This window comes from Massilia orientalis (genome assembly GCF_030411975.2).
In the GTDB taxonomy this organism is placed as follows: Bacteria; Pseudomonadota; Gammaproteobacteria; order Burkholderiales; family Burkholderiaceae_D; genus Telluria; species Telluria orientalis.
This window is the reverse complement of sequence record NZ_JASNRB020000004.1, coordinates 1-225,408: the sequence shown is the minus strand read 5'-3', so window position 1 is coordinate 225,408 and position 225,408 is coordinate 1. Positions and strand designations below refer to the sequence as shown.

At 66.1% G+C, this 225,408-nt stretch carries 208 protein-coding genes, 1 tRNA gene, 1 pseudogene and 1 riboswitch (1 of these 211 only partly in view); of the genes and pseudogenes, 147 read left to right on the top strand and 63 right to left on the bottom strand.

Translation table 11 applies throughout. From position 1 onward, the window contains the following. From rpsE to dsbD, 12 genes are all read left to right on the top strand, one after another. A protein-coding gene (gene rpsE, locus QPK29_RS07380; protein WP_036240359.1) for a 30S ribosomal protein S5 crosses the window boundary here: on the top strand, positions 1 to 450 show its 3' portion. The gene continues 69 nt to the left of window position 1, outside the view; 450 of the gene's 519 nt are visible here — the last part of the coding sequence; its start codon lies beyond the left edge, outside the window; it ends in the stop codon at positions 448 to 450. 11 nt (positions 451 to 461) lie between these two features. Further along, a complete protein-coding gene (gene rpmD, locus QPK29_RS07375; protein ID WP_036240361.1) occupies positions 462 to 641 on the top strand; it encodes a 50S ribosomal protein L30 in 180 nt (59 codons plus the stop codon). 27 nt (positions 642 to 668) lie between these two features. Continuing rightward, the gene (gene rplO / locus QPK29_RS07370; protein ID WP_036240364.1) at positions 669 to 1,100 is read left to right on the top strand and encodes a 50S ribosomal protein L15; all 432 of its coding nucleotides are present in this window, start codon (positions 669 to 671) and stop codon (positions 1,098 to 1,100) included. Between the two features lie 29 nt (positions 1,101 to 1,129). Continuing rightward, positions 1,130 to 2,464, top strand: a complete 1,335-nt coding sequence (gene secY / locus QPK29_RS07365) for a preprotein translocase subunit SecY (RefSeq protein WP_160406731.1) — start codon at positions 1,130 to 1,132, stop codon at positions 2,462 to 2,464. Between the two features lie 32 nt (positions 2,465 to 2,496). Then, positions 2,497 to 2,715: a translation initiation factor IF-1 gene (gene infA, locus QPK29_RS07360; protein ID WP_005663428.1), complete on the top strand. Its 219-nt coding sequence runs from the start codon at positions 2,497 to 2,499 to the stop codon at positions 2,713 to 2,715. 37 nt (positions 2,716 to 2,752) lie between these two features. Further along, entirely contained in the window at positions 2,753 to 2,866 is a 114-nt protein-coding gene (gene rpmJ / locus QPK29_RS07355; RefSeq protein WP_005663407.1) for a 50S ribosomal protein L36, read from the top strand. Between the two features lie 15 nt (positions 2,867 to 2,881). Next, on the top strand, positions 2,882 to 3,247 hold the full coding sequence (rpsM, locus tag QPK29_RS07350) for a 30S ribosomal protein S13 (protein ID WP_036240369.1): 366 nt from the start codon (positions 2,882 to 2,884) through the stop codon (positions 3,245 to 3,247). Positions 3,248 to 3,261: 14 nt separating this feature from the next. Beyond that, complete coding sequence (rpsK, locus tag QPK29_RS07345; RefSeq protein ID WP_036172227.1) at positions 3,262 to 3,666, top strand: 30S ribosomal protein S11; 405 nt, start codon at positions 3,262 to 3,264, stop codon at positions 3,664 to 3,666. A gap of 251 nt (positions 3,667 to 3,917) precedes the next feature. After that, complete coding sequence (rpsD, locus tag QPK29_RS07340; protein ID WP_056126502.1) at positions 3,918 to 4,541, top strand: 30S ribosomal protein S4; 624 nt, start codon at positions 3,918 to 3,920, stop codon at positions 4,539 to 4,541. Positions 4,542 to 4,774: 233 nt separating this feature from the next. Continuing rightward, positions 4,775 to 5,752 carry a DNA-directed RNA polymerase subunit alpha gene (locus tag QPK29_RS07335; protein WP_036240374.1) on the top strand — a complete coding sequence of 326 codons (978 nt, stop codon included), beginning with the start codon at positions 4,775 to 4,777 and terminating at the stop codon, positions 5,750 to 5,752. Positions 5,753 to 5,866: 114 nt separating this feature from the next. Continuing rightward, positions 5,867 to 6,262: a 50S ribosomal protein L17 gene (gene rplQ, locus QPK29_RS07330; protein ID WP_056126504.1), complete on the top strand. Its 396-nt coding sequence runs from the start codon at positions 5,867 to 5,869 to the stop codon at positions 6,260 to 6,262. Between the two features lie 111 nt (positions 6,263 to 6,373). Next, entirely contained in the window at positions 6,374 to 8,242 is a 1,869-nt protein-coding gene (gene dsbD / locus QPK29_RS07325) for a protein-disulfide reductase DsbD (RefSeq protein WP_371770642.1), read from the top strand. A gap of 107 nt (positions 8,243 to 8,349) precedes the next feature. Here dsbD and QPK29_RS07320 read toward each other — a convergent pair whose 3' ends face one another. Then, the gene (locus QPK29_RS07320) at positions 8,350 to 8,856 is read right to left on the bottom strand and encodes a Spy/CpxP family protein refolding chaperone (protein ID WP_371765279.1); all 507 of its coding nucleotides are present in this window, start codon (positions 8,854 to 8,856) and stop codon (positions 8,350 to 8,352) included. A 228-nt stretch (positions 8,857 to 9,084) separates the two neighbouring features. On the opposite strand from QPK29_RS07320, the gene QPK29_RS07315 reads away from it, so the two are divergent. The 5 genes from QPK29_RS07315 (at position 9,085) to QPK29_RS07295 (ending at position 16,685) form a co-directional block, all read left to right on the top strand. Continuing rightward, a complete protein-coding gene (locus QPK29_RS07315; RefSeq protein WP_056126509.1) occupies positions 9,085 to 9,813 on the top strand; it encodes a response regulator in 729 nt (242 codons plus the stop codon). Beyond that, entirely contained in the window at positions 9,810 to 11,177 is a 1,368-nt protein-coding gene (locus QPK29_RS07310) for an ATP-binding protein (protein ID WP_056126511.1), read from the top strand. Before QPK29_RS07315 ends, QPK29_RS07310 begins: the two co-directional genes overlap by 4 nt. A 148-nt stretch (positions 11,178 to 11,325) precedes the next feature. Then, positions 11,326 to 12,501 (top strand): efflux RND transporter periplasmic adaptor subunit, encoded by a 1,176-nt coding sequence (locus QPK29_RS07305; protein ID WP_371770641.1) that lies wholly within the window; start codon positions 11,326 to 11,328, stop codon positions 12,499 to 12,501. A gap of 5 nt (positions 12,502 to 12,506) precedes the next feature. Next, a complete protein-coding gene (locus QPK29_RS07300) occupies positions 12,507 to 15,623 on the top strand; it encodes an efflux RND transporter permease subunit (protein ID WP_371770640.1) in 3,117 nt (1,038 codons plus the stop codon). Between the two features lie 165 nt (positions 15,624 to 15,788). Next, positions 15,789 to 16,685, top strand: coding sequence for a cell envelope integrity protein TolA (locus tag QPK29_RS07295; RefSeq protein ID WP_056126518.1), 897 nt, complete (start codon positions 15,789 to 15,791; stop codon positions 16,683 to 16,685). Between the two features lie 118 nt (positions 16,686 to 16,803). Here the strand turns inward: QPK29_RS07295 and hemB are convergent, their stop codons facing one another. After that, a complete protein-coding gene (gene hemB, locus QPK29_RS07290; protein ID WP_056126520.1) occupies positions 16,804 to 17,817 on the bottom strand; it encodes a porphobilinogen synthase in 1,014 nt (337 codons plus the stop codon). Positions 17,818 to 17,832: 15 nt separating this feature from the next. Then, the gene (yihA, locus tag QPK29_RS07285; protein ID WP_160406723.1) at positions 17,833 to 18,525 is read right to left on the bottom strand and encodes a ribosome biogenesis GTP-binding protein YihA/YsxC; all 693 of its coding nucleotides are present in this window, start codon (positions 18,523 to 18,525) and stop codon (positions 17,833 to 17,835) included. 175 nt (positions 18,526 to 18,700) lie between these two features. Here yihA and QPK29_RS07280 point away from each other — a divergent pair, with 175 nt between their 5' ends. From QPK29_RS07280 to QPK29_RS07255, 6 genes are all read left to right on the top strand, one after another. Further along, positions 18,701 to 19,384 carry a c-type cytochrome gene (locus QPK29_RS07280; RefSeq protein ID WP_056126525.1) on the top strand — a complete coding sequence of 228 codons (684 nt, stop codon included), beginning with the start codon at positions 18,701 to 18,703 and terminating at the stop codon, positions 19,382 to 19,384. 143 nt (positions 19,385 to 19,527) lie between these two features. Continuing rightward, positions 19,528 to 21,621 (top strand): cytochrome c biogenesis protein ResB, encoded by a 2,094-nt coding sequence (locus QPK29_RS07275; RefSeq protein ID WP_056126527.1) that lies wholly within the window; start codon positions 19,528 to 19,530, stop codon positions 21,619 to 21,621. A 30-nt stretch (positions 21,622 to 21,651) separates the two neighbouring features. Continuing rightward, the gene (gene ccsB / locus QPK29_RS07270) at positions 21,652 to 22,818 is read left to right on the top strand and encodes a c-type cytochrome biogenesis protein CcsB (protein ID WP_371770639.1); all 1,167 of its coding nucleotides are present in this window, start codon (positions 21,652 to 21,654) and stop codon (positions 22,816 to 22,818) included. A gap of 120 nt (positions 22,819 to 22,938) precedes the next feature. Beyond that, positions 22,939 to 23,916: a protein-methionine-sulfoxide reductase catalytic subunit MsrP gene (gene msrP, locus QPK29_RS07265; RefSeq protein ID WP_056126533.1), complete on the top strand. Its 978-nt coding sequence runs from the start codon at positions 22,939 to 22,941 to the stop codon at positions 23,914 to 23,916. 12 nt (positions 23,917 to 23,928) lie between these two features. Beyond that, positions 23,929 to 24,570 carry a protein-methionine-sulfoxide reductase heme-binding subunit MsrQ gene (locus QPK29_RS07260; RefSeq protein WP_056126534.1) on the top strand — a complete coding sequence of 214 codons (642 nt, stop codon included), beginning with the start codon at positions 23,929 to 23,931 and terminating at the stop codon, positions 24,568 to 24,570. 4 nt (positions 24,571 to 24,574) lie between these two features. Next, complete coding sequence (locus tag QPK29_RS07255) at positions 24,575 to 24,757, top strand: hypothetical protein (RefSeq protein ID WP_036239466.1); 183 nt, start codon at positions 24,575 to 24,577, stop codon at positions 24,755 to 24,757. A 47-nt stretch (positions 24,758 to 24,804) separates the two neighbouring features. On the opposite strand, the gene lysA is transcribed toward QPK29_RS07255, so the two are convergent. Together lysA and lptM are read right to left on the bottom strand one after the other, a co-directional pair. Then, on the bottom strand, positions 24,805 to 26,082 hold the full coding sequence (lysA, locus tag QPK29_RS07250) for a diaminopimelate decarboxylase (RefSeq protein WP_371770638.1): 1,278 nt from the start codon (positions 26,080 to 26,082) through the stop codon (positions 24,805 to 24,807). An 11-nt stretch (positions 26,083 to 26,093) separates the two neighbouring features. Continuing rightward, positions 26,094 to 26,369, bottom strand: coding sequence for an LPS translocon maturation chaperone LptM (gene lptM / locus QPK29_RS07245; RefSeq protein ID WP_229412148.1), 276 nt, complete (start codon positions 26,367 to 26,369; stop codon positions 26,094 to 26,096). A 41-nt stretch (positions 26,370 to 26,410) separates the two neighbouring features. Between lptM and cyaY the strand changes: the two genes are divergently transcribed. Continuing rightward, entirely contained in the window at positions 26,411 to 26,740 is a 330-nt protein-coding gene (cyaY, locus tag QPK29_RS07240; protein ID WP_056126539.1) for an iron donor protein CyaY, read from the top strand. Between the two features lie 36 nt (positions 26,741 to 26,776). Here cyaY and QPK29_RS07235 read toward each other — a convergent pair whose 3' ends face one another. Both QPK29_RS07235 and QPK29_RS07230 read right to left on the bottom strand, forming a co-directional pair. Next, positions 26,777 to 27,370 carry a PEP-CTERM sorting domain-containing protein gene (locus QPK29_RS07235; RefSeq protein ID WP_371770637.1) on the bottom strand — a complete coding sequence of 198 codons (594 nt, stop codon included), beginning with the start codon at positions 27,368 to 27,370 and terminating at the stop codon, positions 26,777 to 26,779. Positions 27,371 to 27,528: 158 nt separating this feature from the next. Beyond that, a complete protein-coding gene (locus QPK29_RS07230; RefSeq protein ID WP_160406713.1) occupies positions 27,529 to 29,880 on the bottom strand; it encodes a penicillin-binding protein 1A in 2,352 nt (783 codons plus the stop codon). A 298-nt stretch (positions 29,881 to 30,178) separates the two neighbouring features. On the opposite strand from QPK29_RS07230, the gene QPK29_RS07225 reads away from it, so the two are divergent. The 8 genes from QPK29_RS07225 (at position 30,179) to QPK29_RS07190 (ending at position 40,101) form a co-directional block, all read left to right on the top strand. Then, positions 30,179 to 31,252 carry a pilus assembly protein PilM gene (locus tag QPK29_RS07225; RefSeq protein ID WP_056126544.1) on the top strand — a complete coding sequence of 358 codons (1,074 nt, stop codon included), beginning with the start codon at positions 30,179 to 30,181 and terminating at the stop codon, positions 31,250 to 31,252. Next, on the top strand, positions 31,252 to 31,869 hold the full coding sequence (locus tag QPK29_RS07220; protein ID WP_160406710.1) for a PilN domain-containing protein: 618 nt from the start codon (positions 31,252 to 31,254) through the stop codon (positions 31,867 to 31,869). Before QPK29_RS07225 ends, QPK29_RS07220 begins: the two co-directional genes overlap by 1 nt. Continuing rightward, positions 31,866 to 32,534, top strand: a complete 669-nt coding sequence (gene pilO / locus QPK29_RS07215) for a type IV pilus inner membrane component PilO (protein WP_056126548.1) — start codon at positions 31,866 to 31,868, stop codon at positions 32,532 to 32,534. Before QPK29_RS07220 ends, pilO begins: the two co-directional genes overlap by 4 nt. Continuing rightward, positions 32,531 to 33,070, top strand: coding sequence for a pilus assembly protein PilP (locus tag QPK29_RS07210; protein ID WP_371770636.1), 540 nt, complete (start codon positions 32,531 to 32,533; stop codon positions 33,068 to 33,070). The genes pilO and QPK29_RS07210 overlap by 4 nt, the downstream gene beginning before the upstream one ends. After that, positions 33,067 to 35,220 (top strand): type IV pilus secretin PilQ, encoded by a 2,154-nt coding sequence (gene pilQ / locus QPK29_RS07205; RefSeq protein ID WP_371770635.1) that lies wholly within the window; start codon positions 33,067 to 33,069, stop codon positions 35,218 to 35,220. Before QPK29_RS07210 ends, pilQ begins: the two co-directional genes overlap by 4 nt. A 26-nt stretch (positions 35,221 to 35,246) precedes the next feature. Beyond that, positions 35,247 to 37,223: an autotransporter outer membrane beta-barrel domain-containing protein gene (locus QPK29_RS07200; protein WP_371770634.1), complete on the top strand. Its 1,977-nt coding sequence runs from the start codon at positions 35,247 to 35,249 to the stop codon at positions 37,221 to 37,223. A gap of 74 nt (positions 37,224 to 37,297) precedes the next feature. Then, entirely contained in the window at positions 37,298 to 38,965 is a 1,668-nt protein-coding gene (aroKB, locus tag QPK29_RS07195) for a bifunctional shikimate kinase/3-dehydroquinate synthase AroKB (RefSeq protein WP_371770633.1), read from the top strand. After that, positions 38,962 to 40,101 (top strand): deoxyguanosinetriphosphate triphosphohydrolase, encoded by a 1,140-nt coding sequence (locus tag QPK29_RS07190; protein ID WP_400189743.1) that lies wholly within the window; start codon positions 38,962 to 38,964, stop codon positions 40,099 to 40,101. Before aroKB ends, QPK29_RS07190 begins: the two co-directional genes overlap by 4 nt. A 118-nt stretch (positions 40,102 to 40,219) precedes the next feature. Here QPK29_RS07190 and QPK29_RS07185 read toward each other — a convergent pair whose 3' ends face one another. The 4 genes from QPK29_RS07185 to mutM form a co-directional block, all read right to left on the bottom strand. Next, entirely contained in the window at positions 40,220 to 40,588 is a 369-nt protein-coding gene (locus QPK29_RS07185; protein WP_371770632.1) for a VOC family protein, read from the bottom strand. Positions 40,589 to 40,718: 130 nt separating this feature from the next. Next, on the bottom strand, positions 40,719 to 41,828 hold the full coding sequence (gene mutY / locus QPK29_RS07180; RefSeq protein ID WP_371770631.1) for an A/G-specific adenine glycosylase: 1,110 nt from the start codon (positions 41,826 to 41,828) through the stop codon (positions 40,719 to 40,721). Positions 41,829 to 41,831: 3 nt separating this feature from the next. Continuing rightward, the gene (locus QPK29_RS07175; protein WP_371770630.1) at positions 41,832 to 43,766 is read right to left on the bottom strand and encodes a dynamin family protein; all 1,935 of its coding nucleotides are present in this window, start codon (positions 43,764 to 43,766) and stop codon (positions 41,832 to 41,834) included. Between the two features lie 37 nt (positions 43,767 to 43,803). Beyond that, positions 43,804 to 44,637 carry a bifunctional DNA-formamidopyrimidine glycosylase/DNA-(apurinic or apyrimidinic site) lyase gene (gene mutM, locus QPK29_RS07170; RefSeq protein WP_056126562.1) on the bottom strand — a complete coding sequence of 278 codons (834 nt, stop codon included), beginning with the start codon at positions 44,635 to 44,637 and terminating at the stop codon, positions 43,804 to 43,806. A 165-nt stretch (positions 44,638 to 44,802) separates the two neighbouring features. Here mutM and QPK29_RS07165 point away from each other — a divergent pair, with 165 nt between their 5' ends. The 6 genes from QPK29_RS07165 to QPK29_RS07140 all read left to right on the top strand — a co-directional run bounded on the left by QPK29_RS07165 (position 44,803) and on the right by QPK29_RS07140 (position 50,206). Continuing rightward, positions 44,803 to 46,590 carry a tetratricopeptide repeat protein gene (locus QPK29_RS07165; RefSeq protein ID WP_371770629.1) on the top strand — a complete coding sequence of 596 codons (1,788 nt, stop codon included), beginning with the start codon at positions 44,803 to 44,805 and terminating at the stop codon, positions 46,588 to 46,590. Between the two features lie 64 nt (positions 46,591 to 46,654). Further along, positions 46,655 to 47,263, top strand: a complete 609-nt coding sequence (locus QPK29_RS07160) for an outer membrane lipoprotein LolB (RefSeq protein WP_371770628.1) — start codon at positions 46,655 to 46,657, stop codon at positions 47,261 to 47,263. 1 nt (position 47,264) lies between these two features. Then, on the top strand, positions 47,265 to 48,164 hold the full coding sequence (ispE, locus tag QPK29_RS07155; protein WP_371770627.1) for a 4-(cytidine 5'-diphospho)-2-C-methyl-D-erythritol kinase: 900 nt from the start codon (positions 47,265 to 47,267) through the stop codon (positions 48,162 to 48,164). Between the two features lie 73 nt (positions 48,165 to 48,237). Further along, a tRNA-Gln gene (locus QPK29_RS07150) sits at positions 48,238 to 48,314 on the top strand. Positions 48,315 to 48,475: 161 nt separating this feature from the next. Next, on the top strand, positions 48,476 to 49,426 hold the full coding sequence (locus QPK29_RS07145; RefSeq protein WP_056126570.1) for a ribose-phosphate pyrophosphokinase: 951 nt from the start codon (positions 48,476 to 48,478) through the stop codon (positions 49,424 to 49,426). A 192-nt stretch (positions 49,427 to 49,618) separates the two neighbouring features. After that, a complete protein-coding gene (locus QPK29_RS07140; protein WP_371770626.1) occupies positions 49,619 to 50,206 on the top strand; it encodes a 50S ribosomal protein L25/general stress protein Ctc in 588 nt (195 codons plus the stop codon). A 57-nt stretch (positions 50,207 to 50,263) separates the two neighbouring features. On the opposite strand, the gene QPK29_RS07135 is transcribed toward QPK29_RS07140, so the two are convergent. Further along, a complete protein-coding gene (locus QPK29_RS07135; protein ID WP_371770625.1) occupies positions 50,264 to 51,718 on the bottom strand; it encodes an HD domain-containing phosphohydrolase in 1,455 nt (484 codons plus the stop codon). Positions 51,719 to 51,862: 144 nt separating this feature from the next. Between QPK29_RS07135 and QPK29_RS07130 the strand changes: the two genes are divergently transcribed. Continuing rightward, entirely contained in the window at positions 51,863 to 52,642 is a 780-nt protein-coding gene (locus QPK29_RS07130; RefSeq protein WP_371770624.1) for an alpha/beta fold hydrolase, read from the top strand. Between the two features lie 79 nt (positions 52,643 to 52,721). Continuing rightward, positions 52,722 to 53,306, top strand: coding sequence for an aminoacyl-tRNA hydrolase (gene pth, locus QPK29_RS07125; RefSeq protein WP_056126578.1), 585 nt, complete (start codon positions 52,722 to 52,724; stop codon positions 53,304 to 53,306). A gap of 69 nt (positions 53,307 to 53,375) precedes the next feature. On the opposite strand, the gene QPK29_RS07120 is transcribed toward pth, so the two are convergent. Continuing rightward, the gene (locus QPK29_RS07120; protein ID WP_371770623.1) at positions 53,376 to 54,806 is read right to left on the bottom strand and encodes an HD domain-containing phosphohydrolase; all 1,431 of its coding nucleotides are present in this window, start codon (positions 54,804 to 54,806) and stop codon (positions 53,376 to 53,378) included. A gap of 69 nt (positions 54,807 to 54,875) precedes the next feature. On the opposite strand from QPK29_RS07120, the gene QPK29_RS07115 reads away from it, so the two are divergent. Then, a complete protein-coding gene (locus QPK29_RS07115) occupies positions 54,876 to 55,394 on the top strand; it encodes a GNAT family N-acetyltransferase (RefSeq protein ID WP_371770622.1) in 519 nt (172 codons plus the stop codon). 1,161 nt (positions 55,395 to 56,555) lie between these two features. Here the strand turns inward: QPK29_RS07115 and QPK29_RS07110 are convergent. Next, positions 56,556 to 57,128, bottom strand: a pseudogene (locus QPK29_RS07110) (DUF3857 domain-containing protein); the annotation flags it as partial. A 107-nt stretch (positions 57,129 to 57,235) separates the two neighbouring features. Here QPK29_RS07110 and QPK29_RS07105 point away from each other — a divergent pair. From QPK29_RS07105 to QPK29_RS07085, 5 genes are all read left to right on the top strand, one after another. Further along, positions 57,236 to 58,333, top strand: a complete 1,098-nt coding sequence (locus QPK29_RS07105; RefSeq protein WP_371770621.1) for a patatin-like phospholipase family protein — start codon at positions 57,236 to 57,238, stop codon at positions 58,331 to 58,333. A gap of 103 nt (positions 58,334 to 58,436) precedes the next feature. Further along, a complete protein-coding gene (locus QPK29_RS07100) occupies positions 58,437 to 59,054 on the top strand; it encodes an IS607 family transposase (RefSeq protein WP_371770620.1) in 618 nt (205 codons plus the stop codon). Then, complete coding sequence (locus QPK29_RS07095; RefSeq protein ID WP_371770619.1) at positions 59,048 to 60,238, top strand: RNA-guided endonuclease InsQ/TnpB family protein; 1,191 nt, start codon at positions 59,048 to 59,050, stop codon at positions 60,236 to 60,238. The genes QPK29_RS07100 and QPK29_RS07095 overlap by 7 nt, the downstream gene beginning before the upstream one ends. A gap of 459 nt (positions 60,239 to 60,697) precedes the next feature. Next, entirely contained in the window at positions 60,698 to 61,789 is a 1,092-nt protein-coding gene (gene ychF, locus QPK29_RS07090; RefSeq protein ID WP_056126586.1) for a redox-regulated ATPase YchF, read from the top strand. 343 nt (positions 61,790 to 62,132) lie between these two features. Continuing rightward, complete coding sequence (locus QPK29_RS07085) at positions 62,133 to 62,783, top strand: DVUA0089 family protein (protein WP_056126588.1); 651 nt, start codon at positions 62,133 to 62,135, stop codon at positions 62,781 to 62,783. A gap of 3 nt (positions 62,784 to 62,786) precedes the next feature. Here the strand turns inward: QPK29_RS07085 and QPK29_RS07080 are convergent, their stop codons facing one another. Further along, positions 62,787 to 64,745 carry a phosphatase PAP2 family protein gene (locus QPK29_RS07080; protein WP_371770618.1) on the bottom strand — a complete coding sequence of 653 codons (1,959 nt, stop codon included), beginning with the start codon at positions 64,743 to 64,745 and terminating at the stop codon, positions 62,787 to 62,789. A 155-nt stretch (positions 64,746 to 64,900) separates the two neighbouring features. Here QPK29_RS07080 and QPK29_RS07075 point away from each other — a divergent pair, with 155 nt between their 5' ends. Next, positions 64,901 to 66,895 carry a PhoX family protein gene (locus QPK29_RS07075; protein WP_371770617.1) on the top strand — a complete coding sequence of 665 codons (1,995 nt, stop codon included), beginning with the start codon at positions 64,901 to 64,903 and terminating at the stop codon, positions 66,893 to 66,895. 126 nt (positions 66,896 to 67,021) lie between these two features. Here QPK29_RS07075 and thiE read toward each other — a convergent pair whose 3' ends face one another. The 6 genes from thiE to QPK29_RS07045 all read right to left on the bottom strand — a co-directional run bounded on the left by thiE (position 67,022) and on the right by QPK29_RS07045 (position 72,466). Further along, positions 67,022 to 67,627 carry a thiamine phosphate synthase gene (gene thiE / locus QPK29_RS07070; RefSeq protein WP_371770616.1) on the bottom strand — a complete coding sequence of 202 codons (606 nt, stop codon included), beginning with the start codon at positions 67,625 to 67,627 and terminating at the stop codon, positions 67,022 to 67,024. Between the two features lie 9 nt (positions 67,628 to 67,636). Beyond that, entirely contained in the window at positions 67,637 to 68,401 is a 765-nt protein-coding gene (thiD, locus tag QPK29_RS07065; RefSeq protein WP_371770615.1) for a bifunctional hydroxymethylpyrimidine kinase/phosphomethylpyrimidine kinase, read from the bottom strand. Further along, positions 68,401 to 69,195, bottom strand: a complete 795-nt coding sequence (locus QPK29_RS07060) for a thiazole synthase (RefSeq protein WP_371770614.1) — start codon at positions 69,193 to 69,195, stop codon at positions 68,401 to 68,403. Before QPK29_RS07060 ends, thiD begins: the two co-directional genes overlap by 1 nt. 23 nt (positions 69,196 to 69,218) lie before the next feature. Next, positions 69,219 to 69,422 carry a sulfur carrier protein ThiS gene (thiS, locus tag QPK29_RS07055; protein WP_371770613.1) on the bottom strand — a complete coding sequence of 68 codons (204 nt, stop codon included), beginning with the start codon at positions 69,420 to 69,422 and terminating at the stop codon, positions 69,219 to 69,221. A 4-nt stretch (positions 69,423 to 69,426) separates the two neighbouring features. Further along, the gene (gene thiC, locus QPK29_RS07050) at positions 69,427 to 71,340 is read right to left on the bottom strand and encodes a phosphomethylpyrimidine synthase ThiC (protein ID WP_371770612.1); all 1,914 of its coding nucleotides are present in this window, start codon (positions 71,338 to 71,340) and stop codon (positions 69,427 to 69,429) included. 198 nt (positions 71,341 to 71,538) lie between these two features. Then, a riboswitch (TPP riboswitch) is annotated at positions 71,539 to 71,642 on the bottom strand. 47 nt (positions 71,643 to 71,689) lie between these two features. Beyond that, entirely contained in the window at positions 71,690 to 72,466 is a 777-nt protein-coding gene (locus QPK29_RS07045) for an alpha/beta fold hydrolase (protein WP_056329229.1), read from the bottom strand. A 101-nt stretch (positions 72,467 to 72,567) separates the two neighbouring features. On the opposite strand from QPK29_RS07045, the gene QPK29_RS07040 reads away from it, so the two are divergent. Beyond that, a complete protein-coding gene (locus QPK29_RS07040) occupies positions 72,568 to 73,473 on the top strand; it encodes a LysR family transcriptional regulator (RefSeq protein WP_371770611.1) in 906 nt (301 codons plus the stop codon). A gap of 46 nt (positions 73,474 to 73,519) precedes the next feature. Continuing rightward, positions 73,520 to 74,365: an MOSC domain-containing protein gene (locus QPK29_RS07035; RefSeq protein ID WP_371770610.1), complete on the top strand. Its 846-nt coding sequence runs from the start codon at positions 73,520 to 73,522 to the stop codon at positions 74,363 to 74,365. Here QPK29_RS07035 and QPK29_RS07030 read toward each other — a convergent pair. The 8 genes from QPK29_RS07030 to QPK29_RS06995 form a co-directional block, all read right to left on the bottom strand. Continuing rightward, positions 74,362 to 74,646: a DUF971 domain-containing protein gene (locus QPK29_RS07030; protein ID WP_371770609.1), complete on the bottom strand. Its 285-nt coding sequence runs from the start codon at positions 74,644 to 74,646 to the stop codon at positions 74,362 to 74,364. The two genes, QPK29_RS07035 and QPK29_RS07030, sit on opposite strands and share 4 nt — an antisense overlap. Further along, positions 74,643 to 75,620, bottom strand: a complete 978-nt coding sequence (locus QPK29_RS07025) for a HEAT repeat domain-containing protein (RefSeq protein ID WP_371770608.1) — start codon at positions 75,618 to 75,620, stop codon at positions 74,643 to 74,645. The genes QPK29_RS07030 and QPK29_RS07025 overlap by 4 nt, the downstream gene beginning before the upstream one ends. Positions 75,621 to 75,643: 23 nt before the next feature. Continuing rightward, on the bottom strand, positions 75,644 to 76,486 hold the full coding sequence (locus QPK29_RS07020; RefSeq protein WP_371770607.1) for an ABC transporter ATP-binding protein: 843 nt from the start codon (positions 76,484 to 76,486) through the stop codon (positions 75,644 to 75,646). Further along, positions 76,483 to 77,304 carry an ABC transporter permease gene (locus QPK29_RS07015; RefSeq protein ID WP_371770606.1) on the bottom strand — a complete coding sequence of 274 codons (822 nt, stop codon included), beginning with the start codon at positions 77,302 to 77,304 and terminating at the stop codon, positions 76,483 to 76,485. The genes QPK29_RS07020 and QPK29_RS07015 overlap by 4 nt, the downstream gene beginning before the upstream one ends. Positions 77,305 to 77,453: 149 nt before the next feature. Then, a complete protein-coding gene (locus QPK29_RS07010; protein ID WP_371770605.1) occupies positions 77,454 to 78,848 on the bottom strand; it encodes an ABC transporter substrate-binding protein in 1,395 nt (464 codons plus the stop codon). Positions 78,849 to 78,869: 21 nt separating this feature from the next. Further along, positions 78,870 to 79,103 (bottom strand): 4Fe-4S dicluster domain-containing protein, encoded by a 234-nt coding sequence (locus QPK29_RS07005; RefSeq protein ID WP_075794293.1) that lies wholly within the window; start codon positions 79,101 to 79,103, stop codon positions 78,870 to 78,872. A gap of 13 nt (positions 79,104 to 79,116) precedes the next feature. Then, positions 79,117 to 80,847, bottom strand: a complete 1,731-nt coding sequence (locus tag QPK29_RS07000; RefSeq protein ID WP_371770604.1) for a fumarate reductase/succinate dehydrogenase flavoprotein subunit — start codon at positions 80,845 to 80,847, stop codon at positions 79,117 to 79,119. A gap of 22 nt (positions 80,848 to 80,869) precedes the next feature. Next, positions 80,870 to 81,619: a GntR family transcriptional regulator gene (locus tag QPK29_RS06995; protein WP_371770603.1), complete on the bottom strand. Its 750-nt coding sequence runs from the start codon at positions 81,617 to 81,619 to the stop codon at positions 80,870 to 80,872. A gap of 154 nt (positions 81,620 to 81,773) precedes the next feature. Here QPK29_RS06995 and QPK29_RS06990 point away from each other — a divergent pair, with 154 nt between their 5' ends. Then, positions 81,774 to 82,364, top strand: coding sequence for a dienelactone hydrolase family protein (locus QPK29_RS06990; protein ID WP_371770602.1), 591 nt, complete (start codon positions 81,774 to 81,776; stop codon positions 82,362 to 82,364). A gap of 95 nt (positions 82,365 to 82,459) precedes the next feature. Continuing rightward, positions 82,460 to 83,578 (top strand): GGDEF domain-containing protein, encoded by a 1,119-nt coding sequence (locus QPK29_RS06985; protein ID WP_056329241.1) that lies wholly within the window; start codon positions 82,460 to 82,462, stop codon positions 83,576 to 83,578. A 3-nt stretch (positions 83,579 to 83,581) separates the two neighbouring features. On the opposite strand, the gene QPK29_RS06980 is transcribed toward QPK29_RS06985, so the two are convergent. Beyond that, positions 83,582 to 85,564 carry a monovalent cation:proton antiporter family protein gene (locus QPK29_RS06980; RefSeq protein ID WP_056126625.1) on the bottom strand — a complete coding sequence of 661 codons (1,983 nt, stop codon included), beginning with the start codon at positions 85,562 to 85,564 and terminating at the stop codon, positions 83,582 to 83,584. A gap of 85 nt (positions 85,565 to 85,649) precedes the next feature. On the opposite strand from QPK29_RS06980, the gene QPK29_RS06975 reads away from it, so the two are divergent. From QPK29_RS06975 to QPK29_RS06935, 9 genes are all read left to right on the top strand, one after another. Further along, positions 85,650 to 86,672 (top strand): KpsF/GutQ family sugar-phosphate isomerase, encoded by a 1,023-nt coding sequence (locus tag QPK29_RS06975; RefSeq protein ID WP_371770601.1) that lies wholly within the window; start codon positions 85,650 to 85,652, stop codon positions 86,670 to 86,672. Then, positions 86,672 to 87,205, top strand: coding sequence for a KdsC family phosphatase (locus tag QPK29_RS06970; RefSeq protein ID WP_371770600.1), 534 nt, complete (start codon positions 86,672 to 86,674; stop codon positions 87,203 to 87,205). Before QPK29_RS06975 ends, QPK29_RS06970 begins: the two co-directional genes overlap by 1 nt. Before the next feature lie 7 nt (positions 87,206 to 87,212). Continuing rightward, positions 87,213 to 87,824: an LPS export ABC transporter periplasmic protein LptC gene (gene lptC, locus QPK29_RS06965; RefSeq protein ID WP_056329249.1), complete on the top strand. Its 612-nt coding sequence runs from the start codon at positions 87,213 to 87,215 to the stop codon at positions 87,822 to 87,824. 13 nt (positions 87,825 to 87,837) lie between these two features. After that, complete coding sequence (gene lptA / locus QPK29_RS06960) at positions 87,838 to 88,413, top strand: lipopolysaccharide transport periplasmic protein LptA (RefSeq protein ID WP_056126630.1); 576 nt, start codon at positions 87,838 to 87,840, stop codon at positions 88,411 to 88,413. Between the two features lie 14 nt (positions 88,414 to 88,427). Next, a complete protein-coding gene (gene lptB / locus QPK29_RS06955) occupies positions 88,428 to 89,204 on the top strand; it encodes an LPS export ABC transporter ATP-binding protein (RefSeq protein WP_371765226.1) in 777 nt (258 codons plus the stop codon). A 2-nt stretch (positions 89,205 to 89,206) separates the two neighbouring features. Beyond that, positions 89,207 to 90,709, top strand: coding sequence for an RNA polymerase factor sigma-54 (locus tag QPK29_RS06950; protein ID WP_371770599.1), 1,503 nt, complete (start codon positions 89,207 to 89,209; stop codon positions 90,707 to 90,709). A 63-nt stretch (positions 90,710 to 90,772) separates the two neighbouring features. Beyond that, entirely contained in the window at positions 90,773 to 91,132 is a 360-nt protein-coding gene (hpf, locus tag QPK29_RS06945) for a ribosome hibernation-promoting factor, HPF/YfiA family (RefSeq protein WP_371770598.1), read from the top strand. A gap of 103 nt (positions 91,133 to 91,235) precedes the next feature. Further along, positions 91,236 to 92,312, top strand: a complete 1,077-nt coding sequence (locus tag QPK29_RS06940; protein WP_371770597.1) for an enoyl-CoA hydratase/isomerase family protein — start codon at positions 91,236 to 91,238, stop codon at positions 92,310 to 92,312. Next, positions 92,309 to 92,761, top strand: a complete 453-nt coding sequence (locus QPK29_RS06935) for an SRPBCC family protein (RefSeq protein ID WP_371770596.1) — start codon at positions 92,309 to 92,311, stop codon at positions 92,759 to 92,761. Before QPK29_RS06940 ends, QPK29_RS06935 begins: the two co-directional genes overlap by 4 nt. Positions 92,762 to 92,777: 16 nt before the next feature. On the opposite strand, the gene rapZ is transcribed toward QPK29_RS06935, so the two are convergent. The 5 genes from rapZ to ilvA form a co-directional block, all read right to left on the bottom strand. Further along, positions 92,778 to 93,641 (bottom strand): RNase adapter RapZ, encoded by an 864-nt coding sequence (gene rapZ / locus QPK29_RS06930; RefSeq protein WP_056126640.1) that lies wholly within the window; start codon positions 93,639 to 93,641, stop codon positions 92,778 to 92,780. Positions 93,642 to 93,712: 71 nt separating this feature from the next. After that, positions 93,713 to 94,648: an HPr(Ser) kinase/phosphatase gene (hprK, locus tag QPK29_RS06925; protein ID WP_056126642.1), complete on the bottom strand. Its 936-nt coding sequence runs from the start codon at positions 94,646 to 94,648 to the stop codon at positions 93,713 to 93,715. Between the two features lie 16 nt (positions 94,649 to 94,664). Continuing rightward, the gene (locus QPK29_RS06920; RefSeq protein WP_259448148.1) at positions 94,665 to 95,147 is read right to left on the bottom strand and encodes a PTS sugar transporter subunit IIA; all 483 of its coding nucleotides are present in this window, start codon (positions 95,145 to 95,147) and stop codon (positions 94,665 to 94,667) included. Between the two features lie 334 nt (positions 95,148 to 95,481). After that, on the bottom strand, positions 95,482 to 96,312 hold the full coding sequence (gene queF / locus QPK29_RS06915) for an NADPH-dependent 7-cyano-7-deazaguanine reductase QueF (protein WP_056126646.1): 831 nt from the start codon (positions 96,310 to 96,312) through the stop codon (positions 95,482 to 95,484). 147 nt (positions 96,313 to 96,459) lie between these two features. Continuing rightward, positions 96,460 to 97,992 carry a threonine ammonia-lyase, biosynthetic gene (ilvA, locus tag QPK29_RS06910; protein WP_056126649.1) on the bottom strand — a complete coding sequence of 511 codons (1,533 nt, stop codon included), beginning with the start codon at positions 97,990 to 97,992 and terminating at the stop codon, positions 96,460 to 96,462. A 179-nt stretch (positions 97,993 to 98,171) separates the two neighbouring features. Between ilvA and QPK29_RS06905 the strand changes: the two genes are divergently transcribed. The 4 genes from QPK29_RS06905 (at position 98,172) to QPK29_RS06890 (ending at position 103,897) form a co-directional block, all read left to right on the top strand. Then, positions 98,172 to 98,675, top strand: coding sequence for a YqaA family protein (locus QPK29_RS06905; RefSeq protein WP_371770650.1), 504 nt, complete (start codon positions 98,172 to 98,174; stop codon positions 98,673 to 98,675). A gap of 218 nt (positions 98,676 to 98,893) precedes the next feature. Then, positions 98,894 to 102,901 carry a DUF3683 domain-containing protein gene (locus QPK29_RS06900; RefSeq protein ID WP_371770595.1) on the top strand — a complete coding sequence of 1,336 codons (4,008 nt, stop codon included), beginning with the start codon at positions 98,894 to 98,896 and terminating at the stop codon, positions 102,899 to 102,901. Next, on the top strand, positions 102,898 to 103,341 hold the full coding sequence (locus QPK29_RS06895; RefSeq protein WP_371770594.1) for an HIT family protein: 444 nt from the start codon (positions 102,898 to 102,900) through the stop codon (positions 103,339 to 103,341). The genes QPK29_RS06900 and QPK29_RS06895 overlap by 4 nt, the downstream gene beginning before the upstream one ends. A gap of 130 nt (positions 103,342 to 103,471) precedes the next feature. Further along, positions 103,472 to 103,897 (top strand): gamma-butyrobetaine hydroxylase-like domain-containing protein, encoded by a 426-nt coding sequence (locus tag QPK29_RS06890; RefSeq protein WP_371770593.1) that lies wholly within the window; start codon positions 103,472 to 103,474, stop codon positions 103,895 to 103,897. 52 nt (positions 103,898 to 103,949) lie between these two features. Here QPK29_RS06890 and QPK29_RS06885 read toward each other — a convergent pair whose 3' ends face one another. Further along, positions 103,950 to 104,153, bottom strand: coding sequence for a cold-shock protein (locus QPK29_RS06885; protein WP_036238916.1), 204 nt, complete (start codon positions 104,151 to 104,153; stop codon positions 103,950 to 103,952). Between the two features lie 274 nt (positions 104,154 to 104,427). On the opposite strand from QPK29_RS06885, the gene ubiE reads away from it, so the two are divergent. The 6 genes from ubiE (at position 104,428) to QPK29_RS06855 (ending at position 109,900) form a co-directional block, all read left to right on the top strand. Next, a complete protein-coding gene (ubiE, locus tag QPK29_RS06880) occupies positions 104,428 to 105,162 on the top strand; it encodes a bifunctional demethylmenaquinone methyltransferase/2-methoxy-6-polyprenyl-1,4-benzoquinol methylase UbiE (RefSeq protein WP_056126659.1) in 735 nt (244 codons plus the stop codon). A gap of 9 nt (positions 105,163 to 105,171) precedes the next feature. Beyond that, positions 105,172 to 106,116 carry a Tim44 domain-containing protein gene (locus QPK29_RS06875; RefSeq protein ID WP_056126661.1) on the top strand — a complete coding sequence of 315 codons (945 nt, stop codon included), beginning with the start codon at positions 105,172 to 105,174 and terminating at the stop codon, positions 106,114 to 106,116. A gap of 112 nt (positions 106,117 to 106,228) precedes the next feature. Further along, the gene (locus tag QPK29_RS06870; protein ID WP_056126663.1) at positions 106,229 to 106,882 is read left to right on the top strand and encodes a ubiquinone biosynthesis accessory factor UbiJ; all 654 of its coding nucleotides are present in this window, start codon (positions 106,229 to 106,231) and stop codon (positions 106,880 to 106,882) included. Next, positions 106,882 to 108,450, top strand: coding sequence for a ubiquinone biosynthesis regulatory protein kinase UbiB (ubiB, locus tag QPK29_RS06865; RefSeq protein ID WP_056126665.1), 1,569 nt, complete (start codon positions 106,882 to 106,884; stop codon positions 108,448 to 108,450). Before QPK29_RS06870 ends, ubiB begins: the two co-directional genes overlap by 1 nt. Then, on the top strand, positions 108,450 to 109,055 hold the full coding sequence (locus tag QPK29_RS06860) for a methyltransferase (protein WP_371770592.1): 606 nt from the start codon (positions 108,450 to 108,452) through the stop codon (positions 109,053 to 109,055). The genes ubiB and QPK29_RS06860 overlap by 1 nt, the downstream gene beginning before the upstream one ends. A gap of 89 nt (positions 109,056 to 109,144) precedes the next feature. Then, positions 109,145 to 109,900, top strand: a complete 756-nt coding sequence (locus QPK29_RS06855) for an SDR family NAD(P)-dependent oxidoreductase (RefSeq protein WP_371770591.1) — start codon at positions 109,145 to 109,147, stop codon at positions 109,898 to 109,900. Position 109,901: 1 nt separating this feature from the next. On the opposite strand, the gene QPK29_RS06850 is transcribed toward QPK29_RS06855, so the two are convergent. Further along, positions 109,902 to 110,792: an AraC family transcriptional regulator gene (locus QPK29_RS06850; protein WP_160406637.1), complete on the bottom strand. Its 891-nt coding sequence runs from the start codon at positions 110,790 to 110,792 to the stop codon at positions 109,902 to 109,904. Between the two features lie 291 nt (positions 110,793 to 111,083). Here QPK29_RS06850 and QPK29_RS06845 point away from each other — a divergent pair, with 291 nt between their 5' ends. The 16 genes from QPK29_RS06845 (at position 111,084) to QPK29_RS06770 (ending at position 129,732) form a co-directional block, all read left to right on the top strand. Then, a complete protein-coding gene (locus QPK29_RS06845) occupies positions 111,084 to 111,392 on the top strand; it encodes an FmdB family zinc ribbon protein (RefSeq protein WP_056126672.1) in 309 nt (102 codons plus the stop codon). Between the two features lie 77 nt (positions 111,393 to 111,469). Then, entirely contained in the window at positions 111,470 to 112,093 is a 624-nt protein-coding gene (locus QPK29_RS06840) for a DUF502 domain-containing protein (RefSeq protein WP_056126674.1), read from the top strand. Between the two features lie 85 nt (positions 112,094 to 112,178). Continuing rightward, positions 112,179 to 113,972 carry an aspartate--tRNA ligase gene (aspS, locus tag QPK29_RS06835; RefSeq protein WP_371770590.1) on the top strand — a complete coding sequence of 598 codons (1,794 nt, stop codon included), beginning with the start codon at positions 112,179 to 112,181 and terminating at the stop codon, positions 113,970 to 113,972. 134 nt (positions 113,973 to 114,106) lie between these two features. Further along, positions 114,107 to 114,562, top strand: a complete 456-nt coding sequence (gene nudB / locus QPK29_RS06830) for a dihydroneopterin triphosphate diphosphatase (protein WP_371770589.1) — start codon at positions 114,107 to 114,109, stop codon at positions 114,560 to 114,562. A 78-nt stretch (positions 114,563 to 114,640) separates the two neighbouring features. Further along, a complete protein-coding gene (locus QPK29_RS06825; protein ID WP_371770588.1) occupies positions 114,641 to 116,317 on the top strand; it encodes a diguanylate cyclase in 1,677 nt (558 codons plus the stop codon). 107 nt (positions 116,318 to 116,424) lie between these two features. Then, positions 116,425 to 117,708 (top strand): HD-GYP domain-containing protein, encoded by a 1,284-nt coding sequence (locus tag QPK29_RS06820; protein ID WP_056126682.1) that lies wholly within the window; start codon positions 116,425 to 116,427, stop codon positions 117,706 to 117,708. Next, a complete protein-coding gene (locus QPK29_RS06815) occupies positions 117,705 to 119,381 on the top strand; it encodes an ATP-binding protein (protein WP_371770587.1) in 1,677 nt (558 codons plus the stop codon). Before QPK29_RS06820 ends, QPK29_RS06815 begins: the two co-directional genes overlap by 4 nt. A gap of 279 nt (positions 119,382 to 119,660) precedes the next feature. Next, complete coding sequence (locus tag QPK29_RS06810; protein ID WP_056126687.1) at positions 119,661 to 119,852, top strand: hypothetical protein; 192 nt, start codon at positions 119,661 to 119,663, stop codon at positions 119,850 to 119,852. Positions 119,853 to 119,959: 107 nt separating this feature from the next. After that, positions 119,960 to 120,787: an endonuclease/exonuclease/phosphatase family protein gene (locus tag QPK29_RS06805; protein WP_056126690.1), complete on the top strand. Its 828-nt coding sequence runs from the start codon at positions 119,960 to 119,962 to the stop codon at positions 120,785 to 120,787. A gap of 2 nt (positions 120,788 to 120,789) precedes the next feature. Continuing rightward, complete coding sequence (gene clsB / locus QPK29_RS06800) at positions 120,790 to 121,950, top strand: cardiolipin synthase ClsB (protein ID WP_371770586.1); 1,161 nt, start codon at positions 120,790 to 120,792, stop codon at positions 121,948 to 121,950. A gap of 12 nt (positions 121,951 to 121,962) precedes the next feature. Next, positions 121,963 to 122,346: an RNA-binding S4 domain-containing protein gene (locus tag QPK29_RS06795; protein ID WP_056126693.1), complete on the top strand. Its 384-nt coding sequence runs from the start codon at positions 121,963 to 121,965 to the stop codon at positions 122,344 to 122,346. A 273-nt stretch (positions 122,347 to 122,619) separates the two neighbouring features. Beyond that, the gene (locus tag QPK29_RS06790) at positions 122,620 to 123,249 is read left to right on the top strand and encodes a TetR/AcrR family transcriptional regulator (RefSeq protein ID WP_056126731.1); all 630 of its coding nucleotides are present in this window, start codon (positions 122,620 to 122,622) and stop codon (positions 123,247 to 123,249) included. Positions 123,250 to 123,284: 35 nt separating this feature from the next. Then, positions 123,285 to 125,075 carry an acyl-CoA dehydrogenase C-terminal domain-containing protein gene (locus QPK29_RS06785; RefSeq protein ID WP_371770585.1) on the top strand — a complete coding sequence of 597 codons (1,791 nt, stop codon included), beginning with the start codon at positions 123,285 to 123,287 and terminating at the stop codon, positions 125,073 to 125,075. A gap of 161 nt (positions 125,076 to 125,236) precedes the next feature. Beyond that, positions 125,237 to 127,654 carry a 3-hydroxyacyl-CoA dehydrogenase/enoyl-CoA hydratase family protein gene (locus QPK29_RS06780; RefSeq protein WP_371770584.1) on the top strand — a complete coding sequence of 806 codons (2,418 nt, stop codon included), beginning with the start codon at positions 125,237 to 125,239 and terminating at the stop codon, positions 127,652 to 127,654. Between the two features lie 29 nt (positions 127,655 to 127,683). Continuing rightward, complete coding sequence (locus QPK29_RS06775; RefSeq protein ID WP_056126699.1) at positions 127,684 to 128,880, top strand: acetyl-CoA C-acyltransferase; 1,197 nt, start codon at positions 127,684 to 127,686, stop codon at positions 128,878 to 128,880. 78 nt (positions 128,881 to 128,958) lie between these two features. After that, positions 128,959 to 129,732, top strand: a complete 774-nt coding sequence (locus QPK29_RS06770) for an enoyl-CoA hydratase (protein WP_371770583.1) — start codon at positions 128,959 to 128,961, stop codon at positions 129,730 to 129,732. 76 nt (positions 129,733 to 129,808) lie between these two features. Here the strand turns inward: QPK29_RS06770 and QPK29_RS06765 are convergent, their stop codons facing one another. Beyond that, positions 129,809 to 130,642 (bottom strand): oxidoreductase, encoded by an 834-nt coding sequence (locus tag QPK29_RS06765; RefSeq protein WP_371770582.1) that lies wholly within the window; start codon positions 130,640 to 130,642, stop codon positions 129,809 to 129,811. Between the two features lie 150 nt (positions 130,643 to 130,792). Here QPK29_RS06765 and QPK29_RS06760 point away from each other — a divergent pair, with 150 nt between their 5' ends. The 5 genes from QPK29_RS06760 to QPK29_RS06740 all read left to right on the top strand — a co-directional run bounded on the left by QPK29_RS06760 (position 130,793) and on the right by QPK29_RS06740 (position 136,283). After that, a complete protein-coding gene (locus QPK29_RS06760) occupies positions 130,793 to 131,704 on the top strand; it encodes an AraC family transcriptional regulator (RefSeq protein ID WP_371770649.1) in 912 nt (303 codons plus the stop codon). A 20-nt stretch (positions 131,705 to 131,724) separates the two neighbouring features. Next, positions 131,725 to 132,621: a LysR substrate-binding domain-containing protein gene (locus QPK29_RS06755; RefSeq protein ID WP_371770581.1), complete on the top strand. Its 897-nt coding sequence runs from the start codon at positions 131,725 to 131,727 to the stop codon at positions 132,619 to 132,621. Between the two features lie 191 nt (positions 132,622 to 132,812). Continuing rightward, positions 132,813 to 134,090, top strand: a complete 1,278-nt coding sequence (locus QPK29_RS06750) for an MFS transporter (RefSeq protein WP_371770648.1) — start codon at positions 132,813 to 132,815, stop codon at positions 134,088 to 134,090. A gap of 16 nt (positions 134,091 to 134,106) precedes the next feature. Continuing rightward, positions 134,107 to 135,318 carry a CaiB/BaiF CoA transferase family protein gene (locus QPK29_RS06745; protein WP_371770580.1) on the top strand — a complete coding sequence of 404 codons (1,212 nt, stop codon included), beginning with the start codon at positions 134,107 to 134,109 and terminating at the stop codon, positions 135,316 to 135,318. Then, positions 135,315 to 136,283 carry a hydroxymethylglutaryl-CoA lyase gene (locus tag QPK29_RS06740; RefSeq protein WP_371770579.1) on the top strand — a complete coding sequence of 323 codons (969 nt, stop codon included), beginning with the start codon at positions 135,315 to 135,317 and terminating at the stop codon, positions 136,281 to 136,283. The genes QPK29_RS06745 and QPK29_RS06740 overlap by 4 nt, the downstream gene beginning before the upstream one ends. 9 nt (positions 136,284 to 136,292) lie before the next feature. On the opposite strand, the gene QPK29_RS06735 is transcribed toward QPK29_RS06740, so the two are convergent. Further along, entirely contained in the window at positions 136,293 to 137,528 is a 1,236-nt protein-coding gene (locus QPK29_RS06735) for an RNA-guided endonuclease InsQ/TnpB family protein (RefSeq protein WP_371770578.1), read from the bottom strand. Between the two features lie 303 nt (positions 137,529 to 137,831). Here QPK29_RS06735 and QPK29_RS06730 point away from each other — a divergent pair, with 303 nt between their 5' ends. Next, a complete protein-coding gene (locus QPK29_RS06730; RefSeq protein WP_056126714.1) occupies positions 137,832 to 139,352 on the top strand; it encodes a CYTH and CHAD domain-containing protein in 1,521 nt (506 codons plus the stop codon). Between the two features lie 271 nt (positions 139,353 to 139,623). Here the strand turns inward: QPK29_RS06730 and QPK29_RS06725 are convergent, their stop codons facing one another. Continuing rightward, the gene (locus tag QPK29_RS06725; RefSeq protein WP_371770577.1) at positions 139,624 to 140,994 is read right to left on the bottom strand and encodes a S41 family peptidase; all 1,371 of its coding nucleotides are present in this window, start codon (positions 140,992 to 140,994) and stop codon (positions 139,624 to 139,626) included. 190 nt (positions 140,995 to 141,184) lie between these two features. On the opposite strand from QPK29_RS06725, the gene QPK29_RS06720 reads away from it, so the two are divergent. Then, positions 141,185 to 142,828, top strand: a complete 1,644-nt coding sequence (locus QPK29_RS06720) for an acid phosphatase (protein WP_371770576.1) — start codon at positions 141,185 to 141,187, stop codon at positions 142,826 to 142,828. Between the two features lie 333 nt (positions 142,829 to 143,161). Continuing rightward, positions 143,162 to 143,935 carry a DUF4142 domain-containing protein gene (locus QPK29_RS06715; RefSeq protein WP_371770575.1) on the top strand — a complete coding sequence of 258 codons (774 nt, stop codon included), beginning with the start codon at positions 143,162 to 143,164 and terminating at the stop codon, positions 143,933 to 143,935. Positions 143,936 to 143,959: 24 nt separating this feature from the next. Here the strand turns inward: QPK29_RS06715 and QPK29_RS06710 are convergent, their stop codons facing one another. Both QPK29_RS06710 and QPK29_RS06705 read right to left on the bottom strand, forming a co-directional pair. Continuing rightward, positions 143,960 to 144,535: an FMN-binding negative transcriptional regulator gene (locus QPK29_RS06710; protein ID WP_371770574.1), complete on the bottom strand. Its 576-nt coding sequence runs from the start codon at positions 144,533 to 144,535 to the stop codon at positions 143,960 to 143,962. Continuing rightward, positions 144,535 to 144,999, bottom strand: coding sequence for an OsmC family protein (locus QPK29_RS06705; RefSeq protein WP_371770573.1), 465 nt, complete (start codon positions 144,997 to 144,999; stop codon positions 144,535 to 144,537). The genes QPK29_RS06710 and QPK29_RS06705 overlap by 1 nt, the downstream gene beginning before the upstream one ends. A gap of 55 nt (positions 145,000 to 145,054) precedes the next feature. On the opposite strand from QPK29_RS06705, the gene pdxR (QPK29_RS06700) reads away from it, so the two are divergent. After that, the gene (gene pdxR, locus QPK29_RS06700) at positions 145,055 to 146,584 is read left to right on the top strand and encodes a MocR-like pyridoxine biosynthesis transcription factor PdxR (protein ID WP_371770572.1); all 1,530 of its coding nucleotides are present in this window, start codon (positions 145,055 to 145,057) and stop codon (positions 146,582 to 146,584) included. On the opposite strand, the gene QPK29_RS06695 is transcribed toward pdxR (QPK29_RS06700), so the two are convergent. After that, positions 146,576 to 146,932, bottom strand: coding sequence for a c-type cytochrome (locus QPK29_RS06695; RefSeq protein WP_371765169.1), 357 nt, complete (start codon positions 146,930 to 146,932; stop codon positions 146,576 to 146,578). The two genes, pdxR (QPK29_RS06700) and QPK29_RS06695, sit on opposite strands and share 9 nt — an antisense overlap. Then, positions 146,929 to 147,468 (bottom strand): c-type cytochrome, encoded by a 540-nt coding sequence (locus QPK29_RS06690; protein ID WP_371770571.1) that lies wholly within the window; start codon positions 147,466 to 147,468, stop codon positions 146,929 to 146,931. Before QPK29_RS06690 ends, QPK29_RS06695 begins: the two co-directional genes overlap by 4 nt. 71 nt (positions 147,469 to 147,539) lie before the next feature. Here QPK29_RS06690 and QPK29_RS06685 point away from each other — a divergent pair, with 71 nt between their 5' ends. The 27 genes from QPK29_RS06685 (at position 147,540) to QPK29_RS06555 (ending at position 180,106) form a co-directional block, all read left to right on the top strand. Beyond that, positions 147,540 to 147,941, top strand: coding sequence for a c-type cytochrome (locus QPK29_RS06685; protein WP_400189742.1), 402 nt, complete (start codon positions 147,540 to 147,542; stop codon positions 147,939 to 147,941). Further along, positions 147,938 to 148,867: a cytochrome c oxidase subunit II gene (locus tag QPK29_RS06680; protein WP_371770569.1), complete on the top strand. Its 930-nt coding sequence runs from the start codon at positions 147,938 to 147,940 to the stop codon at positions 148,865 to 148,867. Before QPK29_RS06685 ends, QPK29_RS06680 begins: the two co-directional genes overlap by 4 nt. Beyond that, positions 148,864 to 151,341 (top strand): cytochrome c oxidase subunit I, encoded by a 2,478-nt coding sequence (ctaD, locus tag QPK29_RS06675; protein ID WP_371770568.1) that lies wholly within the window; start codon positions 148,864 to 148,866, stop codon positions 151,339 to 151,341. The genes QPK29_RS06680 and ctaD overlap by 4 nt, the downstream gene beginning before the upstream one ends. Positions 151,342 to 151,346: 5 nt before the next feature. Then, a complete protein-coding gene (locus QPK29_RS06670) occupies positions 151,347 to 151,685 on the top strand; it encodes a hypothetical protein (RefSeq protein ID WP_371770567.1) in 339 nt (112 codons plus the stop codon). A gap of 310 nt (positions 151,686 to 151,995) precedes the next feature. After that, the gene (gene tssA, locus QPK29_RS06665; RefSeq protein ID WP_371770566.1) at positions 151,996 to 153,057 is read left to right on the top strand and encodes a type VI secretion system protein TssA; all 1,062 of its coding nucleotides are present in this window, start codon (positions 151,996 to 151,998) and stop codon (positions 153,055 to 153,057) included. A gap of 37 nt (positions 153,058 to 153,094) precedes the next feature. Next, on the top strand, positions 153,095 to 153,595 hold the full coding sequence (tssB, locus tag QPK29_RS06660; protein WP_371770565.1) for a type VI secretion system contractile sheath small subunit: 501 nt from the start codon (positions 153,095 to 153,097) through the stop codon (positions 153,593 to 153,595). 19 nt (positions 153,596 to 153,614) lie between these two features. Then, positions 153,615 to 155,102, top strand: a complete 1,488-nt coding sequence (gene tssC / locus QPK29_RS06655) for a type VI secretion system contractile sheath large subunit (RefSeq protein WP_160406612.1) — start codon at positions 153,615 to 153,617, stop codon at positions 155,100 to 155,102. A gap of 74 nt (positions 155,103 to 155,176) precedes the next feature. Continuing rightward, positions 155,177 to 155,668, top strand: a complete 492-nt coding sequence (locus QPK29_RS06650; protein WP_056126746.1) for an Hcp family type VI secretion system effector — start codon at positions 155,177 to 155,179, stop codon at positions 155,666 to 155,668. Positions 155,669 to 155,830: 162 nt separating this feature from the next. Continuing rightward, positions 155,831 to 156,625 (top strand): type VI secretion system accessory protein TagJ, encoded by a 795-nt coding sequence (locus QPK29_RS06645; protein WP_371770564.1) that lies wholly within the window; start codon positions 155,831 to 155,833, stop codon positions 156,623 to 156,625. Continuing rightward, complete coding sequence (gene tssE, locus QPK29_RS06640) at positions 156,618 to 157,124, top strand: type VI secretion system baseplate subunit TssE (RefSeq protein ID WP_056126748.1); 507 nt, start codon at positions 156,618 to 156,620, stop codon at positions 157,122 to 157,124. Before QPK29_RS06645 ends, tssE begins: the two co-directional genes overlap by 8 nt. Beyond that, positions 157,121 to 159,004, top strand: coding sequence for a type VI secretion system baseplate subunit TssF (tssF, locus tag QPK29_RS06635; RefSeq protein ID WP_371770563.1), 1,884 nt, complete (start codon positions 157,121 to 157,123; stop codon positions 159,002 to 159,004). Before tssE ends, tssF begins: the two co-directional genes overlap by 4 nt. Beyond that, on the top strand, positions 158,989 to 159,996 hold the full coding sequence (gene tssG / locus QPK29_RS06630) for a type VI secretion system baseplate subunit TssG (RefSeq protein ID WP_371770562.1): 1,008 nt from the start codon (positions 158,989 to 158,991) through the stop codon (positions 159,994 to 159,996). The genes tssF and tssG overlap by 16 nt, the downstream gene beginning before the upstream one ends. A gap of 21 nt (positions 159,997 to 160,017) precedes the next feature. After that, positions 160,018 to 162,720: a type VI secretion system ATPase TssH gene (gene tssH, locus QPK29_RS06625; protein WP_371770561.1), complete on the top strand. Its 2,703-nt coding sequence runs from the start codon at positions 160,018 to 160,020 to the stop codon at positions 162,718 to 162,720. 47 nt (positions 162,721 to 162,767) lie between these two features. Beyond that, entirely contained in the window at positions 162,768 to 163,778 is a 1,011-nt protein-coding gene (locus QPK29_RS06620) for a chymotrypsin family serine protease (protein ID WP_056126752.1), read from the top strand. Between the two features lie 34 nt (positions 163,779 to 163,812). Further along, on the top strand, positions 163,813 to 164,814 hold the full coding sequence (locus QPK29_RS06615; protein ID WP_056126753.1) for a hypothetical protein: 1,002 nt from the start codon (positions 163,813 to 163,815) through the stop codon (positions 164,812 to 164,814). 10 nt (positions 164,815 to 164,824) lie between these two features. Further along, on the top strand, positions 164,825 to 165,214 hold the full coding sequence (locus tag QPK29_RS06610; protein ID WP_056126754.1) for a DUF4280 domain-containing protein: 390 nt from the start codon (positions 164,825 to 164,827) through the stop codon (positions 165,212 to 165,214). A gap of 16 nt (positions 165,215 to 165,230) precedes the next feature. Next, entirely contained in the window at positions 165,231 to 167,204 is a 1,974-nt protein-coding gene (locus tag QPK29_RS06605) for a type VI secretion system Vgr family protein (RefSeq protein ID WP_371770560.1), read from the top strand. Positions 167,205 to 167,211: 7 nt separating this feature from the next. After that, complete coding sequence (locus QPK29_RS06600) at positions 167,212 to 168,042, top strand: hypothetical protein (RefSeq protein ID WP_371770559.1); 831 nt, start codon at positions 167,212 to 167,214, stop codon at positions 168,040 to 168,042. A 37-nt stretch (positions 168,043 to 168,079) separates the two neighbouring features. Further along, positions 168,080 to 168,958, top strand: a complete 879-nt coding sequence (locus tag QPK29_RS06595; RefSeq protein WP_371770558.1) for a c-type heme family protein — start codon at positions 168,080 to 168,082, stop codon at positions 168,956 to 168,958. Positions 168,959 to 168,972: 14 nt separating this feature from the next. Further along, positions 168,973 to 170,436, top strand: coding sequence for a serine/threonine-protein kinase (locus QPK29_RS06590; protein ID WP_371770557.1), 1,464 nt, complete (start codon positions 168,973 to 168,975; stop codon positions 170,434 to 170,436). A 44-nt stretch (positions 170,437 to 170,480) separates the two neighbouring features. Beyond that, positions 170,481 to 171,962 (top strand): type VI secretion system-associated FHA domain protein TagH, encoded by a 1,482-nt coding sequence (gene tagH, locus QPK29_RS06585; protein WP_371770556.1) that lies wholly within the window; start codon positions 170,481 to 170,483, stop codon positions 171,960 to 171,962. Between the two features lie 36 nt (positions 171,963 to 171,998). Then, the gene (gene tssK, locus QPK29_RS06580) at positions 171,999 to 173,330 is read left to right on the top strand and encodes a type VI secretion system baseplate subunit TssK (RefSeq protein WP_371770555.1); all 1,332 of its coding nucleotides are present in this window, start codon (positions 171,999 to 172,001) and stop codon (positions 173,328 to 173,330) included. A 39-nt stretch (positions 173,331 to 173,369) separates the two neighbouring features. Next, entirely contained in the window at positions 173,370 to 174,677 is a 1,308-nt protein-coding gene (locus QPK29_RS06575; protein ID WP_082577566.1) for a DotU family type VI secretion system protein, read from the top strand. A 19-nt stretch (positions 174,678 to 174,696) separates the two neighbouring features. Then, the gene (gene tssM / locus QPK29_RS06570) at positions 174,697 to 178,221 is read left to right on the top strand and encodes a type VI secretion system membrane subunit TssM (RefSeq protein ID WP_371770554.1); all 3,525 of its coding nucleotides are present in this window, start codon (positions 174,697 to 174,699) and stop codon (positions 178,219 to 178,221) included. After that, positions 178,218 to 178,835: a type VI secretion system-associated protein TagF gene (tagF, locus tag QPK29_RS06565; RefSeq protein ID WP_371770553.1), complete on the top strand. Its 618-nt coding sequence runs from the start codon at positions 178,218 to 178,220 to the stop codon at positions 178,833 to 178,835. Before tssM ends, tagF begins: the two co-directional genes overlap by 4 nt. Positions 178,836 to 178,932: 97 nt before the next feature. Beyond that, positions 178,933 to 179,571 carry a DUF3313 family protein gene (locus tag QPK29_RS06560; protein WP_371770552.1) on the top strand — a complete coding sequence of 213 codons (639 nt, stop codon included), beginning with the start codon at positions 178,933 to 178,935 and terminating at the stop codon, positions 179,569 to 179,571. Positions 179,572 to 179,596: 25 nt separating this feature from the next. Beyond that, a complete protein-coding gene (locus QPK29_RS06555) occupies positions 179,597 to 180,106 on the top strand; it encodes a nuclear transport factor 2 family protein (protein ID WP_371770551.1) in 510 nt (169 codons plus the stop codon). A gap of 9 nt (positions 180,107 to 180,115) precedes the next feature. Here the strand turns inward: QPK29_RS06555 and QPK29_RS06550 are convergent, their stop codons facing one another. Beyond that, the gene (locus QPK29_RS06550) at positions 180,116 to 181,249 is read right to left on the bottom strand and encodes a choice-of-anchor Q domain-containing protein (RefSeq protein WP_371770550.1); all 1,134 of its coding nucleotides are present in this window, start codon (positions 181,247 to 181,249) and stop codon (positions 180,116 to 180,118) included. A gap of 181 nt (positions 181,250 to 181,430) precedes the next feature. Here QPK29_RS06550 and QPK29_RS06545 point away from each other — a divergent pair, with 181 nt between their 5' ends. Continuing rightward, positions 181,431 to 182,885, top strand: coding sequence for an FAD-binding oxidoreductase (locus tag QPK29_RS06545; RefSeq protein ID WP_400189741.1), 1,455 nt, complete (start codon positions 181,431 to 181,433; stop codon positions 182,883 to 182,885). A 1-nt stretch (position 182,886) separates the two neighbouring features. Then, on the top strand, positions 182,887 to 183,456 hold the full coding sequence (locus QPK29_RS06540) for a dienelactone hydrolase family protein (protein WP_371770548.1): 570 nt from the start codon (positions 182,887 to 182,889) through the stop codon (positions 183,454 to 183,456). A 21-nt stretch (positions 183,457 to 183,477) separates the two neighbouring features. Here QPK29_RS06540 and QPK29_RS06535 read toward each other — a convergent pair whose 3' ends face one another. The 3 genes from QPK29_RS06535 to QPK29_RS06525 form a co-directional block, all read right to left on the bottom strand. Further along, positions 183,478 to 185,097: an ATP-binding protein gene (locus tag QPK29_RS06535; protein WP_371770547.1), complete on the bottom strand. Its 1,620-nt coding sequence runs from the start codon at positions 185,095 to 185,097 to the stop codon at positions 183,478 to 183,480. Positions 185,098 to 185,195: 98 nt separating this feature from the next. Continuing rightward, complete coding sequence (locus QPK29_RS06530) at positions 185,196 to 186,671, bottom strand: alanine/glycine:cation symporter family protein (RefSeq protein ID WP_371770546.1); 1,476 nt, start codon at positions 186,669 to 186,671, stop codon at positions 185,196 to 185,198. 23 nt (positions 186,672 to 186,694) lie between these two features. Further along, on the bottom strand, positions 186,695 to 187,954 hold the full coding sequence (locus tag QPK29_RS06525) for a putative Na+/H+ antiporter (RefSeq protein ID WP_371770545.1): 1,260 nt from the start codon (positions 187,952 to 187,954) through the stop codon (positions 186,695 to 186,697). Positions 187,955 to 188,130: 176 nt separating this feature from the next. On the opposite strand from QPK29_RS06525, the gene QPK29_RS06520 reads away from it, so the two are divergent. Continuing rightward, positions 188,131 to 190,032, top strand: coding sequence for a glycoside hydrolase family 2 protein (locus QPK29_RS06520; protein WP_371770544.1), 1,902 nt, complete (start codon positions 188,131 to 188,133; stop codon positions 190,030 to 190,032). A 7-nt stretch (positions 190,033 to 190,039) separates the two neighbouring features. Here QPK29_RS06520 and QPK29_RS06515 read toward each other — a convergent pair whose 3' ends face one another. Together QPK29_RS06515 and QPK29_RS06510 are read right to left on the bottom strand one after the other, a co-directional pair. Beyond that, positions 190,040 to 191,212 carry an arabinose transporter gene (locus QPK29_RS06515; RefSeq protein ID WP_160406587.1) on the bottom strand — a complete coding sequence of 391 codons (1,173 nt, stop codon included), beginning with the start codon at positions 191,210 to 191,212 and terminating at the stop codon, positions 190,040 to 190,042. Further along, the gene (locus QPK29_RS06510) at positions 191,199 to 192,506 is read right to left on the bottom strand and encodes an amidohydrolase family protein (RefSeq protein WP_371770543.1); all 1,308 of its coding nucleotides are present in this window, start codon (positions 192,504 to 192,506) and stop codon (positions 191,199 to 191,201) included. Before QPK29_RS06510 ends, QPK29_RS06515 begins: the two co-directional genes overlap by 14 nt. 120 nt (positions 192,507 to 192,626) lie before the next feature. On the opposite strand from QPK29_RS06510, the gene QPK29_RS06505 reads away from it, so the two are divergent. Further along, entirely contained in the window at positions 192,627 to 193,529 is a 903-nt protein-coding gene (locus tag QPK29_RS06505) for a LysR family transcriptional regulator (protein ID WP_371770542.1), read from the top strand. A gap of 111 nt (positions 193,530 to 193,640) precedes the next feature. Beyond that, entirely contained in the window at positions 193,641 to 194,558 is a 918-nt protein-coding gene (locus tag QPK29_RS06500) for an MBL fold metallo-hydrolase (RefSeq protein ID WP_160407362.1), read from the top strand. An 8-nt stretch (positions 194,559 to 194,566) separates the two neighbouring features. On the opposite strand, the gene QPK29_RS06495 is transcribed toward QPK29_RS06500, so the two are convergent. Next, a complete protein-coding gene (locus QPK29_RS06495; RefSeq protein ID WP_371770541.1) occupies positions 194,567 to 195,226 on the bottom strand; it encodes a glutathione S-transferase family protein in 660 nt (219 codons plus the stop codon). A 124-nt stretch (positions 195,227 to 195,350) separates the two neighbouring features. Here QPK29_RS06495 and QPK29_RS06490 point away from each other — a divergent pair, with 124 nt between their 5' ends. Genes QPK29_RS06490 through arr form a run of 3 tightly spaced genes read left to right on the top strand, consistent with a single transcriptional unit; the run spans position 195,351 to position 196,466 of the window. Continuing rightward, entirely contained in the window at positions 195,351 to 195,731 is a 381-nt protein-coding gene (locus tag QPK29_RS06490) for a hypothetical protein (RefSeq protein WP_202114280.1), read from the top strand. A 46-nt stretch (positions 195,732 to 195,777) separates the two neighbouring features. Next, a complete protein-coding gene (locus tag QPK29_RS06485) occupies positions 195,778 to 196,002 on the top strand; it encodes a hypothetical protein (protein WP_160406578.1) in 225 nt (74 codons plus the stop codon). Positions 196,003 to 196,010: 8 nt separating this feature from the next. Further along, positions 196,011 to 196,466: an NAD(+)--rifampin ADP-ribosyltransferase gene (arr, locus tag QPK29_RS06480; protein WP_160406575.1), complete on the top strand. Its 456-nt coding sequence runs from the start codon at positions 196,011 to 196,013 to the stop codon at positions 196,464 to 196,466. Here arr and QPK29_RS06475 read toward each other — a convergent pair whose 3' ends face one another. The 4 genes from QPK29_RS06475 to QPK29_RS06460 form a co-directional block, all read right to left on the bottom strand. Further along, a complete protein-coding gene (locus QPK29_RS06475; RefSeq protein WP_371770540.1) occupies positions 196,467 to 197,654 on the bottom strand; it encodes a PEP-CTERM sorting domain-containing protein in 1,188 nt (395 codons plus the stop codon). A 119-nt stretch (positions 197,655 to 197,773) separates the two neighbouring features. Next, on the bottom strand, positions 197,774 to 198,598 hold the full coding sequence (locus QPK29_RS06470) for a PP2C family protein-serine/threonine phosphatase (RefSeq protein WP_371770539.1): 825 nt from the start codon (positions 198,596 to 198,598) through the stop codon (positions 197,774 to 197,776). 65 nt (positions 198,599 to 198,663) lie between these two features. Then, positions 198,664 to 199,818, bottom strand: coding sequence for a GAF domain-containing protein (locus QPK29_RS06465; RefSeq protein WP_371770538.1), 1,155 nt, complete (start codon positions 199,816 to 199,818; stop codon positions 198,664 to 198,666). Continuing rightward, entirely contained in the window at positions 199,815 to 200,813 is a 999-nt protein-coding gene (locus QPK29_RS06460; RefSeq protein ID WP_371770537.1) for a serine/threonine-protein kinase, read from the bottom strand. The genes QPK29_RS06465 and QPK29_RS06460 overlap by 4 nt, the downstream gene beginning before the upstream one ends. Before the next feature lie 68 nt (positions 200,814 to 200,881). Here QPK29_RS06460 and QPK29_RS06455 point away from each other — a divergent pair, with 68 nt between their 5' ends. From QPK29_RS06455 to QPK29_RS06430, 6 genes are all read left to right on the top strand, one after another. Then, entirely contained in the window at positions 200,882 to 201,445 is a 564-nt protein-coding gene (locus tag QPK29_RS06455; RefSeq protein ID WP_371770536.1) for a DNA-3-methyladenine glycosylase I, read from the top strand. A 4-nt stretch (positions 201,446 to 201,449) separates the two neighbouring features. Then, positions 201,450 to 203,111, top strand: a complete 1,662-nt coding sequence (gene mnmC / locus QPK29_RS06450) for an FAD-dependent 5-carboxymethylaminomethyl-2-thiouridine(34) oxidoreductase MnmC (RefSeq protein WP_371770535.1) — start codon at positions 201,450 to 201,452, stop codon at positions 203,109 to 203,111. Positions 203,112 to 203,181: 70 nt separating this feature from the next. Beyond that, a complete protein-coding gene (locus tag QPK29_RS06445; RefSeq protein WP_371765122.1) occupies positions 203,182 to 203,892 on the top strand; it encodes a sensor histidine kinase in 711 nt (236 codons plus the stop codon). Continuing rightward, the gene (locus QPK29_RS06440) at positions 203,889 to 205,556 is read left to right on the top strand and encodes a tetratricopeptide repeat protein (RefSeq protein WP_371770534.1); all 1,668 of its coding nucleotides are present in this window, start codon (positions 203,889 to 203,891) and stop codon (positions 205,554 to 205,556) included. The genes QPK29_RS06445 and QPK29_RS06440 overlap by 4 nt, the downstream gene beginning before the upstream one ends. 114 nt (positions 205,557 to 205,670) lie before the next feature. Beyond that, positions 205,671 to 206,288 carry a CPBP family glutamic-type intramembrane protease gene (locus QPK29_RS06435; protein ID WP_371770533.1) on the top strand — a complete coding sequence of 206 codons (618 nt, stop codon included), beginning with the start codon at positions 205,671 to 205,673 and terminating at the stop codon, positions 206,286 to 206,288. Positions 206,289 to 206,465: 177 nt separating this feature from the next. Further along, positions 206,466 to 208,487 (top strand): xanthine dehydrogenase family protein molybdopterin-binding subunit, encoded by a 2,022-nt coding sequence (locus tag QPK29_RS06430; RefSeq protein ID WP_371770647.1) that lies wholly within the window; start codon positions 206,466 to 206,468, stop codon positions 208,485 to 208,487. Positions 208,488 to 208,502: 15 nt separating this feature from the next. On the opposite strand, the gene QPK29_RS06425 is transcribed toward QPK29_RS06430, so the two are convergent. Further along, complete coding sequence (locus QPK29_RS06425) at positions 208,503 to 209,282, bottom strand: PhaM family polyhydroxyalkanoate granule multifunctional regulatory protein (RefSeq protein WP_371770532.1); 780 nt, start codon at positions 209,280 to 209,282, stop codon at positions 208,503 to 208,505. A gap of 111 nt (positions 209,283 to 209,393) precedes the next feature. Here QPK29_RS06425 and QPK29_RS06420 point away from each other — a divergent pair, with 111 nt between their 5' ends. Further along, complete coding sequence (locus QPK29_RS06420) at positions 209,394 to 210,554, top strand: DUF3108 domain-containing protein (RefSeq protein WP_371770531.1); 1,161 nt, start codon at positions 209,394 to 209,396, stop codon at positions 210,552 to 210,554. Positions 210,555 to 210,556: 2 nt separating this feature from the next. After that, positions 210,557 to 211,315 carry a DUF3108 domain-containing protein gene (locus QPK29_RS06415; RefSeq protein ID WP_371770530.1) on the top strand — a complete coding sequence of 253 codons (759 nt, stop codon included), beginning with the start codon at positions 210,557 to 210,559 and terminating at the stop codon, positions 211,313 to 211,315. Here the strand turns inward: QPK29_RS06415 and QPK29_RS06410 are convergent. Then, positions 211,305 to 211,943, bottom strand: a complete 639-nt coding sequence (locus QPK29_RS06410; protein ID WP_056126789.1) for a pyridoxamine 5'-phosphate oxidase family protein — start codon at positions 211,941 to 211,943, stop codon at positions 211,305 to 211,307. The genes QPK29_RS06415 and QPK29_RS06410 overlap by 11 nt on opposite strands. Before the next feature lie 90 nt (positions 211,944 to 212,033). On the opposite strand from QPK29_RS06410, the gene pdxR (QPK29_RS06405) reads away from it, so the two are divergent. Then, the gene (gene pdxR / locus QPK29_RS06405; protein WP_371770529.1) at positions 212,034 to 213,485 is read left to right on the top strand and encodes a MocR-like pyridoxine biosynthesis transcription factor PdxR; all 1,452 of its coding nucleotides are present in this window, start codon (positions 212,034 to 212,036) and stop codon (positions 213,483 to 213,485) included. 43 nt (positions 213,486 to 213,528) lie between these two features. On the opposite strand, the gene QPK29_RS06400 is transcribed toward pdxR (QPK29_RS06405), so the two are convergent. After that, positions 213,529 to 213,855, bottom strand: coding sequence for a carboxypeptidase-like regulatory domain-containing protein (locus QPK29_RS06400; RefSeq protein ID WP_371770646.1), 327 nt, complete (start codon positions 213,853 to 213,855; stop codon positions 213,529 to 213,531). Positions 213,856 to 214,044: 189 nt separating this feature from the next. Next, positions 214,045 to 214,488, bottom strand: a complete 444-nt coding sequence (locus QPK29_RS06395; protein ID WP_371770528.1) for a hypothetical protein — start codon at positions 214,486 to 214,488, stop codon at positions 214,045 to 214,047. Between the two features lie 249 nt (positions 214,489 to 214,737). Between QPK29_RS06395 and QPK29_RS06390 the strand changes: the two genes are divergently transcribed. Genes QPK29_RS06390 through QPK29_RS06380 form a run of 3 tightly spaced genes read left to right on the top strand, consistent with a single transcriptional unit; the run spans position 214,738 to position 219,655 of the window. Continuing rightward, the gene (locus QPK29_RS06390; RefSeq protein WP_371770527.1) at positions 214,738 to 216,123 is read left to right on the top strand and encodes a hypothetical protein; all 1,386 of its coding nucleotides are present in this window, start codon (positions 214,738 to 214,740) and stop codon (positions 216,121 to 216,123) included. Then, positions 216,116 to 216,817, top strand: coding sequence for a hypothetical protein (locus tag QPK29_RS06385; protein WP_056126793.1), 702 nt, complete (start codon positions 216,116 to 216,118; stop codon positions 216,815 to 216,817). Before QPK29_RS06390 ends, QPK29_RS06385 begins: the two co-directional genes overlap by 8 nt. A gap of 9 nt (positions 216,818 to 216,826) precedes the next feature. Then, complete coding sequence (locus tag QPK29_RS06380; protein ID WP_056126794.1) at positions 216,827 to 219,655, top strand: ATP-binding protein; 2,829 nt, start codon at positions 216,827 to 216,829, stop codon at positions 219,653 to 219,655. A gap of 8 nt (positions 219,656 to 219,663) precedes the next feature. On the opposite strand, the gene QPK29_RS06375 is transcribed toward QPK29_RS06380, so the two are convergent. The 3 genes from QPK29_RS06375 to QPK29_RS06365 form a co-directional block, all read right to left on the bottom strand. Beyond that, positions 219,664 to 220,650, bottom strand: coding sequence for a DUF535 family protein (locus QPK29_RS06375; protein WP_371770526.1), 987 nt, complete (start codon positions 220,648 to 220,650; stop codon positions 219,664 to 219,666). 113 nt (positions 220,651 to 220,763) lie between these two features. After that, positions 220,764 to 221,276, bottom strand: a complete 513-nt coding sequence (locus QPK29_RS06370) for a hypothetical protein (protein ID WP_371770525.1) — start codon at positions 221,274 to 221,276, stop codon at positions 220,764 to 220,766. A gap of 10 nt (positions 221,277 to 221,286) precedes the next feature. Continuing rightward, a complete protein-coding gene (locus QPK29_RS06365; protein WP_160406559.1) occupies positions 221,287 to 221,790 on the bottom strand; it encodes a hypothetical protein in 504 nt (167 codons plus the stop codon). A gap of 104 nt (positions 221,791 to 221,894) precedes the next feature. Here QPK29_RS06365 and QPK29_RS06360 point away from each other — a divergent pair, with 104 nt between their 5' ends. After that, entirely contained in the window at positions 221,895 to 222,092 is a 198-nt protein-coding gene (locus QPK29_RS06360; RefSeq protein WP_371770524.1) for a hypothetical protein, read from the top strand. On the opposite strand, the gene QPK29_RS06355 is transcribed toward QPK29_RS06360, so the two are convergent. Then, positions 222,089 to 222,970, bottom strand: a complete 882-nt coding sequence (locus QPK29_RS06355) for a LysR family transcriptional regulator (RefSeq protein ID WP_371770523.1) — start codon at positions 222,968 to 222,970, stop codon at positions 222,089 to 222,091. The genes QPK29_RS06360 and QPK29_RS06355 overlap by 4 nt on opposite strands. A gap of 77 nt (positions 222,971 to 223,047) precedes the next feature. Here QPK29_RS06355 and QPK29_RS06350 point away from each other — a divergent pair, with 77 nt between their 5' ends. The 4 genes from QPK29_RS06350 to QPK29_RS06335 all read left to right on the top strand — a co-directional run bounded on the left by QPK29_RS06350 (position 223,048) and on the right by QPK29_RS06335 (position 225,266). After that, the gene (locus QPK29_RS06350; RefSeq protein WP_371770522.1) at positions 223,048 to 224,031 is read left to right on the top strand and encodes a quinone oxidoreductase family protein; all 984 of its coding nucleotides are present in this window, start codon (positions 223,048 to 223,050) and stop codon (positions 224,029 to 224,031) included. 69 nt (positions 224,032 to 224,100) lie between these two features. Beyond that, on the top strand, positions 224,101 to 224,424 hold the full coding sequence (locus QPK29_RS06345; RefSeq protein WP_025511203.1) for an ArsR/SmtB family transcription factor: 324 nt from the start codon (positions 224,101 to 224,103) through the stop codon (positions 224,422 to 224,424). Further along, positions 224,421 to 224,834 carry an SRPBCC family protein gene (locus tag QPK29_RS06340; RefSeq protein ID WP_056126802.1) on the top strand — a complete coding sequence of 138 codons (414 nt, stop codon included), beginning with the start codon at positions 224,421 to 224,423 and terminating at the stop codon, positions 224,832 to 224,834. Before QPK29_RS06345 ends, QPK29_RS06340 begins: the two co-directional genes overlap by 4 nt. 15 nt (positions 224,835 to 224,849) lie before the next feature. Continuing rightward, positions 224,850 to 225,266: a DUF1801 domain-containing protein gene (locus tag QPK29_RS06335; protein WP_371770521.1), complete on the top strand. Its 417-nt coding sequence runs from the start codon at positions 224,850 to 224,852 to the stop codon at positions 225,264 to 225,266. The last annotated feature ends 142 nt before the right edge of the window (positions 225,267 to 225,408 follow it).

The window sequence follows — 225,408 nt, the reverse complement described above, 5'->3', positions numbered from 1 at the left end:
ATCAACCGCGTGACCAAAGTGGTCAAGGGTGGTCGTATCATGGGTTTTGCAGCGCTGACCGTTGTCGGTGACGGCGATGGCCGCATCGGCATGGGCAAAGGCAAGTCGAAGGAAGTTCCGGTCGGCGTGCAGAAAGCGATGGAAGAAGCCCGCCGCAACCTGATCAAGGTGCCCCTCAAGAACGGCACGCTGCAGCACAGCGTCACCGGCCGCCACGGCGCGTCGTACGTGATGATGTCGCCGGCCAAGCCGGGTACCGGCGTGATCGCAGGCGGCGCAATGCGCGCAATCTTCGAAGTCATGGGCGTGACCGACGTCGTCGCCAAGTCGACCGGTTCGTCGAACCCGTACAACCTGGTTCGCGCGACCCTCGACGGTCTGGCAAAAATGAGCACTCCGGCCGACATCGCTGCCAAGCGCGGCAAGTCGGTGGAAGAGATCCTGGGTTAAGGGGAATAACTATGGCAAACACCATCAAAGTCAAGCTGGTCAAAGGCCTGATCGGTACCCGCCAGGATCACCGCGCCACCGTGCGCGGTCTGGGTCTGCGTCGTGTCAACTCGGTTTCCGAGCTGCAGGACACCCCGGCGATCCGCGGCATGATCAACAAGGTCAACTACCTCGTGAAAATTGTCGACTAAGCTGCGGCTTGGTCAACGGAGAAAATAATGCAACTCAATACCATCCAACCCGCTGAAGGCGCGAAACACGCCAAGCGCCGCGTCGGTCGCGGTATCGGCTCGGGCCTGGGCAAGACCGCCGGCCGCGGTCACAAGGGTCAGAAGTCGCGTTCGGGCGGCTTCCACAAGGTCGGCTTCGAAGGCGGTCAAATGCCGCTGCAGCGCCGTCTGCCGAAGCGTGGCTTCAAGTCGCTGAACGCTACGTTCAAGGCTGAAGTGCGTCTGTCGGACCTGAACAACCTGGCCGTCGCCGACGTCGACGTCCTGGTGCTCAAGCAAGCCGGCGTGCTGCCGGTCGTCGCTCGCGACGTGCGCGTGATCCTGTCGGGCGAAATCACCAAAGCGGTGAACCTGAAAGGCATCAAGGCAACCGCTGGCGCGAAAGCAGCAATCGAAGCAGCTGGCGGCTCGGTCGCCTAAACGCGACCGCTGCCTGATCGGAGCAAAAATTGGCGACTAATTCACAACTTGGTAAAAGTGCTACATCCGGTTTCCCCTGGGGCCGGTTGTGGTTCTTGCTTGGCGCATTGGTCGTGTACCGTATCGGAGCTCATATCCCGGTCCCCGGGATTGACCCGATCGCCATGGCCCAGCTGTTCAAGCAGAACGAGGGCGGCATTCTCGGCATGTTCAACATGTTCTCGGGCGGTGCCTTGTCTCGTTTTGCCGTGTTCGCACTTGGCATCACGCCGTACATTTCGGCTTCGATCATCATGCAGCTGGTGTCGATCGTCTCGCCGCAGATGGAGGCACTGAAGAAAGAGGGCGAGGCCGGCCGCCGCAAGATCACCCAGTACACCCGTTACTTCACGGTCGTGCTGGCTCTGTTCCAGGCGTTCGGTATCGCCGTCGCGCTCGAGGCGCAGCAAGGCCTCGTGATCGACCCGGGCATGGGCTTCCGCCTCGTGACCGTCGTGACCCTGCTGACCGGCACCATGTTCCTCATGTGGCTGGGCGAGCAGATCACCGAGCGCGGTCTTGGCAACGGTATCTCGATCATCATTTTTGCCGGTATCGCAGCAGGTCTGCCGGGCGCACTGAGTGGCTTGTTCACCCTGGTGTCGAACGGTTCGATCGGTAGCTTCTCCGCGATCATCATCGTGATTCTGGTAGCCCTGGTGACTTACGCTGTCGTGTTCGTCGAACGCGGCCAGCGCAAGATCCTGGTGAATTACGCGAAACGCCAGGTCGGTAACAAGATCTATGGTGGCCAAACCAGCCACCTGCCGCTGAAGCTGAACATGGCTGGGGTGATCCCGCCGATCTTCGCTTCGTCGATCATCCTGTTCCCGGCCACGATCGTCGACTGGTTCACGCGCGGCAAAGATGTCAACAGCCCCGTCGTCGGGTTCCTGAAAGACCTCGCTGCCTCGCTGAGCCCGGGCGAACCGATCCACGCGTTGCTGTATGCGGTGGCCATCGTGTTCTTCTGCTTCTTCTACACGGCGCTGGTATTCAACAGCAAGGAAACGGCGGACAACTTGAAGAAGAGCGGCGCGTTTGTACCGGGCATCCGTCCGGGCGAGCAGACCGCACGCTACATCGACAAGATCCTGATGCGCCTGACCCTGGCCGGTGCGGTCTATATCACGCTGGTGTGCCTGGTGCCGGAGTTCTTCCAGAGCCAGTGGAAAGTACCTTTCTACTTTGGCGGAACCTCGCTCCTGATCATCGTGGTCGTCACGATGGATTTCATGGCGCAGGTGCAGAACTACGTCATGTCGCAGCAATATGAATCGCTGCTGCGCAAGGCTAATTTCAAGGGCGGTATCCCGTCGCGTTGAGCGGCCGGCGCCCCCAGGAGTGAATAGACCGAATGGCAAAAGACGACGTCATCCAAATGCAAGGGGAGATTCTGGAGAACCTCCCGAACGCGACCTTTCGCGTGAAGCTGGAAAACGGGCACGTGGTGCTTGGACATATCTCGGGTAAAATGCGGATGAATTACATCCGCATTCTTCCGGGTGACAAGGTAACGGTGGAGCTGACCCCTTACGACTTGTCCCGGGCCCGCATCGTGTTCCGCACCAAGTAAAACTAATCAAGTTATCGAATCTGGAAGAGAGTGCAAAATGAAAGTTAACGCTTCAGTCAAGCGGATCTGCCGCAACTGCAAGATCATCAAGCGCAAGGGCGTGGTCCGTGTGATCTGCGTCGAGCCGCGTCACAAGCAGCGTCAAGGTTAATACGAGGAATATCGAATGGCACGTATTGCAGGGGTCAACGTCCCCAATCACCAGCACACCGTCATCGGCCTGACGGCGATCTATGGTATCGGCCGTACCCGCTCGAAGCAGATCTGCGAATCGACCGGCGTTGCGACCAACAAGAAGGTCAAGGACCTGGACGACAACGAGCTGGAAAAGCTGCGTGATGCAGTCGGCAAGTTCGTAGTCGAGGGCGACCTGCGCCGTGAGCTGTCCATGAGCATCAAGCGTCTGATGGACCTGGGCTGCTACCGCGGCATGCGTCACCGCAAAGGCCTGCCGGTCCGCGGTCAACGCACCCGTACCAATGCACGTACCCGCAAGGGCCCGCGCAAAGCAGCTCAATCGCTCAAGAAATAATCTAGGAACTGACCATGGCTAAGCAACAAAGCTCGGCGGCTGCAGCCCGCATCCGCAAGAAAGTCAAGAAGAACGTCGCCGAAGGCATCGCACACGTCCACGCATCGTTCAACAACACCATCATCACGATCACCGATCGTCAGGGCAATGCCCTGTCGTGGGCGACGTCCGGCGGCGCAGGCTTCAAGGGTTCGCGTAAATCGACCCCGTTCGCGGCTCAGGTCGCAGCCGAAGCAGCTGGCAAGGTTGCTCAGGAATACGGCGTGAAGAACCTGGAAGTCCGCATCAAGGGCCCGGGCCCGGGCCGTGAGTCGGCTGTGCGCGCGCTGAACAACCTGGGTATCAAGATCACCGAGATCCAGGACGTGACGCCGGTTCCGCACAACGGCTGCCGTCCGCCGAAGCGTCGTCGTATCTAATGTTGCCCGGGCGGTTCGCCGCCCGTCGCAGCATCGATGCGCCACACGCCGTGGTGTAAAGAATCGCCGGTGCAGTTAGCCCAGAAATGGGTTATACTGCCCGGCTATTGTCGCCTCGGGCCGTCCTGGCCATGAGGTTTTTGTAAGCCACGTCCGGTCTCATCGCAGAACTGGACTAGCGCCTGTTGTGGAAGAAGTACTGAACTTCGGCCGCATCCGGGGCGTGATCATTCAAACAAAGGAAGTTTAACGTGGCACGTTATATCGGACCTAAAGCAAAACTGTCGCGCCGTGAAGGCACCGACCTGTTCCTGAAGAGCGCACGCCGCTCGCTCGATTCGAAGTGCAAACTGGACGTCAAGCCGGGCCAGCACGGCGTCAAGTCGGGCCAGCGTACGTCGGACTACGGCAACCAGCTGCGCGAAAAGCAGAAGGTCAAGCGTATCTACGGCGTGCTGGAGCGTCAGTTCCGCCGCTACTTCGCCGAAGCGTCGCGCCGCAAGGGCAACACCGGTGAGACCCTGCTGAAGCTGCTGGAATCGCGTCTGGACAACGTCGTCTACCGCATGGGCTTCGGCTCGACCCGCGCCGAAGCACGTCAGCTGGTCAGCCACAAGGCCCTGACCGTGAACGGCAACGTCGTGAACATCGCTTCGTACCAGGTCAAGACCGGCGACGTCGTCGCCGTCCGCGAAAAGGCCAAGAAGCAGACCCGTATCCTCGAAGCCCTGTCGCTGGCCGAGCAGGTTGGCTTCCCGAGCTGGGTGTCGGTCGACGCCAAGAAAATGGAAGCGACCTTCCGTTCGTATCCGGAGCGTAACGAGATCGCTGCCGACGTCAACGAAGCGCTGATCGTCGAACTGTACTCGCGTTAATCGACTTCGGCGCGGTCATCCCGCGCCGAAGTCGTCCCCGCGAAAGCGGGGATCCATACTGAGCTGGCTAAAGCCGACTGTGTATGGGTTCCCGCTTTCGCGGGAACGACGGGGTAGGCCCCCGTTTGAATATTGAATTCGCTACACCGCCTGCTCGAAGAAGCAGGCGTTTCTACTACTGATGCCATCAGCCTTATCGGTGTAACGAGCCGAGGGTATTGAAGAGGACACTCATGCAAAATAGTTTGTTGAAGCCACGTATTATCGATGTCGAAACGCTCGGCGCCGGCCACGCGAAAGTCGTGATGGAACCGTTCGAACGTGGTTATGGCCACACGCTGGGTAACGCGCTGCGCCGCGTGCTGCTGTCGTCGATGATCGGCTACGCGCCGACCGAAGTGACGATCGCCGGCGTCGTGCACGAGTACTCGTCGCTGGATGGTGTGCAGGAAGACGTCGTCGACCTGCTGCTGAACCTGAAAGGCGTCGTGTTCAAGGTGCACAACCGCGACTCCGTGACGCTGACCCTGAAGAAGGAAGGCGAAGGCCCGGTCCTGGCTTCGGACATCGACCTGCCGCATGACGTGGAACTGATCAACCCGGAACACGTGATCGCCCATCTGACCGCCGGCGGCAAGCTGGACATGCAGATCAAGGTCGAAAAAGGCCGCGGCTATGTGCCGGGTAACGTGCGCCGCCTGTCGGAAGACACGAACAAGACCATCGGCCGCATCATCCTGGACGCATCGTTCTCGCCGGTCCGCCGCGTGTCGTACGCCGTGGAATCGGCTCGTGTCGAACAGCGTACCGACCTCGACAAGCTGATCATCAACATCGAGACCAACGGCGTCATCACGCCGGAAGAAGCGATCCGCCAGTCGGCCCGCGTCCTCGTCGACCAGCTGAACGTGTTCGCTGCCCTGGAAGGCACCGAAGCCGCCGCGGAAGCACCGTCGCGTGCGCCGCTGGTCGATCCGATCCTGCTGCGTCCGGTGGACGACCTGGAACTGACCGTCCGTTCGGCAAACTGCCTGAAGGCCGAGAACATCTATTACATCGGCGACCTGATCCAGCGTTCGGAAAACGAACTGCTGAAGACGCCGAACCTGGGCCGCAAGTCGCTGAACGAGATCAAGGAAGTCCTGGCTTCCCGTGGTCTGACCCTGGGCATGAAGCTCGAGAACTGGCCGCCCGCAGGTCTGGAAAAGTAATTTGCAGCACCCGCCCGGGGCAGGTGTCCCGGGCGTTCAACGCCAACCGGCCCGCGTCGCGCATCAGCGGCGATCGAAGAGCTCGGATTTAAACTTAACTCGAAAGGAAATACCATGCGTCACCGTCACGGCCTTCGCAAGCTGAACCGTACCTCGTCCCACCGCCTCGCCATGCTGCGCAACATGACCGTTTCGCTGCTGCGTCACGAAGCGATCAAGACCACCCTGCCGAAAGCCAAGGAACTGCGCAAAGTCGTCGAGCCGATCATCACCCTGGGCAAGAGCGACACCCTGGCCAACAAGCGCCTGGCATTCGCCCGCCTGCGTGACCGCGAAATCGTCCAGAAGCTGTTCGCCGAAATCGGCCCGCGCTACAACGCGCGTCCGGGCGGCTACATCCGCATCCTGAAGATGGGCTTCCGCGTTGGCGACAACGCCCCGATGGCCTTCGTCGAGCTGGTCGATCGTCCGGAAGTCACCTCGGCTGACGACGCGCCGACCGCCGAGTAATCGCGGTTCAAGCAACATGAAAAACCAGGCTCCGGCCTGGTTTTTTTTCGTCTGCAGCGCACTAAACGCACCCGGTGTACCATGCTGATGCGTTGAACCAATATTCCGACCATGTCCCGATCTTTTTCCCTGTCGATAACGCGACTGCTGGCCGCATGGCTGCTGGCCTGCCTCGCCTTCGTCTCGCCCGCCCACGCCGACGACGACTTCCTGCCGCCTGAGCAGGCATTCAAGTTCTCCGCGCAGATGGCGGACGCACACACGATCGTCGTCAATTACGCAATCGCGGACGGCTACTACATGTACCGCGAGCGCTTCCATTTCGCGGCAAGCGGCGCGAAGCTCGGCGAGGCCGTCATCCCGCCCGGCAAGATCAAGTACGACGACACGTTCCAGAAGAACGTCGAGACCTATCACAACGGGGTCGAGATCCGCATCCCGGTCGAAGCCGCCGGACCGTTCACGCTGACCGCCACCGGCCAGGGCTGCGCCGACAAGGGCTTGTGCTATCCGCCGCAGGATGCGTCGGTCCAGCTCACGCCCGGTGCCGGCGGCAGCGCGCCGCAGATGAGCGTTGCGCCGGGGCAGGGCGGCGGGTTCAACTTCCCGGGACAACCCGCGCCACAGGTCGATACGCCGCCCGCGCCCGCGCCCGCGTCCGCACCCGCACCCGCACTCGCACAGGCGCCCGTCGCGCCCGTGACACCGGCGGCGCCGTCCGAACTCTCCGGCATCGCCTCGCTGCTGCAGGGTGGCCGCCTGCTGGCGATCGTCCCCGCGTTCATCCTGCTGGGCCTGGGCCTCGCGTTCACGCCGTGCGTGCTGCCGATGGTGCCGATCCTGTCGTCGATCATCGTGGGTGAAGGAAAACAGGTGCACCGCACGCGCGGCTTCGTGCTGTCGCTCGCGTACTCGTTCGGGATGGCGATCGTCTACACGTCGCTGGGCGTGGCGGCCGGCCTGCTCGGCGAAGGACTGGCGGCCGCGCTGCAGAATCCCTGGGTGCTGGGCGGCTTCGCGCTGCTGATCGTCGTGATGGCGTTGTCGATGTTCGACGTCTACCAGTTGCAGGTCCCCGCCGCGTTGCAGACGCGGCTGTCCAGCGCCTCCGGCCGCCAGTCGTCCGGCAAGCTGGCCGGCGTGTTCGTGATGGGGGCGATCTCCGCACTGATCGTCGGCCCGTGCGTGGCCGCGCCGCTCGCGGGTGCGCTCGTGTACATCAGCCAGACGCGCGACGTCGTCATCGGCGGCGCCGCCCTGTTCGCGATGGCGGTCGGGATGAGCATTCCACTGCTGCTCGTGGGCGTCTCCGCGGGCTCCCTGCTGCCGCGCGCGGGCCTGTGGATGGAATCCGTGAAGCGCTTCTTTGGCGTCCTGATGCTGGCGATGGCCTTGTGGATGGCCGCGCCCGTATTGCCGGGCATCGTGCAGATGGTCCTGTGGGCCGCGCTGCTGCTGGGCTATGGTTTCTACCTGCTGCGCGGCCTGCGCGGGCATTGGGCCGGTCTCGCCCTCGGCGCCGCCAGCGTCGTGCTGGGCGCGACGCAGCTCGTCGGCGTGGCCAGCGGTGCGCGCGACCCGCTCGCGCCGCTGGCCCGCTTCACGGGCGGCGCGCCCGCGCAGCCGCTCGCGTTCACGCGCATCAAGACCGTCGACCAGCTCGACGCCGCGCTGGCCGCCACCGGTGGCCGCACCGCGATGCTGGATTTTTACGCCGACTGGTGCGTGTCGTGCAAGGAGATGGAAAAGCTGACCTTCGTCGATCCGGCCGTCAAGGCGCGGCTGGCAAATACCGTGCTGCTGCAGGTCGACGTGACGGCCAACGATGCGGATGACCGGGCGATGCTCAAGCGCTTCGGGCTGTTCGGGCCGCCGGGCATCATCCTGTTCGACAAGCAGGGGAAAGAGATTCCCGATAGCCGGGTGATCGGCTACCAGGATGCGAACAAGTTCCTGGGTTCGCTGGGCAAGCTGCAGTAATCCTCACGCTGTACAAAACAACGTCGCCCCTGCGACGGCAGGGCCCCAAGTTCGTGGCCAAGCCGAGGAACTTGGGCTCCCGCCTGCGCGGGAGCGACGGTGGATATTCAACCTTGCGCGGTATGGCCGCGCTGCTGCCAGCCACGATGCCCGCCGTGGCCGTGGCCGTGGCCGAAGCGCGCCGCCTTCTCGTCGAACGTCTTCTTCTGGTCCGCGCTCAGGACCGAGTAGAAGGTGCTCAGCGACGCCTGGCGTTGCTCGAGGGCGGCCGTGCGCAGCTTCTGCCGCTCGATCATCTTCGCCATGCGTTCCGGTGCCGTCAGGTTGGCCCAGGCGGCGCGGTCGTGCGGCTGGCGTGCAGGCGGCTGCATCGACGTCACGAACGCATTCCAGGCGTTTTCCTGGGCCGGCGTGATCTTCAGCTGGTCGTGCAGCTTCGCGATCCGCTTGGCGCGGAATTGCGCGCGCTGTTCCGGCGTCAGCTTCTGGTGCTGCATGCCGTGGCGGGCCTGCGGTGCGGCCTGGTCCGTCGTCTGTGCATGGGCGCCCAGTGCGGCAGCGCCGAGGGTCAGCGCAGACAGGGCGGCGAGGAGGTGTTTGCGATAGGTTTTCATCTCAGGTTTCCTAGTGGGGTTAAAGTTGGCAAACCGCCAAACGTTGTCTTCATGCTCCGATCTGCGTGCATCGCGTCGTCTTCGCACGGTTCCCATCATGGGCCGAAGATGTAAGCGCAGCGTTTCCCGTCTCTCGTTCTTTGTATCAATTTGTTTCCCTGGAAGATCCATATACAAGCCGATACAAAGTGACTGTTCAGGGTTCGAACAACTCGCGATAATGGCGTTATGGACAATCCATCTACCATCCTGATCGTCGACGACGACCGCGATATCCGCTCGCTGCTGGCCGATTACCTGGAAGCGAACGGCTACCGCGCGCTTGCCGCGGCCGACGGCACCGCCATGTGGAAACTCCTGGACGAGTCGCGTCCGGACCTGATCGTGCTCGACCTGAACCTGCCGGGCGACGACGGGCTCACGCTGTGCCGCAAGCTGCGTGCGCATTCGACCATGCCCGTCATCATGCTCACTGCCCGCAGCGAGCCGCTGGACCGCATCCTCGGCCTCGAAATGGGCGCGGACGACTACCTGCCGAAGCCGTTCGAGCCGCGCGAACTGCTGGCGCGCATCCGCAGCGTGCTGCGCCGCAGCCACGCGATGCCGCCGACCTCGCAGGCCGAGAACGTGCAGCAGATGAAATTCTCGGGCTGGACGCTCGACCTCACCGCGCGCCACCTCGTCAATCCGCAGGGCGTCATCATCATGCTGTCGGGCGCCGAGTTCCGCCTGCTGCGCGTCTTCCTGGAGCACCCGAACCGCGTGCTGAACCGCGACCAGCTGCTGAACCTCACGCAGGGCCGCGACGCCGATCCGTTCGACCGCTCGATCGACATCCAGATCAGCCGCCTGCGCCAGAAGCTGGGCGAGGATGCGCGCATGCCCCAGATCATCAAGACCGTCCGCAACGGCGGCTACGTGCTGGCCGGCCAGGTCACGGTGGAGCCGAGCGCGTGAGAGCTTTCCTCGGCTCGATGACGGGCCGCGTGTTTGCTACCCTGCTGCTGGGCATCCTGCTCACGGCCGCGCTGACCCAGCTGCTGGCCGACGCCGAGCGCGCGCGCGTCATCGACGAGTTCCGCGACCTGCACAACCTCGACCGGGCCGAGCAACTCATCATGGCCACCGAGATCGTCCCCGAGTCCGCGCGCAAGGCCTACCTCGACGTGGCCAACCGTCCCGGCATGCAGCTCGCCGACGTCGACACCCATCCGGCGGCGCTTGCCCCGACCAACTCCGAATTCACCCAGGCGCTCGCCGCCCGCATGGGCAAAGGGTATCTGATGCGGTCGCTGGCCGCGCGTCCCGTCGCGTGCTCGACGGCGCGCGAGCAGCCCGTCGTGTTCGGCCTGCTGCGCATGAAGTGGCGCGGTACGTGCGAGAGCATCGCCGTGCGCCTGCGCGACGGCGACGACCTCGTGCTGTCCGTGCTGCCGCCGCGCTCGGCCACGTCGCCGCAGCGCACCGACTACACGTGGACGATCTCGATCTTCCTCGTCAGCGTCGCTTTCCTCGCCTACCTCGTGGCGCGCATGACGACGCGTCCGCTGAAGCAGCTGGCGCAGGCCGCGAAAGATCTCGGCAACGACATCAACCACCCGCCGCTCGACCTCACGGGCGCCGACGAGATCCGCCAGGCGAGCGCCGCCTTCAACGCGATGCAGGCGCGCATCCGCCAGTACATCTTCCAGCGCACGCAGATGCTGGCCGCCATCACGCACGACCTGCAGACGCCGCTCACGCGCATGCGCCTGCGCCTGGAAAAGGTCAACGAACCGGAATTGCAGGAGCGCCTGATCGGCGACCTGTCCGCGATGCAGGCGATGGTGCGCGAAGGCCTCGATCTGGCGCGCAGCATGGACACGAACGAAGCCATGCAGATGCTGGACCTCGACTCGCTGCTGGACTCCGTCGTCGCCGACGCGGCCGAGAGCTGCCAGCGCGTGACCTTGACGGGGCACGCCGGCATGGCGCTGCTGGGCCGGCCGATGGACCTGCGCCGCTGCCTGGTGAACCTGATCGACAACGCCGTCAAGTACGGCCACGCGGCCAGGGTCAGCGTCGACCGCATCAACGGCGCGGCGCGCATCCGCATCCGCGACGCCGGCCCCGGCATTCCGGGCGCCGAGCTGGCGCGCGTGTTCGACCCGTTCTACCGGGTGGAGACGTCGCGCTCGCGCGAATCGGGCGGCACGGGCCTCGGGCTCACCATCGCCCGCAACATCGCCGAGCAGCACGGCGGCAGCATCAACCTCGCCAATCATCCGGAAGGCGGGCTCGAAGCGACCCTGATGTTGCCGGAATTTTATCCCGGCAAATAAGCACGCTGAAAAATCGCACGGGCAGAAACATTACTGTTACACCCGTGTGGGACAATCTCCGCCGGAGCTCCGGTCTTGCGGTCGGTGTCACCCTCATCGCATAAATACACAAAGAGAAAGACCGCGGACAGGCGGCACAGGGAGTGGAATGAAGACCAAGAATATCGCGATTGTCGCCGGCATCGTCGTTGCCGTCGGCGCCGCCACGTGGGCCATGAAGGACGGGTCCGAATCGCATGCCGACGGGGCCGCCACCCCGGGCGGCAAGGGTAACGGGGCGCAGCCGCCAGCCGTCGTCAACGTCGTGGCGCCGCAACGCCAGGACGTGGCCGTCGTGCAGCAGGCCAACGGCACCGTGACGCCGATCCGCACCGTCGACCTGCACCCGCAGACGACCGCCACCATCCGGCAAGTCCACATCAAGGAAGGCCAGTTCGTCAAACAGGGCGAGCTGATGTTCTCGCTCGACGACCGCGAAGACCGCGCCAACCTCGACAAGGCCCAGGCCCAGGTCGCACGCGACCGCGCATCGCTGGCCGACCTCGAGCGCCAGTTCAAGCGCAGCCAGGACTTGTTCGCGCAGCACTTCATCGCCCAGAGCGCCGTCGACACGCTGCGCGCCCAGGTCGACCAGGCCCGCGCCACCCTGCAGGCCGACGCCGCCGCCGCGCGCGCGAGCAGCGTCACGACGAGCTACACCGCGATCCGCGCGCCGATGTCGGGCCGCGTGGGCGGCATCAACGTCTATCCGGGCAGCCTCGTGCAGCCGGCGACGTCGCTCACGACGATCACCCAGCTCGACCCGATCACCGTCGCGTTCACGTTGCCGGAATCCAGCCTGCCGTCGCTGCTGGCGGCGCAGAAGCGGGGCAAGGTCGAGGTCGAGGCGTTGCCGGGCGCCGACCTGGCGCCGGTGAAGGGTCTGCTGAGCTTCGTCGACAACACGGTCGACCCGCAAGCCGGCACGATCAAGGTGAAGGCCGAGTTCGACAACCGCGAGACCACGCTGTGGCCCGGCCAGTACGTGAACACGAAGGTCATCGTGCAGACGCTGAAGGATGCCGTCGTGATCCCGCAGAACGCCATCATCACCAATGCCCAGGGCACGTTCGTCTACGTGCTCGAGAAGGACCACTCGGCCCGCCTCGTGCCGGTGCGCCGCGTGTACGGCGCGGGCGTGGATGCGGCCGTCAGCGGTCTCGCCGGCAGCGAGCAGGTCATTACCGACGGCAAGCAGAACGTGCGCCCGGGCGCCAAGGTCCGCCTGGCGTCCGACATGGGCAAAGGCAAGGGCAAAGACGTCCACGTCGCCGACAAGGGCTGAACACGATGAACCTGTCCGAACTGTGCATCCGCCGGCCCGTGATGGTCGTGCTGCTGTCGATCAGCCTGATCCTCGTGGGCATCCTGGCGTATTCGCACATCCCCGTCGCGGCGCTGCCCAGCTATAACACGCCCGTCATCAACGTCAACGCCAACCTGGACGGCGCCAGCCCCGAGACGATGGCCTCGTCCGTCGCGCTGCCGCTCGAAAAGCAGTTCTCGACCATCGCCGGCATCAACCTGATCACGTCGACGAGCACGCAGGGCAGCACGTCGCTCACGCTGGAATTCGACCCGTCGATCGACGTCAACGCGGCCGCCGTCGACGTCCAGGCCGCACTCCTTGCAGCCCAGCGCCAGCTGCCGCAGGAAATGACGACGCTGCCGTCGTACCGCAAGGTCAATCCGGCCGATGCGCCCGTGCTGTTCATGACGATGACGTCGCCGTCGATGAACTTGTCCGAGCTGAACGATTACGCGGAAAACCTCGTGTCACCCGCGATCTCGACGTTGCCGGGCGTGGCGCAGGTGTCCGTCAACGGCGGCAAGCGCTTCGCCGTGCGCGTGCGCGCGAAGACCGACCTCATGAATGCCCGCAACCTCACGATGGACGAGCTGGCGACGGCGCTGCGCTCGGCGAACTCGAATTCGGCGCTGGGCATCCTCGACGGTCCGCAGCAGACCCTGACCATCCAGGGGCCCGCCCAGATGATGAAGGCGGCCGACTTCGAAAACCTGATCGTCGCCACGCGCGACGGCCTGCCGGTGCGCCTGCGCGACGTGGCCACCGTCGAGGACAGCTACCAGTCCACCCGGGCCTTCGGCGCCTACAACGGCGAGCGCGCCATCGTGCTGCTGGTGCAGCGCCAGCCGAACGCGAACACGGTCGAAGTGGTCGACGGCGTGCGCCGCCTGCTGCCGCGCTTCCAGTCGCAGCTGCCCGCGTCCATCAAGATCAACCTCGTCAACGACCGTTCCCGATCGATCCGCGAGGCGATCCATGACGTGAACTTCACGCTGGCGCTGACGGTGGGCCTCGTCGTGCTCGTGATCTTCCTGTTCCTGCACCGCGCGTCGGCCACGTTCATCCCCGCGATCACGATGCCGATCTCGCTGCTGGGCGCGCTGGCGCTGCTGTTCTGGCTCGGCTACAGCCTCGACAACATTTCTCTGCTGGGCATCACGCTGGCCGTCGGCCTGGTCGTCGACGATGCGATCGTCGTGCTGGAAAACATCGTGCGCCACATCGAGATGGGCAAGAAGCCGCTGCGCGCCGCGCTCGACGGCTCGCGCGAGATGGGTTTTACCATCGTCTCGATTTCGGTGTCGCTGATTGCCGTGTTCATCCCGATCTTCTTCATGCCGGGCGTGATCGGTTTGCTGTTCCACGAATTCGCCGTCATCGTCGGCCTCGCGATCCTCGTGTCGGCCGCCGTGTCGCTGACCCTCGTGCCAATGCTGGCGTCGCGCCTGCTCCCGGCACATGGCCACGACCACACGGAAGAGAAAAGCTTCATCGGCCGTCATTTCGAGCGCGGCTTCACGGCGCTGCGCAACGCCTACGAGAAGACGCTCGACGTGGCGCTGAAGCACCGCTTCGTCGTATTGATCGTCGCGTTCGGCACGTTCGCGCTGACCGTCGTGCTGTACACGACCATCCCGAAAGGCTTCTTCCCCGAGGAAGACATCGGCCAGCTGCGCGTGACGACCGAAGCGGCCGAGGACATTTCGTCGTCCGCGCTCGTCGTGCTGCAGACGAAGGTGGCGGAAGTGATCCAGGCCGATCCGGCCGTGCAGGACGTCACCTCGTTCACCGGCGGCGGCAACAATGGCCGCATGTTCATCGTGCTGAAGCCGCGCGCCCAGCGCGACAAGATGCCGCAGGTCGTCGACCGCCTGCGCAAGTCGCTGCGCGGGATTGCCGGCGTCAATGTCTACATGGCACCCGTGCAGAACCTGCAGCTGGGCGGCCGCCCGAGCAAGAGCCGCTACCAGTACACGCTGCAGAGCGTGTCCGGCGCCGACATCAGCCAGTGGGCCAACCAGTACATTGAGCGCATGCGCAACAACCCGCTGTTCCGCGACGTGACGAGCGATACGCAGGACAAGGGCTTGCAGGCCAAGCTCGACATCGACCGCGACAAGGCGAACCTGCTGGGCGTGCAGGTGGGCGACATCCGCACGGCGCTGTACGCGGCGTTCGGCGAGCGCCAGGTGTCGACGATTTATTCCAGCGCGGCCAGCTATTACGTGATCCTGGAAACGGCCAACGAGGACCGCCAGTTCGAGGACGCGCTGTCGCGCCTGTCGGTGCGCAGCAAGACGGGCCAGCTGGTGCAGCTCTCCAGCGTGGCGACGGTGAAACGCACGGTCGGCCCCATCGCCGTCAACCACCAGGGCCAGCTGCAGGCGATCACGCTGTCGTTCAACCTCGCGCCGGACGCGCCGCTGGGCGACGCCACGGCCGCCATCGAGCAGATGGGCCGCGACATGAAGCTGCCCGCGGCTATCATCACGAAATACGGCGGCGACGCGGCCGTGTTCCAGGATTCGCAGTCGAGCCAGCTGATCCTGATCGTCGCCGCGGTCGGCGTCATCTACGTGCTGCTGGGCGTGCTGTACGAGAGTTTCATTCACCCGATCACGATCCTGGCCGGCCTGCCGTCCGCCGCGGTGGGCGCGCTGCTCACGCTGCGCCTGTTCAACCTGGACCTGACGATGATCGCCATCATCGGCATCCTGATGCTGATCGGCATCGTGAAAAAGAACGCGATCATGATGATCGACTTCGCCCTCGACGCCCAGCGCAACCGGGGCATGGCGCCGGAGCAGGCGATCCGCCAGGCGTGCATCCTGCGTTTCCGCCCGATCATGATGACGACGCTGGCCGCGCTGATGGGCGCGCTGCCGATCGCGCTGGGCCTCGGTGCCGGCGCCGAGCTGCGCCAGCCGCTGGGTCTCGCGGTGTGCGGCGGCCTGATCTTCTCGCAGGTCATCACGCTGTACATCACCCCGGTGATTTATTTGTACCTCGACAAGTACAGCGGCAGCGGTCCGATGACGGATACGCAGCTCGCGGACGTGGAGCAGGGGCGGAAGCCGGTATTGACGAAGGTGGCGTGACGATTCTGCTGGGCAAGTTTGATACACACTGTAACAACCATTAAGCTACCCAGCTTGTACTCTCATTACAGATCCTTAACAGCGCGTGCGCGGCTAATCCAAACGGGTTAGACTGCGCCTCGTCAATATCATTTATTTGTCCTCCAACCGGAGGCGTTCATTATCTTGCGTGACCATTCCCATATCCCGCTGGAAGACAGCGATGTCTGCGCACATTGCGGCCAGCCGCTGCCCGGACGGAAAGTGGTCATCTACGGGCAGAAGGGCCCGAACCGGACCGGCATCGCGATTACGATCGGGCTGCACCTGCTGCTCGTGGCCGTCTGGCTGTTCCAGCCGAAAATCGAAAAGCACGCGCCGCCGAAAGCCGGCGAAGCCGTCGTCTGGCTGCCGCCGCTGAAGCAGAACAAGCCGGCCGCCAAGCCGGCCGAGCAGGCACCGAAGCACACCGCCAAGGCAGCGGCCGCGCCGAAGTTCACGCCGCCGCGCATCACGATGCCGCGCCTGCCGAACACGATTACCGTGCCGGAGATCAAAACGGTGGAGGAAAAGCCGCAGCCGCCGAAAGAAGAGACGAAGGCGCCGCCGCAGGAAGTCGACATGCAGGCCTATATCGAGGCCCAGCGCAAGCGCCGCGGCGCCCCGGCGCAGACGGACCAGGCCGAGGAAAGCGAAGCCGCGCGCGGCACGCGCAACGCGCTCGCGAACATCGCCGCCATCAACGGCCGCGGCGGCCAGGATCCGAACGAGACGGGCGGCGTGTTCAGCATCTCCAACAAGACGTTCAGCCGGGCCGACCTGAAATTCCGCGGCTGGAACCCGAACTTCAAGCGCCGCTGGCTGACGGCCGTGACGGTCGAGCGCGGCAGCGACCCGGACATCGAGACGGCCATCGTCAAGAAGATGATCGAGCTGATCCGCAAGGAAAAGACCGGCGACTTCGAGTGGGATTCGCACCGCCTGAACCGCGTCGTCACGCTGTCGGCCCGGCCGCAGGATACGCAGGAACTGATGGCCTTCCTGTACAAGGAAATGTTCCCGGAATACAAACCGCCGCGCTGATCGCGTCGTGGGAAACCGAGAGGCTTCTTCGATTTCCCATTGCTACACCAGCTCCTACGGCCGGCCCGCCGCTATCGAAATGTCACACATCAACAATGTGTAACGTTTCAGACGTGTTTTATGCCGCGGCCTTCAGGCGCCGCGCCACATCCATCGCGAAATAGGTGAGCACGCCATCCGCGCCGGCGCGCTTGAACGACATCATGGTCTCCATGATGACCTTGTCCGGATCGAGCCAGCCGTTCTGGAACGCGGCCTGCAGCATCGCGTACTCGCCGCTGACCTGGTAGGCGAAGGTAGGCACCTTGAATTCGTCCTTCACGCGGCGCACGACGTCCAGGTAGGGCATGCCCGGCTTGACCATGACCATGTCGGCGCCTTCCGCGATGTCCAGCGCCACTTCGCGCAGGGCTTCGTCGCTGTTGGCCGGGTCCATCTGGTACGTGTTCTTGTCGGCCTTGCCCAGGTTGGCGGCCGAACCGACGGCTTCGCGGAACGGGCCGTAGTAGCCCGACGCGTACTTGGCCGAGTAGGCCATGATGCGCGTGTGGATCAATTCCTTCTCTTCCAGCGCCACGCGGATCGCGCCGATGCGGCCGTCCATCATGTCCGACGGGGCGACGACGTCGACGCCGGCCTCGGCCTGGGCCAGCGCCTGGCGCGTCAGCATCGCGATCGTCTTTTCGTTGACGATGTAGCCGTTCTCGTCCGGCAGGCCGTCCTGGCCATGGGTCGTGTACGGGTCGAGTGCGACGTCCGTCATGATGCCCAGCTGCGGGAAATGGCGCTTCAGTTCGCGCACGGCGCGCGGGACGAGGCCGTCCGGGTTCGTCGCCTCGACGCCGTCATAAGTCTTCAGCGATGCCTCGATCACGGGGAACAGCGCGAGCACGGGGATGCCCAGCGCGACCGCTTCCTCGGCCACCTTCAGCAGCAGGTCGACCGACAGGCGCTCCACGCCCGGCATCGACGCGACCTGCTGGCGCTGGTTCTGGCCGTCGAGGATGAACACGGGATAGATCAGGTCGGAGGCGGTGACGACGTTTTCGCGCATCAGGGCGCGCGAGAACGGGTCGCGGCGCATGCGGCGCATGCGCACGGCGGGGTATTGCGAAGGCGTGATGATCGGCATGGAGGTTCCTGGAGTTTATTGTTCGGGATCGGCCGGAACAGGGTCCTCGTCCAGGCCAAACAGTTCGATGATCTTGTCGTTGGCTTCCTCGATGCCGATGCGCTTCAGGGCCGAGAACAGCTGGACGGTGAACGGGAAGCCGTTGCCTTCCTCGTCAACATAGCTGTCCAGCACTTGCTGCGCCTGGCGCAAGGCATTGACGGATTCGTTGCGGTTGAGCTTGTCGACCTTCGTGAGGATGCAGTGGATCGGCTTGCCCGTCGGGGCGAACCATTCCAGCATCTGGATGTCGAGCTCGGTGAACGGGCGGCGCGAATCCATGATCAGGATGAGCGCGGCCAGTTGTTCCCGCCGCTGCACATAGTCGCCCAGCAGCCTTTGCCAGTGCAGCTTGGCATCGCCCGACACTTCCGCGTAGCCATAGCCCGGCAGGTCGACGAGCAGGCCCTCGATTTCCTCGACCTTGGTCGGATCCTTGCGGTGCATGGCGACGTGCGCCCCGCCGATCGAGAAGAAATTGATGTGCTGCGTACGGCCGGGGGTCTTGGACGCGAAGGCGAGGCCCTTCTGGTTCGTCAGGATATTAATCGCCGTCGATTTGCCCGCATTGGACCGGCCGGCGAAGGCGATTTCCGGCACTTGGGTCTTGGGAAGATCCCGCAACTGGTTGACGGTGGTGAAGAAACGGGCTTGCCAGAGTTTGGACATGAGGGAAGTGGAGCGAAAAAGACAACGAAGGTGAGGGCAGGAAACAAAGGCTATTGTACAATAGGGAGTTACCTGCCGCCGGCGAGCCTGAAGGCGCCATTGCCGACGCGGGGGCACGAGCATGACCGCTGCACTGCAACTGCAAGTTTATCTTTGACTTTTTCAGGGTGCTTGAATGAATCGTGTGTTCCAACCGGCCGCGTGTGCGGCGATCGTGAAGTCCTTGCTGGCCAGTTTCCTCATCGTGGGCAGCGCTCTTGCAGCGGACGCGGCCCACGCGCCCCCGGCCGCCGCCAAGGCCGATCCGGCGAAGGGCGGTTCCCTCTACGACACCGGCGACAATGCCCGCGGCCTGCCGGCCTGCGCGTCGTGCCATGGCGCCGGCGGCAATTCGACCATCAACACGAACCCCAAGCTGGCAGGACAGATCGACAATTACCTGCACAAGCAACTCGTCGACTTCACGACGCCGGCCCGCAACCAGCCCGTGATGACGACGTACGCCAAGATGCTGAGCGAGGACGAAAAGAAGAACATCGCCGCCTACCTCGCCACGCAGCAGCCGAAGCAGGGCGCCGCGCGCAACAAGGACACGCTGGAACTGGGCCGCAAGATCTATCGCGGCGGTATCGCAGACCGCGGCGTGGCTGCCTGTGCCAGCTGCCACGGCGCCACCGGTTCCGGCATCCCGGCCCAGTATCCGCGCGTGGCAGGGCAGCACCAGGATTACACTGTCGCCCAGCTGCAAGCGTTCAAGGCGGGCGGGCGCAGCAACAGCCCGCAGATGGCCGCGCTGGCCAAGCGCTTGTCGGACGATGAAATGAAGGCAGTGGCGGACTATATCGCCGGCCTGAAGTGATACCCGGTATCAGCCGTCAGAGTGAATAGAGCCGAATAATCGGCCTACAATAAAAAAAGCAGGACAACAGGGAAGGGCGGCCGCGCAAGCGGTGCGCCCTTTTGTTGTATCCTCGATGAATGTTGTGTCTAGAGTGAAAGTCGATGAGTACCACCGGAATTGAACTGAAGACGCGCCGGCGCGGCGTAGCGGAAACGGTCGAACTGCTGTCCTCGATGCGTTTCGCAATCACCCTGCTGGTCATGATCGCGATCGCCGCCATCATCGGCACCATCATGCAACAGGACCGGGCGATGCCGGACTACGTGAACCAGTTCGGACCGTTCTGGTTCGAAGTGTTCCGCAAGCTCAGCCTGTACACGGTCTATTCGGCCTGGTGGTTCCTGCTGATCCTCGCGTTCCTGATCGTGTCCACGAGCCTGTGCATCGCGCGCAATGCGCCCAAGTTCATCCGCGATATGCGGAGCTGGCGCGATTCCGTGCGCGAAGAGTCGCTGCGCAATTTCCACCACCGGAGCGAATGGACGGCGCCGCTGGACATGGTCCCGCTCGCGCAGCAGACGGCGTCCCGCCTCGTCGACGCCGGCTATAAAACGAAGATGGTCGACAAGGCGGGCGGCGTGCTCGTCGCCGCGAAAAAGGGCGCCGGCAACAAGTTCGGCTATATCTTCGCGCACACGGCCATCATCGTCATCCTGCTGGGCGGCCTGCTCGATTCGAACCTGCCTATCCGCTTCCAGCAATGGTTCATGGGCAAGACGCCGTATGCCGGCACGGGCCTCATCTCCGCCATCCCGCCGCAGCACCGCCTGGGCCTCGGCAACCCGACCTTCCGCGGCAACACGATGATTCCGGAAGGCCAGGCCAGCGACACGGCACTGCTCCAGCAGGCCGACGGCGTGCTCGTGCAGGATCTGCCGTTCACGATCGAGCTGCGCAAATTCATCATCGACTTCTACTCGACGGGCATGCCGAAGCTGTTCGCCAGCGAAGTCGTGATCCGCGACCACGAGACGGGCAAGGCCTTCCCCGCCACCATCAAGGTCAACGAGCCGCTGATCTACCGCGGCATCGCCGTCTACCAGTCCAGCTTCGAGGATGGCGGCAGCAAGCTCAAGCTGACGGGCTGGCCCATGACGGGCACGAGCGACAAATCGTTCTCGTTCGAAGGCGAAGTCGGCAATGCGACCGAGTTGAAGCAGGGCGCCGACGTGTATTCGGTCGAATGGTCGGGCTTCCGTCCGTTCAACGTCGAGAACACGAGCCAGAACAACGATGCGCGCGCCGTCACCAAGGGCAAGAGCCTTGAGGAACAGTTCGCCCAGACCTTGTCCCAGCACTCAGGCTCGGCCGCGAAGAACGTGGGCAACAAGGACTTGAAGAACGTCGGTCCCAGCGTGCAATACAAGCTGCGCGACAAGACGGGCCAGGCGCGCGAATACCTGAACTACATGCAGCCCGTGACGCTGGAAGGCCATCAAGTGTTCCTGGCCGGCGTGCGCAACAATCCGTCCGACCAATTCAGCTTCCTGCGCATCCCGGCCGACGACGACCACGGCCTGCGCGAATGGATGCGCCTGCGCGCCGCGCTCGCGGACCCGTCGCTGCGGGAAGAAGCGGCCCGCCGCTACGCCGCGCGCGCGCTGCCGCCGGGCGACGCGAGCGGCGCGCTGTCCACGCAATTGCAGGAATCGGCCGCCAAGACGCTGGCCATCTTCGCAGGCGACGGCAACCAGGGCGGCTATCTGGCCGTGTCAAAATTCCTCGAGCGCATCCCCGCCGCGGAGCAGGAAAAGGCGGCGACCGTATTCATGAAGATGCTCAACGGCGCCATGTGGGAGCTGTGGCAGGCTGCGCGTGCGCGCGCCGGCGAGCAACCCGCCACGCCCACCGAGGCCCACGGCCGCTTCCTGCAGCAGGCGACGAACGCCTTGTCCGACAGCTTTTTCTACGGCGCCCCCGTGTTCCTCGCGCTGGACGATTTCAAGGAAGTGAAGGCGTCGGTGCTGCAGGTGACGCGCTCGCCCGGCAAGAAAGTGGTTTATGTGGGCTGCCTGTTGCTGGTGCTGGGCATCTTCTCGATGTTCTACATCCGCGAGCGTCGCGTCTGGGTCTGGGTGAAACCGGCGCCGGACGGCGGCACGCATGCGCTGATGGCGATGAGCACGCAGCGCAAGACGCTCGATTTCGAGCGCGAATTCGAAGACTTGAAGACCAAATTGCCGCAATCGGCGTAAGCTAGCAGAGCAAGGAAACAGGAGACATCCATGGACATTTCATCCGCATCGCAAGCGCAAGGCGCGGCGTACATCCGCCCGCCGGGCTTCTTCAAGCGCCTCACGGCCATCGACTGGCTGTTCGGCGCCAGCCTCCTGGCCGCCGCGCTGTACGCGCTGAGCCGTTTCGGCGCCTACATGGACATCTACGAGCGGGCGATCCTGGTGCTGGCCGCGCCGACTTTCGCCTTCGTCGGCTGGACCTTCAAGCCGGTACGCTGGCTGATGCCGCTCGTCGCGCTGCTGGCGCTGTGGGCCGTGCAATTGTACGGCGGCTCGCTCGATGCCGCGAACCAGAAATTTTTCCTGAAATACATGCTGTCGAGCCAGTCCGCGATCCTGTGGATGAGCGCGCTGTTCGTGTTCTCGACCGTGTTCTACTGGCTCGGTTTGCTCACCCGTTCGCCGTTCGGCGGCAGCGTCGGCTCCAAGCTGTGCTGGGCCGCCGTCGTGCTCGGCTTCACGGGCATGATGGTGCGCTGGTACGAGTCCTACCTGATCGGTACCGACGTCGGCCACATCCCCGTGTCGAACCTGTACGAAGTGTTCATCCTGTTCTCGATGATCACGGCGATGTTCTACCTGTACTACGAACAGCGTTACCAGACGCGCCAGCTGGGCCCGTTCGTGCTGCTCGTGATCTCGGCCGCCGTCGGCTTCCTGCTGTGGTACACGGTCGCGCGCGACGCCGCCGAGATCCAGCCGCTCGTGCCCGCGCTGCAGAGCTGGTGGATGAAGATCCACGTGCCGGCGAACTTCATCGGCTACGGCACGTTCGCGCTCGCGGCGATGGTCGGCTCGGCCTACCTGCTGAAGTCGCACGGCATCCTGGCCGACCGCCTGCCGTCCCTGGAGGTGCTGGACGACGTGATGTACAAGGCGATCTCCGTCGGCTTCGCGTTCTTCACCGTCGCCACGATCCTGGGCGCGCTGTGGGCCGCCGAGGCCTGGGGCGGCTACTGGTCCTGGGACCCGAAAGAGACGTGGGCGCTGATCGTCTGGCTGAACTACGCGGCGTGGCTGCACATGCGCCTGATGTCCGGCCTGCGCGGCCGCGCGGCGGCGTGGTGGGCCCTCATCGGCCTCGTCGTGACGACGTTCGCCTTCCTCGGGGTGAACATGTTCCTGTCGGGCCTGCATTCTTACGGCAAGCTGTAATGTGTTCGTTTATGTCCGTTGGCGGGATTTGGTAACAAATCGGCGTCCGGACGACCCTGCGGCGGCAGATGGTGTAACGTTGATATGTCACGAGAAACATTATTTACAGCCGGAGCCGCCATGTTGATCAGAAAAAATCCGAACGGCATCGATTTGCCGTTCCCGTCCGAAATCACGCCGCGCGAGGTCTACGAAGGCCGGCGCGCGTTCCTTGCCAAGGTTGCGGCCTCGGCCGTCGTCGGCTCGTCGCTGTGGGAAATGGCCACGCGCGAAGCCTTCGCACAAGGTACGGTGCAAAAACTGCCGGCCACGCGCAACCCGGCGTTCTCGACGAACGAGAAGCAGACCTCGTTCGACGACGCGACCCACTACAACAATTTCTACGAATTCGGCACGGACAAGGCCGACCCGGCCGCCAACGCGCACACCCTGCGCACGCGGCCGTGGACCGTGCAGATCGAGGGCGAAGTCAAGAAACCGCAAACGATCGACCTCGACCGCCTGGTCAAACTGGCGCCGCTGGAAGAGCGGATCTACCGCCTGCGCTGCGTCGAGGGCTGGTCGATGGTGATTCCGTGGGTCGGTTATTCGCTCTCGAGCCTGATTCGCCAGGTCGAACCGACGAGCAACGCGAAATACATCGAATTCACGAGCCTCGCCGACCGCAGCCAGATGCCGGGCGTAAAAAGCCGCGTGCTGGAATGGCCGTACGTGGAAGGCTTGCGCATGGATGAAGCCATGCACCCGCTCACCCTGCTGACCGTCGGCATGTACGGCCAGGTGCTGCCCAACCAGAACGGCGCGCCCGTGCGCATCGTCGTGCCGTGGAAATACGGCTTCAAGTCGGCCAAATCCATCGTCAAGATCCGCTTCCTGCGCGACCAGCCGCGCACGGCGTGGAACGGCATCGCACCCGACGAGTACGGCTTCTATTCGAACGTGAACCCGAACGTCGACCACCCGCGCTGGTCGCAGGGGACGGAGCGGCGCATCGGCGAGGGCGGCCTGTTCACGCCCAAGCGCAAGACGCTGCTGTTCAACGGCTATAACGAGGTCGCCTCGCTGTACACGGGCATGGATCTCAAGAAGTTTTATTGAGCGGGGGCTGTGATGGCGTTCAATCCGTCCCCGAGGCAGTTCAAGGCCCTGAAGGCCGCGCTGTTCGTGCTGGCGCTGCTGCCGTTCCTGCGCATGGCGTGGCTGACGGCGGCCGGGGTGCCCGTCGACCCGGTCGAATTCCTCACGCACGGCAGCGGCGACTGGGCCCTGTACCTGCTGTGCGCGACGCTCGCCATCACGCCGCTGCGGCGCCTGACGGGCTGGAACTGGGTCGTACGACTGCGGCGCATGGCGGGCCTGTTCACGTTCTTCTACGCGTTCATGCACTTCATGACGTTCCTGTGGTTCGACCATTTCTTCGACGTGGCCGCCATGTGGAAGGACGTGCTCAAGCGTCCGTTCATCACGGTGGGTTTCGCCGCCTTTGTGCTGCTGATTCCGCTGGCCGTGACGAGCACCAATGCGATGATCAGGCGGCTCGGCCGCAACTGGGCCCTGCTGCACAAGGCGATCTACGTGATCGCGCCGCTGGCGATCCTGCACTATTGGTGGATGAAGGCGGGCAAGCACAACTTCGAGCAGCCCATCGTGTGGGGCAGCGTCGTCGGCGTGCTGCTGCTGTTGCGCGTGTGGTGGAGCCTCAGCCGCACGCGTGCCGAAAAACGTATTACACCGGCTTCCGTGCGATCATGACGACATGAAGTGGCCCCTCGCGCTGGTGATCGTCGTCGTATTGGCCCTCGTGCTCGTCTTCGGCATGGGGCGGCCGCGCTATGGCCTGCTCGAACGCTGTCTCGACCTGGGCGGTCGCTGGAACGAGCAGGCTGCCGCGTGCGCGGCGCAGATGTGGCCGGATGACCGGTCACGGGGGCGGGAGTAGGTGCTGCGCGAGAAATTGGGCCCCCGCCTGCGCGGGGGCGACGGTTTTCAGGCCTTCACAATCGTCTCGAGCGCGAACAGGTCTGCCGGATTCTCGCGCTTGCGGATCATATGCATCTGGTCTCCGTCGACGAGCACCTCGGCCGCGCGGCCGCGCGTGTTGTAGTTCGACGCCATCGTGAAGCCATAGGCACCGGCCGCCATCATGGCCAGCACGTCGCCCGGCTCGACGGCCAGCGCGCGGTCGCGGGCGAGCCAGTCGCCCGATTCGCACACGGGGCCGACGAGGTCGTAGGTCACCGCGCTACTATCGCGCTGCACGACCGGCTTGACGTCCATCCAGGCCTGGTACAGGGTCGGACGGGCCATGTCGTTCATGGCGGCGTCGACGACGCAGAAGTTCTTTTCCTCGCCCGGCTTCAGGAATTCGACGGACATCAGCAGCACGCCCGTGTTGCCCACGATGGAGCGGCCCGGTTCGAAGATCACCTTGATCGGCCGGCCGCCGTGCTTCTCGGCGCGCCATGCGTCCACGCGCGCGAACACGCGCTCGACGTAATGCGAGATCGGTACCGGCGAATCCTCGCCCGTGCCGTAGTCGATGCCCAGGCCGCCGCCCACGTCCACGTGGTGCAGGTGGATGCCCTCGGCGGCCAGTGCGTCGATCAGTTCGATCAGCTTGTCCAGCGCTTCCAGCAGCGGCGCGTCGTCCAGCAACTGCGAGCCGATGTGGCAATCGATGCCGACGACGTCCAGGTGCGGCAGTTCGGCGGCGGTGCGGTAGGTGGCCAGCGCGTCCGAGAACGCGACGCCGAATTTACTCGCCTTCAGGCCGGTGGCGATGTACGGGTGGGTCTTCGGGTCGACGTTCGGGTTCACGCGCAGCGAGATGGGCGCGCGCTTGCCCATGCGGCCGGCGACTTCGTTGATGCGGTGCAGTTCGGGAATCGACTCGACGTTGAAGCACAGGATGCCCTTTTCCAGCGCCAGCGCGATTTCGGCCGCCGTCTTGCCGACGCCCGAGAAGATGACCTTGCCCGGGTCGCCGCCGGCCGCGATCACGCGCAGCAGTTCGCCGCCCGACACGATGTCGAAGCCGGCGCCCTGGCGCGCGAGCAGGTCGAGGATGGCCAGGTTGGAGTTTGCCTTCATCGCATAGCAGACCAGCGCGTCGCGGCCCGCGCATGGGCGCGCGTAGCCGGCGAAGTTTTCCAGCAGCTGGGCTTTCGAGTAGACGTAGGTCGGGGTGCCGTGTTCGGTGGCGATCCTGGACAGGGGAACGCGTTCGGCGTGCAGGACGCCGTCTTGATAAGTGAAGTGAGACATGAAATCGGTGCTTACTGTTGGGTGGCCGGCGGCGTCTGGTTGTTCGCTTCGGTATTGTTCGCATTCGAACCGGCGGCGGGGACGGTCACGCCGGCAGCGGGTGCCGGCGGGGAGATCTGGACCGCCGGAGTGGCCGTGTTCGTGGTGGTGCCGGCCGGGGCGGCGCTGGTAGGCGCGGCACCGGGACGGGCGGGGGGCTTGGGCATGTAGAGCGGACCGGTCTGGCCGCAGGCCGACAGCGCCATCAGGGTCGCCAGGCTTGTCAGGAGCGCAAATGGGGACTTCACGATTAGAATCACGGTTTGATTAGCAGACCTTGGAGTGTAGCATGACCGAATCCGAATTTTTGGCCCTGGCCGAGTCCACCCTGAACGACATCGAGCAGGCATTCGACCGCCTGTTCGAGCAGGATATCGTCGACGTCGAGTGCAAGCGCAGTGGCAACGTGCTCGAGATCGAGTTCGTCGACAACGGCTCGAAGATCATCGTCAACAGCCAGGCGCCGTTGCAGGAAATGTGGATCGCCGCCCGCGCCGGCGGCTTCCACTACAAGCGCGTGGGCGACGAGTGGCGCAACACGCGCGACGACACGGAGTTCTTCACGTCGCTGTCCGACTTCGCCACCCAGCAGGGCGGCGCGCCGGTCAAGCTGCGCTGACGGCCAAAAGAAAGCCGGCGGGCGCCGGCTTCCAGGTCAGGCCAGCGTGGCCTGCTTGCCGCGCTGACGGCGCCGCTGCGCGAAGCCCAGCGCACCGATGGCCATCAGTGCGATCGACGCCGGTTCCGGCACGGCCGCGGTGTCGATGAACTGCGTGTTGTTCTGCTGGGAGACGAACATATTCAGCAGCTGGACAGGACCGTTCGCGCTGACGATCGTCGCCGTGAAGGTCAGGGTATCCCAGGTCAGCGGGGGCAGGCTGTAGATGGGCAGGCGCACGTCGGAGCAGCATGCCGCCGCGTTGTTCACGGTGCCGGACAGGACGCTGAGTCCGCCCAGCGAGAAGTCGTAGGTGGCGTCCTCGGTGAGCTCGCTGCTGCCACTCCACATCTGGTAATTGAAAATGAATCCCCCGGTGGTCTTGAACGCCTTGTTGGCGGGGGCGTTGACCGTCACCGTCAACGAATCGCCCACATCGAGCGTCGCGCCGACGTCGCCCGTGCCGGACAGGAGCGAGAAACTGGGCGCCGTCGCGGTGTAGGCCACCGAATACACGGTCGCGTTGGCGGACTGTACCGAAAAGACGCTGGAAAGAAGAGCGAAAGCGATTGCAGGTATTTTTTTGAACATGTTATTGGCTCACCAGGAAAAGACAGTGTTGGACGTCGGCTTCCTGCTGAGCAATCTTCATGCCATTTTGCAACGCAAACGCTTTACCTTTTAAAAACAACAACTTGACCGAACAGTGTTCCAGGCGAGCAATTCAGTTGTAAAGACCTCCGACAGTTTCAGAACAACTCGTTGCGCACGGCGTCGCGCGACTTCTGCTCGGCCGCAGGGGCCACCGGCCCCACGTCCAGCGACTGCACGCCCGTGCCCGGCGGATTCTCGGCGTAATAGTACTCGTCGCCGTACTGTACGAGCCCCGGCGGCACCGGACGCTCGACCACCGGCTCGGACTTGAGCGCCTTCTGCATGAAGCCGATCCAGATCGGCAGCGCCAGGCCGCCGCCCGTTTCCCTGTTGCCCAGGTTGCGCGGCTGGTCGTAGCCGATCCACGCGATGCCCACCAGGTGCGGCTGGTAGCCGGCGAACCAGGCGTCGATCGAATCGTTCGTCGTGCCCGTCTTGCCCGCGATGTCCGTGCGCTTCAGCACCTGCGACGCCTTGGCGGCCGTGCCGTAGCGGGCCACGTCCTTCAGCATGCTGTCCATCAGCCACGCGTTGCGCTCGTCGATGACGCGGTTGGCGTCGACGCCGGCGCGGTCCGGACGTGCTTCCGACAACACCTTGCCGTCGGCATCCGTCACCTTCGAGATGATGTAGGGGCTGATGCGGTAGCCGCCGTTGGCGAACACCGAATAGGCGCCGGCCATCTGCAGCGGCGTCGTCGCGCCGGCGCCCAGCGCGAGCGTCAGGTACGGCGGGTTCTTGTCCGGATCGAAGCCGAAGCGCGTCGCGTATTCCTGGCCGTAGCGGGCGCCGATCTTGTTCAGGATGCGGATCGAGATCATGTTCTTCGACTTGGTCAGGCCGCGCCGCATCGTCATCGGGCCTTCGTACTTGTTGTCGTAGTTCTTCGGTTCCCACGCCTGGCCGCCCGTCGCACCCGCGTCGAACGAGATCGGCGCGTCGTTGATCAGGGTGGCCGGCGAGAAGCCGCGTTCCAGCGACGCCGAATAGATGAACGGCTTGAACGACGATCCCGGCTGGCGCCACGCCTGCGTCACGTGGTTGAACTTGCTGCGGTTGAAGTCGAAGCCGCCCACCAGCGCGCGGATCGCGCCGTCGTCCGGGCTTACCGCGATGAACGCGGATTCCACTTCCGGCATCTGCGTGATGCGCCATGACGAATCGTCATCCTGCATGACGCGCACGACGGCGCCGCGGCGCAAGCGCCGGGTCTCGGCCGCCTTCGGCGACAGCCAGTCCTTGGCGAACGCCAGGCCGGCGCCCGTCATCGTGATGTCCTCGCCGGACGCCAGCACGGCCTTCACCTGCGTGGGCGACGCCGACATCACGACTGCCGCGACGATGCCGTCCGAGTCCGGATGCTCGGCCAGTTCCGCCTCGATGGCTTCGTCGGCCTCGCCCTTGGCGGACGGGATCTCGATGTATTTTTCCGGGCCGCGGTACGGATGGCGGCGCTCGTAGTCCATCACGCCGCGGCGCAGCGCGAGGTAGGCGGCGTCCTGGTCGGCCTTGGTGATGGTCGTGAACACGTTCAGGCCGCGCGTATAGGTGTCTTCCTTGAACTGCTCGTACACGAGCTGGCGCGCCATCTCGGCCACGTATTCCGCATGCACGCCGAACGCCGTGCTGTCCATCTTGATCTTGAGTTCCTCGTTCTTCGCCTGTTCGTACTGGGCGTCGGTGATGTAGCGCAGGTCGTGCATGCGTTGCAGGATGTACTGCTGGCGCACGCGTGCGCGCTTCGGATTGACGACCGGGTTGTACGCGGACGGCGCCTTCGGCAGGCCGGCCAGCATCGCCGCTTCCGCGACCGAGATGTCCTTCAAGTCCTTGCCGAAGTAGATCTGCGCGGCCGACGAGAAGCCGAACGCGCGCTGGCCCAGGTAGATCTGGTTCATGTAGACCTCGAGGATCTGGTCCTTGGTGAGGTTCTTTTCGATCTTGTACGCGAGCAGGGCCTCGTAGGCCTTGCGCTTGAGGGTCTGTTCGGACGACAGGAAGAAGTTGCGGGCCACCTGCTGCGTGATGGTCGATGCGCCCTGGCGCGCGCCGCCGGTCGCGTTGTGCACGGCCGCGCGCAGGATGCCCCAGTAGTCCACGCCGCCGTGCTCGTAAAAGCGGTCGTCCTCGATGGACAGCACGGCCTTCTTCATCACGTCCGGGATGTCCTTGAAGTGGACGAGGGTGCGGCGCTCCTCGCCGAATTCGCCGATCAGGACGTTATCGGCCGTGAAGATCCGCAGCGGCATCTTGGGCCGGTAATCGGTCAGGGTGTCGAGGGCGGGCAGGTTCGGGTACGCCATCGCCAGCGCGAACACGACCACGAGTACCCCGCAGACGGCCAGACCGGCCAGCGTGGCGAGGATGGTCAGGAGGATGCGCTTGGGTGTGTGCTTCGGCGTAGGAGACTGCGGCGCGGGGCTGGCCCCGTTTTGGGATGCTTTCATGCGTAATGTTGGTCGCTTTATTGATCCATTTCATTATAAGTCACGCTTGTATCTGAGGCACGGCGTGACAAGCGGACAATAGGTGTGAAAACAGAGGCAAGATTGATTGATATCAGAGTGAAAGGAGTGTCGTTTTCATGCTGCGCACTATTATGTTCCCGTGTAGAAATTTCTTGTCCTCAAACATCAGTATTGCTACGATTCAATACGGTGCCTGATATATATGCACTGTATTTCTACCATTTCAACAGTTCCCCAAGCGGGCGTTCAAAGAAGCAGCAGATAGGGGAGTGCGCTCGTGATCAGTCTAGGTTCCTTGTTCGGACAAAAGAGCCCGCCGCTCGTCGGGCTCGACATCAGTACGTCCGGCGTGCGCCTGGTCGAGTTGTCCGACGGCGGCAAGGGTGAGTTGCGGCTGGAGCGCCATGCGGCGGAACCGCTGCCGCGCGGCGCCGTCGTCGACGGCAACATCGAGAACATCGACGCGGTGTCGGACGCCGTGCGCCGCGTCGTGCAGAAGAGCGGCACCCGCATCAAGCACGTGGCGCTCGGCATGCCGCCGGCCGCCGTCATCACCAAGAAGATCATCCTCCCGGCCGGCTTGCCGGAAGACCAGCTCGAAGTGCAGGTCGAGTCCGAGGCCAGCCAGTACATCCCGTTCGCGCTGGACGAGGTCAGCCTCGACTTCGACGTGATCGGTCCCGTCGCCAGTTCGCCCGAGGACATGGAAGTGATGCTGGCCGCGGCGCGCCGCGAAAAGGTCGAGGACCGCGTGGCCATCGCCGAAGCGGCCGGCCTCACGGCCACCGTGATGGACATCGAATCGTACGCCGCCCGCGCCGCGCTGCAGCGCCTCCTCGACAACGACAACGGCCCGCGCGACCGCATCGTCGCGCTGTTCCAGATCGGCGCCAACGCGACCCACGTCTCCGTGCTGCAGAACGGCGAGACCGTCTACGAGCGCGAGCAGCCGTTCGGCGGCGTGCAGCTCACGCAGGACGTCGTGCGCGCCTACGGCCTCTCGTTCGAGGAAGCGGAAACGCGCAAGAAGACGGGCGACCTGCCGGACAACTACCGCGCCGACCTGCTGGCGCCCTGGCTCGAAAACGCCGCGCTGGAAGTCACGCGCGCGATCCAGTTCTTCTACACGTCGACGCCGTACACGCGCATCGACCAGATCGTCCTCGCCGGCGGCAGCGCCCAGCTGCCCGGCCTGCCCGACATCATCGCGGGCCGCACGCGCATCGCGACCTCCGTCGTGGCGCCGTTCTTCGGCATGCAGCTGGCCCCCGCCGTGCGCGAGCAGCAGCTGCGCACGGACGGTCCCGGCTATCTCGTCGCCTGCGGCCTCGCACTGCGGAGGTTCGGCTGATGATCCGCATTAACCTGCTCCCGCACCGGGAAGCGAAGCGCAAGCAGAAACAGGCCGCGTTCATCGCGCTGATGGCGCTGGGCGGCCTGGTCGGCGTCGCGCTCGTGCTGCTGGTGGGCGCGTACAACGCCAGCCGCATCGCCACGCAGAACGAACGCAACCTGGTCCTCAAGAACGCCAACGCGGAACTGGACAAGAAGATCGGCAAGATCGCCAGCCTGAAGGCCGAGATCGAGGCGCTGAAGGCGCGCCAGCAGGCCGTCGAGGACTTGCAGGGCGACCGCAACCAGCCCGTCTACCTGCTCGACGAACTGGTGCGCCAGACGCCGGACGGCGTGTACCTGAAGAGCTTCAAGCAGGAGGGCCAGCGCGTGCTGCTGAACGGCTATGCGCAGTCGCAGGAGCGCGTGGCGGAGCTGCTGCGCAACCTGTCCGGCAGCTCGCCGTGGCTGGAGCGCCCGGACCTGACCGAGGTGCGCGCGGCCACGCTTGCGCAGAGCAAGACCGGCCGCAAGGTCGTCGAATTCACGTTGAACGTCGCGATCAAGCGCGCCCGCGCCGAGGACGACGACAAGGATGCCAAGCCGTCCACGAAACAAGCGGGCACCAAGTCATGAACATCGATCTGAAACAGTCTTTCGCCGACCTGGCGGCCCAGTTCGAGGGCCTGCAGGGACGCCATCCCGGCCTGTGGCCGCTGGCGCCGCGCCTGTTGTGCGCGGCCGGCGTGATGGCGGCCGTCCTCGGCCTCGGCTACTTCTTTTACTGGAGCAGCCAGTTCGAGGAACAGGACGCGCTGGCCGCGCAGGAACTCAAGCTGCGCGACGACTACAAGGTCAAGATGGCGCAGGCGATCAACCTGGACGCGCTGGAAGCCCAGCAGCAGCAGGTGAACCGCTACGTCGAACGTCTCGAGAAGCAGTTGCCGAGCAAGGCCGAGATGGCCGCGCTGCTGTCCGACATCAACCAGGCCGGCATCGGCCGCGGCCTGCAGTTCGAACTGTTCAAGCCGGGCCAGGTCGTCGTCAAGGATTACTACGCCGAGCTGCCGATCGACATCAAGGTCACGGGCCACTACCACGACATCGGCGAATTCGCGGCCGACATGGCCAGGATGCCCCGCATCGTCACCCTGAACAACCTGGCGCTCACCGCCGGCAAGGACGGCACGCTGTCGCTCGACGCCATCGCCAAGACCTTCCGCTACCTCGACCAGGACGAACTGGATGCGCAGGCCAAGGCCCGCAAGGCGAAGAAGACCGCCAAGAAGGGGAAGGCATGAGCCCGCGCATCGCGATCGGCGCCCTGATGGCGCCCCTGCTGCTGGCCGGCTGCGGCGATTCCGACGTGCGCGAAGTGCGCGGCTGGATGGAACAGGTCAAGCGCGACACGCGCCCCGCCGTGAAGCCGCTGCCCGAGCCGAAGGATTTCCTGCCTTACGCGTACGGCGCGAAGGATGCCGTCGACCCGTTCGATGCGAACAAGCTGCTGGGCGAACTGGCCCGCGCGGCCGCGACGTCGAACAATCCGAACCAGCCGGACCTGCAGCGCCCGCGCGAGCAGCTGGAGACCTTCCCGCTCGACACCATGCAGATGGTCGGCACGATGGAAAAGGGCGGCACGCGCTTCGCGCTGCTGCAGATCGAACGCGCGCTGTACCAGGTGAAGGCCGGCCAGCGCATCGGCCAGAACTTCGGCGTCGTGACGCACGTGGGCGAGGACGCCGTCGACATCCGCGAAACGGTGCAGGACGCCGCGGGAGAATGGACCGGACGCATGACGAAGCTGGAGCTGCAAACCAAGGAGAACCGTAAATGACCCGATTCCTTTCCGCCGCGGGCGGCATGCTGCTGGCGCTCGCCACGGTGTGCGCCTGGGCCCAGGACAACGCGATCGAGTCGATCAGCGCCAACCAGCAGGGCGGCAACGTCGTCATCCGCGTGGGCATGAAGGCACCCCCGAAGCAGCCGCCGATCGGCTTCTCGATCACCAACCCGGCCCGCATCGCGCTCGATTTCGGCGCCACAGCCAACGCCACCGGCAAGAACGTCCAGGACATCAACCTGGGCGACGTGCGCGGCGTGAACGTCGTGCAGGCGGGCGAACGCACGCGCCTCGTGCTGAACCTCAAGCGCGTACTGAACTACGCGACCGCCGTCGACGGCAAGGACGTCATCGTCACCGTCGAAGGCTCGGGCGCGCCCGCGCGCGCCATCGACGCCGCCGGCGAGCCGGCCCGCGCGGCAAGCGCCGTCCCGGCCAGCCTGCCGCTGCTGCGCGACCTCGATTTCCGCCGCGGCACCAATGGCGAAGGCCGCATCGTCGTCGACCTGCCGAACGGCCAGGTCGCCGTCGACGTGCGCCAGGTCGGCTCGCAGATCCTCGTCGATTTCCTGAAAACCGGCGTGCCGCCGACCTTGCGCCGGCGCCTGGACGTGACCGACTTCGGCACGCCCGTGTCGCGCATCACGACGACGCCGCGGGGCGAGAACACGCACATGGTCGTCGAAGCGCACGGCAACTGGGAGCAGAGCGTCTACCAGAGCGACACGCAGCTCGTCATCGACGTCAAGCCCGTCAAGGAAGATCCGAACCGGCCGGCCGGCGGCGCGGGCGGCGCGGGCTACCGGGGCGAGAAGCTGTCGTTCAACTTCCAGAACGTCGAGGTGCGCCAGGCGCTGCAGGCGATCGCCGACATCTCGGGCCTGAACATCATCACGAGCGATTCCGTCACCGGCAACCTCACGCTGCGCCTGAAGGACGTGCCGTGGGACCAGGCGCTGGACGTCGTCCTGCAGGCCAAGGGCCTCGACATGCGCAAGAACGGCAACGTGCTGTGGATCGCGCCGAAGGAAGAACTGCTGACCAAGGAAAAACTGGAGCTCGAGCAGCGGGCCCAGATCTCCGACCTGGAGCCGCTGCGCTCCGAGATCTTCCAGCTGAACTACCAGAAGGCGGAAGCGTTCCGTACCGTGTTCGGCCTCGACCAGAACGGCGGCGCCAGCGGCGACGGCGGCGGCAAGAACCGCGTGCTGTCCAAGCGCGGCAGCGCCATCATCGACCCGCGCACGAACCAGCTGTTCGTGACCGACATCGCATCGAAGATCGAAGACATCCGCAAACTGATCCAGAAGACCGACATCGCCACCAAGCAGGTGCTCGTCGAGGCGCGCCTGGTGGAAGCGAACGACGGTTTCTCGCGCAACCTCGGCGCCAAGCTCGGTTTCGCCGACCTGCGCACCTTGCGCGGCGGCGACACGGGTTACCAGGTCAGCGGCAACCAGCGCGTGGCCATCGGCGGCAACCTGACGGGCGTGGGCCAGGTCACGGGCCAGACGCCGGACAAGGGCGACGGCTACACCAACTCCACGCTCGTGAACCTGCCGGCGGCCGGCATCAACGGCACGAATGCGCCGTCGATCGCATTCTCGCTGTTCTCGTCGGCGGCGAACCGCTTCCTCAACCTGGAACTGTCCGCGCTGGAAGCGGATGGCAAAGGCAAGATCATCTCCAGCCCGCGCGTGGTCACCGAGGACAACGTCCCGGCCATCATCGAGCAGGGCGTCGAGCTGCCGTACCAGCAGGCCACGAGCAGCGGCGCCACGTCGGTCACGTTCAAGAAGGCGAACCTGAAGCTGGAAGTCACGCCGCAGATCACCCCGGACGGCAACGTCGTGCTGGACGTGGACGTGGCCAAGGATTCGAAGGGCGAGGCGACCGCGTCGGGCTTCGCCATCAACACGCAGCACGTGAAGACCAAGGTGATGGTCGAGAACGGCGGCACGGTGGTCCTGGGCGGCATCTACCAGATGACCGAGACCCGCAACGACGACAAGGTGCCGCTGTTCGGCGACATCCCGGTCGTGGGCAATCTGTTCAAGTCGACGTCGCGCCAGAACAGCAAGACCGAGCTGCTCGTCTTCATCACGCCCAAGATCGTGGCCGAGCGCCTGCAGAACGGCCATTGACGGAATCATCAACAAGACCCCCACACATGAACGACTTCAAGAACGACTCCACGGCGCGCCACGGCGTGCGCGTGGCCGGCCTGCTGATGGCCATGGTGCTGACCGCATGCGGCGGCGGCGGCGGCAATCCGGGCGCCGTGAGCGGCGGGACCGGCTCCGGTTCCGGCAGCACGGGGACCGGCGGCACCGGCGGTACCGGCGGCACCACCACCCCCGCGGCGCCCACCGTCTCCGTGGGCTTCACGAACGCGGCCGGCGCGTCGACCAATGCGCTCTCCGGCGCCACGCTGCTGACCGTCAATGCCACCGTGCTGGATGCGGACAAGAAGCCCGTGCCGAACGCGATCGTGACCTTCGCCACCGACAACACGCTGGCCGTGTTCTCGCCGACGGCCGCCACCGCGCTCACGGATGTCAACGGCGTCGCGAAGGTCAGCATGCGCGCCGCCAGCCTGGCCTCCGGCGGCGCGGGCACCGTGACCGCCACGTCGAGCGTCGCCGGCACGACCGTGAGCGGCACCGCGAACTATTCCGTCGGCACCACCACGCTGACGTTCGGCACCCTGTCCGCCAGCCCGGCCAGCATCCAGGCCTACGGCTCGACGGTGCTGTCGGTCGACGTGCTGAACGGTTCCAGCAAGTACACGGACCAGCAGGTCAACGTCAGCTTCAGCTCCGCGTGCGTGACGGCCGGCAAGGCGACGCTGGCCGCGACCGTGCCGACCAATAACGGCACCGTGCAGACGGTCTACCGCGACAAGGGCTGCGCCAACAACGACATCATCACCGTGACGGCCGCCGGCATCGCCAAGTCGGCGTCGGCCACGCTGGCGATCGCGCCGCCGGCCGCCGCGTCGGTGCAGTTCGTGGGCGCCACGCCGACCGCGCAATCGATCGTCGTGCGCGGCAACGGCGGCAACGGCCGCACCGAAACCGCGATCCTGACGTACAAGGTCGTCGACATCTTCGGCAATCCGCTGGCCGGCCAGCGCGTGGACTTCACGCCGGTGCCCGCGGGCGCCGACGTCGTCATCAACAAGGCCAGCGACACGACCGATGCCACCGGCAGCGTGGTCACGACGGTCAACTCGGGCGCGACCGCCATGTCGTTTCGCGTGCAGGCGACGCTCCGAGGTACCGGCACCAATGGTGGATCGGACATCTCGACCCTGTCTGATTCGATCGTGGTGACGACTGGCCTGCCCGTGCAACGCGCGTTTTCGCTGAGCTCGGGCACGTTCAACGTCAATGGAGATATTGATAGCCCGCAGGCGACCACCCTGCAGGTCATGCTGGCCGACGCTTTCAGTAATCCAGTCCCGGACGGCACGCCAGTGGTGTTCCAGACGAATATGGGCGCCGTTGGTACGTCAGACAAGGGCGGCTGCAATACGACCAACGGTCTCTGCACGGTCTTCCTTCGTACGCAAAATCCGCGCGTCGCTACGCCTGGCTTGCCGCTAAGCCCCTGCAACGCTGTCACCCCGGACGCGACCCGCCCCGGCTTGGCCACTATTTGCGCCAGCTCGACGGATGGTACCAATACTGTGTATGCCAGGACGGCTATCTTCTTCAGCGGCGGTTTCGTGAAGAACGTTTATATGGATGGCAGCGCGGTCCCGTTGGACCTGAGTAAAACCGTCGATCTTGGCTCGATCAGCGGCAGCGCAACCAAGGTATTCTCGCTGCAGCTCAACGATGTGAACAACAACCCGATGCCTTTCGGCTCCCAAGTCGAAATAACGAGCATGCTTAACGGCAACGCTGCACCGGTCGTACCTGCCACTGTACCAAATATTGCCCCTCACTCGACCACTAATGTCGATGATCCAACCGGCTTGACTGTTGGTAGCGGCCCGCAGGGTTATACGCATGTTTTCAGCATTTCGAGCACGAGCTCAACCAATTGCGCACCCGCTCAGGCCTCATTCAACGTCACCGTGACGTCGCCTTCTGGCTCGGTAACCAGTATTCCGTTTAAACTGTCGTTCACCTGCCCATAAGTTTTCTTAAGGGATGCCCAATTGCAACAAAGCGGCCAGGGATGTCCTGGCCGTTTTTATTTGAACGCGTACACGTGTCTGACTGTAAGAACAACAACATCTTCCTCGTCGGCCTGATGGGGGCCGGCAAGACCACCATCGGCCGCCTGCTGGCGCGGCGCCTGGACATGACCTTCATCGATTCCGACCACGAGATCGAGGCGCGTACGGGCGCCACGATTCCGTGGATCTTCGAGATCGAGGGCGAGGCCAGCTTCCGCCGCCGCGAAGCCGACGTGATCCGCGAACTCACCGCGCAGAACGGCATCGTGCTGGCGACCGGCGGCGGCGCCGTGCTGAACCCGGCCAGCCGCGCGCTGCTGGCGGACCGGGGCACCGTGATCTACTTGCGCGCGAGCGTCTCCAGCATCCTGGCGCGCACGGCGCACGACAAGAACCGCCCGCTGCTGCAGACGGCCGACCCGCGCAGGAAGCTGGAAGACCTGACCGCGCAGCGCGAGCCGCTGTACCGCGAGATCGCCGACATGGTCATCGACACGGGCCGACCTAACGTACAATCGATGGTTCAGACAATCCTGGACCAGCTCGACGCGGACAACGCCGCACGCGAGCAGGCCAACGCAAAGACGACAATGAACGAACAGGCATGCATCTCTCTTAACGTCGAGCTGGGCGACCGCAGCTATCCGATCGCGATCGGACGCGGCCTGCTGGACGATACTTCCCTTCTGAATCGCCACATCGGCGGCAGCGGCAAGGTGGCCATCGTCACCAACACCACCGTCGCCCCGCTGTACCTGGACAAGGTCGCCGGCCCGCTGCGGGCGGCCGGGCGCGAGGTCGTGCCCATCATCCTGCGCGACGGCGAAGAGTTCAAGAACTGGGAGAGCCTGAACGAGGTGTTCGACGCGCTGCTGGCCAACAAGTGCGACCGCAAGACGACCCTGGTGGCGCTGGGCGGCGGCGTGATCGGCGACATGACCGGTTTCGCGGCCGCGACCTACATGCGCGGCGTGCCGTTCGTGCAGATCCCGACGACGCTGCTCGCGCAGGTCGACTCCTCGGTCGGCGGCAAGACGGGCATCAACCACCCGCTGGGCAAGAACATGATCGGCGCGTTCTATCAACCGCGCGCCGTGATCGCGGACACCGCCACGCTCGACACCTTGCCGGACCGCGAGCTGTCGGCCGGCCTGGCGGAAGTCATCAAGCACGGCGCCATCCTCGACGCCCCCTTCTTCGACTGGATCGAGGCGAACATCGGGAAACTGGTGGCGCGCGACCACGCGGCCCTCGCGCACGCGATCGCGCGCTCGTGCGAGATCAAGGCCGACGTCGTCACCCGCGACGAGCGCGAAGGCGGCCTGCGCGCGGTGCTGAACTTCGGCCACACGTTCGGCCACGCCATCGAGGCGGGCCTGGGCTATGGCGCGTGGCTGCACGGCGAGGCCGTGGGCTGCGGCATGGTGATGGCGGCCGACCTGTCGCGCCGTTTGAACCTTATCGACGACGCCGCGGTCGACCGCGTGCGCGCGCTCGTGAAGGCGGCCGGGCTGCCGGTCATTGCGCCTGACCTCGGCGTCGAGCGCTGGATCGAGCTGATGGAAGTCGACAAGAAGAACGAGGGCGGCGCCATCAAGTTCATCCTCCTGAAACCGCTGGGCAGCCCGAGCATCACGAATGCGCCGCGCGAACTGCTCGACGCCACGCTGAAGGCCTTGGTTGGAGCACCTTCGTCATGATCGACTTCGACGCCCACCTGGCTCCCTACGCGGCGCAGTCGTCGAAGAGCCGTGGGCGTCGTCATCCGGAACCGTCGCCCGGCTCGCGCAGCGAATTCCAGCGCGACCGCGACCGCATCATCCACTCGACCGCGTTCCGCCGGCTCGAGTATAAAACCCAGGTCTTCCTGAATCACGAGGGCGACCTGTTCCGCACCCGCCTCACGCACTCGATCGAAGTCGCGCAGATCGGGCGCACGCTGGCGCGCAGCCTGCGCCTGAACGAAGACCTCGTCGAAGCGACCGCGCTCGCGCACGACCTCGGGCACACGCCCTTCGGCCACGTCGGCCAGGACGTGCTGAACGACTGCATGAAGGACTACGGCGGCTTCGAGCACAACCTGCAAAGCCTGCGCGTCGTCGACCATCTCGAGGAACACTACGGCGCCTTCGATGGCCTGAACCTCACGTTCGAGACGCGCGAAGGCATCCTGAAGCACTGCTCGCTGACGAACGCGCGCCAGCTGGGAGAGCTGGGCCAACGCTTCATCGACAGGACGCAACCGAGCCTGGAAGCGCAGCTGACGAACCTGGCCGACGAGATCGCGTACAACAACCACGACATCGACGACGGCCTGCGTTCGGGCCTGCTGACGATGAAGCAGATGGAAGAGGTGGATTTGTTCGCGCGCCTGCACCGCGAGGTCGTGCAGCAGTACCCGGGCCTGCAGGGCCGGCGCGAGCTGTACGAGACGATCCGTTTGATGATCACGGCGATGACGGCCGACCTGGCCGCGACGTCGGCCGAGCTGCTGGCGGACGCCGCGCCGCAGGGCATCGACGACGTGCGCAAGGGGCCGCCGCTGATCCGCTTCTCGGACGCGATGCGTGCCGAGACGACGGCGCTGAAGCGCTTCCTGCACGCGAACCTGTACCGCCACTACCAGGTGAACCGCATGCGCGTGAAGGCGAGCCGCATCGTGCACGAGCTGTTCGACGCCTTCATGACCGATCCCGTGCTGCTGCCGCCGGACTACCAGGTGGCGTCCGGCGACACCGTGAAACAGGCGCGCAAGATTGCGGATTACATCGCGGGGATGACGGATCGGTATGCGATCAAGGAACACCGGCGCATTTATTCCTTGGATACCTTCTGAACATCCGTCGTTTCCGGCACTGCCGGAAACGACTTCCCGCGCAGGCGGGAACCCAATTTCTACGCGTCTCCGCTCCGCAAACTTGGGCCCCCGCCTTCGCGGGGGCGACGGTGGTATGTCACTCGCCGCGCGCGAACACACGCAGACGGTGTCCATCCGGATCGGCCGCGGTGAACGTATAACCGAAATCCACCTTGGCCGGCGCCTGCAGGATGCGCAGTCCGGCCTCGCGCCACTTGCCGTGCAGCGCATCGACCTGTGCGTCGTCGGGCACGCGGAACGCGAGCTCGCTGCCGCTGCCGTGGAAGTCGGCGGCCGGCACCGCATCGGACTTCGCCCACAGGCCCAGCATGCGGCCATTCTCCAGCGGGAACAGCACGAACGTGGGCGACGATTCGACGTGCTGCGCGTCCAGCAGCTTGCCATACAGGCGTGCGCTGGCCTGCGGATCGGCGACGTAGAGGATGGTGTAGGTCGGGGTCAGCATGGTGTTCTCCTTCGTTGGTTGACAGTGCGGCCAGTCTAGGCCGGACCACTGTCAGTTCCTGTCAGGAGAGCAAACCGGGGTCAGAGCCCGATTTTGGGCAATTGCCAAAAATCGGGCTCTGACCCCGGTGTTAGTTGAACAGCGATGGGGCCGCCAGTTGCCCCAGCAGCTTCTTGATCGGTGCCGGCAGCGGGGCGTCCGTGATGGTCGCCAGGTCCCACCATACGTGGCCCGGCGGCGTTTCGCCGCGCGCGGAGACTCCCATGCGGTACGGCTGGATGTGCAGGCGGTAGTGCGTGAAGCCGTGTACCAGCGGCAGCAGCGGTTCCACTTCGGCCACCGTGCCGAACTCGCCGGCGGCGCCGGCCAGCGTCGTCGGCGACACGTCGTCCGCCTCGTCCAGCGCCACGTGGCCATCGTATTCCGGCAGCGACAGCAGGCCGCCCCAGATGCCGGAATCCGGCCGCTGCTGCAGCAGCACCTGGCCGTTGTCGACGACGGCCAGCATCAGCGCGCGCCGCTCCGGCGTCGCCTTTTTCGGCTTCGGCACAGGCAGCACCGAGGTGCGGTTGGTCGCGAATGCCACGCAGCGGTCCCGCAGCGGACAGCGGTCGCAGTCCGGTTTGCCGCGCGTGCACAGCGTGGCGCCCAGGTCCATCAGGCCCTGCGTGTACGCCTCGATGCCGTCGCCTTCCGGCAGCAGCGCGTCGGCGCGGCGCCACAGCGCGTCTTCCACCGGCTTGATGCCCGGGTATGCGTCGATGCCGAACACGCGCGCGAACACGCGCTTCACGTTGCCGTCCAGGATGGCGGCGCGCGCACCGGCGGAAAACGCGGCGATGGCGGCAGCCGTCGAGCGGCCGATGCCGGGCAGGTCCGCCAGCAGCGCCGGGTCGCTCGGGAACACGCCGCCGTAGTCCGCGACGACGCGCCTGGCGCACGCGTGCAGGTTGCGCGCCCGCGTGTAGTAACCGAGGCCGCTCCAGTGCGCCATCACGTCTTCGGCCGGCGCCGCGGCGAGGTCGTGCACGGTCGGGAAGCGCTCGAGGAAGCGCGCGTAATAGCCCAGCACCGCCGTCACCTGCGTCTGCTGCAGCATGATTTCGGAGAGCCAGATGCGGTACGCGTCGCGCGTGTTCTGCCAGGGCAGGGCGTGGCGGCCGTGGGCGCGCTGCCAGTCGATGACGGCGCGCGAGAAGCTGGGGTCGGACAGGATTTCGGTGTCGGTGCTGCGTTTCATCTATCAGGCTGCTCGCAATTCGGGCAGGTCGGCGCGCAGCGTGTCGGCGACGGCGCCGGACAAGTTCGCGAGTCGCGCCTTGACCTGCTCCAGGTCGTGTTGGGCCGCCTCGAAGGCGGCGATTTTCTGTTCCAGGCTGTCGGTGGCTTCCAGGATGCGCTGGATCGATGCCTGGCGGTGGCGCAGCTGGTCGCGGTGCTGGCGGATCTGCGCTTCGAGCGGCGCATTGACCATCTTCAGCCACGCCTCGGCATCGCCGTTCGCTTCGCGGAACGCGAATTTGATGCGCGACGCGATCGTGTCGAAGAAGCGTTCGAGCAGGGTGCCGCGGCTCGTGATGAGCAGGGTCGCCGTGCCGAACTGCTTTACGTAGATCGCTTCGATGGCATCGATCTCGCGGCGGTAGCGTTCCAGCGACAGCGCGGCCGGCAGCGCCAGCGCAAGTCCGTGCTCGGCGGAGAAGCGCCGCACCATCGTCTCCATCATCGCCGCGATCTCGGCGATTTTTGCTTCCGCCGCAGCCAGGTTGGCGCGCGCCTGGTCGAAGAACGTGCGCACCGGCGCGCGCATGCCCGTCGAAAAGCGCGCGGCTTCCATCGCGGCGCGCACGGCGTCGACATGGTCCTGCACGACCTCCATGCCGATGATCGAGTAGAGCGCCGTCGACAGCGTGGTGAACACGGCGCGCGTGCCCTGCAGCTTGAACAGGCTGGCGTCGAATTCCTTCTTTTCCATCTCGACCCGGCGCACCATGTGCGCGATCACGCCCTGGTTCTTGCCGCGCAGGCTTTGCAGTTCCTGCAGCTGCTCGACGAGGTCGCGCCCGCGCGCGGCAAGCAGCGCGGACTGGGCGCCCGTCAACGTCGCGAGGTCGTCCTGCAGCTGGCGGCGCAGGATGTCCTGGCGTGCCGGGATCAGTTCGTGGAACAGCGCCGATTCCAGCGCGCCCATGCGGCTCTTTTCGAACAGGGCGTAATCGCCCGTGATCTTGCCGACGAGGGCTTTTTGCGCGGACACCGGGAACACCTGCGCATCCGCGACGCCCAGCAGGCGCGCGGCGTCATGCTGCTGGCGCGCGATGGCGGCGTCGTTGTCCTGCGGCGTCCTCAGTTCATCCCACAAGGCATCGATCTTGTTCAGCACGACGATCCGGCCCGCATTGGACCCGGAATCGGCGTTGATATGCGTGCGCCAGACGTCGATGTCGCTCTTCGTGACGCCCGTCTCGGCGGCCAGGATGAACAGCACGGCGTGCGCGTTCGGGATCAGGTTCAGCGTGAGCTCCGGCTCCGTGCCGATCGCATTCAGGCCCGGCGTGTCGAGGATCACGAGGCCCTGCTTGAGGAGCGGATGCGGCACGTTGATCAGCGCGTGGCGCCAGCGCGGGATTTCCACGAGGCCGTCCGGGCCCAATGTCGCCGCGAGGTCGGGGTCGTCGGGATCGTACAAGCCGTAGCGCTGCGCTTCGGCCGGCGCGACGCGGCGCGTGAGGCTCACCTGCAGGAAGGTCTCGTGCATGCGCTCCGGCGCGGACAGGTCCAGGGGCAGCACGGTCCACGCATCCGGGACGTCGCGATAGTCGCCCGTCGCGAGGCGCTCGGCGCGGGTCTCGATCGGGAGCAGGCGGATGCAGGGGACGAGCGCCGGCTCCCACGCGAATTCGGTCGGGCACATCGTCGTGCGCCCGGGGCTCGACGGCACGATGCGCTGGCCGTAGTCGGCAAAGAAGATGGCGTTGATCAGCTCGGATTTACCGCGCGAGAATTCGGCCACGAATGCGACCGACAGCCGGTCGTCGCGCAGCCGCGCGAGCGCACGCGCGACGCGCTGTTCCGCCGCCCCGTCCAGCAGCTCGGCCCCCTGGGCCCAGCTGCGATACTGTTCCAGCGCCTGGGCGACCTGCGTGCGCCAGTGCGCGTACTGTTGCAAATCCTGCATATCGGTGTCCCGCGTGTCCCGTTCCTCGTCGATGGCCTTACCGCTGGCAGACCGCGCAGTAGAACGTGGACCGTTGGCCCTGCTTGATCTGGCGGACCGGCGTGCCACAGTTGCGGCAAGGAACTCCTGCACGATCATAGACGAAATATGTCTGCTGGAAATAGCCTGACTGACCATTTACGGCAATAAAGTCACGCAGCGTGCTGCCGCCTTGCACGATCGCGGCGGCAAGGATGTCGCGGATCGCCTCGGCGAGCTTGTCGTAGCGGGCGCGGCTGATCTTGCCGGCGGCCGTCTTCGGGTTGATGCCGGCGCGGAACAGGCTCTCGCACGCATAGATATTGCCGACGCCAACGACGATGTCGCCCGCGAGTAGCACCTGCTTGATCGGGGCGCTGCGGTTTCTCGTCGCCTGGTGGAGCAGGGCGCCGGAGAACTTGTCTTCGAGCGGTTCCACGCCCAGGCCGCGCAGCAGCACGTGCTGCTCCAGCTCGCCGTCGTCGTGATCGTGCCAGAGGACGGCGCCGAAGCGGCGCGGGTCGTGCAGGCGCAGCACCCGCCTGCCTTCCGGGCCGCGCACGACGAGGTCGAAGTGGTCGTGTTTCTTCAGCTCGATCCCCTCCGGCAGCACGCGCAAATGACCGGACATGCCCAGGTGGACGATCAAGGTGCCATGTTCGAATGTCAGCAGCAGGTATTTGCCGCGCCGGCCGGTGCCGAGGATGCGGCGGCCCGCGAGCAGCTCGCGCAGATTCGGGGGGAACGGCCAGCGCAGGCCTTCGCGGCGCAATACGACGTCCTCGACGATGCGGTCTTCCAGGTGAGGCGCGACACCTCTTCTCGTCACTTCGACTTCTGGTAATTCAGGCATGTATGGTCTCGCTTAACAATGTCCAGCGCGGTGTTGCAGCTCCTTGCCCTGGACATGTTGAAGCGATCCTTTGAAATGATCGGAATGTAAATTCGTGTTGCAGCGGCGCACGCGCGGCGGGTGCATGGCGTAGAATCGGACAATCTCGATGACGTGGGACTTGCCTTGAAAAACGCTTTCGCCATTGTAACCCTCTCCGCACTGCTGTCGGCCTGCGCTGTGGCTCCCAAGCAGCAGCAACCGGCCCCGGACCTGTCCGACCAGCCGCTCGCCGCCGCCGAAACCCGGGACCATCCCGACCAGGCCAAGGAAGGCGAACAGGCCGAAAAGCTCCCCAACGTCGAGATGACCCCGGCCATGATGAGCCAGCTCATGCAGGCCGAGATGGCCTACAAGAACGGGGACTGGCAGGGGCCTTACCTGACGATGATGAGCCTGGCCCAGCAGACGAAGGACCCGCGCCTGGCCAAACGCGCCGCCGAGATGGCGCTGTCCGCCAAGCAGGCCGACGACGCGCTCGCCGCCGTGAAACTGTGGCGCCAGTACGCACCGGACTCCGAAGAGGCCAGCCAGTACTATCTGGGGTTGGTCATCCTCTCCGACAACCTCGGCGAGGCCGAAAATATCTTGAAACAGCGTCTGGCGGACGCGACCCCGGGCGCGCGCGGCCTCGTCATGTTCCAGATGCAGCAATTGCTGCTGCGTGCCAAGGACAAGGAGGCGGCCAGCGCCATGCTCGAGCGCCTCGTCGCGCCGTATGGCAACCTGATGGAAACGCACGTCGTGCTGGCCCAGGCCGCGCTGGCGCGCAACGACAAGGCGGCCGCCAGGCGCGAGGCGCAGACGGCCCTGCAACTGAAGCCCGATTCCGAGATCGCCGCGCTGACCGCGGCCCAGGTGAGCGAGGACGAAGGCGGCGCCATCAAGGTGCTGAAGGATTTCCTCGCGGCCCACCCGGAGGCGCGCGAAGTGCGTTCCGCGTACGCGCGCCTGCTCGTCAACGAAAAACAGTACGAGGCCGCGCGCCAGGAATTCCTCACGCTGGATAAAGCCCAGCCCGACAATCCGGGCACCTTGTACGCGCTCGGCATCCTGTCGATGCAGATGAACGACCGTACGGCCGCGGAAAAATATTTCAGCCGCTTCGTGGACCTGATGGACAAGGCGCCGGAAGACGAGCGCGACCCGACGAAGGCCGTGATGATCCTGTCGCAGATCGCCGAGGAACGGGGCGATTACAAGGCCGCGGCCGACTGGCTCGACCGGCTCGACACCGAGGATCCGAAGGTCCAGTTCGGCGCCGAACTGCGCCGCGCCCAGCTGACCGCGAAGCAGGGCGACGTCGCCGGCGCGCGCAAGCTGCTGGGCACCCTGAAGACGGACGACAAGACGGAACAGGCGCAGATCGTCCTCGTCGAAGCACAAATCCTGCGCGACGCGGGCCAGGCCAAGGACGCGTTCAAGCTGATGGAGCAGGGCGTCAAGCGCTTCCCGGACAATACGGACTTCCTGTACGACTATGCCCTGATGGCCGAAAAGATGGGCAAGACGGCCGTGATGGAAAAGGCGCTGCGGAAAGTGATCGCCAAGTCGCCGGACAATATGCAGGCTTATAACGCGCTCGGCTATTCGCTGGCCGACCGCAACATCCGCCTGAAGGAAGCCTATCAACTGATCTCCAAGGCCCTGAAAATGGCGCCGGGCGACCCGTTCATCCTCGATAGCATGGGCTGGGTGAACTATCGCCTCGGCAAGCTGGACGAGGCCGAGACCCACCTGCGCAAGGCCTACACGCTGCGCAACGATCCGGAGATCGCCGTCCACCTGGGCGAAGTGCTGTGGAAGAAGGGCCAGACAGAAGATGCCCGCAAGCTGTGGCGCGAAGCGCAAGCCAAGGATCCGAAGAATGACGCGTTGAAGAGCACACTGGCGCGCCTGCACCAGACTCTGTGAAATAATGACAATCGACGGACGCTGCGGCGTCCGTCGGTTCATTCGACTTGTTGACTTCATGCCGATGCATTCACTTTCCCGATTCGTTATCGCCGCCGCCTGCGTCGCGTCCTTGGCCGGCTGCGCCACCACCGCCAACGTCCCGCTGGCCAACCCGACCGCCCAGGTGGGCGCCTACCGCGACACCATCGACCTGAACGGCCGCCTGGCCGCGAACTACCAGAAGGATGGCCAGCCGCAATCGATCAACGGCAATTTCACGTGGGCGCAGCGCCCTGGCCGCATCGACGTCTCCCTGTTCTCGCCGCTGGGCCAGACCGTCGCCGAGATCACGGTCACGCCCGAGACCGCGACGTTGAAACAGTCCGGCCGCGCGCCGCGCGTGGAAAAAGACATCGACACGCTGACGGCGAAGTCCCTCGGCTGGACCCTGCCCGTGAGCGGCCTGCGCGACTGGCTGCAGGGCTATGCCGTCGACGCGAGCGGCAAGCGTTTCACGGCGTCGCCCGCGCACGACAGCGTCGTCACGAACGATGGCTGGCGCCTGCGTTTCGTGGAATGGCAGAACGGCCCGGGCGGCGCCCCGATGCCGCGCCGCATCGATGCCGAGCGCAGCACGACGGCCGTCGGCGATGCGCTGACGATCCGCATCGTGATCGATCCGGTGGCGTGACATGGCGCCGACGTCCCTGCACAACTGCCCCGCGCCGGCCAAGCTGAACCTGTTCCTGCACGTCGTGGGCCGCCGGCCGGACGGCTACCACCTGCTGCAATCCGTGTTTCAACTCATCGACCGCAGCGACACGCTGCACTTCGACTTGCGCAGCGACGAGCGCATCGTGCGCACGACGGATGTGCCCGGCGTGCCGGAAGAGCAGGACCTGATCGTCCGCGCGCTGCGCGCGCTGCAGGCGGAATACCAGCGCCGCCACGGCCGCCTGCCGCCCGGTATCGACGTCGCCGTCGAGAAATGCCTGCCGATGGGAGGCGGACTCGGTGGTGGCTCGTCCGACGCGGCCACGGCGCTGATGGCGGCCAATCATTTATGGCAGGCCGGCCTGACGGATGCCGAGTTGATCGCGCTGGGCTTGCCGCTGGGCGCGGACATCCCGTTTTTCCTGTTCGGCGCGACGGCATTCGCCGAAGGCGTGGGGGAGGCATTGCAGGCCGTGCCGGGGCCGGATTGCTGGTATGTCGTCATCGAACCGGGCGTCTCTGTCCCCACCGTTGCAATTTTTACGGCGACCGATTTGACAAGAAACACGAAAGCCATCACAATATCGGACTTTTCCAGACGACATGTCGAATCGAACGATTTGATTGGCTTCGGGAAAAATGATTTGCAGGACGTGGCAGCCCGCTTGTTCCCGCCGGTAGCAGAGGCGATCGAATGGTTGGGCGGTTACGGAGCGGCCAGGATGACTGGTTCGGGCTCGTGCGTGTTTTGCGCATTTTCCACAGAGCATGAAGCTGAACAGGTACTGAAGCATGTGCCGGCCCGGTGGAGAGCGTGGAAAGCGAAAGCGTTGCAGCGACATCCGATGAAAATGCTCTTGCAAACCCATTCGTTGTAGAATAAAATTTTGCCTGTCGACGCATTTGACGATATAATAATCGAGTGCAGCGACAAGCTGTAAGTTTCAGTGTAGGGGAATCGCCAAGCTGGTTAAGGCACCGGATTTTGATTCCGGCATACCAAGGTTCGAATCCTTGTTCCCCTGCCAAAGTTTCTTTGCCTGAGCTGATGATGACACGTGCTCCAGCAGGCAGATAAAAATGGAGCCGCCAATGAGCGGCTCATTTTTTTTTGTGGTTCAGCGTTAATCATCCGACGATTAGCTGCTTTTCAAGTTCTTTCAACGCTTCTTACATCTCTGGGACTCCCATGGCTTACGAAAACCTGATGGTTTTTACCGGCAATGCCAATCCGGCGCTAGCAGAAGGGGTCGCAAAAAACCTCGGCATTCCTCTCGGCAAAGCCGTAGTTTCGAAGTTCTCCGACGGCGAAGTCATGGTCGAAATCAACGAGAACGTTCGCGGCAAGGACGTCTTCGTTCTGCAATCGACCTGCGCCCCCACCAACGACAGCCTGATGGAAATCATGCTGATGGTCGACGCTCTCAAGCGCGCATCGGCTGGCCGCATCACCGCGGCGATTCCGTACTTCGGCTATGCCCGCCAGGACCGCCGTCCGCGTTCCGCGCGTGTCGCGATCTCGGCGAAAGTCGTCGCGAACATGCTGCAGGAAGCCGGCGTCGAGCGCGTCCTGATCATGGACCTGCACGCCGACCAGATCCAGGGCTTCTTCGACATCCCGGTAGACAACATCTACGCATCGCCGCTGCTGCTGGGTGACCTGCAGAAGCGCAACTACGACGACCTGCTCGTCGTGTCGCCGGACGTCGGCGGCGTGGTGCGTGCCCGTGCGCTGGCCAAGCGCCTCGGCTGCGACCTGGCGATCATCGACAAGCGCCGCCCGAAGGCGAACGTGTCGGAAGTCATGAACATCATCGGTGAAGTCGAAGGCCGCAACTGCGTGATCATGGACGACATGGTCGACACCGCAGGCACGCTGACCAAGGCCGCCGAAGTCCTCAAGGAGCGTGGCGCGAAGAAAGTCGTCGCGTACTGCACGCACCCGGTCCTGTCCGGCCCGGCCATCGAGCGTATCGCGAACTCGCCGCTGGATGAACTGGTCGTCACCGACACGATCCCGCTGAGCCCGGCTGCCCAGGCTTGCGGCAAGATCCGCCAGCTGACCTGCGCACCGCTGCTGGCCGAGACGTTCAAGCGTATCGTCAAGGGCGACTCGGTCATCTCGCTGTTCGTCGACTGATCGAATACAAGTTGCAAGCGCGGCGCGCCTGGCTGAAAAGCCGGCGCGCCGTTGACGTATCAAAGGTTTACAGAATTTCTTGAGCGTGCGCGAGTGCGCTCTTTACCGATGTCCCTGGTCGCGGGGACATCACAACCCGGGCAACCGGGCCGGCACGCGCCGGCATTCGGGCCCACACTTTGGAGTAACACCATGAAAGTAGTCGCATTTGCACGTACTCAGCAGGGGACCGGAGCGAGCCGCCGCCTGCGCAACGCCGGCCAGACCCCGGGCATCATCTACGGTGGCGCTGCTGCCCCGGAACTGATCGCCCTGGATGGCAACGCGTTGTTCCACGCGCTCAAGAAAGAAGCTTTCCACGGTTCGATCCTGGATCTGGAACTGGACGGCAAGACGCAGAAAGTCCTGCTGCGTGACTTCCAGATGCACGCATACAAGCAACTGGTCCTGCACGCTGACTTCCAGCGCGTCGACGCTTCGCAGCCGATCCACGCCAAGGTCGCCCTGCACTTCGTCAACGCCGAGGTCTCGCCGGCAGTCAAGCTGAGCGGCGCCATCGTGTCGCACGTGCTGAACGAACTGGACGTGTCCTGCCTGCCGGGCCAACTGCCGGAATTCATCACCGTCGACCTGTCGAAGCTGGAAGCCGGCCAGTCGATCCACGTGTCGCAGCTGGCCCTGCCGGAAGGCGTGACCGTCGTGGCCCACGGCCAGGACCAGACCGTCGCCACCTCGTCGATCCCGCGCGGTGCCGCAACGGCCGAAGCCGCTGCAGAGTAATTTTTACTCCGCATCACAAAACCCGCCGCGACGCGAGTCCGGCGGGTTTTTTGTTTTTCAGATCAATCCCAAGGTCAGCGCCTTGAGCGTGGCGGCGGCCCGCGTCGAGCACGCCAGCTTGCGGAAGATGCTTTCCACGTGCGTGCGCACCGTCGATGGGCTGATCTGCATGACCCGTGCCGCTTCCTTGTTGCTTTCGCCCAGGCTGATGCGGCGCAGGACTTCGATTTCGCGCTCGGACAGCAGGCTCCTGCGGGCCGGCGCCGCCGGGGCAGGGACGCCGGCCGCCGGGACGCCGGCCGCCGGGACGCCGGCCGCTTCGATGACGTGGCGTACGGCGTCTGCATCGAAGCATTGTGTTTGCTCGGCCAGCACGCGCGCAGCCTCATCCTGGGAATACGCCGGACGCCATGGCCGCGGCATGCACAGCGCCACGTAAGCGCACGCGGCCGCCAGCAGGCGGTGCGGCAGGCCGAGCCCATCGGCATCCAGGTTGCGGAAATAGCCGCCGCCGTCCAGCCGTTCGTAGGCGTGCGACGCCAGTGCGGCTTCAAGACGCAAGGTCGGGATCTGGACGCCGGCCCGCGCGGTCCAGTACGGCACGAGCCGGATCTTTTCCCAGTCGGCGGCGCTGAGTTTTCCCTCCCGTTCCCAGATCGTGTTCGATACCGCCGCGCGGCCCATGCCGTGGATGAGGGCGGCGCGGCCGAGACTCTGCTGCTGCGCCGGGGACAGGTCCGCGCGCGCGGCCGCCGCTTCCACCAGCTCGGCCACGCGACGCGAGTAGCCCGCGAGCCACGGCAGCTTCAACTCCATCATGTCGGCCACGATGGACAGCGGCACGTGCCGCGCGAGTAGCGGGTCGACGGCCGCTGGCGCCGGCGTGTCCAGTTCGTCCAGCCACGCCTGCGCGTGATCGGCAAGCAGGCGCGTGAGCGGCGCCGGATATTTGCGGTCGGCCATGCGGTCGATCATCTGCAGCGCCGCGGCCAGGCCATGCGTGCGCGCGAGAATCTCGAGGTCGCCGGCCAGGCTCGTGTAGAAGACGACGGTCGGGATGGCCGATCCGCGCAACCGTTCCGGCAGGCCATTGCCGTCGTAATGTTCCCAGACGTGACGCAGCCCGGCCTCGACTTCCGCCGGCAGACCCAGCAGGCCGGCGATGTCGCCCGACACCTCGCAGTGGATGCGTGCGAGCGGCGTCACGCTTTGCACCGTCAGCGGATTGTCCGCGGGCAGCGTCTGCGTGAGCATGGCGTCGCGGCCGCCGACGTCATCGCCGAGCAGGGTCGCGAAGCCGGAGGCGTTCGCCGTGCAGCCGGACCAGCGCAACAGGGCGACGAGCCGCGCATGGCAGCAGGCGTCGAGCGTAGCGCCGTCGGCCTGCGCGAGGCGCGCCGCGAGACGTGCCGCGCGGATGGAGCCATCGGTCGGCTGGCCCATGGACAGGTCGCCGACGAGGGCCAGGGCCTGGACGGCGTCTTCGACGGAGACGGTGTTGTCGATTTGCATCCCGGTACTGTAACGACGATGGCGCGTGGCGGCAAGGTCGGGGTCGGTCGATCGACCGATACCGCGGTTCGGTCCGCCTCTCTACACTGGCTTCCATCGACACATCAACAACGAACCACCTACTGACCAACTAAGGGAGCCATCATGAAAGCATCGATCACCACCGTCATCCGTAACGTCGCCGCCGCTGCCGCCATCGCCGCCGCCGGCACCGGTTTCGCCCACGCCGCCACCGCCGCCGAGCAACCGTCCGTCGTCATCGTCCACGGCGCATTCGCCGACGGCTCCGACTGGGCCAAGGTGATCCCGCTGCTGCAGGCCAAGGGCGTCAAGGTCACGGCCGTGCAGAACAGCCTGACGTCGCTGGCCGACGACGTCGCCGCCACCAGGCGCGCGATCGACAACCAGCCGGGCAAGGTCGTGCTCGTCGGCCACTCGTGGGGCGGTACCGTGATCACGGAAGCGGGCGCGGGCGACAAGGTCGCGAGCCTCGTCTACGTTGCCGCGTTCGCACCGGACGCCGGCCAGGCTACCAGCGACCTCGGCAAGGACCTGCCGCCGGCACCGGGCATCACCAAGCTGACGGTCGACAAGTTCGGCTTCGCCAGCCTGTCGCCGGCCGTGCTGAAAGAGAATTTCGCCCAGGACGTGCCCGCTGATCACGCCGCCGTGATGGCCGCCACCCAGGGCCCGATCGCAGTGAAAGCGTTCGGCGAGAAGACGACGGTCGCCGCCTGGAAAAACCACCCGAGCTGGTACATCGTCAGCAAGAACGACCGCATGATCCAGCCGGACCTGGAGCGCCGCTTCGCGAAGGCCCTCGGCGCGAAGACGACCGAGCTGCCGACCAGCCACGTGCCGCAGCAGTCGCGTCCGGCGGACGTCGCCAAGGTTATCCTCGACGCTGTCGCCGCGAGCAAATAAGCGCTCAATGATCGTTCACGCGGCCGCGCCGGCCGCGTTTTACGTGATAATCGAGCTTTACGCTCGATTTTCACGTTTTATGCACATTCGCCTGATCGTCGGCCTCGGCAACCCCGGCCCGGAATACGAACAAACCCGTCACAACGCCGGCTTCTGGCTCGTCGACAACCTCGCCAACTCCTTGCCCGGCTGCCACCTGCAGCGCGAATCGCGCTTCAACGCCATGGTCGCCAAGACATCGATCTCGGGCAAGGACGTCTGGCTGCTCGAGCCGCTGACCTTCATGAACCGCTCCGGACTATCGGTGGGCGGCCTGGCACGCTTCTTCAAGATCGGGCCGGAAGAGATCCTCGTCGTGCACGACGAACTCGACCTGCCGCCGGGCGCCGCCAAGCTCAAGCGCGGTGGTTCCTCGGGCGGCCACAACGGCCTGAAGGACATCACGGCCGCGCTCGGCACGCAGGATTACTGGCGCCTGCGCCTCGGCATCGGCCATCCGCGCACGCTGAACCTGCAGCAGGCCGTTGCCGACTTCGTGCTGCATCGCCCCCGCCGCGAAGAGCAGACCCTGATCGAGGAAGCCATCGACAAGAGCCTGCGCATCATCCCGATGGTGTGCGAAGGCAAGATGAGCGCTGCGACGACGCAACTGCACACTGACTGACGTTGCCGCAAACCGGGGTCAGAGCCCGAAATTTGGAAATTGCTCAAAATCGGGCTCTGACCCTGGTGTTCAGATCAGCCCGCGCGCCAGCGCCTTCAACGTGGCCGCGGGGCGCGAGCCCGATTCCAGCTTTTGGAAGATATTGTCGACGTGCATGCGCACGCTCGCCGGCGTGATGCGCATGGCGCGGGCCGCCTCGCGGCTCGTTTCGCCCCGGCTGATGTGGCGCAGCACTTCGAGTTCCCGGTCGGACAGCAGGCGGTCGCGCACGGGCGGCCGTTGTGCAGGGCCGCGGGCCGCCGCGAGGACGGCCTCGACAGCCTGGCGGTCGAAGCGTCCGGCCGCCGCCTGTGCCGTCATCAACGTGGACGCGGCCGCTTCGCCATGCGCGGGCCGCCATGGCCGTGGCGAGCACAGCGAGACGAACGCGGCGGCCGCGCCGAGCAGCCGTTCCTGCATGCCCAACGCTTCGCCGCGCGCCTTGCGGAAATAACCGCTGCCGTCGAGGCGCTCGTAGATGAAGGACGCGAGCGTGGCCTCGTTCTGGATCGCGGGGATCTGCGTGCCCGCGCGCGCCGTCCAGAACGGCACTTTGCGCACCTGGTCCCAGTCATCCGCATCGAGCTTGCCCGGCCGCTCCCACACGACGTTCGGTACGGCCACCTTGCCGATGCCGTGCAGCAGCGCGGCCCGCACCAGCGGACTTTCTTCCAATGCCATCATGCCGGCCAGCGACGCACTGCGCCGCGCCAGCGCGGCCACGCGGCGCGAATAGCCCGTGAGCCACGGCAGCTTCAGTTCGATGACGTCGGCCACGATGGACAGCGGTACGCGCCGGTCGTGGCCCGGGTAATTTGCGGCACAGGACGGTTCTTCCAGCATGCCCAGCCAGTCGTGCGCATGCGGCGACAGTCTCTGCACGAGCGTCGCCGGATATTTCACGCCGGCACGCTCGCCGATCAGCCGCAAGGCGCCGTCCGTGCCGTGCGCGGGCGCCAGCACTTCCAGGTCGCCGGCGAGGCGCACGTAAAACACGGCGCGCGGGATGTTCGGGGCGAACAGCACCTCCTGCATGTCGCCGCGGTGGTGGCTGCCGAACAGATGGCGCAGGCTGTTTTCGACGTCCCCTGGCAACCCGAGCAGCACGGCGATATCGCCCGCCACCTCGCACTGCATCTGCGCCAGCGGCATCACGTTGGCGAACGTGAGGCCCGCGTGGCCGGACAATGTCCGGGTCACCATCGCATGGCGGCCCCTGACGTCGTCGCCCAGCAGGTGTGCGAATCCGGCCGCCGTCGCCGTGCTGCCCGACCAGCGCAGCAGCGCCACCATTCTCGTACTCGTGCAGGCATCGGCACCGTCGCCGTTTTCTTCCGCCAGCCGTGCGGCGAGCCGCGCCGTGCGGATGGAGTGGTCCGGCGGCAGGCCCATGGACAGGTCGCCGACCATGGCCAGCACCTGCACAGCGTCTTCGACGGTAATGGTTTCATCGGATTGCATGGCACTAATGTAACGGCCATTGCCTTGGCGTACAAGGCGCACGACAGTTCACTGTGCTAGGCTGCCCCGATGAAAATCTCTATCCGCCGCTACCGTCCGGACGACCGCAAGGCCGTGCTGGCGGCCTTTCGCTCGAATGTGCCGGCTCACTTCCCGGCATCGGAAGAATCATGGCTGCGTTCCGCGCTGGACGACCCGGACGGCCCGCTGTTCGTCGTGGTGGAGGCGGGCGAGATCGTCGGCTTCGGCGGCTACGAATTGTCCGAGTTCTACGACCTCGGCACGCTCGTGTTCGGCCTCGTGCGGGCCGATCGCCACGGTTCGGGCATCGGCCGCGCGCTGCTGGCCTATCGCCTGCTGCACATGGCCGGACGCAAGCTGCGGCCCCGCTACGTGACGGTCGATACGCATCCGCACACGGCCGGCTTTTTCAAACGCTGCGGCTTCATCGAGATCGCCCGCTGGCCCGGCGGCTACCGTTCGGGACGGGATCGCGTCGACCTGCGCTTCGATCTCACGGACGAGGCCGTGGCCAGGCTGCGCGCGTGCGGGTGGCGGGAGGCGTTTGCGCGTGATGGCACTGCCTGAGCGCCCAGGTTTGATCCTTGCATTCGTTGCGATGGCGACCCGGCTGCGCAGGTCGCGCCGGATGCGTTCCAGCGCCGGCTGCATGGCGCGGGCATCGATCGGCGAGCAGGTCGCGCGGCCGTGGCGGAATGTGAGGCGGCGCTTGACCAGCACGCCGTCGCTCTCGCGCATATACGTCGCGCGATAGAAGATGCCGCCAGTAATCACGCTGGTGGGCGCCGGCAGCGACGTGAGCCGCAGGCCCGGCGGCAGGCGCAGGCGGGTCTCGTCCTCCGCGTCGATGGCCGGGCAGACGAAGTCGTGGCGCCGGTCGCGTGCCTGCGTCAGGCCTGTCACGGCGGCATCCACGACGCTCCAGGTGCGGTGGTTGGTGGCCAGCGTCCGGCCCGTGCGCAAGGCGCCAACATTGTCGGTGCCGGACAGCGTCAGCGTGTCGCCGGCGCGGCCCTGTTTCACGTCGCGCAGGTTGGTTCGTGCTGCATGCTCGCGCCCGCCTGCCGCGACATCGTGCGCCATCGCGCGCAAGGGTTCGGCCAGCGCGCCGGACAGGGTGCGGTCCACGTTGAAGCCGACGTGTCCGTCGCGACCGACATCGACGGTGGCGACCGCGCGGACCTTCTGCGGCTGCAGCACCGGCGTCATCGCAAACGTGCCGCTCCTGAGCAACAGCACAGGCTTGCCCAGCAGCGCAGGTGGCAAATAGCCGGCCTGGACCGATGCCGCCGCCGGGTCGACGAACAGGTCCAGCGCCGGCACGTACAGGATCATGTGGTCGAGCACGGCCAGCACGGGCGCGTCCGGCAACCGGTAGGCGTTGCCGCCGTTGACGAGGGCCGGCGTACTGTCGATGCCGACGGCTGCCAGCATGACTTGCAGCTGCGTGGTGTGGTCCTTGTCGTTGCCGTGGCGGACGTCGTTCCGCACCCAGTCCGACAGGGCCAGCACGCGGGCGCGCGTGTCGGGCAATTCGTCGGCCAGCCGGTGCGCCAGTGCCGCGATGGCGGGAGAGGGCAGGGCCTTGCCGGCCGCAGCGCCGCGTACGGCGGCGGCGAGCGCCGGGTAGTCGGCGAAGGTGGACACGGCCAGGCGGTGGCCGTCGTCGAGTACGCTGACGGCACCCGCCTCGCCATGCCCATCGCCCTCGTTCACGTAGCGCCACTGGTAGCGCCGCCGGCCCGGGGGACTGTCAGCCGGTATCGGCACGAAGCCGACGGCATCAGCGTGCAGCGGCAGCGTGGACGGCATGTCGTAGATCACCGTGGTGTTCCGGTGGAATTGAAAAGGCATGACCGCCACATCTTCGAAGTGGCCGGACAACGGCGGTATGCGGCGGCGGATGACGTAGTGCACGACCAGCTGGTCGCCCAGCGCCGCATCGGGGAACACGACGGTTCTCGTGTGCGCGTCCTGCTGATCGTGGATGGCGTCCTGCGGCACCGGAATACGTCGTCCGCCGGGCTTTTGCGTGTAGGCGTCCACCGATACGAGGTCGTCCTTCGCCCTGTCGTAGCGGATGGCGAACCGGCCCTGATCCCGCAGGGCACGTAACCCGGCGATGGTGCGGACATCGTCCACGGCGAGCCGGTACGTGCCGTCCTGCTCGACGACATAGTGCCGGACATGGCGCTCGACGATGGCGGAGGAATCGATGTCCGTGCCGGCGCGCGCATGGCCGAACGGCGCCAGCAGCGTGACGATCGTCAGAATGAACAGGGCACAATATCTACTGGTCATGCGGGCTCCCCATGCTCACGTCGGAAGGGCGACCGGACCATGTTACGGAGGGCGACCTGTTGACCCTTGAGCCTACGCAATCGTGCTCTTCCTGCGATAATTCCGCGATGAGCGCACTGACTTTCCACGCGGGCCCGCTGGCTCTGGCCCGGATCCGCACGCACGGCTTGCGCGCGGCAGACATCGCCGTCGTGCCTGCCGCGGCGGGCGGACCAAAGGGGCTCGTGTTCCGCGCCCTCGACCAGTGGGTGTTCGGCGAGTGGTTCCCGCGCGCGCCGCGCGAGCGCGTGCTGATCGGCTCGTCCATCGGCGCCTGGCGCATGGCCGCGGCCTGCCAGCGCGATCCGGTGCAAGCGTTCGCGCGCCTGGGCGAGCTCTACAGTGGCCAGCGCTATACGAGCACGAAGCCGTCGCAGGAACAAATCGACGCCGTCGTGCAGGGCCTGCTGAACGAATTCGTGCGCGGCCACGAGGACGACATCGTCAATCACCCGCACCACCGCCTGCACGTGCTGACGGTGCGCGGCAAGCGCGCCCTCGCGGCGCCCGGCCACCGTCACGCCGAGATGCGCGGATTCGCCGCGGCCGCGCTGCACAACCTCTTTTCGCGCGACAAGCTGGCGCACCTGATGGACCGCGTGGTGCTTGGCGACCGCCGTGCGAACACGCCCTGGCTGCGCGACCGCTTCGACAACTTCGCCACGCATTTCGCCGCGCTGACGCCCGAGAACCTTGCCGCCGGCCTGCTGGCCTCGGGCACTCTGCCGATGCTGATGAAGCCGGTACGCGACATCGCCGGCGCGCCGCCCGGCCACTACTGGGACGGCGGCATCATCGACTACAACCTCGCGCTGCCGTACGCCCGGGTGGCGGAGCAGGCGCCCGGCGACATCGTGCTGTATCCCCATTTCTCCGAGCACATCGTGCCGGGCTGGCTGGACAAGGCGCTGCCATGGCGCCGCGCCGCCCGCGGACCGAACCGCGGCTGGCTGGACAATGTGCTGATCGTAGCGCCGAGCCATGAATTTCTTGCCGAGATGCCGCGCGGAAAAATCATCGACCGCAGCGATTTCAAGTTTTATGGGCTGGATCACGATGCCCGCATCCGCGCGTGGCGCCGGGCGATGGACGAGGGGGAGCGGCTGCGTGACGAGTTCGCGGCGTTTGTGAACAAGCCGGATATTGCACGGATTGGTCCGCTTTAAGCTACGACAACGGGCTTGTTTGCGGTCTTTGCAGGCAAGAGGAGGTCTAGTACAGGGATCAGTTCGGTGGGAACTTAACTAAATCCGCGCAGTCTGGTGCAGTATGACCCAGCTTCTTTCCGTTGTCGCCGCCATCAAGGCACTCAATGTCTCCACGAGCACGCTGCGACGCCTGGAGACCGTCGTCTGCTCGTCCCGATCCGGACCGAGGACGGGCAGCGTCGCTACGACCTCGCTGCACTGGGTCCCAGGCATATCCACGGCGCCACCGTGCCGCTGCGTGGCCTACGCGCGCGTGTCCAGCCACGACCAACGCGCCGACCTCGAACGCCAGAAGCAAGCGCTCGAATTGTACTGCGCTGCACAAGGCTGGCCCTTCGACATCATCGCCGACCTCCGCTCTGGCATGAACTATTACAAGAAGAGCTTGCAATGCTTGCTGGACGAGATCGTGGCCGGCGACGTCGGCCGCCTGGTGCAGACTCACAAGGACCGGCTGCTGCGCTTCGGCGCCGAGCTGGTGTTTGCCCTGTGCGAAGCCCGGAACGTCGAGGTCGTGATCATCAACCGGGGCGTGGACACGGCGTTCGAGGAAGACCTCGCCAGCGACGTGATCGAGATCGTCAATGTCTTTTCGGCGCGGCTGTACGGCAGCCGCAGCCATCGGAACCAGAAGCTGATCGACGGCGTGCGCAGGGTCGTGCAGGAGGCGCAATGCTGATCGCTCACCGCATCGCCCTCGACCCGAACAACGTGCAGACGACGTACCTGGCGCGGGCCGCCGGCGTCGCGCGCTTCGCCTACAACTGGGCTTTGGCCGAATGGCAGCGACAGTATGTGGCAAGCCAGGCCGATCCGACGCTGCCGGCGCCGTCTCAGTTCGCGCTGCGGCGCCAGCTGAACGCGATCAAGCGCGAACAATTCCCGTGGATGCTGGACGTCACGAAGTGCGCACCGCAAATGGCGATCATCCAGTTGGGCGAGGCGTTCAAGAACTTCTTCGCGCATCGTACCCGTTACCCCAGGTTCCGTCGCAAGGGTGTCGAGGATCGGTTTACCCTCACGAACGAGCAGTTCCGCGTGGACGGCAAGCGCTTTTACATACCCAAGCTGGGCTGGGTGCGCGTGCGCGAAGCGTTGCGCTTTACTGGCAGGATCGTCTCGGCGACTGTTTCCCGCCGCGCGGACCGATGGCATGTCAGCATTACCGTCGACGCGACCGAAGCGTCCCTGCCGCCAGCCGAAAACCAAGGCGTGGTGGGGATCGATTTCGGCGTGTCGGTACTGGCCAGGCTATCGACGGGAGAACAGTGGCGAGGCCCAAAAGCGCTGCGTTCGCTCCTCGACCGGCTGCGCTCGCTGTCTCGCTCGTTGACGCGCAAGGTGAAGGGCTCCCGCAACAGGGAGAGGGCGAGGCGGCGCCTGGCCCGACTGTACGCAAGGATCGCGAACATACGCCGCGACGGCCTGCACAAGCTCACGGCCAGCGTCACCCGGCGCTTTCATACGATCGGGATCGAGGATCTGAACGTGAAAGGCATGCTGGCGAATCGGCGTCTGGCGCGCGCGATCGCCGACATGGGCTTTTACGAACTGCGCCGCCAGCTGAGCTACAAGGCCGCATGGCGTGGCGGGCATGTGGTCGTGGTTAACCGGTGGTACCCGAGCAGCAAGACGTGTTCGTGCTGCGGACACCGGCTTGAAGAACTCGCCCTCGAGACGCGCAGCTGGACCTGTCCCGGGTGCGGGGTACACCACGACCGCGACGTCAACGCGGCCGTCAACCTGAAGAACATGGCGATGAGTTCCATCGCATCTGCCTGTGGAGGGAACGGCTCTGGTCCCGTGCGCGAGCATGGAACGAAACCGGTCCCGGTGAAGCAGGAACCCAGCGGCAAAAGTTAACTATGGTTAGCTTTGCGTAGGTCTCGGAGAACGGTTTCGTAAATTCGACCCCTGAGAACGCTGCGCTCTAAGCGCAGCTTGGCAGCTTGTTTTCAAGCCTGATCGGTTGAGATGAGCGGCTATCGTCCGATAGCGACTCGAACTTGTTTACCTGCTGCGGTGGTCGCTATGAAAAAATGTACGGGTTTGTTTGTTGAGTCGAAGACAGAATCCAGACACAACACGGTCCCTCAAAATCCTGCAGCGAGTAGAGGCCAACCTTTGGATGAGGGCGTCGGAGAGCGTTATAATGGACATATTTTTGGAACAAGATGAGTGCAAAAGTTGCAACTCCGTTGTAACTTCTTGCTCCAAATAAATTCCCTTGTGCAACTTCCAAACTCTGCCTTGACTTGATGTGCTTTGGCTGGGGTAAGGTACACATGCACCGCTAACTATCTGATTACACAAGGTTTCCCCATGAGTCTCAAATGCGGCATCGTCGGCCTGCCCAACGTCGGCAAGTCTACCCTGTTCAACGCCCTGACCAAGGCCGGCATCCCGGCTGAAAACTATCCGTTCTGCACCATCGAGCCGAACGTCGGCGTCGTCGAGGTGCCGGATCCGCGCATCGACCAGCTGTCGGCCATCGTCAAGCCGGAGCGCGTCGTCAAGGCCATCGTCGAATTCGTCGACATCGCGGGCCTCGTGGCCGGCGCGTCGAAGGGCGAGGGCCTGGGCAACCAGTTCCTGTCGCACATCCGCGAGACGGACGCCATCGTCAACGTCGTGCGCTGCTTCGAAGACCCGAACGTCATCCACGTGGCCGGCAAGGTCAGCCCGATCGACGATATCGAAGTCATCCAGACCGAGCTGGCGCTGGCCGACATGGGTACCGCCGAGAAAGCCCTGCACCGCGAGCAGAAGAAGGCGCGCGCCGGCGACAAGGACGCGATCAAGCTCGTCGCGATCCTGGAAAAGCTGCTGCCGCACCTGAACGAAGGCCAGCCCGCGCGCACGCTGGGCCTGGACGCCGACCAGCTGGAACTGATCAAGCCGCTGTGCCTGATCACGGCGAAACCGGCCATGTTCGTCGCCAACGTGTCGGAAAGCGGTTTCAAGGATAATCCGCTGCTGGACCTGCTGACGGATTTCGCCAACAAGCAGAACGCGCCGATCGTCGCCATCTCCGCCGCTATCGAATCGGAAATCGCCAACCTGGACGACGCCGACAAGCTGGAATTCCTGGCCGACCTCGGCATGGAAGAGCCGGGCCTCGACCGCCTGATCCGCGCCGCTTTTAAACTGTTGGGCCTGCAGACCTATTTCACGGCCGGCGTGAAGGAAGTGCGCGCCTGGACCGTCCCGATAGGCGCCACCGCCCCGCAGGCGGCCGGCGTGATCCACACGGACTTCGAGCGCGGCTTCATCCGCGCCCAGACCATTTCTTTCGACGACTACATCACCTACAAGGGTGAGGCGGGTGCCAAGGAAGCGGGCAAGATGCGTGCGGAAGGCAAGGAATACATCGTCAAGGATGGGGATGTGTTGAACTTCCTGTTCAACGTCTGACCAGCATCGCAGGCGACTAAGCCCCGGACACCGCAAGGTGCCGGGGCTTTTTTCTGCTCGGCACTTTGCCCCCAAGCAAGGGGTGACGACATACTTGACACGGTTGTTGCTGATCCGATGGCCATATGTCTGTATCGAAAATCAGATTTTTCGCCGGAAATCAACGCTGATCGGGTAACTATGCTGCAGGCATATGCATGATTTGTGGAAACTACCCCCAGCGGTGGGGTGCCGTCCCCGCTGACAGCAACCTTGGATTTGTCACGTAAGTCATTGATTCTTCGTGCATTGCCGGTCTGGCACACCAATTGCTGAGTATGGGTTTTTCAACAAGGAGAAACTCATGCAAAAGCTGCTCGCGACCCTGATGTGCGCCGCCGGATTCATACTGGCGGGGGCCGCCCACGCCACCGTCATCAACGGCACGATCCACAAGATCGACGGCGACAAGGATGGCCAGGTGGACGATGTCCGCATCTCGCAGTTCACGTTTACCGTCACCGCCGGGGCGACGGTGTTCTTCGATTCGCTGGCTTACGAGGCGACCAACGTCGACCTGAACGGCGACGGCGTCATCACCGGCTTCGACGTCAACATGTGGCTGTTCAAGGGCACGACCCTGCTGCGCGACGAGGACGATTCGTCCCTCACCTTCGGCGACGGTTCCGTCCACCGTTACGACACGGCCTTCAGCCACACCTTCAGCCAGGCCGGCACGTACACGATGGCGATCGGCGAACATGGCCGCACCGGCTTCGACGCACTGCGCGGTTATTCCACCAACACGTATTTCAATCCGCGTGCCGGCAACCTGGACTGGGCCGCCTGGCGCGTCACGATGACGGCGACCAACGGCACCATCGGCAACGTTGCGAGCCTGAACGGCGACCCAGTCGCGGCCGTGCCGGAACCGGCCGCGCTGGGTCTGCTCGGCGCGGGCCTGCTCGGCGTCGCGGCCGCACGCCGGCGCCGGCCCGCGATGACATCCATGTGAGCGCTATTTGCTCAAACGCAGCTGCAGACTCGTTGCAGTGTAGGTCGGGGTCACGGTGAAACCGTCGACGGCGATGGTCTCGAACTTCCCTTTCAGGCTCGTTGCGGCAATCACCGTCAGCGTGTCGCCAACGGCTGGCTTGTAGCCGTCCAGGAACTTGATCCGCAGCGTGCCGCCGGCGATTGTCGCCGTGCCGCCGACGTCGACGCGTCCCTGCTGGCTGGCACCCAGGCGCAGTCCGAGGGTTGCACCGGCGAGCTGCGTGTAGTTGCCGCCCACGACCAGCGCAGCCGGCGCGTTGCTGACCACGGTAGCGCCGCCGGCGACATAGACGTCGCCGTTGCCGAACGCCCTGGCCGACAGCGCCTCGAGCGTTCCGCCTTCGACCTGGGCGCCGCCAGTCCAGCTGTTCTGGCCGCCCAGCTGCAGCGCGCCGGTGCCTTGCTTGACCAGCTTCCCGCTGCCGGCAATGTCGTTGCGCCAGCGGTCGGCGGCGTTGAAGCCGCCATTGCTCGCATCCATGTTCACGATCACGTTACCGGTGAAGACGGCATAGCCTTCGGCCGCGGCGAACAGGTTCAGGCGGCCCCAACCTTCAGGATCGTCCAGGACCGGGTAACCGGAGGAAATCGCCGTGGTCTTCAGCACGACGCGGCGCTGCGCGTCGGTGAGGTAAGGCAGCCGTGTCTCGAGCAGCACTTCGGCGCCCTTCGGCACCACGGCCGGGAGGTTCGTGGCCCCGGTCCGCGGCAGGTTGTAGGTCATGCGCCGGATGTAGTCGGCACGACTGGTGGCGTAGTCGGCGAAACGGTCGTTGGCGGCGGTGCCGGATACGGCGTAGGCCGCAAAGGTCGCCGGCGTGGTCCCGGTCAGCTTCATGAGGGTCGCATGGGCCTGGGTCACGGCAGCGGAGCGGACGGTGGCACCGGCGGCGATCAGGTTGGCGGCAGCCACGGCCTGTGCCTGGACCCGGCCACTGATGACGTCCAGCGGCGAATGCATGCCGGCGAGGATGCGGCTTTCGCCCAGTTCCAGGCCGCGGCCGACCAGCTCCTGGTAGCGCTCCGGCAGCACGTAAGCCATGCCGACGGCATTGCGGGTCGCTTCGGCCGCGTGGCCGCTGGTGAAACCGCCGTCGGTGCTCGGGGTCGTACTCTTGGCCGGCTCCAGTTGCGGCACCACCTTCACCGCGCTGCTCCAGCGGTAGGGACGCGCATATTTGTAGAAACGCTTGGCGGGCTCGGTCGAACCATTGTTCCCCATCGAGTTGATCAGGTCGACGACCTTGCCGAAGTCGGCATTGGCATCGCCGCCGACGCCGTTGTTGTTGCCGCCATCATCGTATTTGACGGTGGTGGCATCCAGTGGCATGTCCGTGATCGTGGTGGTCTGGCGCGTGGCCGTGCGCCAGGCAGTGGTCAGCGGACCCATGCCTTCGGTCACGCTGTAGCCCTTGTTGCGGCGATCGTCCAGGTAGGCCTGCAGCGTCTGCCCGGCAGTGCGGTTGGCGGTGGCTTTGACCACGTAGTCGATATTCGCGTTGTGAACGGCCGCGTTGACGATGGTGCCGCCATTCGTGCCGTCGTTGGGCAGGCCGGTCCAGGTCGAGCCGACCACCGCGGGGAAGCCATCGACGGCGGGCGCGGTGACGCCGGCGTCGACGATCTCGGTCAAGGGTTTCCAGATGTCGAGCATGCCGCCGAGTACGCGCACACCGGCGTTGGTCGCCAGGGTTGCATAGCGGGCGTCGCCACGCTGGTTGGTGGCGGCCGTATCGACGAAGGCCAGCGCGGACGGTACCGGCGCCGTGTCGGGTGCGCCCTGGTCGGCGGGCGCGGCCGGAATGGCGAGTACGGTGTCGGTATTGTCGATGCGATCGGAACCGCCGCAGGCTGTCAGCGCGAGCAGGGTGCCGGCAGCGATGGCGAGAGGAAGACGGCTCAGCGGATTGGGGTGGTGCATGCGAAACCCTTCAATGTGTTGTCAAGGCGGAAAAATCGATCGCATGGTATGAGCGGCTGATGACGGCTTGATGACCGACGATTCTTGTAATTAAGGTGAAATATTTGTCAACTAATCTCCGGGCATTCCTTTTGTGAACCTTGGAGAGTTGACGCATGAACCCGAATCCCGACGTGTCCCGCCGCCGCCTGCTTCGCCTGATGGGCGCCACCCCGATGCTGCCGCTGGGCGCCGGTGGCGTGGCCGCTCTGCTGGCCGGCTGCGGCGGCGGCAGCAGTCATGACAACGTCAGCGACACGCCGACGACCACCGTGCCGACGACGCCGGCCGTGACCCTCGCCAGCGTGTCGTTCGGGTCGATGACGGCGCCGACCCTGGCCGCCGCCGCCGCGATGGCGACGACCTCCGTCGGGTCGACGATGACGGTCAATTTCAGCGACAGCAGCAAGCTCGATTTCAAGCTGTCGTATCAGCCGTTCTTCATCACGGGCGACATGGTCCCGAACGGCAACGGCGGCACCATCCTCGCCGGCGGCTACTACGACATCAACAACAAGGCTATCGTCGACACCACCGTCCCCGGCAAGGAGCGCCAGTTCTTCTCGGACTCGCCGGACGGCACGTCGCTGCTGACGGTGCCGAACGCGAACGTGGCCGGCGTGAAGGGCAATACCGTGTTCGCCGTCGTGCAGTTCGAGTACACGACGTGGGCGCAGGACGGCAAGACCGACATGTACGGCAGGCTGCCGTCGCCGATCGCCGTGCTGACCCTCGACCAGGACAAGACCACCGGCAAGCTGACGCTCGTGAAGTACCACAACGTCGACACCTCCAGCGTGAACGGCCTGTGGATCACGTGCGGCGCGAGCCTGTCGCCGTGGGGCACGCACCTGTCGAGCGAGGAGTACGAGCCGAACGCCTACCTCGCCGCCTCCGACGCGCAGTTCAAGGCGTTCAGCAAGAACCTGTACGGCGACGAGACGACCGCGAACCCGTACAACTACGGCCACCTGCCGGAAGTGACGGTCAACACGGACGGCACCGCATCGATCAAGAAGCACTACTGCCTGGGCCGCATCTCGCACGAGCTGGTGCAGGTCATGCCCGACAACCGCACCGTGATCATGGGCGACGACGCCACCAACAGCGGCTACTTCGTGTTCGTGGCCGATAAAGAGAAAGACCTGTCGGCGGGCACGCTGTACGTGGCCAAGGTCGGCACCGGCTTCTCGCTGGACCCGGCCGCCGCCGCCGCGCCGCTCACGTGGATCAAGCTCGGCGCCGCGACGAGCGCCGAGATCCGCTCGCTGGCCGCGTCGCTGAAACCGGCCGACATCATGGACGTCAAGACCGCCGACCCGGCCGATGCGACGTACACGAAGGTCACCGCCAACGGCCGCGTCGAGTCGCTCAAGGTGAAGGCCGGCATGGAAAAGGCGGCCGCGTTCCTGGAGACGCACCGCTACGCCGCCCTCGTCGGCGCATCGATGGGCTTCACGAAGATGGAAGGCACCACCGTCAACATCAAGGACAAGATCGCCTACTCGGCCCTGCAGAACTGCCAGAGCTCGATGGTCGCCGGACACGCGCTGAACGTGCCGGGCAACGGTATCTCGATCCCGAAGGCGCTGAACGCGGGCGCCGTCATGATGCTGAACCTGAAGGGCGGCCAGAAGGACACGGCCGGCAGCGCCATCGACAGCGAATGGATGCCGGCGGATACGAAGGCGCTGCTGGTCGGCGAAGACATCGCCGCCGACGCCCTCGGCAACACGGCGAACCCGGACAAGGTGGGCAACCCGGACAACCTGAAGTTCTCGGAAAAGATGCGTACGCTGTTCATCGGCGAGGACAGCAGCCAGCACGTGAACAACTTCCTGTGGGCGTACAACGTCGACACGAAGCAGCTCGCGCGCCTGCTGTCGGTGCCGGCGGGCGGCGAGTCGACGGGCCTGCATGCCGTCGACGACGTCAATGGCTGGACCTACATCATGAGCAACTTCCAGCATCCGGGCGACTGGGGTGGCATCCACGCCGGCGTGAAGGGCACGCTGGAGCCGCTCATCAAGGCCAATTACAAGGACAAGTTCGGGGCGGCGGTCGGTTACCTGACCGGTGAGCTGGCGCAGTTCAAATTGGCCAAGGCATAAACGCTGGCCACTAACTGTTGAACCGTCATCCCCGCGCAGGCGGGGATCCAAGTTGAGCGTGCGGTCACGTGGCTAAAAATTGGGCCCCCGCCTTCGCGGGGGCGACGTTCCAGGGCCGCGGGCCGCTCAAAACAACGCCACGAACTCCCTTGCCGCCGAATACGGATCCGGCGCCTGCACCACGCTGCTGATCGCCGCGACCATATCGGCCCCGCGCGACACGAGCGGCCGCGCGTTCGCCGCCGTCATCCCGCCGATCACGACCACCGGCACGCACAGGCTGGCCTTGGCCTGCAGGACGATGTCCGGCGGCGTCGTCACCGCATACTTCTTCACGAGCGACGGGTAAAAACCGCCGAACGCGACATAGCTCGCGCCCGCGCCCTGCGCGCGGCGTGCCAGTTCCAGGTCGCCGTAGCACGACGCGCCCACGATCTTGTCCGGGCCGACCAGACCGCGCACAGCCGCCACCGGCGCATCGAGGCCGCCCACGTGGATGCCGTCCGCATCGAGCTCCGTGCACAACGCGACGTGGTCGTTGATGACCAGCGGCCGGCCGTTGCGGCGGCACAGCGCGAGCAGGGCAGAGGCCTGTTCGCGGCGCAGCTCCGGTCCCGCATCCTTGTGGCGGTACTGGATCAGCGCGGCGCCGGCGCGCAGCGCCTGTTCCGTCACGGCCAGCAGGCGGTCGGTGTCGTCCCAGTTCGGGGTCACCAGGTACAAACCTCGCATTTCTTTCTCCTATGGATGGATGCGGCGCGGGATGCGCTGGCCCGGCGCGATGGCGTACGAGTGCGCGAGCGTCCGGTCGCAGTAGCGCTGGCCCAGTTCGAGCGCCTGCGCCATCGTGTCCCCCAGCGCCAGCCGCGCCGCGATGCTCGATGCGAGCGTGCAGCCGCTGCCGTGGAATTCGCCGCGCAGTCGCGGCCAGCGCCATTCGCGCGCGCCGGCGGCCGAGAACCAGCGGTTGACGACGTCGACACCGTCGGCGTGGCCGCCCGTGACCAGCACGTGCGGGCAGGGCAGGTCGGCGCCCGTCGTGGAGATGCCCAGCGCCGCCGCCTCCGGCAGGTTCGGCACGACGAGGGTCGCCAGGGCCAGCAGCGGCGCCAGCGCAGCGAGGGCGTCGCCGCGCGCCAGGCTGTCGCCGCGGCCGCTGGCCAGCACCGGGTCGAGGACGACCGGCAGGCCCGGCCGGCGCACGCGCAGCATGCGGATGATGCCGGCGATGGCTTCCGCGTTTTCCCGGCTGCCGGGGATGCCGATCTTCAGCGCGTGGATGGACATCGTGTCGGCCAGCACCACGGCCTGGCGCAGCAGCAGGCCCGCGTCGACGGGCACCACTTCGCGCACGACGTTGTTGTCCTGGACCGTCAGCGCCGTCACGAGCGGCAGCGCGTGCGCGCCCTGGGCCGATATCGCTTCGATGTCGGCCTGGATGCCGGCGCCGCCCGACGGATCGAGGCCGGCGCACACGAGGACGCAGGGCCGCGTGGCGCTCTCCATCAGATCCGGCCCGCCATCGGCGACGACGGCGATGCCGCGAACTTGCGCGGCATGCGGCCCGCCAGATACGCTTCGCGGCCCGCTTCCACCGCGAGGCGCATCGCACCCGCCATGCGCACGGGGTCTTTCGCGCCGGCGATGGCGCTGTTCATCAGCACGCCGTCGCAGCCCAGTTCCATCGCGATGGCCGCGTCGGACGCCGTGCCGACACCCGCGTCGACGATCACCGGCACCTGCGTCTGCTCGATGATCAGCGACAGGTTCCACGGATTCAGGATACCCATGCCGGAACCGATCAGCGACGCCAATGGCATGATCGCCGCGCAGCCGATGTCTTCCAGCATGCGCGCCTGGATCGGATCGTCGCTGCAATAGACCATCACGTCGAAGCCGTCGCGCACCAGTTCGCGCGCGGCGATCAGCGTCTCCGGCATGTTCGGGAACAGGGTCTTTTCATCGCCCAGCACTTCCAGCTTGACGAGCTTGTGGCCGTTCAGCAGTTCGCGCGCCAGCTGCAGCGTGTACACGGCGTCCTTGGCGTTGTAGCAGCCCGCCGTGTTGGGCAGGATCGTCCAGCGCGCCGGCGGTATCATGTCGAGCAAATTCGGTTCGTTCGCGTGCTGGCCGATGTTCACGCGGCGGATCGCCACCGTGATGATGTCGGCGCCCGACGCTTCGGTCGCCGCGCGGGTCTGTTCCAGGTCGCGGTACTTGCCGCTGCCCACCAGCAGGCGCGAGTTGTAGGCCTTGCCTGCGATGACCAAAGGCCGGTCCGCAGAGGTTGCATTCGTCATGTTTTGCTCCGTATCGTTGAGGATCAGCCGCCGCCGATCGCGCGCACCACGTCCACGCGGTCGCGCGCCTGCAAGGGCGTGTCGCGCCAGCGCTCGCGCGGCACGACCTGGCGGTTCACGGCCAGCGCGAGCTTCTGTCCCGCGAGGCCCAGCGATTCCACGAGGTCGTGCAGGCTGGCCTGCGCCGGCAGCGTGTGCGCGGCGCCGTTCAGTTCGATTTCCAGCACGGCGTCACTCCTTGTGATACAGCTCGGCGCCGCGCTTCATGAACTCGACGGCCTTCACCTGCATGCCCTGTTCCAGCGCGGCGTTCGCGGCGATGCCCTGGCCGGCCGCGTAGTCGCGCACTTCCTGCGTGATCTTCATCGAGCAGAAGTGCGGGCCGCACATCGAGCAGAAGTGCGCCACCTTGGCCGCATCCTTCGGCAGGGTCTCGTCGTGGAAGGAACGCGCCTTGTCCGGATCGAGGCCGAGATTGAACTGGTCTTCCCAGCGGAATTCGAAGCGGGCTTTCGACAGCGCGTTGTCGCGGATCTGCGCGCCCGGATGGCCCTTGGCCAGGTCGGCCGCGTGCGCCGCGATCTTGTACGTGATGATGCCGTCCTTGACGTCGTCCTTGTCGGGCAGGCCGAGGTGCTCCTTCGGCGTCACGTAGCACAGCATCGCGGTGCCGTACCAGCCGATGTTGGCGGCGCCGATGCCGGACGTGATGTGGTCGTAGCCCGGTGCGATGTCGGTCGTGAGCGGTCCGAGCGTGTAGAACGGCGCCTCGTGGCACTGCTCCAGCTGCAGGTCCATGTTTTCCTTGATGAGCTGCAGCGGCACGTGGCCCGGGCCCTCGATCATCACCTGCACGTCGTGCCTCCACGCGACCTGCGTCAGCTCGCCGAGCGTCTTCAGTTCGGACAGCTGCGCTTCGTCGTTGGCGTCGTAGATCGAGCCGGGACGCAGGCCGTCGCCCAGGCTGAACGCGACGTCGTACGCCTTCATGATCTCGCAGATCTCTTCGAAACGCGTGTACAGGAACGATTCCTTGTGGTGGGCGAGGCACCACTTGGCCATGATCGAGCCGCCGCGCGAGACGATGCCCGTCAGGCGGTTCGCGGTCATCGGCACGTAGGCGAGACGCACGCCGGCGTGGATGGTGAAGTAGTCGACGCCTTGCTCCGCCTGTTCGATCAGCGTGTCGCGGTAGATGTCCCACGTCAGGTCCTCGGCCTTGCCGTTCACCTTTTCCAGCGCCTGGTACAGCGGCACCGTGCCGATGGGGACGGGGCTGTTGCGGATGATCCATTCGCGCGTCTCGTGGATATGCTTGCCGGTCGACAGGTCCATCACGGTGTCGCCGCCCCAGCGCGTGGCCCACGTCATCTTCTCGACTTCCTCGCCGATCGACGACGTCACGGCGGAGTTGCCGATGTTCGCGTTGATCTTCACGAGGAAGTTGCGGCCGATGATCATCGGCTCCGATTCCGGGTGGTTGATGTTGTTCGGCAGAATGGCGCGGCCCCGCGCGATCTCGTCGCGCACGAATTCCGGGGTGATTTCACGGGGAATGCTGGCGCCGAACGACTGGCCCGGATGCTGGCGGCCGATCATCTGCGCCATGCGCTTGCCGGTGGGGCCGGCCGCTTCCATCGCGGCGAGGTATTCCTGGCGGCGCAGGTTTTCGCGGATCGCAACGTATTCCATCTCGGGCGTGATGATGCCCTGGCGCGCGTAATGCATCTGCGTGACGTTGCGGCCGGGGAGTGCCCGGCGCGGCTTGCGCTGCAGGTTGAAACGCAGTTCGGCCAGCTTCGGGTCGTTCAGGCGTTCGACGCCGTAGTGCGACGACGGGCCGGCCAGTTCTTCGGTGTCGCCGCGCTCGCGGATCCAGTCGGCGCGCAGCGGGGCCAGGCCGGAGCGGATGTCGATCTGCGCTTCCGGATCGGTGTACGGACCCGACGTGTCGTAGACCCACACGGGCGGATTCGGTTCATGGCCGAACGATGCGGGCGTGTCGGACTGGGTGATCTCGCGCATCGGCACGCGGATGTCCGGGCGGCTGCCCGTCACGTAGACCTTGCGGGAATTGGGCAGCGGCGCGACAGCGGCGGCGTCGACGGTGGCGCTGGCGGAGAGGAATTTCGGATCGGCGTTCAAGTGCACTCCTTGTTGGTCACTAAGGGGCACTTCAAAACCGTCGCGAGCGGCCGCAGTTTTGTCAGAGAAGCGCAGCTGTACGAGAGTACAGCGAGCATCGCAGGACAAAAATGCAACGCGTAACAGGTTTGGGAGTGCCCCGAAAGATCGGCGATCCAGCTGGAGGAGTACGAAGATGCGTAGTGCGAACGACGTGCACGTAGACTTTTCGAGCTTCCCTTCGCTGGCATTATCCAGATCAGGTTCAGAGGGTATTTCTCACCCACGCCGTTGATGACGGCGCAGGACCCCTAGCATTGGCGTCGTTTCGTGCAGTCCACGAAACGACGGGACGGAGTGTACGCGGGTTTTATGTGCTTTGCAAACGCGGCATCGGATCGGTCATTACGCGCCGGATCGCATGCGCGACGGCCCGCGGCGCCTCCAGCGGCAGCAGGTGGCCGCGTCCCGGCACGGTTTCCAGGACCGCATGTGGGATGAATGGCAGCAAGTGTGTGAGCAGCGCCGCCGGCGGGTCGACGCGATCCAGTTCGCCGGAAACTATCGTCACCGGCGCGCCGATCCGGCGCGCCCGGTCCGTGATGTCCTCCGCCATCGCCTCATGCGGCCATGCCCGCTTCGCAGCCGGCGCTCCGCGCAGGCTGTCCTCGACGACCTGGTTGCGCAGCGCAGGCGGCAGCGGGCCCGCCGTCAGCACGTGGTCGAGCGTGGCGCCGATCGAGGCCGCATCGTCGTAGGCGTGCGTCATGGCGGTGCGCTGCGCCGTGTCGAGCGGCAGAGGCAGCGGCGGCGACGGCGCTACGAGGACGAGGCCGAGGAGCCCCGCCGGGCGGTCGCTTGCTACGTATTGCGCGACCTTGCCGCCCATCGAGTGGCCGACGAGGACATAGCGTTCCAGTGCCAGGGTGTCGATCACGCCGAGCACGTCGGCTGCCATGTCGGCCAGGCCGTAGCCCGCGTCCGGCTTGGGAGAATCGCCCCAGCCGCGCAGGTCCACGGCGACGTGCAGGTAGTCGTCCGGCAGGGCGTCGATCACGGGCCGCCACGTGCGCGCCGAGCCGCCCCAGTAGTGCAGGTAGAGCAGGGCGGTCGCGCCGCTGCCCGAGGTTTCGAAATCCAGTGTCATTGCAGCTCCTGTGTCGAAGGAAGCAGCACTGTAGCTTCCTCCGGATCGTACGATAATCCGGTATTTCGTGGCATCATCTGACACTTCAGGTAGGAGATCGCATGGACCGAGTGACCAGCATGGCCGTATTCGTCAGGAGCGTCGAGGACGGCAGCCTCGCGGCGGCGGCGCGCCATTTCGGGCTGTCGCACGCGATGGTGAGCAAGCACCTGCGCGGCCTGGAGCACAGCCTGGGCGTGCGCCTGCTGACGCTCACCACACGCAAGCTGGCGCTGACGGAGGCCGGCGAGAATTACTTCCGGCGCTGCACGCAGATCCTGAGCGATATCGAAGAGGCCAACCGCGAGGCGATGCAGTTGCAAGCCGTGCCGCGTGGCCTGCTGCGCCTGACTGCGCCCGTCGCGTTTGGCGAGCAGTACTTGGCGCCCGCGCTCGCCGATTTCCTCGACCGCTATCCGGAGATCGTGCTCGACGTCGAGCTGACGGACCGCTTCGCCGACCTCGCCGGCGAAGGCTTCGACCTGGCGCTGCGCGTCGGCCGTCTGCCGGATTCCTCGCTCGTCGCGCGCCGGCTCGGCACCAGTCCGATGCTCACGTGCGCGGCCCCGGCCTACCTCGCGCGCCACGGCACGCCTGCGCATCCGTCCGACCTGGCCGCGCACCGCTGCCTGTACCTGAGCAGCGTGACGACGCCGGGCGAATGGTGGTACGAGGTCGACGGCGGGCCGGTCACGGTCCGGGTCGACGGCCCGCTGCGGACGAATTCGGTGGCGCTGGCCTGCCAGTCCGCGCGCGAGGGCCTGGGCATCGTGTTCGGTCCGGCATTCGCGCTCGCACAGTCGGTCGCGGCCGGCGAGCTCGTGCCAATCCTGGCGGACTTCGCCAGCGGCGCGCTCGACATCCACGCTCTGTACCTGAGCAAGCGCCATATGTCGAAGAAGCTGCGCCTGCTGATCGATTTCCTCGCCAGCCACTTCGCACGACCGGTGGGCACGAACGGCGTTTGATGCGATACTGTCGGCGTTGTTCCAACCCGCCCCGTACCCGCATTCCATGGCCACCCTGACCCATCTGCTCCTGTACCCGATTAAATCCTGCGCCGGCATCGCCGTCCGGTCCGCCACCGTGCTCGAATCCGGCCTGTTCGCGCTGGGCGTGCACGACCGCGAATGGATGCTGGTGACGGAAGACGGCCAGTTCCTCACGCAGCGCGAGCATCCGCGCATGGCGCTGGTCCGGCCGCTGCCGGATGGCGACAGGCTGCGTGTTCATGCGCCCGGCATGGACCCGCTGGTCCTGCCGCTTGCATGGGACGAGTCCGCGCCGACACGCACGGTGAAGATCTGGGACGACACGGTGGACGCCGCCGATTGCGGCGACGCGGCGGCGGACTGGTTTTCGAACGTGTTGACAACCCCGTGCCGGCTCGTGCGTTTCCACCGCGACGTCGTGCGCCCGACGAGCACCAAGTGGACGAACGGCGTGGAAGCGCAGACGCGTTTCGCCGACGGCTACCCGCTGCTGCTGATCGGCCAGGCGTCGCTGGACGACCTCAACGCCCGCCTCGTCGCGGCCGGTCGCCATACGCTGCAGATGGACCGCTTCCGTCCGAACCTCGTCGTCGACGGCATCGATGCCTGCGAAGAGGATTTTCTCGCGACGCTCACGATCGGCGACGTGGAGATCCGTCCCGTGAAGCCGTGCGCGCGCTGCCCGATCCCGTCCGTCGACCAGGCGACGGGCATTCCGGGCCCGGACCCGCTCGACATTCTGCAGACCTACCGCGCCAATCCGCGCATGGAAGGCGCCGTGTGCCTGGGCATGAACTGCATCGTGACGGCGGGCGCCGGCAACGAGCTGCATCTCGGGCAGGAACTGACCACCGAGATCGCGTTTTAATCCAACGTCGCCAGCATCTCGAACGGATAAATGCCCCGCCGGTGCCCGTCGCTGAACGTCAGGTTCAACGCATAGGCGCCCACCGGTTCGATGGCGGCCAGGCGCACGTCCGCCTGTTCCGGGATGTCGATCCCGGCCCGCCGCTGCGCGCGGCATGCCGAGCACGGGCACACGGCGCGCAGCCGCGCGTGCGTCACGCGCGCGCTGCGCCCGTCCGGCCAGTGCAGCGCCAGCACGCCCTGCGCGGCGTGGTTCTCGATGGTCTCCGGCAGCGCCGTCATGCTTGCGCCCCGATCTGCTGCAGCGCGAGGCGCACGGACCTGCGCACTTCCGGATCCGGGTCGTTTTCCGCCGCACGCAGCGCGGGCAGGGCGGCCGACGCGCCGATCTCGCCCAGCGCCAGCGCCGCTTCCTTGCGCAGATTGCTGATCGTGTGCGTGAGTGCGGCGGTCAATCCGGGCAGCGCATCCACATTGCGCAGGCGGCCCAGGCTGCGGGCGGCGCGCAGGCGCACCTGCCAGTAGGCGTCGTCCAGCGCGGTGACGAGGGCCGGCGCCGCGTCGCGCAGGCGCAGCTTGCCGAGCGTCGTCGCCGCTTCCTCGCGCACCTGCCAGGCCTGGTCCGACAACGCGGCCAGCAGGGCGGCCAGCACGGCGGGCGTCTCTTCCGCAAAACCCAGCGCACCGGCCGCGGCGCGGCGGACTTCCGGCACCGGGTCCTCGGTCGCCAGCCGCGTCAGCGCGTCGACCGCGTCGAGGCGTTTCAGATAACCCAGTACGGTCACCGCTTCGCGCCGCACGAGCGGGTCCGCATCGTCCAGGGCCGCCAGCGCGGGCGCAAAACTGTCCGGTACGCGCAGTTCGCGCACGCCGCGCAGCGCGGCCGCACGCACGAACGCGTCGTCCGCGGCCATGAACGGCAGCAGTTCCTGCGCCGATTCTTGCAGCTTCAGTTCGGAGAGGCTCTGGGCCGCGGCGGCGCGCACGTCGGCATCCTCGTCCGACAGCAGGCGCGCGAGGCCGCGCACGGTCGCCGGCGATTCGAAGGCTTCCAGCGCCCGCGCGGCTTCCGTGCGCACGACGGCGGCATCGTCGCCGAGTGCGGCCAGCAGCAGCGGCACGTGGGCGTCGCCGTCCAGGTCGGCCAGGTCCATCAAGGCGATGCGGCGCACCGTGGCGTCTTTGTCCTGCAGGCGTTCAGGAAGAGAGAAATGCGGCTCGGCGAGTTCGGGGTCGTCGTAAAAATCGGAAGTCACGGTGTGTCCTTGCGTGGCAGGGTTCAGAGAGGGCCCAGTGGGCTCAGGCGCGCGAGCGGCGTGATGCTGGCCTGCGGGTGCAGCAGGTCCAGGCAGTGGCGCTTCAGGCGCGTGAAGTGGTTCGAGGTCATGACGTCCGGATGGCGCGGGCGTTCGAAATCGAGGTGGATCTCGTCGATGATGCGGCCCGGCCGGGGGCTCATCACGAGGATGCGGTCGGCGAGGAACAGCGCTTCGTCGATGTCGTGCGTAATGAAGATGATGGTCGTGTTCACGCGCGCCCACACGTCCAGCAGCAGTTCCTGCATTTTCAGCCGCGTCTGCGCGTCCAGCGCGCCGAACGGTTCGTCCATCAGCATCACGTGCGGATGGTTGATGAGGACGCGCGCGATTTCCACGCGCTGCTGCATGCCGCCCGACAGCTGGATCGGATAGCGGTCCTCGAAGCCGGCGAGGCCGACGAGGCGCAGCAGCTCGCGCGCCCGCTCGCGCCGCTCGTGCCGGCCCACGCCCTGCATCTTGAGGCCGAAGGCGACGTTGTCCAGCACCTTCTTCCACGGGAACAGCGTGTGCTGCTGGAACACGAGGCCGCGGTCCGGATGCGGGCCGGCGACCGGCGCGCCGTCGACGTGGATGCTGCCGCGGCTCGGCGTCCAGTGGCCGGCCAGCGCGCCGAGCAGGGTGGACTTGCCGCAGCCGGACGGGCCGAGCACGCAGACGAATTCGCCGGGCGCGATGGACAGCGACACGTCCTGCACGGCGTCGAACGCCTGCGCGCCTTCGCCGAGACGGATGCCGAGATTGTCGATCTCGATGGCGCCGCCCTGCGCCAGTTGCGCGTGTTCGAAGTGGGTCGTCTGGTTCATCGCTTCTTCCTTTGCATGTGGTACCAGGGCATGGCGAGATCGCCGATCTTTTTCACGAGCGCGCTGCTGCCCATGCCGATCACGCCGATGAACAGCATGCCGACGACAATGTCCGGGTAGTTCTGGATCGTGTACGCGGCCCACGTGTAGTAGCCGATGCCGAACTGGCCGGAGATCATCTCCGCCGTCACGAGGCAGAACCACGCAGTGCCCATGCCGATAGCCAGGCCCGTGACGATGTTTGGCGCGGCCGCCGGCAGGATCACTTCCGAGAAGATGGTCCAGCGGCCGGCGCCCAGGCTGCGCGACGAGGCGACGAGACGCGGGTCGGCGCCTTCCACGCCGTGGACCGTGTTCAGCAAAATCGGAAACAGCGCGCCGATGAACGTGATGAACACCATCGACAGTTCCGACGACGGGAACATCAGGATCGCCAGCGGGATCCAGGCGACGGCCGGGATCGGGCGCAGCATTTCCAGCGGCGGCAGCAGCACGTCTTCCAGCAGCCGCGAACGGCCGATGAAAAGACCGAGTCCGATGCCGGCGATGCCCGCCGCCGCGAAGCCGGCGAACACGCGCCATACGCTGGCCTTCAGGTGCAGCGCCAGCTTGGGCGATTCGAGCAGCGTCGCGGCGGCGTCCAGCACGTCCTGCGGCGACGGCACGTTCTGGAACGTGAGCAGGCCGAGGTCGAGGTGGCGTATCGATGCCCACTGCCATGCCGCCACGCAGGCGACGAGCGACAGCGCGCGCAGCAGCAGGCGGCCCGCGCGGCGCAGCAGGGCCGGGTCGAGTGTGCGAGGGGCGGTTGTGTCCATGTAAGCTCCTAATAGGAAACAGGAAACGCTGCGTTTGCACGTCGTTCCCGCGCAGGCGGGAACCCAGGTTTTTCGACTACGGATGCAGTGCCTGGATCCCCGCCTGCGCGGGGATGACGGTCTTTAAGCTGACAGCGGTTTTTAAGCTATCAAATGGCCTTGCCGCCCTTGAGCGTATCGAAGTCCACGACCTTGCCCTTGACCTTCGCCGCCTGCGTCTGCGCATCCGCCTTCAGCAGGTAGGCGCTGACGTCCTTGCCGTCGGCCGCGACGACGAACCACGCGTCGCCTGCCAGCAGCTTCAGGCCCGAGCCCTGGTCGTGGGCGTACACGGTGCGCGCCTTCTTGCCCGATTGTTCCAGCTTGCGCAGCTCGGCGATGGCGGTGGTGGCGCTTGCGTAGTGGCGCACGAGCGGCTCGCCTTGCACCCAGATCTGCGTGAGGTGGCGGAAGTCCGTGATCGGTTTGCCGGTGACGGCGTCCTTCGCCTTCAGCGGCAGCTTCTCGTAGTTCTTCAGCTGCTTGTCGTAGTCCAGGCCCGCCTGCCTGAAGGCGGTGCGAATAAAGGTATCGTCGATGAAGCTGTTCACGTCGATGTCGGAATCCGTCCGCTTCAGGAGGCGCAAGGTCTCGATCGACGTTTTCACGGCCTGGCGGTATTCCGGCTTCCACGTGAAGTCGCGCGTCTGCAGGCCCACGGGACCGTGGAACAGGTAGTTCACTTCCGCTTCGATGCCGGTCACTTTCGCGATCAGCTCACTGTATTTTTCCGGCTCGGCCGCGATCAGGCGGTCCGCCTCGATGGCGGCGCGCAGGTACGCCACGACGATTTCCGGGTACTTCTTCGCATACGCCGCGTCGACGAGGCTGCCGTGCATCGTCGGCGCCTGGGCCTGCGAGCCGTCGTAGATCTTGCGGGCGAAGCCGCGGTGCGGGAACAATTCCGCGAACGGGACGAAGTCGGCGTGCGCGTCGACCTTGTTGCTCTGCAGGGCCGAGCCGGCGACTTCCGGCGCCTGCGTCGTGATGTTCACGTCCTTCTCCGGATCCCAGCCCTGCGCCTTCACGGCGCGCAGCAGCATGCCGTGGGCGGTGGAGGCGAACGGCACGGAGATCGTCTTGCCCTTCAGTTCCGCCAGCGATTGCACGGGCGAGTTCTTCGGCACGACGATGCCGTTGCCGGAACCGAGCGTGCTGCCCGACAGGACGGCGATGAAGATGCTCTTCTTGCCCGCCTTGGCGTGCGCGGCGCCGTTGAAGGAGCCGGGGAAGTCGGCCATCGAACCGAGGTCCAGCTTGCCGGCCACCATCTCGTTCGTCAGCGGCGCGCCGGAGGTGAAATTCTTCCACTCGATGTCGTACCTGACGTCCTTGTACTTGCCGTCGTGCGGCAGGTATTTTTCCAGCAGGTGCAGCTCGCGGATCAGCAGGCCGCCGGTGGCGCAGTTGATGGTCGTGTCCTGGGTGCCGATGGCGACGCGGATCGTTTCGGCGGCATGCGCGCTGCCGAAGGCGAGCAGCAGGGACAGGGCAAGGAATTTCATGGTTGTTCTCCGTAGGATGGTTCAACGCAGCAGATAGGGGATATCGACGTGGACCGCTCCGGTCGGGCAGTCCTTCTCGCACGGCATGCAGTACCAGCATTCGTCGAATTTCATGTAGGCCTTGCCCTTGACCATGTCGATGGCCAGCACGTCGAGGGGGCACACGTCCACGCACACGGTGCAGCCCTTGTGTGCGATGCATTTGTCGTCGTCGACGGTGACGGGGACGCTGGTGATGTTGATGGTGGTCGGCATGAGGTTCTCCTGGTCAGGCCGCGAGGGCCTCGGTCTTGTGCACGCGCAGGCGGCGGTAGGCGTCCTTCTCGTTGTCGTCGAGCGGAACGATGTATGGCGCGACAGGGCGCTTGAAACAGGTCATCGCGCCATCCTGCTTCTTCAGCTGTACGTGCACGAACCAGTCGGCATCGTTGCGCTGCGGGTAGTCCACGCGGTTGTGGTACAGGCCCCAGCGGCTCTCCGTGCGGTACAGCGACGCGCGCGCGGCCATCTCGGCGCAGTCGCGGATCGCGTGGATCTCCAGCGCGCGCATCAACTCGTGCGGATTGCGTGCCTGCAGGCGATCCAGGTCGGCGCGGATCATCTCGAAGCGCTGCAGGCCGATCTCCATCTTGCGCGTGACCTTCGGCGGCTGCAGGTAGTCGTTGACCATGCGGCGCAGCTTGTACTCGACCTGGTTCGGCGGCAGCCCGTCCTCGCGCGCCAGCGGCGCCCACACGCGGGCGCGCTCGCGCTCGACCTGGGCCTCGTCGACGGCGGGCAGTTCGTGCGCCGCGCAGTACGCGGCCGCGCTTTCGCCGGCCAGGCGGCCGTAGACGAAGGCGCCCAGCATGTAGTTATGCGGGACGCAGGCGAGGTCGCCGGCCGCGTGCAGGCCGGGCACCGTCGTGCGCGCATGCTCGTCGACCCACACGCCGGACGCCGAGTGCCCGCTGCACAGGCCGATCTCGGAGATGTGCATCTCGACCATCTGCTCGCGGTAGTCCGTGCCGCGCCCTTCGTGGAAGCGGCCGCGGCTCGGACGCTCGTTCGTGTGCAGGATCGTTTCGATGGTCCGGATGGTTTCCTCGGCCAGGTGGTTCATCTTGAGGAAGACCGGGCCGTTGCCGCCCTGGAGTTCATCGTAAAACTCCTGCATCATCTGGCCGCTCCAGTAATCGCATTCGATGAAGCGCTCGCCTTTCGCATTCGTCGTGTGGCCGCCGAACGGGCCGGTGACGTACGCGCAGGCGGGGCCGTTGTAATCCTTGATCAGCGGGTTGATCTGGAAGCATTCGATGCCGGACAGCTCGGCCCCCGCGTGATAGGCCATGCTGTAGCCGTCGCCCGCGTTGGTCGCGTTTTCGTACGTGCCGAACAGATAGCCCGATGCCGGCAGGCCGAGGCGGCCGGCGGCGCCCGTCGCCAGCACGACGGATTTCGCGCGGATCACGTGGAAGTCGCCCGTGCGGCAATCGAAGGCCATCGCGCCTGCGATCGAGCCGTCTGCGGCGGTCAGCAAACGGGTGGCGACGAGCCGGTTGGTGATCGCTACGCGCGCCCGTTTCAGGCGGCGGTACAGCACTTTCTTGATGTCGTGGCCTTCGGGCATCGGCAGCACGTAGGTGCCCATGTGGTGGACCTTGCGCATCGCGTAGTCGCCCGTCTCGTCCTTCTCGAACTTCACGCCCCAGCTGTCCAGTTCCTCGATCATCGCGTAGCTGTTCTGCGCGTACGCCATCACGGTGGCCTGGTTGACGATGCCGTCGTTGGCGATCGTGATCTCCTTGACGTACTGTTCGGGCGTCGCGAAGCCCGGCACGACGGCGTTGTTCAAGCCGTCCATGCCCATCGAGATGGCGCCGCTGCGCTTGACGTTGGCCTTTTCCAGCAGCAGCACGCGCAGCTGCGGGTTCGCTTCCTTGGCTTTCACGGCGGCCATCGGGCCGGCCGTGCCGCCGCCGATCACGAGCACGTCGACGGTTTGAATATGCGTTTCCATATCGGTTCCAGTTAAATGAATGTCAGGGATGGCGCGGCAGGCGCAGGGCGTACTGGAAGGCTTCGCCGCGGACGTACAGGTATTCGAAGTCGAGCGGCACGCCGTCCGCCGTCCACGTCAGGCGCTCGATGCGCAGCAGGGCGGCGCCCGGATCGACGCGCAGGGCACTGGCCAATGCGGCATCTGCATTGATCGCACAGATCTGGATGTCGGCGTGGCCGAGCGCGATGCCGTAGTCGGCCTCCAGGATCAGGAAGATGTCCCGTTCGGCCAGGTTCTCGCCGCGCAGGCGCTCGCCGATCGCGGGCGGCAGGTACGTGATCTCGAACGACACCGGCTCGCGGTCGAGCCAGCGCACGCGGTGGATCTCCGTCACGGGCGCGCCCGGCGCCACGCGCAGCCGCGCGGCCACCAGGGGCGAGGCTTCGACCAGCGCATGCTTCACGACGCGGTTGACGATCCGGTGGCCCTTGCGCGACATCGCTTCGCCGAAGCCTTCCAGCCGCGCCAGTTCCTGGCTAGGGCGGGTCTCCGCGACGAACGTGCCCTTGCCCGGCACCTTGACGATCACGCCTTCCTTCTGCAGGTCGCCCAGCGCCTGGCGCACGGTAATGCGGCTGACGCCGAGGAGGGTGCCGATCTCGCTTTCGGACGGCAGCCGGGCATGCGGGGTATAGGTGCCGTCGGCGATGCGTTCGCGCAGCCGTTCACGGACTTGCGAATACAGCGGGACGGCGGATGGTTCGATGGCGCGAAAGGTGGCGTGGGTCATGGTCTGGTATGTCCTGTCATGACAAGTCATGATTGGCAGGATGGTATCGACGAGCGGGGACCCCGGGAACGAATGGTTTCGCGCTTGTTAATTCGGAAAACGCCTGAGTCGGCGGGCGTATATCGATATGCGGCGGATGCGCTAGACTGCGCGGATGCATTCCCTGATCATCCTGCTGCATGGCGTCGGCCAGACGCCCGCCGACATGGCGCCGCTGGCCGACCTGATCACCACCCATGATCCTCACGCGCGCGTGGTCGCACCGCCCGCCGCGCATCGCTGCGACCGTGGCGGCGCCGGCTTTCAATGGATGTCGGTGGCCGGCATCACGGAAGAAAGCCGTCCGGGCCGCATCCGTGCCGCGCTGCCGGCATTCGTCGCCACCATCGAGGCATTACAGCGCGCGCATCGCGTGGGCGCGGAGCAAACGGTGCTGGCGGGCTTTTCGCAGGGCGCGATCATGGCGCTGGCCGCGTGCCAGGACCGCTATCTCGCGCGCCACGTCGTCGCCATCGCGGGACGGTGCGCGCCGTTGCCCGAAGTTTGGGAGCGGCGTACGGCCGTCACGCTCGTGCACGGCCGCCGGGACGGGACGGTGCCCATGCAGCACAGCGAACGCGTGTCCGAACGCCTCGCCGCACTCGGGGCGGACGTGCGGCTGGACGTCGTCCCCCGCGCCGTCCACCTGCTGGCGCCGCCGCTGCTGGACCGGGCCTGGGACGCGGTGCGCGCAACGTCGAGATGACATCTTGGCAATATTGTTAGCCTTACCTCATCATTTTCGTTTCCAAGCCGCGTAAGTTCGCGTAAATTAGGGTTCTTGCTGAAGGGGAACCACACATGCACGAGCGCGGCGCCAGCGTGCGCGAACTCATCGCCGAGAACGAGGCCTTGCGCCGCCAGTTGGCCAGCCTGATGGACCAGGCCGAGGGCAACCACGCCATCATGATGCGGCACCAGGCGTTCGACCTGGAAATCGTCGGCGCGGGCACCTTCCAGGAACTGGTCGGCACGATCTTCCGCCTGCTGCCCGTGGTGTCCGACCTCGACGCCGTCACCCTGTCGCTCGTCGACACGGACGCCGACATCTACACCGTCATGCACAAGCTGGGCGTGGATTTCGAAGCGTTTCCCAACCTGCTGTTCCACGACAACGTCGATGGCCTCGGCTATGACCTGAGCGCCGGCCGCACGCCGAAACCGCGGCTGATACCGTTCGACGCGGCCACGCAGCGCCACGCCTTTCCCCATCCCCCCGCGGGCCTGGCCAGCGTGGCGATGGTGCCGCTGCTGCGGAATAAACGGCTGATCGGCAGCCTGAACCTGGGCAGCCGCGACCCGGGCCGCTTCACGCCGCTGCTGGGGACGGACTTCGTCGAGCACATGGGGTCGATCATCGCGATCTGCCTGGAGAACGTGATCAGCAACGAGATGCTGAAGTACATCGGCCTGACCGATGCGCTGACGGGCGTCTACAACCGCCGCTACATGGACCGCCGCCTCGTCGAAGAGATTTCGCGCGCGCGGCGCCAGGCCTACCGGCTGTCGTGCATGTACATCGACATCGATTATTTCAAGCAGGTCAACGACACGTACGGCCACCTGGCCGGCGACGACGTGCTGCGCGAAGTGGCGGCGCGCATCAAGGCCGAATTGCGCATGACGGATGCGCTGGGCCGCTTCGGCGGCGAGGAATTCGTCGTGCTGCTGATCGATGCGGACCTGGGCAGCGCCAGCATGGTCGCCCAGCGCATCCGCGCCAGCGTGGCGGAGAAGCCGTTCGTGATGCCGGAAGGGCAGATGCTGGACGTGTCGGTGTCGATCGGCGTGGCGACCCTCGACGATTTCGAGCGGGACCACGCGATCGAGGGCGTGGCGCAGCAGCTCGTCGCGCAGGCCGACCAGGCGCTCTACCAGGCGAAAGAGGGCGGCCGGAACCGCGTCGTCGCATCGACGTAGAGGTCAGCGTAAAAGCCGGCCCTCGGCCCGGGTCACCGCGTTTCCGGTGCCCCGCAACACGACGACATCGCCCGCCCGCAATTCCGTCTCCGGGCCCGGCTCGATGCGGTCGATCCCGCGCCGCACGGCCGTGACTTCGGCCCCCACCTCGTCCAGTTCCAGCTCCGCGATGCAGCGCCCGACGGCGCCGGCGTCGTCGCGCAACGTCACCGAATGCAGGCGCACGTAGTTGTGTTCCGTGCCGTCCGCGATGTCGCTGGCGCCGTGGAAGAAGCCGCGCAGCGAGGCGTAGCGCTCGTCGCGCGCGGCCTGCACGCGGTGCACGACGCGGCGCAGCGGCACGCCCATCACGACCAGCGCGTGCGACGCCAGCATCAGGCTCGATTCCAGCGCTTCCGGCACGACCTCGGTGGCGCCGGCCCGTTTCAGTACGTCGAGTTCCGTGTCGTCGTGGGCGCGCACGATCACGGGCAGCTTCGGCGCCAGCTCGGTCACGAGGTGCAGCACTTTCACCGCGAGGCGCGTGTCCGCGAACGTGATCACGAGGGCGCTGGCGCGGTTGATACCGGCCGCGATCAGCGCTTCGCGGCGCGTGCAGTCGCCGTACGACACGTTGATGCCGGCCGTGCGCGCTTCCTGCACCCGCTCGGGGTCGAGGTCGAGCGCGTACCACGGCAGCTTTTCTTCCGACAGCAAGGTGGCCAGCGACTGGCCGCTGCGGCCGAAGCCGGCGATGATCACGTGCTTCTGCGCGGCCATCGTGCGGCTCGCGATCTGCGTCAGCTGCAGCGACTGCAGCATCCATTCGTTGGTCGCCACCTTCATCACGAGCTTGTCCATGTTCGCGATGACGAACGGGGCGACCAGCATCGACAGCACCATCGACGCGAGCACGAGCTGGATGATGAACGGCGCGATCAGGTGCGACCCCGAGGCGAGGCTCAGCAGCACGAAGCCGAATTCGCCGGCCTGCGCGAGCGCGAGGCCCGTGCGCATCGCGACGCCGTCGGTGGAGCCGAACGCCTTGGCCAGCAGCGCGATCAGCGCGAATTTCAGCAGCACGGGCACGGCCAGCAGGAGCAGGACGACCCACCAGTTCGCGAGCACGAGCTGCACGTTCAGCAGCATGCCGATGGTGATGAAGAAGAGGCCCAGCAGCACGTCGCGGAACGGCTTGATGTCCTCTTCCACCTGGTGTTTATACGGCGTCTCGGAGATCAGCATGCCTGCCACGAACGCGCCCAGCGCCATCGACAGGCCCGCGTGTTCCGTGATCGCGGCCGCGCCCAGGGTGATCAGCAGGAGGTTCAGCATGAACAGTTCCTGCGAGCGGCGCTTGACGACGATGTTGAACCACTTGCGCATCAGCTTCTGGCCGAAGAACAGCAGCAGCGCCAGCACGGCGGCGGCCTTGATGCCGGCCCACGCGAGCGTCATCGCAAGCTCCTCGGCGGGTTTCGCCAGCGACGGGATCAGGATCAGCAGCGGCACGACGGCGAGATCCTGGAACAGCAGGATCCCGATGATGCGGCGTCCGTGCTCGCTTTCCAGTTCCAGCCGCTCCGTCAGCAGCTTCGAGACGATGGCCGTCGACGACATCGCCAGCGCCCCGCCGAGCGCCAGCGCGGCCTGCCAGCCGATCTGCATCGATGGGGGCAGGTAGCGCGTCCACAGCGACGCCAGCACCGTCACGACGATGGTCAGCACGACCTGCGCGACCCCGAGCCCGAACACGATGCGGCGCATGGCGCGCAGCTGGGCCAGCGAGAATTCCAGCCCGATGGAGAACATGAGGAAGACGACGCCGAATTCGGCCAGGGCCTGCGTCGTGGTGCCGTTGTCGGCGAGGTTCAGCGCGTGGGGGCCGATCAGCACGCCGACGGCGAGATAGCCCAGCATCGGCGGCAGGTGCAGCATCCGGAACGCGACGACGCCGAGGACTGCGCTGCCCAGCAACAAGAGTGTGAGTTCGAGGCCTGAGGTCATGGAGCGCGACGGCGAGGTCCCGTAAATATGTTGTTTGTTACGTCTGGCAAGTTTTTTGCTTTCCCAATTCGGATATACTTTGCCTATGAGTGTAACCGATGAAAAAATAATGCTGACAAGTTTTAACGAGGCCCAGGCACGGCGCGCGCTGGATCTGGCCCGCGAGGCGCTGGATGTCGAAGGCGAAGCGATCCGCAAGCTGTCCGCGCGCCTCGACCGCGACGACAGCGTGCCGCGCGCCGTCGCGCTGATGATGGCGTGCAAAGGCCGCGTCGTCGTGTCGGGCATGGGCAAGTCGGGCCACATCGGCCGCAAGATCGCGGCGACGCTGGCCTCCACCGGCACCCCTGCGCTGTTCCTGCACCCGGGCGAGGCCGCCCATGGCGACCTCGGCATGGTGACCTCGCAGGACGTATTGATCGCCATCTCGTATTCCGGCGAAAGCAGCGAACTGGCCATCGTGATCCCGGCCGTCAAGCGCATGAACGTGCCCGTGATCGCGATGACCGGCAAGCCGGAGTCGAGCCTGGCCCTGGCGGCGGACGTGCACCTGGACGTGGCCGTCGAGAAGGAAGCCTGCCCGCTGAACCTGGCGCCGACCGCGAGCACCACCGCGACCCTCGCGCTGGGCGACGCCCTGGCCGTCGCGCTGCTCGAACTGCGCGGCTTCAAGTCGGACGATTTCGCACGCTCGCATCCGGGCGGCGCGCTCGGCCGCCGCCTGCTCACGCACGTGCGCGACGTGATGCGCAGCGGCGACGCGGTGCCGAAGGTGAAACCGGACGCGCTCCTCGCCGACGCGCTGCTGGAAATCTCGCACAAGGGCATGGGCATGACGGCCATCGTCGACGATGCCGGCCGTCCGGTCGGCGTGTTCACGGACGGCGACCTGCGCCGCCTGATCGAAAAGGTCCAGGATTTCAGCAAGCTCGCGATCCGCGACGTCATGCACCCGAACCCGCGCCGCGTGCATCCGGAACAGCTGGCGGTGGATGCCGTCGCCGTGATGGAAGAATTCCGCATCAACCAGATGCTCGTCACGGATGCGGACGGCGTGCTGGTGGGCGCATTGCACATCCACGACCTCACGCGCGCCAAGGTGATCTGATGGTGACTCCGCTGGCACACATGGAGCGCGCGGCGCGCGTCAAGGTCATGATCTTCGACGTGGACGGCGTCCTCACCGACGGCAGCCTGACCTACGGCCCGGACGGCGAAGTCACGAAGACGTTCTACGTGCTGGACGGCCTCGGCATCCAGCTCCTGAACCGCACCGGCGTGCAAACGGCGATCATCAGCGCACGCACGTCGCCCATCGTCATCAAGCGGGCGGCCGATCTCGGTATCACGCACGTGTTCCAGGGCCAGCACGACAAGCGCCTCGCGTTCTCCGAGCTGCTGAATAAAACCGGCGTGACGGCGGAGGCGTGCGGCTACATCGGCGACGACGTGATCGACCTGCCGCTGCTCTCGCGCGTGGGCTTTGCGGTGACGGTGCCGAGCGGGCATCCGGAAGTGCAGCATCGCGCCCATTACGTGACGAAGAACCCGGGCGGCCGCGGCGCCGTGCGCGAAGTCTGCGACATGGTGATGCGCGCCCAGGGCACCTACGAACAGGCGCTCGCGCCTTACTTCGGATAAGAGAGATATGGCTCCCGCAAGCTACAAGCGTACCGCGCACCGCTGGCGCCTGCTGCTCCTGATGCTGTTCGCCGTATTCTGCGCGTTCGGCAGCTTCTGGCTCGTGCAGGTGATGCAGGGCGAGGAGAACGGGCCGGGCTTCAACGCGGGCAACGAGCCGGACTACATCGTCGACAACTTCAGCTGGGTGCGCATGTCGGAGGCCGGCAAGCCGCGCTACGTGATCTCGGGCGAGCGCCTCACGCACCGCCCCGTCGACAACACGGCGCTCGTCGACAAGCCGGTCGTGCAGAGCCTCACCGACGAGCATCCGCCGATGACGATGACGTCCAACAGCGCGCTCGTGAGCCAGAACCAGAACCAGATCGACCTGACGGGCAATGTCGACATCCGGCGTCCGGCCGCCCCGGGCGCGGATCCGATGCGGATCCGCACCGAGGTGTTGACGATCCTGCCGGACGACGAGATCGCGAAGACCGACAGGCCGATCCACATGACGCTCGGCGCCGCATCGGTCGACGCGGTGGGCATGGTCGCCAACAACGCCACGCAGCAGATCGCGCTGGGTGGCCGCGGCAAGGTCACCTATCCGCCACGCCAGTCGCGCGCAAGTCACTAAAAAGGACTATCGAATGAAAAAAATACTCGCCGCCGCCATCTTCCTGCTGGTGCCGCTGGCTGCCTCGGCCGAGAAGGCGGACGCGCTCAAGCCCGTCGACATCGCGTTCGACAACGCCAACGTCGACCAGGTCACGCAGAACTACGTCGCCACCGGCAACGTGGTCATCACGCGCGGCACCATGATCCTGAAATCCGACCGCGCCGAGGTCAAGGAGTCGCCGGACGGTTGGCGCACCTTCATCCTCACCGCGAATCCCGGCAAGCTCGCGACCTTCCGCCAGAAGCGCGACGGCGGCCCGGACCTGTGGGGCGAGGGCCAGGCCCAGCGCATCGAATACGACGAGCGCAACGACCTCGTGAAACTGTTCTCGAAGGCCGTCATCCGCCAGCTCGAGGGCAAGAAGATCACGCAGGAGATGGCCAGCGAATTCATCTCCTACGACAACCGCAACGAGAAGCTGCTCGGCCTGAACGACGCCAACGGCACGGACAAGCCGGGCAATGGCCGCGGCAGCATCACGCTGCAGCCGCGCCGCGCCCCTGCAGCCGGCGCCGCTCCCGCTCCCGCTCCGGCAGGCAAGCAATGACGGAGGCAAGCGCAATGGAAGCAGGCACGCAGGCCGCGCCGGCCGAATGCGGCGGCAGCACCCTCGTCGTCAAGGGACTGCAGAAGAGCTACGGCAAGCGGCTCGTCGTGCGCGACGTGTCGCTGCAGGTGGCGTGCGGCGAAGTGGTCGGCCTGCTGGGCCCGAACGGCGCAGGCAAGACGACCTCGTTCTACATGATCGTGGGCCTCGTGCCGTCGGACGCCGGCAGCATCGACATCAACGGCACCGACATCACGAGCCTGCCGATCCACCGGCGCGCGCTGCTCGGGCTGTCGTACCTGCCGCAGGAAGCGTCCGTGTTCCGCAAGCTGACGGTGGAAGAGAACATCCGCGCCGTGCTGGAATTGCAGCGCGAGAACGGCAAGTCGCTTACCAAGGCGCGCATCACCGAACGTCTCGACGAGCTGCTGACCGAGCTGCAGATCGAGAAGCTGCGCGAGAGCCCGGCGCTGTCGCTGTCCGGTGGCGAACGCCGCCGGGTGGAGATCGCGCGCGCGCTCGCGACCAATCCGCGCTTCGTGCTGCTGGACGAACCGTTCGCCGGCGTGGATCCAATCGCGGTGATCGAGATCCAACGCATCGTGCGCTTCCTGAAGGAGCGCGGCATCGGCGTGCTGATCACGGACCATAATGTGCGCGAGACGCTGGGCATCTGCGACCGCGCCTACATCATCAACCAGGGCGCGGTGCTGGCGTCGGGCCGTCCCGACGACATCATCGCCAACGAATCGGTACGCCGCGTCTACCTGGGCGAACACTTCCGAATGTAGTCATGAAACAGACGCTGCAACTCAAGACCTCACAGCACCTTGCACTGACGCCGCAACTGCAGCAATCGATCCGCCTGCTGCAGTTGTCCACGCTCGAGCTGCACCAGGAAATCGAGCAGGTCCTGAGCGAGAACCCGCTGCTCGAACGGCTCGACGATCCGCTCGACCGCTCCGTGCGGTTGCTGGCCGACGGCGCTATCAACAGCGCCCCGGCGTCATCGCAGGCAAGCGAGGCGCCGGCCGCGCAGGGCAACGGCGAGGAAGGCGGCAGCGCGCCCGCCGAGAACGCCAATGGCGAAGCGAATGACGCCGGCGGCGAGGGCGGAGAAAGCGGCGGCGAAGGCGGCGAGGACTGGGGCGAATACGGCCGCAGCAGCGGGAGCGGCGGCGAGGACGAGGACGGCCGCCCGCAGCTGGAAGCGAGCCCCGTCACCCTGCGCGAGCATTTGATGGAACAGGTGCGCCTGACGTGCTGCGCGGCGCGCGACTGCGCGCTCGTGGAACTCGTCGTCGATGCGCTCGACGACAACGGCTACCTGGAAGAACCGCTGGAAGACATCTACGCGCGCCTGCCGGAAGAACTCGAGATCGAGTTCGACGAATTGCGCACGGCGCTCGCCATGGTGCAGAGCATGGACCCGCCCGGCGTGGGCGCGCGCAGCGCGGCCGAGTGCCTGGCGCTGCAGATCCGCCGCATGCCCGGCGTGCCGATGGTGACGCGGCGCATGGCGCTCGTCATCGTCGAAAAATACCTGACGTGGTTCGCGCAGCGCGAATTCAACAAGCTGAAGAAGGCGCTCGATTGCGACGACGAAGACCTGCGCGAAGCCCAGGCCGTCATCCGCCAGTGCAATCCGCATCCGGGCGCGGCGTTCGCGTCGGACGTGTCGGACTTCGTCGTGCCCGACGTGATCGTGCGCCGCGCCAAGGATGGCTGGAGCGTGCTGCTGAATCCGGAAGTGATGCCGCGCCTGCGCGTGAACAGCCTGTACGCGTCGCTGATGAAGCAGGGCAAATCGGAAACACAGATGAACGCGCAGTTGCAGGAAGCCAAGTGGCTCATCAAGAACATGCGCCAGCGCTTCGACACGATCCTGCGTGTAGCCCAAGCAATTGTCGATCGCCAGCGCAACTTTTTTTCCCATGGCGCAGTCGCGATGCGGCCCCTTGTTTTACGTGAGATAGCTGATACACTAGGTCTACACGAGAGCACAATTTCTCGAGTCACAACTCAGAAATATATGCTGACCCCGCACGGCATGTTCGAGTTGAAGTATTTCTTCGGGAGTCACGTTGCCACCGAAGCGGGAGGCGAAGCATCGTCGACGGCAATACGGGCCCTCATCGTACAACTCACAGGAGCAGAAGACCCCAAGAATCCATTATCCGATAGCAAGATCGCGGAGATGCTAGGGGAACAGGGAATGGTCATCGCGCGACGCACGGTCGCAAAATACCGTGAGGCGCTGAAAATCCCGCCCGTCAGTCTCCGCAAATCCTTGTAACAAACACTGTCCCATTGCGCTAGATGCGCGCACGGCAGGCAGTGCATCTTCAAAGGAGTGTGTATGAATCTCACAATCAGCGGACATCATCTCGATGTAACTCCAGCCATCCGAGAATACGTACAGAACAAGCTCGAACGCATCACCCGTCATTTCGATCAAGTGATCGACTCCCATGTCATCCTCTGCATCGACAATCTCACCGAGAAAGAAAAACGCCAGAAAGCCGAGATCAACCTGCGTCTCGCGGGCAAGATCGTCCATGTCGCCAGTGCCGCGCACGATCTATACGCCGCGATCGACATGCTGATGGACCGCCTGGACCGCCAGGTCGTCAAGTACAAGCAAATGCTCAAGGATCATGACAACGCGTGTATCAAGCGCATGTCCGAAGGTGGCGAGGAGGAGCCCGCCACGGCGTAATGCCACGCGTGCGGTAGCACCAAGGAGTAAAGGGCGCATCGGCGCCCTTTTCGCTTTTTATGGGCGCTACAATGCTGGTCTGATTATTCGATAACAACGAGACATGACTGCACACGTTCTGACGCGGGTTGCCAACCGCACCGGCATCATCACCCTGGACCGCCCAAAGGCGCTGAACTCGCTGTCGCTGGACATGGTCCGCGCGCTCACCGCCACGCTGCTCGCCTGGCGTAATGACGCCGGCATCGACGCCGTCGTCATCGGGAGCAGCAGCGAAAAGGCCTTGTGCGCCGGCGGCGACATCCGCTTTTTCCACGAGGCCGGCAAAGCCACGCCGCAGACCGGTAGCCCGCTGCTGGAAGATTTCTTCACCGAAGAATACGCGCTCAACCACCTCATTCACTTCTATCCGAAGCCGTACATTGCGCTGATGGATGGCGTCGTGATGGGCGGCGGGATGGGTATCGCGCAGGGCGGGCCGGATTGCGGCCTGCGCATCGTGACGGAGCGCTCGAAGATCGCCATGCCCGAGGTGAACATCGGGCTGTTCCCGGACGTGGGCGGCAGTCATTTCCTGTCGCATGCACCGGGCCGCCTGGGCCACTATCTCGGCGTGACGGGCGTGACCATCGGCGCGGCCGATGCGATCTACGTCGGCCTGGCCGACGTGTTCGTGCCGGGCGCGCAGCTGGATGCGCTGCGCGCGCTGATCGAGACGACGCCGGGCGCGCAACTGCCCGCCGCGATCCGCGCGTTCGCCGCGCCGTTCCCGGCTGGCGCGAGCGAACTGGAAGCGCAGCGCGGCGCGATCGACCGCCATTTCGGCGCGGACTCCGTCGCGGCCGTGATGGCGTCGCTTGAGACGGATGCGAGCCCGTTCGCGCAAAAGACGCTGGCCACGCTGCGCCAGCGCTCGCCGCTGATGATGTCCGTGACGCGCGAGATGCTCGTGCGCGGGGAAGCGCTTGGCGTGGCGGACTGCCTGCGCATGGAGCGCTCGCTCGTGCGCCGCACGTTCGAACACGGCGAAGTGCTCGAAGGCGTGCGCGCGCTCGTGATCGACAAGGACAATGCGCCGCGTTGGAATCCGCCCACGCTCGATGCGGTCACGCCGGAGATGGTCGCGTGGTTCTTCGCGCCCGTCTGGCCCGGGCACGCGCATCCACTCCGCGATTTGTGATCGCGCTGCGCTTCGAATCCGAGCTGGCTGCCGCGCCGGACACGGTGTGGCGCCGGGTCACGTCCGTCGAGGGCATCGCCGACGAGATGACGCCGCTGCTGCGCATGACGTTCCCGCGCGGGATGCGGACGCTGCCGGGGGATGTCGTGCCGGGACAGCGCCTGTGCCGCAGCTGGCTGTTGTTGTTGCGCGTGCTGCCCATCGACCGGAGCGGCCTCACGCTCGTCGAACTCGAGCCGGGCCGACGTTTTTTGGAGCGCTCGCCGATGCTGTCGATGGCGTTCTGGCAGCACGAGCGCATCGTCGCGCCGTCGGCGCGGGGCACGCGGGTCGTCGACAACCTGGCGTTCCGTTCGCGCCTGCTGCCGCGCGTGCTCGCGCGCGCGAGCGTGGCGCTGTTGTTCCGCCATCGCCATGCGCGGCTGCGCCGGCGCTTCGGCACCGGCTGAATTCGCGTTGGCCGTATCAGGGCTGCTCGCGGTGGCGCACGACGACCCGTTCCGTGTCGCTGAAATACGCGCCGAGCCGTTCCGCCATGTACACGGAGCGGTGCTGGCCGCCCGTGCAACCGACGGCCACGGTGAGATAGCTGCGGTTGTCCTTCTTGAACGACGGCAGCCACTTGGCGATGAACGCGCGGATGTCGGACAGCAGCTCGGCCGCCTGCGGCTGGGCGTCGAGGAAGGCGATCACGGGAGCGTCCCTGCCGTTCAGCGGGCGCAAGGTGAGGTCGTAATACGGATTCGGCACGGCGCGCACGTCGAACACGAAGTCGGCATCGAGCGGCACGCCGCGCTTGAATGCGAACGATTCGAAATACAGCGTCAGCGGCGCGTAGGTGACCTCGGCCAGTTCCTTGATCCACGCGCGCAGCTTGTTGGCCGACAGTTCGGACGTGTCGATCACGTGGCCCATCTTCTCGATCTGCCCCAGCCGGTCGCGTTCTTCCGAAATGCATTCGATCAGCGTGCGGCGCGACGCCGGGTTCTCGCCCGGACGCAGTTCGTGCGACAGCGGGTGGCTGCGGCGCGTCTCGGAAAAACGGGCCACGAGCGAGTGCGTGCTGGCCGTCAGGAAGATCACCTTGACCTGGTGGCCTTCCTCCCGCAGCGCAGCGACCGTCGTCGGCAGTTCGGCCAGGGACTCCGCGCTGCGCGCATCGACGGCGACGGCGATGCGCCTGGTTTCGTCGCCTTCGATACTGCCGACGAGCGCCGGCAGCAGGGCGGGGGGCAGGTTGTCGACGCAATAGTAGCCAGCGTCTTCGAGGACGTTCAGGGCGACGGATTTACCGGAGCCCGAGATACCGGTGATGAGTAGGATGCGCATGGCGCGATGATAGCATCGGCAAGTCTTTGCCGCATCGCACAAGGCTTATGGATGAGGTATTTGCAACAGCGTCAGTCGCTGCTCATCGCCTGTCTTTGCCTTTCCATGAACTCCTGCAGCGTATCGATCCCGCGCAGCTGCAGGATCGTATTGCGCACCGCAGCTTCCAGCAGCACCGCGATGTTGCGGCCGGCCGCGACGGGAATGACCACTTTGCGGATCGGCAGGCCCAGCACGTCCTCGGTGGGGAAGTGGAAGGGCAGGCGTTCGACTTCCTCGTCCAGCGCGCCCCGTTTGACGAGGTGGACGATCAATTTGAGGCGCATCTTGCGGCGCACCGCCGTCTCGCCGAAGATCGCCTTGATGTCCAGCAGGCCCAGGCCGCGTACTTCGAGCAGGTTCTGCAGCAGCGGCGGGCAGCGGCCCTCGATCATGTTCGGGGCGATGCGCGAGAATTCGACGGCATCGTCGGCGACGAGACCGTGCGAGCGCGAGATCAGTTCCAGGCCCAGCTCGCTCTTGCCGAGGCCCGAGTCGCCCGTGATCAGCACGCCGACGCCCAGCACGTCCATGAACACGCCGTGCATGATGACGCGCTGCGCCAGCTTCTTCGACAGGTACACGCGCAGGTAGTCGATGACCTGCGCGGCCGGCAGCGGCGTCGAGAACAGCGGGATGTTCTGTTCGTCGCAGATGGCGAGGATGTCCGGCGGGGTGTCGAGACCCTGGGCGATGAACAGCGCCGGCGGACCGCCCGCGATCAGTTCGCCGATCAGGTGGCTGCGCGACCCGGATTTCAGGCGCTGGTAGTAATTCAGTTCCTGGTGACCGAACACCTGCATGCGGCCCGGGTGGATCAGGTTCAGGTGGCCGACCTGGTCCGCGGCGGAGACGGCGTCGCCGGAGATCTGGCGTTCTCCGCCCGGAAATCCGGCGAACCAGCCCAGTTGCAGGCTGTCGCGGTTGTCGTCATACAGCCGTTGGATGGTCAGCGGGGATTGCAGCATGGTCGCTTTCGCAAGGTCAGCCGAGGGCTTGCAGGCTCGGTTGCCAGTTGATGATGCGTTCGTAGACGGACTTCGGATCCGTGTCCGTGCTCAAGGCCGTGCGGATTGCCTCATCCGAAAACAGTTCCGCGATCTCCGACAGGATTTCCAGGTGCTGTTGCGTGACGTGGTCCGGGATCAGCAGGAAAAAGAGCAGCTTCACGGGCTGGCCGTCCGGCGATTCGAACGGGATCGGCTCGGCCAGGCGCACGAACGCGGCCAGCGGCGATTTGAGGCTTTTGCTGCCCTTGATGCGGCCATGCGGCACGGCGACGCCATGACCGAGTCCGGTGGACCCGAGACGCTCGCGCGCGAACAGGTTGTCCGACACGGTGGAGCGGGCGATGCCGCAGTTGTTCTCGAAGATCAGGCCGGCCTGCTCGAAGGCGCGCTTCTTGCTCGACACTTCGATGTCCAGCTGCACGTTCTCGAGCGAGAGGATTTTGCTTAGATTAGTCATAACACGCTTCTATTGCGGTGCACCTGGGTGCTTGCGAGCGGGAATTATAGGCCTGTTTTATGGCCGTGTAATTCGATTTTGCACGCCGTCCGATGCCTGTGTGATCCCTGCCGCAAACCTTTGCACAAGGATCCCGTATCCGGCTATCCGGCGAGCGCAATTTCCGCCACGAAATCCCGGGTTTCACGCATGAAACGTCTTCCCGGGGCCTCTTTTACCGATTTTTCTAGCGCTTGGTTGCCGTTTTACACATCCGGAAACATCGTGAAGGATGTCGCCGGAAACGTACACTGTAGATGGGGACGAACGATCAAAAATCACCCATCCGCATTGTTCATTGGCGCGCGGCACGCAAATTCGGCGGTTTGGCGGTGCTGAAATTGGCGCGCCACGGATTGATGTCCAGGCCGCCACGCCGGGTATAGCGGGCGTAGACCGCCAGCTTGTTCGGCTTGCACTGGCGTAGGATGTCCGTGAAGATGCGCTCGACACATTGCTCGTGGAATTCGTTGTGCTCGCGGAAGCCGATCAGGTAGCGCAGCAGGCTTTCCTGGTCGATCTGCGGACCGACGTAGCGGATCTGCACGCTGCCCCAGTCCGGCTGGCCCGTGACGAGGCAGTTCGATTTGAGCAGGTGCGACACGAGGGTTTCCTCGACCGCGGCTTCCTCGTGGTTGGCCTTGAGGAGTTCCGGCGACGGACTGTAATTGTCGATCTCGACGTCGAGGCGGTCGAGCAGGAGGCCGTCCAGCTCGCCCATTTTCAGCTTGTCGAAGTCTTCGGGCAAGGTCAGCGCCGCATGCACGGGCGCGCCGACTGCGGTCGACAAGTCTTCGCGCAGCAGGGCCAGCAGGGCGTCCGTGTTGGCCAGACGGGTCTGGTTGAACGAATTCAGGTAGAGCTTGAAGGATTTCGATTCGACGATGTTGGGCGAATCGGCCGGTACCGTGAAGGTCGCGATGGCGACCTGCGGCTTGCCGCGCATGTTCAGCCACGACAGTTCGTAGGCATTCCAGATGTCGACGCCGAAGAAGGGCAGCGTGCCCGCCAGGCCGAGTTCGTCGCGCTTTTGCTGGCGCGGGATGGGAAACAGCAGCTCCGGCGCATATTCGGTTTGGTAGGCCGAGTTTTTGCCAAGAGGCGATTGATCAGGGGTATTGGTCATGGTGTGTACTCGAAGCCGGCCACATGCGTGACGATGCCGGTCCGGCGGCGGCAAAGCGGCGTATCGTACACCTTTCCGGCAATCGTTGCGCGCCCGGTTAACACATCCAGTGATTGATGCCGGGGGCATCAATCACCGCGCCATGCATTACAGGAACAGCTTGTAGACCGGATTCGCGCTCTCGTCCCAATAGCGATAACCGAGCGTGGCGAGGAACTGGCGGAACTCGTCCATCTCGCCGGACGGCACCTGCAGGCCGACGAGGATGCGGCCGACGTCGCCGCCCTGGTTCCGGTAGTGGAATAGGGAGATGTTCCAGTTCGGCGCCATGCTGTCCAGGAAGCGCATCAGCGCGCCCGGGCGCTCCGGGAATTCGAAGCGGTACAGCAGTTCGTCGTGCGCGAGCCCGCTCTTGCCGCCGACGAGGTGGCGCACGTGCTGCTTGGCCAGTTCGTCGTGCGTGAGGTCGAGGGTGCGGAAACCGTGCTCCTCGAACGTGCGCGCGACGGTGCCGGACTCGCTGCGGCTGCCGATCTGCACGCCGACGAAGACGTGCGCCTCGCGCTCGTCGCTGATGCGGTAGTTGAATTCGGTGACGTTGCGCGGCCCGATCAGCGCGCAGAAGCGTTTAAAACTGCCGCGCTGCTCGGGGATCGTCACGGCGAACACGGCTTCGCGCGCCTCGCCCAGTTCGGCGCGCTCGGCGACGAAGCGCAGGCGGTCGAAGTTCATGTTGGCGCCGCACGCGACGGCGACGAGCGTTTCGCCGCGCACCGGATTCTTCGACATCTGCGAACGTTCCACGTAGGCCTTCGCGCCCGCGATGGCCAGCGCGCCGGACGGTTCGACGATGCTGCGCGTATCGGTGAACACGTCCTTGATGGCGGCGCACAGCGCGTCGTTGTCGACGATGATGATTTCATCGACCAGTTCCTGGCACAGGCGGAAGGTCTCGGCACCGACCAGGCGCACGGCGGTGCCGTCCGCGAACAGGCCGACGTCCGGCAGGGTCACGCGCTCGCCGGCCTTCAGGCTGCGCGCCATCGCGTCCGAATCGTTCGTCTGCACGCCGATGATCTTGATGTCGGGGCGGATCTGTTTTACGTAGGCGGCCACGCCGCTGATCAGGCCGCCGCCGCCGATCGCGAGGAAGATCGCGTGGATCGGCGCCGAATGCTGGCGCAGGATCTCGACGCCGATCGTGCCCTGGCCGGCGATGACGTCCGGATCGTCGAACGGGTGCACGAACGCCAGCTTCTGTTCCTTTTCCAGCATCTGCGCATGGTTGAACGCATCCGTGTACGACTCGCCGTGCAGCACGACTTCCACGTTGCTGCCGCCGAACGCGCGCACCGCATCCACTTTCACGCTGGGTGTGGTGGTCGGCATCACGATCACGGCACGGCAGTTCAGCCGCGCCGCCGACATGGCGACGCCCTGGGCGTGGTTGCCGGCCGACGCGCAAATCACGCCGCGTTTCAGTTGCGATTCCGACAGGTTGGCCATCTTGTTGTAGGCGCCGCGCAGCTTGAAGCTGAACACGCTCTGCATGTCCTCGCGCTTCAGGTAAATCTTGTTGTCGGTGCGCTTCGACAGGCTGGGGGCGTACTCCAGCGGGGTTTCGACGGCTACGTCGTAGACGCGCGCGGTGAGGATTTTCTTGAGGTAGTCGGTAGTCATGATCGGTGCGGGGCTGTTCGGGTTCCGGGGCGACGCTGACTGTCCTGCTTGGTGGGTAACCGAGGCGAGCAGTGCGGCACGTAAGCTTGGTAGAGCCTGGCGTACCGTGTCGTTGCGAGGTGTTTCTCCTCATTATAATGTACTCAACTTATCCGTCCGCCGTCCATCCTTTCCTGCCGATGATCGAATCCGCCGTCCTATGGCTGCTGAAATTCCTCGCCGTGCCCACTGTCGGGCTCACGTCGGTATTCCTCATCGCCTTCGTCTCCGCGACCCTGTTGCCGCTCGGCTCCGAGCCGGCCGTGTTCGCCGTCGTGAAAGCGAATCCCGCGATGTTCTGGCCCACCGTCCTCGTCGCCACCCTGGGCAACACGCTGGGCGGCATCGTCGACTACTGGATCGGCTACCGCGCCAAGGTCGCCTTCGCGAAGGAACGCTCGTCGCGCTGGTTCCACTGGCTCAAACGCTACGGCGCGAAGACGATGCTGCTGTCCTGGGTGCCGGGCATCGGCGACCCGCTGTGCACGCTGGCGGGCTGGCTGCACCTGCCGTTCTGGCCCAGCGTCATCTATATGGCCATCGGCAAGTTCGGGCGCTATGTGTTCATGACGGTCACGCTGCTGTACGTGCCGGACGGGTGGTGGAAGTGGCTGGGGGGGATGAGCAGCAAGCTGTTCGGATGAACGGGTCCATCCGGCGTGGATAAGATGCCTGTTGTTTCATCACGCCGAGCTTTTGCTGGAAAATCTTGCATTCAACCAAAACAAATTTGCGCGAAAGCGTCGTTTTCCGCCCGTTTCTGCTTTTTCGCCATTGCAAAAATTATTCCTTCCCCAGCGTGGTGCATCGCAATAAGCTAGAATAGAGAGTCCTACGCGTCAGTACGACAGTCGATCTCCCCATGAACGCTCCTGCCAATATCCACGCCCTGCTCGAAGAAAACGCACCCATCCGGCTGCGCGAAATCCCCTATAACTACACGTCGTTCTCCGATCGCGAGATCGTGATCCGTCTGCTGGGCGAGTCATCGTGGCAGTTGCTGGATGAATTGCGCGGTGCCCGCCAGACCGGGCGCTCGGCCCGCATGCTGTACGAAGTCCTGGGCGACATCTGGGTCGTGCGCCGCAATCCATACCTGCAGGACGACCTGCTGGACAACCCGAAGCGCCGCGCCAAGCTGATCGAGGCACTGCATCACCGCCTGGCGGAAGTCGACAAGCGCCGCCTGACCGTCGATGCCGGCGAAGCCGATCCGGCCACCGCCGCGCGCCGCAGCGCCGCCGTCGAGCAGCTGCTTGTCGCCGCGCGCAAGGCCGTCGACGCCTTCGGCCGCGAATTCGCGGACACCTACGACCTGCGCAAGCGCGCCAAGGCCGTGCTGGGCCGCTACACCGACAAGCGCAACATCCGTTTCGACGGCATGCACCGCACGTCGCACGTGACGGACGCCACCGACTGGCGCGTCGAATACCCGTTCCTCGTCCTGCTGCCGGACTCGGAAGACGAGATGGCCGGCCTCGTGAAAGGCTGTATCGAACTCGGGCTGACCATCATCCCGCGCGGCGGCGGTACCGGCTACACGGGCGGCGCGATTCCGCTGTCGCCGATGTCGGCCGTGATCAACACGGAAAAGCTGCTGCAGATGGGCGAGGTCGAGATGACGCGCCTGCCGGGCGTCGACCGCGACTACGCGACCATCTTCACGGGCGCCGGCGTCGTCACGCAGCGCGTGTCGCAGGCGGCCGAGAAGGCCGGCTTCGTGTTCGCCGTCGACCCGACGTCCGCGCACGCCTCGTGCATCGGCGGGAACATCGCGATGAACGCGGGCGGCAAGAAGGCCGTCCTGTGGGGCACGGCGCTCGATAACCTGGCGTCGTGGCGCATGGTCGACCCGAACGGCGACTGGCTCGACGTCACGCGCGTCGACCACAACCTGGGCAAGATCCACGACGCCCCGGTCGCGACGTTCAAGCTCGAATGGACGCACCCGTCGGAAAAGGGCGCGCCGAAAGGTGCGCCGTTCCGCACCGAGACGCTGGCCATCGAAGGCCGCCGCTTCCGCAAGGAAGGCCTCGGCAAGGACGTCACCGACAAATTCCTCGCCGGTCTGCCGGGCATCCAGAAAGAGGGCACCGATGGTTTGATCACGTCGTCGCGCTGGATCCTGCACAAGATGCCGAAGTTCACGCGCACCGTCGCGCTGGAATTCTTCGGCCAGGCGCGCGATGCGATCCCGTCGATCGTCGAGATCAAGGATTACCTCGACAGCCTGCCGAAGAGCGGCAAGCCGGAATTCGCCAGCCTGCGCCTCGCGGGCCTGGAACACCTGGACGAGCGCTACCTGCGCGCCGTCGGCTATGCGACGAAATCGAAGCGCGGCACGCTGCCGAAGATGGCGCTGTTCGGCGACATCGTAGGCGACGACGAGAACGCCGTCGCGCTGGCCACGTCGGAAGTCGTGCGTCTTGCGAACACGCGCGTGGGCGAGGGCTTCGTCGCCGTCAGCCCGGAAGCACGTAAAAAATTCTGGCTCGACCGCTCGCGCACCGCGGCCATCGCGCGCCACACGAACGCCTTCAAGATCAACGAAGACGTCGTCATTCCGCTGAACCGGATGGGCGAGTACACCGACGGCATCGAGCGCATCAACGTCGAGCTGTCGATCAAGAACAAGCTGCAGCTCGTCGAGGAACTGCACGCCTATTTCGCGGCCGGGAACCTGGAAGTGACGAAGGCGGACGACGCGACGGGCGAAGGCGTGTCGAAGGAAGAGATCCTCGGCGACCGCCCGCAGCAGGCCGACGAGCTGCTGGGCCGCGTCGCGGCGCGCTGGACCTGGATCACGGCGAACCTCGACCAGCCGCTGGGCGACGTGCTCGACAAGCTCGCCGACGTCGGCCTCGATGGTTTCGCCGGCACGTTCCAGGCGCGCCTCGCTCAGCAGCCGGGCGCGAAGTTGTTCGACGTCGTGCAGGACCATACCGTGCGCGTCTCGTGGAAGCAGGAGATCCGCGCGCCGCTGCGCCACATCTTCAATGGCGCGGCCTACGAGCCGATCCTGGCTGAGGCCACCGCGATCCACAAGCGCGTGCTGCGTTCGCGCGTGTTCGTCGCGCTGCACATGCACGCCGGCGACGGCAACGTGCACACGAACCTGCCCGTGAACTCGGACGATTACGCGATGCTGCAGGACGCGCACAAGGCCGTCGAGCGCATCATGAAGCTGGCGCGTTCGCTGGATGGCGTCATCTCGGGCGAACACGGCATCGGCATCACGAAGCTGGAATTCCTCACCGACGACGAGATCCGCGACTTCCGCGACTACAAGCAGCGCGTGGACCCGGAAGGCCGCTTCAACAAGGGCAAGCTGCTGAACAGCGAGACCACGTACGCCGACCTGCGCAACGCGTACACGCCGTCGTTCGGCCTGATGGGCCACGAGTCGCTGATCATGCAGCAGAGCGACATCGGCGAGATCGCCAACAGCGTCAAGGACTGCCTGCGCTGCGGCAAGTGCAAGCCCGTGTGCACGACGCACGTGCCGCAATCGAATCTGCTGTACTCGCCGCGCGACAAGATCCTCGCGACGTCCGCGCTGATCGAAGCATTCCTGTACGAAGAGCAGACGCGCCGCGGCGTGTCGATCCGCCACTGGGAAGAATTCGAGGACGTGTCCGACCACTGCACCGTGTGCCACAAGTGCGTGACGCCGTGCCCGGTCAACATCGACTTCGGCGACGTCTCGATGAACATGCGTAACCTGCTGCGCAAGATGGACAAGCGCAGCTTCAAGCCGGCCCACCGCGCGGGCATGTTCTTCCTGAACGCGACCGATCCGACGACGATCAACGCGATGCGCAAGGGGATGATCGACTGGGGCTACAAGGCCCAGCGTCTCGGCGCGACCGTGCTGAAGGCCGTCGCGAAAGAGCAGACGAAGGCACCGCCTCCGACGACCGGCAAGGCGCCGATCCGCGAGCAGGTGATCCACTTCGTGAACAAGAAGATGCCGGGCAACCTGCCGAAGAAGACGGCGCGCGCGCTGCTGGACATCGAGGACGACAAGGTCATCCCGATCATCCGCAATCCGAAGGTCACCAACGCCGATACGGAAGCCGTGTTCTACTTCCCGGGCTGCGGTTCCGAGCGCCTGTTCTCGCAGGTGGGCCTGGCCACGCAGGCGATGCTGTGGGAAGTGGGCGTGCAGACCGTGCTGCCGCCGGGCTACCTGTGCTGCGGCTATCCGCAGCGCGGCGCCGGCCAGTACGACAAGGCCGACAAGATGATGACGGATAACCGCGTGCTGTTCCACCGCATGGCCAACACGCTGAACTACCTCGACATCAAGACGGTCCTCGTCTCGTGCGGCACCTGCTACGACCAGCTCGCGACCTACGAGTTCGAGAAGATCTTCCCGGGCTGCCGCATCATGGACATCCACGAGTACCTGCTGGAGAAGGGCGTCAAGCTGGAAGGCGTGACGGGGATGCGCTACATGTACCACGAACCGTGCCACAACCCGATGAAGCTGGGCGATTCGATGAAGACCGTGAACGCGCTCGTGCAGACCGTCGACAACGTCAAGATCGAGAAGAACGACCGCTGCTGCGGCGAGTCGGGCACGTTCGCCGTGAGCCGTCCGGACATCTCGACCCAGGTCCGCTTCCGCAAGGAGCAGGAAATGGTGAAGGGCGCCGACAAGCTGCGCGCCGACGGTTTCGGTGGCGACGTCAAGATCCTGACGAGCTGCCCGTCCTGCCTGCAGGGCCTGAACCGCTACAACGACGATTCGGGCACCACGGCCGACTACATCGTCGTCGAGATGGCGCGTCACCTGCTGGGCGAGAACTGGATGCCGAACTACGTGGCCAACGCCAACAACGGCGGCATCGAGCGGGTGCTTGTATGACGCGCGTGGTGGGCTGCGAACTCTGCGAGTTGTCCTCAGTTGCCACACCTTCGACGGTCGTCGACAACGACGAGTTCATAGTCATCCTCGTCGACGATGCCAACTACCCCGGCTTCGCGCGCGTGATCTGGAAAGACCATGTGCGCGAAGTGAGCGACCTCGCGGATGCGGATCGCCTGCTGCTGAACGACGCGGTGTGGAAGCTCGAACTCGCCGTGCGCGAGGTGATGCAGCCGCTGAAAGTCAACGTGGCGAGCCTGGGCAACGTGGTGCCGCACCTGCACTGGCACGTGATCCCGCGCTACGCCGACGACGCGCACTTCCCCGCGCCCGTGTGGGCGCAGGCGCAGCGCACGACGGACGAGGCGGTGCTGGCCGCGCGCAGGAAGCTGGTGCCGAAGCTGGCGGAGGCGATCGCACGCAGGTTCGCGAGCCGGTAAAATAGCGCGTCACCACCGTACTCAACATACCGTCATTCCCGCACACGCGGGAATCCATACTGAGCCGATCGAAGACACTTGGCATGGATTCCCGCTTCCGCGGGAATGACGGCTTCAATACTTCCAAGCCATGGCAAACCCCACCAACCTCACCATCCGCCAGCAATCGAAGATCCTGGAAATCGCTTTCGACGACGGCGCCGCGTTCTCCATCCCGTTCGAGCTGATGCGCGTGTACTCGCCGTCGGCCGAAGTGAAGGGCCACGGCCCGGGCCAGGAAGTACTCCAGGTCGGCAAGCGCGATGTGGGCATCCGCGGCGTCGAGCCGGTCGGGAACTATGGCGTCAAGCCGCTGTTCACGGACGGCCACGAGTCCGGCATCTTCACGTGGGATTATCTGTACAAGCTGGGCAACGAGCATGACGTCCTGTGGCAGGACTACCTGGGCCGCCTGCACGCGGCGGGGTATGGAGGCGACAGCGGCCGCGAGGCCAGTGCCGTGCCGGCGGCCGGGCCGAAGGGCGGCGGTTGCGGCAGCGGTGGATGTAGCCACTAAACGAAAAAAGCGCCGGTTTGCACACGGCGCTTTTTCGTTTACCGGCCTGGAATTACTGCGGCTGGATGTTTGCGGCCTGCTTGCCTTTCGGGCCGGAGGTCACGTCGAAGGTGACGCGCTGGTTTTCCGCCAGCGATTTGAAGCCTGCCGAATTGATGGCCGAGAAGTGTGCGAACAGATCGTCGCCACCATCGTCAGGTTTGATGAAGCCAAAGCCTTTTGCGTCGTTGAACCATTTCACGGTGCCAGTCGCCATGTGTCTCTCTCTCAAGAATTTTTTTAACAAGTAATGAAGTATCGCCGGCAGCACATGGTTAAGCGATAAACATCCCTGTTCCAGACTGTGCGCGAGCGAAAACCATTATAAGCAGAGTTTTAACAATCGGGATGCACGATTGTTATCGTGTGTGGTAAAGCCGACATTGACGTCGACGCAAACGTTTTCTTCGCGTTCGCCCGGGTAAGTCATCTTTAAGCCGGGCGGCGGACCCCCGCTTGTATAATGTGGCAAGACTAAACGGCTTGCTACTATGACCAACACCACCCATTTCGGCTACAAGACCGTCTCGGAAGACGAGAAGGTCCACGAGGTAGCCAAGGTATTCCACTCGGTCGCGTCCAAATACGACGTGATGAACGACCTGATGTCCGCCGGCCTGCACCGCGTGTGGAAGGCGTTCACCATCGCCCAGGCGGGCATTCGTCCCGGCTTCAAGGTGCTCGACATCGCCGGCGGCACGGGCGACTTGTCGAAGGCATTCGCCAAGGCGGCGGGGCCGAGCGGCGAGGTGTGGCTCACGGACATCAACGAGTCGATGCTGCGCGTGGGCCGCGATCGTCTATTGAACAAAGGTCTGGTCACCCCCACCTTACTGTGTGACGCGGAGAAACTGCCGTTCCCGGACAATTATTTCGATCGCGTCAGCGTGGCCTTTGGCCTGCGCAACATGACGCACAAGGATCAGGCTCTGGCGGAAATGCGCCGTGTGCTCAAGCCGGGCGGCAAGTTGCTGGTGCTGGAGTTTTCCAAAGTGGCGGCGCCGCTGCAAAAACCGTACGACGTGTATTCGTTCTCGGTGCTGCCGTGGCTGGGCCAGCGCATCGCCAACGATGCGGAAAGCTACCGGTATCTGGCGGAATCGATCCGCATGCACCCGGACCAGGAAACGCTGAAGGGCATGATGGAAACGGCGGGCCTGGAAAGAGTGCAGTACTACAACCTGACGGCTGGTGTGGCCGCACTGCACACCGGCATCAAACTTTGAGGTGAGCTGATGAAAAAGTTTTTGGCCAGCATGATGATCGCGCTGATGACGCTGTCGAGCGTCGCCGATGCGCGTCCGGTCGGCGGTGGCCGTTCGTTCGGCCGCCAGTCGCAGTCCGTGAGCCGCATGCGCGCACCCGCGCCGGCGCCGACGCCTGCCCAGCAGCCGTCGTACCAGCAGCGTCCGGCGCCGGCCCCGATGGCGCCGGCCCAGGTGCCGCAGAAGCGGCCGAGCATGTGGAAAGGCGTGCTGGGTGGTGCATTGCTGGGCCTTGGCCTGGGTGCGCTGTTCTCGCACTTCGGCATCGGCGGCGCGATGGCCAGCGCCCTGTCGTCGCTGCTGATGATCCTGCTGCTCGTGTTCGCCGTGATGTTCATCATCCGCATGTTCCGCCGCAAGGACACGCCGGCCAACCCGACTTTTACGGGTTTTAACCAGAATCCCGTGCCGGCCTCGGCCACGCCGGAAATCGGTTCGGGCCTGAACAATGCCTATGCCGGCAACCAGGGCGGCTTCCAGTCGGGCTTCTCGAATGCGCCGTCGCTCGACAAGGCGGCGCCCGCGCACGAGCAGTGGGGCGTGCCGGCCGGGTTCGACACGGAAGCGTTCCTGCGCCACGCCAGGTCCTCGTTCATCCGCATGCAAGCGGCCTGGGACCGCGGCGACCTCGCCGACCTGCGCGAATTCACGTCGCCCGAGGTGTACGCCGAACTGTCGCTGCAGATCCAGGAACGGGGCGGCCAGCCGGACTACACGGAAGTCGTCAACATCGATTCGCAGCTGCTGGGCATCGAGACGACCGACCGCGATTACCTGGCGAGCGTCCAGTTCAACGGCATGATCCGCAACGCGCCGGGCGCGGCGCCGGAACCGTTCGTCGAAGTCTGGAACCTGGCCAAGCCGCTGGCCGGCAATGGCGGCTGGGTCCTGGCGGGCATTCAGCAGATCACTTGAAATTTTCGCAAGAAAAGTTCCGTGCTCCAGGGTTTATGCTCTGGTGAACTGGTAAGATCGAAACCGCCCGACCTATGCCGGGCGGTTTTATTTTGTGAGCACAAAACACGTCATGTCTTCGACTCCCTCTTTCCTGTCGCCGTCGGCTCCGGCCGTGGCGACGATTAATCACCTGCTGGCACAGGAAGCGTGGGCGCGCGATGCTCTGATGCGCCATGCCGGCAAGACCGCCGTCATCGATACCGGGCACCTCGCCCTGCGCATGCGCGTCGCGCGCGACGGCATGCTCGAGACGGCGGGCGTCGACGACCCGGCCAGCGTCACCATCCACGTCAAGCTCTCCGACCTGCCGCTGATCCTGCAGAACCGCGACCGCGCGTTTTCGTACGTACGGATCGAGGGCGACGCCGAGTTCGCCAACACGATCTCGCAATTGTCCAAGGGCCTGCGCTGGGATGCCGAGCACGATCTCGAGCGCGTGGTGGGGCCGATCGGCGCCGTGCGCCTGGCCGGCGGTGCGCGCTCGGCGGTGACGGGCGCGGCCACGGCCGGACGCCGGCTCGCGGAAAACGTCGCCGAATTCCTGCTGGAAGAACGCCGCGTGCTCGTGCGCCCGGCGACTGTCGATGATTTCGCCGACGACGTCGGCCGCCTGCGCGACGACGTCGAGCGCACGGCCAAGCGCATCGCCAAACTGGAGCAGAAGCTTGCCGCGCGCAGCATCGCTCCCGTTCCGACGACCCCTGACACGCCTTCGGACCACTGATGATCCTGAAATTCCTGCGCCTGCTGAAGATCTTCACCGTCATCGTCAAGTATGGCCTGGACGAGATCGCGATTTCCGGCCTCCACGTACCCCGTACCGCCCGCCTGATCAATACCGTCTTCTTCTGGCGCCGCATCACGTCGCCGCGCGCGATCCGCCTGCGTCTCGCGCTCGAAGAGCTGGGTCCGATCTTCGTGAAATTCGGCCAGGTGCTGTCGACCCGGCCCGACCTGATGCCGCCGGATATCGTCGAAGAACTGTCGCTGCTGCAGGACCGCGTGCCGCCGTTCGATTCCGACCTGGCCGTCGCCCAGATCACGCGTTCCCTCGGCGCCTCGCCGGAGACGCTGTTCGCATCGTTCGAGCGTACCCCGGTGGCATCCGCATCGATCGCCCAGGTGCACTTTGCCGAGCTCAAGAATGGCAAGCAGGTCGCGGTGAAGGTGCTGCGCCCTGGCATGAAGACCACAATCGACGAAGACATTGCCCTGATGCAGATGGCCGCCGGCGTCATCGAAAAGGTGTGGGCCGACAGCCGTCGCCTGAAGCCGCGCGAGGTCGTGGCCGAGTTCGACAAATACCTGCACGACGAGCTCGACCTGATGCGCGAGGCCGCCAACGCGAGCCAGCTGCGCCGCAATTTCGCGAATTCCGATCTGCTGATGGTGCCGGAGATGTACTGGGACTATTGTTCCAACAGCGTGATCGTGATGGAACGCATGAACGGCATCCCGATCTCGCAGACCGACCGCCTCGTCGCGGCCGGCGTCGACCTCAAGAAATTGTCCAGCGACGGTGTCGAAATCTTCTTCACGCAAGTTTTTCGAGACGGCTTTTTTCACGCGGATATGCACCCGGGTAATATCCTCGTGTCGATCGATCCGGATACGTTCGGGCGCTACATCGCGCTGGACTTCGGCATCGTGGGCACCCTGAACGACTTCGACAAGGATTACCTGTCGCAGAACTTCCTCGCCTTCTTCCGCCGCGACTACAAGCGCGTGGCCGAGGCGCACATCGAATCGGGCTGGGCGCCGCGCGAGACCCGCGTCGACGAACTGGAAGCGGCCGTGCGCGCGACGTGCGAACCCATCTTCGATCGTCCTCTCAAGGACATTTCCTTCGGCCAGGTGCTGCTACGCCTCTTCCAGACGTCGCGCCGGTTCAACGTCGAAGTGCAGCCGCAGCTCGTGCTGCTGCAAAAGACCATGCTGAACATCGAGGGGCTGGGCCGCCAGCTCGACCCGGACCTCGACCTGTGGAAGACGGCGAAACCGTACCTGGAGCGCTGGATGGCCGAGCAGGTCGGCTGGCGTGGCATGGCCGAGCGCCTGAAGGCGGAGGCACCGCGCTTCGGCCAGATCCTGCCGCAGCTGCCGCGCCTCGTGCACCAGGTCTTGCACAAGCGGGCGTACAGCGACCTCGACATGGGCGACCTGATGGCCAAGCTGGTCGACCAGCAGCGCCGCACCAATCGCCTGCTGGCCTTCCTCGCCTGCGTGACGGGCGTGCTGACGGTGATCGTCGTCGGCCTGGAGGTCGCCGGGCACCTGCACTGGACGCCGTGATGGCGGCGCCGCCCGCTTTCGCCAGCCGCGATCCGCTGTCGCCGCAATTCTGGGACGAGCGCTTCGAGCGCGATTTCACGCCGTGGGAACGGGGCGGGGTGCCGGCGGCGTTGCGGCGGTTCGTCTCCGCGTCGGCGCGTCCGTTGTCGGCATTGATTCCTGGCTGCGGCTCCGCGCACGAATTGACGCTGATGTGCGAGGCCGGCTGGGACGCCACCGCCATCGATTTTTCGCCCGAAGCCGTCGCGCGCGCCCGCGCGCTGGCCGGACCGTGGGCGGACCGCATCCGGCAAGCCGATTTCTTCGCCTATGCGCCGGAGAAGCCGCTGGACCTGGTCTACGAACAGGCGTTCCTGTGCGCGCTGCCGCGGGCACGCCGGCCGGACGTGGCGCGGCGCTGGGCGGAACTGCTGGGGCAGGGCGGCCTGCTGGCTGGCTATTTCTTCTTTGACGATGTGGCGAAGGGACCGCCGTTCGGTATCGTGCGTGATGAGCTCGATGCCTTGCTGAAGCCCGCGTTCGAGTGCATCGCCGACGAGCCCGTCGAGGATTCGATCCCTGTCTTCGCCGGCAAGGAACGCTGGATGATCTGGCGGCGCTTGTAGAATCAGGCAAAAACGGCCCGGTTTCCGGCAACGGCCGGGCCCCACGGCGCCCGATACTCGCTGCTCCTCAATCACCAAAGGAGCACATCATGGCAAAGATCGCCATTGTTACCGGCGCCAGCCGCGGCCTTGGCCGCAATACCGCATTGCACATCGCCCGCGGCGGCGGCGACGTCATCCTCACTTACCAGAACCGCGCGGACGATGCCCGTGCGGTCGTCGACGAGATCCGCGCGCTGGGCCGCAGGGCGCTGGCGCTGCAGCTCGACGTCGGGGACACGGCCCGCTTCCCGCTGTTCGTCGAGCACGTGCGCGCCGGCCTGCGCGACGTCTGGCAGCGCGACCGTGTCGACCACCTCGTCAACAACGCCGGCCACGGCGACATGGCCGCGATCGAAGACACGACGGAGGCGCAGTTCGACCGTCTGATGAACGTCCACGTGAAGGGCGTGTTCTTCCTGACGCAGGCGCTGTTGCCGCTGCTGGCGGACGGCGGCCGCATCGTGAACCTGTCGTCCGGACTGACGCGCGTGTCGTATCCCGGCTTTGGCGCGTACGCGGCGGCCAAGGGCGCGGTCGAAGTGCTGTCCGTGTATCTGGCCCGGGAACTGGGCCGGCGCGGCATCACCGTCAACACGGTGGCGCCGGGTGCCATCGAGACGGATTTCCTCGGCGGCGCCGTGCGCGACACGCCCGGCCTGAATGCGGTCTTCGCGCAGATGACGGCGCTCGGTCGCGTGGGCGTGCCGGACGACATCGGACCGGTGATCGCCAACCTGCTGGGCGACGGCAACGGCTGGATGACCGGTCAGCGCATCGAAGTGTCGGGCGGCCAGGTGATCTGATTCAGGCGGCGTCCAGGCGCTGCTGCGCGTCCGCGACGTCGCGCATCGGCGGCTTGCCGAACATGCGCCCGTATTCGCGCGTGAACTGCTGCACGCTTTCGTAGCCGACCGCATACGCGGCATGGCTGGCATTGACACCTTCGGCCAGCATCAGGCGGCGCGCCTCGATCAAGCGCAGCTGTTTCTGGAATTGCAGCGGGGAGAGCGACGTCACGGCGCGAAAGTGCTGGTGAAACGCGGACGGGCTCATGCCCGCGACCTCGGCCAGCTTCTCGACGGGCAGCCGCTGCGTGTACTCGGCGCGCAGCAGGGCGACGGCGCGGGCGACGCGGCGCACGTGGCTGTCCGGCAGGCCCAGGCGCCGGATGGCTGCACCATGGCGTCCGGCCAGCAGCCAGTAGTGGAACTCGCGTATCAGGGCCGGCTGCAGCACCGGCAGCGCGGCCGGGCGGTCGAGCAGGCGCATCAGGCGCAGCGCCGAGTCGGCGGCGTGGCTGTCGGTCGACTCGATCCGCACCGGCGCGCCGTCGGCGTCGCCGCTGGCCGCCATGTCCGTCGCCAGGGTGGCGATGACGGCTGGGTCCAGGTCGAGCACGAGCGAATAATAGGGCGCGGCCAGGCTCGCCTCGGTGACCTGGCTGACCGTCGGCACGTCGGCGGTGATGACGAGGGAGTCGCCGGCGCGGAAGGTGAAGGACTGCGTGCCCATCGTGACGTGCTTGGCGCCCTGCAGCACCAGGCATACCAGCGGGCGCTGGATCTGGTAACTCAGTTCGGTGCGTGCGGCCGCGCGGATCGCCGTGAGGCCCCGAATCGGCGTCGACGCGGCACCGTCGCGGCCGACGTGGGTGTCCGCGTACCTGCGCACGGCATCGAGCAGTGAAGTGTCCATGTGGACTATGGAAAGAAAAGGGCCCGCAAGCGGGCCCTGAGTGAAGTGCTTTTCTGCGGTATTGCGGCGGGCCGGAAGCCGGTCGCGCAAACTTCTGTTTCTTAATCCTTGTGCAGCATTGCTGCTAAGAATGCTATTTAATCAGTTAAGTTGACGTTCGGCAAACAGAAAACAATCGTGCGCTGACGAAAAACAACACTGTTTCCACAATGCACCAAGCCGGCCAGGCGTCCATCGGTGCCGCAAAAGCTTTATAATTCAGGGTTTTGATGATTTTTGCGGAGTATTCAGATGCCGATTTACGCCTACCGCTGCGATGAATGCGGTTTTGCCAAGGATGTGCTGCAAAAGATTTCCGATCCGGTTCTGACCGTTTGCCCTTCGTGCGGCAAGTCATCGTTCAAGAAGCAAGTCACCGCCGCCGGTTTCCAATTGAAAGGTACCGGCTGGTACGTGACCGACTTCCGCGGTGGCTCTGCGCCGGCAACGGGCACGGCCCCGGCGGCGACGTCGTCCGACAATGGCACGGGCAGCAGCACCGACGCGTCGCCCGCGCCGGCGCCGGCCGCTGCGCCGGCGAAGGACAGCAGCAGTACCTGACCGCGGCGCCGGCCCATCGCGGCCGGCGCATAATGAGCACCCGACAAATCCTCGGACGAGATCCGTCACGACAATCGATGCGTAAATATTTCATTACAGGCGCGCTGGTCCTGGTTCCCCTGGCGATCACGGCCTGGGTACTGAACTTCGTGATCAGCACGCTGGACCAGTCGCTCGTGCTCGTGCCGAGCGAGTGGCAGCCGCGCACGTACATCCCTGGCCTCGGGGCCATCATCACGCTGGCCATCGTGTTCCTGACCGGCGTGCTGACCAATAACCTGGTCGGCAAATGGTTCGTGCGCATGTGGGAGCGGCTGCTGCAGCGCATTCCCGTCGTGAACTCGGTCTACGGCAGCGTCAAGCAGGTGTCGGACACGCTGTTCTCGTCGTCGGGCAACGCGTTCCGCAAGGCCGTCCTGATCCCGTACCCGCACGAGAATTCGTACACGATCGCCTTCCTGACCGGCGTGCCGGGCGGCGACGTCAAGAACCACCTGGTGGGCGAGTACGTGAGCGTGTACGTGCCGACCACCCCGAACCCGACGTCCGGCTTCTTCCTGATGATGGAAAAGAGCCGCGTCGTGGAACTGGACATGTCGGTCGACGCGGCCCTCAAGTACATCGTCTCGATGGGCGTCGTGGCGCCGCCGCCGCCGCTAGATGCGGCGGCCGGGGCGCACGCCCCCGCCACCGCGGAATAGAACCAACAACGCAGCAAAGAATCCAGGGCCAGCCATGAGCGGGCCCACCGAATCAACCAACCAGGATCGAAAAACTATGTCCTCCATGCGTACTCACTACTGCGGCCTCGTGACCGAAGAGCTGCTGGGCCAAACCGTCAGCCTGTGCGGCTGGGTGCACCGTCGTCGCGACCACGGCGGCGTGATCTTCATCGACCTGCGCGATCGCGAAGGTCTCGTGCAGGTCGTCTGCCACCCCGACAATGCGGAGGTCTTCAAGGTCGCCGAGCACGTGCGCAACGAGTACTGCCTGCGCGTGACGGGCACCGTCGTGAACCGCCTGGAGGGCACCGCCAACGCCAACCTGAAGTCGGGCAAGATCGAGATCAACACCACCAGGCTGGAAGTGCTGAACGCTTCGGTGCCGGTGCCGTTCCAGCTGGACGACGACAACCTGTCGGAAACCACGCGCCTGACGCACCGCGTGCTCGACCTGCGCCGCCAGCAGATGCAGCACAACCTGCGCCTGCGTTACAAGGTGTCGATGGAAGTGCGCAAGTACCTGGACAACCTCGGCTTCATCGACATCGAGACCCCGATGCTGACCAAGTCCACGCCGGAAGGCGCGCGCGACTACCTGGTGCCGTCGCGCGTCAACCCGGGCAACTTCTTCGCGCTGCCGCAGTCGCCGCAGCTGTTCAAGCAGCTGCTGATGGTCGCCAACTTCGACCGCTACTACCAGATCACCAAGTGCTTCCGCGACGAAGATCTGCGCGCCGACCGCCAGCCGGAATTCACCCAGATCGACTGCGAAACGTCGTTCCTGACGGAGCAGGAAATCCGTGACCTGTTCGAAGACATGATGCGCGTCGTCTTCAAGAACGCCGCCGGCATCGACCTGCCGAACCCGTTCCCGGTGATGGACTTCGCGACCGCGATGGGGTCGTACGGTTCGGACAAGCCGGACATGCGCGTGAAGCTGCAGTTCACCGAACTGACGGAGCTGATGAAGACCGTCGAATTCAAGGTCTTCAACAACGCCGCCAACATGGTGGGCGGCCGCGTCGTCGGCCTGCGCGTGCCGCAGGGCGGTTCGATGCCGCGTTCGGAAATCGACGCGTACACGCAATTCGTCGGCATCTACGGCGCCAAGGGCCTCGCCTACATCAAGGTCAACGAGAAGGCCAAGGGCCGCGACGGCCTGCAGTCCCCGATCGTCAAGAACATCTCGGACGACGTCCTGGCGAAAGTGCTGGAACTGACCGGTGCCGAAGACGGCGACCTGATCTTCTTCGGTGCGGACAAGGCCAAGGTCGTGAACGACTCGATGGGCGCGCTGCGCGTGAAGATCGGCCACTCGGAATTCGGCAAGAAGGCCGGCCTGTTCGAAGACAAGTGGGCGCCGCTGTGGGTCATCGACTTCCCGATGTTCGAGTACGACGAGGACGGCGACCGCTGGAACGCGACGCACCACCCGTTCACGGCACCGAAGGACGGCCACGAAGACATGCTCGAAACGAACCCGGGCGCCTGCATCGCCAAGGCCTACGACATGGTCCTGAACGGCTGGGAACTGGGCGGCGGCTCGATCCGTATCCACCGCGAAGAAGTCCAGAGCAAGGTGTTCCGCGCGCTGAAGATCGATGCGGAAGAAGCGCAGCTGAAGTTCGGCTTCCTGCTCGACGCCCTGCAGTACGGCGCCCCGCCGCACGGCGGCCTGGCGTTCGGCCTGGATCGCCTGATCACGCTGATGACCGGCTCCGAGTCGATCCGCGACGTGATCGCGTTCCCGAAGACCCAGCGCGCGCAGGATCTGCTGACCAACGCGCCGTCGGAAGTCGACGAGAAGCAGCTGAAAGAGCTGCATATCCGTCTGCGTAACGAGCCGAAGGTCGCCTAAGAATCACCACGTCGTTCCCGCGAAAGCGGGATAATGCCCCCGGCATTATCCCTCCATGCTGAGTTGGCAATGTCATGCTCAGCATGGGCCCCCGCCTTCGCGAGGGCGACGTTGTTTGACGCTACAATGTGGGCATGCCCCACAAAATCCCCGAATCCGTCCTCGTCGTCATCCACACCGCCGACCTGGACGTGCTCCTGATCGAACGCGCCGACCGCCCCGGCTTCTGGCAATCCGTCACCGGTTCCCTCGACCGTCCCGACGAACCGCTGCTGGAAACGGCCACGCGCGAACTGTTCGAGGAAACGGGCATCGTGGCCGACGGCGAGCGCATCGTCCTCAAGGACTGGCTCTTGTCCAACGTCTACGAGATCTACCAGACCTGGCGCCACCGCTACGCGCCCGGGGTCACCCACAACACGGAACACGTGTTCTCCGTCTGCGTCCCGCGCGACATCCCGATTACCCTCGCGCCGCGCGAGCATCTGCAATATGCATGGCTGCCGTTGTTGGAAGCGGCAGATCAGTGCTTCTCCTCGTCGAACGCGGAAGCGATCCTGCAATTGCCCCGCCACGTGGACGATAAATAACGCTTGTTTCTCAATCGTGCGTGGCGGGAATTGTGCTATTTTCCCTTGCCTTATAGCAATCGAAAGCCGCCTACTCGCATGCGCAGCGCAAGACATCTGAAGTTCGTCGCCCTGGCCGTCTTCATCGTCATGGTGTTGATCGCGGCGGTGCCGTTCTGGCTGAACCGCTCCGTCAACGATCTGCTGGCGCAATCGCGCGCCGAACTGCGCGCGCAGCAGCGCCTCGATGACATCCTGACATCCATGCGCGACGCCGAGACGGCGCAGCGCGGCTTCGTCATCACTGGCAACGACGTCTTCCTCGAACCGTACGAACAGGTCCGGCGCACGCTGCCCGGAGTGCTGCACGACGCCAAGGACAAGGCGCCCACGGATGCCGAGCGGGCCACCGCGTGGCGCATCGCGCGCCTCGCGGAACTGAAGCTGGCGGAACTCGACGAGACCATCCAGCTGCGCCGCCGCGCGGGATTCGAGGCGACGGAACGCGTCGTCAGCTCCCTGCGCGGCAAGCAGTACATGGACGACATGCGCCGGCTCGTGGCGGCGGAAGATGCGCGCAGCATGGCGCGGCACGACGCGCTGCAGGCCGACCTGCTGGCCCGCTCCGCACGTTCGTTCACCGTGAGCGTCGCTGCCACGGCCTGCAACATCGTCGCATTGGGGATCCTGCTGCTGCTCATCATGCGCATGCTGCGCGCGCGCCGCGCCATCGCCGGACAGCTGGAAACGCAGACCGGCCAGCTTGCGGAGGCCGTCGGGCTCACGACACGCCACAACCGCGAACTGAAATTTGTCGCGGAACTGCTGCGCGCCGTGGAGGCCGTGCCGTCGGTCCCCGATGCCGCGCCCGTGATCGCGCGCTCGCTGCCGAAGCTGTTGCCCGGCGTGTCCGGCACGTTGTTCCTGCTGCGCGACGAGGACGAACATGTGCTGGACCGGCACACGCAATGGGGCACGCCGTCCGAGCAGCCGTCCGAGATCGACATCGAGTCCTGCTGGTCGCTGCGCCACGGGGCGCGCTACCGCACGGCGAGTTCCAGCGACCTGCCGTGCGCGCACTACCGCAGGCCGGCGGATGAAACGACCGCACGCCTGTGCATCCCGCTCGTCACGCACGATGAACTCGTGGGCATGCTGCACCTCGAGGGCCTGGCCGCCGGTCCGGCTTACGAAGAACAGGAACGCCTCGCGGTGACGGTCGCCGAGCAGCTCGCGCTGGCGCTGGGGAATGCGCGCCTGCGCGAATCGCTGCGCCGGCAATCGGTGCTCGATCCGCTCACGGGCCTGTTCAACCGGCGCCATTTCGACGCCGCGCTGAAACGCGAGCTGGCGCGGGCGCGCCGCAAGAACGTGCCCGTGAGCCTCGTGCTGGTCGACATCGACCATTTCAAACGTGTCAACGACGACTACGGCCACGCCGTCGGCGACGCCGTGCTGCGCACCATCGCGCAGCAGCTGCGCCTCGGTATCCGCGAAGGGGACATCGCCTGTCGCTACGGCGGCGAGGAAATGGTACTCTTGCTTCCGGAGTGCGCGGCGGCGGACGCGGGCACGCGCGCGGAGGCGATCCGCATCGCGCTGGCCGCCATCGTGCCGCACCCCGAGGGCGAGGGACCGCAGAAGGTGACGGCGTCGTTCGGCGTCGCGGCCTATCCCGCCCACGCCCAGGATGCCGAGGCGCTGTTCTGGGCAGCCGACAAGGCGCTGTACCGCGCCAAGCAGCAGGGCCGCAACCGGGTGATGACGGGCGCCTGATTGTGGCGCCGCCGCCGGGATTGTGCCATCAGTTCCACATGGCAACAAATGTTTCTTGACCGAAATGGGCGGGAGTTGATACTTTCGGTCTGGAAGGAGGCGTTCTCATGGCCGATACAGTCACTATCCCAATCGACCAGGTCCAGATCGGCCTGTATGTCTACCTGGACCTGAAATGGTTCCAGCACCCGTTCGCGTTCAGCCATTTCAAGGTCAAGACCGAGGACCAGCTGCGCATCCTGCGCGGCCTGGGCCTGGCCACGGTCCGCGTCGATCCCGCGCTCAGCGACGGGCCCGTGCCCACGGCCGCACCGGCAGCGGCGCAGCCTGTGCCGGCGGCGCCGGTGTCGCCGGAGGCGCGTGCCGAGTCGCCGGTCATGGCGGCGAAACGAGAGATGATGGAACGCATCCGCGAGCAGCGCGAGAACGCGGCCCGCATCGAGCAGGCGTTCGTGAACACGGCGCGCGCGATCCGCGACATCGACCGCAACCTGTTTTCCCAGCCGGCCGAAACGGTCCGCGTGGCCGGCAAATTGATCGGCCAGATCACGGAGTCGATCCTGTCCGCGCCCGAGCTGGCGATCAACCTGATGGGCGACAAGCTGGGCGGCGAGGAAATCTATGTCCACTCGCTCAACGTCACGATGCTGTCGATGATGATCGCGCGCGACATCAAGCTGCCGCACGAGGTGGCCAGCCTGCTCGGCATGGGCGCGCTGTTCCACGACGTCGGGACGAAGAACATCCCGGACAAGGTGCTGAACAAGCTCGATGCCTACAACCACGCCGAGCAGGCGCTGGTCGAAACGCATTGCGAGGGTGGCTACGAGATCGGCAGGAAGCTGGGCCTCGCGGCACCCGCGCTCGCCATCATCCGCGACCACCACGAGATGTTCGACGGCAGCGGCTATCCGCGCCACCTGCAAGGGGAGGCGATCAGCATCCTCGCCCGCATCGTCGCGATCGCGAACCATTATGACGAATTGTGCAACCCGCGCAACCCGGCCGATTCGCTCACGCCGCACGAGGCGTTGTCGCTGATGTTCGCCAAGATGCGCAGCCGCTTCGACCCGAAGCTGCTGCAGGTGTTCATCCGCTGCCTCGGCGTGTACCCGCCGGGCACGATCGTCCAGCTGGCCAACGGCGTCGTCGGCATGTGCGTCAACGTCAACACCGCCAAGCCGACCAGGCCGCAGGTGATGATCTACGAGGCCAGCGTGCCGCGCGAGGAAGCGATCGTCGTCAACCTCGAGACACAGCCGGACCTGAACATCGTGAAGTCGATCCGCCCGTCCCAGGTGCCCAAGGACATCTACAACTACCTCAGCCCGCGCAAACGCGTCAGCTATTACTTCGACGCGGGTGACCCGGCGCGGAGGAGCCAGCCATGAACCTGCACCAGCTGATGGTCGACCACAGCCCGCACATGGTGATGCTGGTCGACCCGGCCGACCTGCGCATCCTCGTCGCCAATCGCAAGGTCGAACAGACGCTCGGCTACGCGGCCGCGCAGCTGCGCGACATGCTCATCACGGACATCGAAAGCTCGCTGCAGGACGTGTTCTACTGGGAAGAGGTGCGCGGCGGCCAGTATCTCGGCTTCGAGGCGCAGGAGGGCGAGTACCTGTGCGCCGACACGTCGCTGCTGACGGTGATGAAGTCGGTGGACGTACTCCACGACGGCGACCGCCCGCTGCTCCTCGTGCGCGCGCAGGACTGCCGCCACGAGCGCCAGGTCGAGGCCCTGCTCGAGCAGACCCTGGCCCAGTTGCGCACGACGCTGGAGTCCACCGCGGACGGCATCCTCGTGGTCGACTGGCACGGCAAGATCACGAGCATGAACCGCCTGTTCTCGGCGATGTGGGAGATCCCGGCCGCGCTGCTGCAGGCCGGCGACGACGACGGCATCGTCGAATACATCGCGGGCCAGGTGGAGCAGGGCGACCTGGTCCGCAGCCAGCTGCGCCAGGTGGCCGATACGACCGAGACGCAGGACTTGTTCCGCCTGAAGAACGGCCGCTTCTTCGAATGCCGCTCGCGTCCGCAGTTCCTGGGCGAGCGCATCATCGGGCGGGTGTTCGGCTACACCGACGTCACCGAGCGCCATCGGGCCGAGGAAGCGCTGCGCGAGTCGCGCGACCTGCTCGAATCGAAGGTGCGCGAACGCACGCGCGCCCTGCAGGAGGCGAATGCCACGCTGGAAAAGGAAAAGGCGCGCCAGGCGGAGCTGATCAAGAAGCTGGGCGAGGCCCAGAGCCAGCTGCTGCAGTCGGAGAAGATGGCGTCGATCGGCGTCCTGGCGGCCGGCGTCGCGCACGAGATCAACAACCCGATCGGCTTCGTCAATTCGAACCTGGGCAGCCTGCAGCGGTACGCCCAGGGCATGCTGCGGCTGCTCGACAGCTACGCGGCGCTGGAAGGCGCGTTCAGCCCCGAAGACCGCGCCGGCATCGCGCGGGTAAAAGACGAAGTCGACGCCGAGTACCTGCGCGAGGACCTGGAGCCGCTGCTGCGCGAATCGCTCGACGGCATCGACCGCGTGCGGCGCATCGTGCAGGACATGAAGGATTTCTCGCACGTGGACGGCGGCGACCTGCAGTACGCCGACATCGAGGCGGGCCTGAACAGCACCCTGAACGTGGTCTGGAACGAGATCAAGTACAAGGCCGAGGTGACCAAGGAGTATGGGAGCATCCCGCAGATCGAATGCTACCCGTCGCAGCTGAACCAGGTCTTCATGAACCTCCTGGTCAATGCGGCGCACGCGATCGAGAAGCACGGCCGCATCACGCTGCGCACGGGCCACGACGAGAAGCACGTGTGGATCGAGGTGGAGGACACCGGCACGGGCATCCCCGAGGACCGGCTGGGCCGCATCTTCGAGCCCTTCTTCACGACCAAGCCGGTGGGCAAAGGCACGGGTCTCGGCCTGTCGCTGTCGTACGGGATCGTGCAGAAGCACGGCGGCCGCTTCGAGGTGCAGAGCGAAGTGGGCAAGGGAACCCTGTTCCGCGTCGTCCTGCCGCGCTTCCAGCCGGTGCCCGAGGCGGGCGTCGTCATCTAATCGCCAACCTGGAACTTCCTGGGGCTGGCCGAGTCAAAATTCAGGAAACCGTCCTGCGAACTCATCAATCCGCGTAATTTTGAGAGTTTTGGCATGGCCAATTCTGCTCGATTGTTACATCGGGCAGTTTTTCTCCATTGTACAAACGGAATTAAATTTCCTAAAATTTGATGCACACAATACAATCGCTTGTTTGACAGCTAGAAATGATTTCATTAAGTTCCACAAGTCGTTTCTGGCGACTTTTCAATTTAGCAATGTCCAACAAAGGGAGGAATCATGAGCGAACGCAGACACGAGCAGAAGGTCAAGGACGTTGGCGTCGATAACGATTACCTGTGCATCGAGCTATTGAGCGGTCTCCGCCTGATGGGTCCGTTGCGCACCAATCCGGTCTACCGCGACCCCGTCATCCCACCGGAAGCGCGTCCTCTGCCGAACGGCGATTACATGCGCGCCGTCGCCCCCTGAGCAGTCCCAACGCCTTTCCCGGCCAGAAGCCGGGAAAGGCGCCCACCGGCGCACGATTGCGCTCCCCGCCCCGGAAAGGCACGGACTGATGGGGTTACAATGTTCCCATGAAAATCCGTGTTGCGACCTACAACATCCACAAGGGCGTCTCTTCCTTCCGTAGTACGCCGCGCGTGTTGGCGCTGAAAAAAGCCATCGGTGCCTTCGATGCGGACGTCGTGTTCCTGCAGGAGGTGCAGGGCCGGCACGACCGCTACCAGGCCCGCTACGGCGAAAAGGTGCGCACCCCCCATCATCACTGGCCCGAAAAGGCCCAGCACGAGTTCTTTGCGGGTGAAAACCTGCATGCCGCCTACGGTATGAATGCCGTGTACGACCATGGCCACCACGGCAACGCGCTGCTGTCCGGTTTTCCGATCTCGAACCAGAACAACCACGACGTCTCCGACCACGCCTACGAACAGCGCGGCATCCTGCATTGCGTGCTGGAGACCCCGTCCGGCAATGTCCACTGCTACGTCGTGCACCTGGGCCTGTTCGAAGTCAGCCGCCGGCGCCAGACCGAGGCGCTGGTCCAGTGCGTGCAGGACTCCGCACGTCCGGACGAGCCCGTTATCATCGCCGGCGACTTCAACGACTGGCGCAATACCCTGAGCGATTGCCTGCGGTTGAAACTGGGCGTCGTTGAGGTATTCGATGAACTGGAGCGGCCGGCGCGGTTCGGCGCGCGGATCGGTGATATGGTGCGGAATGCGGCCGGGCGCGAAAAACGCCTGGTGCCGGCGCGGACGTTTCCTGCCGCGCTGCCCTGGTTCCGGCTCGACCGGATCTATGTGCGCGGCTTCCAGGTCGAGCATGCCGAAGTGCTGCACGGCCCGCAGTGGGCGCGCCTGTCGGACCACGCACCGATCGTGGCCAACCTGCAGCTGGCATAGCGATGCGCACCGTTACGTATGTAGCCAACAACGACGTTACCCTCCTCGAAAGCGGCAGCACTTATTTCCCGGCGCTGCTGGCCGCCATCGACGCGGCCCGGCACGAGATCCTGTACGAGACGTATATCTATGCCGAGGACGACACGGCGCGCGCCGTCACCGACGCGCTGATCCGTGCCGCGCAGCGCGGTGTCAAGGTGCGCGTGCTGGCCGACTGGTTCGGCACCGGCAACCGCGTCGCCTTGCGGCTGAAAGAGGAATTCTGTGCGGTCTGCGTGCATTATCGGATGTTCAATCCGTGGTTCAAGCGCGGTGCCGCGCGCAGCCACCGCAAGATCGCCGTCATGGACCGCGAAGTCGCGTTCGTCGGCGGCATCAACACGAACGACGACAACCTGCACGATTACGAGCCGCACGCGCCGCTGCCGGCACCCCGCTGGGATTTCGCCGTGCGCGTGCAGGGGCCGCTCGTCGCGGAAATCCACCGCGAGGCCCAGGCCCAGTGGGCGCGGGCCGGGCATCTACCGCTCGTCCGTCGGATTAATTTGTTCCGGGAAATGCGCAGGCAGCCGGCCGCGCTGGGCGACCACCCGATGCGCGCCGCGTTCGTCGTGCGCGACAACCTGCGCAACCGCCGCACGATCCAGCGTGCCTACCTGCAGGCGATCGGCCGTGCGCGCAAGCGCGTGCTGATGGCCACGCCGTATTTCGCGCCGGGCCGCAAGTTCCGCGAGGCGCTGTGCCAGGCCGCGCGGCGCGGCGTCGATGTGTGCTTGATGATCGGTGTCGGCGAGTTCCGCATGCAGGATGCCGTCGCGTCGTCGTTCTACCCGCAGCTGCTGGCGGCCGGCGTGCGCATCGTCGAGTACCGCAAGACGCAGCTGCACGCGAAGGTCTGCGTCGTGGACGACAACTGGGCCACGGTCGGCTCCAGCAACTGCGACGGGCTGTCGCTGTTCGTCAACCAGGAAGCGAACGTCGTCGTGCGCGATGCGCAATTTGCCGGCACGCTGGCCCGTCAGATCGAGCGGGGCGTGGCCGATGGCGTGCAGGTGTGCCTGGATGATCTGCGGCAACTCGGTTGGGTGCACCGCTGCGGCCACGAAATGGCCTATCTTCTCTATAAATTGACCATGCGGGTCGTCGCGATCGGCTACGCATGATGGAAAGACGCTATGACAGAGAGTGACAACGTAAGGATCGACAAATGGCTGTGGGCCGCGCGTTTTTTTAAAACGCGCTCGCTGGCGGCGGATGCGGTCGACCGGGGCCGCGTGCGGATCGGCGGCGAGCCCGTCAAACCCGCCCGCTCCGTGAAAGTCGATGATAAGATTTTCATCGACAACGGTTCGAACCGCTGGGAGGTGGTCGTGCTGGGCCTGTCCGACAAGCGCGGGCCGGCACCCGTCGCCCAGGCGTTGTACCGCGAGACGGAAGAGAGTATCGTCCGTAGGGAAAACGATCAGGAAGCACGCCGTTTGTTCCCCGAACCGGGCAGCACGATCAAGGGCCGCCCGACCAAGCGCGACCGCCGCGCCATCACCCGTGCGGGCGGCTGACGACACACTAGAACGTCGCCTCTAAGTTCCCGTTTGACATTTCACGGCTGGTAGATAATAGTACGAGCGTTCGGATTTTTTCGACTAGAGAAAAGGAACTTCGAGAACCCGTAGTGAGCGGCAGCAGATTTGGCCGAGAAGCGCAGCTGTACGAGCAGTACAGCGAGCATCGCAGGGCTAGGCGCCCCCGCCAAAGCTGCAACGCGCAGTAGGGTTATCGAGCTTCCGACTTACGCGAGGCATATTATTAATACGACAGCTAAATCGATGAGCATGCGCAAGGGCGAGATGACGCGGGCCGCCATCCTCGATGTTGCGCTCGAGCTCGCCAGCCGCGACGGTCTGGAAGGCCTGACGATCGGCCTGCTGGCCGACCGCATGAATATGAGCAAATCGGGCGTGTTCGCGCACTTCGGGTCGCGCGAAGACCTGCAGATCGACGTGCTCAAGCTGTACCACCGCCGCTTCGAGCAGGAAGTCTTCTTCCCCAGCCTGAAAGAATCCCGCGGCCTGCCGCGCCTGGAGGCGATGTTCAATCGCTGGCTCAAGCGCGTCTCGGTCGAGATCGCGTCCGGCTGCATCTATATCAGTGGTGCCGTCGAATACGACGACCGCCCGGGGCCGATCCGCGAAGAACTCGTCGCCATGGTCCGCACGTGGCAGGGCGCCCTGCTGCGCTGCGCGCAACAGGCGATCGACTGCGGCGACCTGAAGCCGGGCACCGACCCCGAGCAACTCGTGTACGAGATGTATGGCCTCGTGCTGGCGGTGCACCACGATGCGCGCTTCCTGCGCATCCCGGGCACGGTCGACCGCGCGCACCGCGGCTTCGCGCGCCTGGTCGAAGATTACCGCAATCCCAACAAGCAAAACAGCCAGGCGGATACCGCCAGCGCCCAGTAATTCACACAAAATATTCACCTGTCAGGAGAACAACCATGGGTCAGTACGTCGCGCCACTTCGTGATATGCAGTTCGTTCTGCACGAGTTCCTCAACGTCACCGAAGAATTCAAGAACCTGCCGGCGTACCAGGAGATCGACGCCGACATCATCAACCAGGTGCTGGAGGAAGGCGCGAAATTCACGCAGGAAGTGCTGTTCCCGCTGAACCACAGCGGCGACCGCGAAGGCTGCCACTACGACGCCGCCACCAAGACCGTCACCACGCCCAAGGGTTTCAAGGAAGCCTATAAACAGTATGTGGAAGGCGGCTGGGCTGCGCTGGCCTGCGATCCGGAATACGGCGGCCAGGGCCTGCCGGTCTCGCTGAACAACTCGTTCTACGAGATGCTGAACTCGTCGAACCAGGCATGGACCATGTACCCGGGCCTGTCGCACGGCGCGTACGAGTGCCTGAAGGAACACGGCACCGACGACCAGAAGAAGTTCTACCTGCCGAAGCTCGTCTCGGGCGAGTGGACCGGCACGATGTGCCTGACCGAAGCGCACTGCGGCACCGACCTGGGCCTGCTGCGCACGAAGGCCGAACCGCAGGCCGACGGCACCTACAGCATCACCGGTTCGAAGATCTTCATCTCGGCCGGCGAGCACGACATGTCGGAAAACATCGTCCACCTGGTGCTGGCCCGCCTGCCGGACGCGCCGGAAGGCTCGAAAGGCATCTCGCTGTTCCTCGTGCCGAAGTTCCTGCCGAACGCCGACGGTTCGGTCGGCGCCCGCAACGGCATCACCTGCGGCGCCATCGAAGAAAAGATGGGCATCCACGGCAACTCGACCTGCCAGATGAACCTGGACGGCGCGATCGGCACCTTGATCGGCCAGCCGCACAAGGGCCTGAACGCGATGTTCGTGTTCATGAACGCCGCCCGCCTGGGCGTCGGCATGCAGTCGCTGGGCCTGACCGAAGTCGCGTACCAGAACGCGCTCGTGTACGCCAAGGACCGCATCCAGATGCGCAGCCTGTCGGGCCCGAAGGCACCGGACAAGCCGGCCGACCCGATCATCGTCCACCCGGACGTGCGCCGCATGCTGCTGACCGCCAAGGCGTATGCCGAAGGCGCGCGCGCGCTGACCTCGTACGTCGCGCTGCAGATCGACCGCGAACTGAACCACCCGGACGAAGAAGTCCGCAAGGAAGCCGCCGGCGAAGTCGCGCTCCTGACCCCGGTCGTGAAGGCCTTCATCACCGACAACGGCTGGATCGCCACGTCGGAAGCGATGCAGGTGTACGGCGGCCACGGCTACATCGCCGAGTGGGGCATGGAGCAGTACGTCCGCGACGCCCGCATCAACATGATCTACGAAGGCACCAACACGATCCAGTCGCTGGACCTGCTGGGCCGTAAGATCCTGATGGACAACGGCGCCAAGCTGCGCGCGTTCGGCGAGAAGATCAAGGCGTTCGTCGAAGACAACGGCTTGGACGAGCAGATGTCCGAATTCGTGAGCCCGCTGGGCGAACTGGGCGAGAAGGTCGGCAAGCTGACGATGGAAATCGGCATGAAGGCCTTCCAGAACCAGGACGAAGTGGGCGCCGCCGCCGTGCCTTACCTGCGCGTCGTGGGCCACATGGTGTTCTCGTACTTCTTCGCGCAGATGGCGAAGATCGCGCTGGCCAAGAAGGATTCGGGCGACAAGTTCTACGAATCGAAACTGGCGACCGCACGCTTCTACTTCGCCCGCCTGTACCCGGAAACCGCGATGCTGATCCGCCAGGCACGTTCGGGCGCAAGCAACCTGACGGCGCTGGACGCAGACCTGTTCTAACTACGCACCATCACACTTACCGTCGTCCCCGCGAAAGCGGGGACCCATGCTGAGCACCGGAACTCGAATCACTGAGCAGCAAAGCACCGCGTCCGACTTCGGTGCTTCAGTATGGATCCCCGCCTTCGCGGGGACGACGACCTAACTAAGGATTACGAGAGATGACTAATTTCATCGTCAAGAAAGTCGCCGTGCTGGGCGCCGGCGTGATGGGCGCGCAGATCGCCGCGCACTGCGTCAACGCCAAGGTCCCGGTCGTGCTGTTCGACCTGCCGGCCAAGCCGGAGCAAGGCTCCGGCGGTAACGCCAATAAAAATGCCATCGTCCTGAAGGCCATCGAGAACCTGAAGAAGCTGTCGCCGGCCCCGCTGGGCAACAAGGAAGACGCGGCCCTGATCGAAGTCGCCAACTACGAGGACAACCTCGACGTGCTGGCCGGCTGCGACCTGATCATCGAAGCCATCGCCGAGCGCATGGACTGGAAGCACGACCTGTACAAGAAGGTCGCTCCGCACATCGGCGCGAACGCTATCTTCGCGTCGAACACGTCGGGCCTGTCGATCGAGAAGCTGGCCGAAGGCTTCGACGCCGAGCTGAAATCGCGCTTCTGCGGCGTGCACTTCTTCAACCCGCCGCGCTACATGCACCTGGTCGAACTGATCCCGACCGCCGCCACGAAGCCGGCAATCCTCGACCAGCTCGAGACCTTCCTGACGTCCGTGCTGGGTAAAGGTGTCGTGCGTGCGAAAGACACGCCGAACTTCATCGCCAACCGCGTCGGCATCTTCGGCATGCTGGCCACGATCCACGAAGCGGAGAAATTCGGCCTGTCCGTGGACGTCGTCGACGACCTGACCGGCGCCAAGCTGGGCCGCGCCAAGTCGGGCACGTTCCGCACGGCGGACGTCGTCGGCCTGGACACGATGGGCCACGTCATCAAGACGATGCAGGACAACCTGCAGGACGACCCGTTCTTCGGCGTGTACAAGACGCCGGACGTGCTGGCCAAGCTGATCGAGAAGGGCGCGCTGGGCCAGAAGACCGGCGCCGGCTTCTATAAAAAGGTCGGCAAGGACATCCTGCGCCTGGACACCGCGACCGGCGAATACGTGCCGGGCGGCGCCAAGGCGGCCGACATCGTCGCGCGCATCCTGAAAGAGAAGGACCCGGTCAAGAAATTCAAGGCGATGCGCGAATCGACCAACCCGCAGGCGCAGTTCCTGTGGGCGATCTTCCGCGACGCCTTCCACTACATCGCCTTCCACCTGGACTCGATCGCCGACAACGCGCGCGACGTCGATTTCGCGATGCGCTGGGGCTTCGGCTGGAGCGTCGGCCCGTTCGAAACGTGGCAGGCCGCCGGCTGGAACACCATCGCCCAGTGGGTCAAGGAAGACATCGAAGCGGGCAAGGCCCTGACCGATGCACCGCTGCCGGCATGGGTGTTCAGCGCACCGGTCGCGGAGAAGGGCGTGCACACGCCGGAAGGCTCGTACTCCGTCACGAAGAACGCCTATGTGCCGCGTTCCGACCTGCCGGTCTATGAACGCCAGCAGTTCCGCGCACCGGTCGTGGGCGCGGGCGGCGACGATCCGAAGACCGCCGGCACCACCGTGTTCGAAGACGACTCCGTGCGCCTGTGGCACTCGGGCGACGAGGTGCTGGTCATCTCGCTGAAGACGAAGATGCACGTGATCGGCGACGGCGTCATCAAGGGCATCCAGCGCGCGCTGGCCGAAGCCGAGAAGGGCTTCAAGGGCATCGTGATCTGGAATACCGATGCGGCCGACGGCGGCGCGTTCTCGGCCGGCGCCGACCTGCAATCGGCCCTGCCGGCCTTCATGGCGGGCGGTGCGAAAGCGATGGACCCGATCGTCAAGGAACTTCAGGACACGTTCATGGCGATGAAATACTCGAACATCCCGGTCGTGGCCGCGGTGGCGGGTCTCGCCCTGGGCGGCGGCTGCGAGATGGCGCTGCACGCATCGAAGCGTGTCGCCTCGATCGAGTCGTACATCGGCCTCGTGGAAGTGGGCGTCGGCCTGGTGCCGGCCGGCGGCGGCCTGAAGGAAGCGGCAGTGCGCGCGGCCAATGAGGCCAAGGGCAACGACATCCTGCAATTCCTGAAGACCGGCTTCACCAACGCGGCCACCGCGCAGGTGTCGAAATCGGCCCTGGAAGCGAAGGCCATGGGCTACCTGAAGGACGACGACATCATCGTCTTCAACCCGTACGAACTGCTGCACGTGGCGAAGGTCACCGCGCGCTCGATGTTCGACGCCGGCTACCGCGCACCGCTGCGCCGCCCAGTGACCGTCACCGGCCGCTACGGCTGGGGCACGATCCGCGGCCAGCTGGTCAACATGCGCGACGGCGGCTTCATCTCCGCGTACGACTACCAGCTGGGCGACACGATCGCGGAGATCGTCTCCGGTGGCGACATCGACCAGGGCAGCGTCGTGTCCGAGCAGTGGCTGCTCGACATGGAACGCAAGGCATTCGTTTCGCTGCTGAACAATCCGAAGACCCAGGAACGCATCATGGGCATGATGCAAAACGGCAAACCGGTGCGTAACTGATCGCGGCGCGGACACTAAGGACTACTGACATGAGCAAACAACTTCAAGACGCATACATCGTCGCAGCGACCCGCACCCCGATCGGCAAGGCGCCGCGCGGCTTTTTCAACAAGACCCGTCCGGACGACCTGCTGGTGGCGGCCATCCGCGGCGCGATGGCCGCCGTGCCGAACCTGGACCCGGCGCTGATCGTCGACGCCATCGTCGGCTGCTCGTTCCCGGAAGCGGAGCAGGGCTTCAACGTGGCCCGTAACGCCGTCGTGCTGGCCGGCCTGCCGAACACCGTCGGCGGCGTGACCGTCAACCGCTACTGCGCCTCGGGCATCACGGCGCTGGCCATGGCCGCGGACCGCATCCGCGTCGGCGAGGCCGACGTGATGATCGCCGGCGGCGTCGAATCGATGTCGATGGTGCCGATGATGGGCCACCACCCGTCGATCAACATGGAGACGTTCAAGGACGAGAACGTGGGTCTCGCCTACGGCATGGGCCTGACGGCCGAGAAGGTCGCCGCCCAGTGGAAGGTGAGCCGCGAAGACCAGGACGCCTTCGGCCTGGAATCGCACCGCAAGGCGATCGCCGCCCAGCAGGCCGGCCTGTTCAAGGACGAGATCACCCCGGTGGAAATCGTCACCCGCACGCCGGACCTGGCGACCGGCGAGATCAAGGTCAAGCGCCGCACCGTCGACCTGGACGAAGGCCCGCGCGCCGACGCGAGCATGGAAGGCATGGCGAAGCTCAAGCCCGTCTTCGCCGCCAAGGGCAGCGTGACGGCCGCGACGTCGTCGCAGATGTCGGACGGCGCCGGCGCGCTGATCGTCGTCAGCGAGAAGATCCTGCGCGAGCACAACCTGACCCCGCTGGCCAAGTTCTCGTCGTTCGCCGTGCGCGGCGTGCCGCCGGAAATCATGGGCATCGGTCCGAAGGTCGCGATTCCCGCAGCGCTGGCCGCCGCCGGCATCACGCAGGACCAGCTGGACTGGATCGAACTGAACGAAGCCTTCGCGGCACAGGCACTGGCCGTCATCCGCGACCTGAACCTGGACACGAGCAAGGTGAACCCGATGGGCGGCGCGATCGCCCTGGGCCACCCGCTGGGCGCGACCGGTGCGATCCGCGCCGCGACCGTCGTCCACGCGCTGCGCCGCAACAACCTGAAGTACGGCATGGTCACCATGTGCGTCGGCGCCGGCATGGGCGCGGCGGGCATCATCGAACGCGTGTAATCCACACGACGTGAACGGAAGGGTGGGTGCGGCACAACCGTTCCCACCCTTTTTTTATACGAACAAGCGAGACACCGAATGGACATCCTGACCACCACCGCCGACGGCATCCTCACCCTCGAATTCAACCGCCCGGAACGCAAGAACGCCATCACGGGCGCCATGTACACGACCATGGCCGACGCGCTGCGCGCGGCCGACACCGACCCCGCCATCCGCGCGATCCTCATCACGGGCAAACCCGAGATCTTCACGGCCGGTAACGACCTGGAAGACTTCCTGCACAACGTGGGCGAAGGCGCGATGACGGAATCCCGTCCCGTGTTCCAGTTCATGCGCGCGCTGGAAGGCTGCAGCAAGCCGGTGGTCGCGGCCGTCGCGGGCGCGGCCGTCGGCATCGGCACCACGCTGCTGATGCACTGCGATCTCGTCTACTGCGCCGACAACGCCAGGTTCTCGATGCCGTTTTCCCAATTGGGCCTGTGCCCGGAATTCGCGTCGTCGCTGCTCGTCGCGCAATCGGCCGGCTACACCCGCGCGGCGGAAAAGCTGATGCTGGGCGAAGCCTTCGGCGCGCAGGAAGCGTTCGAGATGGGCATCGTGGCGCGCGTGCTGCCGGCCGCAGAGCTGCTCGCGTTCGCGCAAGGGCAGGCCGCCAAACTCGTGAAACTGCCGGCGGCGTCGATCCGCACGACCAAGGCCTTGATGAAGCGCTCGCGTGCAGCGCTGGTGAAAGACACCATCGCGGCGGAGAACGAACGGTTCAGTGCCATGCTGACCGGTGCCGAGGCCAGGGAAGCCTTCACGGCGTTCTTCGAGAAGCGCAAGCCGGATTTTTCGAAGTTCGATTAAACCCGGGCGTGCCATCAGTGCCATTCAGTTAGGGAACGACGAGTTTGTGGCTGAGTGACTGGCATTGGGCGCGCCATCAACCGTCGGTCGAGACGGAGACCTCTTCCCAGGCATCCAGATCGCGCCCCAGGTCGGCCAGCTTGCCCCGCACCAGTTGCAGCGCGTCGCTGCCGAGCAGCAGGTGCGTCGGCGGCGCGTCTGCCTCGATCACGGCCAGTATCGCGCGGGCCGCCTTGGCCGGATCGCCCGGCTGCTTGCCGCTCTTTGCCTCACGCGCCTTGCGCACCGGGTCGAACAGCGCGTCGTAGTCGGCAATCGAGCGCGCGCTGCGCTGCATCGAGCGGCCGGCCCAATCGGTGCGGAATGAGCCTGGTGCGATCGCGGTCACGGCGATGCCGAATGGGCGGACTTCCCTGGCGAGCGTGTCCGAGATGCCTTCCAGTGCGAATTTGCTGCCGCAGTAGTAGGCGATGCCGGGCATCGTGATGTAGCCGCCCATCGACGTGATGTTGACGATATGGCCGCGCCGGCGGGCGCGCATGAACGGCAGCACGGCTTTCATCATGGCGACCGGCCCGAAGACGTTGACGTCGAACTGGCGGCGCATGTCGGACAGCGGCGATTCTTCCAGGATGCCTTCGTGCCCGTAGCCGGCGTTGTTGACGAGGACATCGACGGTGCCGACGTTCGCTTCGATGTCCGCGACGACGCCGTCGATTGCATCGAATTGCGTCACGTCGAGGATGCGCGCGTGGGCGCGCGCCGGGCACATTGCCGCGAACGCTTCCGCGGCCTGCGCGTTCCTGACCGTGCCCACCACGCGGTGACCGTCGGCCAGCGCCTGTTGCGCAAGAGCGCGGCCGAAGCCGCTGCTGACGCCGGTGATCAGCAGGAGTTTATTGGGTGTCATGTCGTCTTTTCCGAGTTGATGAAGGCCGCATGTTATTCTTGGTGACATCACCAGATAAGCCCAAGTCGACTGTTTTTCTTGCCTAAAACTATGCCAAAGCCGACAGCCGCGGATGAAAGCGACGATCCATCCGGCCACGCGCAGCGGCGCATGGTCGAGCTGCTACGCGCATTGGCGCCGAACGAGGGCTACAACCTCACGGCGCTGCCTACCGTGCGGATCCTGCGTTCCGACCGCGCGTTGACGCGCACGCCGGTGCTCTACGATCCCGGTATCGTGATCGTTTGCCAGGGCCGCAAGCGCGGCTACTTCGGCGACAAACTGTATGTTTACGATGCGCAGCATTACCTGGCGGTCTCCGTGCCCGTGCCGTTCGACATGGAGACGGATGCGACGCCGGCGCAGCCGCTGCTCGCGCTGTACCTGCACCTCGATTTCGCCGTCGCCGCGGACCTGATGCTGCACATCGACCGCCATCCCTCGGCCGAACCTGCCCAGGCGCCGCAGAGCATGTTGTCGAGTCCGATCGATGCGGACATGCGTGGCTCGGTGCTGCGTTTCCTGGAAGCGTTGAACCGGCCGCTGGAGGCGGCCGTACTGGGGCCGGACCTGCTGCGCGAACTGTATTTCCGGGTGCTCACCGGCGCGCAGGGACGCTCGATGCGCGAGGCGCTCGCGCTGAAAGGCCAGTACGGAAAGATCGGCCGTGCGTTGCGCCGCATCCATGCCGGTTACGCGGAAGCGCTCGACCTGGCGCAGCTGGCGCGGGAAGCGGGCATGAGCATTCCAGCTTTCCACAGCCACTTCAAGGCGATCACGCAGACGTCGCCCATGCAGTACCTGAAGTCGACGCGGCTGCACCAGGCGCGCCTGCTGATGGTGCGCCGGGACCTGACCGCGGAAGCGGCGTGCCATGCGGTGGGCTATACGAGTCCATCGCAGTTCAGCCGCGAATTCCGGCGGCTGTTCGGCTTGACCCCGGCAGCGGAGGCCAAACGGATGCGGGCAACCTTTGCCATTCCGCCGGCGTTTCCCGGCGCCGAATTCGTGTCGTCGCACTGAACCTGGTGCACAATGGTTTCATGAACCTGCACCGCCTCGACCTCGTGTCGCTCTCCCTGTTCAGCCACGTCGTCCGTTCCGGCAGCATCAGCAAAGGCGCGTTGCTCGCCAACCTGGCCGTCGGGGCGGCGAGCAAGCGGATCTCCGACCTGGAGGCCGCCGTCGGCGCCGCGCTGTTCGAGCGCCATTCGCGCGGCATCACGCCCACCGCGGCCGGCCTGGCGCTCGCCCGGCACGCGCAGCGCATCCTCGGCGACGTGAACCTCCTCGCCGCCGAATTGCACGACCACGCCAGCGGCATCGTGGGCGTGGCGCGCCTGTGGGCCAATACCTCCGCCATCACCCAGTTCCTGCCGGCCGACATCGCCGCCTTCGCCAGGGCCAATCCGGCGATCCGCATCGAGCTCGCTGAGCTCAACAGCAACGAGATCGTGCTGGGCGTGCTCGAAGGCCGCGCCGACATCGGCATCTTCGCCGACCGCACCCCGGCCCTCGGCCTGCACCTGATGCCCTACCGCGAAGACCGCCTCGTGCTCGTGGTCCCGGCCGGCCATGCGCTCGCGCGCCGGCGCAGCCTGGGCTTCGAGGACGCGGCGGATTTCGATGTCGTCAGCCTGTCGCAGGGCACGTCGCTGGCGCAGCGCCTGCAGGCCGAGACGGAAGCGACGGGCCGGCGCCTGCGCGTGCGCATCCAGGTGCGCAGCTTCGATGCGATGTGCCAGATGGTGGCCGCCGGCCTGGGCGTCGCGGTGCTCCCCGCCGACGCCGTGCGCGCGCTCGTGCGCTCGCTGAACCTGCGCCAGATCCCGCTGACGGATGCGTGGGCGCGGCGCCAGCTCCTGATCGGCGTGCGCGACCTGGAAACGCTGCCGCGCCACGCGCGACTGCTCGTCGACCATCTGGGCGCCGGGACGTAGCACCGGGGAGCTTTCGCGAAACGCGAAAGCGGGGTTCACACCTTGATCATTCCGCGCCCGAGGGAGTGCTGCCAGAATCGCACCATCACGCCACCAAGAGCGTGTTTCATTCGACGACTATCCATCCGGAGACAATAATGAGCAAGATTCTTTCCGCCCCGGCGGGCGCGGCCGACGCCGCCGTGCCGGACATGGCGCGGATCGTGGCGAAGGTGGCATGGCGGATCATGCCCCTCATCATGATCTGCTACCTGTTCGCCTTTTTCGACCGCATCAACATCAGCTTCGCCAAGTTCGCGCTGCAGAGCAGCCTGTCGCTGTCCGACACGGCGTACGGCCTCGGGGCCGGCCTGTTCTCGGTCGGCTACGTCCTGTTCGAAGTCCCCAGCAACATGATGCTGTACAAGGTCGGCGCGCGGCGCTGGATCGCACGCATCATGGTCTCGTGGGGCCTTGCCACCGCGCTGATGGCGCTGGTGCAGACCGAATGGCAGTTCTACGTGCTGCGCTTCGTGATCGGCGCCATGGAGGCCGGCTTCGCGCCCGGCGTGCTGTACTTCCTCACGCTGTGGTTCCCGACCGCCTACCGCGGCCGCATCACGTCGATGCTGTTCCTCGCGTCGGCATTCTCCGGCCTCGTCGGCGCGCCGGCCGCCGGCCTCGTGCTGGCCCACCTGGACGGCGTGCTGGGCATGTCCGGCTGGCACTGGCTGTTCCTCGTGGGCGGCCTGCCGTGCGTGCTGCTGGGCGCCGTCGTGTTCCTCGTACTGAAGGACCGCGTCGAGGATGCGTCCTGGCTCGCTCCCGCGGAACGCGCTCTGCTGGCCGCGCGCATCGCCGAACAGAACCGGAGCATCGGCAGCCACTCGCTGCTGGGCGCCCTCAAGACGCCGGGTTTCTTCACGCTGGGCCTCGTCTACTTCCTGATTCAGGTGAGCTCCTATGGCCTGAACTTCTGGGCGCCGCACATGATCCGCAGCGCCGGCACCACGAGCCCGACGACCATCGGCCTGCTCACGGCGGTGCCCTACCTGTGCGGCGCGATCGCGATGGTGGCCGTGGGCCGGCTGTCGGACGCCAGCGGCGAGCGCACGAAGTTCGTGATCGGCCTCGTGCTGCTGGGCGCGGTGGGCTTTTGCGGCGCCGGCCTGTTCGACCACCAACCCGGCCTGCTGGTCGCGGCACTGGCCGTGATGGGCGCGGGTGTGGTAGCGTCGATCCCCGCGTTCTGGGCGCTGCCGCCGAAACTGGTGACGGGCGCCGGCGCGGCGGGCGGCATCGCGCTGATCAATACGCTGGGACAGCTGGGCGGCATCGTCAGCCCGGTGATGGTGGGACGCATCAAGGACGGCACCGGCAGCACGACGCCCGCCCTGTACGTGATCGCGGCGCTGAGCGTGGTCTGCGCCGGTGTGCTGGCGTTCGGCCTGCCCGAACGGCTGCGCCAGCGCGAACAATCTGCAAACTGACGAGGACAAGATGAGCATGACGGCTTCAGGCACGATGTCCGCCAACGCCCTGCAGGGCGTGCGCGTGATCGAGATGGGACAATTGATCGCCGGCCCGTTCGCCGGCAAGACGCTGGGCGATTTCGGCGCCGACGTGATCAAGATCGAGGCGCCGGGCGCGGGCGACCCGCTGCGCAACTGGCGCATGATGAAGGACGGCACCTCCGTCTGGTGGCAGGTCCAGTCGCGCAACAAGCGCTCGCTCGCCCTCGACCTGAGAAGCGAGGAAGGGCAGGACATCGCGCGCAAGCTGATCGCCGAGGCCGACGTGCTCGTCGAGAACTTCCGTCCCGGCACGCTGGAAAACTGGGGCATGGGGTGGGACGTGCTGTCCGAACTGAATCCCGGCCTCGTCATGCTGCGCATTTCCGGCTACGGCCAGACGGGACCCTATCGCGACCTGCCGGGCTTCGGCGCGATCGGCGAAGCGATGGGCGGCCTGCGCCACCTGACCGGCGAGCCGGGCCGCGTGCCGGTGCGCTGCGGCATCTCGATCGGCGACACCCTGGCCGCGCTGCACGGCACCATCGGCGTGCTGACCGCGCTGTACCACCGCAAGGTCAACGGCGGCAAAGGGCAGGTGATCGACGTCGCGCTGCACGAAGCCGTGTTCAACGTGATGGAAAGCCTGATCCCCGAATACAGCGCGTTCGGCGCCGTGCGCGAGGCCGCGGGCAGCGCGTTGCCGGGCATCGCCCCGTCGAACGCCTACCGCTGCGTCGACGGCTATGTGCTCGTCGCGGGCAACGGCGACAGCATTTTTAAACGTCTGATGCAGGCGATCGGCCGGCCCGACCTGGGCGACGCGACCGACCTCGCGAACAATGCGGGCCGCGTCGCGCGCGTGGACGAGATCGATGCGGCCATCGGTGCGTGGACGGCGGAGCGGACCGTGGGGGATGTCCTGGACGTGCTGGGCGCGGCGAAAGTCCCGGCCGGCAAGGTCTACACGGCGAAGGATATCGCGGAAGACCCGCACTACCGGGCCCGCGACATGATCCTGACGCAGCAGACGCGCGAAGGCTACGAGGTCGAGGTGCCGGGCATCGTGCCGAAGCTGATGGGCACGCCGGGCAGCGTGCGCTCGGCCGCGCCGCGGCTGGGCGAGGATACGGACGCCGTGCTGCGCGAGATCGGCCTCAGCGAAGACCAGATCGCGGCGCTGCGCGCGCGCAAGGTGGTCGCATGAGTGCCTGGACTGGCGCCGGCCGCCGGATCGCCGGCCGCCGGATCGCCGGCCGCCGCATACACATCCAGGAAGTCGGCCTGCGCGACGGCCTGCAGGCCGAATGCCGCTTCGTGCCGACGGCCGACAAGATCGCCCTGGCCGACATGCTGTCGGGCGCGGGACTCGCCAAGCTCGAGGTCAGCTCCTTCGTGTCGCCGAAGGCCGTGCCGGTCCTCGCGGATGCGGCCGACGTGTTCGCCGGCATCGCGCGCGCACCGGGCGTCGTCTACAGCGCCCTCGTGCCGAACGTGCGCGGGGCCGAGCGTGCCGTCGCGGCGGGCGTGGGCGAGATGAATCTCGTCATGTCGGCCAGCGAAAGCCACAACCTGTCCAACCTGCGCATGACGCGTGCACAATCCTTCGCCGGACTGGCCGACGTCGCGGCACTGGCGCGGCGCCACGGCATCGCCGTCAACGTGTCGCTGTCGTGCAGCTTCGGCTGCCCGATGGAAGGCGACGTGCCGCAGCAGGACGTGCTGGACTGGTGCGCCCGCTTCGTCGGCGAACTGGGCGTGCACGGCATCACGCTGTGCGACACCACCGGCATGGCCTATCCGACCCAGGTGCACGCGCTGACGGAAGCCGTACGCGCGCGCTGGCCCGGCATCGAACTCACGCTGCACTTCCACAACACGCGCGGCATGGGCCTCGCGAACGTGCTGGCCGCCATCGACGCGGGTGCCGACCGCTTCGACGCCTCCCTCGGCGGCATCGGCGGCTGCCCGTATGCGCCCGGTGCCACCGGCAACGTGTGCACGGAGGAGGTCGTGCATGCGCTCGAGTTGATGGGCTACGACACCGGCGTCGACCTGGCCCGGCTGCTGCAGGCGGCGGTTCGCCTGCAGGACCTCGTCGGCCACGAGGTGCCCAGCCAGATCGTCAAGGCCGGCCGCAGGCTGGACCTGCACCCACGGCCGGCGGCCTGAGCGCTCCCGTCAGCGTATCGCCGGCTCGCAACGCGCGATCTCCGTCCGCCCGTGCCCGGCCACGATCTCGCTGCCGTACACGGGCAGGTCGAGGTAGGCCCGTTCCGTCGCGCGCACGGCCAGCACGCGTTGCGACTCGCGCTTGCCTAGGTCGAGGTAGCCGAACTGCGGGATCGCCGCCGAATTGGCGAGCCATTCCGTAGCGGGCGTGTCGTAAATCAGCACGACGCGGCACGCATCGTCGTGGTTGCCACAGGTTTCGATCCAGAACAGGTCGATGGCGTCGGAAAAGCCGACATCGGCGATCGCGCGTGCGAGGCGCGCGTTGGCCAGCATGCCGCGCACGTTCAGGTCTTCGATCACCAGCGCCTGATTTTCGCGGCACAGCCGGGTCGTGAGCTTATGGGTAAAGTCCTGGCGCACGCGCGCGATGCGCGCATGCAGCCGCGCCAGGGCCAGCGCACCCTTGGTCCGGTTCTTCGACGCCTGCAGGCGCGTGCCCTTGCCGATACGGCCGACGATCCCGGCCGCGGCCTTGGCCGCCTCGAGCTTGCGCGACTGCCGGCGCGAGCGGATGCGCAGGCGCCGCAGCGCCGCCTTCAACGGCCGTGGCGCCGCGATCTTCTCGCCGCTGGACAGCGTGGCAGCGCTGGTCACGCCCAGGTCGATGCCGGTGACGGCGTCACCCGTGCGACGTCGCCGGGTCAAGTGGTCCGGCACGTCGACCTGAACCGCCAGGTGCCAGTGACCTGCTTCGCGCGAGACACTCGCGCCCATGATCTTGCCGTCCCAACGCAGCGCTTCCCGCAGCGCGACGCGGCCCACCTTCGGCAGCACGGCACTGCGTCCCTCGAGCCGGAACTTGTCGTTTGCCAAATAGAAGGCGTCGGCTGAACGGCCCTTCTTCCTGAAGCGCGGCGCGTGCGCCGGCTGGCTGGCGCGGCGCTGCTCGAAGTAACGACTCCACGCCTTTGCGAGGTTGGCGAACGGCTGGGCATGGGCGTCGCGGTGGATGGCGCGCAGCCACGGCTTGCCGTCGGCGTCGAGCCAGTCGGGATCCGAATACTTGATGCGATTGAACACCTTCTTGAGTGCCATCGCGTTTGGCCGCAGGCCACAGGCGGCCTGACGGTTCCACTCGGCTAGCGCCCAGTTCCAGACCCGGCGGGCGGTGCCGGCCGCGCGCGCAAAATAATCACGCTGGATCGCTGTCGCGTCAATCCTGATCCGGTGCGCCAGCAGCATATTCGCTCTCCAGGGCCGCGCGCAGCTGGCGGTGGAAGTTGCGCAGACTGTACAGTCTGCTCGAAATCGTCTGTTCCATGATCACGATTGGACACGTTCAATTATTTTTAGTTTGACTAAAGTCGTACTCCCAGACATCCGTGTTGGCCCAGTAGAACGCGCGCGTGTGGCTAGCGCCGGCCTGTTCTGCATCACGCGCGCTTGCGCGCAGTGTTGATCCAATGCGGGTACGTGAGCGCCGATTCGTGTGTCGACCTCGAAGGCGATGCGCTACAGTAAGAGGATGGATGACAGGAGACTCCGATGGAATGTGAAATCAAACTGGCCGTGGGCGCGACGAGCGCCGCGCAGCTGAAAAAATCCGCCGTGCTGCGCGAGCACGCCGTATCGAAGCCACGCGACCAGGAACACGTCGACCGCTATTTCGACACCGGCGCCTTCGACTTGTGGAAGCATGGTTTTGCCTTGCGCGTGCGCAGCGCCGGCGCGCGTCACGTGCAGACCCTGAAGGGCGGCGGCAGCGCCGTGGCCGGCCTGCACCGGAGAACCGAGCTGGAAGCCGAGATTGCGTCCGAAGTGCCCGACCAGGACCTGTTCGGCAAGCAGTTGCGTGAAGCCCTGCCCGATCTCGCCCACAGCCTGGACGGCCAGCAGCTCGCCCCCGAGCCGGTCTTCGTCAACCGCACGAAGCGCACGACGTGGATGCTGGCCCTGCCGGACGGCACGCACGTCGAGTGCGCGCTGGACGTGGGCGAACTGCAGCGCGGCGAGCGCAAGACCGCCGTGCGCGAGCTGGAGCTCGAAGTGAAGGATGGCGATCCGGCCTGCCTGTACGAACTGGCGCAGCGGGTGCACGAGGCGATACCCGTGCGCATCGAGAACATCAGCAAGGCCGAGCGCGGCTATGCGCTGGCGACCGAGGACAAGGCGCACGCCGTCAAGGCCACGCCCGTGACGCTCAAGCGCAAGGCCACGCTGGGCGAGGCGCTGGGCAGCATCCTGCAAAACTGCCTGCAGCAGATGCAGGCCAACGAACGGGGCGTGCTGGCGGGCGACGTCGAGAGCCTGCACCAGATGCGCGTGGGCCTGCGCCGCCTGCGCGCGGCGCACGACATGGTCGACGGGCTCGTGACGCTGCCGGAACCGCTGGCGGCCGACATCGAATGGCTCGCCGGCGAACTGGGCGACGCGCGCAACTGGGATGTGTTCCTCGAATCCGTGCTGCCCCGCCTGCCGCTGACCGAGGAACAGAAGCCGTCGCTGGCGCGCGTGGAAGCGGCGGCGCGCGAGGAGGCGGAGCGTCATCGGGCGCGCGTGCGCTCGGCCGTCGGCAGCCCGCGCTACACGACCCTGATGCTGGCGCTGGGCGGCTGGATCGCGGGCAAGGGCTGGCAGCATACTGCGCTGCCGGCCGACCCGCTCGAACAACAGATCGCGAAGGCCGCGCCGCAGCTCGTGCAGCACGCGGCAGCGCGCGTGCGCAAGCGCGCCCGCGGCTACGACCTGAAACGGCCGGATTGCCTGCACAAGGTGCGCATCGCGGCCAAGAAGGAACGTTATGCGCGCGAGTTCTTCGCCGCGTTGTCGCACGACCGCAAGGCGACGAAACGGCACGATCTCTTGAGCGGAATGCAGGACGAGCTGGGGGAGATCAACGATGCGTTCGTCGCGCGCGAACTGGTCGCGCAACTGCGCGACCGCGTGCCGCAGGAGGCGGGGCTGCTCGGCTTCATCGAAGGCGTCCTGGCTGCGCGCGCGCTGGATGCGATGCCGCGCGCGCGCCGACACGTCAAGGAGAGTCTGCGCGCCAGGGCTGGCTTCTGAGACGCCGTGTCGTTCCCGCGCACGCGGGAATCCATACTGAGCAACAGGAGTCGGAACGTCGGAAGCACAAGCATGCTTCCGACGTACCGACTGCAGAACTTCAGCATAGGTTCCCGCTTTCGCGAGAAGTCGTTTCCGGCCGTGCCGGAAACGACGGTGTGTTGGTGCCGGTATGTTTCCCGACCGCCGGCGCCGGTAGGGCGGCCGAGCCGCCATGTGCTCTCTTCCCTGGGAGCGATGCGTATTCTGACGCGGGATTGTGACGTGATCGTTACGGCGCGGCGGTCGCCGCCAGCGGCGCACCGCTCCAGCGGCGCAACAGGGCCGCGAGCGTGGACGAACGCTTGTCTTCGGGCGTGAGGACGGCCACCGCGGTCTGCAGGGCCTTGTCGTCGCGCGTGCCGAACGTGCGCGTGGACTCGACCGGCTCGCGCTTCGCTTCGGCCATCGTGCCGAGCGGCTGCGTCGCGGGCAGGTGCTTCGCGAGATCCGCTTCGCGCAGCAGCAGGTCGTCGTCGGCGGCGACGGCCGGCGTCACGACGATGTCGGGCGTGACGCCGCGCGCCTGGATCTCGTGGCCGTTCGGCGTGAAGTAGCGCGCCACGGTGAACTTGATGCCGCTGTCCGCGTCCAGCCCGATGACGGACTGGATCGACCCCTTGCCGAACGTGCGCGTGCCGATGACGGTGGCGCGGTGCTGGTCCTGCAGGGCACCCGTGACCAGTTCCGCGGCCGACGCGGACGCGCCGTTCACGAGCACCGTCAGCGGCACGGTGCGGGCCCACGCGGGCAGGCCGGCCAGCACGTCGGGCTGGCCTTGCTGGCGGTAGTAGCGCTCGTCGACGGTGACGGTGGCGTTGGCGCCCGGTTCGCGTCCGCGCGCCGAGAACAGCACAGTGCCCGGCTGCAGGAACGCGCCCGCGACCGCGACGCCCGTCGACACCAGGCCGCCCGGATCGTTGCGCAGGTCGAGGATCAGGCCGCGCGGGTTGTCCAGTTTTTTCAGGGCCGCCGCGAGGTCGGCCGCCGTGGCGCCGCCGAATTCCGAGATGCGGATCCACGCGAGGCCCGGCGCCGCCATCTTCACGCGCACCGTGTCGTTGTGCAGGTCGGCGCGCGTGATGCGCAGCGTCTCGACCTTGTTGCGGCGCGCGATGCCGACGGCGACCACGGTGCCCGGCGCGCCGTGCATGCGCCGCGCGACGTCGTCGTTGGCCATCGCGGCGACGGGTGCGCCATCCACGGAGACGATCGTGTCGCCTGCCCGGATGCCCGCGCGTTCGGCCGGCGAGCCTTCGGTGGCGGACACCACGCGCAACTGCTTGCGGTCGCCTTCGACCTCGATGCCGATGCCCACGTACTCGCCGCTGTTCTCGCGTCCGACGTCGCGCATGGCGTCCTTGTCCAGGTAGCGCGAATGCGCATCGAGCGCGGCCAGCATACCGGACAGGGCGCCGTCGAACAGCGCCTTGTCGTCGGCCTCGCCGACGTAGTTCTGCTTGATCAGGGCGTAGACCTCCAGCAGCCGTTCCACCTGCGCCTGCGGCAGCTTCAGGGAGGGCATTGCCGTGTCGTCGGCGTGGGCGAGGGGCGCGCAGGCCAGGGAGAGGGCGCCGAGGACGGCGAGCGCGGTGCGTTTCATGGTGTTCCTTTCGTCGATTCGTTCCCGGGATTCTGGCTTGCGGTGGTGTTAAGCGCGGTTAAAGGGGGGTAAATCGGCGTTAAGGCGTTGTAAGCGATTGCTGTCGTTTTTGCCCGTATTGACGGGCTTTTTTCTTTTCCTGATGGCAAAAAGAACAGATAATCGATGCTTTGCGCCCCAGGAGAACGCCATGCAGGATCACGACGACGACCACCCCGCCAGCCCTGCGCGCCGCCGCATCTTCCAGGCCGCCGCCGCCGTGGGCCTGTCGGCATCGATCGCGCCGGCCAGCGAGGCGAAGCCCGCCGCCAGGGCCGTCAAGCCGGTCGCCGGCTCGCTGGACGCCAAGCTGAAGGCGCACGTCAAGAACGTCGTCGTGATCTACCTGGAGAACCGCAGCTTCAACAACCTGTTCGCGGACTTCCCCGGTCTCGCACAACCGCTGCCGGCGGCGAACGCCGTCCCGCAGAAGGACCGCGACGGCAGCGTCCTGCCCGAGCTGCCGAAGATCTGGGGCGGCATGGTGCCGGCGCGCCAGAACATCGGCGGCAAGGATTACCTGATCAGGGAAGACGACATCCAGCACCTGCCGAACGCGCCCTTCAGGCTGGCGGACGCCGCCGGCAAGCCGCTGCCGGAAGCGATCATCACGCGCGACCTGTGGCACCTGTTCTACCAGAACCAGATGCAGATCAACGGCGGCAAGAACGACGGCTTCGTCGCGTGGGGCGACAACGGCGCGCTGACGATGGGGCATTACGGCGAGACGTCGAAGAACCTGGGCCTGTGGCAGATCGCGCGCGAATTCACGCTGTGCGACAACTTCTTCATGGGCGCGTTCGGCGGCTCCTACCTGAACCACCAGTTCCTGATCAGCGGCCGCGTGCCGGAGTTCTTCGATGCGGCGTCCACGCCGGCCGCGAAGAAGATCGCCGTGCTGGAAGACGGCCCGACGGGCGTCCGCCTCGCGCTCGCGCCGGATTCGCCGAAGTCCGCGCTGGAGGGCAAGCCGAAGTTCGTCAACAACGGCGCGATCACGCCGGACGGCTACGCGGTCAACACGATGGCGCCGCCGTTCCAGCCGAGCTGGGTGCGCCCGGCGCCGGGCGGCGATGCGCACCTGGCCGATCCGCAGGACCCGGCCGTGCTGCCGCCGCAAACGTATCGAACGATCGGCGACCTGCTGTCCGGGAAGGGCGTCAGCTGGGCGTGGTATGCGGGTGCATGGCAGGCGGCGCTGGACGGCCGCGGCGAAGGCGAACGGCCGAACTTCCAGTTCCACCACCAGCCGCTCAACTATTTCAGGCAGTTCGGACCGGGCACCGCGGCGCGCGCCGAACACCTGCGCGACGGCGGCATGGGCGACAGCCCGATCTCGAACAAATTCATCGCCGACGCCGTCAAAGGCAAGCTGCCCGCCGTGTGCTTCTACAAGCCGCAAGGGAATCTGAACCTGCACGCGGGCTATTCGGACGTCGAGTCCGGCGATGCCCACGTGGCCAACGTGATCGAGCACCTCAAGAAGTCGCCGCAATGGAAGGACATGGTCGTCGTCGTCACCTTCGACGAGAACGGCGGCTGGTGGGACCACGTCGCGCCGCCGCAGGGCGACCGCTGGGGCCCGGGTTCGCGCATCCCCGCGATCGTCATCTCGCCGTACGCGAAGAAGGGCGCCGTCGACCACAACTTCTACGACACGACGTCGATCCTGCGCTTCATCACGCGCCTGCACGGCCTGCCGCTGCTGGAAGGCCTGGCCGCACGCAATGCGGCGTTCGCGGCGCGCGGGGCGCGTCCGCCGGGCGACCTGACCGGTGCGCTGAGCTTCCGCTGATCGACAATTCGGGGTCAGAGCTCATTTTTTGGCACGATCTCGGCAGCAACGTGTTGAGGGCGACGGTGCCGGCCTGCCCGTCCAGATGGGCAGGCCGGCACCTGCATTCGGCGACTCGTGCACATCAGGACATTGATCTGAAATGTGCTCTGACCCCGAATTTGAGGCCGTTCATTCTTCGCATATCGATAAAACTTTCCTGCTGGCTAACGCGCGCTGTTCAAGAAAACGCGGCGATACACTTTGCCACGGCCGTTGTCATTCAAACACGAGCTTGCGCACTGCGGCCCCCGCCAGGCGCCAACTTCATAACAGAGTTCAGGAGAGCGAAACATGCAGAACAAGAACACCTTGAAAGGGCTGCTGGCCGTCTCGGCAGTGGCAGCGATGTTCGCCACCGTCGGCGTACACGCCCAGACGGCGGCGGTCAGCCAGACCCCGAGCCAGACCGGCACCAGCAGCACGCCCGGCAAACAGAACACGTCCGGTAAAACCACCCGCGAAGGCACCATCGACAACACCAACAGCACCGGCATGGAAAACCGCAGCAAGCAGGCGGGTGCGGCCGGCATGACCAATAAGAACGCCACCTCGAGCATGGGCGCCAGCGGCGCCGGCCAGTCGGCGGCAGGTACGGCCACCGGCGCGAAGCTGAGCACTGGCGACGCGAAGATTCTCAAGGATATGGCAATGGCCAATATGGCCGAAGTCGAGGGTGGCAAGCTCGCCCAGAGCAAGAGCCAGAGCAGCGAGGTGAAAGCGTTCGCCCAGCAGATGATCGACGACCACACCGCCAACCTGAACGAGGTCAAGGCGCTGGCCCAGGCGCGCGGCGTGACCCTGCCGACCGAGCCGGACGCCAAGCACAAGGCCATGGCCGCCAAGCTGGAAAAGATGAGCGGCGACGCCTTCGACAAGGCCTACATGAAGCAGGCCGGCGTCCAGGATCACAAGGCTGTCCACGCCAAGCTGATGGCCGCGTCGAAGAAGGCCAAGGATCCGGAAGTGAAGGCCCTCGTCGACAAGACCGAGCCGGTCGTCGCGCAACACCTCAAATCGGCCGAGCAAATGCCGATGGCCAAGGCGGGTACGACGTCGGGCAAATAAGCCGGCAAATAAGCACTGCCAGCGTTATCCCATCGCAGCCAGCACGCGCGCCCGGTCCTCGGGCGTGCGGTTCTGGCTCATCTTGAATTTTGCTTCGAGGCGTTCGATGACGATCTCGATGCCGACGGTCGTCCGCACGACCTTGTCGATGAACTCGCGCGGCGCATCCTCCACCTTCCATCCGGCGCGTGCATCTTCATGGCGCCCCGTCAGCCGCGTCATCTGGCCGAGGATCCACGCCGGATCGTCGATCGCACGCAGCCGCCCGTGCGCGTGCACGGCCTGATAATTCCACGTCGGCACCACGCGTCCCCCGGCCGCCTCGACGTCGTACAGCAGCGGCGACACATAGCTGGACGCGCCCTGGAACAGCGCGAGCACGGACGCATCGTCCGCCTGCCAGATCGGATTCGCGCGTGCCACGTGGGCACGCAGCAGACCGTGCGGCGCGGCTTCCGTGGGCGCCACCAGCTCGAACGGGATGTGATCTGCTTCCAGCCCGCCGGTGCCGAGGCGCACGAGCGCGCCCAGCGGATTGGCGGCGATCAGGTCCCGCATGTCGGCATCGTCGGCCACGGCAAATTGTCTCGGCACATACATTATTCGAATCCCTCCACGACGACGTCTCCCTTCAGCGAATTGGCGATGTAGCAGCGGGCATGCGCTTCATGATGCAGCTCGGCCAGCGCCGCGCGATCCGGCTGCCGTTCGCCGCCGAACGCGATGACGGGATCGAGCACGATGCGGGTGATGGCCGCGCGGCCGTCCGGACCGGTGTCGAGCAGGCCGACGGCGCGGTCTTCGTAGCGGTCGACGACGTAGCCGCGCGCGGCCGCGAGCGACAGGAAGAACAGCATGTGGCAGCTGGCGGCGGCCGCGACGAGGGCTTCTTCCGGATCGACGGCTGCCGGGTCCGACAATGGTACGGGCACGGACAAGGGCGACGAGGAGGCCGGCACGTCCAGGCCGCCGTCGAAGCGCCAGCGGTGCGCGCGGCTGTAACGCAGGTCGGTGAAGGCCTGGTCGCCGCGCTGCCAGGCCAGGGTGGCTTCGAATCGTTTCATCATCTCTCCGTGTGCGAACGAGCTGTCATCTTAAGTTCAAGGATGGCTTGCTCAAATGACCAATTATCTGGAAGATGGGCGTGCCAATCCTGACCCTGCCCCCATGCACGTCCACGACATCCTCGCCGCCGCCACGCTCGAACGCGATTCCCCGACACCGCTGTTCCGCCAGCTGTACGTCCACCTGAAGGACGCGATCCTCGACGGCCGCATCGCCGCCGGCGTGCGCCTGCCGGCCACGCGCACCCTGTGCGGCCTGTTGAACGTGTCGCGCCAGACCGTGCTCGCCGCGTACGAGCAGTTGATGGCCGAGGGTTATCTGCAGGGCACGGTGGGGAAGGGCACGTTCGTCAGCGCGTCGCTGCCGGCCGGTGCGCGTGCGGGCGATGCCGCCACGGCGCCGATGGTGCGGCCGCTGTCGGCGCGCGGAGAACTCATCGCGGGCGGCATGGCGCGCGTGCTGCACCACGCGGGGCCGCTGCGCGCCTTCCGCGCCAGCATGCCGGGCCTGGACCTGTTCCCGTTCGACGTCTGGCGCCGGCTGGAGGCGCGCCACTGGCGCCATTCGACCGGGGCGCTCGGCTACGGTCCCGGCGCCGGGTACGCGCCCCTGCGGGAGCTGCTGTGCGCTTACCTGAAAGCGTCGCGCGGGGTGCAGTGCACGCCGGACCAGGTCGTGATCACGTCCGGCTCGCAGCAGGCGTTGTACCTGCTGGCCCAGCTGCTGCTCGCGCCGGGCGAAGCGATGTGGATCGAATCGCCCGGCTACCAGGGCGCGGTGGCGCCGTTCACGGTGGCCGGTGCGCGCGTGTGCCCGGTGCCCGTCGACGCCGAGGGCATGGACGTCGCGTACGCGGCAAGGCACTATCCCGATGCGCGCCTCGCGTTCGCGACGCCGTCGCACCAGCTGCCGCTGGGCGTGACCATGAGCCTGCGCCGCCGTCTCGAACTGCTGCGCTGGGCCGAGGCGAACCGCGCGTGGATCGTCGAGGACGACTACGACAGCGAATACCGCCACACCGGCCCGCCGCTCGCGTCGCTGCAAAGCATGGACCGCGCGGGCTGCGTGATCTACGTGGGCACGTTGTCGAAGGTGCTGTTCCCCGCGCTGCGGCTGGGCTATGTCGTGGCGCCGCCCGCGCTGGCCGCGGCGCTGGCGCGGGCGAAGGCCGTCGTCGACCGCCACAGCCCCATCGTGCCGCAGGCGACGCTCGCCGACTTCATCGCCGGCGGCCACTTCGCGCGCCACATCCGCCGCACGCGCGACGCATATGGCGAGCGCCGGCAAGCCCTCGTCGATGCGCTCGATGCACGCCTTGGCGGCCGGCTGCGCCAGGGGCCGTCGGACGCGGGTCTCGACCTGTGCGTGCATTTCACCGAGAGGCTGGACGAGGAAACGGTCGCCCGGCATGCCCGCGATGTCGGCGTGGACGTGCGCACGCTGGGCTACTACACGAATCCGCAGGCGGGCGCCGCCTGCGCCATCGATCCCGGGCTGCTGCTCGGCTTTTCCGCGTTCACGCCGGACGCGATCCGCGCCGGCGTGGCCGACCTGGAACAGGCCATCCAGCGGGCATCAGTGTGACAGCAGCCAGGCGCTCATGTCGATCGCATCGCGTTCCGACACGCCCAGCACGGGCATCGCGGTGTGCGGGTCGATCGCCTGCGGATCGCGGATCCAGCGCACGAGGTTCGCCTGGTTGTTCGGCAGCGTGCCGGCGATGATGGGACGCTTGGCCATGTCTTCGAGCGGCCGCCCCACATAGACCTTCGATCCGGTCACGCCCGGGATCATGTGGCAGGCGCGGCAGCCGTACTGCGCGAGGGCGATCCGGCCGCGCGCGGCGTCGCCCTGCAGGCCGGCGGGGGCGCGGTTGGCATCGCCGCAGCCCGCCAGCACGAGCGCCGCGAGAAGCAAGACGGGCCGTTTCATTTCTTCGCCTCCGCCGTCATTGCCCGGTAATCGTCGGCGCTCTGCGTGGGCAGCTGCATGATGAACGCCACCGTGGACCACAACTCGTCCTCGCTCAAATGGTATTCCCAGCCCGGCATGCCGCTCATCTTGATGCCGTGCCGCGTGATCCAGTACAGCTCGCGCGGCTTCCAGTGGCGCGTGGCGTCCACCAGCGGACCGGGCACGGGCTGCATGCTCAGGCCATGCTTGCCGGGCGCCGTGCCGGGACCGCCGTGGCACTGGGCACAGTTGTCGCGGTAGACGGCCGCGCCGCGCAGCACCTGCTCGTGGTCGCCCAGTGCGGGTTCGGCCACGCTCTGCGCATGGCGCCGCACCGAGTAATGCATGGCTTGTTCGAGCGTGCTGTAGACGAACGGGAAGTGCTGCGTGGTGGCGCCGATGTCGTACCAGCCGGCGCGCAGCACGACGAAGCCGGTGAGCGCGGCCACGACCCCCGATCCCAGTAGGGTGGCGATGACGGTCATCATGACCAGGCGGGCGCGCGTGGCGGGCATGCGAGTGTCCCAAACGAATCGTGTTAAAAAAAATGCATCGTCTCCGGTATTATAAAAGCCAACTCAACGTCGTGGATTCAACCGTGCCGACCCCGCTGTCACGCTCTTCCATCGCTGGTGCCGCGCTCGTATTGACGTGCGCGGGGCTGCTGTCCGGCTGCGGTGATGACGACTTGCGCAAGCCGTACATCGGCGGCGACGCGAAAGTCGGCAAGCAACTGGTCACGCAATACCAGTGCGGCGCGTGCCACAAGATCCCGGACGTCCCGGGCGCGGGCGGCGAGGCCGGTCCGGACCTGGAAAAGTTCGGGCGCTCGAGCTACATCGCCGGCGGCATTCCCAACGTGCCGCCGCGTCTCGTCGCGTGGCTGCTCGATCCGCCCGCCCTCAAGCCCGGCACGGTCATGCCGGCCATGGGCATGACGGAACAGGAGGCCAGGCACATGGCCGCCTACCTGTACACGCTGCGATGAATGGGACGCTGCAATCCGTCCTCCACCCGGCCGGCGCGGACGCCGCCGTCATCAGCCAGTTCGCGTGGGTCCTGTTCGGGGCCGCCACCGTCATCTTCGTCGCCGTGATGGCGCTGATGGCGCTCAGCCTGCGCGACAACGCGCGGCCGCTGCGGCCCGGCCTGTGGATCGCGGGTGCGGGCGTCGCGTTTCCCGTGCTCGTGCTGTCGGCGCTGCTCACGTGGAGCACGTGGCGCAGCGCGCAACTGGTTCCGCAAGGCTCGCAGGCCGCGCTGTCGATCTCCGTCACGGCGCGCATGTGGTGGTGGGAAGTGCGCTACCGCGACCCGGCCGGCGGGCGCGAGATCGTCACCGCCAACGAGATCCACATCCCGGTCGGGCAGGCCGTGTACGTGGGCCTGAACGCGGCCGACGTGATCCACAGCCTGTGGGTGCCGTCGTTGTCCGGCAAGCGCGACATGATTCCCGGCCGCGTCACCGGCCTCACGTTGCGCGCCGACCGGCCCGGGGTCTACCGCGGCCAGTGCGCGGAATTCTGCGGCGCCCAGCATGCGAACATGGCCTTGCACGTGGTGGCGCTGGCGCCCGACGCGTTCCGCGACTGGCTGCGGCGCCAGGCATTACCGGCCCGCGCACCGCAGGGCGCGCTGCTGGAGCGGGGCCGCGCCGCCTTCCTCGAACAGCGCTGCCAGACGTGCCACACGATCCGCGGCGTGGCCGAGACGGCGCGCCTCGGTCCCGACCTGACGCACGTCGGCAGCCGCGCGCACATCGGCGCGGGCCTCTTGCAGACGCACCAGAACACGCTGGCCGGCTGGATCGCGGATCCGCAGGCCGTCAAGCCGGGCGTGTTCATGCCCGCCGCCGCCGGCACCGACGGCGACACGCTGGGCGCGCTGGCGGCCTATCTCGAGCACCTGCAATGACGGCCCGGGACGACGACCTCGCGCGGTTGGAAGACGTCTGGCGCACGCGGCGCGGCTGGCGCTTCTTCTCGTCCGTGAACAACACGAACATCGGCCTGCTGTACATCGGCACGGCGCTGCTGTTCTTCATCCTCGCCGGCGTGCTGGGCCTCCTGATGCGCGTGCAGCTGGCCGTGCCGGACAACGGCTTCCTCGGCGCCGAGACGTACAACCAGGTGTTCACGATGCACGGCTCGGTGATGATGTTCCTGTTCGCGATCCCGATCGTGGAAGCCATCGCCGTGTACCTGCTGCCGAACATGCTGGGCGCGCGCGACCTGCCGTTCCCGCGCCTGTCCGCGTACGCGTTCTGGGCTTATGCCATCGGCGGCCTCGCATTCTTCTGCACGCTGTTCGCCGGCCTCGCACCGGACGGCGGGTGGTTCATGTATCCGCCGCTCACGGGTCTGAAATATTCGCCGGGCCTCAACGCCGACTTCTGGCTGCTGGGCATCGGCTTCATCGAGATCTCCGCGATCGCCGGCGCCATCGAACTGATCGTCGGCATCCTGTTTACGCGCGCACCGGGCATGACGTTGGGACGCATGCCCGTGTATGCGTGGGCCATGCTGGTCGTGGGCGTGATGATCGTGTTCGCGTTCCCCGCCGTGATCGCGGGCACGGCGCTGCTGGAACTGGAGCGCGCGTTCGACTGGCCGTTCTTCATCGCCGACCGCGGCGGCGATCCGCTGTTGTGGCAGCACCTGTTCTGGTTCTTCGGCCACCCCGAGGTCTACATCATCTTTCTGCCGGCCGCCGGCATGGTGTCGACGATCGTGCCGACCCTTGCCGGCACGCCGCTCGTCGCGCGCCGCGCCATCATCGCGGCCCTTGTCGGCGTGGGCGTGTTCAGCTTCGGCCTGTGGGCGCACCACATGTTCACCGCGGGCCTCGGCACGCTGGAAATGGGCTTTGTTTCCGCGGCCAGCATGGCGGTGGCGGTGCCCACCGCGATCCAGGTGTTCGCGTGGATCGCCACGCTGTGGAAAGGGAAAGTCGAAGCGAACGCGCCCACGCTGTTCCTGCTTGGCTTCATGGCCATCTTCGTCCTGGGCGGCCTGACCGGCGTGATGGTCGCCGTGATCCCGTTCGACTGGCAGGTGCACGACACGTATTTCGTCGTCGCGCACTTTCACTACGTGCTGATCGGCGGGATGGTGTTCCCCGTGTTCGCCGCGCTGTATTACTGGCTGCCGCTCGTGAACGGCAACCGGTTATCGGAAGGGCTCGCGCGCTGGGTGTTCGGCCTGATGTTCGTCGGCTTCAACGTCGCGTTCTTCCCGATGCACGTGACGGGATTGCTCGGCATGCCGCGCCGCGTCTACACGTATGCGGCGGACCTCGGGTGGAATGGCATGAACATGCTGTCGACCGTGGGCGCGTTCACGTTCGCGCTCGGCGTGGCGCTGCTCGCGTGGGATGCGTGGCGGTCGCTGCGCAGGCCGGAACGCCCCGTCGGCAACCCATGGAATGCACCCACGCTCGAATGGCTGCCGTCCGAGGACTACGGCAACCGCAGCATCCCGCGCATCGATTCGATCGACCCGCTGTGGGACCGGCCGGAACTGGTGCGCGAGGTGGAGGAGGGCGGCCACTACCTGCCGCGCACGGCGACGGGCGCGCGCGAGACCATCGCCACGAGCCCCGTCGCGGCGGCCCCGCGCTATGTGCTGATCCTGCCCGGCGACAGCTGGTTGCCCCTGATCGCCGCCGCCGGCACGGCCGCCTTCTTCCTGCTGCTGACCGTGAAGCTGCACGTGCTCGCATGGATCTGCGGCGTGGCGGCCATCGCGGCGGTGCTCGGGTGGATGTGGCAGGCGGATCGCGCGAGCACCGTCGCCGACGTGGACATCGGCCACGGCGAGTCGATACCGGTCGGCGCCACGGGCACGGCATCGCACGCGTGGTGGGCCGCCGTCGTCCTGCTCGTCGTCGACCTCAGCATCTTCGCGTGCTTCGCGTTCGCCTACGTGCACGTGACGATGCGCCTGACGGTGTGCCCGCCGCCCGGCGCCACGCTGCCCTCGCAGGAGCTCGCGCTGACATCCGCCGGCCTGCTGGTGCTGGGCTCATTGCTCGTGTGGTTCGCGACGCGCGCCGTCGGCACGCGGCGCCTGCCGTGGTTCGTGCTGGCGGCGCTGGGCTGCGTGCTCGCGTCATGCGCGGTCGACGTGGGCGGCCTGCTCGATGCCGGGCTGGACCCGACCGCCACCGCATGGGGCGCGGGCGTCGCGGCATTGGCCTCCTACCAGGGCCTGCACGTCGTGACGCTCGCCGTGCTGGCGCCGTATCTCGCCGCGCGCGCATGGTGCGGCCTGCTGGGTGAGCGCAGCCGCGCAGCGCTCGACACCATCGCGCTCGTGTGGCACATGACCACGTTGCAGGGCATCGCCGGGATGCTCGTCGTGCGGCTCGTGCCGCTGCTGATGGCGTGATGGTCATGATGCCGCGCACCCGCGAACCGTTCTGGCGCCGCCTGCTGGCGGGGACGCTGCCGCTGCTCGTGTGGAGCCTGCACTTCGCCTTCGCCTATGGCCTCGCGGCGGCCCAGTGCACGCCGGCCGGCATGCGTCCCGGCGGGCCGGACCGCGTGCTGTTGGGCACCGTCACGCTGGCCGCCATCGGCGCGTGCGCATGGCTCGCGTGGCGCGCGCGCGAGGTGCCCCGGCGCGAGGATGCCGGCCTGCTCGATTGGGCCCGCCTGGTGCTGGCCGTGCTGGCCCTCGTGGCGGTTGCGTGGACGGGCGTGCCGCTACTCCTGGTCACCGGCTGCGCCTGAACGCCGTATTGACATCTCTTGTAAAGAAATTACAACCATCGTTCCATGAAAGGCAACCAATGCCTTTCACTTGGCTCATCTGTACCGAAAATGAACGTGTGCTGAAACTGCTGTCAACCGTTTTGGGCAACGTTTAATGCAAAAAAATTTACGTTTCTTATTAACGGCGAGCACAGCAAATGGCGTATAGTGCCCGATTCGTAGAGGAAAAATCCTCACGAAACACACTAAATAAGAACCGCGCGTGGCCCCCGTTGCCGTGACGACGAGTTCGAACACACGTCTAAAACTAGTTAGAACGCGCACAATCATGAGTATTGTCGACGTCGATGTCCTGCTCGAGGATTTGGAGGAGACCGCCCCTTGCGGACCGAATCTCGAGTATGACCCCGCCTTCCTGGAGCTCGAGCAGAGTGTGCTCGGCAAGCCAGAAGTCCAGTACGGGGACACGATCGTCCCCGCCGTCCCCCCTGAATGGAAGCAAGTCAAGAAGCAGGCCCTCGAGCTGCTCGGCCGCACGCGCGACCTGCGCGTGGCGATGCCGCTCGTGCGCGCGCTGCTGGCGCTGCATGCGCTGCCCGGCTTCGCCGACGGCACCCGCCTGCTCGAACGCCTCGTGACCGAGCGCTGGGACCGCGTCCATCCCGAACTCGATCCGGACGACGACGACGACCCCACGCTGCGCCTCAACTGCCTGGCCCAGTTGACCGACCCGGCGACGACCCTGCGCGAGCTGCGCGAGACGGCCTTCGTCATGCTGCCCGGCCTCGGCGCCCTGACCCTGCGCGTGCTGGAGCAGGCGCACGGCGAGGCCCCCGTCCCGGACGGACAGACCGCGCTGTCGCCCGAATCGATCGACGCGGCGCTGGCCGACGTATCCGACGACGCGATGCAGGCCGCCACCAGCGCCGTCAACGGTGCGCTGGACAGCATCGTCAGCCTGGAGGCCGCGCTCGCGCACCACGTGGGCAGCACCCAGTCGCTGAACCTCACCCCGCTCACGCGCCAGCTGCGCCGCATGGCCGACCTGCTGGCCAGCCGTGCGCAAGTCGCGCCCGAGGCACCGGCCGCTGCGCCCGATGGCGACGAGGCCGCGGCGCCGGGCGGCGGCACGGCCGCATCGCGCGCCGCCGGCATCACGGGCGACGTGACCAGCCGCGCCGACGTGGTCCGCATGATCGACAAGATTCTCGCCTACTACCAGCGCTACGAGCCGTCGAGCCCCGTGCCGATGCTGCTGGAGCGGGCCAAGCGCCTGGCGCCGATGAGCTTCATGGAAGTCATGGAGAACCTCGCGCCCGACAGCATGCAGCAGTTGTATGTGATCCGTGGACCCCAGCCGGGCGAGTCCAACGGGTCGGACGATTATTGAATCAGCAGGCCGGTAGTTCATTCAAGGAGGAGTAAACGTGGGCAAAGAAAGTAGCCAGAAGTTCATCGCACGCAATCGCGCACCGCGCGTGCAGATCGAGTACGACGTCGAAGTGTACGGCGCCGAGAAGAAGGTGCAGCTGCCGTTCGTGATGGGCGTCCTGGCCGACTTGTCGGGCCAGTCCGCCGAGCCGCTGGCACCGGTCGCGGAGCGCAAGTTCCTCGAGATCGACGTCGACAACTTCGACGAGCGCCTGAAGGCCATGAAGCCGCGCGTCGCGGTGCAGGTGCCGAACACGCTGACGGGCGAGGGCAACCTGGCCGTCGACATGACCTTCGAAAGCATGGACGACTTCACCCCGGCCGCCGTCGCGCGCAAGGTGGATTCGCTGAACAAGCTGCTCGAGGCACGCGGCCAGCTGGCCAACCTGATGACCTACATGGACGGCAAGACCGGCGCGGAAGACCTGATCTCCAAGCTGCTCGCCGAACCGGCGCTGATGCAGGCGCTGACGTCCGCACCGAAGCCCACCGAATAAAGAAAGACGGGAGAACAGAATGTCCGAAGCGTTAGCACAAAGCCAGCAGGAGTCCGGTACGCTCGAGATGAGCGACTTCGGCGCGCTGCTGCAAAAGGAATTCAAGCCGCAATCCGACAAGGCCAAGGAATCGGTCGAAGTCGCGGTGCGCACGCTGGCCGAGCAGGCGCTCGCCGGCACCAACCTGATCACCAGCGACGTGCTGGGCACGATCCAGAGCCTGATCGCGGCGCTCGACAAGAAGCTCACCGAGCAGGTCAACCTGATCATGCACACGGAGGAGTTCCAGAAGGTCGAAAGCGCCTGGCGCGGCCTGCACTACCTGGTGAACAACACCGAAACCGACGAGATGCTCAAGATCCGCGTGATGAACATCTCGAAGAACGACCTGGGCAAGACGCTCAAGAAGTTCAAGGGCACGGCCTGGGACCAGAGCCCGATCTTCAAGAAGATGTACGAGGAAGAATTCGGCCAGTTCGGCGGCGAACCGTTCGGTTCCATCGTGGCCGACTACTACTTCGACAACAGCGCGCCGGACGTCGAGCTGCTGTCGTCGATGGCCAAGGTGGCTGCCGCCGCGCACGCGCCGTTCATCGCGGCCGCCGCGCCGTCCGTCATGCTGATGGAGTCGTGGAACGAGCTGGCCAACCCGCGCGACCTGACGAAGATCTTCCAGACCCCGGAACACGCCGCATGGCGCTCGTTCCGCGAGTCGGAGGATTCGCGCTACGTCGGCCTGACCATGCCGCGCTTCCTGGCGCGCCAGCCGTACGGCGCCAAGAGCAACCCGGTCGAGGAATTCGACTTCGAGGAAGACACCAGCGCGGAGGGCAGCAAGAACTACACGTGGGCCAACTCGTCCTACGCGATGGCCGTCAACATCAACCGCTCGTTCAAGGAATACGGCTGGTGCTCGCGCATCCGCGGCATCGAGTCCGGCGGCGCGGTCGAAGGCCTGCCGGTGCATGCCTTCCCGACCGATGACGGCGGCGTCGACATGCAGTGCCCGACCGAGATCGCGATCTCGGACCGCCGCGAGGCGGAACTGGCCGCCAACGGCTTCATGCCGCTGGTACACAAGAAGAACACGGACTTCGCCGCCTTCATCGGCGCGCAGTCGCTGCACAAGCCGGCCGAGTACGACGACCCGGACGCCAGCGCCAACGCCGCCCTGGCCGCGCGCCTGCCGTACCTGTTCGCGACCTGCCGCTTCGCCCACTACCTGAAGTGCATCGTGCGCGACAAGCTCGGCTCGTTCAAGGAACGCGACGAGATGGAACGCTGGCTGACCAAGTGGATCATGCAGTACGTGGACGGCGACCCGGGCAGCTCCAGCGAAACGACCAAGGCCCAGAAACCGCTGGCCGCGGCCGAAGTGGTGCTGGAAGAAGTCGAAGGCAACCCGGGCTACTACACGTCCAAGTTCTTCCTGCGTCCGCACTACCAGCTGGAAGGCCTGACCGTGTCGCTGCGCCTCGTGTCGAAGCTGCCGTCGGCGAAAGCCTGACCGTTTTTTGAAGTCCCGCGCGGAACAAACCGTCCGCGCGTATTCGGAAGTACAACCAACAAGGAGAAGAAGACATGGCATTGGATATGTTCATCAACATGGGCGACAAGATCAAGGGCGAGTCGCGCGACAAGGTCCAGGGTCCGAAGGGCGACATCGACATCCTGGCCTGGAGCTGGGGCATGAGCCAGTCGGGCACCACCCACATGGGCGGTGGCGGCGGCGCCGGCAAGGCCAACTTCCAGGACATCTCGTTCACCAAGTACGTCGACAGCTCGTCCAACGCGCTGATGACCGCCCTGGCCAAGGGTTCGCACCTCGACAAGGCCGTGCTGATGGTGCGTAAAGCCGGCGAAGGCCAGCAGAAGTACATCCTGATCACCATGGAAGAAGTCCTGGTGACCTCGATCTCGACCGGCGGCAGCGGCGGCGAAGACCGCCTGACCGAGAACGTCACGCTGAACTTCGGCAAGGTGACGTTCGCGTACACCCCGCAGGACAGCAAGGGCACCGTGGCAGGCGACAAGACCTTCGCCTGGAACATCGCCGAGAACGCGGCAGTGTAAGGGGCGTCGCCAAACCTACTGCGCGTTGCAGATTCGGCCTGCGATGCTCGCTGTACTACTCGTACAGCTGCGCTTCTCGGCTGAATCTGCCGCCGCTCGCTACGGTTTTGCGAGGCCCCCGAAAGGCCGGTGAATAGAATCTTTTTTTGATGGGGACGTGCGATGCTTGCGCAACAGCTGATTCGTGATGGAGACCTGGCCGGCGCCCTCGCCGCGCTGCAGGATGCGGTGCGCAAGAACAGTGGCGACGCGAAGCTGCGCGTGTTCCTGTTCCAGCTGTTGTCCGTGCTGGGCCAGTGGAATCGCGCCCTGACGCAGCTGAACGTCGCGGGCGAAATGGATGCCGGCGCGCTGCCGATGGTGCAGACCTATCGCGAGGCGATCCAGTGCGAAGCCCTGCGTGCCGAAATCTTTGCCGGCCGCCGCGCCCCCGTGATCTTCGGCGAGCCGCAGCCCTGGATGGCCCAGCTGGCCGAAGCCCTCAAGCTGGATGCCACCGATCCGGATGCCGCCGCCGGCCTGCGCGCCGCCGCGTTCGACGCCGCGCCCGCGTCGCCCGGCACCATCGACGGCACGCGCTTCGACTGGCTGGCCGATGCCGACGGCCGCCTGGGCCCCGTGCTGGAAGTGATCGTCAACGGCCGCTACGTATGGGTGCCGTTCATGCGCATTGCGCGCATCGAGATCGACCCGCCGGCCGACCTGCGCGACGCCGTCTGGACGGCCGCTACCTTCACCTGGACCAACGGCGCCCAGGCCGTCGGGCTGATCCCGACCCGTTACCCGGGGAGCGTCGACGCGTCCGACGACGCGCTGAAGCTGGCCCACAAGACCGAGTGGACCGGCGAGTTTCCGCTCGGCCAGCGCATGTTGACGGACGGCGGAAACGACTTTCCGCTGATGGACGCGCGCCTGATCGAATTCGACCCGAACGACAATACCGGCGACCATGGCTGAACTGGCACCGCGCGAGCGCCTGCAACCTTCGCTGCTCGACCGCCTCACCGACGATGAACCCGACCAGGCGGTCGAGTCGCGCGAACGGCGCGTGTTGTCGGTGCGCAGCCTGCGCGAAGGCGTGCTGCGCGACCTCGCGTGGCTGCTGAACACGACCAACCTGCTGTCCGTTTCCGACGTGCCGCGCCTGCCGCACCTGGCGAGCTCCGTCCTCAATTACGGCATGCCCGACATGTCCGGCGCGTCGCTGGCGAACATGAGCGCGGCCGACCTGGAACGTGCGATCCGCCAGGCCATCTGGGATTTCGAACCGCGCCTGATCCGCTCGTCCGTGACCGTCAAGGTCGTGCCGCAGCAGGAATCGATCAGCAAGATCATGTTCGAGATCCAGGCCGACATGTGGGCCCAACCGTATCCCGAGCGCCTGTTCCTCAAGACCGAACTCGATCTCGATCTTGCGCAGATCAGCCTCACCGAATTTTCCGGCGCACGGACATGACCAACCCACGCCTGCTTCGCTACTACAGCCAGGAGCTGCAGCACCTGCGCGAGATGGGCGGCGAGTTCGCGGTCCAGTACCCGAAGATCGCCGGCCGCCTCGGCCTGGAAGGCTTCGAGTGCGCCGACCCGTACGTCGAGCGCCTGCTGGAGGGCTTCGCCTTCATGGCGGCGCGCGTGCAGATGAAGATCGACGCCGAGTTCCCGCGCTTCACCCAGCACCTGTCGGAACTCGTCTACCCGCATTTCCTCGCACCGACGCCGTCGATGGCGATCGTGCAACTGCAGCCCGATCTCGCGAACCCGGCGCTGAACGCGGGCTACCGCATTCCGCGCGGCGCAGCGATGCGCAGCGTCCTCGGCAAGGACGACGCCACCGCCTGCGAATACCGCACGGCGCACGAGGTCACGCTGTGGCCGGTCGAACTCGTCGAAGCGAAATTCTTCACGAACGGCGGCCGCATCGAAGGCGTCGACGCGCGCCTGCCCGCGAACGTGAAGGCGGGGCTGCGCCTGCGCTTGCGTACCACCAACGGCATGCCGTTCGCCAAACTGGGACTGGACCGCCTCGCGCTGCACCTGCGCGGCAGCGACGAGATGCCGGGCCAGATCTACGAAAAGCTGCTGGGCGCCGTCGAAGGCGTCCTCGTGATGCCGGGCAGCCGTCCGGCCGGGCGCCACGCGCTGTTGCCGAAGACGGCCCTGCGCCCGCGCGGCTTCGCGGAGGACGACGCGCTGCTGCCCAGCGGCCAGCGCAGCTTCCAGGGCTACCGCCTGCTGCAGGAATACTTCGCATTCGCGCAGCGCTTCCTGTTCGTCGAGCTGGCGGGCTTGCAATCCGCAGTGGCCGCCTGCGCGGAGCAGGAGCTCGAGATCATCGTACTCCTGTCGCGCGGCGATGCCCGCCTGGAGCAAGCGCTCGACCACAGCAATTTTGCGCTGAACTGCACGCCTGTCGTGAACCTGTTCCAGCGCCGCGCCGACCGCATCAACCTGACCGGCGACCAGTTCGAATACCACGTGCTGCCCGACCGCACGCGGCCGATGGACTTCGAGGTGCACCAGGTCGAGAGCGTGACGGGCTACGGTACCGGCACCGACGCCGAACAGGAATTCCATCCGCTGTACAGCGCGCGCGACCTGGGCGCCGCGACCGTGGCGGGCCAGGCCTATTACCAGATCCGGCGCGAGCCGCGCCTGCTGTCGCAACGCCAGCGCCAGCGCGGTCCGCGCTCGTCGTACATTGGTTCCGAGACGTTCATCACGCTCGTCGATGCCAGGGAAGCGCCATACCACCATAACCTGCGCCAGCTGGGGCTTGTCGTATGGTGCACGAACCGCGACCTGCCGCTGTCGATGTCGCTCGGCGTCGGCAAGACGGATTTCATCCTGGAGCAGGGCGGGCCGGTGCAGTCGGTGCGCGTGCTGGGCGGCCCGAGCCAGCCGTTCCCGTCGTTCGCCGAGGGCGGCGTGGCATGGCGCCTCATCAACCAGCTGTCGCTGAATTACCTGTCGCTGGCGGACACCGACCCGGACCAGGGCGCGCGCGCCCTGCGCGAACTGCTCGCGCTGTACTGCCATCCGCTCGACCTGACGAGCCAGCGCCAGGTGGAGGGCGTGCGCTCGGTCTCGTCGAAAACCGTCACGCGGCGCATGCCGGCACCGGGACCGATCACGTTCGGACGCGGCCTGGAGATCACGGTGACGATGGACGACGGCGCGTTCGAAGGCGCCGGCGCGTTCGTGCTGGGCGGGGTGCTCAGCCACTTCTTCACGCAATACGTGTCGATCAATTCGTTCGCCGAGACCGTCGTGCGCACCGTCGGCCGCGGCGAGATCATGCGCTGGAAGGCGGCGGAGGGCGCATGCGCGATCCTGTAGACGTCGAACGCCAGCTCGAGGACGCGGGCGCCGCGATGGACTTCTTCCAGGCCCTGCGCCTGCTCGAGAACGCGCATCCGGACAAGCCGCGCATCGGCGCGTCGCTGCGCCCGCGCGACGACGCCGTGCGCTTCGGGCGCGATCCGTCGCTGAATTTCGAGCCCGGCGCCGTGGCCGGATTCACGCCCGCCACGGGCGACGCGCGCGCGCGCCTGGCCGTCAACTTCTTCGGCCTGTTCGGCGCCAACGGCCCGCTGCCGCTGCACCTGACGGAGTACGCGCGCGACCGCGCCCGCAACCATAACGACCACACACTGGTGGCGTTCATGGACGTGTTCCACCACCGGATGGTGTCGCTGTTCTACCGCGCCCGCGCCGAGGCCGACCCGGCCGTCAGCCTGGACCGCCCGGACAGCGACCGCTTCGCCGATTACGTGGGCAGCCTGTTCGGCATCGGTGCGCCGGCCCTGCGCGGACGCGACGAGATCGGCGACTTCGCCAAGCTGCACTTCGCGGGCCTGATGGCCAACCAGCGCCGCCCGGCGGCAGGCCTCGTGACCATCCTGCGCGCGTACTTCAAGCTGCCCGTCGAACTCGAACAGTTCGTCGGCCACTGGATGAAGATCCCGCTGGACGGCCAGACCCGCATCGGCATGGAAGACCGCGGCAACCGCCTCGGCACGTCCGCCGTGCTGGGGACGAAGGTCTGGGATTGCCAGCACAAGTTCCGGCTCGTGATCGGCCCCCTCGACTACGACGACTACGAGCGCATGCTGCCCGGCGGCGCCAGCATGACGCGCGTCGTCGACTGGGTGAAGAGCTATGCCGGCACGGTGCTCGACTGGGACGTGCGCCTCGTGCTCAAGCGCCCCGAAGTTCCTCCGCTCACGCTGGGCGCGCGCCGCCTCGGCTGGACCACTTATCTCGCGAGCGGCCCGGCCGTGCGCGATGCCCGTCAACTCTTGATCAACCCGACCGCCCGCCAGGGCTGACCCCACGCGAAAGAACCGATCATGGCCGAAATCTCCCGTGTCGCACTGTTTGGAAAACTCAACGCGCTGTGCTACCGCGCGATCGAAAGCAGCACGGTGTTCTGCAAGCTGCGCGGCAATCCGTATGTGGAGATGGTCCACTGGATGCACCAGATCCTGCAGCTGCAGGACTCGGATCTGCACCGCATCATCCGCCACTACGAACTGGACGCCGCCGTGCTCGCACGCGACGTGACGGCCGAGCTGGACCGCCTGCCGCGCGGCGCCACGTCGGTGACGGACCTGTCGTCGCAGCTGGAAGAGACGGTGGAACGCGCATGGGTGTTCGGCACGCTGATGTTCGGCGAATCGTCGGTGCGCAGCGGCCACCTCGTGTTCGGCATGCTCAAGACCTCCAACCTGCGCAACGCGCTGTACGCGATCAGCCGCCAGTTCGAGCGGATCAAGGCCGATGACCTGTCCGACCGCTTCGGCACCTTGCTGAAGGACTCGCCGGAAGCGAAGATGGCGGCCAGCGACGGCTTCCAGGCCGCCGCACCCGGCGAGGCATCCGGCGCGATCGCCCCGGCGCAGATGGGCAAGCAGGAAGCGCTGAAGAAATTCACGGTCGACCTGACGGAACAGGCCCGCGGCGGCAAGATGGACCCGATCGTGGGCCGCGACGACGAGATCCGGCAGATGGTCGACATCCTCATGCGCCGCCGCCAGAACAACCCGATCATGATCGGCGAGGCCGGCGTCGGCAAGACGGCCGTCGTGGAAGGTTTTGCCCAGCGCATCGCGCGCGGCGACGTGCCGCCGTCGCTGAAAGAGGTGCAGCTGCTGGCGCTGGACGTGGGCCTGCTGCAGGCCGGCGCCAGCATGAAGGGCGAGTTCGAACAGCGCCTGCGTTCCGTCATCGACGAGGTGCAGGCCAGTGAGAAGCCGATCATCCTGTTCATCGACGAGACCCATACGCTGGTCGGCGCCGGCGGCGCGGCCGGTACCGGCGATGCGGCCAACCTGCTCAAACCGGCGCTGGCGCGCGGCACGCTCCGCACGATCGGCGCGACCACGTTCGCCGAGTACAAGAAGCACATCGAGAAGGACCCGGCGCTGACTCGCCGCTTCCAGAGCATCCAGGTCGACGAGCCGAGCGAGGAGCGCGCGATCCGCATGATGCGCGGCGTGGCGTCGACGATGGAAAAGCACCACCAGGTGCAGATCCTCGACGAGGCGCTGGAAGCGGCCGTGCGCCTGTCGCACCGCTACATCCCCGCGCGCCAGCTGCCCGATAAATCCGTGAGCCTGATCGACACGGCATGCGCGCGCGTGGCCGTGAGCCTGCACGCGACGCCGGCCGAGGTGGACGACAGCCGCAAGCGCATCGACGCGCTGAACGTCGAGATGGACATCATCCGCCGCGAAGGCGCGATCGGCATCGAAGTGGGTGCACGCGCGCACGAGACGGAGGTCGCGCTGGCGGCCGAGAAGGAACGCCTGGCGGGCCTGGAACAGCGCTGGAACGACGAGCGTGCGCTCGTCGACGAACTGCTGGCGCTGCGCGCGCAGCTGCGCGACGGCGCGCAGCCGGTCGAGGGCACGGGATCGAAGCTCGAAACGGCTGCCGCGGAACCGGCGCAGAACGAGGCGGAACGCGCCGCATTGAAGGAACAGCTGCAAGCCGTGCAGGAGAAGCTGACGGCGCTGCAGGGCGAGACCCCGCTGATCCTGCCGACCGTCGACTACCAGGCCGTGGCGGCCGTCGTCGGCGACTGGACCGGCATTCCCGTCGGCCGCATGGCGAAGAACGAGATGGAGACGATTCTCAACATTGCTTCCACGCTGAGCCAGCGCGTGATCGGCCAGGACCATGCGATGGAGATGATCGCCAAGCGCATCCAGACGTCGCGCGCGGGCCTGGACAACCCGAACAAGCCGATCGGCGTGTTCATGCTGGCCGGTACGTCCGGCGTCGGCAAGACGGAAACGGCGCTGGCGCTGGCGGAAGCCCTGTACGGCGGCGAGCAGAACCTCATCACCATCAACATGAGCGAGTACCAGGAAGCGCACACGGTGTCGACCTTGAAAGGTGCGCCCCCGGGCTACGTCGGTTATGGCGAAGGCGGCGTGCTGACGGAGGCCGTGCGCCGCCGGCCGTACTCGGTGGTGCTGCTCGACGAAGTGGAAAAGGCGCACCCCGACGTGCACGAGATGTTCTTCCAGGTGTTCGACAAGGGCTTCATGGAAGACGGCGAGGGCCGCTTCATCGACTTCAAGAACACCCTGATCATCCTGACGACGAACGCGGGCACGGACCTGATCGCGGGCCTGTGCAAGGACCCGGACCTGATGCCGGACCCGGACGGCATGGCCAGTGCGCTGCGCGCGCCGCTGCTGAAGGTATTCCCGCCGGCGCTGCTGGGCCGCATCGTGACGATCCCGTACTACCCGCTGTCGGACGACATGCTGGGCAAGATCGTCAAGCTGCAGCTCGACCGCATCAAGAAGCGCGTGGAGGCGCGCTACAAGATCCCGTTCGGGTACGGGGACGACGTCGTCAAGCTCGTGGTGTCGCGCTGCACCGAGAGCGAGTCGGGCGGCCGCATGATCGACGCGATCCTCACCAACACGATGCTGCCGGCGATGTCGCGGGAATTCCTGACGCGCATGATGGAAGGCGCGAGCGTCGCCGGCGTCACCGTCGGCGTGGCGGATGGCGAGTTCTCCTATTCCTTCGCCTGACATGACCGGACCGGGTACGCGGATCTTTAATAACAAGGACAACACTCATGAATAAAAGCGCTGATGATCGACTGAAGGAAATCAAGGCCACCATCAAGAAGACGAGTTCGTCGTACAAGGGCGTCTTGCTGACACGCCTGGACACGGAGCTCGGCAAATTGTCGACGCAGGCCCGGACGGCGTTGAGCAACAGCCTGCATATGAAAAAGGAAGCGACGAAGGAGATCCGCGACCTGATCCGGGCCATCGGTCTGCTCGAAGCCTTGTTCATCCCGGCCGACAACCGTCGTTCGTTCACGCAGATCGTCAACGATTACAAAGGGGACCTGTCGTACCTGGTGCTGTCGAGCCTGAACAAGCTGATCAAGAGTCTCGATCCGGCCAATCCAAGCCCGCCGGACCTGGCCCGCCACCGTCCCCTGCTCATCGGCGTGAGCATCAGCGGCGGCAACCATCCTGGCCCCGGGAGCATCGCCTGTTTTGTGTTGTGTAACAAGACCGACCGGCCGATGATCCTCGGGAACGAGCACGTGATGCGCGCCGAATTCGGTTCCACCAACAAGGACAAGCCCATCATCCTGCAACCGTCGAAAGGGAATGGCGCCAGCGCTTCCGACAAGGTCGCGACCTATGACCGCGGCATCCTCGATCACCGCATCGATGCCGCCGTCGCTTATCTGGAGCCGGGGGTCCTCTTTGCGAACAGGACGCCCGAAGGCACGGCACTGCGCCTGAGCTCCAGCGTCGTGCGCGTCGGCGACGAGGTATGGAAACGCGGTACGGCGTCGCGCGTGACGACGGGGCGCATCGTCGACATCGCGGCGAACAAGACCGTGCCGCACGCGCGTTTTGGCGGCGACATCAACTTCGCGAGCCAGCTGGAAGTGAAGGTCACCGGGTTGCGCGAGGAATTCCAGATTCCAGGCGATTCCGGCTCGGCATTGTTCAACGCCGACAACGACATCATCGGCATCATGCACGGCGGCGGGAAGGATGGTGGCGGCATCGCGACGCCGATCGATGTCGTGTTTGACCTGCTCGACGTGCGTCTGCCCTGATTCATTCGTGCCCACCTGATCTGGAGACCTGGATATGAACCTGTTGACCGTGGTCGAGAAAGTCATCGACGACTGTGCCCAAGAGTGGGAATTTCACCAATTCGTCTCGGCAGTCCATGACGGGGAAGGCTGGGAGTGGATCTTTGCGCGGCGCGGCCTCAAAGGCGTCGTGACGCTCCCCGCCAACCCGTTGGAGGAGGTTCAATTGTCCGGCCCCGAGGCCGAGTGGCTCGTGCACAGGCTGGTCGTGACCAAGGGATGGAGCATGCGGGACTATGACTGCAATGGTCACGCCATTTCCACGTTTGGCAACATCAACACGGGCCGGTCCTATTTCGTCCGCCTGCTGGTCACGGCGCTGGGAAAAGGCATCGCGGCGGCGCGGTATGCCACGACCAATCCCATGCCCGGAAGATCGCTGGCTTCGCTGCATGAGACGGGCATCACCCTCACCAGCATCACGCACGGCGGCGGTTACCCGGCGTTCCGGCTGGCGGGGGACACGTCGAGAAACTGGAGCGGCCTGCAAACGGCAGAACAACGTTTCCTCGCCTACCTCGACGAGGAGAGCCATGTCCCGCCCAGCAAGCGGCTCTCGAAGCTGAATAAGATCCAGGCCGACCAGAAATTCTTTACCCTTGACGTCGACTCGGGCGGTTCGTGCCTGCTCGGGGCGATGGTGGCGGATATCGCCAACGCGTTCGGCCAGGTCCTGCGCGTGGTGAGCTTCACGGGCAACATGATGCGGCATAAACAGGTGTACTCGGCCCAGACGATGCGCAAGCAGGAAGGCGACCAGACCCACATGGAGATTTTCCAGTTTGAGCGGCTGGGCGTCCTACTGCGTCAGATCCTTGTGGCAGATACCGTCAGCTCGATCGACATCGCCATTCTCGGACTGAAAACGAACAAGGTGGTCTCGGAGAACGCGATGTGCGATGCATGCCAGGGTGCGCAGGTGACGAATCTCGACAACGTCCTGCAGGGCCGGACCGACAAGATCAAACTGGACGTCAGTTTCCTGTCCATCGCGTGAGAGAAAGCGTATGCCCAACCAGGTGTCCATGGGTGCGATGATGACCTGCACGTTCGGTGCCGCACCGTCGTCGCTCGTCGTCCTGCCCAAGAACAAGGTGCTCGCGGAGGGCCCGCCCGCCGCCAACATCATGGACCACATCCCGCTCGTGAACATCATGCCGTTCGGGGTGTGCAACTCGCCGGCCAATCCGACGGTGGCCGCGGCCACCGCCGCGGCGCTGGGCGTGCTCACGCCCATGCCGTGCGTGCCGGCGACGTCCGCGCCGTGGGTGCCCGGCGCGCCCACGGTCCTCATCGCCAACATGCCGGCGCTCGACAATGTCTCCAAGTGCATGTGCAACTGGGGCGGCGTGATCGGCTTCACGAATGCCGGCACCGTCAAGACCATGATTCCCTAACCCGTCCGTTTTTCGCATGCCCATCCTGCCCAACCAGACCCACCGCGAAGTCGCCGTCAAGACCGCCCTCGGCGCCGACGTCCTGCTGTTCAAGCGCATGCAATGCAGCGAGGCGCTGGGCCGTCTGTCGGAATTCCGCATCGAGCTCGCCTCCGAGCGGAGCGACATCAAGATCGCCGACATCCTGGGCAAGGGCATGACCGTGAGCCTCGACCTGCCGGAGGGCGGGCAGCGCCATTTCAACGGCATCGTGACGCGCTTTTCCTACCAGGGCTGGCGCGATGGCAAACCGTCCTATCTCGCGATCGTCCGCCCGACCCTGTGGCTGCTGACGCGTGCCACCAACTGCCGCATCTTCCAGCAAAAGGACGCGCTCGGCATCGTCAAGGCCGTGCTGGAGGCGTATGGCGTCGCGATCGAACTGGACCAGGGTATGCTGGCGGCTGCGCCGGCCGTGCGCGACTACTGCGTGCAGTACCGCGAGAGCGACTTCAATTTCGTCTGCCGCCTGCTGGAGGAAGAGGGTATCTACTTCTACTTCACGCACGCGGAAAGCAAGCACACGATGGTACTGGCGGATGGCTACGGCGCCCACGCGGCCGTGAGCGGCTACGACACCATCCTGTTCCGCGACGAGGAAGAGGGACGCGCTCCGCTGGAAGAGGCGGTGACGCGCCTGGTCCCCGGTGGCGAGATCCAGCCCAGCGCGATGGTGCTGAACGACTTCGACTTCGAGAATGCGTCGTCCAGCGTCAACGGCGCCCTTCTGGTCAAGTCCCAGCTGGCGGCGCCGTTTTCGCAGGCGAGCTACGAACACTACGATTACCCCGGCCGCTACCAGGAGGCGGGTACCGGCAACGGCTTCGCCCGCGCACGCATGGAGACACTGCATGGCCAGGGTGAACGGATCGAAGGGGCCGGCAGCGCGCGCGGCCTGACGACAGGTGCGCTGTTCACGCTGTCCGAACATCCGCGCGCCGATGAGAACCGCGCCTTCCTGATCACGTCGGCCGAGACCGAGATCGCCGGTAACGAATACCGCTCGGATGGCGTACGGGAAGGCATCGATTTCCGCTGCCGGTTCGAGGCGATCGGCAAGGAGCACAGCTACCGCCCGCCGGCGACGGCGCGCAAGCCCATCGTGCAGGGACCGCAGACGGCGATGGTGGTCGGCAAGGCGGGCGAGGAGATCTGGACCGACAAGTACGGCCGCATCAAGGTGCAGTTCCACTGGGACCGCGACGGCAAGTCGGACGAGACGAGTTCGTGCTGGGTGCGCGTGCAGCAGGGCTGGGCCGGCAAGGGCTGGGGCATGATGTTCGTGCCGCGCATCGGCATGGAAGTCGTCGTCAGCTTCCTCGAGGGCGACCCGGACCGGCCGCTCGTGACGGGCTGCGTCTACAACGGCGACAGCATGCCGCCGTACACGCTGCCGGCCGATCAGACCAAGTCGACCATCAAGTCGAACACGTCGAAAGGCGGCAACGGCTTCAACGAGATCCGCTTCGAGGACAAGAAGGACAGCGAGGAGATCTTCGTCCAGGCCGAGAAGGATTACAACCGCGTCGTGAAGAACAACGACACGCTGAAGGTCGGCTTCGAGAAGAAGGACAAGGGCGACCAGACGATCGGGATCGCCAACGACCAGAGCCTCGACGTGGGCAACGACCGCAAGGTGCACGTCAAGAACGACCAGACCGTCGCGATCGACAACAACCTGTCCACGACGGTCAAGAACGACGAGACCCGCAAGGTCGACAACAACCAGAGCGTCAAGGTCGGCAACAAGATCGTCATCGAGGCGAATACGTCGATCGAGCTGAAGGTCGGCGGCAGCAGCATCAAGATCGAGCCCGCCAAGATCACCATCAAGTCGGTGGAAATCGCCGTGCAGTCGGATGCGAACATGGAGATCAAGGCCGGCGCGATGATGCAGGTGAAGTCGGGTGCCGTGATGACCATCGAAGGCGCGCTCGTGAAGATCAATTGAGGCTGCCATGCGTTACCGATTTCTTTTCATCTGCCTGCTGCTCGCCGCCGCCGCCCCACGGGCCGCGGAGCCCGCGCCGCGCACCGTGCTGACCCTGGCCGACCAGCCGCTGCGCCTGATCCGCGGCGCGGCCGTGTACAAGGCCGGCAGCGGGGTCGCCGTGCAGAAGGACGACATCCTCGAGACGGAGACCGCCGGCGCGCAGGTGGAGGCGGGCGCGGATGCGATCGTCGCGCTGGGCCCGCAGAGCCGCGTGCTCGTCGCGAACCTGGCGCCCGACGGCAAGTCGCCCGTCGAGCTGGAACTGCTGCAGGGCTGGGCCAAGGTGTATGCGAAAGGCCGCCGCGCCGTGGTCGTCACGCCCGCGTTGCAGGTGACCGTGCCGTCCGGATCGACCATCGTGCATGCGGGCGAGGGCCTGGATGCCGTGTTCGCGGAAGAGGGCGAGCAGCAGGTGGCCAGGGCCGGCACGGTACTGAAACTCGCCACCGAACAATACGCGGGCATCGACGCCGACAAGCAGCAGCTGGTGACGAGCCGCCCGCCGCGCGCCTTCGTGAGCGCCATGCCGCCGGCCTTCCGCGACCGTCTGGCGCGCGTACCCGGCGTCAGGAATGCCGGCAAGGCGGCGCCCGTGAAGGAACGCGACGCCGCGTATGCCGATGTCGACGACTGGCTGGCGTCGACCTTGCCGGCGCGCCGGCGCTTCGTGGCGCGGTTCAAGCCGCGCCTGTCCGACCCGGACTTCCGCAGGCAGCTCGACCGCAAGCTCGGCCAGAGCCCCGACTGGAAGCCGGTGCTGTACCCGGCCCGTCGTCCGGACAATGGACTGTTCTGACGCCGTGCCACTAAGAATTCAATCAGGAGAACACAACATGAAACTTTCGATCGCCGCCAAATTCAACCTGGTGTTCGTGTCGATCTTCGCCGTCGGCTTCCTCGCCGCCGGCGTCGTCGCGGACCGCCTGCTCAAGGAGAGCGCGCGCGAGGAAACCCTGCAGAACGCACGCCTGCTGCTGGAAGCGGCCAAGAGCGTGCGCGGCTACACCGCGAGCCAGATCCAGCCGCTGCTGAAGAACCAGATGAAGTTCGAATTCCACCCGCAGTCGGTGCCGTCGTATTCGGCCGTCGAAAACCTCAACGTGATCTTGAAATCCTATCCGGACTTCTCGTACAAGGAAGCGACGCTGAACCCGACCAATTTGCGCGACAAGGCGTCGGACTGGGAAGTGGACGTGGTGCAGACGCTGCGCAACAAGCCGGACATGAAGGAATTCGTCGGCGAACGCGATACCGCGACGGGCCGCAGCCTGTACATCGCGCGCCCGCTGCAGATCAAGGACCCGGTCTGCCTGGGCTGCCACACGACGGCCGCCGACGCGCCGAAGACCATGGTCGACATCTACGGCCCGAACAACGGCTTCGGCTGGAAGCTGAACGAAGTGGTGGGCGCGCAGGTGATCTCGGTGCCGATGGCCGTGCCGCTGGCGCGCGCCGACTCGATTTTTAAAACGTTCATGGCGTCGCTGTTCGGCGTGTTCGTCGCCGTCTTCATCGCGCTCAACGTGATGGTGCATTTGTTCGTCACGCGCCGCATCAAGGTTCTGGCGACGGTCGCGGATGACGTCAGCATGGGCAAGTTCGAGGCGGACGAATTCGACGTCAAGGGCAACGACGAGATCAGCGGCCTGGGTCGCTCGTTCAACCGCATGCGTACGAGCCTCAATAGCGCGCTGAAGATGCTGGAAGAGTAAGCAGGACAAAGTAAATGGCAACGATCGACAGGATAGGCAAGTACCGCATCGACGGCGTGCTGGGCAGCGGCGCCATGGGTGTGGTCTACAAGGCGTACGACGCCGACATCGCGCGCACGGTCGCGCTCAAGACGATCCGGCACGAATTGCTGGACGGCCTGCAGGAAGCCGACATCGTCGCCCGCTTCCGCAACGAGGCGCAGGCGTCGGGACGCCTCGTGCACCCGAACATCGTCGCCGTGTACGACTTCGGCGCGTACGGCGAGACGACGTACATCGCGATGGAATACGTGGACGGCACGCCGCTGAACGCCTTCCTCGTGAAGGACGTGCCGATGGACCTTGCGGCCAGCATCACCTGCATCACGCAGCTGCTGCGCGCGCTCGACTACGCGCATGCGCGCGGCGTCGTTCACCGCGACATCAAGCCCGCCAACATCCTCATCACGGGCGACGCGCAGGTCAAGATCACGGACTTCGGCATCGCCAAGATCGAGTCGTCGACCCTGACGCAAGTGGGCGCCGTGATCGGCACGCCCAGCTACATGTCGCCCGAACAGTTCAAGGGCGAGACCGTCGACGGCCGCTCCGACCTGTTCGCCGTCGGCATCGTGCTGTACCAGATGCTGACGGGCGTGCGGCCGTTCAGCGGGCCGGCGTCGACCGTCATGCACCAGATCATCCACGAGATGCCGCCGCGCCCGAGCGAGCGCCAGCCGTCGCTGAATCCCGCGTTCGACGCGGTGCTCGCGAAGGCGATGGCCAAGCGCATCGAAGACCGCTACCCGAATGCGCAAGCGTTCCTGGACGCGCTGAACGCCGCCTACATGCAGCAGACGGGCGGCGTGCCGCTCACCGACGAGGACAACGAGCGCACCGTGCTCGCGTTCCAGCGTCCGGCCGTGCCCGAGCCGGCGCGGCCCGCGCATCCCACCGGTGCGTCGCAGAGCATGCCGGCGACGGGCAGTGCGTCCAGCCTGACCAGTGCCCCGGAATGGCTGCACGGCCTGGCCCCGGACCTGCAGACGGCGCTGTCGACGCAGATCGGCCCCGTCGCGAAACTGGTGCTCAAGAATGCGGCGCGCGATGCGGTCGACCTGGACGATTTGTGCAACCGGCTGCTGCCGCACATCGGTTCCGATGCGGGCCGCACGCAGTTCCAGGACAGCGTCCGCGAGATCAAGAAGAAGCACGGCCTGTCTACGCTGGCCACGATGAGCGGCCGCAGCCAGGCCGGTGCGCCCAAGACGCAACTGACGCAGATGACGGGCATGCCGACCCTGCTGCAACTGAGCCCCGAGCAGATGGAGGCGGCGCAGATGAAGCTGGCCGTGTACGTGGGCCCGATCGCGAAGGTGCTGGCCAAGCGCGCAGCCAAGATGACGGGCAATGCCGACGAGTTCTATCGCCTGCTGGCCGAAAACCTGCCGGATCCGCAGGAACGGGCGCGCTTTTTGAAGGACGTGGGGCGGAGTTGAGTCACCATGCAACTGTATAATCGATCGATTCCTCCAGGACCCCAATGCCCATCACACTGAGCGTCTACATGTACCGCAATGCGGCGCCGGCCCAGGCGCTGACGCGGCGCTTCGACCAGCTGGGCGGCGCCATCGGCCGCGCGCCCGGCAACGACCTGGTGCTCGACGATCCCGGCAAGTACATCTCGCGCCTGCATGCGCGCGTCGAATACCGCGACGAGGGCTTCTGGCTCGTCGACGTCGGCAGCAATCCGAGCCTCGTGAACGACCGCCCCGTCGGCGCCGGCCGCTCCGTGCAGCTGGAAGACGGCGACCGCGTCACCATCGGCGACTATCAACTGCTCGCGAGCGTGGAGAGCGAGGCGACGGCGTTCATGCCTGCGGCACCACCGCCGTCGCCCCTTCAGGTCGCGCCGCCACCGCCGCCTGTCACGCCCGACCTGCCCATGAATCCGGACGATTCGCTGGCCAATGCCGGCATCCTGGACGTGGGCGGCGATCCGCTGAACCCGAGTTTCGATCCGCTCGGCCTGAACCTGTTCGGCAGCCCCGCACCGGCGCCCGCACAGAGCGTACCGGCCTGGCGCGGCGCCGAGAGCGATCACGTGCCGCCGGAGCAGTTGCCGTTTGCGCCGCCACCGGTCGTGGCGGCACCGCAGCCGCAGCCGCAGGCGCAGGCCGCGGCGGCGATGGCGATTCCGGACGATTACGATCCGCTGGCGGACTTCCTGCCGCCGCGCGTGCAGGCCGCAGCGGCGCCGGCGCCGGCGCCGCTGCCGGTTGAAGAAGCCGAAGCAACCGCGTTCGTGCCGGCCGAGCCGCCCGTGCCCGCGGCACCGCCGCCACCGCCACCGCCATCACCGCCACCACCGCCACCACCGCCACCACCGCCTGTGCAAGCCGCACCGCGCGCCCCGGGCACCGCGGCCGCTGACGACCCCGTGATCCAGGCCTTGATGCGCGGCCTGGGCCTCTCCGAACTGAACACGAAGCGCAGCGCCGAGGAGATCGCGGAGCTGGCCGGCGCCATGCTGCGCGAAGCGACGGCAGGCACGATGGGCGTGCTGATGGGCCGCGCCATGACCAAGCGCGAGAGCCGCCTGGACATGACGATGATCTCGGCCGCCGCCAACAATCCCCTGAAATTCTTCCCGGACGCCGACAGCGCGCTGACGCAGATGATCAACGGGACGATGCCGGGCTATATGCAGCCGGCGCGCGCGTTCGCCAACGCGTTCGACGACCTGAAGGCGCACGAGCTGGCGATCATGGCCGGCATGCGCGCGGCGCTGGAAGGCGTGCTCGCGCGCTTCGACCCGGCCGCCATCGAGGCGCGGCTGCAGGTGCCGACCGTGATGGACAAGATGCTCGCGGCGAACCGCAAGGCCAAGATGTGGGACCGCATGGTCGAGCTGTACACACAGATGGCCAGCGAGGCGGACAGCGATTTCCACCGCCTGTTCGGCGAAGCCTTCGGCAAGGCCTACGAGGAACAGGTCGCGCGGCTGCGCCAGGCGCGCCGCTGACTTCCCATCAACCGATACTCCAACCACTGCCAACGAATGTCCTGGAATAGTAAAGTCATCTGGTCGGAGGGCATGCTGCTGCAGCCCCAGCACCTGCAACAGCACGACCGCTACCTGCACGGCGTGATCGAACAACGCGTCGCGGGCGTGCGCGCCTACGCGTGGGGATTCACGAAACTGGTCATCGACGAGCAGCTGCTCGCCCAGGGCAAGCTCGCGCTGCTGGCGGCGAGCGCCGTGCTCCCGGACGGCACCACGCTGAACCTGCCGCAGGACGACGCGCTGCCCGAGCCGCTCGACATCCCCGAGGACGCGCGCGACGCGCTGATCGTGCTGGCGCTGCCGCTGCGCCGCATGGGCATCGCGGAGACCGGCGACGATCCGGGCCCCGACAACTTCGCGCGCCACCGCCCCGTCGACTACGAGGCGATGGACAGCAATGGCCTCGACAACAGCGCGCTGATGCAGGTGGGCAGCCTGCGCCTGCGCGTCGCGCTGGAGAAGGACGTCGTCAACGCATACACGACCCTCGGCATCGCGCGCGTGATCGAGCGCCGGCCGGACAATCGCGTCGTGCTCGATCCGGCGTACTGCCCGTCGTGCCTGGACTTCCGCGCCGCGCCGCGCCTGTCGGCCTTTGCCGATGAACTGGTCGGCCTGCTGGGCCAGCGTGCGCAGGCGCTGGCCGGACGCCTGAGCCAGCCCGGCGTCGCCGGCGCCGCCGAGATCGCGGACTTCCTGATGCTGCAGCTCTTGAACCGCAGCCTGCCGCTGTTCGGCCACCTGGCAGGCATGACGGGCCTGCATCCGGAGCGGCTGTATGCGGAACTGGCGCAACTGGCCGGCGAACTGTCGACGTTCAGCCGCCCCGACAAGCGCGCCGCCGCGTATCCCGTGTACCGCCACGACCGGCTGAACGAAAGCTTTGCGCCGCTGATCGAGGACGTGCGTGCGGCGTTGTCGCTCGTCGTCGACCCGCGCGCCGTCGCGCTCACGCTGGAGGAGCGCCAGTTCGGCATCCGCGTGGCCGTCGTGCCGGACAAGGAATTGCTGCGCACCGCGACGTTCGTGCTCGCCGTGAACGCGCACATGCCGCCGGAAGCCGTGCGCAGCGGCTTCCCGGCCATGGTCAAGATCGGGTCGATCGAAAAGATCCGCGACCTGGTCAACCTGCAGCTGCCGGGCATCGCCCTGCGCGCGCTGCCCGTGGCGCCGCGCCAGCTGCCGTTCCACGCCGGCTATACCTATTTTGAACTCGACAAGGCGGGCGAGCACTGGACCCAGCTGCAGAACTCCGTCGGCTTCGCGATGCACATCCCGAACGAGTACCCGGGCCTGCAGATGGAGTTCTGGGCCATCCGCAAGTAAGCCAAGTAAGCCAAGTAAGCAAATGAGCAGGAGGACCGCTTGAGCGATCCCGTGAACCCCATGCAGGACCCCGACCGCACCGTGCTGGTCCCCGCACCCGGCGGGCGCCGCACGGCGCCAAGCCAGCCGCCGGCTTCCGAGCCGCCGCGTCCCCAACCTGCCGGCGCACCGGCGCAGCTGCACGGCGTGGGCCTGAATCCGCTCGTGCGCGCCGCGAACCCGCTGCTCGACCTCGTGCCGCCGCTGCGCCGCATGGCGTCGCATCCGGACGTGGAAGCGCTGCGCATGCAGCTGATTCAAGCGATCAAGACGTTCGAGACCAGCGCCAAGGCCGCTCACGTGAACCACGACCAGATCGCGGCCGCGCGCTATGCGCTGTGCACCCTGCTGGACGAGACCATCTCGTCGACGCCATGGGGCGGTGGCGGTGTGTGGGCCAGCCGCAGCCTGCTGGTCGCCTTCCATAACGAGGCGTTCGGCGGCGAGAAGTTCTTCCTGATCCTGCAAAAGCTGTCGCAGTCGCCGAAGGACAACGTCGACGCGCTGGAGCTGATGTACCTGTGTCTCGCGCTCGGGCTGGAAGGGCGCTACCGCGTCATCGACAACGGCCGCAGCCAGCTGGACGCGCTGCGCGAACGCCTGCAACAGCTGATCGCGCAGCAGAAGACGTCCGTCGAAACCGAGCTGTCGCCGCACTGGAAGGGCGCCACCGGCAAGGGCGAGCCGCTGTGGCGCATGGTCCCCGTGTGGATCATGGCGGCCGGCGCCGCCGTCATCCTGATCCTGCTGCAGCTCTTCCTCGGCCACCGGCTGGGCAACGCGTCCGACCCCGTGTTCGCGAACCTGCTGTCGCTGAAAACGGCGCCGCCGCCGGTCGCGACGCCGGCCGCACCCGCACCGACCGTGCCGCGTCTCGCTGGGTTCCTCGCACCCGAGATCGCGCAAGGCCTCGTCACCGTCGTCGACAGCGCCGACCGCTCGGTCGTCACCCTGCGCGGCGACGGCGTGTTCGCGTCGGGCAGCGGCGACGTCTCCGGGGCGTACCTCGGCCTGCTGGGCCGCATCGGCGCCGCGCTCAAAACGGTGCCCGGCAAGGTGATCGTCGTTGGCCATACGGACAACACGCAGCCCGGCCTGTCGGCGCGCTTCCCGTCCAACTACGAACTCTCGAAGGCCCGCGCCACCGCCGTGCGCGACCTGCTGGCAGAACGCGCCGGCCCGGAAGCGCGCTACAGCGTGGAAGGCCGCGGCGACTCCGAACCGCTCGGGACGAACGACACGCCGGCCGGCCGCTCGCGCAACCGCCGCGTGGAGATCGTCCTGCTGACGCCTGCCACCGCCCCTTGAGACCAACACGACAACCGCAATGAAAAAGTTCTTCACCTGGCTGATCAAGCCCGCCGTGCTGGCCTTCCTGGGCGCGCTGCTGCTCGCCCTGGTCATCTGGTTCGAGTTACCGCTGGTGTCCTACGACGGCCACTATCCGTTCGCATCGGAGACGGTGCGCTGGACCTTCATCTTCATCGTCTTCGCAGTGTGGGCCGGCTGGCTGGGCTGGCGCTGGTTCAAGGCGTGGCGCGCCAACCGCGAGCTGATGAAGAGCGTGGCCGGCGAGGATGCGAAACCTGCGCCTGCCCCCGAGGAGGGCACCGCCGAAGTGGCGCAATTAAATAAACGCATGCAGGACGCGATCGCGATCCTCAAAAAATCCAGGACGGGCGCCAAGGGCGGCCTGTACCAGCTGCCGTGGTATATGTTCATCGGCGCGCCGGGCAGCGGCAAGACGACGGCGCTGACGCAGTCCGGCCTGAAGTTCCCGCTCGCGGACGCACTGGGTAAAGGTGGCGTCAAAGGCGTGGGCGGCACGCGCAACTGCGACTGGTGGTTCACGGACGACGCCGTGCTGCTCGATACGGCCGGCCGCTACACGACGCAGGACAGCAACGCCGGCGCCGACAAGGCCGCGTGGACGGGCTTCCTGCAACTGCTGAAAAAATACCGCCGCCGCCGTCCCATCAACGGCGTGATCGTCACCGTGCCCGTGAGCGACCTGCTGCAGGACACGGAAGCCGGCCGGCAGGCGCAGGCGCAAGCGATCCGCGACCGCCTGAAGGAACTGCACGACCAGCTGGGCGTGCGTTTCCCCGTCTACGTGCTCGTGACGAAGTGCGACCTGCTGGGCGGCTTCGTCGAATTCTTCGATGCACTGGGCCGCGAGGAACGCGCGCAGGTGTGGGGCATGACGTTTCCGCTGCAGGACGGGATCGACGGCGACGCCGCGCTGGCCGCGTTTCCCGCCGAATTCGAGCAGCTGGAACAGCGCCTGCAGGAACGCGTGCTCGCGCGCATGCAGCAGGAGCGCGACCCGCACAAGCGCGCGCTCGTCTACAGCTTCCCGCAGCAGTTCGCCGGTATCGAGGATGTGCTGAAGCGCTTCCTGGACGACGTGTTCGCATCGAACCGCTACGAACGCCAGGCGCTGCTGCGCGGCGTCTACTTCAGCAGCGGCACGCAGGAAGGCAGCCCGCTGGACCGCGTGATGAGCGCGATGGCCGCGTCGTTCGGCCTGGAGAGACAAGCGCTGGCGCCGAACGCCGCCAGCGGCCGCAGTTACTTCATCACGCATCTGCTGCAGCAGGTGATCTTCCCCGAGGCCGAATTGGCCGGGGTGAACCACGCGCTGGAAAAGCGCCGGCGCATGATCCAGTGGGGCGCGGTCGGGGCCATCGCCGTCGCGTTCGTGCTGCTGGGTGCCGGCATGATCACGAGCTATGTGCGCAACCGCGCGTACGTCGCGGACATGGAAGCGAAATCGGCGGACATCGCCAAACAGGTGGCCGCGTTGCCCGCGCAGGGATCGACGGTGCAGTTGCTGCCCGTGCTCGACGCGCTGCGCACGCTGCCGGGCGGCTACGACGACCGCGACAAGGGCGCGCCGTTCCTGAACCGCTTCGGCCTGTACCAGGGCGACAAGCTGGGCGAGGCCGCGCGCATCGCCTACCGCAAGGTGTTGCAGGACACGCTGCTGCCGCGCCTGCAGCAGCGCATGGAAGACCAGTTGCGCAGGAGTGCCGCCAACAGCCCCGAGTACCTGTACGAAGTGCTGCGCGTCTATCTGATGCTGGGCGACGCGAGCCACTTCGATGCCGAATCCGTCGCCGCGTGGGCCGCGCTGGACGATGCGCGCAACCTGAAGGACGCGAACGACGATCAGAAAGCAGCGCTGGCCGCGCACGAGCTGGCGCTGATGGAAAACTTCCGCGATGGCCAGGCGATGCCGCGCCTCGATCCGCAACTGATCAGCGATACGCGCCTGACGCTGGCGCGCATGCCGCTCGAACAGCGCGTCTACAACCGCCTGAAACGCCAGCTGGTGCGCGAAAAGCTGCCGGAATTCAGCCCCGCCAGCGCGGGCGGACGCGAAGCCGCGAACGTCTTCGTGCGCAAGAGCGGCGAGCCGATCACGCGCGGCGTGAACGGCATGTTCTCGCCCGCCGGCTACGCGAAGTTCCTCGAGATGAGCAACGAGGCCGTGGACGACGTCGAGAAGGAACGCTGGGTGCTCGCGCAGCAGGAAGCGACGCAGGCCGGCAACCGCGACCAGGTCCGCCAGGCCGTGCTGCGCCTGTACTACGACGACTACATCGTGCAATGGGATGCGCTGCTGGCCGACGTGAGCCTGCGTCCGTTCGGCACGCTGGAGCAGGGCGCGCGCATCACGAACCTGCTGTCCGGCGCGGAGTCGCCGATGCGCAAATTCCTCGTCGCGGCCAGCAAGGAGACGACGCTGGGGGCTACGCGCGCACCGCTGGCCGCATCGGTCACGGCCGCCGTCAAGGGCAAGCTGGACGCGTACAAGAAGAAGCTGGAAAGCGCGATGGCCAGCACGGACGATGCCGCGCCCGCCGCACCGGTGAAGGCCGCGAACCCGGTCGACGCGCACTTCGAAGACCTGCACAAGATGACGACGGGGACGCCGTCGCCGCTGGACCAGTCGCTGGGCATGCTGAAGGACGTCGCCGTCTACCTGGACAGCGCCGCCGCCGCCAAGCGCACGGGCGCCCCGCCGCCGCCGGGCGACGCGCTGGCGAAAGTGAAGCTCGAGGCGGACGGCAAACCGGCGCCGCTGGGCACGATGCTGAAGTCGATCGACAACGGCGGCGCGGGCCTCACGTCCGGCAGCGAACGCGAACGCCTGAACGCCTTGTGGACGGCGGGCCCGGCGCAGTTCTGCCGCCAGGCCGTCGCGGGCCGCTACCCGATCGTGAAATCCGCCGCGCAGGACGTCACCGCCGACGACTTCGGACGCATGTTCGCGCCGGGTGGCCTGATCGACGACTTCTTCGCGAAGAACCTCGCGCAATACGTCGACATGGGCGGCGCCCAGTGGCGCTGGCGCGCGACCGCGAACGACGGCACGCTCGGCATCCCGCAATCGACGCTGGACGAATTCCAGCGCGCCGCGAAGATCCGCGACGCGTTCTTCGCGAACGGCGGCCGCCAGGCATCGATGCGCTTCGACCTGAAGCCGGTGTCGCTCGACCCGGCCATCACGAAGTTCGTGCTCGACATCGACGGGCAAGCGCTGACGGCGGCACCGGGCGCGCTGGCGCCGGCATCGTTCCAGCTGCCGAGCGGGAAGGGCGGCGGGCAGGTACGTCTCGACGTCACGCCCGCGAGCGCGCACGGCTCGCTGCACACGGAAGGGCCGTGGGCGTGGTTCCGCATGCTCGACAAGGCCACCGTGGCGCCCACGGCGCAGGGGGAGCGCTACAACGTGACGTTCGACGCGGACGGCCGCAAGGCCACGCTGGAACTGACCGCGAGCAGCGTCGTCAACCCGTTCCGCCGCGCCACGCTGGAACAGTTCCGCTGCGTGGACAAGCTGTGACCGGGTACTTCGGCAAGGTCTCCACCCTGGGCGACTTCGTGTCGCGCGGGCTGCCCGATGGGCTGGTCGCGGCCTGGGATGCGTGGCTGCAGCAGTGCATTCATGCGAGCCAGCAGCAGTTGGGAGATCAGTGGCTCAATCACTATCTCACCAGTCCGGTGTGGCGGTTTGCGATTGCGCCCGGGGTGCTTGGGCCGGAAGGATTGGGCGGCGTGATGATGCCGAGTGTCGATCGCGTCGGGCGCTATTTTCCGCTGATGATCGGTGCTGTCGGCGCGCCGCCGCTGCTGGACTGGTTTCACAAGCATGTGGCCTGGTATGACGCGGTCGAGGATCTGGCGCGGGCGTCGCTGGATCCGGCGTTCGGGCTGGCGCAGTTCGATGGCATGCCGGAGCCTGGGGTGGCGAAGGATGCGCAGCCCGTGCCGGTGAATGGCACGTGGCGGTTTGCGCTGGATGCGAACGTGGGCGAGCGCATCGCCGCGGCGGCGTTGCAAGGACATGGCCTGTGGTGGACGGCGGGTTCGCCCGGCGTTGAACCGACGATGCTCACGTGTGCCGGGATGCCGCGAGCGCAAGGATTTGCAGCGATGCTGGACGGTACCTGGCACTGAACCATTGAGTGGTTCCCTTGAGACGCCCCAACTGCCGCCAAGGGTGGACGAGCAAAATTATCAAACCGTATATCCGGTTTGATTGAGGAGTCCATCCATGAACAAGCAAAGCGCATCAATCTGCAGTGGACTGTTCCTGTGCATCGCGGGAGCGCTTTCCGGGTGCGCGACGAACGGCATGACGCGCTCGGGATTTCTCGACACGTATGAGACGCTTGCGCCGACGCGGTACAAGCATGTATTGATGTTCCGCGAGCCCGGATTCGACCCGGGACGCTACGCCGAAGTTGTTGTGGAACATCCGTTGATCAAGACGAGTTCCGGCCGCATCGAAGGACTCGACGATGCGCAGCAGCGCGAAGTCCTGGATTATGTCGACACCGAACTGCATCGTCAGGTGAGCAAGATCCCGGCGGCGCCAGGTGCGGCAGGCCGGGTGCGGCTGCGCGTGGCGGTGACCGAACTCCAAACACCCAATCGGATGGTCAACGCGATAACGCTGCTGCTGGTCGGGCCAGTCACAACCGGCGGCGCGAGTCTGGAGTTCGAGGCCGTCGACGACAGCACCGGCCGCCGCATCGGCGCGGCGACCTGCTTCGATCACGGCAACGTCCTCACCGAATTCTTCGCCTCATACACGGTGCTCGGTCACGCCAAGGCGGCGATCACGACGTGCATCGAGCGTATCGATGGCGCGTGGCGGGATACAACATCCGTGAATACTGCACAGATATAATTCCTGGACTTTCACCGGAAAATTCATGTTCACGCGCGGTTTAGTTTCGACATCCATCGCCATGCTCGCCATGGCATCCACCGTCGCGCTGGCCCAGCCGGCAGCCGATACCGCATGGGATGCCGGCGCACGGGCCGCCGACAAGGCCTATTGGGAAGCCTATAACCGTGCGGATCCGGATGGCATGAACGCCTGGCTGGCGTCGGACGTCGAGTTTTATCACGACCGTGGCGGCAAGGTAATCGGCAAGAAGGCGCTGTCCGCGGTGAATGACGGCATGAAGAGCGCGCCGGTCAAATTGCGTCGCGAAGCCGTGCCGGGAACGATCCGCTTCTTCCCGATGCGCCGGGGCGAGACGCTGTATGGCGCGATCGTCACCGGCGAACACCGGTTCTATGCGCGGCCCGTGGGCGCACCCGAGACGCTGGCGGGGCATGCGAACTTTTCGCATCTGATGCTCTTGCAGGGAAAGCAGTGGCGCATCTCACGCATTTTCAGTTATGAGCACGTGGATGCGCCCGCACCAGCGAAGTAAACAGCCGGCTTAGAACTCGTAGGCGCCGATATCGATGGCCGCGCCACGGGGACGGGCCACCAGCATCAGGTCGACGCGCGGTGCCGACGTCGACGTACCGCGGTCGATCGCCGGCGAGCTGCTCGACAGGCGATAGTTGCCGGTGCCGTTGGCCTGGTAGGCCACGAACAGCGGATCCGACGAAATCGTGCCGCTGACGCTGCCCGCCACGCGCATGGCGGTGCCGCTTTTTGCCACCAGGTTGTTCACATAACGGTTGTTACCGGCCATTTTGCCCAGTTCGACGATGCCGTAGGTCGTGTTGTCATACACGACGTTGTTGGCGACGTAGTTGTTGGCCGAACCCGTGGTCGTGCCGGCATCGCCCTGGCCCAGCAGGATACCGTCCTTGCTGCGGAAGACCGTGTTGTTGACGATCGTCGACGCGGTCGCGCCGTGCCACTGTTGAATGCCGGCCATGGCAACGCCCGAGACGAGGTTGTTCGTGACGACATTGTTTGCATTCGCGATGTAGATGCCCTGCACCGTGTTGCACTTGCCGATCATCGAGGCGCCGATGTTGCGCACCACGTTGCGGTCGATGACGACACCGCCGACCGGGCCATAGGTATCGATGGCCGCGCCGCCGCTGCCGTTGCAACCGCCGCTGATGGTCAGGTCATGGATGAAGTTGTTGGTCATCGTGAGGTTCGCGCCGGCGGCCAGGATGCCGTGACGGCCCGAGCCGGAGATGTCGAAGCCGTCGATATCGACGTAGCTGCCGCGCGAATCCCACGTGATGCCGGTGCCCGACACGATGATCTTCGCGCCCCATTTCACGTCCGAGACGAATTTGATACGGGCGGTTGCGGTACCGCTCTTGCTCGTTTTGATGCCGGCGTTGTCCAGCGCGGGCGCGGAGACGCGATACGTGCCTGCGGCAACGTGGATGACGGTGCCGGCGCTGGCGAGCGCATCGGCACGCGCGATCGACTTCACCGGCGCGGTTTGCGTCCCGGGGTTCGAGTCGGAGCCGGTCGTGGAGACATACAAATCCTTGGCGACGGCGGAAGCCATCGGGGCCGCTGCGAGCAGCACGACGGCGCCGCAGGACAGGAGAACGTTTGCACGGATGTTGGAAGCGAAAACAGCAGTTTTTTTCATCGGGAGAAGCCTGACTCAGCAAGTTAATGAGTAAGCTTTGAGGCAGGGAAACTTCCTAAGTTCACTTTTTTTAGCGAAAAATTTCTGTGGCGTAGCAATCCTTCAAGAAAGAAATCGTCGGGTAGTGAGACAATCTTTGCGAACACACCAACATCACCAGGAATTTGGAATGAATGACCGTATGACCCCAGCCCCGGACCAGGGCCTGCCGGCCCCATTGCTGGCCGAACTGCAAACCCGCTTCGGCCCCCGTTTCTCGACCGCCGCCGCGGTGCGCGAACAGCATGGCCGCGACGAATCGTCGTTCGTGGACGTGAATCCGCCCGACGCGGTGGTGTTCGCCGAGGACGTCGCGGACGTCCAGGCGCTGCTCGCGCTGGCGGGCCGGTACGCGGTGCCGGTGATCCCGTTCGGCGCGGGGTCGTCGCTGGAAGGTCATCTGCTGGCGGTACGGGGCGGCATCAGCCTCGACGTGAGCCGCATGAACCGCGTGCTTGCCATCGATACCGCGGACATGACGGCGACCGTGCAGCCGGGCGTGACGCGGATGCAGCTGAACCAGGCGCTCAAGGGCACGGGACTGTTCTTCCCCGTGGATCCGGGCGCGGACGCGTCGATCGGCGGCATGTGCGCCACGCGTGCCAGCGGCACGAATGCCGTGCGCTACGGCACGATGCGCGAGAACGTGCTCGCGCTGCAGGTCGTCACGGCCGCGGGCGAGATCGTGCATACCGGGACGCGTGCGCGTAAGAGCAGTGCGGGCTACGACCTGACCCGGCTGATGGTGGGCAGCGAAGGCACGCTCGGCGTGTTCACCGAGATCGTCGTGCGCCTGCACCCGCTGCCGGAAGCGCAGTCGGCGGCCGTGTGCTCGTTCCCGGGCATCGCCGACGCGGTAGGCGCCGCGATCGACATCGTCCAATCCGGCATTCCGATCGCGCGCATGGAGCTGATCGACGCGAACACCGTGCGGATGGTGAACCGGTACAGCAAGCTCGATCTGCGCGAAGAACCGATGCTGCTGATGGAATTCCACGGCACGCCGGCTTCCGTGCGCGAACAGGCGGAAACGGTCGAGGCCCTGGCGGGGGAGCACGGCGGCGCGGCGTTCGCCTGGGCGACCGACCCCGAAGCGCGGTCGCGGCTCTGGACGGCGCGCCACCATGCCTATTTCGCGGCCATCGCCTCGCTACCCGGCTGCCGCGCGATCAGCACCGACACCTGCGTGCCGATCAGCCGCCTGGCGGAATGCCTGCTCGAGTCGGTGCGCGAAGCGGACGAGATGGGCGTGCCGTATTCGCTGGTCGGGCACGTCGGCGACGGCAATTTCCATTTCGGTTACCTGATCGATCCGCACAAGCCCGAGCAGCGCGAACGCGCGGAACTGCTCAACGCCCGGCTGGTGGCCCGTGCGATTCGCCTCGACGGCACGTGCTCGGGCGAGCATGGCATCGGCATGCACAAGATGGATTTCCTGATGCAGGAAGCGGGGCTGCCCGCGGTGGAACTGATGCGGGCCATCAAGCGGGTGTTCGACCCGCAGAACATCCTCAACCCCGGCAAGGTGTTGTGGGGCGCGGCCAAACAGGGCGCTGTGCGGCGCAGCTGGGCTACGTCCGCGGCAATGCCACCCTGACATGGCACACATCGTCCTGTTTCACTCGTCACTCGGCCTTAGGACGGTAGAGCGTGAGGCTGCTGCACGCCTGGAAGACTGGGGGCATCGGGTAACGCTGCCGGATTTATACGCAGGCCGCGCGGCCGACGCTACGGATCCGGGTCTCGCGCTAATGGATGAGATCGGCTGGACGACAATTTGCGAGCGCGCCCGCTCGGCGCTGGCGGATGTACCGGACACAGCTGTGTTATTCGGCGTGTCCATGGGCGCTGGCGTGATCGGCGCCATCTGGCCCGAGCGACTTGCAGCGCGCGCAATCATCCTGCTGCACGGTCTCGCGACAATTCCCGCGCACGTAAAGCCAGCTACGCCGGTTGCCGTTCACGTCGCCGATCCGGATCCGTTCATACCGCATGGGGAGACCGAGCGGTGGCAGGCGCGCGCGGCCGCCGCAGGGATGCTTGCGACGATTGTCGTCTATCCCGGTGCGGGACACTTCTTTACCGACCCGGCGTTGCCTGACTTTTCACCCGCCGCCAAGGAAGCGACCTGGGCTGGTCTGGCGAGCTTCCTGGAACGTCTGGATTGAGTGCCGAGTTTGCCGTTTGCGTTATGCCCCGCGCGGCAACGCCACCCTGAACACCGTTCCCTTGCCGACTTCGCTCTTCACGGCGATCGTGCCGTGGTGCCCCTGCACGATCCCGTACACGATCGACAGCCCGAGCCCGGTCCCTTTGCCAACGGGCTTGGTCGTGAAGAAGGGTTCGAAGATGTGATCGAGGTGCGCCGGCGCGATCCCGCATCCGTTGTCCTCGATCTCGACCCAGACGACCTTCTCGTCATGGCCGGTGCGCACGATGATCGTGCCCTTGCCCTCGATCGCATGGGCCGCGTTGATGAGCAGGTTCAGGAAGACCTGGTTGATCTGCGAGGGCAGGCAATACAGCTCGGGGACGCCGGCGTATTCCTTGACGACGTCCGCCTTGTACTTGATTTCGTTCCAGGCCACGTTCAGGGTGCTGTCCAGTCCCTGCTCGAGATCGGCCATTTCCTTTTCCGTGCCGCCGGGCCGGGAGAAATCCTTCAGGTTCTGCACGATGTGTTTTACACGCTGCAGGCCTTCCCGCGATTCGGCGAACAGCGCGTCGAGGTCCTGGCGGATGTCGTCCAGCCCGATGTCTTTCTTCATGAAGGCGACCGGTGCGCGCGCGTCGCCCGGCAGCAGCCCTTCGACGCCTTCGAATGCGCTGATGAGCTTCAGGATGTCTTTCGCGTCGCGTTCGAGCGCGCCGAAATTCGAACTGATGAACGCGAGCGGATTGTTGATCTCGTGGGCGACGCCGGCGGCCAGCAGGCCGATCGAGGCCATTTTTTCGGACTGCAGCAGCTGGCCCTGCATGTCGCTCAGCTTGCGGATCAGGACCTGCTGCTGTTCCTTCTCCGCTTCCAGCCGCGCATTGGCCTCTTCCAGTTCCTGCGTGCGCTCGCGCAGGCGCTCTTCCATGAGCTTGCGCTGCGTGACGTCGTAGCCGATGCCGACGATGCCGTTCACCGCGCCGTCTGCGCCGCGCAGCAACACCTTGGTCGTCACGGTCCAGCCCAATTCGCCCGTGTCCTGGTCCTCGACCAATTCCTCGTAATCGAACAGCGACCGGCCGGAATCCATGACCTGCTTTTCGTCGGCGAAGTATTTGGCCGCCAGCTCGGCCGGGAAGAAATCGTAGTCGGTCTTGCCGATCAGTTGCGGCGGCGTCTCGACGCCGGCCAGGCGGGCCATGCGGTTATTCCCGAACAGGAACCGGCTGTCGCGGTCCTTGGCGTAGATGCGGAAGGGGATGTTGTCGACGAGGGTGTGCAGCAGCGTGCGTTCGAACGCCAGTCCTGTCGTCGACTGGTCCTGCCGGCTCTGTTCCCGCAGGGCCGCGTTCGTCAGCGCGATCGACGCCGCGGTGGCGAGGATGTCGAGCAGCGCGGCGTCGACTGCCTGCGCACGCTCCAGCACGACCATGCCGTCGCCGACCGCGAAACAGGTCGTGTCTCCGATACAGGCCGTCTCGCCGGCGGCCGCCCAGTATCCGCGCTCGGCGCCGCACAGCGACACCGCAACGGCCACCGTTTCCTGCTGCAGTGTTTCCGCACTGGCGTCCGCGGTGAGACGACGTAATCCTTGCGCCAGCGCTGCGAGCGCAGGCTCTTCGGATTTTCTCTCGGAGAAATTTAGTTTCGGCATGGTAATTTATTCTTGCAGGTTCCTCCCGGTAATTACAAATGGTTTCGACGCATTGGGACAAATAGCCACACTCATGCGCCAAATCGATGACGATCTGTTCACACCTTGGCCGCGACCGCCTCCGCGCCTTGCTGGCGACGGCCGGCAGCCCGCTTGACCCAGTAATCGGCGCGCTCGATGCCCAGCGCGGCCGGATCGAATTCCGGATCCTTGCCGGCCGCGCGCTGCGCTTCGTAGTCGCGCAGGCATTTGAAGGCCACATTACGCAGCAGCAGGATCGCGGCGATGTTCAGCCAGGCCATCAGGCCGACGCCCAGGTCGCCCAGCGCCCAGGCCACGTCGGCCGTCTTCACGGCGCCGTACACCGTCGCGCCGATCATGCACACCTTGAGCACGAGCGTCATCCACGGGCGGTGCACGGTGCGGTTGATGTAGGCGATGTTGGTTTCGGCGATGTAGTAATAGGCGACGATCGTCGTGAAGGCGAAGAACAGCAGGGCGAGGGCGACGAACAGCGAGCCGAAGCCCGGCATCACGTTTTCCAGCGCGGTCTGCACGTAGCCCGGGCCCGAGGCGACGCCGTGGACGCCCGTGTGGATCGCGGTGCCGTCGGGGCCTTCGACGTTGTACTGGCCGGTGATCAGCAACATGAAGGCCGTCGCCGAGCACACGAAAAGCGTGTCGATGTAGACCGAGAAGCCTTGCACGAGGCCCTGCTTGGCCGGATGGCTGACTTCCGCGGCGGACGAGGCGTGCGGTCCGGTGCCCTGGCCCGCTTCGTTCGAATAGACGCCGCGCTTGACGCCCCACTGGATCGCCATGCCGACGATGGCGCCGAAGCCGGCATCGAGGCCGAAGGCCGAGCTGAAGATCAGCGAGAGCACGCCCGGCAGCTGCTGCCAGTTCAGGAAGATGATGACGCAGGCGACGATGATGTAGGCCAGCGCCATGAACGGCACGACGATTTCGGCGAAGTGGGCGATGCGCTTGACGCCGCCGAAGATGATGAAGCCGAGGGCGATGGCGAGCAGCGCGGCGGTGACGTTGGCGTCGATGCCGGTGGCGTTGCGCAGGCCCTCCGCGATCGAATTCGCCTGCACGCCCGGCAGCAGCACGCCGGTGGCGAACACGGTGACGACGGCGAAGATCCAGGCATACCACTTCATGCCCAGGCCCTTCTCGATGTAGAACGCGGGCCCGCCGCGGAACTCGCGGTCGATCTGTTCCTTGTAGACCTGGCCGAGCGTGGACTCGACGAACGCGGAGCTGGCGCCCAGGAAGGCCACGGCCCACATCCAGAACACGGCGCCGGGGCCGCCGAACGTGATGGCCGTCGCGACGCCCGCGATGTTGCCGGTGCCGACGCGGCCGGCCAGGGTCATGGCCAGCGCCTGGAACGACGATACGCCCTCGGCCGAGCTTTTCCCTTCCATCATGAGGCGCACCATCTCCCGTAGATGGCGCAGCTGCAGGAAGCGCGAGCGCACCGAGAAATACAGGCCGGCGCCCAGGCACAGGGCGATCAGGGCCGGGCTCCAAACGATGCCGTTGATGGCGTTCACCAGGTCGTTCATTGCTTGCGTCTCCAGGTCAGGGATCAGAGGAAGTGCAGGGCCGCCACCGCGATCAGCGTGGGCGGTGTTGCGGCGGCGAGCAGCCCGAGGGGACTGATCGCGCGGTCGGGGAAGCTGTCTCTCAAAATCGCGGCGCCGGCCGGATTGGGCGCGTTGGCGATGAGGGTCAGGCCGCCGCCCGCGACAGCGCCGCCGACGAGGGCGGTCTTGTACGCGAGGCTGAGTCCGGGCACCTGGGCGCCGAGGTAGGTGAGGGCGGCATTGTCGGTGATGGCCGTGAGCGCGGTGGTGCCGAAGAACACGGCGTCGGCGCTCATGCTGGTCAGCAGCGGTGCGAGCCACCAGGCCTGCAGGCCGCCCAGCACCACGAGGCCGGCCAGGAAGAAGGCGACGAGCAGCGCCTCGCGCAGGATCAGGTTGTCCTGGTAGCGCTGGTAGGCGGCCGTGAAGCCGAGGAAGAACAGGAAGATGCCCATGAAGACTTGCGGATGATGGGCGAAGACGACGATCAGCACGAGGAACAGCAGGTGCGTCGCGATGACCGGCAGCGGCACCGGATCGGCCGCGGCATCCGCCGCATCGCCCAGCGCGAGGAAGGGGCGCCGGAACACGACGAGCAGCAGGATCGTGTTGGTCACGACGGCCAGCGCGGCCTTCCAGCCGAAGGTGGCAAGCATGAAGCCGAGGTCCCAGCCCCACGTGGACGCGACCATCAGCACGGGCGGCGCGGCGAACGGCGTCAGGGTGCCGCCGATGGAGACGTTGACGAACAGGACGCCGAGGATGGCGTATTTCAGGCGCGAACCCGTGGCGCGCGCGAACACGCTGTCGCGCAGCAGCAGCGCGGCCAGCGTCATCGCGGCCGGTTCGGTGATGAAGGCGCCCAGCAGCGGCACGAGGGACAGCACGACGAAGCACAGGGCCATCGTCCGCGGCAGCGGCAGCAGGCGCGCGCCGCTGCGCACGAGCAGGTGGGCGAAGTCGAGGATCGGCCGGCTCCCCGCCACGACCATGATCGCGAACACGAACATCGGCTCCGTGAAGTTGCGCGACTCGAGGTAGGCCACGGACTCGTGGCGGCCGGCGACGCCGAACATGAACAGCATCAGCACCATCGCCCAGAACCCGAACACGACTTCCACTTCGCCGAGCAGGTGCCAGATGCCGGCATGGCGCGGGTGCGTGTGCGCGAGGCGCTCGAAATACTTGACGGAGAAGGTGTGGAGGACGGCCACGCCGAACAGCGCGGCACCGATCATTTGCAGGGTCGTGGGTATGAGCATAGGGTCGTGACAAGGCCGCGTGGCGGCCCGACCAGCGCTATCACCTGCCGCGCCGACATGGCGCGAACACCCCTTATCCGGCGAGTATAACGTACGGGCGGCGTACCTTCCATTGTAAAGATTGCACCGGTACTGTGACAGCGCTACCATCCCCTGAATAATAATCAGGAGACACCATGACACACCCGTTCGCCCGGCTGACGGCCGTGCTGCATTTCTCTGTATTGACGTTGGCAGCCTGCGTTGCGCATGCCGCCGATCCTGCCGACGTCCAGTTGGCCGGCCAGCCATCGAAAGCGGCCCGCGCCGGCAGCCTGATGGCGCCGACCCAGAACATCTACGCCCGCAGCCACGTGAGCCTGGACGGCCGCTGGAGCTACATCATCGACCCGTACGAGAACGGCTATTACGACTACCGGCACATGCCGTTCGACCAGTCGGACAGCGGCAAGGGCGGCTTCTACGACGACCGCAAGCCGAAGGACAAGACGGAGTGGGTCGAGTACGACTTCGACCACGCGCCCACGATGAAGGTGCCGGGCGACTGGAACTCGCAGGCGGAAAAGCTGCAGCTGTACGAGGGCACCGTGTGGCTGCGCCAGGCGTTCCAGGCCGATCCCAAGCCGGGCAAGCATTACGCGCTGTACTTTGGCGCCGTCAACTACGAGGCGCACGTCTACCTGAACGGTAAAAAACTCGGCATGCACAAGGGCGGCTTCACGCCGTTCCAGTTCGACGTGACGGACAAGCTGGCGAAAGGCCGCAACGTGGTCGTCGTCAAGGCCGACAACACGCGCCACCAGGACGAGATCCCGACCGTGAACACGGACTGGTGGAACTACGGCGGTATCACGCGCGACGTGCTGCTGGCCGAGCTGCCCGCCACGTACATCGCCGACTACAAGGTGCAGCTGGCGAAGGGCGACGCCCGCCGCGTCGAAGGTTTCATTCAAATGGCGGGGAACAGCAAGGCGCAGCAGGTGACCGTCAGCATTCCCGAGGCGGGCATCAGGACCACCGTGCGCACGGACGCGAACGGCCGCGCGGCGCTGAACTTCCCCGTCAACAAACTGACGTTCTGGTCGCCCGAGCAGCCGAAGCTGTACAGCGTGGAGCTCTCGGGCGGTGGCGACAAAGTCGTCGACCGCATCGGCTTTCGCACCATCGAGACGCGTGGCCAGGACATCCTCCTGAACGGCAAATCCGTGTTCCTGCGCGGGATCTCGATGCATGAAGAGAACCCGCTGATCCCGGGCCGCCCGCGCGGCGCCGGCGACATGCGCATGCTGCTGCAGTGGGCCAAGGAGATGAACTGCAACTACGTGCGGCTCGCGCATTACCCGCACAGCGAAGAGATGATCCGCCTGGCCGACGAGATGGGCCTGATGGTGTGGGCGGAAGTGCCCGTGTACTGGACGATCTCGTGGACCAATCCCGACACCTACGCCAACGCGAACGCGCAGCTGACGGACCTCGTCACGCGCGACAAGAACCGCGCGAGCGTCGTCGTCTGGTCGGTGGGGAACGAGACGCCGATCGGCGGCCCGCGCAATACGTTCATGAGCAACCTGGCGAAGACGGCGCGGTCGCTGGACGACACGCGCCTCGTGGCGGCCGCGCTGGAAATCCACCGCAAGGGCAGTGACATCACGGTCGAGGATCCGCTCGCGGACTACCTCGACCTCGCCAGTTTCAACGAGTACGCCGGCTGGTACTGGGCGAGCAACGCGGAGATGCTGAATTACCGCTTCGACGTCCGCTACAACAAGCCGGTCGTCGTCACGGAATTCGGCGCCGAGGCGCTGGGCGGCTACCACGCCGATGCCGATACGCGCTGGAGCGAGGAATACCAGGACACCTTGTACCGCAACCAGTTCAAGATGCTGTCCGCGATCCCGGGCCTGCGCGGGATGACGCCGTGGGTGCTCGTCGACTTCCGCTCGCCGCGCCGCCAGCATCCGTACTTCCAGGACTTCTGGAACCGCAAGGGCCTGGTCACGGACGCCGGCAAGAAGAAGCTCGCGTTCTGGACCATGAAGCAGTTCTACGACGACGTCCAGCGCAAGTACGCGCATTGAATCAGGCTCACGCCAGGCGCCGCACGAGGAGGGCGCCGGCCAGCGCGCAGCCGGCGCCGAGCAGGTAGACCGCGCCGTAGCCGAAGCGGCCCGCCACGATGCCGGCGGCCGGGCCGGCAAGGCCGTAGGCGATGTCGAGGAAGGCGACGAAGGCGCCCATCGCGCTGCCGCGGTTGGCGGGCGGCACGCGCTTCAGCGCTTCCACGCCGAGGGCCGGGAACACGAGCGCGCAGCCGAGGCCCGTGACGAGGGCGCCCGCCAACGCCGCCGCCTCGGTCGGCGCCTGCCACAGCATGACCTGGCCGGCGGCTTCCACGGCGAGCGACCACAGGGCCACGCGGTAGCCGCCCATGCGGTCCGGCAGGTGGCCGAGGACGAGGCGCACGGCGATGAAGCCGATGCCGAACGCGGTCATCACGAGCCCCGCGTGACCCCAGCCGCGCAGCGCGAAGTACAGCGACGCGAATGCCGTCAAACCCGCGATGCCGGCACCGGACAGCATCAGGCCCGCGCCCTCGCGCCAGATCTGGCCCAGCACGCGGTGGAACGGCAGCCGGGGCCCGGCCGCCATTGCGTACGGCTGCGCAGCGAGTGCGATGGCGCCGCCCAGCAGCGGCGACAGCACGCACGCCAGCATCGTGGCGCCCGCACCGGAGCGCGTAAACAGCGCCATGCCGGCCGGCGCGCCGACGGCCAGCGCGGCGAAGATGGCGATCCCGGTCCACGACATCGACATGCCGGCGCGCTGCGGCCCGACCGACGCGATCGACCACGCCACGCACCCCGTGACGAACTGGCTTTCGCCGAACCCCGCGGCCAGGCGGCCCACGACGAGGATGGTCAGGCTGGCGCCGGCGGAGAGGCCGGGCAAGGTCGCGACGACGTACAGCAGCCCGCCGAGCGCCCACCACAGCGCGCCCTGCAGCGCGGCGCGGCGGCCGCCGTGCACGTCGGCGACGCGGCCGGCGTAGCCGCGCGTGGCCACCGTCGCGAGGAACTGGATGCCGATGGCCAGCCCGACGACGGCGCTGCCGAAGCCGAGACTGTCGTGGATGAACAGGGGCACGACGGGCAGCGGCAGGCCGACGGCCAGGCAGCCGCAGAACAGCGCGGCGATGACGGCCGGCGCCGGACGGTCGCGGCAGGCCGACGGCATTGACAACGTTTCAGCGGCCGACATGCATGCCTCCCGCGGCCAGCAGATGGTCGCGCGACGCCGTGACGTCGGCGGCGAGGCGGTCGAGGTCGACGCCGAGCAGGGTGCCGTTGCGCTTGCGCAGCCGGCCCGCGACCATCACCGTGTCCACGTCCGCCCGCTCGACCGCCTGCACGATCGTGCCGACGGCATGCGTCACCGGGAACACGGCGGCGCCGTGCGTGCGCACCATGATGATGTCGGCCTGCTTGCCCGGCGCCAGCGTGCCGGTGACGCCTTCCAGGCCGGCGGCGCGGGCGCCGTTGACCGTCGCCGCTTCCAGCACGGCGCGCACCGTGATCGGGGCCGGCACGTCCTGCTCGCCCCGGAAGCGGCGGTTGCGCATGGCGGCGCGCTGCTGGTGGAACAGGGCGTGCATCTCACCGAACATGTCGCTGCCGAAGGCGGTATCGAGGTCGATGCCGAGCGCCGGCGCCAGGCCGTGGTCGACCGCGCGCTGGTACGCGAAGCTGTCGTCGTCGAAGCCGAACAGCGCGTCCGAGCGCGGATTCACGGTGACGTTGACGCCGGCGTCCGCGAGCCGGCGCCACGTCGTTTCCGGCAGCCGCGTGCAGTGGTTGAAGATGTTGTGCGGGCCGAGGATGCCGGGTTCGGAAAACTCGGGGCCGAGCGTGGCGAGGTCGCCGATGAACTCCGTCAGGATGCGCATGTCGAGGCGGCGCGCGGCCTGCCACCATTCGAGATTGAACTGGCCGAACAGGCCCACGCGTACGAGGCTGTCATCGCCGTTCCACGTGCGCGCGAGGCGTTCCAGGTCGCCCGGCAGGTGGGCGGAGGATGCGCCCCTGTCCATCGCCGGACCGACCATGTGCAGCGCGCGGATGCCGCTCGCGGCGAGTGCGTCGAGGGCGGCGTCCGTGTGGTCCGGGCTGCGCGAACCGTGGCAGGCGTCGACGATCGTCGTGATGCCGGCGTCCAGCGACGCGATGGCCGTCAGGTGCGTGGACAGGTACATGTCGCGCGGGCGGTAGTGCCGGCCCAGCGTCTCGGCGACGACGCCGATGTAGGCGAACAGGTCGTCCACGTCCGGCATCAGCCGGCGCAGGGCGCCCAGCCACGCATGGTGGTGCGCGTCGACGAGGCCGGGCAGCACGATGCAGCCGGTGGCGTCGATGATCTCGGCGTCGCCGGCCGGCAGCGCGGGCGCGATGGCGGCGATGCGGTCGCCGTCGACGAGCACGTCGCCGGTCGCGAGGTCGGGGACGGTGGCATCCATCGTCACGATGGTGCCGTGTTTGAAGAGGATGGGGCGGGTCATGTCGGGCTCCTTGATCGGGCCGCGCGGGGTGCGCGGCATCCACGACAAGATAGGGCGCCATCGATTTTTGATTAAGATGGTGGCATGCAAATCATTTATGACGAAATTCAAAGGTGAGCCATGGATGGGAGATTGCTGGCGGAGATGAGCGTGCTGGCGGCCGTCGTCGAGACGGGCAGTTTTACGCGCGCGGCGGAGGTGCTGGGGTTGTCGGCGTCGGGCGTGAGCCGCTCGGTGGCGCGGCTGGAGGCGAAGATCGGCGTGCGGCTGCTGGAGCGGACGACGCGCGCGCTGCGCCTGACGGGCGAGGGCACGCGCCTGTACGAACTGGCGGCGCCGCACCTGTCGGGCATCGAGGAAGCGGCGGACGCGGTCGCGGGCGCGGCGGCACAGGTGCGCGGCGTGCTGCGCGTCAGCCTGAATCCGCTGTTCGTGCGCTACGTGCTGGCGCCCCGCCTGCCCGAATTCCTCGCGCGCCATCCGGAACTGGAAATCAGGATGGTGCCGGTGCCGGATGCGGCCGACCTGGTGGCGGAAGGCGTCGACGTCGCCGTGCGCTTCGGGCCGCAGCCGGCATCGAGCATGTCGTCGCGGCTGCTGCTGAACACGCGCGTGTTGACGGTGGCGGCGCCCGCCTACCTGAAGCGCCACGGCCGGCCGAAGGTCCCGCAGGACCTGGCGGGACACGAGTGTCTCCAGTACATCAACCCGCAGGACGGGCGCGTGTTCGACTGGGAGTTCCATCGCGGGAAGGAGGTGCTCGTCGTCGAGACGCGCGGCCGGCTGACGCTGACGGACGGCGACGCCCTCGTGCGCGCGTGCGTGGCCGGCGCGGGCGTCGCGCAGATGCTGGCGCTGGGCTTCGAATCCCTGATCACGGGCGGCGCCCTCGTCGACCTGTTCCCGGACTGGCCGGACGAGCGATTTCCCCTGTACGCGATCCGGCCGTCGCGGCGCCTGCCGCCGGCGGCCGTGGAAGCCTTCCTCGATTTCTGCACGGAGATCTGCCGCGGCCACGCGTGACTGTTGCGTAGCGGGCAACACGGTGCGCCCGCCCGCATGGCTTCTGGCCCGCGGTCTTCGTCTCTACGATGCATCCATGCCCGACCCCCGGGCCTCTTCCAGGAGACCATGATGCTTACCGTAGATTCCCCATTGCGCCCCGCCAGCCACGGGCCCGAAGAACTGGTGCCGTCCCGTTACGCGCTGAAGGTCGGTGACATCGACGTGATGGTGGTCAGCGACGGCGTGCTGCCGCTGCCCGCGACGACGATGGCCACGAACGCCGATCCGGCCGACCTGGCGGACTGGCTCGATCACATGTTCCTGCCGCCCGATAAATTCGACTGGCCGCTGAACGTGCTCGTCGTGCGCAGCGGCGACCAGACCATCCTCGTCGACGCCGGGGTGGGCACGCAGTTCCCGGGCTTCCCGCGCGCCGGCCAGTTCCCGGCGCGGCTGGAGGCCATCGGCATCGATCTCGCGTCCGTGACGGACATCGTGATCACGCACATGCACATGGATCACGTGGGCGGACTGCTGGCGCCCGGCGTAAAGGAGAGACTGCGTCCGGACGTGCGCATCCACGTGACCGACGCCGAAGTGAAGTTCTGGGCGTCGCCCGATTTCTCGCTGACGGTCATGCCGGAAGCGGTGCCGCCCGTGCTGCGCTCGACCGCCGCGCGCTTCCTGGCCGAATACCGCGACCGGCTGCTGGTCTTCAAGGAGCGCCGCGAGGTCGCGCCGGGCGTGGTGGCCCGCCGCACCGGCGGCCACACGCCCGGTCATTGCGTGGTCGACCTGGCGTCCGGCGGCAAGCGATTGATGTTCGCCGGCGACGCCGTCTTCCCCGTCAACTTCGAGCATCCCGGCTGGCAGAACGGTTTCGAACACGATCCGGAAGAAGCGGCCAAGGTGCGCGACCGCCTGTTCCGCGAGCTGATGATTGATGGCGGACTGCTGGTCGCGGCGCACCTGCCGTTCCCGTCCATCGGGCGGGTGATGGCGGATGGCGACGCGTACCGCTACGTGCCGGTGTTCTGGGATTACTGACGCTGCGTTCAGTCGCGGTCGGGCGCGCCCAGCGGGAACAACGGACGGTAGGACCGCGCCTCGTCCACCGCGCGGGCAAACGACGGCCGCGCCAGCAGGCGCGCGCGGTAGGCGCGCAGCGTCGGGTAGTGCGGCCCGATCGGATGCGTCCAGTCCGCGTAGAACAGCGCGGGCGCGGCGGCGCAATCCGCGAGCGAGAACGTGTCGCCCGCCGCCCAGGTGCGCCCGGCCAGGTAGCCTTCGAGCCATTCGTAGGCGAGTTCCAGCTTTTCCGTCGCCGTCGCGACGGCGTCCGCGCGTTTGGCCGCATCGCCCGTCAGCGCGCCGTTCACCGCGTGCTGGACCATGTTCATCACGTGCAGGTCGAAGAAGCGGTCCATGAAGCGCACGTCCAGCGCCGCGAGCGGATCGTCCGGCAGCAGGCGCACGGGCCCCGGATGCGTCAGGTGCAGGTATTCGATGATGATGCTCGTCTCGACGACGTTGCGCGCGCCGTCGACGAGGAGCGGGAATTTGCGCAGCGGCCAACGCTGCAGCCATTGCGCCGCGTGCTGCGGCGTGTCCGGCCCGAGGCAGCGGAACTCGAAAGGCGTGTCGTTCTCGTACAGCGCGACGAGCACTTTTTGCGTGTACGACGAGAAGGGATGACCGTAGAGTGCGAGCGTCATGGAAGTTCTCAGCCGTTGCCCACGGCGCAGGGCATCCCGGGTTGGCGGGACTGTTCGGGGGGTGTCCAGTATCCCGGTGTGCTAACTTGTCGTCAATACCAATGTGTGACGCGGCAGGGACAACATGACGGACTGGAAGCCGATGACGGAATTCGAGTTATGGGACAAGATCATGGAGGCCGAGGGCCGGATGAGCCCTCGCGTGTTCCGCTTGTGGGAGGCCATCCGGATCGTCCCCGAGAAGTGGCGCGAAGCGGCGTTTGGCGATCCCGGCGGGGGATTCTGGGTCGTGGCGATCATCGGTCGCAAGGCGCTCTGGTACAACGATATCGAAGACGGTTTCAATTGCTCGTCGTATTACGTGGTCGGGACGCTTGCGGAATACTGGTGCAACCAGGACGGACTCGAAGTCGCCGTCCAGAACCTGTTGTCGACGCTAGACGCCGGAGTCGATCCGGCCCTGCGGCTCGGCCTGCCCGTTACCGGTCCCTACCTGCCGGAGTGACGACACGTGGTAAAGCGTGAACTTGTGACGTCATCCTTTCAGTATCATGAAGGATTACATTACCGGTTTCATGCATGAATCGCCTGATAAACAGCCTGCCGTTGTTGCTTGCCGCACTGGCTTGTTCGTCGGCGTCGTCAGCTTGCGCAAGGACCTGGTCGGCAGGCGGGTGACGGTCGAGGTGGCGATCGAGCGGAATGCCGGCCGTATTGGCGGACCAGGCGACGGTGAGCGGATTCCTTTCGTTAAACACATCAAGTTGTTGAAATAAGAGGCCGTATGGATCATCAAGAATGGACGCCCGTTACCCACGCATCCTGCGACGACGTCCCGGGCCCCTTCTACCACGGCACCAGAATCCGTTTCCAGCCGGGCGACGTGTTAATCCCGGGCCACGCCTCCAATTTCGAGGAAGGCCGCGTCTCCAACAACGTGTATTTCAGCGCCTCCATGGAGGCCGCGATCTGGGGTGCGGAACTGGCGACGGCGCTCGGCGGCGCCGAGGGGCGGGGGCATGTCTATATCGTCGAACCCACGGGGACGTTCGAGGACGATCCCAACCTGACGAATAAACGCTTTCCCGGTAATCCCACGCGCTCGTACCGCACGCGGATGCCGCTCAGGATCGTCGGGGAGGTGGCGGATTGGCAGGGGCACCCGCCGGAGGTGATCCGGCAGATGCTCGACCACCTGGAAGAATTGCGGCGCGCTGGGCGTGCCGTGATCGAAGACTGATCAGTCGCGCGGGCGCTTCTTCGCGCGGCGCGCCGCCAGCAGCGCGGCCACGCCGGCACCGGCCAGCCACAGCGTGCCCGGTTCCGGCACGTCGCCGTGCGGTTTGGTCGGGCTTTTGCCTGGATTTTTGCCCGGATCGTTGGGTTGGCCAGGCTGATCCGTCGGCAGCAGCGTGCCGGGGATCGTCGGGTTTTTCGTGCCCGGATCGGTGTTCGGTTGCGTGTCGCCGCCGCTGGGCGTCGTTCCGTCCGGTGTCGTTCCACCCGTCGTGCCGCCAGGCGTCTTGCCCGGATCGCCGCCACCGCCGGAACCGCCGGCGCCCGTGTCGGTCGGGATGCCGCCGTTGCCCGTGCCGCTGTCGGTACCGGTCGGCGTAGTGTCGCTCGACACCTTGGCCAGCGATACCGGCAAGGTGCCGCCATCCCAGATCGGGCCCATGCCGGCACCCTGGATGCCGTTCGGGCCGAAGCTGGTGCGCGTGGGGCCCGTGCCGCCGGCCTGCGCCGTCTCGCCGTTACCGAAGGTCTGCAACTGGTAGCCGTGGCCGGCGGGATTCGTTTCGGTCGCGTAGCCGACCTGTTCCATCATGCCTTCGTCTTGCTGGGCCTCTTCCACGGACGAATCGAGTTCTTCCTCGCTCGGGCCCTTGGCTTCGACGGGCAGCTGGGGCACGTCGGAAATGCGGTTGCCGCAGCGCGTACGGATCTCGTTCTGGCCGTCGGACAGCAGCGTTTCGCCTTTGGCCAGCTGGAGTCTCTTCGCCGTCCAGAACACCTTGTCGCCCTTGCGGTACGAGACGTACACGGCGCGCGGCTTGTCGACGGTCCTGACGGTGGTCTTGCTTGCCTCGAACGCCGCGTAATGCGCCGCCACGACCTGGTCCACGGCGACGGCATGCGTGAGCTCCTTGCGGTCGAGGACGCCGCCGGGCACGATCGAATACGGATAGACGCGGCGCGTCTTCTTCGTCTCCACCTGGGCCGCGGTGCGCAGCACGGCCGGCGCCGTCGTCGTGGCTGCAGCCGGCGCATGCGCCTGCGCGGACACCGTCGGCGCCGTGGACTCGTGCATCGCGTACGCGTACAGCGCGGCGCACGCCGCCACGCCCAGCACGCCGACAGCGGCCAGGCGCTGCTTCAGACGCGACCCCTTTCTGCTTCGGCGAATGTAGGCGCTGCGGTAATCCATACGAGGTTAGCGAGAGTGATAGTAGGAGATCTCCTACAGAGTATCATCTTTCCTCGTATCAAATCTACATTATTCTAGAGAAATTCTATTTGCATAGTGTAAATAACGACAGTTGCCCTTCAGCGTTCGACGAGCGCCAGCACGGCCGTGATGTTGTCGCGGCTGCCATGCGCCTTGGCGAGGGCGATCAGCTCGGCGCAGCAGTGCTCCAGCGCTTGCGCATGCGCGCCGGCCAACGCCCGCTCGATGGCGGCGTGCGGCGTGTTGCCGTACAAGCCGTCGCTGCACAGCAGGTACAGGTCGCCGGGATGGGGCGTACATGCCTTGACGTCGGGCGTGATCGCGGCCGTGGGGCCGATCGCCTGCAGCAGCAGGTTACGCGGCGGGAAGTCGCCGGAGACGCCCGCTTCCAGCGCCTGCTGGTACATCGTCTGGTCGCGCGTGAGCACGGCCAGTTCGCCGTCGCGGTAGCGGTACAGGCGGCTGTCGCCGACGTGGAAGATGACGAGCGGGCCGCCCGGCAGGCTTTGCCAGAAGCCCGTCAGTGTGGTGCCCATGCCGCTGCCTTCGCCGCGGCCGCCTTGCACATTCGCGCCGTACACGCGCGCATTGGCGGCATCGACGGCTTCGTGCACGGCCACGACGGCGGGCATGTGCTCGTCCTGCCAGGTCGCGTCCGGGTCGGCCGCATCGCCGGGCGAGGATTTTTTCGGGTCGGCGGCCGCGAGCGCCTCGCGCACGGTCTCCAGGGCCAGGCAGGCTGCGATTTCGCCGCCGTCGTGGCCGCCCATGCCGTCGGCGACGGCCACCAGGCGAAGCGCGGGATCGATGAGGAAGTTGTCTTCATTGGACTGGCGCACGAGACCGACGTCGGTCAGTCCGTACGCGCAGCCGAAGGCGAGGCGGTGGTAGATGCTCGGGGTTAGCTGCTTCCAGGTGCTCATCGAACGCGGTGGATATCAATACAGGTGCGGCATGCTAGCACGCTGCCCTGGAGGGTTGGCGATTTTCACGGCAGCCGCAGGACGCCGCTGACCGTGAAGCGGATCTCGCCCGGCCTGTCGCCCGGCGCCGTCTCGATGCGCAGGTCGGACAGGCCCTCGCGGTGGCTCCCTGCGACGAGCGCCGCGACGGTGTCGACGAGCCTGTCCGCACGCTCGGGCGGCAACGCCGCGGGTGCCGTGGCCGGGCCGAAGTACTGGTCGAGCAGCGCCGCGAAATCGCGCCGCGTCGTCACGCAGAACACGGGGCGGGATTGCGGAAACAGCGTGGCGACGGCATTGTCCGCCCTGACTTTGTCCGGGTCGATGCAGACGACGTACAGCGCATGCTCGTTGCGCTCCACCGGCAGCCACTGGCGTACTTCGGCGGCCGCGCGGTCCATGTCGTCGAGGAGTTCCGCCGGCACGCGCCGTCCGGGGTGGAAGGCGAGATAGGGCACGGCGAAATGGTCCGCGAGGGCGCGCCCGACGACGGGCAGTTTCACCTTGAAGTCATCGAGCAGCACGTCCTCGACGTCGCGGCCCTGCGCGCGCGCCTGTTCCACCGCCTGCTCGACCTGTTCGCGTCCCAGCGCGCGCGACCCCAATGCGCCGACGAAGCCCGTGCGTTCGCGCCTGGCTTCCTGCCGGCGCTGGGCGAACGCAATGGCGAGCGTGTCGCACAGGTAGCGCGCGCCTTCGACGATCGTGCTGTCGAACGGACCGCCGCGCAGGTTGTTGATCAGCTGGAGGACGCCAATGACTTCGCTGTCGTGCATGATCGGGACGACCAGCATCTGCGTCGTGCGGTAGCCCGTGCGCCGGTCGACGCCCTGCTGGAAGCGCAGGTCGGCCGCGTAGCGCTGCAGTTCGGCGGCATCGTAGACGTCGTTCAGGTTGAGCAGCCGGCGCGCCAGCGCGGCGTAGCCGGCCACGCTCTGCGCGGAGATCGGCAGGCGCAGCTGGCGGAACGACGCCATCCCCGTCTTGATCTTGGAGACGAGGCTCGCCTTGTCCTCGCCGACCGTATAGATCGTCAGGCGGTCCGCGCCGAACAGCGTGCAGATGCCTTCGGACAGGTCGAGCATGATCTCGTCGACGTTGCGCGTGGCGTGGATGCGCGTCGTGAGCTGCTGCAGGTGGCGGAAGAAGTCGCCGTTCGCCACGATCGTGGAATCATTCATGGCCGCGTCATGGGCGCGAGGCGCGTCGCGTCAACGTCGCCAATACGGGTCTCGTCGTCATCTTCCTGCACGTGGCGCACGATGTCGGCAGGGGAGCGCGGCGTGACCGTATCGAGCGGCCGCCATGGGGAAGAGGCGAGCGTGTCGCCGTCGAGCGCACGGCGCAGATCGTCGCGGAACGCTTCGGCGCTGGGATAGCGATGTTCCGGGCGCTTGGCGAGGGCGCGCAGCACGACGCGGTCGAAGGCCGGGCCGAGCAGGGGATTCAGCAGGGTCGGCGGCACGGGGTGGTCGTGCAGGATCTTCTGCTGCACGGCGAACATGCCGGCGCCGCGGAACGGCCGTTCGTTGGTGAGAAACTGGTACAGGATGATCCCGACGGCGAAGATGTCCGACTGCGGGCCGACGGCCTGGCCCGTGATCTGTTCTGGCGCCATGAAGCTGGGCGTGCCGACCATCTCCGCGCCGTCCGCATCCTGTACGGCCGCGTTCAGCGCGGCCATGTGGGCGACGCCGAAGTCCGTCAGTTTCACGGAGAGGTCGTGGCTCAGCATCACGTTGGCCGGCTTGATGTCGCGGTGGATCACGCCGTTGCGGTGCGCGTAGCCGAGGGCGTCGAGCAGCTCGCACGTCATGCGCACGGCATCCTCGAGCGTGAACTCGAGGTGGAAGTCCTGGGTCATGTCGAAATAGGCCGCCAGCTCTTCGCCGCGCACCAGTTCCATCACCATGTAGGCGACGCCGTCTTCCTCGCCGAAATCGTACAGGCCGACGATGTGCGGATGGTTCAGCCGCGCCACGGCCTGCGCCTCGCGGATGAAGCGGGCCGAATAGGACGCGTGCAGCTCCGGATCGGCATCGCAGGCGGTGGAGATGACCTTGATCGCGACGCTGCGGTCCAGGCGCGGATCGAGGCCTTCGTAGACCTCGCCCATTGCGCCGCGTCCGAGCACGCGCACGATCCGGTATCTGCCTAACTGCGTCGGTTGGTTCATGGGCGCAAGTGTAAATCAAATTGGTTTGCAGACAATGAAAATCGGCGCCACAGGTTTATACTTGATGTATGAACGACACCCGCTGCACCTGGGCCAACATGGCCAACCCACGCTACATCGCTTATCACGACCATGAGTGGGGCGTACCCTGCCACGACGAGACGACGCTGTTCGAAATGCTGAACCTCGAAGGCGCGCAGGCCGGACTGTCGTGGGAAACGATCCTGAACAAACGCGACAACTACCGCCTCGCCTTCGACGGCTGGGACGCGGACAAGATCGCCCGCTACGACGATGCCAAGGTCGCGGAACTGCTGGCGAATCCCGGCATCGTGCGCAACCGCCTGAAGGTCGCGGCCGCCATCAACAATGCGCAAGCTTACCTGCGCCTGCGCGAACAGGGCGTGAGCCTCGACGACTACCTGTGGGCCTTCGTGGACGGCAAGCCCATCGTCAACGACTGGCCGGACGGCGCGCGGCCGGCCCGTACCGAGCTGTCCGACCGCATCTCGAAAGACCTGGCCAGGCGCGGCTTCAAGTTCGTCGGCTCGACCATCGTGTATGCCTACATGCAGGGCATCGGCATGGTCGACGATCACGACCGCGCCTGCCTGTGCCGCCGCCGGAGGTGATGTCATGGACTATCGCGCCTGCTGGTGCACCCGGGCCCGCTATACCGTCTTCGATTCGCATTACGGCGACGGCGCCGCGGTCCGCGTCCTGACGGACGTCTGGCGCACCGATCCGCACCGTTCTCCCAATCTTCACATTATCGCCCTGTGCGACCACCTGCTGCCGGGCTTCCACCGCATGCCGCAGGCGGAGCCGGGCGTCACGCTGGACCTGATCAGCGCACCGCTGGCGGACGCGCTGGCCCAGCTGACGGCGCGCGTCGACATGTTCCGCCTGCACGACATCGAACGCGCAGGCACGGACTTCGCGCGCCACGTCGCGCGCGTGGCCGCGCAGGACGCCTGCCTGCAGGCGCAAGGCCTCACGCAAGACCAGGCCGCCGCGTTGACGGCGCAAGGCTTTGTATTCGACGCGGACGGCCGCCATGCCCGTTTCGCCAGCCGCAAACCGCGTCCGCCCGCACCGCCGGCGCCCGAACGCCGCGCCATCGTGCTCGGTGCCGGCATCGCCGGTTCCGCCGCGGCCGAGCGCCTGTGCGCGCGCGGCTGGCAGGTGACGGTCGTCGACCGCCAGCCGCAGCCCGCGATGGAAGCGTCGGGCAACCGCGCCGGCATCTTCATGCCGCTGCTGTCGAAGGACGACAACGTGCCCACGCGCCTGACGCGCGCCGCCTACCTGTACGCGCTGCGCCACTGGGAGCGCCTGGGCGGCATCGGCCGCGCGATCGAGGGCGACAAGTGCGGCGTGCTGCAGTTGGCGCGCGACGCCGGCCACGCGGACGTGCAGCGCGCCATCGCCGCCGATACATCGCTGCCGCCCGATTTCGCCGAGTGGCTGGAACGTCCCGAGGCGGAAGCGCTGCTCGGCGGCCTGCCGGCGCGGGACGGCGGCTGGCTGTTCCGCGGCGCCGGCTGGGCGCGGCCCGGCAGCGTGTGCGCGGCGATGCTGGATGCGTGCGGCGGGCGCCTGGAACGCAAACTCGGCGTGGGCGACGTGCGCATCGAACGCGACGGCGAGCAGTGGCACCTGACGAACGAACACGGCGTCGTGGTGGCGCGGGCGCCGAACCTGATCCTGGCCAACGGCGCCGGCGCCGCGCAGGTGCCACAGGCCGCGCCGCTGCCATTGACGATGCTGCGCGGGCAGGTGTCGCACGTGCCGGCCGACATGGTGCCGAAACTGCCCGTCGTGTTGTGCCGCGAGGCGTATCTGACGCCGCCGTCCGGGGGCGTGTGCAGCGCGGGCGCGACCTATGACGCCGATCCGAATCCCGCGCTGTCGCCCGCGAGCCACGCGGAAAACCTGGAGCGCCTGCGCGGCCTGTTGTCGGATCCCCATGCGGCGGAGGATGCGCCGCTGGCGGGGCGCGTGGGCTTTCGCTGCGTGGCGCCGGACCGCCTGCCGCTCGTCGGCCGCCTGCCGGATTTCGACGCCGCCGGCACCACCGAGCGCCTGCGCGACGTGCCGCGCCATCCGGGGCTGTATGGACTGCTCGGCTATGCGTCGCGCGGCCTGATCTGGGCCGGTTTTGCGGCCGAGCTGTTGGCCGCCCAGATCGAAGGCGAGCCGCTGCCATTGGAGTCCAGCCTGGTCGACGCCCTCGATCCGGCCCGCTTCGTGTTGCGCGCACGCCGCGCCCCGCGGGGTCCGCAGCCAGAAAATTGATTTCTTTCGGGCAACCGAAAGTTTCAAAGGTATAATGTGTGCCAAGCAACATTTCACACATGATCCAGCCATGGACGACACCCCCGACGCGCCCGAGCTCTCGCTGTTTCTCGCCTCGACCGCGCATGACATGAAGAATTCGATCAGCGTCCTGTCCGGGACGCTGGAGCGGCTTCTTGTCGACGCATCTCCGCAGACGGAATCGGCGTACCCGCAGATGGCGCACATGCTGTACCAGACGAAGCGCCTGAACGACAACCTGATGCAGCTACTCGCGCTGTACAAGCAGGTGGGCACGCCCGCGTACCCGTTCGACGTGCAGCCGCTCGAGCTGGGCCAGCTGGTCGACCAGGTGGTGGCGCTGGAGCGCGTGCTGCTGAAGTCGCGCGGCCTGAAGCTGGAACTCGATTACGACGCGGACCTCGTCTGGCATTTCGACGAAGACCTGATCGTGGGCGTGCTGTCGCATGCGATCAACAACGCCATCCACTACACGTGCGACACGGTGCGGCTCGCGATTCGCGTCACCGACGACAACTGGCTCGAACTGCGCGTGGAAGACAACGGTCCCGGTTATCCGCCGGCGCTGCTGAAGGCCGGCGCGATCGCCACCCGTGAAACGGCGGGCGGCATGAACTTCCTGACCAACAGCGCGGGCCTGGGCCTGTATTTTTCCAGCGAAGTCGCGCGCATGCACCAGCACCGCGAGCGGCGCGGCACGCTCCGCCTGGAAAACGGCGGCCGCTACGGCGGCGGCTGCTTCATCCTGAACCTGCCATGAACGCTTCCGCCAAGGCCGTCAACGAGATCGACTGGGCCGACAAGAACTACCTCGTCGTCGACGACTTCGTCGGCGTGCGCCAGCTGCTGCGCGAAGCCCTGCGCAGCCTGGGCGCGAAGAACATCGACCAGGCGTCGTCCGGCGGCGAGGCGATGGGCCTGCTGGCGCGCATCCGCTACGACGTCGTCCTGTGCGACTACAACCTGGGCGACGGCAAGAACGGCCAGCAGGTGCTGGAGGAAGCGCGCGTGCGCAACCTCGTCAATCCGAGCACCGTGTGGCTGATGGTGTCGGCCGAAAAGAGCGTGGAGTCCGTGATGGGCGCGGCCGAGCACCAGCCGGACGCCTACCTGATCAAGCCGATCACGGAAGGCGTGCTGCTCACGCGCCTGAACCGCGTGTGGCACAAGAAGCAGATCTTCCGCCTCATCGACCAGGCCTATGCCGAGAAGGACTACCTGCGCGCGGCGCGCCTGTGCGATGCCGCCATCGAAGGCCACAAGGCGCACGAGATCGACCTGCTGCGCATGAAGGCCAAGCTGATGGAAAAGAGCGGCGAGCCGGTGAAGGCGCGCGAGGTGTACGAGCGCGTACTGGAGCAGCGCGAATACCAGTGGGCACGCGCCGGCATCGCCAAGATCCGCATGGCCAACGGCGAATTCGAACAGGCGCGGCAAGCCTTCCAGAGCGTGATCGCGGAGAACCGCTATTACATCGACGCGTACGACCAGCTCGCGCTGACCTATCAGAACCTGGGCAAGCTGGACGAGGCGTGCGCGATCCTCGAGCGGGCAGCGAAACTGTCGCCGAATTCCGTGCCGCGCCAGCGCAATCTCGGCAACGTGGCGCTCAAGGTGGGCAACGTGCAGATGGCCGAGCAGGCCTTCCGCAAGTGCATCCTGATCGGCGAGTATTCCATCATGAAGACGCCCGACGCCTACCTCGGCCTCGCGCGCGTGTGCGGCCAGAAGAACGATGCGAAGGAAGCGCTGCGGTTGCTGCTGCAGGTCCAGCGCGAGTTCGCCGCCGACCATCCGGACATCGCGCTGCGTTCCAAGATCACCGAGGGCCTCGTCTACCACGAGAGCGGCGACTACCGGCGCGCGCGCAAGGCCGGCGACGAGCTGGAAGCCCTGCTCAATGCGACCGAGGCCCGGCCCGACATCCCGACCTGCCTGGAACTGGCTACGCTGCTGTTCGCGGTGGGCGTGAAGGATGCGCCGGCGGAGCTGCTGTGCTACGTCATCCGCAACAACCACGACAACCCGCTGCTGCTCGACGAGGTGCAGAAGATCTTCGACAAGGCGCGCCTCGGCGACGAGGGCCTGGAGTTCATCCGTGCCTCCAAGAAGGAAGCGACGGACCTGATGAACCAGGGCGTGCTGCTGTGGAAGACGGGCAAGCTGAAGGATGCCGTCGAATGGATGCGCCAGGCGCGCAAGAAGGTGCCGAACAACCAGCGTATCCTGTTCAACGCGGCCCAGATCCTCGTGTCGCACCTGCAGCAGCATGGCTACGACGGCGTCCTGTCGGCCGAGGCGTACGAGGTGCTGCACCACGTCGACCGCCTGCTGCCGGGACAGCAGCGCTTCGCGCAGTTGATGGAGCAGTTGGCGCAGCTGCAGCCGGTGGCGGAGAGCGGCGTGGTCGACGAGGTGGTGTAGTTGTCGGGTGCGCGCTCCGTTACCAGCGAATGGACGCCGAAGATTCGTGCCGAATTGAGTCAGTTGGCACGTTTCTGTTGGCGTCCAACACGTCGGCACCCTGCCGACGTCGGCATGTCCGGCCTGATCTGGCGCCTGACGGTCATATTGCTTGCATATCTGGTGTCGTTTGCGATCGTGCTTTCACCGCTACTGCTTGGACTGACCAAGCTGCTCGGCGTGACATCGACGTTGGATTGGTCCGGTACCCGCATGGCGTTTGCGTCGGTGGTGGTCGCCCCACTGCTCGAGGAACTGGTCTTTCGGGCTGGCCTGCGCAGTGCGACCGCGACACTCGCGGTGCAACCTGTGCTGATACCCCTTTTCATTGGGAGCTGGCAGGTCTCGCTCGTCCTGCTTGGCGTTGTTGCGGCTGTGATGTTCGTCGATCACGTTCGCGGGCGACACCTCGATGATGCGAGAAAATTTTCTCTATGCATGGAGCGAGGACGTGCCTTCCTGACTCGATATCGCCTGATCGTGTGGGGGAATGCGGTTGCGTTTGCCCTTGCTCACCTTGGCAATTTTACGATTGCGACCACCAATGGTTGGCTTGGGTGCCTGTCAGTGTTCGTCGTCTCTTCGCAGATCATTACGGGCGTTGTCCTGAGTTACTTCCGCTTGCGTTATGGATTGTTCTCTGCAATGGGCTTCCACGCAATTTTCAATTCCAGTTGGTTGTTGTTTGACTGACGTGGCGTAATTCGCTACACGGTCTAGTGAAAATCATAATCCCGGCGGCACTGCCCGCCGTGTGAAAATTTGCCTTTGATCACAGCGGAGAGCGACGTGCGCATCGAACGGACCACCCACGCGGCGGTGACCCGCCGCGGCTTCCTCAAGTCCGCCGGCGGGCTCGTGCTCGGCTTTATGCTGCCTGTCCCCGGCCGCGCAGCCGCACCGGCACCGAACGCCTTCCTGCACATCGCGCCCGACGACACCGTCACCGTGATGGTCGACCGGCTCGAATTCGGCCAGGGCGTGCACACGGCGCTGCCGATGCTGGTCGCCGAGGAGCTCGACGCCGACTGGTCGCGCGTGCGCGCCGAACTGGCGCCGGCCGGCGACGCCTACAAGGATCCGCTGTTCGGTATCCAGATGACCGGCAGTTCGATCTCGGTGGCGCACTCGTTCACGCATTACCGCGAGATCGGCGCCCGCGCCCGCGCGATGCTGATCGCCGCCGCAGCCGAGCGGTGGCAGGTCGCGCCGGCGTCGTGCACCACGTCGGCGGGCACGGTCATCGGCCCGGGCGGCCGCAAGGCGCGCTACGGCGCGCTGGCCGATGCGGCCATGAAGCTGCCGGTGCCGGCGGCCGTCACACTGAAGGACGCGAAGGATTTTCAGCGCATCGGCAAGCCGACCGGACGCCTGGATGCGCGCGCCAAGTCGAGCGGCCGGCAGCAGTTCGGCATCGATTTTTCCCTGCCCGGCATGAAGGTGGCCGTGGTCGCGCGTCCGCCCGTGTTCGGCGCCCGGGTGCGCAGCCTCGATGCCGCCAGGGCCAGGGCCATCAAGGGCGTGGTGGACGTGGTCGAGGTGACGGCCGGCAGCGGCGGGCGCGGCGTGGCCGTGATCGCGGATGGTTATTGGCAGGCGAAGCAGGGGCGCGATGCGCTCGTCATCGACTGGGATTTGAGCGCCGTCGACAAGCTCGATTCGGGCCGCCAACTGCGCGATTACCGCGCGCTTGCCGCCACGCCGGCGCCGGCGGCTACGTCGATCTCGGCCGTCTACGAATTTCCTTACCTGGCGCATGCGCCGATGGAACCGGTCAACTGCGTGGTCGACCTCCATGCGGATCGATGCTCCGTGTGGGCGGGCGTGCAGTTCCAGACGTTCGACCAGACCGCCGTCGCGGCCGCGGCGGGGCTCAAGCTCACGCAGGTCACGTTGCACACGATGATGTCGGGCGGCGGTTTCGGCCGCCGCGGCGTGACCACGTCGGACGACCTGGTCGAAGCGGTGAACGTCGCGAAGGCGTACGGACGCGGCCCCGTGAAAATCATCTGGAGCCGCGAGGACGACATCAAGGGCGGCTACTATCGCCCCGCGCACGTGCACAAGGTCGACATCGGGCTCGATGGCAAAGGCGATGTCGTTGTGTGGAACCACGTCATCGTCGGCCAGGCGATCAGCGCGGGCACGCCGTTCGAATCGGTGCTCATCAAGAATGGCGTGGATTCCACGACGACCGAGGGCATCGCCGAGGCGTATGCGTTGCCGGTCAAGCTGACGGTGCATCATCCGAAGGCGAACGTGCCGGTGCTGTGGTGGCGCGGGTCGGCGTCGAACCACACGGCGTTCGTCATGGAGACCCTGGTGGACGAAGTGGCGCACGCGGCCGGCGCCGATCCGGTCGCGTACCGGCGCAAGCTGCTGGGTGATAAACGCCCGCGCCACCTGGCGGCGCTCGACCTGGCCGTGCAGAAGTCCGGCTACGGCAAGAAGCAGTTGGCCGAGGGCCGTGCCTGGGGCGTGGCCGTGCACGGCATGTCCGGCAGCGTGGTGGCCTACGTGGTCGCGGCGTCGGTCGAGCAGGGCGTGCCGAAGTTGCACAAGGTCACGGCCGGGGTGCATTGCAACCTGGCCGTCAATCCGCTGTCGATCGAGGCGCAGGTGCAGGGCGCCGTGCTGGCCGCCCTCGGCACCACGTTGCCCGGCGCCGCCATCACGTTCAGGGAAGGCGTCGTCGAGCAGGGGAATTTCGACGACTACACGGTGGCGCGTCTGCCCGACATGCCGCATGTGGACGTGTTCATCGTGCCGTCCACCGAGCCGCCCACCGGCATGGGTGAGCCGGGCTTGCCGCCGCTGGCGCCGGCCTTCGCCAACGCCATCTTCCAGCTCACGGGCAAGCGCTTGCGCAAGCTGCCGTTCGAGCTCGGCTGACGGCCGCGCAGGACGTCAGGTCTTGTCGGTCTTCGACCGGCTGGTCCGCGCCTTGCCGTTGCCGCCGTTGCCGCCGTTCGGCGCAGGCGACTGCACCTTCGGCGCGTCCTTGGGCGCTTCCGCTTTCGGCGCCCCGCCTGCCTCCTTCGCGGGCGCTACCGGCGCTGCGGCGCTCGGCGTCATCGCGTTGGCGACCGCCTGCGTAAATTGTTCCTGCAACATGTTCCACCATGCGACGGCAGCCGGCATCGCCGCCGCCGCCGGGTTGCCCGGTGCGTCCGTCGCGCCGGCGGCCTGCGGCGCGGCCGTGCCCGGCTGAGCCGTGCCGCCGCTGCCTGCCGCGGCGGCATCCGGCGCCTTGGGAGCATCCGTCTTCGCGGCCGGCGTTGCCGGCTTGGCAGCGGCGCCCGACTGGCCCTGCGCACCGAAGAAGGGCGGGAACGGCATCGACGCCATCTTTTCCGCGCTGACGCCGGACTGGCGCATCGCTTCGGCCATCGAGGCGCCCATCGTCTTCAGCGTCATCAGCGTGCCGCGCTGCACTTCGAGGGCCTGGATGGTCCCGCGCAGCATGGACAGGTTCAGGTTCAGCCAGGACTCGACAGCCTTGAGGTCGGCGATGCGCTTGTCCAGGTCCTCGGTCGACATCGGCGGTGCGGCGATGCCAGCCATCCCCGGCATGCCGGGTATGCCGGGCATACCGGTGCCGGGGATCTGCATGGATCCCCACAGGTTCTTGACGAATTCCAGCGTGTCCGTCACGCCAGGCATGGCGGGTGCGGAGGGTTTCAGCATGGTGGTCTCCCTGGTTGGTGGCCGCTAGCGTAACAGATAAATAAGAGCCGACATAGACATGGTTGAAGGCACAGGCGGGCAGTGCGCGGGCGGACCGGCTACACTAGGCGGATGAGCCCTGCATACGCCACGACCCGACGCCGCCGGCAACTGGTGCTGGGCGCGCTCACGGTCCTGTTGCATGTGCTCGTGTTCGGCTGGTTCGCGCGCCAGATGGGCCAGGTGCCCGACCCGTCCGTCCGCACGGGCCGCGCGCCCCTGACGGCCGAGCTGGTCGAGGCACCGCAGCCGCGCCCGCTGCCGCCCCAAGCGCTCACCTTGCCACCGCAGCCGGCGCTGGAGCAGCCGCCGTTGCCCGAGATCGATCCGGAGCCCGTGGTGCCCGCGGCGCCACCGCCCGGTCGGCCCGATGCGGCGTTGACGCCGGAATCGGACGGTCTCGCCGCTGCCGACGCCGCGGGACAGCAAACGGGGCAGGGTGGCGCCGCCGCCGGCGCGGACCCCGTACAATCCCCGGCACAGGACGCGGCACCCCAGGCGCAGGTCCAGCAGGAAGCGGCACCGAAGCCCCAGCCGGCCGCGCCGGAAGCGCGCCGTTACAAGGTCGACGTGCCGCCTTCGGCCGACATCACGCTCGACGTCGCGCGCACGGATGCGAACGGCACGAAGTGGAGCGGCGACGCGCTGCTGTCGTGGCGGGTGACGCCGTCCGGCTACCGCGTGAAGATCGAGGCCGGCATCCGCGTCGTGTTCGCGCACGTGAACCTGCTCACCCTCACGAGCGAGGGCACGGTTGGAGACGAAGGATTCGTCCCCACCTTGATGACGGAGAAGCGGCGCGGACGCGCCATGACGGCGACGCATTTCAATCGCCAGGAGGGCACGCTGACGTTTTCGGCATCCGGCGCGAAGTATCCGCTCGTGCCGGGCGCGCAGGATAAAGCCAGCGTGCCGCTGCAGTTGGCGGCCATCGCGCGCGGTGATTCGAAACAATTGTCGGGAAATATAGACATCCTTGTCGGCGAAGACCGCGACGCAAGCGTTTTCACCTTTACGGTGGCCGGACAGGAACAGCTCGACACGCCGCTGGGGCGCATCGCCACATGGCATTTCGTGCGTCCACCGAAGCCCGGCTCGTACAATTCGCGCCTGGAACTCTGGCTGGCGCCGGCCTATGGCTGGTATCCGGTACAGATCCGCAATGTCGAGGCGAGTGGGGCGGTGACGACCCAGACCGCGAGCAAAATCGTGATTCAACAAGCAGGAAGCTGATAATGAAAAATGTTTTGAAGATGGCAGGCGCAGGGGCAGTATTGATGACCGTGCTGGGCGGCCCTGCGGTCGCGGCGGAAGAACATCCCGCCATCAAGCGCCCGTTCGACCTGCCGCCGTCGGCCGACCTGACCTATTCCATCGGCGCGCGCCAGCGCGGCTTCAACCTGAGCGGCGATGCGACGCTCACCTGGCGCGTCAACGACAGCAAATACACCATCAGCGCCGAGTCGCGCGTGGCGCTGTTGGGCAAGCTGACGGAAAACCGCAGCACGGGCATCGTCGACAACTGGGGCCTCGCACCGACGGAGTACTACGACAAGCGCTTCCGCAAGGACCCGACGACGGCCACCTTCGACCGCGACGGCAAGACCATCACGTTCAGCGACGGCGACAAGACGTATCCGATCAAGGGCGGCGAGCAGGACCGCGTGTCCGTCTCGTGGCAGCTGGTGGCGGTCGCGCGCGCCGCGAAGGACAAATTCAAGCCGGGGTCGGAATGGCAGTTCTTCGTCATCGGCCCGCGCGACGCGGACCCGTGGACGTTCCGCGTCGTGGGCCGCGAGAAGGTGCAGGCCGGCGCGTCGCTGGGCGAAGTGGATGCCGTGCACGTGATGCGCGCGCCGCCGCCGGGTTCCAGGGACCAGTCGCTCGACATCTGGCTGGCGCCCGGCCACGAGTGGTATCCGGTCAAGCTGCGCTTCACCGACAACGACCGCGACTACGTCGAGCAGACGCTCGAACGCATCGTCAAGAAGTAGCCCAGTCCTTCACATAGGCCGGCGCCGGCTGGGCGCAGTACGCGTCCGGGACAGGCGTCCCGCGCGCCGCGCCGAGCGGCAGCACGCCGGCCCACGCGGCGATGTGCATGTCTTCCGCGTCGTCGTCGGGCGGGCCGGTGCGCACCTTGCACGCGGCCTCGGCGAGCGCGATGCGCATCACGGTCGTCGCCGCGAATTCCTTGTCGTTCCCCGGGCGGATCTCCGCCTGCCGGCCCGGCGCGAGGTGCTCCATGAAGTCGACCAGGGTCTGGCGCTTGGCGTCTTCCGCGACGATCTCGAAGCGGCCGTAGACCATCGCGCTGCGGTAGTTCATCGAATGATTGAACGCGGAGCGTGCCAGCACGAGGCCGTCCACGTGCGTGATCGTCACGCAGCAATCCTGCTCCGTCAGGCGCTGCAGCATGCGGCTGCCGTTCGACCCGTGGATGTACAGGTAGTCGCCGCTGCGCCAGCAGGCGGTGGGGATGCAATGCGTGCCGTGTGCGTCGGCGAAGGCGACATGGCAAACATACGCGGCGTCGACGATGGCATGCAGCAGGGCGGGATCGTAGGACGCCTTGGATGCGCCGCGCTTGACCTGGGTGCGGGAGGAAGGAGCAGTGTTCATTGGCCTCGATAATGTGGGTGGAAGCCGCACTATAATGGCCGGGATGGCTCCAGCAACAGATCCAGGGCCGTGCAATTTCATGGAGCCACGATGGATTATTCCCTGCTGCTGGACGCCTTCGGCCGCGACCACGCCCGACATGCCTGGCCGCGCCAGCGCCTGCTGCACGAATGCCTGCGCGCCGCGATCCGCGACGGCACCCTGGCGGCCGGCACGCGCCTGCTCGCCACGCGAGCGCTCGCGCAGGAACTGGGCATCGCCCGCAACACGGTGCTGTACGCGTACGAGCAGCTGGCGTGCGAAGGCTTCGTCATCCCGGACCGGCGCGGCACCGTGGTCGCCGGCATCGCCCCCGCGCCGCGCCGGCGCAGCGCCGACGTGCCGCAGGCGGGCCTCGCGCGCCGCGCGCAGAACCTGCGCACCGTGAACGGCACCGCCAGCGTCGCGCTGCCGTTCACGCCCGGCGTGCCCGATTTGCGCGCCTTCCCGCTGGCGCAGTGGCGCCGCCTGCTGGACCGCGCGTGGCGCGGCCTGTCCTTTGATCAGCTGAACTACGGCGACCCGGCCGGCGAGCCCGCGCTGCGCACGGCGATCGCGGACTACCTGCGCGCGTCGCGCGGCGTCGTGTGCGAGCCGGGCCAGGTCTTCATCACGGACGGCACGCAGGCGAGCCTCGACCTGTGCGCCCACGCCTGTGCGGACGCAGGCGACATCGCCTGGATCGAGAATCCCGGCTACGGCGGCGCACTGGCGGCGTTTCGTGGCGCGGGCCTGGTCGTGGAGGGCATCGCGGTCGACGGGGAGGGCATGGCGCCATCACTTCAAGACTGGACCGCGCGCCGGCCGAAGCTGATCTACACGACGCCGTCGCACCAGTACCCCATCGGCGTGGTGACGTCGGCGGCGCGGCGCATGGCGCTGATCGATGGCGCGCGTGCGGCCGGCGCGCTGATCGTCGAGGACGACTACGACAGCGAGTTCCGCCACGAAGGCCCGCCGCTGGCGGCGATGCAGGGTCTCGTGCCGGATGCGCCCGTGCTGTACTGCGGCACGTTCAGCAAGACGATGTTTCCGGCGCTGCGCATCGGGTTCGTCGTCGTGCCGGCCGGGCTGGCGCCGCAACTGGCCGTCATGCGCGCGCAGTCGGCAGCAGCGGGGCGGACGGCGGAGCAGCTGGCGCTGGCGGAATTTTTACGCAGCGGCGAGTTCGCGCTGCATTTGCGGCGGATGCGGCGGCTGTATCGGCAGCGGCGGGATACGCTGGTGGAGGCGCTCGAGCGGCACCTGGGCGATCATGCCGCCGTCGAAGGCGCATCTGCCGGCATGCACCTCGCCCTGCGTTTCCCGGACGACAGCCCGGCCGATGCAGAGATCGTGCGCCGGGCGCGGGAGCAGGGGATTGTCGTGAATGCGTTGTCGGCGCATGCGGTGCCCGGTGGGCCGGTGGCCAATGGGCTGTTGCTGGGTTATGCGCAGGTGCCGGTGGAGCGGATGGATGGGCTGGTGGCGCGGTTGGCGCGTGTCATTCCGGATCGCCTTTAAATCGCATCCGACCCGATATGGACATCGATCGGTACGCAGTCGATTAGCGACACTTGCTGGAAAGCTCGTTGTAACGGTCTTGGGCCAGTTCATGGTGCCCGGATTTGCTCGTTCCGGGACGATCTTCCAGCACGAGCTCTACTGTTGCCCAATACCAGCCAGGAACAGGTTTGATAATCGTTGGCTTGTAACCAGGCGCCGAGACGCCGAACTCAAATGGAAGCGCGTCAGCGCCACCGAGTGCAAAGCAACCGGATGGTGTGGTGCGTGCTTTGTACGCGTAAAGGCGCACCGCCGCATTGGAAACTGGCTGATGTGAGACTGCGTCTGTCACCGTCCCGGCGATATAAGTCGCTGGATGGCATGGCATGAAGTAACAGCAACCGCTCAGAGCGAGAGGGGCAAGGAAAAGGGCAACGTTCGAGATGCCAGGTTGACTTTGTGGTGTCATTTCGACAGTCTACAGTTCGCCGACCAGCGAAAATGCACGCAAGGTCACGAGGGCTCCGTGTACGAAGACGTTGCCCTACGAGCAAAAAGACAGGTTTGCCAGGCGCTCTTATTCCTGCGGCCCCGGATCATCCGGACTGTCATTCTCCCAATGCAGCACGATCTCCTTGGGCGCGCTGCCCACCTTGACGGTCCGTTTGAACGTCTTGCCCTCCGCCGCCGCACTGATCCGATACGTGCCCGCCGGCAGTCTGGCAAAGAACATCGGCCCCGTGTTCGCCGCGGTCACCAGGTTGGCACCCTTGGCATCCGAGATATCGAGCTGGACGTCGGAGCGGTAGGCACCGCTCTGCTTGGTGGCGAAGGTCAGCAGCAGGTTGTAGTCGGCGCGCTGGGCCTTCATCGCGGCCTGCTCTTCATCGCCGACGCCGCCGTTGACGTAGGTAATGCCGTTCTGCTGCTTCGGGGTGAGGGGCGCCGCCAGGACGGCGGCCGGGGTCAGGCAGGCGGCCAGGAAGGTGGACACAACTACGGCCGCAAGTGTGCGTTGCATGGCATTCCTCCTCATGAAGATGATGTAAATATCACAACGTTTATTATCGCGCTGTCGGGATCAGAGGGGCGCGCGCCTGATGTTGTCATGTTCACAAGTCAAGCGGCGCTCCGATTCCGTTGCATATTCACCAGTTGTGAACCGTACGCGGGCGTTCCGTATTAGTTGCCAAGCCTTAACTGTTATACTGACGCCCCCGCGCCCGTGGTCCAGAAGGCCGCGCGCGACAGCAGACTGGTAAGCCTTACGATGATCGACAACCTGGCAGCAACCGCCGCCGACTCCCAAATCCCAGCGCTCGATGAACTCGATCCGCTGCAGACGCACTTCCAGGACGGAGTGGCGCCGGACGAGATCGAGCAGGTATATCACCTCAAGCGTGCGCAGCCCATGCTGCAGGCGTTCACCGCGCTGTTCCACGGCTCGCAGGACGGCGTCATCGTGCGCCTGCTCGTGCTGCGCGAACTCGCGTCCGACGCGATGGACTCCGCCTTCTCGCGCGCCGACATCAACACGAAGTTCGCCTACCTGATTCCGGAAAGCCTGGAAACGGTGCTGGGCCGCCTGCGCACGCACGGCCTGCTCGCGTGGGACAACCCGGCCGCCGTCTACCGCATCACGCCGCTCGCGCGCAACGTGCTGGCCGCGCTCGACACCTTGCTCGCCCTCGGCAAGCCGGAAGAGGACGAGGCCGAGATGGGCTTCCTGCTGTCGCAGGTGGCGGGTGCGCAGGCCGTCGGTGGCATCACCGTCGACCAGTTGAAGCATTTGCTGGGCCGTCTCGTCGAACTGCACGAGGAATTCCGCGATGCGATCGCGTCCGGCTCCGAATTCCGCCTGCGCGCGTCGCAGGCGAAGTGGCACATGGCGTGCGACTGGGTCGAGAAGGGCTCCGTGATCCTGCGCGCCATCACGTCCGACGAGCGCGCCGACTCCGCCACGCACCGCGCCGCGCAGGCGATCGGCCGCGCCCAGTCGCAGCTCCTGAACATGCAGGGGATGTTCTCGCGCGCGCTGAACCAGATCGAGCGCCAGCGCGTGCACCTGGGCCAATCGGGCCTGTCGACGACCGACATCAAGCGCTGGCTGCTCGCGCACGACGACCTCGCGAGCCTGGCCGAGGACGCGATCGACCGCCCGGTCGTCCCGCTGTTCGCGACGCCGGCCGAGATGATCGACGTGGCCGAGACGGAACTCATGATGGAGCGCGTCGCGCCCATGGCGCCGGGCGGCCTGCCGAACGGCGAGGACGCGGCCATGACGATCAACGACAACCCGGCGATGCAGGCGGAACTGGACGACTGGATCCGCCGCCTCGCCGATTTCGCCAACCTGGACAACTTCCCCATCATGGCGGAGGGGGCACCGAAGAGCGTGCCGATCCAGGAATCGCTGCTGCCGGCCAGCTTTGCCGTCGCATCGTACCGCGCCTCGCTGCTGCCGCTGCTGGGCGATCCGGCCGAGGCCAACCTGCAGGGCCCGACCGCCGAACTGGCGCGCCTGCCGGTGCGCTTCGATTCGGCCGACGAAATGATCGCGCTGGACGACCCGCATATCGCGGCCATCTCGCGCGCGACCCTCTCACTGAATCTCGATCTACCGAGCACCCCGGAAAGCAAGACGCAAGATGAATGACGACGCCCAAATCCTGATCGCGCGACTGCTCACGCACCAGACCCTGCGCCGCGACGACAAGATGGTCAAGCGCGCGCTGTCCGACGACCAGTTCCGCGCGGAGATCGACAAGCGCCTGCTCGAATGCGGCCTGAAGCTCCTCGACAACGTGTACGCCGACCACGTCACGCTGGCCCTGCACCGCAACGTCGAACCGAAGATCTTCGGCGCCAAGGACATCTGGCAGAACAATAACTTCGGCCTCACGCGCGATGGCGTGGCGCTGCTCGTGGTGCTGTGGGCGCAGATCATCCTGCCCAAGCGCCAGCGCCAGGAAACGCACCAGTCCATCGACGTCGACCAGTCCGACATGTTCGACAAGGACAACCCGATCCCGCGCGCGGAAGACACGTCGATCGGCATCTCGTACACGACGCTGCTCGCCGACTTCGGCGACAAGCTGGGCAAGAAGACCCGCATGGACATGAACCTGGGCCTGTTGTCGAAGCTCGGCTTCATCGAGCGCCGCGGCGACGTGATCCTGGAAGGTCCGCTGCTCGATCTCCTGATGGATACCGACGTGCTGAAGGAACGCATCATCAACGGCGCGCTGGCCGACGTGTTCAAGCGCGCACCGGTGGCGGCCGCACCGCGCCGTCACGTCAGCGAAGCCGCGAACGACGAACCGGTCGACACCGAAACGCCACAAGCTTAAGAGACCCGCATGTTCCACATTAAATCCCTCGAGCTGGTCCACTGGGACTACTGGCAACGCATCAAGAACATCCCGCTCGACGCCAAGATCATCACCATCGCCGGCCAGAACGGCTCCGGCAAGACGACGCTGCTCGATGCCCTGCGCACGCTGTTCGGCCTCGATTGCTCGATGGGCCGGACCTATAAACACTACGCGCGCCATTCGGGCCAGCAGAGTGCCTGGCTGCGCGCCGTCGTCGACAACAAGCCGTCCGGCCGCCAGCTGTCGAACCGCCCGTTCCGGCATAGCGGCTTCTTCAGCGACGACGAAGTCACGCTGTTCTGCCAGGTGCAGAAGAACGGCGGCGACTGGAAGCGCCAGTACCTCATGCGGCCGGGGAACATCCAGATCGAGGAAGTGACGGAAGCCACCGACTGGCTCGGCGTCGAGAACTACCGCAAGCGCCTCGCGTCGGCCGGCCTGTCGCCCGCGATGTCGAAGGTGCTCGCGCTGGAGCAGGGCGAGACCGACAAGCTGTGCGAATACGCGCCGCGCCAGCTGCTGGACCTCGTGTTCCAGGTGTTCGGCGACAAGGAAGTGCTGGATGCGTACGACGAGGCGAAGCGCCACCAGCGCGACACCGAGTCGGAGCTGAAGCGCTTCGAGGCCGAGCTGGAGACGTCGCGCATCAACCTCGAAGGCCTGCGCCTGCGCGTCGCGAACTACCACCAGTGGGAAGACCTGCAGAAGGAACGCCGCGCCCTCGTCGAGGAAGTGCTGCCGAGCCTGGAATACCACGAGGCGCGCGAAAAGGCCGCGAACGTGAGCCGCGCGCTGCGCGAGGCGAAGAAGCCGCTGATGCAGGCCGACAGCCTGCTGACGGAGAAGCGCAACGCGCTCGCCGCGCAGCAGCGCGCGCTGACCGAAGCGCAGCAGCAGGAGGTGAAGCTCGAACAGGAAGCGAACGAGTTGGCCACCCGCCTGACGCAGGTGAACGCGAAATTGAAGCCGCTGGAAAGCCTGCTCGAACAGAAGGAACGCTTGAACAAGCTGGCGGCCGACGCCGGTGCCGACATCGCGGAAGTGGCGACGCAGCTGGAAGCGAAGGAAGCCGAACTCGCGAAGAAGAAGGCCGAACGCGAAGCGCTGGCCACGAAGATCGCGGGCGAGATGGCGACGATCAGCGCGCTGCAGGGCAAGACGACGATGCCGGAGCCGGAAGCCCAGCGCCAGATGCGCCGCGCGCTGCGCGATGCGGGCATCCCGCACGCCATGCTGTCGGACATCGTCGAAGTGACGGATCCGAAGTGGCAGGGCGCCGTCGAGGGCGTGCTCGGTGGTTACGCATCCGTCGTGCTGCTGGAGCGCGCGAAGGATGCGCCGGCCGCCTATAAACTGGCGGAGAAGGAGCGCTATCGCCACTTCATCGTGCCGGACTGCGTCGACGCGCCGGTCGTGAAGGACGATACGCTGCTGTCCGTCGTGCGTTTCTCGTCGAAGGCGCCGTCCTGGCTGATCGACCAGCTGGAGCGCATCGAGCGCGTGGATTCCGTCGACGACGGTTTCAAGAGCGACGCGGACGAGTGGATCACGCCGGAAGCCTACCACCGCGAACGCCGCGGCGGCCGCTCGCTGTTCGTCGAGCCGTCGCGCTACCGCTTCGGTGCGGCCGGCAAGACGCAGCGCCTGGAAGCCATCCAGAAATCCCTGCCGTCCCTGGAAGCGCAGGAAGACACGTTGACGCTCGCGATCAGCAAGCTGGCGGCGGAAGTGTCCGCGCTGCGCGTGCGCATCGCCGGCGTGGACGCCGCGAAGGAACTGTCGGCGCGCCAGGCCGAATTCGAGGAAGCCACGCGCGCGCTGGAACCGCTGAAGGCCGAGCGCCTGCAGGTCGGTGCGCGCCTGGGCGAGCTGCAGGTCCTGATCAAGAACGCGACCGTCACGCGCACGCGCGCCGACACCGTCTGGCAGAACGCCCGCATGGCGCTGTCGGAAGCGGAAGCGGGCATGCGCCTGAACAACCGCCGCGTGATCGAGCAGCGCAGCGAGCATGCGCGCGAGCTGCTGACGTTGCGCCGGTCGTGGCGCCACGTGCCGAAGTCGTGGCGCAGCGCGCAGCAGCGTGCCGCGCTCGTCGCGACGCACCAGAACGCGCACCAGGTCAAGCTGCGCATGAATTCCCTCGACGCGTCGCTCGCGCGCGCCGACTGGGAACAGGACCCGACCGTCATCGACCAGTACGCACGCCTGAACGACCAGCTGTCCGGCCGCCAGGTGGAGACGGAAGAACGCCGCTACCAGAACAACCGCGCGATCGAGGCGACGGACAATGCGCGCGGCGCCTACATCGAACGCCTGCGCTACACGATCAAGACCTATTCGAAGAACATCCGCGAACTGGGCGAGCTGGCGAACATCGACGTGTCGGTCGATCCGGTCCGGCTGGAGAACGACGACGTGCAACTGGCGCAAGCCGGCCTGCACGTGCGCTTCAAGTTCGACGGCAAGGGCCAGATCGGCATGAACGACGGCGAGGCGTCGGGCGGCCAGCAGGTCATGAAATCGCTCGTGCTGCTGATCGGCCTGCTGAAATCGGAAGAGGGTTCCGGCGGCTTCGTGTTCATCGACGAACCGTTCGCCCACCTGGACATCCGCAACATCCAGCTGGTCGGCGAGTTCCTGAAAAACACCGACGCGCAATACCTGATGACGACGCCGCTCACGCACAACACGGACGTCTACGATCCGTCCGACCTCACGCTCATCACGAGCAAGAAGAAGAAGGACACGCAGTGGGCGCAGCCGATCTTCGTGCTGCAGAGGCGGCGCGAGGGCGAAGAGGCGCAGGCGGCCTGAGCGCATTGTCATGATGGCTGCAGCGGCCGGCGTTCCTGGGGACGCCGGCCGTTTTGCTTGCGTGCCTGCGTCGTCAGATGGCGCGCCAGCGCCTCGCGTGCCGCATCGCCGATGTCCTGCCAGTACGCGCGCCGCCGCGCCGCCCGCTTGCGGTGCCTGGACGGTATCGCCGCCAGCGGCTTGGCCTCGAACGGCAGGGCGATGCACCACGCGCGGCCCGGCATATCGGTGCCGCCGAGGCTGCGCCAGAAGCCGTCATAGGCGGTCGCGAAATGCCCGGCATCGGACGGCAGCCAGGCGCAGTGCCAGGCCGACTTGACGGCCACCACGTGGTCCATGCCCAGCGCTTGCGCGATGCCCTGCAGGGCGGCGCAGCAGAAAAAGCCGGGCGTCGTGACCAGCGGGGAGCCGGGCGGGAAGGCGCGCCGGAACGCATCGACGGCGTCGGCCTCGTCGGCACGGTGCCCCTGGTTGCGGGCGATGAACGGCAGGATGCCGGCCGCGCCGAGCCCGGCCAGGCCGGCGAAGTGCTCGTCGACCCAGCTGAACGACAGGCGGTGGACACGCCTGCCGTTCGCCAGCAAGGTCAGGGTGAGATCGCCTTCCGCGTTCAGGCGCTGCGCCATGCCGAGGCGGATCTCGACCTTGCTGCCGTCCGCCTCGTGCTGCCACAGTACGAGGCCGCCGTCGCGGTAGACGGCGTGCTTGTAGGCGGCGTCGAACGTGGCCTCCTCGAAGCGGTAATGCGTCAGCACGCAACGCACGCGCTGGCGCAGCGACAATCCCCTGGCGAGATAGTCGCGGTGACTCAGGTGGTGGAAGACGTCATCGTGCACCTGCGTCACGTAGTTGCGGTAGACGTCCATCGCCAGCAATTCCACGTGGGCACGGCGGAACAGCAGCACGCGCAGGCTGCGCATGATGCAGGCTGCCCAGGACGCGAACGGGTAATGGCGCCGGGCCAGCCAGTGGCGGGTGAGGAGGGCGAAGACCATGTGTGCTCCAGGCAAAACGGCTGGAGCCATGACATGGTTGTCAATACATTAAGTGGCCCCTGCGGCCATTCTCCGCAGGGCTATGCATGACGCATTGGGCTGCATCAAGCGAATCAAGAGTCGCCGATTTCCTTGCGCATGCGCTGGCGCCAGCGCATCAGTGCCGCGGAGAACGTGGCGAAATAGGCGGCCGTCAAGCCCAGGCACAGCATCGTGATGGGGCTGTCCGTGAAGCGCGGATTCGGGCGGTTGCTGCCCTGGTTCATGTAGATCTCGATGCCGAGGTAGACCACGCGCGCCACCAGCACCATGGCGACGAGGATGCCCATGCGCGACGGCGGCGTGAAGAAATAGCCTTCGGGCGTGTCTTCGAAGCGGGTGCGGCGCAGGCCGTAGGTGCCCAGCGCGATGCCGCCGATGGCGCCGGCGGCCAGCGCTGCCAACTGGAACGGGCGGTCGCCGAGTTCCGATGCCGGGATGAGGATCATGACGACGAAGACGAACAGGCCCGTGTAGTGGCGCGACAGGATCGAGCGCTGCCGGGTCATCTGGTGTTTCAGGCGCGAATGGATGCGCCAGATCAGCAGGGGAACGAGGGCGATGAGGGCGAGGGTGGTAAGACTCATGCGTTAAAGCTCAAGGTGAGACGGGGGCGGTGCGCTTGCGCCAGGACAGCAGGCCGAACGCGTAGCTCATGTAATAGCCGGCCAGCACGCCGAAGATGACGAGGGTCAGCGGGCTCGACACGAACTCGTGGTGGGCAAGCGAGCCCAGCGCGAAAAACTCGTACGCGCGCCAGGCCATGCGGGCCATGAACAGCAGGGCCACCGCGAGGCCGATCGGCGCGTGCGGGGTGAAAAAGAAATCGTCGCCGACCTGTTCGAAGCGCGTCCTGCCGATCGCGATGCGGCCCAGCACGGCGCCGACCGGCAGCCCGGCCGCGAGGCCCGCGAGGGCGAACGGGTTCGTCTTGATGCTGACGGCGGTCAGGATCAGCAGCAGGATCGGGAAGAACACGAGCGTCGTGCGGTGGCGCCACGTCTTCGAACGCTGGCGGGTCGTCAGGCGCTTGATGCGGCTGTACATCCGCCACAGCACGAAGGGCGCGAGCACGGCGGCAACGACGGGAGTCGGCAACATGGGATTCCTCGGAATTTTCTGTCGAATCCGCCATTGTAATCCAGGCGCGCGTCGGCAAACCGCTGCCCATGGTAATGTTTTGGCATCGTTAGCAGGAGCCAGACATGATTCCAGACCTGAGCCCGACGCGTCGTACCGTCCCGCACCGCGGGCACCACGCGCACCGGGCGCCCGATCCCGCACCCATCGAGGAACCGCCGCCCGACCCGTTCGAGCCCGCCGACCCGCACCAGCCGCCCATCCGCACGCCGCAGAACGACGAACCGCCGGTCGACCCCAACCCGAGCGTGACCCTGCACTAGGCCAGCAGCGCCGCGTGTTCCTGCAGCAGGTCGGCCAGCAGGTCCGCCATCAACGTCACGCGCGGCGAGCGGCGCACGTCCGGATGCACCGCCAGCCACAGCGGGCGGCTCAGCACGTGGCCGTGGTCGGGGTGCAAGGCCAGCAGCGGATCGCCGCGGCCGAGGAAATGCGGCAGCACGGCGACGCCGAGGCCGGCGCGGCATGCGGCCACCATCGCGGCCGCATCGTTGGTCCAGAACGAGTACGCGCGTCCGGCCGCGAATTTCGCCAACCAGGCCTGCTGCGGCGTATCCTTCATCGCTTCGCCGTACCCAATGAACTCCCATTCCTCGTGCGGACGCTCGAACCAGCCGGGCGCCGCATACAGCCCATAGCCCATCTGCGCCAGCGGCCGCGCGGCCAGTCCCGGCTGCTCCGGACGCGCCATGCGCAGCGCGAGGTCGGCCTCTCTCCGGTACAGGTCGGCCTGGCGGATCTCGCCGATGATTTCCAGCGTGAGCGCGGGCCAGCGCGCCCGCAACGCGCCCAGGTGCGGCACGAGGAAGCTGCTCGCGAACGTGGGCGGCGCCGACAGCCGCACGACGCCGCGCAGGGCGGACGCACCCGCGCCGGCGCGCGCGAACGCCATCGCTTCGTCCTCCACCCGGCGCGCCTGCGCCAATAATTCCTCGCCTTCCACGGTCAGCGCCCAGTGCTTCGGCAAGCGGTCGAACAGGCGCACGCCCAGGCGCGCCTCGAGCATGCCGATGCGGCGCGCGACGGTCGAATGCTCGACGTCCAGCACGCGCGCCGTCGCGCTCAGCTTGCCCTGGCGGGCCAGTTCCACGAAGTAGCGGATGTCGTCCCAGTCGAGGGGCTGACTTATCGATTTTTGCACGATCAAAGGCGATTTTTTGAGATTTCGGACGATTTTTGATCAATCTACCATGGGGCTCTCATCAACAGGAGAATGACATGGACGAATTGATCGAACACGTGAGCATCCACCGCCAGGGCGGCGCGGACCAACTGGAAACCGGGCGGCTCGCCGTCGCGCCGCCGGCCGAGGGAGAGGTGCGGGTGCGCCAGCTGGCCATCGGCGTGAACTTCCTCGACGTGTATCACCGCAACGGCACGTATCCGCTGCCGCAACTGCCGGCCACGCCCGGTGTCGAAGGTGCGGGCGTCGTCGAGGCGCTCGGCCCCGGCGTGACCGGCTTCGAACCGGGCCAGCGCGTCGCGTACACGGGGTTGCTCGGCGGCTACGCGGCGGTGCGCAACGTGCCGGCGGATCGCCTCGTCGCGGTGCCGGACGCCGTCTCCCTGGATGCCGTCGCCGGCGGCCTGCTGCGCGGCCTGACGGCGCACATGCTGTTCGCGCACGTGCGCCCGCTCCGTTCCGGCGATACGGTCCTCGTGCATGCGGCCGCCGGCGGTCTCGGACTTGTGCTCACGCAGTGGGCGAGTGCGCTCGGCGCCCGCGTCATCGGCACGGTCGGCAACCGCGACAAGGCCGCGCTGGCGCTCGCGCACGGTGCCGAGCGCGTCGTCCTGTACCGCGAGGAGGACTTCGTCGCGGCCGCGCGCGAGTTCAGTGGCGGGCGCGGCGTCGACTTCGCCATCGACGGCATCGGCGGCGCGACCCTGCTGCGCACCTTCGACGCCGTGCGCCCGTACGGCATGGCGGCCAGCGTCGGCCAGGCCGGCGGCAGCATGGAACCGGTCGACCTGCTGCAGATCGGGAAACCGCGCGGCATCGCGTTCGCGCGGCCGAGCGTGATGCAGTTCATGACGATTCCCGGCCTGTACCGGGAAGGCGCGCAGGCGACGCTGGCGCGGCTGGCGGCGGGCCTGCGCGTGCCGGTCGGGCTGGACCTGCCGCTGGCGCGCGCGGCCGAGGCGCATGCGGCGCTGGAAGCGGGGCAGACGAGCGGCGCGGTGCTGCTGCGGCCCCGATAAAAAAGTGCTTGACCAACCAATAACCGCTTGGTTATGATTTGATTCATAGCCAGATGGTTATTAATTGCCATGACAGATACCCACGATATTCTTTTCCGGACACTCGGCGACCCGACGCGGCGTGCCATCTTCGAATCGCTGTGCCGCGACGGCGAGCAGACGGTCGGGGCCCTCACGGCCCGGGCCGGCATCTCGCAGCCGGCCGTGTCCAAGCACCTGGGGCTGTTGAAGCAGGCGGGGCTCGTGCGCGACCGGCATGAAGGACGCCAGACGCACTACACCGCCCAGCTGCAGGCATTGGCGCCGCTGGCCGACTGGACGAACCAAATGGCCCGGTTCTGGGAGAGCCGGTTCGATGACCTGGAAGACCTCTTGAAAAGGATGGACCAATGAACGATACCTCGCTCCACACGCGCACCGTCACCGTCGAACGCGAATTCGCGCATCCGCCGGAAAAGCTCTGGCGCGCACTCACGCAGCCGCACCTGATCGAAGCGTGGCTCATGAAGAACGATTTCGTGCCCGCCCTGCATCACCGCTTCAAGCTCAGCGCCGACTGGGGCGCCGTCGACTGCGAGGTGCTGGAGATCGAACCGAACCGTTCGCTGTCGTACACGTGGGCCGCGATGGGCCTGGACAGCGTCGTCACCTGGACCCTGACCCCGGCCGGCGCGGGCACGCACCTGAAAATGGAGCAGACCGGCTTCCAGCCCGGCCAGGATGCGGCCTACAATGGTGCGAAGTACGGCTGGAACAAATTCACGGCCGCCCTCGACGAGGTGCTGGCGAAGCTCGACGACTAAACCAAAGGAGGCGACATGAAGCAGGAGAATGCGTCCGCGGAGCTGCCGGCGTCCGCACTGATCGACCGCCGCATCGCCGACCTGGGCGACTGGCGCGGCGCGGCGCTGGCACGGGTGCGCGCGCTGATCCACGAAGCGGTGCCCGGCGTCGTGGAAGAGTGGAAGTGGATGGGCACGCCCGTGTGGTCCAGCGGCGGCATTCTCTGCACGGGCGAGTCGTACAAGTCGCACGTGAAGCTGACCTTCCTGAAGGGCGCGTCGCTGGAGGACCCGTCCGGCCTGTTCAACTCCAGCCTGGACGGCAACGCCCGGCGCGCGATCGACATCCACGAAGGCGAGGCGCTGGACCCGGCCGCGTTCCGCGCCCTGATCCGCGCCGCGGCGGCGCTCAACGCAGCCAAAGCCAAGCCGAAGCGCGCAAAAGTTGCTTGAAACCGGGGTCAGAGCCCGTTTTTTGGAAATGTCGTCTTGGACATTGCTTAAATTCGGGCTCTGACCCTGACCCTTCCCCACATATTTTTCTTGTAGGTGGACGGGGTTGCTGTTAGCTTCCGGTGAAAAAAGCTGGTGCATG

What these genes read in the sequence shown, in the direction of transcription:
- rpmD (WP_036240361.1), top strand. Translation starts at nt 462, where the DNA reads ATGGCAAACACCATCAAAGTCAAGCTGGTCAAAGGCCTGATCGGTACC.
- rplO (WP_036240364.1), top strand. Translation starts at nt 669, where the DNA reads ATGCAACTCAATACCATCCAACCCGCTGAAGGCGCGAAACACGCCAAG.
- infA (WP_005663428.1), top strand. Translation starts at nt 2,497, where the DNA reads ATGGCAAAAGACGACGTCATCCAAATGCAAGGGGAGATTCTGGAGAAC.
- rpmJ (WP_005663407.1), top strand. Translation starts at nt 2,753, where the DNA reads ATGAAAGTTAACGCTTCAGTCAAGCGGATCTGCCGCAACTGCAAGATC.
- rpsM (WP_036240369.1), top strand. Translation starts at nt 2,882, where the DNA reads ATGGCACGTATTGCAGGGGTCAACGTCCCCAATCACCAGCACACCGTC.
- rpsK (WP_036172227.1), top strand. Translation starts at nt 3,262, where the DNA reads ATGGCTAAGCAACAAAGCTCGGCGGCTGCAGCCCGCATCCGCAAGAAA.
- QPK29_RS07335 (WP_036240374.1), top strand. Translation starts at nt 4,775, where the DNA reads ATGCAAAATAGTTTGTTGAAGCCACGTATTATCGATGTCGAAACGCTC.
- rplQ (WP_056126504.1), top strand. Translation starts at nt 5,867, where the DNA reads ATGCGTCACCGTCACGGCCTTCGCAAGCTGAACCGTACCTCGTCCCAC.
- dsbD (WP_371770642.1), top strand. Translation starts at nt 6,374, where the DNA reads ATGTCCCGATCTTTTTCCCTGTCGATAACGCGACTGCTGGCCGCATGG.
- QPK29_RS07320 (WP_371765279.1), bottom strand. Translation starts at nt 8,856, where the DNA reads ATGAAAACCTATCGCAAACACCTCCTCGCCGCCCTGTCTGCGCTGACC.
- QPK29_RS07315 (WP_056126509.1), top strand. Translation starts at nt 9,085, where the DNA reads ATGGACAATCCATCTACCATCCTGATCGTCGACGACGACCGCGATATC.
- QPK29_RS07305 (WP_371770641.1), top strand. Translation starts at nt 11,326, where the DNA reads ATGAAGACCAAGAATATCGCGATTGTCGCCGGCATCGTCGTTGCCGTC.
- QPK29_RS07300 (WP_371770640.1), top strand. Translation starts at nt 12,507, where the DNA reads ATGAACCTGTCCGAACTGTGCATCCGCCGGCCCGTGATGGTCGTGCTG.
- hemB (WP_056126520.1), bottom strand. Translation starts at nt 17,817, where the DNA reads ATGCCGATCATCACGCCTTCGCAATACCCCGCCGTGCGCATGCGCCGC.
- yihA (WP_160406723.1), bottom strand. Translation starts at nt 18,525, where the DNA reads ATGTCCAAACTCTGGCAAGCCCGTTTCTTCACCACCGTCAACCAGTTG.
- QPK29_RS07280 (WP_056126525.1), top strand. Translation starts at nt 18,701, where the DNA reads ATGAATCGTGTGTTCCAACCGGCCGCGTGTGCGGCGATCGTGAAGTCC.
- QPK29_RS07275 (WP_056126527.1), top strand. Translation starts at nt 19,528, where the DNA reads ATGAGTACCACCGGAATTGAACTGAAGACGCGCCGGCGCGGCGTAGCG.
- ccsB (WP_371770639.1), top strand. Translation starts at nt 21,652, where the DNA reads ATGGACATTTCATCCGCATCGCAAGCGCAAGGCGCGGCGTACATCCGC.
- msrP (WP_056126533.1), top strand. Translation starts at nt 22,939, where the DNA reads ATGTTGATCAGAAAAAATCCGAACGGCATCGATTTGCCGTTCCCGTCC.
- QPK29_RS07260 (WP_056126534.1), top strand. Translation starts at nt 23,929, where the DNA reads ATGGCGTTCAATCCGTCCCCGAGGCAGTTCAAGGCCCTGAAGGCCGCG.
- QPK29_RS07255 (WP_036239466.1), top strand. Translation starts at nt 24,575, where the DNA reads ATGAAGTGGCCCCTCGCGCTGGTGATCGTCGTCGTATTGGCCCTCGTG.
- lysA (WP_371770638.1), bottom strand. Translation starts at nt 26,082, where the DNA reads ATGTCTCACTTCACTTATCAAGACGGCGTCCTGCACGCCGAACGCGTT.
- cyaY (WP_056126539.1), top strand. Translation starts at nt 26,411, where the DNA reads ATGACCGAATCCGAATTTTTGGCCCTGGCCGAGTCCACCCTGAACGAC.
- QPK29_RS07235 (WP_371770637.1), bottom strand. Translation starts at nt 27,370, where the DNA reads ATGTTCAAAAAAATACCTGCAATCGCTTTCGCTCTTCTTTCCAGCGTC.
- QPK29_RS07230 (WP_160406713.1), bottom strand. Translation starts at nt 29,880, where the DNA reads ATGAAAGCATCCCAAAACGGGGCCAGCCCCGCGCCGCAGTCTCCTACG.
- QPK29_RS07220 (WP_160406710.1), top strand. Translation starts at nt 31,252, where the DNA reads ATGATCCGCATTAACCTGCTCCCGCACCGGGAAGCGAAGCGCAAGCAG.
- pilO (WP_056126548.1), top strand. Translation starts at nt 31,866, where the DNA reads ATGAACATCGATCTGAAACAGTCTTTCGCCGACCTGGCGGCCCAGTTC.
- QPK29_RS07210 (WP_371770636.1), top strand. Translation starts at nt 32,531, where the DNA reads ATGAGCCCGCGCATCGCGATCGGCGCCCTGATGGCGCCCCTGCTGCTG.
- pilQ (WP_371770635.1), top strand. Translation starts at nt 33,067, where the DNA reads ATGACCCGATTCCTTTCCGCCGCGGGCGGCATGCTGCTGGCGCTCGCC.
- QPK29_RS07200 (WP_371770634.1), top strand. Translation starts at nt 35,247, where the DNA reads ATGAACGACTTCAAGAACGACTCCACGGCGCGCCACGGCGTGCGCGTG.
- QPK29_RS07190 (WP_400189743.1), top strand. Translation starts at nt 38,962, where the DNA reads ATGATCGACTTCGACGCCCACCTGGCTCCCTACGCGGCGCAGTCGTCG.
- QPK29_RS07185 (WP_371770632.1), bottom strand. Translation starts at nt 40,588, where the DNA reads ATGCTGACCCCGACCTACACCATCCTCTACGTCGCCGATCCGCAGGCC.
- mutY (WP_371770631.1), bottom strand. Translation starts at nt 41,828, where the DNA reads ATGAAACGCAGCACCGACACCGAAATCCTGTCCGACCCCAGCTTCTCG.
- QPK29_RS07175 (WP_371770630.1), bottom strand. Translation starts at nt 43,766, where the DNA reads ATGCAGGATTTGCAACAGTACGCGCACTGGCGCACGCAGGTCGCCCAG.
- mutM (WP_056126562.1), bottom strand. Translation starts at nt 44,637, where the DNA reads ATGCCTGAATTACCAGAAGTCGAAGTGACGAGAAGAGGTGTCGCGCCT.
- QPK29_RS07160 (WP_371770628.1), top strand. Translation starts at nt 46,655, where the DNA reads ATGCATTCACTTTCCCGATTCGTTATCGCCGCCGCCTGCGTCGCGTCC.
- ispE (WP_371770627.1), top strand. Translation starts at nt 47,265, where the DNA reads ATGGCGCCGACGTCCCTGCACAACTGCCCCGCGCCGGCCAAGCTGAAC.
- QPK29_RS07145 (WP_056126570.1), top strand. Translation starts at nt 48,476, where the DNA reads ATGGCTTACGAAAACCTGATGGTTTTTACCGGCAATGCCAATCCGGCG.
- QPK29_RS07140 (WP_371770626.1), top strand. Translation starts at nt 49,619, where the DNA reads ATGAAAGTAGTCGCATTTGCACGTACTCAGCAGGGGACCGGAGCGAGC.
- QPK29_RS07135 (WP_371770625.1), bottom strand. Translation starts at nt 51,718, where the DNA reads ATGCAAATCGACAACACCGTCTCCGTCGAAGACGCCGTCCAGGCCCTG.
- QPK29_RS07130 (WP_371770624.1), top strand. Translation starts at nt 51,863, where the DNA reads ATGAAAGCATCGATCACCACCGTCATCCGTAACGTCGCCGCCGCTGCC.
- pth (WP_056126578.1), top strand. Translation starts at nt 52,722, where the DNA reads ATGCACATTCGCCTGATCGTCGGCCTCGGCAACCCCGGCCCGGAATAC.
- QPK29_RS07120 (WP_371770623.1), bottom strand. Translation starts at nt 54,806, where the DNA reads ATGCAATCCGATGAAACCATTACCGTCGAAGACGCTGTGCAGGTGCTG.
- QPK29_RS07115 (WP_371770622.1), top strand. Translation starts at nt 54,876, where the DNA reads ATGAAAATCTCTATCCGCCGCTACCGTCCGGACGACCGCAAGGCCGTG.
- QPK29_RS07105 (WP_371770621.1), top strand. Translation starts at nt 57,236, where the DNA reads ATGAGCGCACTGACTTTCCACGCGGGCCCGCTGGCTCTGGCCCGGATC.
- QPK29_RS07100 (WP_371770620.1), top strand. Translation starts at nt 58,437, where the DNA reads ATGACCCAGCTTCTTTCCGTTGTCGCCGCCATCAAGGCACTCAATGTC.
- QPK29_RS07095 (WP_371770619.1), top strand. Translation starts at nt 59,048, where the DNA reads ATGCTGATCGCTCACCGCATCGCCCTCGACCCGAACAACGTGCAGACG.
- ychF (WP_056126586.1), top strand. Translation starts at nt 60,698, where the DNA reads ATGAGTCTCAAATGCGGCATCGTCGGCCTGCCCAACGTCGGCAAGTCT.
- QPK29_RS07085 (WP_056126588.1), top strand. Translation starts at nt 62,133, where the DNA reads ATGCAAAAGCTGCTCGCGACCCTGATGTGCGCCGCCGGATTCATACTG.
- QPK29_RS07080 (WP_371770618.1), bottom strand. Translation starts at nt 64,745, where the DNA reads ATGCACCACCCCAATCCGCTGAGCCGTCTTCCTCTCGCCATCGCTGCC.
- QPK29_RS07075 (WP_371770617.1), top strand. Translation starts at nt 64,901, where the DNA reads ATGAACCCGAATCCCGACGTGTCCCGCCGCCGCCTGCTTCGCCTGATG.
- thiE (WP_371770616.1), bottom strand. Translation starts at nt 67,627, where the DNA reads ATGCGAGGTTTGTACCTGGTGACCCCGAACTGGGACGACACCGACCGC.
- thiD (WP_371770615.1), bottom strand. Translation starts at nt 68,401, where the DNA reads ATGGAGAGCGCCACGCGGCCCTGCGTCCTCGTGTGCGCCGGCCTCGAT.
- QPK29_RS07060 (WP_371770614.1), bottom strand. Translation starts at nt 69,195, where the DNA reads ATGACGAATGCAACCTCTGCGGACCGGCCTTTGGTCATCGCAGGCAAG.
- QPK29_RS07045 (WP_056329229.1), bottom strand. Translation starts at nt 72,466, where the DNA reads ATGACACTGGATTTCGAAACCTCGGGCAGCGGCGCGACCGCCCTGCTC.
- QPK29_RS07040 (WP_371770611.1), top strand. Translation starts at nt 72,568, where the DNA reads ATGGACCGAGTGACCAGCATGGCCGTATTCGTCAGGAGCGTCGAGGAC.
- QPK29_RS07035 (WP_371770610.1), top strand. Translation starts at nt 73,520, where the DNA reads ATGGCCACCCTGACCCATCTGCTCCTGTACCCGATTAAATCCTGCGCC.
- QPK29_RS07030 (WP_371770609.1), bottom strand. Translation starts at nt 74,646, where the DNA reads ATGACGGCGCTGCCGGAGACCATCGAGAACCACGCCGCGCAGGGCGTG.
- QPK29_RS07020 (WP_371770607.1), bottom strand. Translation starts at nt 76,486, where the DNA reads ATGAACCAGACGACCCACTTCGAACACGCGCAACTGGCGCAGGGCGGC.
- QPK29_RS07015 (WP_371770606.1), bottom strand. Translation starts at nt 77,304, where the DNA reads ATGGACACAACCGCCCCTCGCACACTCGACCCGGCCCTGCTGCGCCGC.
- QPK29_RS07010 (WP_371770605.1), bottom strand. Translation starts at nt 78,848, where the DNA reads ATGAAATTCCTTGCCCTGTCCCTGCTGCTCGCCTTCGGCAGCGCGCAT.
- QPK29_RS07005 (WP_075794293.1), bottom strand. Translation starts at nt 79,103, where the DNA reads ATGCCGACCACCATCAACATCACCAGCGTCCCCGTCACCGTCGACGAC.
- QPK29_RS07000 (WP_371770604.1), bottom strand. Translation starts at nt 80,847, where the DNA reads ATGGAAACGCATATTCAAACCGTCGACGTGCTCGTGATCGGCGGCGGC.
- QPK29_RS06995 (WP_371770603.1), bottom strand. Translation starts at nt 81,619, where the DNA reads ATGACCCACGCCACCTTTCGCGCCATCGAACCATCCGCCGTCCCGCTG.
- QPK29_RS06990 (WP_371770602.1), top strand. Translation starts at nt 81,774, where the DNA reads ATGCATTCCCTGATCATCCTGCTGCATGGCGTCGGCCAGACGCCCGCC.
- QPK29_RS06985 (WP_056329241.1), top strand. Translation starts at nt 82,460, where the DNA reads ATGCACGAGCGCGGCGCCAGCGTGCGCGAACTCATCGCCGAGAACGAG.
- QPK29_RS06980 (WP_056126625.1), bottom strand. Translation starts at nt 85,564, where the DNA reads ATGACCTCAGGCCTCGAACTCACACTCTTGTTGCTGGGCAGCGCAGTC.
- QPK29_RS06975 (WP_371770601.1), top strand. Translation starts at nt 85,650, where the DNA reads ATGAGTGTAACCGATGAAAAAATAATGCTGACAAGTTTTAACGAGGCC.
- QPK29_RS06970 (WP_371770600.1), top strand. Translation starts at nt 86,672, where the DNA reads ATGGTGACTCCGCTGGCACACATGGAGCGCGCGGCGCGCGTCAAGGTC.
- lptC (WP_056329249.1), top strand. Translation starts at nt 87,213, where the DNA reads ATGGCTCCCGCAAGCTACAAGCGTACCGCGCACCGCTGGCGCCTGCTG.
- lptA (WP_056126630.1), top strand. Translation starts at nt 87,838, where the DNA reads ATGAAAAAAATACTCGCCGCCGCCATCTTCCTGCTGGTGCCGCTGGCT.
- lptB (WP_371765226.1), top strand. Translation starts at nt 88,428, where the DNA reads ATGGAAGCAGGCACGCAGGCCGCGCCGGCCGAATGCGGCGGCAGCACC.
- QPK29_RS06950 (WP_371770599.1), top strand. Translation starts at nt 89,207, where the DNA reads ATGAAACAGACGCTGCAACTCAAGACCTCACAGCACCTTGCACTGACG.
- hpf (WP_371770598.1), top strand. Translation starts at nt 90,773, where the DNA reads ATGAATCTCACAATCAGCGGACATCATCTCGATGTAACTCCAGCCATC.
- QPK29_RS06940 (WP_371770597.1), top strand. Translation starts at nt 91,236, where the DNA reads ATGACTGCACACGTTCTGACGCGGGTTGCCAACCGCACCGGCATCATC.
- rapZ (WP_056126640.1), bottom strand. Translation starts at nt 93,641, where the DNA reads ATGCGCATCCTACTCATCACCGGTATCTCGGGCTCCGGTAAATCCGTC.
- hprK (WP_056126642.1), bottom strand. Translation starts at nt 94,648, where the DNA reads ATGCTGCAATCCCCGCTGACCATCCAACGGCTGTATGACGACAACCGC.
- QPK29_RS06920 (WP_259448148.1), bottom strand. Translation starts at nt 95,147, where the DNA reads ATGACTAATCTAAGCAAAATCCTCTCGCTCGAGAACGTGCAGCTGGAC.
- queF (WP_056126646.1), bottom strand. Translation starts at nt 96,312, where the DNA reads ATGACCAATACCCCTGATCAATCGCCTCTTGGCAAAAACTCGGCCTAC.
- ilvA (WP_056126649.1), bottom strand. Translation starts at nt 97,992, where the DNA reads ATGACTACCGACTACCTCAAGAAAATCCTCACCGCGCGCGTCTACGAC.
- QPK29_RS06905 (WP_371770650.1), top strand. Translation starts at nt 98,172, where the DNA reads ATGATCGAATCCGCCGTCCTATGGCTGCTGAAATTCCTCGCCGTGCCC.
- QPK29_RS06900 (WP_371770595.1), top strand. Translation starts at nt 98,894, where the DNA reads ATGAACGCTCCTGCCAATATCCACGCCCTGCTCGAAGAAAACGCACCC.
- QPK29_RS06895 (WP_371770594.1), top strand. Translation starts at nt 102,898, where the DNA reads ATGACGCGCGTGGTGGGCTGCGAACTCTGCGAGTTGTCCTCAGTTGCC.
- QPK29_RS06890 (WP_371770593.1), top strand. Translation starts at nt 103,472, where the DNA reads ATGGCAAACCCCACCAACCTCACCATCCGCCAGCAATCGAAGATCCTG.
- QPK29_RS06885 (WP_036238916.1), bottom strand. Translation starts at nt 104,153, where the DNA reads ATGGCGACTGGCACCGTGAAATGGTTCAACGACGCAAAAGGCTTTGGC.
- ubiE (WP_056126659.1), top strand. Translation starts at nt 104,428, where the DNA reads ATGACCAACACCACCCATTTCGGCTACAAGACCGTCTCGGAAGACGAG.
- QPK29_RS06875 (WP_056126661.1), top strand. Translation starts at nt 105,172, where the DNA reads ATGAAAAAGTTTTTGGCCAGCATGATGATCGCGCTGATGACGCTGTCG.
- QPK29_RS06870 (WP_056126663.1), top strand. Translation starts at nt 106,229, where the DNA reads ATGTCTTCGACTCCCTCTTTCCTGTCGCCGTCGGCTCCGGCCGTGGCG.
- ubiB (WP_056126665.1), top strand. Translation starts at nt 106,882, where the DNA reads ATGATCCTGAAATTCCTGCGCCTGCTGAAGATCTTCACCGTCATCGTC.
- QPK29_RS06860 (WP_371770592.1), top strand. Translation starts at nt 108,450, where the DNA reads ATGGCGGCGCCGCCCGCTTTCGCCAGCCGCGATCCGCTGTCGCCGCAA.
- QPK29_RS06855 (WP_371770591.1), top strand. Translation starts at nt 109,145, where the DNA reads ATGGCAAAGATCGCCATTGTTACCGGCGCCAGCCGCGGCCTTGGCCGC.
- QPK29_RS06850 (WP_160406637.1), bottom strand. Translation starts at nt 110,792, where the DNA reads ATGGACACTTCACTGCTCGATGCCGTGCGCAGGTACGCGGACACCCAC.
- QPK29_RS06845 (WP_056126672.1), top strand. Translation starts at nt 111,084, where the DNA reads ATGCCGATTTACGCCTACCGCTGCGATGAATGCGGTTTTGCCAAGGAT.
- QPK29_RS06840 (WP_056126674.1), top strand. Translation starts at nt 111,470, where the DNA reads ATGCGTAAATATTTCATTACAGGCGCGCTGGTCCTGGTTCCCCTGGCG.
- aspS (WP_371770590.1), top strand. Translation starts at nt 112,179, where the DNA reads ATGCGTACTCACTACTGCGGCCTCGTGACCGAAGAGCTGCTGGGCCAA.
- nudB (WP_371770589.1), top strand. Translation starts at nt 114,107, where the DNA reads ATGCCCCACAAAATCCCCGAATCCGTCCTCGTCGTCATCCACACCGCC.
- QPK29_RS06825 (WP_371770588.1), top strand. Translation starts at nt 114,641, where the DNA reads ATGCGCAGCGCAAGACATCTGAAGTTCGTCGCCCTGGCCGTCTTCATC.
- QPK29_RS06820 (WP_056126682.1), top strand. Translation starts at nt 116,425, where the DNA reads ATGGCCGATACAGTCACTATCCCAATCGACCAGGTCCAGATCGGCCTG.
- QPK29_RS06815 (WP_371770587.1), top strand. Translation starts at nt 117,705, where the DNA reads ATGAACCTGCACCAGCTGATGGTCGACCACAGCCCGCACATGGTGATG.
- QPK29_RS06810 (WP_056126687.1), top strand. Translation starts at nt 119,661, where the DNA reads ATGAGCGAACGCAGACACGAGCAGAAGGTCAAGGACGTTGGCGTCGAT.
- QPK29_RS06805 (WP_056126690.1), top strand. Translation starts at nt 119,960, where the DNA reads ATGAAAATCCGTGTTGCGACCTACAACATCCACAAGGGCGTCTCTTCC.
- clsB (WP_371770586.1), top strand. Translation starts at nt 120,790, where the DNA reads ATGCGCACCGTTACGTATGTAGCCAACAACGACGTTACCCTCCTCGAA.
- QPK29_RS06795 (WP_056126693.1), top strand. Translation starts at nt 121,963, where the DNA reads ATGACAGAGAGTGACAACGTAAGGATCGACAAATGGCTGTGGGCCGCG.
- QPK29_RS06790 (WP_056126731.1), top strand. Translation starts at nt 122,620, where the DNA reads ATGCGCAAGGGCGAGATGACGCGGGCCGCCATCCTCGATGTTGCGCTC.
- QPK29_RS06785 (WP_371770585.1), top strand. Translation starts at nt 123,285, where the DNA reads ATGGGTCAGTACGTCGCGCCACTTCGTGATATGCAGTTCGTTCTGCAC.
- QPK29_RS06780 (WP_371770584.1), top strand. Translation starts at nt 125,237, where the DNA reads ATGACTAATTTCATCGTCAAGAAAGTCGCCGTGCTGGGCGCCGGCGTG.
- QPK29_RS06775 (WP_056126699.1), top strand. Translation starts at nt 127,684, where the DNA reads ATGAGCAAACAACTTCAAGACGCATACATCGTCGCAGCGACCCGCACC.
- QPK29_RS06770 (WP_371770583.1), top strand. Translation starts at nt 128,959, where the DNA reads ATGGACATCCTGACCACCACCGCCGACGGCATCCTCACCCTCGAATTC.
- QPK29_RS06765 (WP_371770582.1), bottom strand. Translation starts at nt 130,642, where the DNA reads ATGACACCCAATAAACTCCTGCTGATCACCGGCGTCAGCAGCGGCTTC.
- QPK29_RS06760 (WP_371770649.1), top strand. Translation starts at nt 130,793, where the DNA reads ATGGTCGAGCTGCTACGCGCATTGGCGCCGAACGAGGGCTACAACCTC.
- QPK29_RS06755 (WP_371770581.1), top strand. Translation starts at nt 131,725, where the DNA reads ATGAACCTGCACCGCCTCGACCTCGTGTCGCTCTCCCTGTTCAGCCAC.
- QPK29_RS06750 (WP_371770648.1), top strand. Translation starts at nt 132,813, where the DNA reads ATGGCGCGGATCGTGGCGAAGGTGGCATGGCGGATCATGCCCCTCATC.
- QPK29_RS06745 (WP_371770580.1), top strand. Translation starts at nt 134,107, where the DNA reads ATGACGGCTTCAGGCACGATGTCCGCCAACGCCCTGCAGGGCGTGCGC.
- QPK29_RS06740 (WP_371770579.1), top strand. Translation starts at nt 135,315, where the DNA reads ATGAGTGCCTGGACTGGCGCCGGCCGCCGGATCGCCGGCCGCCGGATC.
- QPK29_RS06735 (WP_371770578.1), bottom strand. Translation starts at nt 137,528, where the DNA reads ATGCTGCTGGCGCACCGGATCAGGATTGACGCGACAGCGATCCAGCGT.
- QPK29_RS06730 (WP_056126714.1), top strand. Translation starts at nt 137,832, where the DNA reads ATGGAATGTGAAATCAAACTGGCCGTGGGCGCGACGAGCGCCGCGCAG.
- QPK29_RS06725 (WP_371770577.1), bottom strand. Translation starts at nt 140,994, where the DNA reads ATGAAACGCACCGCGCTCGCCGTCCTCGGCGCCCTCTCCCTGGCCTGC.
- QPK29_RS06720 (WP_371770576.1), top strand. Translation starts at nt 141,185, where the DNA reads ATGCAGGATCACGACGACGACCACCCCGCCAGCCCTGCGCGCCGCCGC.
- QPK29_RS06715 (WP_371770575.1), top strand. Translation starts at nt 143,162, where the DNA reads ATGCAGAACAAGAACACCTTGAAAGGGCTGCTGGCCGTCTCGGCAGTG.
- QPK29_RS06710 (WP_371770574.1), bottom strand. Translation starts at nt 144,535, where the DNA reads ATGTATGTGCCGAGACAATTTGCCGTGGCCGACGATGCCGACATGCGG.
- QPK29_RS06705 (WP_371770573.1), bottom strand. Translation starts at nt 144,999, where the DNA reads ATGAAACGATTCGAAGCCACCCTGGCCTGGCAGCGCGGCGACCAGGCC.
- pdxR (WP_371770572.1), top strand. Translation starts at nt 145,055, where the DNA reads ATGACCAATTATCTGGAAGATGGGCGTGCCAATCCTGACCCTGCCCCC.
- QPK29_RS06695 (WP_371765169.1), bottom strand. Translation starts at nt 146,932, where the DNA reads ATGAAACGGCCCGTCTTGCTTCTCGCGGCGCTCGTGCTGGCGGGCTGC.
- QPK29_RS06690 (WP_371770571.1), bottom strand. Translation starts at nt 147,468, where the DNA reads ATGCCCGCCACGCGCGCCCGCCTGGTCATGATGACCGTCATCGCCACC.
- QPK29_RS06680 (WP_371770569.1), top strand. Translation starts at nt 147,938, where the DNA reads ATGAATGGGACGCTGCAATCCGTCCTCCACCCGGCCGGCGCGGACGCC.
- ctaD (WP_371770568.1), top strand. Translation starts at nt 148,864, where the DNA reads ATGACGGCCCGGGACGACGACCTCGCGCGGTTGGAAGACGTCTGGCGC.
- QPK29_RS06670 (WP_371770567.1), top strand. Translation starts at nt 151,347, where the DNA reads ATGATGCCGCGCACCCGCGAACCGTTCTGGCGCCGCCTGCTGGCGGGG.
- tssA (WP_371770566.1), top strand. Translation starts at nt 151,996, where the DNA reads ATGAGTATTGTCGACGTCGATGTCCTGCTCGAGGATTTGGAGGAGACC.
- tssC (WP_160406612.1), top strand. Translation starts at nt 153,615, where the DNA reads ATGTCCGAAGCGTTAGCACAAAGCCAGCAGGAGTCCGGTACGCTCGAG.
- QPK29_RS06650 (WP_056126746.1), top strand. Translation starts at nt 155,177, where the DNA reads ATGGCATTGGATATGTTCATCAACATGGGCGACAAGATCAAGGGCGAG.
- QPK29_RS06645 (WP_371770564.1), top strand. Translation starts at nt 155,831, where the DNA reads ATGCTTGCGCAACAGCTGATTCGTGATGGAGACCTGGCCGGCGCCCTC.
- tssE (WP_056126748.1), top strand. Translation starts at nt 156,618, where the DNA reads ATGGCTGAACTGGCACCGCGCGAGCGCCTGCAACCTTCGCTGCTCGAC.
- tssF (WP_371770563.1), top strand. Translation starts at nt 157,121, where the DNA reads ATGACCAACCCACGCCTGCTTCGCTACTACAGCCAGGAGCTGCAGCAC.
- tssG (WP_371770562.1), top strand. Translation starts at nt 158,989, where the DNA reads ATGCGCGATCCTGTAGACGTCGAACGCCAGCTCGAGGACGCGGGCGCC.
- tssH (WP_371770561.1), top strand. Translation starts at nt 160,018, where the DNA reads ATGGCCGAAATCTCCCGTGTCGCACTGTTTGGAAAACTCAACGCGCTG.
- QPK29_RS06620 (WP_056126752.1), top strand. Translation starts at nt 162,768, where the DNA reads ATGAATAAAAGCGCTGATGATCGACTGAAGGAAATCAAGGCCACCATC.
- QPK29_RS06615 (WP_056126753.1), top strand. Translation starts at nt 163,813, where the DNA reads ATGAACCTGTTGACCGTGGTCGAGAAAGTCATCGACGACTGTGCCCAA.
- QPK29_RS06610 (WP_056126754.1), top strand. Translation starts at nt 164,825, where the DNA reads ATGCCCAACCAGGTGTCCATGGGTGCGATGATGACCTGCACGTTCGGT.
- QPK29_RS06605 (WP_371770560.1), top strand. Translation starts at nt 165,231, where the DNA reads ATGCCCATCCTGCCCAACCAGACCCACCGCGAAGTCGCCGTCAAGACC.
- QPK29_RS06600 (WP_371770559.1), top strand. Translation starts at nt 167,212, where the DNA reads ATGCGTTACCGATTTCTTTTCATCTGCCTGCTGCTCGCCGCCGCCGCC.
- QPK29_RS06595 (WP_371770558.1), top strand. Translation starts at nt 168,080, where the DNA reads ATGAAACTTTCGATCGCCGCCAAATTCAACCTGGTGTTCGTGTCGATC.
- QPK29_RS06590 (WP_371770557.1), top strand. Translation starts at nt 168,973, where the DNA reads ATGGCAACGATCGACAGGATAGGCAAGTACCGCATCGACGGCGTGCTG.
- tagH (WP_371770556.1), top strand. Translation starts at nt 170,481, where the DNA reads ATGCCCATCACACTGAGCGTCTACATGTACCGCAATGCGGCGCCGGCC.
- tssK (WP_371770555.1), top strand. Translation starts at nt 171,999, where the DNA reads ATGTCCTGGAATAGTAAAGTCATCTGGTCGGAGGGCATGCTGCTGCAG.
- tssM (WP_371770554.1), top strand. Translation starts at nt 174,697, where the DNA reads ATGAAAAAGTTCTTCACCTGGCTGATCAAGCCCGCCGTGCTGGCCTTC.
- QPK29_RS06560 (WP_371770552.1), top strand. Translation starts at nt 178,933, where the DNA reads ATGAACAAGCAAAGCGCATCAATCTGCAGTGGACTGTTCCTGTGCATC.
- QPK29_RS06555 (WP_371770551.1), top strand. Translation starts at nt 179,597, where the DNA reads ATGTTCACGCGCGGTTTAGTTTCGACATCCATCGCCATGCTCGCCATG.
- QPK29_RS06550 (WP_371770550.1), bottom strand. Translation starts at nt 181,249, where the DNA reads ATGAAAAAAACTGCTGTTTTCGCTTCCAACATCCGTGCAAACGTTCTC.
- QPK29_RS06545 (WP_400189741.1), top strand. Translation starts at nt 181,431, where the DNA reads ATGACCCCAGCCCCGGACCAGGGCCTGCCGGCCCCATTGCTGGCCGAA.
- QPK29_RS06540 (WP_371770548.1), top strand. Translation starts at nt 182,887, where the DNA reads ATGGCACACATCGTCCTGTTTCACTCGTCACTCGGCCTTAGGACGGTA.
- QPK29_RS06535 (WP_371770547.1), bottom strand. Translation starts at nt 185,097, where the DNA reads ATGCCGAAACTAAATTTCTCCGAGAGAAAATCCGAAGAGCCTGCGCTC.
- QPK29_RS06530 (WP_371770546.1), bottom strand. Translation starts at nt 186,671, where the DNA reads ATGAACGACCTGGTGAACGCCATCAACGGCATCGTTTGGAGCCCGGCC.
- QPK29_RS06525 (WP_371770545.1), bottom strand. Translation starts at nt 187,954, where the DNA reads ATGCTCATACCCACGACCCTGCAAATGATCGGTGCCGCGCTGTTCGGC.
- QPK29_RS06520 (WP_371770544.1), top strand. Translation starts at nt 188,131, where the DNA reads ATGACACACCCGTTCGCCCGGCTGACGGCCGTGCTGCATTTCTCTGTA.
- QPK29_RS06515 (WP_160406587.1), bottom strand. Translation starts at nt 191,212, where the DNA reads ATGTCGGCCGCTGAAACGTTGTCAATGCCGTCGGCCTGCCGCGACCGT.
- QPK29_RS06510 (WP_371770543.1), bottom strand. Translation starts at nt 192,506, where the DNA reads ATGACCCGCCCCATCCTCTTCAAACACGGCACCATCGTGACGATGGAT.
- QPK29_RS06505 (WP_371770542.1), top strand. Translation starts at nt 192,627, where the DNA reads ATGGATGGGAGATTGCTGGCGGAGATGAGCGTGCTGGCGGCCGTCGTC.
- QPK29_RS06500 (WP_160407362.1), top strand. Translation starts at nt 193,641, where the DNA reads ATGCTTACCGTAGATTCCCCATTGCGCCCCGCCAGCCACGGGCCCGAA.
- QPK29_RS06495 (WP_371770541.1), bottom strand. Translation starts at nt 195,226, where the DNA reads ATGACGCTCGCACTCTACGGTCATCCCTTCTCGTCGTACACGCAAAAA.
- QPK29_RS06490 (WP_202114280.1), top strand. Translation starts at nt 195,351, where the DNA reads ATGACGGACTGGAAGCCGATGACGGAATTCGAGTTATGGGACAAGATC.
- QPK29_RS06485 (WP_160406578.1), top strand. Translation starts at nt 195,778, where the DNA reads ATGAAGGATTACATTACCGGTTTCATGCATGAATCGCCTGATAAACAG.
- arr (WP_160406575.1), top strand. Translation starts at nt 196,011, where the DNA reads ATGGATCATCAAGAATGGACGCCCGTTACCCACGCATCCTGCGACGAC.
- QPK29_RS06475 (WP_371770540.1), bottom strand. Translation starts at nt 197,654, where the DNA reads ATGGATTACCGCAGCGCCTACATTCGCCGAAGCAGAAAGGGGTCGCGT.
- QPK29_RS06470 (WP_371770539.1), bottom strand. Translation starts at nt 198,598, where the DNA reads ATGAGCACCTGGAAGCAGCTAACCCCGAGCATCTACCACCGCCTCGCC.
- QPK29_RS06465 (WP_371770538.1), bottom strand. Translation starts at nt 199,818, where the DNA reads ATGAATGATTCCACGATCGTGGCGAACGGCGACTTCTTCCGCCACCTG.
- QPK29_RS06460 (WP_371770537.1), bottom strand. Translation starts at nt 200,813, where the DNA reads ATGAACCAACCGACGCAGTTAGGCAGATACCGGATCGTGCGCGTGCTC.
- QPK29_RS06455 (WP_371770536.1), top strand. Translation starts at nt 200,882, where the DNA reads ATGAACGACACCCGCTGCACCTGGGCCAACATGGCCAACCCACGCTAC.
- mnmC (WP_371770535.1), top strand. Translation starts at nt 201,450, where the DNA reads ATGGACTATCGCGCCTGCTGGTGCACCCGGGCCCGCTATACCGTCTTC.
- QPK29_RS06445 (WP_371765122.1), top strand. Translation starts at nt 203,182, where the DNA reads ATGGACGACACCCCCGACGCGCCCGAGCTCTCGCTGTTTCTCGCCTCG.
- QPK29_RS06440 (WP_371770534.1), top strand. Translation starts at nt 203,889, where the DNA reads ATGAACGCTTCCGCCAAGGCCGTCAACGAGATCGACTGGGCCGACAAG.
- QPK29_RS06435 (WP_371770533.1), top strand. Translation starts at nt 205,671, where the DNA reads ATGTCCGGCCTGATCTGGCGCCTGACGGTCATATTGCTTGCATATCTG.
- QPK29_RS06430 (WP_371770647.1), top strand. Translation starts at nt 206,466, where the DNA reads ATGCTGCCTGTCCCCGGCCGCGCAGCCGCACCGGCACCGAACGCCTTC.
- QPK29_RS06425 (WP_371770532.1), bottom strand. Translation starts at nt 209,282, where the DNA reads ATGCTGAAACCCTCCGCACCCGCCATGCCTGGCGTGACGGACACGCTG.
- QPK29_RS06420 (WP_371770531.1), top strand. Translation starts at nt 209,394, where the DNA reads ATGAGCCCTGCATACGCCACGACCCGACGCCGCCGGCAACTGGTGCTG.
- QPK29_RS06415 (WP_371770530.1), top strand. Translation starts at nt 210,557, where the DNA reads ATGAAAAATGTTTTGAAGATGGCAGGCGCAGGGGCAGTATTGATGACC.
- QPK29_RS06410 (WP_056126789.1), bottom strand. Translation starts at nt 211,943, where the DNA reads ATGAACACTGCTCCTTCCTCCCGCACCCAGGTCAAGCGCGGCGCATCC.
- pdxR (WP_371770529.1), top strand. Translation starts at nt 212,034, where the DNA reads ATGGATTATTCCCTGCTGCTGGACGCCTTCGGCCGCGACCACGCCCGA.
- QPK29_RS06400 (WP_371770646.1), bottom strand. Translation starts at nt 213,855, where the DNA reads ATGCCATGCCATCCAGCGACTTATATCGCCGGGACGGTGACAGACGCA.
- QPK29_RS06395 (WP_371770528.1), bottom strand. Translation starts at nt 214,488, where the DNA reads ATGCAACGCACACTTGCGGCCGTAGTTGTGTCCACCTTCCTGGCCGCC.
- QPK29_RS06390 (WP_371770527.1), top strand. Translation starts at nt 214,738, where the DNA reads ATGATCGACAACCTGGCAGCAACCGCCGCCGACTCCCAAATCCCAGCG.
- QPK29_RS06385 (WP_056126793.1), top strand. Translation starts at nt 216,116, where the DNA reads ATGAATGACGACGCCCAAATCCTGATCGCGCGACTGCTCACGCACCAG.
- QPK29_RS06380 (WP_056126794.1), top strand. Translation starts at nt 216,827, where the DNA reads ATGTTCCACATTAAATCCCTCGAGCTGGTCCACTGGGACTACTGGCAA.
- QPK29_RS06375 (WP_371770526.1), bottom strand. Translation starts at nt 220,650, where the DNA reads ATGGTCTTCGCCCTCCTCACCCGCCACTGGCTGGCCCGGCGCCATTAC.
- QPK29_RS06370 (WP_371770525.1), bottom strand. Translation starts at nt 221,276, where the DNA reads ATGAGTCTTACCACCCTCGCCCTCATCGCCCTCGTTCCCCTGCTGATC.
- QPK29_RS06365 (WP_160406559.1), bottom strand. Translation starts at nt 221,790, where the DNA reads ATGTTGCCGACTCCCGTCGTTGCCGCCGTGCTCGCGCCCTTCGTGCTG.
- QPK29_RS06360 (WP_371770524.1), top strand. Translation starts at nt 221,895, where the DNA reads ATGATTCCAGACCTGAGCCCGACGCGTCGTACCGTCCCGCACCGCGGG.
- QPK29_RS06350 (WP_371770522.1), top strand. Translation starts at nt 223,048, where the DNA reads ATGGACGAATTGATCGAACACGTGAGCATCCACCGCCAGGGCGGCGCG.
- QPK29_RS06345 (WP_025511203.1), top strand. Translation starts at nt 224,101, where the DNA reads ATGACAGATACCCACGATATTCTTTTCCGGACACTCGGCGACCCGACG.
- QPK29_RS06340 (WP_056126802.1), top strand. Translation starts at nt 224,421, where the DNA reads ATGAACGATACCTCGCTCCACACGCGCACCGTCACCGTCGAACGCGAA.
- QPK29_RS06335 (WP_371770521.1), top strand. Translation starts at nt 224,850, where the DNA reads ATGAAGCAGGAGAATGCGTCCGCGGAGCTGCCGGCGTCCGCACTGATC.